A 230,686-nucleotide genomic window follows, 5' to 3' on the forward strand; every position below is an offset into this window, starting at 1 on the left:
CGAAGCTACGGGTATCACGTAAGTGATGCGGTAGAGGAGCGTTCTGTAAGCCTGTGAAGGTGAGTTGAGAAGCTTGCTGGAGGTATCAGAAGTGCGAATGCTGACATGAGTAACGACAATGGGTGTGAAAAACACCCACGCCGAAAGACCAAGGTTTCCTGCGCAACGTTAATCGACGCAGGGTTAGTCGGTCCCTAAGGCGAGGCTGAAAAGCGTAGTCGATGGAAAACAGGTTAATATTCCTGTACTTCTAGTTATTGCGATGGAGGGACGGAGAAGGCTAGGCCAGCTTGGCGTTGGTTGTCCAAGTTTAAGGTGGTAGGCTGGAATCTTAGGTAAATCCGGGATTCTAAGGCCGAGAGCTGATGACGAGTTACCTTTTAGGTGACGAAGTGGTTGATGCCATGCTTCCAAGAAAAGCTTCTAAGCTTCAGATAACTAGGAACCGTACCCCAAACCGACACAGGTGGTTGGGTAGAGAATACCAAGGCGCTTGAGAGAACTCGGGTGAAGGAACTAGGCAAAATGGCACCGTAACTTCGGGAGAAGGTGCGCCGGTGAGGGTGAAGGACTTGCTCCGTAAGCTCATGCCGGTCGAAGATACCAGGCCGCTGCGACTGTTTATTAAAAACACAGCACTCTGCAAACACGAAAGTGGACGTATAGGGTGTGACGCCTGCCCGGTGCCGGAAGGTTAATTGATGGGGTTAGCTAACGCGAAGCTCTTGATCGAAGCCCCGGTAAACGGCGGCCGTAACTATAACGGTCCTAAGGTAGCGAAATTCCTTGTCGGGTAAGTTCCGACCTGCACGAATGGCGTAACGATGGCGGCGCTGTCTCCACCCGAGACTCAGTGAAATTGAAATCGCTGTGAAGATGCAGTGTATCCGCGGCTAGACGGAAAGACCCCGTGAACCTTTACTATAGCTTTGCACTGGACTTTGAATTTGCTTGTGTAGGATAGGTGGGAGGCTTTGAAGCGTGAACGCCAGTTTGCGTGGAGCCATCCTTGAAATACCACCCTGGCAACTTTGAGGTTCTAACTCAGGTCCGTTATCCGGATCGAGGACAGTGTATGGTGGGTAGTTTGACTGGGGCGGTCTCCTCCTAAAGAGTAACGGAGGAGTACGAAGGTGCGCTCAGACCGGTCGGAAATCGGTCGTAGAGTATAAAGGCAAAAGCGCGCTTGACTGCGAGACAGACACGTCGAGCAGGTACGAAAGTAGGTCTTAGTGATCCGGTGGTTCTGTATGGAAGGGCCATCGCTCAACGGATAAAAGGTACTCCGGGGATAACAGGCTGATACCGCCCAAGAGTTCATATCGACGGCGGTGTTTGGCACCTCGATGTCGGCTCATCACATCCTGGGGCTGAAGCCGGTCCCAAGGGTATGGCTGTTCGCCATTTAAAGTGGTACGCGAGCTGGGTTTAGAACGTCGTGAGACAGTTCGGTCCCTATCTGCCGTGGACGTTTGAGATTTGAGAGGGGCTGCTCCTAGTACGAGAGGACCGGAGTGGACGAACCTCTGGTGTTCCGGTTGTCACGCCAGTGGCATTGCCGGGTAGCTATGTTCGGAAAAGATAACCGCTGAAAGCATCTAAGCGGGAAACTTGCCTCAAGATGAGATCTCACTGGGATCTTGAATCCCCTAAAGGGCCGTCGAAGACTACGACGTTGATAGGTTGGGTGTGTAAGCGCTGTGAGGCGTTGAGCTAACCAATACTAATTGCCCGTGAGGCTTGACCATATAACACCCAAGCAATTTGCTTAGAAGCGAATTGCGGTGTGTGAAGACGAAACGAACCGAAAGTTTGCAAACACACAAAGCTATTACATACCCAATTTGCTGATACGTCGAAAGACGGCTCAGTACCCGAATTTCTTGACGACCATAGAGCGTTGGAACCACCTGATCCCATCCCGAACTCAGAAGTGAAACGATGCATCGCCGATGGTAGTGTGGGGTTTCCCCATGTGAGAGTAGGTCATCGTCAAGATTAAATTCCGAAACCCCAATTGCGAAAGCAGTTGGGGTTTTGTCTTTATAGTAGAAGTTACTGATTTCGCCGATACGTTGGCTTTCGAGCACAACGGGTTGGCCACAGAATTTCTTGACGACCATAGAGTGTTGGAACCACCTGATCCCATCCCGAACTCAGAAGTGAAACGATGCATCGCCGATGGTAGTGTGGGGTTTCCCCATGTGAGAGTAGGTCATCGTCAAGATTGAATTCCAAAACCCCTGTCTGCTTACGCAGACAGGGGTTTTGTTTTTGCGCTGAATAAAGCCACAAGGTGATACCGCGAGCACGAGTCACAAGTCATTACTCATGCAGATCTGTGTCGAACAAGCGATCACGGGGACCGTTCCAGCCTGATCCCTACTCTCGGCCCCTGCGTATCTTACCGCTTCTGCGAGCAATCAATTTGCGCCACCAAATGTAGATGCCTGTCAGCGACAGCATGGCGATCAGAATGCCCAAAGCAGCGATGATCAGCTGTCCCGTCATCCCGATGATCCTGCCTCCGTGTATCGGTAATTGCAGCCGATAGAAGCGTTCTCCCAGAGTGCCTTCCCCGGCTATTTCCTGGCCCAGTAGACGCCCATCCGTACCGTGGAAGAATAACCAGGATTTACCGTGCGCCTGGGTGTCGTGTTGGCCGAAGCCCGCTCCATAGAAGTTGTATTCGAAGCTGTAGTACAGCTCGCCAACAACCTCCTTCAAACCCAGTCGCCGTCCCTCCTCCAAGGCTCGCTCATAAGCCTGTTGATAAGTCAGCCGGGTAACCCCCAGTTCTGCCGTCGGTTGGCGCCCACGGGCCTCATAGACACTCGGCTCGATGGCTGAGAACAACGACACCACCGGTTTGAAGACCTGGCTCGGCAGGTTCATCGCAACGCTACTGATGGCGATCGGCAGCAGTACCAGCCATAACCACAATCCACCTGCCCGATGCAGGTCGAAGTTGAGTCGGTAGGCATGCCCTCCCTTGATCCTCCAGGCTGTGGACCACTTGCGCCAGAACGGACGGCCACGGGGCAGCGTGAGCAGCAAGGCCACGAAACAATCGATGACCCAGGCAATGGCCACCAACCCCATTAACCAGAGCCCCCAGTTGCCGGGCAGGCTCAAGTTGTAGTGGAACTCGAGCAGAAACGGCATCAGGTTTTCCCGTTGGAAACAACAGGCTCCCCAGAAGCGTTGCCCCTGCTGCTCGGCACTGACCGGATCCAGATAAAACACTTGATTGCGCTCGGGGTAAGGCTGCCCGGTAGTTGGATCCTTGCGTGGCACTGCCGCCAGCAGCGCGGTGTGTCCTGCCTCCTGGGGATACTCCATGTACCAGACCTGCAGCCGTGGGTGCTTGGCCTGCACTCGATCCACGAGAGACCCCGGGGCTAGTACCGGCCCCTTTGCGGAGGCTTGATAGAACTGGGGATTGAGCCATTCATCCAACTCGTGGTGAAAGGCCAGGACACTCCCTGTCAGTCCTGCCAGCAACAGAAACAATGCAGTGGCTAGACCCATGTAGCGATGCAACAGAACCAGAACGGCGCGCATGACATTTTCCCGTAGAGACGACAAAGCCAGCGGCTGTTGGCAGGCGCTGGCTTTGTAGGAATCACCTTGATTAGAACTGGTAGCTCACCGTGGCAGCGACGTTGCGCTCTTCACCCAGGTAGCAGTAGCTCAGGCTCGCACAGGAGGCGACGTACGACTCGTTGGTCAGGTTGTTGGCATTCAGGCGTACATCCACTCCCTTCAGGCCGACCTTGCCCAGGTCATAGCCGATCGAAGCATCGAACAGGGTATAGGCCGGCACCTTCATGCTGTTCTCGGCATCTGCCCAGCTGTAGCCCACATACCGCACGCCACCTCCCAGTCGCAGCCCATCGAGCGCCGCACTGTCGAACTTGTAGTCGGCCCACAGCGAAGCCATCTGCCGCGGCGCCTGGGTAGGAGAGTTGCCTTTGTTCTCGATGAGATTATTGGTGCTGCTCAAGGTACTGATCATCGACTTTGAATACTTGATGTCAGTGAAGGTGTAGCTGCCCAGCAGCTTCAGGTTGTCGCTCAGTTGCATGTGCGCTTCCAGCTCCAGACCCTGGGAGCGAACGGCGCCCACCGCGCGGTAGAAGTTTTCCTGGGGCAGTTTCGACGCGAGGTTTTCCTGGTCGATGCGGAAAACCGAAGCGGTGAACAAGTGGTCGGTGCCCGGAGGCTGGTACTTCAGGCCTGCCTCCCATTGGGTGCCATCTGTGGGGGGAAGCGGATTGCCGGCGCTGTCGGCATAGGAGTTGGGGTTGAACGACTCTGAATAGCTGAGGTAGGGGGCCAGCCCGTTATCGAACAGATAGAGCACCCCTGCACGGCCGGTGAGCTTGGTGCGCTTGTCCGTGATCTCGGTACCCAGCGGACGCTTGTCCTCAGCCAGGCGGTTTTCATCCGAGGTTTCCACCCAGTCCTGGCGTAGCCCCAGGGAGAAGCGCCATTGGTTCAGCTCGATCAGATCTTGCAGGTACACGCCGGTCTGCTCGAGGCGTCGTACATAGCTGGTGTGGCTGTAGTAATTGATCGTCGAGTTGCCATACACCGGATTGAATGCATTGATTGCCTGCAGCGTTCCCTGGTCCCAGTCCACCACGGTCTTGCGGCGCTGATAGTCAGCCCCCAGCAGCATCGTGTGTTTCACGTCACCGGTGAGGAACTCGGCCTGCAGCATGTTATCGACGATGAAGGAATGAAGCTTTTCATCCCCGCCCGAGTAGTAGCGGTTCAAGTCGTTGCTGGTGGCGTTGGTCCAGCCATAGGCATACACCTGATCGAGCTTCACCTTGGAGTCGAGGTAGCGGAAGTTCTGCCGCGCGGTGAAGACATCGTTGAAACGGTGTTCGAACTGATAGCCGAACGATTGCTGATCCCGCTTGTAGCCATCGATGCCGGGCTCACCCTCGAAGAAGTGCTCGGAAATACGCTGGCCGTTGCGTTGATTCAGGGTGCCGTTGGCCGGCATTCCGCCGTGGTAGCCGCCGTCAGGGTCATTTTGCAGGTAGGCCTGGAGCGTCAGGGAAGTGTCGTCGCTGAAGTCGATGCTCAAGGTCGGTGCCAGGGCAAAGCGCTTTTCTTGTGTGTGGTCGAACTGAGTGTCGGATTTGTCCGTCAGGCCGGTCAGGCGATAAGCAATGCGCTTGTCATCATCCAATGGCCCACTGAAATCGAACCCCAGCCCCTGCTTACCCTGGGTGCCTACTGTCGCCTGGATCTGGTGATAGGGCTCATAGAGCGGCTTCTTGCTGGTCAGGGCCACCAGGCCACCGGGCGAGCTGCGGCCATAGAGCACCGATGACGGCCCCTTGAGGATGTCCACCCGCTCGAGGAAATAGGGATCGACCTGCATGCTGCTGTAGGTACCGCTGTCGCCCATGGACTTGAGACCGTCCAGGTAGATGTTGTCCACCGAGCCGTCATTGAAGCCGCGCATCGCCACATAGTCGTAGCGGTGCGTGGCGCCATAGGGGTTGGTCAGTACACCGGGGGTATAGCGCATGGTCTGGGACACGGTCTGTGCGCCCTGATCGTCCATCTGCTCGCGGGTTACCACCGAAACGCTCTGGGATGTCTCCAGCAGCGCGGTGCTGGTTTTGGTGGCGATCTGACTGTGTGTCGCGTTGTAGCCTTCCATGTCTCCCAGGGCATTGCCCAGGGCAAAGCCCTTGACCTCGGTGGTCGGCAGGGCCAGGGCACTGCCTTGGGGCTCGGCGCGCAGGACATAACTGCTGCCATCCTGGCTGACCGCCTCAAGTCCCGAGTTCTGCAACAACTGGTTCAGGCCCTGGGTGATCGAATAATTACCCTGCAGCCCGGGCGACTGACGGCCCTGAGTCTGGGCGGGAGTGCTCGCCAGGGTGATCCCTGCCTGGCGAGCGAACTGGTTGAGTGCATCGCTGAGATTGCCCGGCGCTACGTTATAGCTGTGGTGGGGAGCCTCTGCACCGTTGGTGGCGGCCTGCACCAGCGGCGCTATGGCCCCAAGGCCGATGCTGGAGCACAGCAGGGCGGCACGGACAGCGGGGCGTAAAGTCTGGGCGCAGAGAAAGCTTGGGCGGTGATCGCGGACAGTCATGATGGGTTCCGTTGAAGTCGCAGGAAGCAGATTGAAGTGCTTACTGACTAAGCCGGACGTCCAGCGCAAACCCGCCAAAAAAAATCTCGACAGGCCAACTCAAGCCACAGCTTCCAGGGTCACCCACCAGCGTGTGCGGTAGCGCAGCTGCACCGGCAGGGTCTGGGGCAGGATGGCCAGCAGCTTCTCGGTGTCTTCCAGGCGGAACACCCCGGACAGGCGCAAGTCGGCAATGGCCGCAGAGCATCCCAGGTAGCCATGGCGATAACGGCCCACCTCCAGCAGAAAATCATCCAGGCGCATGTTGCGAGTCACGATCAGGCCGTCGGCCCAGGCACCGACGTCCATTGCCAGCGGCGAGACCGGTTCTGCCAGTCGGTGATCGATCCGATAGTTCTGGCCCGCCTCCACTCGGGCGGTACGGCCGTCTGCAGTGTGCGGCGAATGAATGGCCACACTGCCGTGCGTCACGCTCAGGCGCGTACAACGATCTTCCTGGCGCACCACGAAACGGGCATCGAAGCCTTCCAGCAGGGCGTGGCGACTCTCCACCAGCAGCGGACGCCGGATGCCGTCCTGATCGCCGCCACAAGACACCATGATTTCGCCATGGCGCAATTTGATCAGGCGTTGTTGCGCGTTGAAGTCCAGGTCTGCAGCACTGTTGGTATTGAGTTCCAGGCGGGTGCCGTCGGGCAGTTGGAAACCCCGTTGCTCGCCGACCGCCGTGGCGAAATCCGCGGTCCACTGTTGCCAGCCCAGCAGGTCGCCGCCGACCCAGGCGCTGGACCCCATGAGCAGGGCGCCACTGAGCAGTTTCAGGGCCTGGCGCCGGCCCAGGCGCTGACTGCTGTTTTCCAGGGTGTGCAATGCCACTTGGGCCCCGGGCACCGCTCGCAGGTTGGCATTGAGTTCCTGATGCAACGACTGCACCCGTTGCCAGGCCAGCTCGTGCTCCTGATGAGCGGCCCGCCACTGATCGCATTGCTGCTGCAGCTTGGAGTTGGCGCCGTTGTTGCGCAGGCGCAGTAGCCAGTTGATCGCCTGCTTGACCACCAGGTGATCGGGGTTGGGTTGGAGTGGCACACTGCCGGAATAGTTATCCACAGGCGTCAGCTCTCATAGCGCAGCAGGTAGCAGTGATAGAGCGCCTCGGCCACATAGCGCTCCACGGTGCGTAGGGACAGGCCCATCTGCTGGGCTATCTGCTTGTGGGTAAGTTCTTCGCACTGAGCCAGGAGAAACGCCTGGCGCACTTTGGGCCTCAATCCTTCGAGCATGCGCGCAATGCTTTCCAGCAGCTCTAGAATCAGTGTCTGAGCTTCAGCCCCGGGGGCCTCTGCTTCAGGTAAGTGGGCGATGGTTTCCAGGTAGGCGCGTTCGATTTCTTCACGTCGCCAATGATCGATCACCAGGCCCCGGGCGATGGTGCGCAAGAAGGCCCGTGGTGCCTTGAGCTCCAGGCGTTCGGTCTTCTGCAACAGGCGTACGAAAGTATCTTGGGCCAGGTCAGCAGCATCCGCGGCGTTGCCCAGGCGTTGACGCAACCAGCTGTTCAGCCAGCCATGATGATGGCTGTATAGCGTCTGTACGGCGAACTCGGGAGATGACATGGATGCGGACTGCCTGAGCGTCACAAATGATAATTAGTCGCATTGTCATTGAAGGTTTATCGATTTGGCAATAAGCAGGGCGCGGTCGGTCATCTGAAAACAGGCTGTGGATGCTCTGGCACACCGTTTGGCGGGATTCTGCAAATTCAGACGAGTAATTCAGATAAATCTCTAAGGGTTCGGGGATTCTTGCCGAAAAACTGATAAGACATGCGTGCACCAAAGTAGAGCGGTCAGAGAACATCGCCTGCGCTGTTACATGGAATGTTGCTTTACGGACGCATCCCCACTTTCGGCATAAGAAGTCCCATGAAATGAATCTCAAGTTCAGCCATAAAATCCTTTTGGCCGCCTCCGGCGTAGTGGTTCTCGCTTTTGCGTTGTTCACTTTGTACAACGACTACCTGCAGCGGAACACTATCCGACAGAACCTCGAATCCTCCATCCAGCAGGCTGGTGAACTGACCTCCAGCAGTGTGCAGAACTGGATGAGCGGGCGGATCCTGGTACTCGAGAACCTTGCACAGAACGTCGCTCACCAAGGCAGCAACGCCGACTTCCCCGGGCTGGTTGACCAGCCGGCCTTCACGTCGAACTTCCAGTTCACCTACGTCGGCCAGGCCAACGGCACCTTTACCCAGCGTCCCGACGCGAAGATGCCCGACGGCTACGACCCCCGTCAGCGTCCCTGGTACAAACAAGCGGTAGCCGCCGACAAGACCATGCTGACCCCGCCCTACATGGCGGCTGTTGGTGGCCTGGTAGTGACCATCGCCATGCCGGTGAAGAAGCAGGGCGAATTGCTGGGCGTGGTCGGTGGTGACCTCAGCTTGGAAACACTGGTGAAAATCATCAACTCGGTGGACTTTGGCGGCCTCGGCCATGCCTTCCTGGTCAGTGCCGACGGTCAGGTGATCGTCAGCCCGGACAAGGACCAGGTGATGAAGAACCTCAAGGACATCTACCCGGGCGCCAATGTGCGGATCGAGAGTGGCAACCAGGAAGTGGTCCTCAACAAGCAGGAACGCATCCTTTCCTTCACCCCGGTGACCGGCCTGCCAAATGCGCAGTGGTACATCGGTCTGTCCATCGACAAGCAGAAGGCCTACGAGCCGCTTAGCCAGTTCCGCACTTCGGCGCTGATCGCGATGTTCATCGCCGTGGGCGTGATCGCGGTGCTGCTGACCCTGCTGATCCAAGTGCTGATGCGTCCACTGATCACCATGGGCCGCGCGATGCAGGACATTGCCCAGGGCGAGGGCGACTTGACCCGTCGCCTGGTCGTGGAAAGCAAGGACGAGTTCGGCGAACTGGGTAGCTCTTTCAACCAGTTCGTGGAACGGATTCACGCATCGATTTCCGAAGTGTCCTCGGCCACGCGCCAGGTTCACGATCTGTCGCAGCGGGTGATGGCTTCGTCCAACGCTTCGATCATCGGTTCCGACGAGCAGAGCGCCCGCACCAACAGCGTGGCCGCGGCGATCAACGAACTGGGGGCTGCCACCCAGGAAATCGCCCGCAACGCCGCCGATGCCTCGCAGCACGCCAGTGGCGCCAGCGACCAGGCTGACGACGGTCGCCAGGTGGTGGAGCAGACCATCCAGGCCATGACCGAGCTGTCGCAGAAGATCAGCCTGTCCTGCACCCAGATCGAAACCCTGAATGCCAGCACCGATAACATCGGGCACATTCTCGACGTGATCAAGGGCATCTCCCAGCAGACCAACCTGCTGGCCCTCAACGCTGCCATTGAAGCAGCCCGTGCCGGTGAAGCCGGGCGTGGTTTCGCCGTGGTTGCCGATGAAGTGCGCAACCTGGCCCACCGTACCCAGGAATCGGCGGAAGAGATCCACAAGATGATCACCTCGCTGCAGGTCGGCTCCCGCGAAGCGGTATCGACCATGAACGCCAGCCAGGCGTCCAGCGAAGAGAGCGTCGAAGTGGCCAACCAGGCCGGTGCACGGCTGATCAGCGTGACTCAGCGGATCGGCGAGATCGACGGCATGAACCAGTCGGTAGCCGCCGCGACCGAGGAGCAGACCGCGGTGGTCGAGACCCTCAACGTCGATATCAACCAGATCAACCTGCTGAACCAGCAGGGCGTCGCCAACCTCAATGAAACCCTGAAGGACTGCGATGCGCTGTCGCAGCAAGCCAGCCGCCTGAAACAGTTGGTCGACAGCTTCAAGATCTGAGGCAGCCCCGGCAAGACCCCAAGGCCCGCTCCTGCATGACTGCAGGGCGGGCTTTTTCATGGCCGGCGTTCAGGCCGGGAGCTCTCCCAGCAGCCCCAGGTGCGTATTGATCACCTGCAACAGGCGCTGGCGTTGCGACTTGATGAAGAAGTGGTTGCCGGCCACCTCGATCAGCTCGAACTCGCGCCCGGTGAACTCACGCCAGTTGAGCATGTGGTTGGCGGTTGCCAGTGGGTCTTCGCTGCCATAGAAGGCGGTCAACGGAATGTCGAGGCAGCCGCTGGAGGTGTCGTACCAGGTCTCGAAGAGCTTCAAGCCATTGCGCAGCAAGCGTTCGTACGATTGCAGGTCGTTCTGCCCACGGGGCATTTCCAGGGGGCTGGCGCCGAGGGTCAGCAGCGCCTCGCGAAAGGCTGCGATTGGCAGCGAGTGCAGCAAGGGGCGCCGGGGCAGGCTGTCTGGGCTGCGACAGCCGGAGACGAACAGGTGGCGAGTCTTCCGGGGGAAATGTTCCTGGGCGTATTTACAGGTTTCGTACGCGAGCAAGGCGCCCAGGCCGTGGCCGAACAGGGCATGGGGTTTATCGAGCCAGGGGTCGAGGGCCGCAAAGGTGTTTTCCAGCAGGCTCGGCCAGTTGTCACAGGGCATTTCGTCGCGGCGCGGGCCATGGCCCGGCAGGTTGATCACCACCAACTCGATATGATCGGCAAGGCCAGTCGACCACACCCGCAACTGTTCCGCCGCCGCTCCGGCCTGGGGAAAGCAGATCAAGCGGATCCGGGTGTTTTGCCCTGAATTGATCACCAGCGTCCATTGTCGGGTGTCGGTGTACACAGCTTTTCCTTAAGCAAGTGACAGGCGGGTGGTGGGTGCCCCAGCCTGCAGGTGGCTTCTAACATAGTGGCTGCTGCCGCTGAATGCACGCCTGGGCTCGGCAAATCCTTTATCCAACGCAGTGCCTGGAATGAGGGTTGCAGCTATTCTCTGAAGGTCCGTGCAGGCCCTTGCTCGGTGAGCGGTGATTGTAAGGTGCCATTGTTTTTTGCCGGGCCAGCCTGCACCATCAGCCGATTTATGACAGCTCCCATGGACTCATCGCATTGGCGGCACGTTTGACTCTTTCCCGGACCTTGCGCTGGTTCTGCTCGGCACTGCTGCTGGCAGGCGTGCTGTTGGGCAGCCTGCAGGCCGATTGGGACTTTTCCCTGATCAGCCGCCGTGCCACGGCGCTCTACGGTCCGCTGGGCGCGGGCCAGCAGCGCATCGATGCCTGGCAGCACTTGCTGGCCACGCAGAAGCAGGTGTCCGAGCCTGAGCAGTTGAAGGTGGTCAACCTGTTCTTCAACAAGAACATGCGCTATGTGGAAGACATCGATCTGTGGCACCAGGTGGATTACTGGGAGACGCCGATCGAGGCCTTGTGGAAGGGCGCCGGCGATTGCGAGGACTATGCGATCGCCAAGTACTTCAGCCTGCGCCACCTCGGGGTGTCCAGTGACAAACTGCGTATCACCTACGTCAAGGCCTTGCGCCAGAACCGTGCGCACATGGTCCTGACCTACTATTCCACGGCGGATGCCATGCCGCTGGTGCTCGACAGCCTGGAGGACTCGATCCGCCCGGCCAGCGAGCGTACCGACTTGCTACCGGTGTATTCCTTCAATGCCGAGGGGCTGTGGCTGCCGGGGGCCAAGGGCAACAAGCGGGTCGGCGACACCAAGCGCCTGTCCCGTTGGCAGGATGTGCTGAAAAAAATGCAGGCCGAAGGTTTTCCGGTCGAGACGACTAACTAGGAGCACGAGCTCAGATGTCTTTGTTCAAACAACTGTTGATCGCAATCTGTGTGTTCCTGGTGGTCGCCTTCAGCGGCAGCTTCATGGTCAGCCTGGAAAGTTCGCGCACCCAGTACGTCAACCAGCTGCGCTCCCACGCCCAGGATGCCGCCACAGCGCTGGCGCTGTCGCTGACCCCGAACATCGATGACCCGGCGATGGTCGAGCTGATGGTCAGCTCGATCTTCGACAGCGGTTATTACGCCAGCATCCGCGTGGTGGACCTGGCGACCGACAAGACCATCGTCGAGCGCAGTGGCATTCCGGAAGTCGGCAACGTACCCCAGTGGTTCGTCAAGCTGATTGGCCTGGAGCCTGCCGGTGGCGACGCCATCGTCAGCCGTGGCTGGGAGCAGGCCGCGCGGGTCGAGGTGCTCAGTCACCCGATGTTCGCGGTGGCCAAGCTCTGGCAGAGCGCTCTGGGCAGCCTGGGCTGGTTGTTGATCTGCGGAGCCGTGAGCGCAGTACTCGGTGCGCTGCTGCTGCGTCGCCAGCTCAAGCCCCTGGACTACATGGTGCAACAATCCCACGCGATCGCCCGTCGCGAGTTCCTCAGCCTGCCACAGCTGCCCCGCACCCCGGAGTTGCGTCGGGTGGTGCAGGCGATGAACCAGATGGTCGAGAAGCTCAAGGCGCTGTTCCAGGAGCAGGCCGAGCGCAGCGAGAAGCTGCGCATCGAGTCCTATCAGGACAGCCTGACCGGGCTGGCCAACCGCCGGTATTTCGAGATGCAGCTCAATGCCCGGTTGAGCAACCCGGAGCAGGCCAGCTCAGGTTACCTGCTGCTGTTGCGGGTCAAGGACCTGGCTGGGCTGAACCAGCGCCTGGGCGGGCAGCGCACTGACCAGCTGTTGCAGGCCGTGGGCGAGCAATTGCTGCGCGAGTGCAACAAGTACCCGGAAACCCACAACCTGGTAACCCGGGTTCGTGGTGGCGAGTTTGCCGTGCTGGCGCCGGGGCTGGTGCGCGAAGAAGCGATCCAGCTGGCCCAGAACCTGGACAGCGCCCTGGGTAACCTGCATGCCACCGGTGCCACCGATGTGGCCTCGGTCGCCTCCATCGGCCTGGCGGCCTTTGCCCATGGTGATTCGCTGCAAGCAGTGCTGAGCCTCGGCGATCAGGCCCTGGCCCAGGCCGAAGCCCAGGGTGATGCCGGCTGGGCGTGCCTGGATCAGGGCGTCAGTGCCCGAGGCGGGGATGACCATCATGCCTGGCACCGCTTGCTGGACCAGGCGCTGGCTGAACAACGCTTCCAGTTGTATTTCCAACCGGTGGTGGCGGCCCAGGACACTACGCTGGTGCTGCATTACAAGGTGTTGTCGCGGTTGCTGGACGAGCAGGGCCAGACCATCCCGGCCGGACACTTCCTGCCATGGCTGGAACGCTTCGCCTGGACCTCGCGCCTGGACCAGCTGATGCTCGAACAGGTGTTGAAGCAGATGGCCGGGCACCAGCACAGTCTGGCCCTGAACCTCTCGGCAGCTACCCTGGCGGATCCTCAGGCCCTGAACCGAGTGTTCGAGACTCTGCGCCAGCACTCCGACCTGGGCTCGCGCCTGACCCTGGAAATCGGTGAAGAGCAACTGCCCGAACAGATCCAGCTGGAACAGTTGACCCGGCGCCTGCGGGAGCTGGGTTTCTCCCTCAGCCTGCAGCGTTTTGGTGGCCGCTTCAGCATGATCGGCAACCTGGCGCGCCTGGGCCTGGCCTACCTGAAGATCGATGGCAGCTACATCCGCGACATCGATCAGGAAAGCGACAAGCGCCTGTTCATCGAGGCCATCCAGCGGGCCGCCCACAGCATCGACCTGCCGCTGATTGCCGAGCGGGTCGAGACCGCGGGAGAGCTGCAGGTGATTCGCGAGATGGGACTGTATGGCGTGCAGGGGCAACTGTTCGGCGAGCCGGCGCCCTGGCGTTGAGGGGCTGATGCCGCCTTCGCCGGCTTGCCGGCGAAGCGTCAGATCAATCCGGTCTCGTCATCATTGATCAACCGGCTCAGGCCACCCAGGGCCTCACGGGCCTGGCTGCGATCCATCAACTTGGCCTGGGCCGCTGTCGGCAAGTCGGTGACGCGGATCACTCCCTTACTGGTCAGGACCTGAATCAGGTCGTCGAGTACCCGGATCATCTCCAGGTCGCTTTGCTTGAGCTGCTTGAGACTGACCTCTACTGCCTCATTGGCATACCAGGTCTGGATCTCGTGGTGATCGGCGGGCAGGGTCTCGGTGGCCTCGGCAAACGCGGCGGCTTCCACGCGAACCAGCTGACCTTGTGCATCGCGTTGCACGTAGAACATGGCAAATCCCTCAGGCATGTGTTTCGGCGTCGGGCTGTCAGGAGCATAGGCTAACGCCGCATTCAGAGCGCGAGTATGCGGTGCGCCGAGACAATCGTCACGGCGCATGCGGTTTGCCAGGCCCTGACAGCCACCCGTGACGGGTGGCTGGCCCAGGCCGATCAGCTGTTGTTGTGGTCGATCTTGATGGTCGGGTCGCTGCCGGCGATCAACGAGTTGATGTTGGCATTGGACCAGTTGTTGCCTTCCAGCTTGATCGTTACGTCGGCGTTGGCCAGGCCCCCGGCGGCGTTGAGCTTGCCTTCGGAGCTGACCTGCAGGGTCGAGACCCCGTCCACGGTGGTGATCTTGAGGAAGTTGTCGATGGTGCTGCCGCTTTCGCCCTGCAGCAGGTCGCGCAGGTCGATACGGTCGCCTTCGCTGGCCTTGAAGTCCTTGATCACGTCGTTGCCGGTGTCGCCCGCCTTCCAGACGAAGGTGTCGGCACCCGAGCCACCGATCAGGATGTCATTGCCCGCACCGCCGATCAGGGTGTCGTTGCCGGTACCACCCAAGAGGATGTCGTTGCCCTTGCCACCGTCGAGCAGGTCGTTGCCGCCCTGGCCGAAGAGGATGTCGTTGCCGGCGCCTCCCAGCAGAGTGTCGTTGCCGTCGTGGCTGCCGGAGACATCGAACTCGGTGTAGTGCTCGGTGATGTACTGGTGCACGTTGCTGGTGGTGACCTTGCTGACATCGACACCGCTCTGCTTGGCCACATAGGCCTGGAGCGCCTGGTAACCCTCGCCGGCGATGCCATTGAAGCTCACCAGGTCGCCGAACAGGATGTCGTTGCCATTGCCGCCGCTGACGGTGTCCGCCCCCGGCATGGTGGCTTCGGTATGGCCGATGATCGAGTTGGCCAGGTCGTTCGGGTCGATGTTGGTCTGTGGCTTGCCATCGCTGTCGTAGGGCTTGAGGTCGTTGAGGCTGACACCGTTGTTGATGCCAATGGCTTCCACGGTCGACAGGCCGCTGAGCAAGGAAAAGCCGCTGCTGGAGTTAATGGAGGTGTAGTAATCCGTGCTGTTGCCGGTACCCGCCAGGTACGACAGCTCATAGGTTCCGTCACCCTGGGCGTGCAGGGTGCCCAGGGTCTTGTAGTCCCAGGTCCTGCCATTGTAGGTCTGCAGGACCACCGAGCCGGCGTTGTTCACCGTCAGGTAGTGGGTACTGTCGATGTAGGTGTTGAAGCTATCCCCCAGCTTGTAGTTGCTGGTGGTCACCACGTCATCGAGGTACACGTTGCCGTACAGCCTCGGGTTGGTCTGCTCGCCGCTCTGGTAGTAGGTCGGCTGGCCGTCGGTGATGAAGTACGTCAGGTTGGTGGCATTGCTGTTGCCGGTGGCCTGGCTGCTCTGGAAGAAGTTGGCCGTGGCCTTGAACACGTCTTCGTAGTTGGTGCCGCCGCCGGAAGACATCGAGTCCAGTACCGCCTTGAGCTGGGCCAGGGCGTTCGGGTCGTTGAGGTTCACCGACACCGACTTGTTGACCTGGGTATCGAAGTCCGCGAGGAAGATGTTCACCGTGCCCGAACCACTGCCGCCGATGCTGTTCTTCAAGGTGTTGAAGACCGAGGTCAGCGAATTCTTGGCAGCGGTGATCGAAGCGCTGCTCATGCTGCCCGAGCTGTCCACCATGAAGGCGATGTTGTAGTTGGTGCCCGGGACCACGGTCAGGCCGCCGATGTCGGCCACCACGATGTCGTTGCCGTCGGTGCCGGTGACGGTGTCGTCACCCGAGGTCGCTACCACGGCGTTGTAGGTCGCCGGGTAGACCTTGACCGGGATCTGCGCCGAAGTGCTGGCAGAGCCGCCCAGAGACTCGGTGGAGGTCGAGGTCACGTTGAGGTTGAACGTGCCGTTGTAGTACGGCGGCGGCGTGACTGTCAGGCTGCCCAGGTTCCAGCCGGTGACATTGGCTTCACCGTTGGTTGCGGTGGCGGTGAAGGTGTGCCCGGCGCCATCGCTGAGTACCGAGCCGGCCGGGATGCCGCTGATCTTCACGCTCAGGGTTTCCGATCCGTCGGTATCGGTCAGAGCGGTGGTGATCTTCGCCAGCTTGACGCTGCCGCCTTCGGCGCCTTCATTGAGCTTGTAGCCGTCGTAGTAGCCCTCGCCGTTGCTGCCGTGCAGGTCAGAAAGGGTGACGCCGGCATTGTTCAGCGCGGTTTCGTTGGGGTACATCGGGATGTTGGCGTTGCTCAGGTCGACAGCCGCACCGCCATTGACCGACAGGTTGACGTCGTAGCTCCCCGGGCCGCTCTGGTTGGCATGGTAGATGTCCAGGGTGTAGTAGCCGCTGGTGGTCGGGGTGAACGAGCCGCTGATGCCGCCGCCCGAGCCCCAGAGCGCGGTTGCCACGTTCTTGCCGCCGATGGTGATCAGCAGGCTGTCATCGCCGCTACCACTGAAGCTGTAGGTCTTGCCGGCTTCCAGGTAGATCAGGCCGGAAGTCTTCGAGCCGCTGCCACTTGCGACGTTGGCATCGGACTGGGCATTGGTCACTGTCGAGCTGCTGGTCGGATTGCCGGAGTTGTTGAACACCGCCTTGAGCGCATCGCCGGTAATGCCGTTGCCGTTGGTTCCCAGGCCGTTGAGGCTGGTCCAGGACTCCTTGAGCAGGCCGATGGAGTTCACGCTGTTGTTCGCCACGCCCAGGCTCGGCGCATCGGCCACCGGAGTGATGTCGATGTTCACCGTGCCGGTGTTGCCCAGGGCCTGGCCGTCAGTGGGCTGGAACTTGATCTGTGCGTAATCCGCCTGCTGGTTGCCCACACCGCTGCCGCCGTAACCATTGGTGCCGGATTCATTGGCATCAGGGGTGAAGCGCAACTTGCCGGCATCGATATCGGCCTTGCTGAAGGTCTGGTTGTTGGCCACGTCCTTCCAGGTCGAGCCGTCGAGGTACTGCAGCTTGCCGTCGCTCGGCAGCTGGGTGATTTTCACCCCGAGGCTGGCCGCCGGGCTGTCGACATCACTGACGCCGAAGTTGGACCAGGTCAGGGCCAGTGCGGTGTCTTCGGTGCCGGTCACGGCGCCGCCGGTGGCGACTGGAGCATCGTTCACCGCCACCACGTTGACCGTGGTGGTGGCAACGTTGGAGTAGTTGCCGCCATCGGTCACGGTCACGGTAATGGTCCGTGGCGTGGTGCTCGGGTCTTCGCTGCTGTTGGTGAAGGTGATGTTCTTGATCTGCTGCATGTAGTCGGCCAGCGTCGCGTTGCCCGACAGGGTCAGGGTGATCTTGCCGGTGGCAGGGTCCGTGGCCGAGGTGACGGTGATGCCGTTGACCTTGCCGACATTCAGCGCGTCGCCCGGCTGAGTATTGGTCAGGACCACGGTGGCGCCGGTCAGCTGGGTGCTGTCCGGGTCGGTGATCTTGATGTCGGTGTCGGCAATCGATACAGCGCTGCCGCCTTCGGTGAACGTGGTCTTGTAGTCAGCGCCGGTGGCACCACTGGAGTTGTTGGCATCCAGGTCGATGACCGGTGGTGCATCGTTGTCGATGATCGAGGTGGAGACGCTGCCATTGGTGTCGCTGACCACCAGCTTCTCGAAGTTGCCGCCTGTGGCCGAGTCGATCTTGACCACGAAGTTTTCCGTGCTCTCGGTGATCTTGTCGTCGATGGTGGCCACGTTGAAGGTAGCGCTGCTGGCGCCGGCCGGGATCTTCACGGTGTACACCCCGGTGAAGTCCGAGCCGTCGGTGGCGGTGCCGCTGTAGCTGATCTTCAGGGTGACTTCGGTTTGCGCCGGGTGGGTCAGGCTCACGGTGTAGCTGGCGGTCTGGCCTTCGGTGACCGAGGCGCTGCCGGTGATGCTGACCGAAGTGGTGTCCACGGTATCGGTGACGTTGGTCACTGCCGGGGTGGTATCCGAGACCAGTTTCTCGAAATTGCCACCGGTGGCGCTGGTGATGCTGGCGTTGACCTTGCCGGCGTCGAGATAGACGTCATCTGCTGGTGCAGCGACGGTGACAGTGCCCGAAGTCGCGCCAGCAGCGATGGTAATCACTGCGCCGTTGCTCAGGGTCACGGTCACAGGCGTGCCTGCGGCGTTGGTCAGGGTGGCGGTGTAGATGATCTGGCCGCCTTCAGCCACGGTGCCGGTGGCACTGAGGCTGAGGTTGGTGGTGTCGACGGTGTCGGTCACCGTGGTGCTGACCGGCGTCTTGTCGGCCACCAGTTTCTCGTAGTTGCCGCCGCTGACATCGCTGATGGCGTTGGTCAGCGGAGTGTGGCCGACCAGGACATCGTTAGGTGCGCTGATGCTCACCGAGCCGCTGGTTTCACCGACGGCGATGGTGATTTTCTCGCCATTGGCCAGGGTAACGGTGACGGGCGAACCGGTGACCGGTGCAGTGACCGTCGCGGTGTAAGTGACATTGCCGCCTTCTGCCGCCGACGGCGTGGCCTTCAGCGTCACGGTGGAAGTGTCGATGGTGTCGGTGACGTCGGTCACGGCAGGAGTGGTGCTTGGCACCAGCTTCTCGAAGTTGCCGCCCTCGGCCTTGGTAATGGTGGCTTCGACCTTACCGGCGTCCTTGTAGACGTCGTCCGCTGGTGCGGCGACGGTGACAGTGCCCGAAGTCGCGCCAGCAGCGATGGTGATCACTGCGCCGTTGCTCAGGGTCACGGTCACAGGCGTGCCTGCGGCGTTGGTCAGGGTGGCGGTGTAGACGATCTGGCCACCTTCCGCCACGGTGCCGGTGGCACTGAGGCTGAGGTTGGTGGTGTCGACGGTGTCGGTCACGGTGGTGCTGACCGGTGTCTTGTCGGCCACCAGCTTCTCGTAGTTGCCGCCGCTGACATCGCTGATGGCGTTGGTCAGCGGAGTGTGGCCGACCAGGACATCGTTAGGTGCGCTGATGCTCACCGAGCCGCTGGTTTCACCGACGGCGATGGTGATTTTCTCGCCATTGGCCAGGGTAACGGTGACGGGCGAACCGGTGACCGGTGCAGTGACCGTCGCGGTGTAGGTGACATTGCCGCCTTCGGCCGCCGACGGCGTGGCCTTCAGCGTCACGGTGGAAGTGTCGATGGTGTCGGTGACGTCGGTCACGGCAGGGGTGGTGCTTGGCACCAGCTTCTCGAAGTTGCCGCCCTCGGCCTTGGTAATGGTGGCTTCGACCTTGCCGGCATCCTTGTACACGTCATCCGCTGGTGCGGCGACGGTGACAGTGCCCGAAGTCGCGCCGGCGGCGATGGTGATCACCGCGCCATTGCTTAGAGTGACGGTCACCGGCGTACCGGCCGCATTGGTCAAAGTAGCGGTGTAAACGATCGAGCCACCCTCGGCGACCGTATCGGTTGCCGACAGAGTCAGGGTTGTGGTGTCGACAGTATCGGTCACCGTGGTTTCAGCCGGCTTGTCGCTGGTTTCCAGCTTCTCGTAGTTGCCACCCTCAGCCTTGGTGATGGTGGTGCTCAAGGAGCTGCCGCCAGCCAGAGCGTCGTTCGGCGCGGTGAAGTTCACGCTGCCGGAGGACTCACCGACAGGGATGGTAATGGTCTGGCCGTTGGACAGGGTCACTACCACTGGCGAACCGGTGACCGGGGCGGTAACCGACGCGGTGTACACCACGGTGCCGCCTTCGGCCACGCTCGGTGTAGCAGTGAGGCTGACAGTCGAAGTGTCGATGGTGTCGGTAACGTCAGTTACTGCTGGAGCAGGGTTGGTTGCCAGATCTTCAAAGTTGCCACCGTCAGCTTTGCTGATGGTGACTTCGACCTTACCGGCGTCCTTGTAGACGTCGTCCGCCGGGGCCGGAACGGTCACGGTGCCCGATGTCGCGCCGGCGGCGATAGTGATTACAGCGCCGTTGCTCAAGGTCACGGTGACTGGGGTGCCCGCGGCGTTGGTCAGGGTCGCGGTGTAAACGATTGAACCGCCTTCAGCCACGGTGTCGGTAGCGCTGAGGCTCAGCGTTGTGGTGTCGACAGTGTCAGTAACGGTGGTTTCAGCTGGTTTGTCGCTGGTTTCCAGCTTCTCGTAGTTACCACCTTCAGCCTTGGTAATGGTGGTACTCAAGGAGCTGCCGCCAGCCAGGGCATCGTTCGGTGCGGTGAAGTTCACGCTACCGGAGGACTCGCCCACTGGGATGGTGATGGTCTGGCCGTTGGACAGGGTCACTACCACTGGCGAACCGGTGACCGGAGCAGTAACCGACGCTGTGTACACCACAGTGCCGCCTTCTGCGACGCTCGGCGTGGCGGTCAGGGAAACGGTGCTGGTGTCGATGGTGTCAGTAACATCGGTCACTGCAGGGGTCGGATTAGTGACCAGGTCTTCGAAGTTGCCGCCATCAGCCTTGCTGATGGTGACTTCAACTTTACCGGCGTCCTTGTAAACGTCATCGGCCGGGGCTGGAACGGTGACAGTGCCCGAAGTCGCGCCTGCGGCGATGGTGATCACCGCGCCGTTGCTCAAGGTCACGGTGACTGGGGTGCCCGCGGCGTTGGTCAGGGTCGCGGTGTAAACGATCGAACCGCCTTCAGCCACGGTGTCGGTAGCGCTGAGGCTCAGTGTTGTGGTGTCGACGGTATCGGTCACCGTGGTTTCAGCTGGCTTGTCGCTGGTCTCCAGCTTCTCGTAGTTGCCACCCTCAGCCTTGGTGATGGTGGTACTCAAGGAGCTGCCGCCAGCCAGAGCGTCGTTAGGCGCGGTGAAATTCACAGTCCCGGAAGACTCGCCCACCGGGATGGTGATGGTCTGCCCGTTGGACAGAGTTACTACGACAGGGGAGCCGGTAACAGGAGCGGTGACCGAAGCGGTGTACACCACAGTGCCGCCTTCAGCGACGCTAGGCGTGGCGGTCAGCGAAACGGTGCTGGTGTCGATGGTGTCGGTAACGTCAGTTACTGCTGGAGCAGGGTTGGTTGCCAGATCTTCAAAGTTGCCACCGTCAGCTTTGCTGATGGTGACTTCGACCTTGCCTGCATCCTTGTAGACGTCGTCCGCCGGGGCCGGAACGGTCACGGTGCCCGATGTCGCGCCGGCGGCGATGGTGATCACCGCGCCATTGCTTAGAGTCACGGTCACCGGCGTACCGGCCGCATTGGTCAAAGTAGCGGTGTAAACAATCGAACCGCCTTCAGCCACAGTGTCGGTTGCCGACAGCGTCAGGGTCGTGGTGTCGACAGTGTCGGTAACGGTGGTCTCAGCTGGTTTGTCGCTGGTCTCCAGCTTCTCGTAGTTACCACCTTCAGCCTTGGTGATGGTGGTGCTCAGGGAGCTACCGCCAGCCAGGGCGTCGTTCGGCGCGGTGAAATTCACGCTGCCGGAAGACTCACCTACCGGGATGGTAATGGTCTGGCCGTTGGACAGGGTCACTACCACTGGCGAACCGGTGACCGGAGCGGTAACCGACGCGGTATACACCACAGTGCCGCCCTCGGCCACGCTCGGGGTTGCGGTAAGGCTGACGGTGCTGGTGTCGATGGTGTCAGTGACGTCGGTAACGGCAGGCGCTGGATTGGTGACCAGGTCTTCGAAGTTGCCGCCATCAGTTTTAGTGACGGTGACTTCAACCTTGCCGGCATCTTTATAAACATCATCAGCGGGAGCAGGAACGGTCACGGTGCCCGAGGTAGCGCCGGCGGCGATGGTGATCACCGCGCCGTTGGACAGAGTGACGGTCACCGGCGTACCGGCCGCATTGGTCAAAGTAGCGGTGTAAACGATCGAACCGCCTTCAGCCACGGTGTCGGTAGCACTCAGACTCAGAGTGGTGGTGTCGACGGTATCGGTCACCGTGGTTTCAGCTGGCTTGTCGCTGGTCTCCAGCTTCTCGTAGTTGCCACCTTCAGCCTTGGTGATGGTGGTGCTCAGGGAGCTACCGCCAGCCAGGGCATCGTTCGGCGCGGTGAAGTTCACTGTCCCGGAAGACTCACCTACCAGGATGGTAATGGTCTGCCCGTTGGACAGAGTTACTACGACAGGAGAGCCGGTGACAGGGGCGGTAACCGACGCGGTGTACACCACGGTGCCGCCCTCGGCCACGCTCGGGGTTGCGGTCAGCGAAACGGTGCTGGTGTCTATGGTGTCAGTGACGTCGGTCACGGCAGGCGCTGGATTAGTGACCAGGTCTTCGAAGTTGCCGCCATCAGTTTTAGTGACGGTGACTTCAACCTTGCCGGCATCTTTATAGACATCATCAGCCGGAGCAGGAACAGTTACCGTCCCGGACGTGGCGCCGGCGGCAATGGTAATCACGGCACCGTTGGACAGAGTTACGGTGACCGGAGTACCTGCGGCGTTGGTCAGGGTCGCGGTGTAAACAATCGAACCGCCCTCGGCGACCGTATCAGTTGCCGACAGAGTCAGGGTCGTGGTGTCGACAGTGTCAGTAACAGTGGTTTCAGCTGGCTTGTCGCTAGTTTCCAGCTTCTCGTAGTTACCACCTTCAGCTTTGGTGATGGTGGTGCTCAGGGAGCTACCGCCAGCCAGTGCGTCGTTCGGCGCGGTGAAGTTCACGGTCCCGGAAGACTCCCCTACCGGGATGGTAATGGTCTGGCCATTGGACAGAGTTACTACGACAGGAGAGCCGGTGACAGGGGCGGTAACCGAAGCGGTGTACACCACAGTGCCGCCTTCAGCAACGCTCGGCGTGGCAGTCAGGCTGACAGTCGAAGTGTCGATGGTATCGGTAACGTCAGTTACTGCTGGAGCAGGGTTGGTTGCCAGATCTTCAAAGTTGCCACCGTCAGCCTTGCTGATGGTGACTTCAACCTTGCCGGCATCCTTGTAAACGTCATCGGCCGGAGCAGGAACGGTCACGGTGCCCGAGGTAGCGCCGGCGGCGATAGTGATCACAGCCCCGTTGCTCAGGGTCACGGTGACCGGAGTGCCCGCGGCGTTGGTTAGTGTTGCGGTGTAAACGATCGAACCGCCTTCAGCCACGGTGTCGGTAGCACTCAGACTCAGAGTGGTGGTGTCGACAGTGTCAGTAACAGTGGTTTCAGCTGGTTTGTCGCTGGTTTCCAGCTTCTCGTAGTTACCACCTTCAGCCTTGGTAATGGTGGTGCTCAGAGAGCTGCCGCCAGCCAGGGCATCGTTCGGTGCGGTGAAGTTCACGGTCCCGGAAGACTCACCTACCGGGATGGTGATGGTCTGGCCATTGGACAGAGTTACTACGACAGGGGAGCCGGTGACCGGAGCGGTAACCGACGCGGTGTACACCACGATCCCGCCTTCGGCGACGCTAGGCGTGGCGGTCAGCGAAACGGTCGACGTATCGATGGTGTCAGTGACGTCGGTAACGGCAGGCGCTGGATTGGTGACCAGGTCTTCGAAGTTGCCGCCATCAGTTTTAGTGACGGTGACTTCAACCTTGCCGGCATCTTTATAAACATCATCAGCGGGAGCAGGAACGGTCACGGTGCCCGAGGTAGCGCCGGCGGCGATGGTGATCACCGCGCCGTTGGACAGAGTGACGGTCACCGGCGTACCGGCCGCATTGGTCAAAGTAGCGGTGTAAACGATCGAGCCGCCTTCAGCCACGGTATCGGTGGCACTAAGGCTCAGCGTTGTGGTGTCGACAGTGTCGGTAACGGTGGTCTCAGCCGGCTTGTCGCTGGTCTCCAGCTTCTCGTAGTTGCCACCTTCGGCCTTGGTGATGGTGGTGCTCAAGGAGCTGCCGCCAGCCAGAGCGTCGTTCGGCGCGGTGAAGTTTACGGTCCCGGAGGACTCGCCCACTGGGATGGTGATGGTCTGGCCATTAGACAGAGTCACTACGACAGGGGAGCCGGTAACAGGGGCTGTGACCGAAGCGGTGTACACCACAGTGCCGCCTTCAGCGACGCTAGGCGTGGCGGTCAGCGAAACGGTGCTGGTGTCGATGGTGTCGGTAACGTCAGTTACTGCTGGAGCAGGGTTGGTTGCCAGATCTTCAAAATTGCCACCGTCAGCCTTGCTGATGGTGACTTCGACTTTGCCGGCGTCCTTGTAAACGTCATCGGCTGGTGCAGGAACAGTCACCGTCCCGGACGTGGCGCCGGCGGCGATAGTGATCACAGCCCCGTTGCTCAGGGTCACGGTGACCGGAGTGCCCGCGGCGTTGGTTAGTGTTGCGGTGTAAACGATCGAACCGCCTTCAGCCACGGTGTCGGTAGCGCTTAGGCTCAGCGTTGTGGTGTCGACAGTGTCAGTAACAGTGGTTTCAGCTGGTTTGTCGCTGGTCTCCAGCTTCTCGTAGTTACCACCTTCAGCCTTGGTAATGGTGGTGCTCAGAGAGCTGCCGCCAGCCAGGGCATCGTTCGGCGCGGTGAAGTTCACGGTCCCGGAGGACTCGCCCACTGGGATGGTGATGGTCTGGCCATTAGACAGAGTCACTACGACTGGCGAACCGGTCACCGGAGCGGTGACCGAGGCGGTGTACACCACCGTGCCGCCTTCGGCGACACTCGGGGTGGCGGTCAGCGAAACGGTGCTGGTGTCGATGGTGTCAGTGACGTCGGTGACGGCAGGTGCTGGATTAGTGACCAGGTCTTCGAAGTTGCCGCCATCAGTTTTAGTGACGGTGACTTCGACTTTGCCGGCGTCCTTGTAAACGTCATCGGCCGGGGCTGGAACGGTTACGGTGCCCGAGGTAGCGCCGGCAGCGATGGTAATGACTGCGCCGTTGGACAGAGTGACGGTCACAGGCGTGCCTGCGGCGTTAGTCAGAGTTGCGGTGTAAACAATCGAACCGCCTTCAGCCACGGTGTCGGTAGCGCTTAGGCTCAGCGTTGTGGTGTCGACAGTGTCAGTAACAGTGGTTTCAGCTGGTTTGTCGCTGGTCTCCAGCTTCTCGTAGTTACCACCTTCAGCCTTGGTGATGGTGGTGCTCAGAGAGCTGCCGCCAGCCAGGGCATCGTTCGGCGCGGTGAAGTTCACGGTCCCGGAGGACTCGCCCACTGGGATGGTGATGGTCTGGCCATTAGACAGAGTCACTACGACTGGCGAACCGGTCACCGGAGCGGTGACCGAGGCGGTGTACACCACCGTGCCGCCTTCGGCGACACTCGGGGTGGCGGTCAGCGAAACGGTGCTGGTGTCGATGGTGTCAGTGACGTCGGTGACGGCAGGTGCTGGATTAGTGACCAGGTCTTCGAAGTTGCCGCCGTCGGTTTTGGTAACAGTGACTTCAACCTTGCCGGCATCTTTATAAACATCATCAGCCGGAGCAGGAACAGTGACAGTGCCCGAAGTCGCGCCGGCAGCGATGGTGATCACTGCGCCGTTGGACAGAGTGACGGTCACAGGCGTGCCTGCGGCGTTGGTCAGGGTCGCGGTGTAAACGATTGAACCGCCTTCAGCCACGGTGTCGGTAGCGCTGAGGCTCAGCGTTGTGGTGTCGACAGTGTCGGTAACGGTGGTTTCAGCTGGCTTGTCGCTAGTTTCCAGCTTCTCGTAATTACCACCCTCAGCTTTGGTGATGGTGGTGCTCAGGGAGCTACCGCCAGCCAGGGCATCGTTCGGCGCGGTGAAATTCACGCTGCCGGAAGACTCACCTACCGGGATGGTGATGGTCTGGCCGTTGGACAGAGTTACTACGAGAGGGGAGCCGGTAACAGGGGCTGTGACCGAAGCGGTGTACACCACAGTGCCGCCTTCGGCCACGCTTGGTGTGGCAGTGAGGCTGACAGTCGAGGTATCGATAGTGTCGGTGACATCGGTGACGGCGGGTGCTGGATTAGTGACCAGGTCTTCGAAGTTGCCGCCATCAGCCTTGCTGATGGTGACTTCAACTTTACCGGCGTCCTTGTAAACGTCATCGGCCGGGGCTGGAACGGTGACAGTGCCCGAAGTCGCGCCTGCGGCGATGGTGATCACCGCGCCGTTGCTCAAGGTCACGGTGACTGGGGTGCCCGCGGCGTTGGTCAGGGTCGCGGTGTAAACGATCGAACCGCCCTCGGCCACGGTGTCGGTAGCACTCAGACTCAGAGTGGTGGTGTCGACGGTGTCAGTAACGGTGGTCTCAGCTGGCTTGTCGCTGGTTTCCAGCTTCTCGTAGTTACCACCTTCAGCTTTGGTGATGGTGGTGCTCAGGGAGCTACCGCCAGCCAGAGCGTCGTTCGGTGCGGTGAAGTTCACGCTGCCGGAGGACTCACCTACCGGGATGGTAATGGTCTGGCCGTTGGACAGGGTCACTACCACTGGCGAGCCGGTCACCGGAGCAGTAACCGAAGCGGTGTACACCACAATGCCACCTTCAGCGACGCTCGGTGTAGCAGTCAGGCTGACGGTCGACGTATCGATGGTGTCAGTGACGTCGGTAACGGCAGGCGCTGGATTAGTGACCAGGTCTTCGAAGTTGCCGCCATCAGTTTTAGTGACGGTGACTTCGACCTTACCGGCGTCCTTGTAGACGTCGTCCGCCGGGGCTGGAACGGTTACGGTGCCCGAGGTAGCGCCGGCAGCGATGGTAATGACTGCGCCGTTGGACAGAGTGACGGTCACAGGCGTGCCAGCGGCGTTAGTCAGAGTTGCGGTGTAAACAATCGAACCGCCTTCAGCCACGGTGTCGGTTGCCGACAGCGTCAGGGTCGTGGTGTCGACAGTGTCGGTAACGGTAGTTTCAGCCGGCTTGTCGCTGGCCTCCAGCTTCTCGTAGTTACCACCTTCAGCTTTGGTAATGGTGGTGCTCAGGGAGCTACCGCCAGCCAGGGCATCGTTCGGCGCGGTGAAGTTCACGGTCCCGGAGGACTCGCCCACCGGGATGGTGATGGTCTGGCCGTTGGACAGAGTCACTACGACTGGCGAACCGGTCACAGGAGCGGTAACCGAAGCGGTGTACACCACGGTGCCGCCCTCGGCCACGCTCGGTGTGGCAGTCAGGCTGACGGTCGAAGTATCGATGGTGTCGGTAACATCGGTCACTGCCGGGGCCGGATCGGTGACCAGGTTTTCGAAGTTGCCGCCTTCTGTCTTGCTGACGGTGACTTCGACCTTGCCAGCGTCCTTGTAGACGTCGTCGGCCGGTGCAGGAACGCTGATGCTGCCGCTGCTGGCACCGGCGGCGATGCTGATCACCGCGCCGTTGGACAGGGTCACCGTGAGCGCGGTGCCCGCCGGGTTGGTCAGGGTGGCGGTGTAGACAATGGTGCCGCCCTCGGCCACTTCAGCGGTGGCCGTGAGGCTCAGGCCGGTGTCGTCGATCGAGTCGGTGATGGTGGTCACCGCCTTGTCGGTGCTGGGCTCCAGATTCTCGAAGTTGCCGCCTTCGGCCTTGGTGATGCCGACTTCAACCGTGCCGCCGTTCTTGTAGACGTCGTTGGGCGGGGTCGCCACGCTGATCGAGCCCGTGGACTTGCCGGCTTCGATGGTGATCACCGAGCCGTTGGACAAGGTGATGCTCACCGGGGTCTGCGCCGGGTTGGTCAAGGTGGCGGTGTAGGTGATCTGCCCACCTTCGGTGACGCTGCTGTCGGCTGTCAGGGTCACGGTGGTGGTGTCGATGGTATCGGTGACCTGGGTGACCGCTGGGCTCGGGTCGACGGTGACCACCAGGCCGGCGCCGCCCGTGGTGCCGGTCACGTTCACGCTGATCTGGCTCGGATCGATGTAGACGCTGTCCTGGGGGGCCAGCGGGACTTGCACGCTACCGGTGGTTTGCCCGGCGGTGATCACGATCACGGCGCCATTGGACAGGGTGATCGTCAGGTCGCTCAGCGGCGCCTGGGTGAGGGTCGCGGTGTACACCAGGGTGCCACCGGCCTCGGTGATGGTCGGGGTGGCGCCTAGGGTCAGGGTCGCGGGACGCAGGGTATCGCTGCCGCTGCCATTGCCACCGGCCAAGCCGTTATTGGTGTTCAGGCCGCCGACGGTGTTGTCCTGGGCCGACGTCGCCAGGCCAAGCCCGGCCGTGGGGAAGCCAATGGTCGGGTCGACCCGGCCGGCGGTTTCCTGCAATTGCACAAAACTGTGCCCGCCGCCCGCGGCGCCCCCGGTTCCGGCGGCGGTCGGGCCGGCGGCAGTGGCTTCCAGGTCGGTGGTCGGGTCGGCACCGGCGGCAATGGCTTGCTGCAGTTCAGCCACCGAAGGAGCCGCCTGGGCGCTGGCCTGGGCCAGGTCGGTGCTGGAGTCCGGTGCGGCGCTGCTCCATTGAGTGTCACGGCCAAGGTCGAGGGTGCGCCCGTCGGTCAGCTCCAGGCTGACGGCTCCGGCCGGACCGGTGTCGACCTGGTCCCCCACGAACAGACGATCACCTTCGATAAGGACACGCCGGATTCCTTCCGGAGATACCACAAAAACTTGACCGACAATGCTTTTGACGATGGCAACAACACTGCTCATTGGGGACTCTCCGGTGTACCGCTCAGTCGACTTCCATGTACCGGCTTGGGCGCTGGCCGCAACTCCGTCTGGACGTACATTGCTGTGTAATTAGGAACGGGTATTTGACAGATTGGCTGTCAATAAATTGGCTATAATTTTTCAGTATTAACTTTATGCCAAACTATTGACCTTATGGGTGCCATCCTAAACAATCGCCTGATTAATGTCACATTGATATTTATGCCGTAGCCTGACTTGAAGTATGTGAACCAGTTCTTAGTTTGAACTTTCCGACGGACGGTAGTTACAAGTGTAATTTTTCAGTGTGGTGCCACGTTCTGACGTGATTGTGGACATGCTGTCCGAGGGAAATTCCTACCATGCGTTTTCATCTGTTCAAGGCCTTGCCGTTTGCCTTAGCCGCCAGCTTCGTGCAGGCACAGACCCTTCCTGAAGCCATGCAGAAAGCACTGGATGTGCACCCGGAGATTCAAGCTGGGGTGAACAGCCGTCTGGCCGCCGACTACCAACTTAAAGCGGCGCGAGGTGGCTATTTGCCGCGAGTCGATATGCTGGCCGGCTATGGTCGCGAGGGCACCGACAACCCTACTACCCGTGCGGGTACAGGGAGCAATCACTGGGAAACCTTGAACCGCGGTGAGTCAAGTTTGCGTCTCCAGCAAATGGTGTTTGACGGCTTTGCCACCTCCAGTGAAGTAGGGCGTCAACAAGCCACCGTCAATTCTCGGGCTTATTCCTTGCTGGGCACCTCCGAGCGCACGGCTCTGACCGTGGCCCAGGTGTACCTGGACGTGCTGACCCGTCGCCAGTTCGTCCAACTGGCGGAAGACAACCTGCGCAATCACGAACGCATCTACGACCAGATCAGGCTGCGCACCCAGCGTGGCGTGGGCAGCGGCGCGGACCTGGACCAGGCCGAAGCGCGGATGGCCCAGGCCCGCAACAACCTGATCACCGAACAGACCAACCTGGCTGATGCCCAGACCAACTTCCTGAGCGCGGTCGGGCAAGTGCCCGATCAACTGGAGCGTCCGGCCAGTTTTATGGCGTTGCTGCCGGCCACCCTCGATGAGGCCCAGCGCCAGATGCTGGAGAACAGTCCGATCCTGCGCTCCGCCGAGTCCGATATTGTTGCTGCCGAGAAGCAGTACGACGCCGCCAAGTCGGCCTTCTATCCACGCTTCGACGCTGAGCTGGGCCGTACCGCAGATAACGACCTGGACGGTCAGAACGGCCACAACAACGAATGGCAGGCCATGCTGCGCATGCGCTTCAACCTGTTTGCCGGTGGCAGCAACAAGGCGGACCTGGAGTCCAAGGCGTACCAGTCGAACCAGGCCCTGGACATTCGCAACAACGCCCTGCGGGTGTTGAACGAGGAGCTGGGCCTGGCCTGGAACGCCTTGAACAACGCCAACGCCCAGGTGCCGATCGCCCAGCAATATGTCGATCACAGCACCAGTGTGCGCACCGCCTACCAGAAGCAGTTCAGCCTGGGCGAGCGTACGCTGCTGGACTTGCTCGACAGTGAAAACGAGTTGTTCACCGCTTCCCGGCGTTTGGCCGAGATCCAGAACATTCAGTTATTTACTCAGTATCGAATCAAGGCGACCATGGGCGAGTTGCTCAAGAGCCAAGGAGTGGTCGCACCTATGGCTGCCGTCGTGCAAAACGACGTGAAGCCCAAGGTCCAACTGCCTGGGATGAATTGAGCTAACGTTCATCCAACAGCCAGTCAAGAGTGTCGAGTGTGGAATCAGAAGTCAGTCGAGTACAACTCAGTCATGATCCGCGCGGCATGCATGACGATCCCTTGCTGGATGGATTGCTGACCCTCTGCTTCCTGCACCAGAAGCCTGCCAGCGCGGCAATGCTGACCACCGGTCTGCCCTTGCCGTCGCAGCGCCTGAGCCCTGAACTGCTGCCCCGTGCAGCTGCCCGGGCCGGCTTGCAGGGCCGCGTGCTGCGGCGCAAGCTCGAGCAGATCCCGATCATCGCCATGCCCGCCCTGCTGTTGCTCAAGGACGGTCGCAGTGCCGTGCTGCTGGGGTGGCAGGGTGAGGATCAGGCGCGCCTGTTGCTCAGCGAGAGCGACGGCGGTGAAGTCTGCGTCAATCGTCAGTTGCTGGCCGACGACTACAGTGGGCAGGTGTTCTTCGCCCAGCCCCAGCACAAGTTCGACGTCAATCACGGCTCGCTGATTCCCCGCGCCCGCTCCTGGTTCCGCGACACCCTCAAGCGTTCGCGCTGGCTATATGCCGATGCCATCGCGGCAAGCCTGTTGATCAACATCATCGCCATGGCTGCGCCGCTGTTCGTGATGAACGTCTACGACCGTGTCGTGCCCAACCAGGCGACCTCGACCCTGTGGGTGCTGTCCATCGGCATCATGGGCGCCTATGTCTTCGACCTGATCCTCAAGGGCCTGCGCAGCCTGTGCCTGGACCTGGCCGGGAAAAAGACCGACCTGATCATTTCCGCCACGCTGTTCGAACGCATCGTTGGCATGGCCATGAAGTACCGTCCGGCCCGGGTCGGCAGCTTTGCCCAGAACATCCATGAGTTCCAGAGTCTGCGGGACTTCCTCGCCTCCCTGACCCTGACCAGCCTGATCGACCTGCCGTTCACCCTGCTGATCTTCCTGGTGATCGCTATCCTCGGCGGCCACCTGGTGTGGATTCCGGTGCTGGCCTTTCCGATTGCCCTGGGCATCGGCTATGCCCTGCAGAAACCGCTGATCGCCACCATGGAAAAAACCATGGCCCTGGGGGCCGAGCGCCAGTCGAGCCTGATCGAAACCCTGGCCGGGCTGGATGCGGTCAAGGTCAACAACGCCGAAAGCGAACGCCAGTACCAGTGGGAGCAGACCATCGGCACCCTCAGCCGCCTTGAACTGCGGGTGAAGATGCTGTCCAGCCTGGCGATGAACATCACCTTGCTGATCCAGCAACTGGCCGGGGTGATCATGATCATCTTCGGCGTGTACCAGATCATCGACGGCAACCTCAGCATGGGCGGGCTGATCGCCTGCTACATGCTCAGCGGTCGGGCGCTGAGCCCGCTGGCTTCGCTGTCCGGATTGCTGACCCGCTACCAGCAGGCCCGCGTCACCATGACCTCGGTGGACCAGATGATGGAGCTGCCCCAGGAGCGCAATTTCGACGAGCGCCCCCTGAGCCGCAGCGTGCTGCAGGGCGCCATCGAGTGCCGGCAACTGAGCTTCACCTATCCGGGCCAGCAGAACCCGGCGCTGAAAAACATCAACCTGGTGATCAAGCCGGGGGAGAAGGTCGGCATCATCGGTCGCAGCGGTTCAGGCAAGAGCTCCCTGGCCAAGTTGCTGGTGGGCCTCTACCAGCCGGACTCCGGGGCCTTGTTGGTGGACGGCGTGGACATTCGCCAGATCGATGTCAGCGAGCTGCGCCACAACATCGGTTACGTGCCCCAGGACATCCAGCTGCTGGCCGGCACCCTGCGGGACAACCTGACCTCCGGTGCCCGTTACGTCGAAGACGAACTGGTGCTGCAAGCCGCCGAATTGGCGGGGGTTCACGAATTCGCCCGGCTGCACCCGCAAGGCTATGAACTGCAAGTGGGCGAGCGCGGGCAGAACCTGTCCGGCGGCCAGCGGCAGAACGTGGCTCTGGCTCGCGCATTGCTGCTCAACCCACCGATCCTGTTGCTCGACGAGCCCACCAGTGCCATGGACAACACCGGTGAAGAGCGCCTGAAGCAACGGCTGGAGGCCGTGGTGCAGAGCAAGACCGTGGTGCTGGTGACCCACCGGGCCTCGTTGTTGTCCCTGGTGGACCGGTTGCTGGTGGTGGATCGAGGGCAGATCCTGGCCGATGGCCCGAAAGCCGTGGTGATGGAAGCGTTGAAGAAGGGGCAGATCAGTGTTGCTTAAGTCGTTCAAGGACTCGATCCGCCGCTATTTCAAAGGCACCGACTCGCTCCAGGGGCAGCCATTGCCCGAGGTCAACAAGGCCCTGATCGAAGATGCGCCGCGGGTCATTCGCCTGACCATCTGGGGCATCATCGGGTTCTTCCTGTTCCTTTTGCTGTGGGCCAACTTCGCGGTGATCGACGAAGTGACCAAGGGCGAGGGCAAGGCGATTCCTTCCTCCAAGGTGCAGAAGATCCAGAACCTGGAAGGCGGTATCGTCTCCGAGCTGTACGTCAAGGAGGGCCAGGTGGTGGAGGCCGGTGCGCCGCTGATCCGCCTGGACGACACGCGCTTCCAGTCCAACGTCGGCGAAACCGAAACCGTGCGCCTGTCCATGCTGCTGCGGGTCGAGCGCCTGAGCGCCGAAGTCGATGATCGCGCGCTGGCCTTCCCCGAGGACGCGCTCAAGGATGCGCCAGGCCAGGCGGCCAGCGAAAAATCCTTGTACGAGAGCCGTCGCCAGCAATTGCACGACGAGATCGGCGGGCTGCAGGAGCAACTGATCCAGAAACAACAGGAACTGCGCGAGTTCACCTCCAAGCAGGCCCAGTACCGCCAGCAACTGGGCTTGCAGCGCCAGGAAATCAACATGTCCGAGCCCCTGGTGGCCCAGGGCGCGGTGTCGCCGGTGGAAGTGCTGCGGCTCAAGCGTGCCGAGGTGGAAACCCGCGGCCAGCTGGATGCCACCACCCTGGCGATTCCCCGTGCCGAATCGGCGATCAAGGAAGTACAGCGCAAGATCGACGAAACTCGCGGCAAGTTCCGCAGTGAGGCCCTGACCCAGCTCAACGAGGCCCGCACCGAACTGAACAAGGCCAGCGCCACCGGCAAGGCCCTGGAAGACCGGGTCAGCCGGACCCTGGTGACCTCGCCGGTGCGCGGCATCGTCAAGCAGCTGATGGTCAACACCATCGGCGGGGTGATCCAGCCCGGCAGCGACATGGTGGAAATCGTGCCTCTGGACGACACCCTGCTGGTGGAGGCCAAGATCCGGCCCCAGGACATTGCCTTCCTGCACCCCGGGCAGGAAGCGATCGTCAAGTTCAGTGCCTACGACTACACCATCTATGGCGGACTCAAGGCCCGCCTGGAGCAGATCGGCGCCGACACCATCACCGACGAAGACAAGAAGACCACCTACTACATGATCAAGCTGCGCACCGACCGCAGCCACCTGGGCACTGATGACAAGCCGCTGCTGATCATCCCCGGGATGGTCGCCTCGGTGGACATCATCACCGGCAAGAAGAGCATCCTCAGCTACCTGCTCAAGCCGATCATCCGCGCCCGCGCCGAAGCCCTGCACGAACGCTGATCCGGGTAAAAAACCACCGTGCCAGCCCCGTAGGAGCTGGCTTGCCAGCGAAGGGGCCCCTGAGAGCGCCTTCACCGGCAAGCCGGCTCCTCCAGGCCGCGCCACATTGCGCCGCCTGCAAAGGCCATGGAATCCATCGGTGGCGTACCGTGCATGACCAGCGCATCGCCTGAATCAACATATCGTTATTCTCTAACGGTATTTAAATTCGCTTTCTTATACCTATAAAGTCAACTCCCTGCGTACCTGCCGACCAATCGGCGCGCCGCACGAAATGAACCCACACGGGATCTCCGTGAGTTTCTGATCGACGCGCGCGCCCTGGGCGCGCCTGCGCGGGAGTTTCAGTCATGTCTGCATCAGCCAGTGCCGCCTCCATTGCCGCACAAGCTTTCGAAATCCGCCCCTTGAATGGGGCTGTAGGTGCCGAGATCGTCGGCCTCGACCTGTCCCGGCCAGTCAACGACCAGGACTTCGCCCGCATCCACCGCGCCCACCTGGATCATCACGTAGTGGTGTTCCGCGACCAGCGCATCAGCCCCGAACAGCAGATTGCCTTCAGCCGTCGCTTCGGTGTGTTGCAAATTCATGTGCTCAAGCAGTTCCTGCTGGCCGGGCACCCGGAAATCCTCATCGTTTCCAACATCATCGAGAACGGCCAGTCCATCGGCCTGGGGGACGCCGGCAAGTTCTGGCACTCGGACCTCTCCTACAAGGAGCTGCCGAGCCTGGGCTCGATGCTGCACGCCCAGGAACTGCCAGCCGAAGGGGGCGACACCCTGTTCGCCAACATGCACCAGGCCTGGGACAACTTGCCCGAGGCGCTGCGCAAGGCGGTCGAGGGGCGCAGCGCCGCCCACTCCTACACCGCGCGCTACAGCGAGACCAAGTTCGAAGGCAGCTGGCGCCCGACCCTGACCCCGGAGCAACTGGCCCAGGTTGCCGAGGTGGTGCACCCGGTGGTGCGCACTCACCCGGAAAACGGCCGCAAGGCGTTGTTCGTCAGCGAAGGCTTCACCACCCGCATCGTTGGCCTGCCGGAAGACGAAAGCGCCCAGTTGCTGGCCGAGCTGTATGCCCACAGCGTGCTGCCGGACAACATCTACCGCCATCAATGGCAGCCCCACGACCTGGTGTTCTGGGACAACCGCTCGCTGATCCACCTGGCCGCCGGTTGCCCGAGCCATCTGCGCCGCAAGCTGTATCGCACCACCATCCAGGGCGACGCCCCTTACTGATCAGCCAGGCACGGCAGGAGAGTCACCATGTCCTTATCCATTCCCTTCATTCCCCGCCTCGGCAAACTGGCCACGGCCATCGGCCTGGGTTTCAGCCTGCTGGCCGGCAGCCTGGTCGCGCCTGCGCCAGCCCAGGCCGAAGGCGAGATCCGCATCGCTGAACAGTTCGGTATCGTCTACCTGCTGCTCAATGTGGTACGCGACCAGAACCTGATCGAAAAGCACGGCAAGGAGCAGGGCATCGACATCAAGGTCGACTGGACCCAGCTGTCCGGCGGCGCAGCGGTCAACGACGCCTTGCTGTCGGGCTCGATCGACATTGCCGGGGCCGGCGTCGGGCCGCTGCTGACCATCTGGGATCGCACCCACGGCCGGCAGAACGTCAAGGCCGTAGCCTCTCTCGGTAACTTTCCCTACTACCTGGTGAGCAACAATCCCAAGGTCAAGACCATCGCCGACTTCACCGACAAGGACCGCATTGCGGTACCGGCGGTGGGGGTTTCGGTGCAGTCGCGCTTTCTGCAATACGCCGCCGCCAAGCAATGGGGCGACAAGGAATTCAATCGCCTGGACAAGTACACCATCGCCGTTCCCCACCCGGACGCCACCGCCGCGCTGATCGCCGGCGGCACCGAGCTGACCGGGCACTTCTCCAACCCGCCATTCCAGGACCAGGCCCTGGAGAACCCCAATGTGCACGTGGTGCTCAATACCTACGACCTGCTGGGGCCCAACTCGCCGACGGTGCTGTTCGCCACCGAGAAATTCCGCAACGACAACCCCAAGACCTACAAGGCCTTCGTCGAAGCCCTGGCCGAAGCGGCCGAGTTCGCCCAGCACGACAAGGGCGCAGCCGCCGATACCTACATCCGCGTGACCAAGGCCAAGATCGACCGCGGCGCCTTGCTGAAGATCATCGACAACCCGCAGTTCGAGTTCAGCGTGACACCGAAAAACACCTACCCGCTGGCGGAATTCCTCTACCGGGTCGGTGCGATCAAGAACAAGCCCGAGTCGTGGAAGGATTACTTCTTCCAGGACGCCAAACCGTTGCAGGGGAGCTGATTGCCATGAATGCCGCCTTGCCAGGCCACACGGCCAGCAACTCCACGGCCATCGCCCAAGCACTGTTGGCGGTGGAACACGTCAGCCTGGAATACCGCACCCCGCAGCGGGTGGTGCGGGCCACCCACCAGGTGAGTTTCGAGGTGGATCCGGCCGACCGCTTTGTCCTGCTGGGGCCTTCAGGCTGCGGCAAGTCGACCCTGCTCAAGGCCGTGGCCGGGTTCATCCAGCCCTGCGAGGGCGAGATTCGCCTGCAAGGCCAGCGCGTCAGCCAGCCCGGGCCGGATCGTATCGTGGTGTTCCAGGAGTTCGACCAGTTGCCTCCCTGGAAAACCGTGAAACAGAACGTGATGTTTCCCCTGCTGGCGTCGAAGACCCTCGGCCGCCGCGCGGCCGAAGAGCGTGCCCTGGAATACCTGGAAAAAGTCGGCCTGGCGGCTTTCGCCGATGCCTATCCGCATACCCTGTCCGGTGGCATGAAAGCCCGGGTGGCGATCGCTCGCGCCCTGGCCATGCAGCCGAAGATCCTGCTGATGGACGAGCCTTTCGCCGCCCTCGACGCCCTGACCCGACGCAAGATGCAGGAGGAGTTGCTGCGGCTCTGGGAGGAGGTGCGCTTCACCTTGCTGTTCGTCACTCACTCCATCGAGGAAGCGCTGGTGGTGGGCAATCGCATCCTCCTGCTGTCGCCTCATCCGGGGCGCGTGCGGGCGGAAGTCCACAGCCATCAGTACGACCTGCAGAGCCTCGGTGGCGTGGCCTTTCAGCAGACCGCGCGGCGTATCCACCGCTTGCTGTTCGATGAAGGCCAATCGCCGGAAACTGAAACCGAGCTGGATTTCGCCGATATCCGTATCGCTTATTGAGCCGTCAGGCCACCGTTGAACGAGGAATGCCCGATGAGCCACTCATCCCCTGCGCGCGAGGAATACGAAGTTGTCCTGCAGCCCTTGCTGCAAGTGCCCCTGGAGCGCGAGCTGCCCCTGGGTCAGCGCCTCTGGCAACAAGGCTGGTTGCGCAAGAGCCTGATCCTGGTCCTGCTGGCGCTGCTCTGGGAAGCCGTGGCCCGTTACCAGAACAACGACCTGCTGCTACCGAGTTTTCTGCAAACCGCCAGCGCGCTTTACCAGGGCCTGCTCAGCGGCGAATTGCTGGGCAAGGTGGGCATTTCCCTGGTGGTGCTGCTCAAGGGCTACCTGATCGGCATCGTCCTGGCGTTTGCCTTGACCACCCTGGCGGTCTCGACCCGGCTTGGCCGCGACCTGCTGAGCACCCTGACCTCGATGTTCAATCCGCTGCCGGCGATTGCCCTGCTGCCCCTGGCGCTGCTGTGGTTCGGCCTGGGGCAGAACAGCCTGATCTTCGTGCTGGTGCATTCGGTGCTCTGGGCTTTGGCCTTGAACACCTACGCCGGGTTTCTCGGGGTTTCCGAAACCCTGCGCATGGCCGGGCGCAACTACGGCCTCAAGGGCCTGCGCCTGGTGCTGTTCATCCTGATCCCGGCGGCGCTGCCGTCGATTCTCGCCGGGCTGAAGATCGGTTGGGCCTTCGCCTGGCGCACCCTGATCGCTGCCGAGCTGGTGTTCGGCGCCACCAGCGGCAAGGGTGGCCTGGGCTGGTACATCTTCCAGAACCGCAATGAGCTGTACACCGACAAGGTGTTTGCCGGGCTGGCTGTGGTGATCCTCATCGGCCTGCTGGTGGAAAACCTGATCTTCGACACCCTGGAGCGGATCACGGTAAAACGCTGGGGCATGCAGCGCTGAGCTACCTCGTCCGCCAGCCCCCCCCCCGACCGTAGGAGCTGGCTTGCCAGCGAAAGCGCCCTCAAGGGCTATGCAAGGTTCGAGGGCCCATTCGCCGGCAAGCCGGCTCCTACGCGGCTAGTGGGTTCACGGATAAGGATTGATCTCCCTCACTTTCCTTGGTGGCAAGCCTGCTAGCATTGCGCCTGGATCATCCCTGACCAGTCACGAGTGCTCAGTATGCAACTTCCGGACATGAACCTGCTGGTGGCCCTCGACGCCCTGCTCGACGAGGGCAGCGTAGTCGGCGCCGCGCGGCGCATGAACCTCAGCCCGGCGGCCATGAGCCGGACCCTGACGCGGATCCGCGACGCCCTCGGCGACCCGGTGCTGGTACGTGCCGGACGCGGCCTGGTGCCCACCCCCAAGGCCCTGGAACTGCGCAGCCAGGTGCGTGATGTGGTGGAGCAGGCGGCGCTGGTGTTTCGCTCGGCGGACAAGGTCGACCTGGGTTCCCTGCAACGGCGCTTCAACGTGCGCGCCAACGATTTTTTCGTCGGCGTGTATGGCGGTCGCCTCATCGATACCCTGGAGCGTCAGGCGCCCCTGTGCGAACTGCGCTTCGTGCCCGAAGGCGATGGCGATGACGAGGCCCTGCGGGAGGGAAGGATCGACCTGCGGATCAGCAACACCCGGCCCCTGACCCCGGAGGTCAAGGTGCAGAACCTGTTCACCACCGCCTTTGTCGGCCTGGTGCGCGAAGGCCACCCGCTGTTGGACGAAGACATCACCGCCGAGCGTTTTGCCGCGTTTCCCCATATCAGCATGTCTCGCCGGGGCATAGCCCGTGGCCCGATCGATGCGGCCCTGGCCGAGCAGGGCCTGGAGCGCCGAGTGCCGCTGATTGCCCCGAGCTTCCACGCCGCCATGTTCATGCTGCCGGATTCGGACCTGATCCTGCCGGTGCCCCAGGAAACCCTGCTCAGCGTCTCGCGCCTGGGGCTGCGTTTAAGTTCGTTCGTGCTGCCGATCTCCCTGCCGACCCTGGTCCTGACCCAGGCCTGGCACCCGCGCTACGACAAGGACCCGGCGCACAAGTGGTTCCGCGAAACCCTGCGCACCTCCTGCCAGGCCACCTGGCAGGAAGCCCAGCCCAGCGCTTTGTAGGGGCCGGCTTGAGGGCCTCTTCGCTGGCAAGCCAGCTCCTACGGTCCATCTGCAGCCTGCGCCACTCCTGTAGGAGCCGGCTTGCCGGCGAATGCGGGCTTGAGGGCCTCTTCGCTGGCAAGCCAGCTCCTACGGTCCATCTGCAGCCTGCACCACTCCTGTAGGGGCCGGCTTGCCGGCGAATGCGGTCTTGAGGGCCTCTTCGCTGGCAAGCCAGCTCCTACGGTTCATCTGCAGCCTGCGTCACTCCTGTAGGAGCCGGCTTGCCGGCGAATGCGGTCTTGAGGGCCCCTTCGCTGGCAAGCCAGCTCCTACGGTCAATAGGCTGAATCGTTGCGTTTGGTGCACTTATAAGCTGTCGATAAGTCAGTTTTCGTCAGCATCGGCTGTTCATAAACTGCTCTGGTTTTCTTGTCTGGAGCAGTATTTCCATGAGTTCCCTCGCTGTCGCTGCGCCTGCTTCGGTTGAAGCCGCCAGCAAGCCGGCAGCCATTGCACCGCCGGTGTTCGGGCCGCGGATCATCATCGGCCTGGTGGGCGTGCTGCTGGCGGTGCTGGTCTCGGGCCTCAACGAGATGGTGACCAAGATCGCCCTGGCGGACATTCGTGGTGCGCTGTTCATCGGCTACGACGAAGGTACCTGGCTGGTGGCCTGCTACACCGCCACCTCGGTAGCGGCCATGGCCTTCGCCCCCTGGTGTTCGGTGACCTTTTCCCTGCGGCGCTTCACCCTGTGTGCGATTGCCCTCTTCACCCTGCTGGGGGTGCTGTGCCCCTTTGCCCCGAACTACCAGAGCCTGTTGCTGCTGCGCACCCTGCAAGGCCTGGCCGGCGGTGCCCTGCCGCCGATGCTGATGACCGTGGCCCTGCGTTTCCTGCCGGCCAACGTCAAGCTCTACGGCTTGGCGGGTTATGCCTTGACGGCCACCTTCGGCCCGAGCCTGGGCACGCCCCTGGCGGCGCTCTGGACCGAATACGTGGGCTGGCGCTGGGCCTTCTGGCAGGTGGTAGCCCCTTGCCTGCTGGCCATGGCGGCGGTGGCCTACGGCTTGCCCCAGGACCCGCTGCGCCTGGAGCGCTTCAAGCAGTTCAACTGGCGTGGCCTGCTGCTGGGTTTCCCGGCGATCTGCATGCTGGTGATCGGCATCCTGCAGGGCAACCGCCTGGACTGGTTCGAATCGCCGCTGATCAGTGTGCTGCTGGTGGGCGGGCTGTTGTTGCTGGTGCTGTTCATGATCAACGAATGGTCGCAGCCGATCCCCTTCTTCAAGTTGCAGATGCTCGGCATCCGCAACCTGTCCTTTGCCCTGCTGACCCTGGCCGGGGTGCTGGTGGTGCTGACGGCGGTGATCATCATTCCTTCGGCCTACCTGGCTCAGGTCCAGGGTTACCGGCCGCTGCAAACCGCGCCGGTGATGCTGGTGATGGCCTTGCCGCAGTTGCTTGCCCTGCCGCTGGTGGCGGCCCTGTGCAACCTGCGCTGGGTCGACTGCCGCTGGGTGCTGGGCATTGGCCTGGGGATGCTGGTGCTGTCCTGCCTGGGGGGCACGCACCTGACCTCGGCCTGGATCCGCGACGATTTCTACGTGCTGCAACTGCTGCAGATCTTTGGCCAGCCGATGGCGGTGCTGCCGCTGCTGATGCTTTCCACCGGCAGCATCGTGCCGGTTGAAGGGCCCTTCGCTTCAGCCTGGTTCAACACCGTGAAAGGCCTGGCGGCAGTGATCGCCACCGGCGTGCTGGATGTGCTGACCACCCACCGCCTGCACTTTCACTCGACGATGCTGGTGGACAGCCTGGGCAACTCGCCGCTGGTGGAAGGCTCCGTGGCGGGCCTCGCCCAGCGCCTGCACCAGCAGGCCGTGGTGCTGACATCCGCCGACCTCTACTACTGCATGGCGGGGGTAGCCGCGGTGCTGATCCTGCTGATTTTCTGGCTGCCGACGCGGATCTATCCACCGCGGGCGCCGACTTGAGTGATACGGAAGGTTTTATGACGACCCATAGCAAGCAGAAAATTGCCGTCGCCGTGGCGACGGTGGCGGCCCTCGGCGTGCTGGCCTACCTGGTAGCCCCGGGCCTGTTCGGCCGCGCCAGTGAACAGAGCACCAACGATGCCTTTATCGCCGCCGACTACACCCTGGTGGCGCCGCGGGTAGCCGGCTTCATCAAGGAGGTACTGGTGGAGGACAACCAGCAGGTCAAGGCCGGGCAGTTGCTGGCGTTGATCGATGACCGCGACCTGCGGGCCGCGGCCCAGGCGGCGGACGCCGAAACCCTGGTGGCCCAGGCCCAGTTGCAGAACGCCCGGGCGACCCTGGACCGGCAGAGCTCGGTGATCGCCCAGGCCCAGGCGGCGTTGGTGGCGGCCCGGGCCGAGATGGCCTTCGCCGAGCATGAGCTGAACCGCTACAACCACCTGGCCGGTGTCGGCGCCGGCACGGTGCAGAATGCCCAGCAGGCCCGGACCCGTATCGACCAGGCCAGCGCCCAGGTGGCCACCGCCACGGCGGCCCTGGCGGCGGAGCGCAAGCAGGTGGAGATCCTCACTGCCCAGCGCGATGCGGCGCAAGGTGGTTTGAAGCGGGCCCAGGCGGCCCTGGAAATGGCCAGCTACGAGCTGTCCTACACCCGTATCGTCGCACCGGTCGATGGCATGGTCGGCGAGCGCGCCGTGCGAGTCGGTGCCTACGTCACCCCGGGCAGCAAGATCCTCGCCGTGGTGCCCTTGCAGCAGGCGTATGTCGTGGCCAATTTCCAGGAAACCCAGCTCACCGCCATGCATGCCGGACAAGCCGTTGAAGTGCGGGTCGACAGCCTGGGCGGCGAGACCCTGCATGGCCGGGTGGAAAGCCTGGCCCCGGCCACCGGAGTGACCTTCGCCGCGGTGAAGCCGGACAACGCCACGGGCAACTTCACCAAGGTGGTGCAGCGCATCCCGGTGAAGATCCTCCTGGATCCGCATCAGCCCATGGCCGAGCGGTTGCGGGTGGGCATGTCGGTGGAAGCCAGCGTGGACACCCACAGCTCCGCCACCAGCGCCCGCGAGGTGACCCAGCGATGAGCCGCGAACGAAGCCCTGCTCTACCTGGGCAAGCGCCGCGAATGCACGACCGTTTGGCGCTGGGGGGCACAGCAACCCCACAACCGCTCGGCGCGGTTGCCCAGGGCCGCCGCGAAGGCCGCCTTGCGAGTGCTACGCACTCGAACCGAAGCAAGCTCCCTCGCCACCGGTCCATCCGTCATGCGTTGCAGGTGCTGAGTCTGTTGTCCCTTGGCGCGTGCAGCGTGGGGCCGGATTTCCAGCACCCCGAGGCGACTCAGGTTGCGGCTTGGGCAACCCCGCAGCGCGCTGCCGCCAGTCAGGCGGTGGACAAGGCGATGCAGGAGCGTTGGTGGGAGGTGTTCCACGACCCGCAGCTGTCGGCCCTGAGCCAGCGTGCCTTGACCGACAACCTGGATCTGCAACTGGCCACCAGCCGGCTGCAGCAGAGCCGTGCGGCACGTCAGGTGATCACTGCCCAGCAATACCCGAGCACGTCGGCCACGGGGGGCTACGGGCGCAAGCGCAACAGTGCCGAGGGCTTGAACGACCCTTCGGGAAACAATGGCAAGTCGGCCTTCAATCTCTGGGAAGCAGGCTTTTCCGCTTCCTGGGAGTTGGATTTCTGGGGCCGTGTGCGGCGGGAAACCGAAGCCGCCGACGCTCGCTTGGAAGTGGCGGAAAACGATCGCCGCGGGGTGCTGCTGGCGGTTCTCGCAGAGACCGCCCAGGACTATATCCAACTGCGTGGCGTGCAGAGCACCCGGGCGGTCACCGAGCAGAACCTGGAGGTGGCGCGCCACAGCCTGAAACTCTCGCAACTACGCCTGGCCGATGGCGTGGCCACCGACCTGGACGTGGCGGAAGCCGCGGCCCAGGTCGCCACCATCGAGGCCCGTCTGCCGGAGCTGCAGCAGCGTCAGGCGCAATTGATCAATGCCTTGAGCCTGCTGCTGGGGGAGCCGCCCCAGGCCCTGCACCAGGAACTGGCCAGCGACGCCCCGGTGCCGCAACCACCGACCCAGGTGGCCATCGGCCTGCCTTCGCAACTGGCGGAGCGTCGCCCGGACATTCGCCAGGCCGAAGCGCAGCTGCACATGGCGACCGCCAACATCGGCGTGGCCAAGGGCGATTTCTATCCACGCATCACCCTGTCCGGCAACTTCGGTTCCCAGGCCCTGCAACTGGCGGATTTCGGCTCCTGGAGCTCCCGCCAGTTCGGCATCGGCCCGCAGTTCAGCCTGCCGCTGTTCGACGGTGGTCGCCTGCGCGGCGTGCTGCACCTGCGCGAGGCCCAGCAGCAGGAGGCGGCGGTGGTCTATCAGCAGACCGTGCTCCGGGCCTGGCATGAGATCGACGACCAACTGACCCGCTACAACGCCAGCCAACTGCGTCGCGACAGCCTCGCCGAAGCGGTGCGGCAGAACCAGATCGCCTTGCGCACCGCCCAGCAGCAATACGTGGAAGGGGTGGTGGACTTCGTCAACGTGCTGACAGTGCAGGGCGCCTTGCTGACTACCCAGGAACAACTGGTGGACAGTTCGGCCGGCGTGTCCCTGGCCATGGTCGGTTTGTACAAGGCCCTGGGGGGCGGCTGGGAGTCGGTGTATCCGTTGCAGGCGCCAACTCCGGCGAGCTGAATCGGCCTTTTGCCTGGCGATGGAAAAAAGTGTAATGATAATTGCTCTCAATCATGTGCACGGTTCCATTCATGGAAGCAACGACTGACGGCAACGAGCAATTGCATCGCCTTTATCGCGATCATCATGGCTGGCTCCAGGGGTGGCTGCGCAAGCGCCTGGGGGATCGTGAACATGCCGCGGATGTGGCGCAGGACACCTTCCTGCGCCTGTTGCTGTCCGGACGTTTCCCCGGGCAGCAGGAAAGCCGCAGCTACCTGGCCCAGATCGCCCGCAACCTGGTGATCGACCAATGGCGCCGGGCGCGGATCGAACGCGCCTACCTGGAAAGCATCGCCCACCTGCCCGAACCCCAGACCCTTTCCCTGGAAAGCCGTGCGTTGATCATCGAAACCCTGATGCAGATCGACGCCATGCTCGACGGCATGCCGGAAAGGGTCCGCCAGGCGTTTGTCATGTCGCAGTTCGAAGGCCTGAGCTACGCGCAGATCGCCGAGCGCCTGGGCGTGACCGTCAGCTCCGTGCAGAAGTACATGATCCGCGCCATCCAGGCCTGCTACCGGGTGGTCTACGAACAATGAGCGCGCATCAGGCGCCCATCGCGCCGGCGATTGTCGAGCAAGCCAGCGAATGGCTGATGCTGCACTGGGGCGGTGCCCTGGACGATCAGCAACAAGCGGACTTTGCCCGTTGGCAGGATGCCGACCCCGAGCATCGGCGGGCCTGGCAACGCCTGCAACAACTGCAACAGACCCTGGGTGGCGTCCCGGCCCATAGCGCCCGGGCGGTCCTGGCCCAGGCCCCGGACCGGCAACGTCGTGCGGCACTCAAGCTGCTGGGCTTGCTGCTGGTGGCCGGTGGCAGCGGCTACCTGGTGCAAGGCAGCCAGCCCTGGCGCGCGGCGTTCGCCGAACAGCGCACCGCCACCGGGGAGATCCGCCACCTGACCCTGAGCGACGGCAGCCGCCTGGACCTCAACAGCGGCAGCGCCGTCGACCTGCTGTACAGCGCCAGTGAACGGCGTATTCGCCTGATCCAGGGCGAGATCCTGCTGAGCAGCGGGCATGACTCGTCGCGTCCGTTGATCGTGGAAACCGCTGCCGGCGAGATCCAGGCCCTGGGCACGCGCTTTGCGGTGCGAGACATGGACGGCGGCACCCGGGTCGACCTTTACGAAGGAGCTCTGCGCATCAGCCCGCGGCATGTACCAGCGGTACAGATCGGTGCCGGCCAGCGCCTGTGGTTCAGCGCTGGCCAGATCGCGTCCAGCCAGCCCGCCGAAGTCAACGCCAGCAGTTGGAGCCAGGGCCGGCTGATTGCCGAGCGCCAGCCCCTGGGGCAGTTCATCGCCGAACTGGCGCGCTATCGTCCCGGCGTGCTGCGCTGTGACGAGGCCGTGGCCGGACTGTTGCTGACCGGTGTGTTTCCCCTGGATGACAGCGATGCGGTGCTCGCTGCCCTGGAGCGTTCGCTGCCGGTGCAAGCCCACGCCGTGACCCGGTATTGGGTCACCCTCAAGCCCCGCGGTTGATTTTTTTGCACCGAGCCTTGTCGGTTCTGGCGAGTTGTCCGGGATACCTCATGAAAGCCGATCAAGACGCATTCTCATGGGGAGTTCCGGAATGCCTTACCACGCGACACCATCCACTCAGACCTTGAGCGCCGCCGTGCGCCGGGGCGTATTCCTCGGCCTGCTGGCAATGGCGCCGGTGGTGCCGCAACTGGCCCTGGCCGACAGCCGCCAGCAGGACCAGGCGCGTCAGTACGACATTGGCGCCGGTAGCCTTGACCAGGTCCTGAACCGTTTCGCCAGCGCCGCAGGCATTCTCCTGGCCGTCGACGCGCAGCTCACCGCCGGCAAACACAGCGCCGGTCTGCAGGGGCGTTACGAGGTGGACCAGGGGTTGCAGCAGGTGTTGCGTGGCACCGGCCTGCAGGCCGTGGGGTCGGGTACCCACTGGGGATTGCAGGCGGTGCCGCAGGACGGTTCGCTGCAACTGGAAACCACCCGGATCGGTGCGGCCCAGGCCGAGGAAAACGCCTGGGGGCCGGTGGATGGCATCGTCGCCAAGCGCAGTGCCACCGGCAGCAAGACCGATGCGGCGCTGGTGGAAATTCCCCAGACCATCAACGTGGTCACCGCCGCCGAAGTCAGGGCCCGTGGTGCCCAGAGCGTCACCGAGGCGCTGCGCTATACCCCGGGCATGACGGGCGGCGGCTTCGCCGATCGGGTACGGATCTTCGATGAGCCCACCTCACGCGGTTTTGCGCCGACCCCGCTGTACCTGGACGGTCTGCACCTGCCCTATGGCGGCGGCAGCACCGGTGGCGCGCTGCAGATCGAGCCCTATTCCCTGGAGCGCATCGAAGTGCTCAAGGGGCCGGCCTCGGTGCTGTACGGGCAGAACCAGCCGGGCGGCATCGTCAACATGGTCAGCAAGCGTCCCACCGCCACCCCTGTGCACCAGTTGGTGCTGGAAGCCGGCAGCTACGATCACAAGAGCGTGGCCCTGGACCTGGGCGGCCCGCTGGATGATCAGGGTGAGTTCCTCTATCGCCTGACCGGACGCGCCAGCGACAGCCAGGCCGAGATCGATTATGTGCAGGAGAAGCGCCAGTTCATCGCCCCCAGCCTCACCTGGAAGCCCAACGACGACACCAGCCTGACCCTGTTCGCTCAGTACCAGAAAGACAACGACGTGCCCGAGGCCCAGGGCCTGCCCAGCGTGGGCACGGTGTTCGCCAACCCCAACGGCAAGATCGACCGCGACCTGTTTCTCGGCGAGCCGGGAGTCAACGCCTATGACCGTGACCAGTTCGTCCTTGGCTACGAATTCTCCCACCGCCTGAACGATGTCTGGACCCTGAAGCAGAACGCCCGCTACGCGGATGTCGACGACCACTACCGGGCACCGCTGCATGGTTACGAGTTCGTCGCCAACCCTCTGACCGGGGTCAAGGACCAGCGCTACATGACCCGCTTTGGCGTGGACTGGAAACAGCACAACAAGGTCTATGGCGTGGATAACATCGCCCAGGCGCAGTTCGACACCGGCGCCCTGAGCCATACCTTGCTGATGGGCCTGGACTACTACCATTTCAATTCCAAGTTCAATGGCCAGTACGATCGCAATCCGCCGATCATCGACATGTTCACCCCGACCTATGGCCAGTCGCCGAACTTCGGCGGTCCGCACCGCTGGGACAACACCATTATCCAGACCGGCCTGTACCTGCAGGACCAGATCAAGCTCGACCAATGGGTGCTGGTGCTGGGTGGACGCTACGACTGGGCCGAGACCGACAACAAGACCCCCTTGGGAGGCACCCATACCAACAGCAAGGATGAGGCCTTCACCGGGCGGGCGGGGCTGGTGTACCTGTTCGACAATGGCTTGGCGCCCTTTGTCAGCTACTCCGAATCCTTCCTGCCGCTCAGCGGCACCAGTTACGGCGGCAGCCCGTTCGACCCTTCCACCGGCAAGCAGTACGAAGCCGGGGTGAAGTACCAGCCGCCGGGGCAGAACAGTTTTATCCAGGTATCGGCCTACCAGCTGGACCAGGAAAATATCCTCACCACCGACCTGGCCAACCCCGGGTTCAACGGCCAGAGCGGAGCGATCCGCTCCCGGGGCATCGAGGTGGAGGCCAAGGCCAGCCTCAGCGAGTCCCTGGACGTGATTGCCTCGGCGTCGCGCAACGACATCAAGTACACCAAGGACAATGATGGCCGCGAAGGCCGTCACCCGGCGGGCATGCCGCCATTGACCGCAGCGCTCTGGGCCAACTACACGATCCTCGGCGATTCGCCGCTGGCGGGCCTGGGCGCCGGCCTTGGTGCCCGTTATGTGCGCAGCAGCCTGGGCACCGACTACGACGGAGCGTTCCATATCCCGTCCTATACCGTGCTCGATGCCAGCCTGACCTACGACCTGGGCCAATCGCCGTTGCAGTTCAAGGGCGTGAAACTGGCGCTGAACGTGAAGAACCTCGAGGACAAGACCTACGTGGCCAACTGCACCAGCATCTGGGACTGCTACTACGGCGACGGGCGGACGGTGGTCTCCAGCCTGACCTACGACTGGTAGGGGGGGCGGCCGCCAGTTATCGGGCCTGCTGGCCGGCCCCCTGCGGGTAGGCACGCTGTTGGGGTGTGCCTGCAGCTTCTCGGTGCTGGCGGCTCCGCGCATCCCGTGGGCTCGGGGCGTTGCTCGTTGGGGCGGTGAGAGAGAATCGCTCCATCGGCCGGCGAGCCGAGTCTCTGCGCGCGGGCTTGAGTCGTGAGGCGAGCCCCTTCTCCAGCGGCACGAAGGTTGATCCTGCTCCAGGCGGTGGTACTGAACGTCAAACCGCGCAGCCTGTTCTGCCTGGCTCAGGTGAAAGGATCCACCTGCCCCGGAGCCGATAGCTTGAGGGTTTGCTGCAAAAGAGCTTAGGGCTTGGCCGGCGGATTCTGCAGAAACACCACATAACCCTTGAACCACGGGCTGGCGCGCAACGACTCCGGCTCCTGCCATTCGCCGCCCTGGATCAGCCCGACCTTGTAAGGCAGGCCCATGCGGTCCAGGCGTGGCAGGTAGCGGGCGTAGTCGGGAATGCTGGTACGCCCCTGATAGGTCTGCACCACCACTTCATCGACCACCCCCTTGAGCTGGCCGATGGCTTGCGGGTCGGCGTTGCTGCCCCAGTCCATCAGGCCGGTGATGCTCAGGCGGTAGTGCGCAGGCAGGCGCCGGCGCAGGTCCTGCAGAAACTCCGCGTAGGAGGCAAGGTCGCGGGTGCTGCTGTCGAAGTCGATCTGGATCCCCACCACGGGATTGCCTGCGGCCTGCCAGCGCTGTACCTGGCCCAGCAACTGGCGATAGACGGTTTCCGGCCAGGCCAGGGTGTGGGCGCGGTACACCACCCAGACCTGCTCCTGGCTCAGGCGCGACACCGGCAGGCCCTGGGCAATGAGTTCGACGCCACGCGCCGGATGGCGCCGCGAGCGGCTGACCTGGCCCTGGAGGATGTACAGGGTCCTGGCCTGGGCCAGCACCGGCTGCGGCTTGACCCCGCTCCACAGCCAGAAGGCATCGTGCTGCGCCGCATCAACTGCGGCGCTTGCCGGGGCTGCCCAGTACAGGCACAGCGGCAGCAGGCAACAGGCCAGGCGTTTCACGCTTACCAGTAATAACGCAGCGACTGACCCCACTGGGTATCCCCCAGCTTGGTCTTCAACTGGCGAAACCAGGCCTTGCGCACGGCCGGTTCGACGCCGGCGCCACCGCAGCGGTTGATGCCGGACGAGGCGTAGCAGTTGAGCGCCCGGTACAAGGCATAGGCGCGTTCGTCACGGTTGGCCTTGGGGTTGTTGATGACCACCTGGTAGCCGTCGAGCCGCGAGAATGGCTTGCCGGGGAAGGCGTCTGGCGTGCCGCCCAGGGCCTGGGGTTCGGGCGCGGTGTCCAGGGGCATCGAGTCGAAGCTGTTCAGGCGCATGAATTCGCCCAGGCAGAGCAGCCCGGCCGGGCTTTTCGGATCCTGTTGCAGGGTCGCAGCGGTGTCCTTGATGTTCGGGCACGCGTAGTGAACTTCTTCGCTGTCCTCGGGCTGGCCATTGGATTGGAACACCGCCAGCGACGGCCCCTCGTAGAAGGTGTAGCCCAGGCTGCGACCGAGTTTTTCGGTGGGCAGGGGGCTTGGCTGCTGCTTGAAGTCCTCGCCGAAGGCGGCGTACTGGCCACGGGTCAGGTCCTTGTACAACAGGACGAACAAGGCGGTATTGCGCTCCGTCGAGGCCTCCGGCTGTTGCGCCTGCTGGCGCAGCAGCTTGGGCGAGGCCACCTGGCGCAAGAGCAGGGTGCGCACCTGGGCGCTCTGGATCGGCGAGTCACTGGCAAACACCTTGGCCAATTGCCCGCTGCGCTCGTAGCCGTAGGCCAGCGCCAGGTCCAGCTGTTCGCGCTGCAGTGGCTGCTTGACCAGGGGCAGCAACTGCAGCCACAGCGCCTCGGCGCCTTTCCAGTCCTGTTGGGCCTGCATGGCCAGGGCGCGCAGGCTTTGCTGGCTGAAGCTCAGGTAATCCAGTTGTGCTGGAACCTGAGTGGGCAGCAGTTGCAGCGCCGCCGCCGGTTTCTGCTCCACATACAGGGCGAAGGCCGCCTGGAGGTAGTCGAACAGGGCCGGCTGGGCAGCAAACAGGGCTTTTTGCTGCTGCAGGGCCTCCCGGGTGAGGGTCGGGGTCGGCGAACTGCGCATGCCCATCAGGTCGGTGACGGTCAGCAGCAGGGGGGCCTGTATCTCTCCGGCGGTACCGGTGAGCAGTTTGTAGTCGATTTCCTGCACCAGCTCATCGGGCACGGTCTGGCGTCGGGCGTCCGGGGCGGGGGACAACTGCTGGGCATAGTCCGCGGCCAGCGCCCGGGTATCACCGGCCAGCCAGTGCACTCGCCTCATCAGTCCCGTGGCGGAGTCGGCGTACTGACCCTGTGGATAAGTCTTCAGGTACTCGCTGAAGCCAGCTCCGGCCTGTGCCAGGCTGGACTTATCCACATGCTGCAGGTTGACCGTGCCCCACTCGTCGAAGGCGTTTTCCTGGGCCTGGTTCAAGGCGTTGCGCGGGCTCATATAGGCCCCGGTCTCGACCAGCCAGGGTTGTGCGCTGGCCTTGAGCGCACTGAAACCCTGGGCGGCCGGGGCAAAGCGGCCGCTGTAGAAGTCCGCGGCGGCCCGCAGGTAAGTGGCGAAGTCCTTGGCCGCCGGGGTGTTCAGGTTGCCCGGTATCAAGCTCTCCAACGGCCCGCTGTCCCAACTGCAGGCACTGAGCATCTGGGCCCGCGCCTGAGCCAGGCCGCGGCGCTCGTCGGCATTCAAGGGCGCGGCGTTGAGCTGCTCGACAAAGGCCAGGGCGCTGCCTTCCGAGTTGCTGCGGCAGCGGCTGCCTTCGCCAGAGAGAAAGGCGTTCCCGGCCACTTCCTGGGTGTCCCGGGTGACTCCCAGTGCTTGCAGCGTGCTATTGAGTTGCTCGCTGACGGCCGCGCGCTGGGCCTTGGCGGTGCCGGTCGCTTCGGGATTGCTGTCCGGGTCCGCCGGGCTCAGGCGGTACAGCGGGAACGGCACTTCGCCGAAACCCAGGTTCAGGTCATCGTCGGACAGCGGACGTGGCGCCAGGGGCAGGCTGCCCTGATCGGCCAGCAACAGGCGCAGATTGACCCGGCTGTCATTGCTGGGGCTGAGAAACGGCAGGTTGCTGCAGGCGGTCAGCTGTTTGGAATAGAGGGTCCAGGTCGGGTAGCAGTAGTCGTCCGAGCTGGCGTGTGCCTGGCCGACACACAGGGTGCCGAGGGCCAGCGCGATTGACGATAGAAGGCCGTTGCGCATGCGATTGTCCTTAATCCGGAAAGCCAGGAGGGCAGGGCACCCTTGGTGCTGCAAATCATACCTAAGGTGCTGGCCGGCACCTATGCTGCCGATTTGAGATTGTGCAATTTGTGATGCGGCATGCGCATGGGTTCCCGAGCATGGGTTGGGCTTTGCGGTTTTTCAGCCAAAGGCAGATTCTGTGCAGGGCCGGATGCGGCGCGAACGGGCAACTCACGGGGAGCAACAATGGAATTTCGTAGAACGCCGGAAATGGTCGGGCGTTTGCAAGATCAGGCACCGGCACGCCAGGACCAGGGGCTGCAGCGCATCGTTCGGCTGGCGCTGGAGTATTGGTTGCTGCCGGTGCTGCTGCTGGCTGCGCTTACCCGCTATTACGACCTCACGGCGGCGGCGATCTGGGGTGATGAGGGCTCCAGCTTGCTGCTGAGCCAGTATTCCCTGGCGCAAATCTGGTTTCACGCCGCCCATGATGTCCACCCGCCGCTGTATTTCATGCTGCTGCACGGTTGGACCGAGCTGTTTGGCGATGGCATTTTCTCGGTCCGTCATTTCAGCGCCCTGCCCGGGATGCTCAGCGTGGTGCTGGGAATGTGGCTGGTGGGGCTGATCGCCACCCGACGCGCGGCGATTCTCGCGGGGGTGCTGCTGGCCCTGCTGCCGACGGCTGTGCGCTACAGCCAGGAAGTGCGCATGTACGCCCTGCTGGGGGCGCTGCTGCTGGGCGCGACCCTGGCCCTGGTGTACTGGGTGCGTGAGCCGGGGCGTCGACGTTACTTGCTGATCTATACGCTGCTGATGAGCCTGGGGTTCTACACCCATTACTTCACCGCCTTCTGCGTGCTGGCCCACTGGTTGTACCTGGCCGGGCTGGGCAAGGATGCCAGGACCGGCAGGCGCCTGGTGGCCCGTCCGGACTGGTGGCTGGCCAACAGCGCAATCGTGCTGCTGTTCCTGCCTTGGCTGCCGGAGCTGCTGGATCTGCTGCAGCACCTCGATGAGCTCAAGGCTAATGGTGATGTGGGCTGGGAGCCGCCAGTGACCCTGGCCTCGCTGCCGGCAATGGTCTGGCAGTGGCTGATCCAGGACGAAGGTGACGCCTTGCCCTGGCCGGTGTTCATCGGCTTGCCGCTGCTGTTGCTGCTGGTCTGCACCTGGCTGGCCTGGCGGGATCACAGCCCCGGGCGCTTTGGGCGCCTGCTGGTGAGCTACACCCTGCTGCCGTTACTGCTGGTGTTTGCCGTGTCCTACGCCTCGCCGGTGTTCATCGAGCGCTACCTGACCGCCTATGCCCTGGGGCTGCCACTGATCATGGCGATCGTCATCGACCGCTGGCTCAAGCCCGCGCGCTGGGCGGCGCTGGCGCTGCTGGTGCTGTTTGTCGGGACCGAAGGCGTCGGCCTGAAGAACAACATCGATGTCGATCCCAACGACCAGATCAACGCCATGGTCGACTACGTCAACGTGCGCTATGCCGAGGGCGATCGCATCGTCATCAGCGACATGCTCTGGTACCTGAGCTACCTCTACTACAACCGTACCGATGCTGAACCGATGCTCTATACCCCGCCCCTGCCCGGTGGCGCTTCCAGCCGGCCCAACAGCTACGGCTTCGGCACCCTGGTGGAGCAGCCCGAAAAGGTCTACCTGGACCAGCTCTCGGCATTGCCGGTGGGCAGCGGCCGGGTGTGGCTGGTGGGCAGTGACGACCAGACCGAGGAGTTCGCCCCGGTGCCGGCGAGCTGGCACAAGGTCAGCGAGTTTGCAGCAGGCAGTACCCGGGCGCGTCTGTTTGTGCTCTGCGGCTCTCCCAGCGCCGGCCAGCTCAGCGGGGTGCACTGTCCTTGAGGAGGGACTGGCCGCTCAGGTCGTTTCCACTCGGGGGTGGCAGCAACAAGCGCTTCAGCCTCAGTTGCGGACCGTTGGCCGAGCGGTGGCGCAGGGTTGCATGCCGTTGGGAACTTTGTCCGGCAGCGGTCGGCATGCGACCTAGACTTGCACCAGGGAGTCACAGTCCTGTCCCTCTCTGTGGGACTTTGAGGTGCATCATGCGTATGGCAAGAACCGTGCAACGCAGCCTGGAACTGGCGCATTGCCAATTTGACCTGGTCACCCACCCCCATTCGGCCAGCAGCCTGGAGACGGCACGCGTCGCGGGGGTGCCGGCGGAGCGGGTGGCCAAGTCGGTGATCCTCGACGATCACCACGGGCACTACCTGATGGCGGTATTGCCGGCCAGCCGCCACCTGGACCTGAGCAAGGTGCGCGGCAGTGGTGAATGGCAGATTACCCGGGAGAGCACCCTGGCCCACCTGTTCAACGACTGCGAACGCGGCGCGGTGCCGGCCCTGGGTGAGTCCTACGGGCTGGATGTGGTGATCGATCCCCTGCTGACCCGGCAGAAGGACATCTACCTGGAAGCCGGCAATCACCACAACCTGGTGCACATGAGCATGACCGAGTACCTGAAGATGGTGCCCCATGCCCAGGTCTGCGAAGTCTCTCACTGATCAGGAGTTCGACCATGGAAGCCCCGATCCACACGCTGCCGGCGCTGTTCAAACAGTTGGGGCTGGCCGACGACCCGGTGAGCATCGAGCGCTTCATCGCCACCCACTCGCCCCTGAAGCCGGACCTGCACTTGGCGGATGCGTTTTTCTGGAGCAAGAGCCAGGCCGACTTTCTGCGCACGGAAGTGCTGGACGATGCCGACTGGGCGGAGGTGGTGGATCAACTGGATGTGCTGTTGCGCAGAGGGCGCGGAGGCTGATGCGCTGTAGTTGTTGGGGCAGGTTATCTAGACCAGATTCATGACCTGAATTGAGCTCATGCTTATGCAGAGCATTCTGGCTGGCAAAGCCGTCAGCCTATCCGAGTTGAAGAAAAACCCGTCTGCCGGCTTGAAGGCTTCGGGCTATCGGTTGGTTTATCAACTGATCGAGGAGCCTGTGGTGGCCTGCGTGGTGGCGGTGGGCAAGCGCCAGCGCACAGCTGTGTAGGCAGGCCAGGAAACGCTGAGATTGCGGAGCGTCTTTGCTTCTCCCTCATCAAGCATTTGTTACAAAACTTGACTGGATTTATCCTGCAATGACATATTGATAGTTAGCAAACTAACAGTGTGCAAACAGTCCTGTGCCCAACTCCCTTGAATCACTCCACATGAACATCAGCAGTGGCATGGTGGTCGCGTCCCGGCATTGGCGGCGGATCTGCCAGACCACGCTGGTCAATTTCGGCATTTCCGAAGCCTGTGCGGTGCCCCTGCTGATGATCGGGCGCCTGGGCGAGGGCGTGCGCCAGGTCACGGTGGCCCAGGCCGCCGGCATGGAGAGCCCATCCCTGGTGCGCCTGCTGGACCAGCTGTGCAGCGCCGGTTATGTGTGCCGCAGCGAAGACCCCCATGATCGCCGGGCCAAGTGCCTGAGCCTGACCGACACCGGCCGCGAGCTGGTGCAGGCCGTGGAAATTGAGCTGGTACGCCTGCGCCAGGAGGTGCTGGAAGGCATCGGCAGCGCCGACCTGGAAGCGGCGTTGCGGGTGATCCGCGCCTTCGAGGCTGCCACTCATCTGCCGGTGCAGCCATCTTGAAAGGTTTTTTCACCGGCATGCCCCCCGCGCGCGATTGGTTCTACGGCGTACGTACCTTCGCCGCCTCGATGATCGCGCTGTACATCGCCATGCTGATGCAGATGCCCCGCCCCTATTGGGCGATGGCCACGGTGTACATCGTCTCCAGTCCGTTTGTCGGCCCCACCAGCTCCAAGGCCCTGTATCGCGCGGTCGGGACCCTTCTCGGTGCCGCTGCGGCAGTGTTGTTCGTGCCGATGTTCGTGCAGAGCCCCTATCTGCTGGTGGTGATCATTGCCCTGTGGACCGGGATCCTGCTGTTCCTGTCCATGCACCTGCGCACTGCCAACAACTACGCGTTGATGCTGGCCGGCTACACCCTGCCGCTGATCGCCCTGCCGGTGGTGGACAACCCCCTGGCGGTGTGGGACGTGGCCGAGGCGCGGACCGAGGAAATCTTCCTCGGGATCATTTGTGCGGCGGTGATCGGCAGCATGTTCTGGCCCCGGCGACTGGCCCCGGTGTTCGTCGATTCGGCGGGCAAATGGTTCGACGATGCCGCCACCTATAGCCGGCGTTTTCTGCGCCGCGAGGTGCAGCCCGAAGAGATCAGCGCCCTGCGCGGTTCCATGGTCGCCACGTTCAATACCCTGGAATTGATGATCGGCCAGTTGCCCCACGAAGGCGCCCGCCCGCAAACGGTGCGCAACACCAAGGAGTTGCGCGGGCGGATGATCCACCTGCTGCCGGTGGTGGACGCCCTGGACGATGCGCTGTACGCCCTGGAGCGGCGCACCCCGGAACTGGTGGAGCGCTTTGCGCCTCTTTTGGCCAAGGCCGACGAGTGGTTGCAAGGCACCGCCCAGGACGCGTCGGTACAACGCTGGCAGGCCCTGCGCAGTGAACTCGATGCCCTGCAGCCGAGCCCCGAGGCCCTGGATGACCGGCACCAGCTGCTGCTTTCCAATGCCCTGTATCGCCTCGGTGAGTGGATCGACCTGTGGCAGGATTGCCGCAGCCTGCAGCAGGCCATCCAGTGCGAAAGCCAGGCTCCCTGGCGCGCCGTCTATCGCCACTGGCGCCTGGGCCGCCTGACGCCATTTCTCGACCGCGGGCTGATGCTGTACTCGGCGGGTTCGACGGTCCTCGCCATCATCGTCGCTTCGGTGCTGTGGATTCTCCTGGGCTGGACCGATGGCGGCAGCGCGGTAATTCTGGCGGCAGTGGCCTGCAGCTTCTTCGCCGCGATGGACGATCCGGCGCCGCAGATCTACCGGTTCTTTTTCTGGACCGCGATGTCGGTCCTGTTCGCCAGCCTCTACCTGTTCCTGATCCTGCCCAACCTGCACGATTTCCCGATGCTGGTGCTGGCCTTCGCGGTGCCGTTCATCTGCGTCGGTACCCTGACGGTGCAGCCGCGCTTCTACCTGGGCATGCTCCTGACCATCGTCAACACCTCATCCTTCATCAGTATCCAGGGCGCCTACGATGCGGACTTCCTGAGCTTCGCCAACTCCAACCTGGCGGGGCCCGTGGGTTTGCTGTTCGCGTTCGTCTGGACCCTGGTGGCGCGGCCGTTCGGCTCGGAGCTGGCGGCCAAGCGCCTGACCCATTTCAGCTGGCGCGACATCGTCGGCCTGAGCGAACCTGCGACCCTCGCCGAGCACCGGCACATGGGCGCGCAGATGCTCGACCGCCTGATGCAGCACCTGCCGCGCCTGGCCATGACCGGCCAGGACACCGGCGTCGCCCTGCGCGAACTGCGGGTGGCGCTCAACGTCCTTGATCTGCTGGCCTACGCGCCGAGGGTCTTGGGGGGCGCGCAGACGCTGCTGCGCCAGGTGGTGGCCGAGGTCGGCGAGTACTTCAAGGCCTGCCTCAAGGCCGGTGAACGCCTGCCGGCCCCCAGCGGCCTGCTGATGACCCTGGACCGGACCCGCCGGGCCCTGAGCAGCCAGGGCCTGCAAGGCGACGACGAAACCCGCCTGCACCTGCTGCACGCCCTCAGCGGCCTGCGCCTGGCACTGTTGCCGGGGGTGGAGTTCGTCGGCGCCGGCGAGCTTGAACAACCCCTTCCCCATGGCATCGATGGAGCGCCTTTATGATCGGTGATCTGGATATCAGCGGGGTGTTCCTGCCCACGCTGCTGGTGCTGATGGGCATCACTTATGGCGTGTACCTGCTGGTGCACGGGGTGCTCACGCGCCTGCACTTTTATCGCCTGGTCTGGCACCGGGCGTTGTTCAACGTGGGTCTCTACGCTCTGCTGCTGGGCGCCGTGGACTCTCTCAGTCGATACCTGATGACATGAAAAAACCTTTATTGACCATCGGCCGTGTGGTCCTGACGTTGCTGGTGGTGACCTTCGCGGTCGTCGTGGTCTGGCGCATGGTGATGTACTACATGTTTGCGCCCTGGACCCGGGACGGGCATATCCGTGCCGATATCGTGCAGATCGCTCCGGACGTGTCCGGGCTGATCCAGCAGGTGCAAGTGCGCGACAACCAACTGGTGAAGCGCGGCCAAGTGCTGTTCAGCATCGACCAGGACCGCTTCAGCCTGGCCCTGCGCCAGGCCAAGGCGTCCCAGGCCGACCGCCAGGAAACCCTGGCCCAGGCCCAGCGCGAGGCCAAGCGCAACCTCGGCCTGGGCAATCTGGTGCCGCGCGAGCAGTTGGAAGAAAGCCAGTCCCGCGTGGCCCGTGCCCAGTCGGCCCTGGCCGAGGCCCAGGTGGCGGTGGACAGCGCCCAGCTCAACCTCGATCGCTCGGTGATTCGCAGCCCGGTGGACGGCTACGTCAACGACCGCGCGCCCCGCACCCAGGAGTTCGTCACCGCCGGGCGCCCGGTGCTGTCGGTGGTGGACAGCAACTCCTTCCATATCGATGGCTATTTCGAAGAAACCAAGCTCGACGGCATCCATGTCGGCCAGGCCGTGGACATCCGCGTGATCGGCGACCGTGCGCGCTTGCGCGGGCATGTGGAAAGCATCGTCGCCGGGATCGAGGACCGTGACCGCAGCAGCGGCTCCAACCTGCTGCCCAACGTCAACCCGGCTTTCAGCTGGGTGCGCCTGGCCCAGCGGATTCCGGTGCGCATCGCCTTCGATGATGTGCCGGCGGATTTCCGCATGATCGCCGGGCGTACCGCCACGGTGTCCATCATCGATGACCAGGCCAAGCAGGAGCCCGGGCGATGAGCACCGCAGCACGTTTGGCCGTGGCCGGCCTCGGCCTGCTGCTCTCGGCTTGCCAGATGGTCGGGCCGGACTACCAGCTGCCCAAGGACGCTGCACTGCAACGCCAGGACCTGCAGGGCGAGTTGACGGCCAAGGGCGCGCCTGTGGTCTCGGCGCCGGTGCCCGCCGACTGGTGGCGCCTGTACCGGGACCCGCGCCTAGACCAGTTGGTGCAACAGGCCCTGGCCTCCAACACCGATCTGCGAGTCGCAGCCGCCAACCTGTCCCGGGCCCGCGCCCAGGTGGATGAAGCCCAGGCGGCCGGTGGCTGGAGCGGCGGGGTCAAGGCCGGCGTCGAACGCTTGCAGGAGTCGGGTGAAGCCTTCCTGCTGCCGGAGAAAGTACCGGTGGCCAACGTTGGCAACCTGTCTATCAGCACCTCCTATCAGTTCGACCTGTTCGGCACCCTGGCGCGGGGCATCGAGGCGGCCCAGGCCAATGCCGACGCCACCCAGGCCGCGGCGGATATCGCACGCATCACCCTGGTGGCGGATGTGGTCCGGGCCTACACCCAGGTTTGTGCGGCCAACGAAGAGCGCGAAATCGCCGAACACTCCCTGAGCCTGCAAGCCCAGAGCACCGAGCTGACCCAGCGCCTGCGCGATGCCGGGCGTGGCGACGAAACCCAGGTCACTCGCTCCCAGACCCAGTTCAAGTCCCTGCGTGCCGACCTGCCGCGCTACGAGGCGGCGCGCCAATCGGCGTTGTTCCGCCTGTCGATGCTGTTGGCCAGGCCGGTTGAGCAACTGCCCGCGGGCACTGCCGGTTGCGCCGAACTGCCGCACATCACCCAGCTGCTGCCGGTGGGCGACGGCGCGGCGCTGCTCAAGCGCCGGCCGGATGTACGCCAGGCCGAGCGCCGCCTGGCGGCCGCCACGGCCGAGATTGGTGTTGCCACCGGAGCCCTGTATCCCGACATCAGCATCGGCGCGACCGTCGGTACCGTGGGCATCCTCGACAACCTCGGCAAGGCCTCCACCAACCGGTGGGGCTTCGGCCCGCTGATCAGCTGGACGGTACCGGCCAATGGGGCCCGCGAGCGGATCCACGAAGCCGAGGCCACGAGCCAGGGCGCTCTGGCACATTTCGACGGGGTGGTGCTCAACGCCATTCGGGAAACCCAGACCGGCCTGGCCCAGTACAGCGCCCAACTGCAGCGCCGCGATGCCCTGGCGGACGCCGAGCAGTCGGCGCAGCAGGCGGCGGATCAGACCCACCGCTTCTATCAGGCCGGGCGCGCATCATTTCTCGCGGACCTGCAAGCCACCCGTACCTACACCGATATGCGCGCGCAGCTAGCGTCGGCCAATACCCAGGTGGCGATGAGCCAGATCGATCTGTTCCTGGCCCTGGGCGGTGGTTGGGAAAGCGGACGAACGCAAGGGGCGCAACACGCGAAACCCTGAGGCCGTTGCTATGCTTTGATCAGTTGGCAAGGCGCTGCGTGCAACGCGCCTTCCAGCGCTCAAAGCATGCGATGGTCATGGGGATTCCAATAATGAAAAACCCTTATGCTCCGGGCTTCTGGTGCGCGCTCTGCGCCCTGGTGCTGCTGTCTGCCACTTACTTCTACGGCATCATGCTGGCCCACCAGATCGACAAGGCCCTGGTGTTCCTCGACAGCGCCAGTGCGCTGATTGCAGTGATGGCCATCGGCGTGGTGGCCTGGGCCTCGTTTCAGGGCCAGAAAATCAAGAAAAGACAACTCGAGCAAAGCAAGACCCTGGTGGTCATCTGGGACACCAAGGTGGCCCTGCGCCGGGTCGAGACCGTATTCGACCGTTACTTCTGGGGCAGCTACTGGCAACCGGGGCGAACCTTCGCCGAAGTCATGGGCGAACTCACCGGCACCCCGCTGGAGAAGAGCCTGGAAGCCCTGAAGAAGCAGTGCATGCTGCTCGATAAACAGGCCGATGACGGGCGTCACTGGTTGAACAATGCCCGTGAGCTGTCGGATGTGGCCACCGCCATGGCCCGGGAGCGCTATCAGCTGGACTTTTGCGATCCCCGTGGCGAGTCCCGTGGCAACAGCACGGTGATCGACCGGGATTTCGAAGTGCTGGTGTACACCTGGAGCGCCCGGCTCAAGAGCTTCGACCACCAGCTCGACGCCCTGGAGCTCGAATACGCCTAAGCTCCAAGCCGCAAGCCGCAAGCCGCAAGCCGCAAGCTAGATGCTTGATGCTTGCGGCGGCTTGTTTTTTTACATTCAAACATTGGGCCCGATCCGGTTGCCAGTGGTAATCTTCGCCCGTTTTACGCGGAGTCGAGCCGCGACCCGTCATGGGTTCAGGGAAGACGACCACACCTTCAAACAACGGATATTGATCGGGTCATACATGAATAAGTCAGCAGGCGTACTGTTAGGAATCGTCGTCGCGGTAGGTGCCATCAGTGTCGGCGGTGCCTGGTACACCGGCTCCAAGCTGGAAGGGGTTCTGCAGCAGCAGATCGTCGAGAGCAACAAGGAACTGCAGGCAGCGCTGCTCGGCTACGACGCCACGGCCACGCTGGAGCTGGTGTCCCTGGATCGCGGCCTGCTGAGCAGCAATGCCCGCTATCGCTTCACGGGCCACGGTGATGTGTTCCGCGGTGACCTGGAGTTGATGATCGCCGACCACATCGAGCACGGTCCGCTGCCCTTCTCGCGGTTGATCCGCTTCAAGTGGCTGCCAGTCATGGCTTCCAGCCATTACGAGCTGGAGAATAATTCGCAGACCGACAAATGGTTTGCTGCCACCAAGGGCGTTGCCCCGTTCAAGGGCGTGGTCAATGTCGGCTACGACCTGTCCGCCGAGGGCACCCTGGATTTCACGCCGATGGAACTGGCCCTGGATGAGCAGAACAACCTCAAGTTCTCCGGCCTGAACGCCACTTTCAGCGTTAGCGAAAACCGCCGCAAGGCCAAGGTCGACGGCTACATGGACAGCCTGAGCCTGTTCCTCAGCTCGCCGGACAAGGCCCCGCTCAAGTTGGAGATCAACGGCCTGACCCTGGCCAGCAATCTGCAGAAGAGCAGCTTCGACTACTACCTGGGCCAGAACACCCTGGAACTCAGCGGCCTCAAGGCCACCTTCGGCGACAAGCAGTCGGTGCTGACCCTGAAGAACTTCGAACAGAAGACCAGCAGTGAAGAAACCGGCAGTACCGTGGCCGGTCGCGCGGACTACCGGGTGGGCGAGATTGCCTTCGACGACAAGAAGGTTGGCTCGGCCGAAATGCTCTGGAGCATGAAGAACCTCGACAGCCAGGGCATGCTCGACCTGATGCAGGTCTACCAGACTGTGTTGCAGCCGTATCAGAAGGCGGCCACCGAGGCCACTGCCGAGGGCGAGCCCGCGCCGGAACTGCAAATGACCGACGCCGAGCAGGTCAAGGTACGTGCCGCGGTGAACAAGGTCCTGGAAGCCAAGCCGCAGATCGCCCTGGAAAGCCTGGCGCTCAAGACCGGTAGCGGTGAAAGCCGCTTCAGCCTGAGCCTGGACCTGACCAAGCCGCAGAACCTGGAACTGCCACCGGCCGAGCTGGGCAAGCAACTGATCAGCCAGCTGGATGCCAAGCTGTCGCTGTCCAAGCCGATGGTGGCGGACATCGCAGCGATGCAGGCCCAGGCCGAAGGCCAGACCGATGCCAAGCTGATCGCCGAGCAAAGTGCCGCTACCGCAGAAATGCTCAGCGCCATGGCCCTGGCCACCCAGTTGGCGAAGCTGGAAGGCAGTGACGTGGTGTCGTCCCTGCACTACGCCAACAATGAAGTGAATTTCAACGGCCAGAAAATGACCGTTGAACAGTTCGTTGGTTTTGTCATGAGCAAACTGGGGGGCGCTGGCGCCCTGCAGTAAGCCTGCGCGGGTCGCCCTGGGCGACCTTCGACGTTGCCTCCCGACGCCCGGCGCTGTGCATTGGCACAGGCCGGGCGTCGTGCTGTCTGGTGTTTATGGTCTGATTTTGGCGCCATTGGCGAGCCCTGAAGGGCCGCCGCGTGGCTTGAAGCGCTGATTCTGAATAATTATGGCGTTTGCAATTCTCGACTAACCTTCGTGGAAGAATTCTCCGGGAAAGCTTTGCCGGATTGTTTGTTCCCGCTTCCCGACGCCTTGCAGGGCAGGGGAGTGCGCAGAGCTCCGGCTTGCTACGTAAGGATGCTGAAGAAATGCCACGCACTGCTCATCCCGCTCGCCGTTGTGGTCTACGTCCGCTGTTTCGCCTGGCGCTGTGCAGCCAACTGCTCTGGCCTGGGCTCGCCTGCGCCGATGCGGCCTATGACCAACTGATCATCCAGGCCCGGGCCGGCAGCTATGCCCCGGCGCTGACACATCTGCGCCAGGTCCCGGCCAGTGCTCTGAACAACGGGTTGGTCAGTGATCACTTGCAGATCGCCAGTTGGGCCGGACTCGACGCCGAAGTGGTCAAGGTCTATGAAACCCAGGGGCGTAACCGTGTGCTGCCGGTGCAGGCATTGACGGCCACGGCCCGGGCTTATCGCAACCTCAAGCAGTGGGACAACGCCACCCGGCTCTATCGCCAGGCGCTGGAGCGCGATCCGCAGAACCCCGACCTGCAACTGGGCCTGGCCCTGACCCAGGCCGATGCCGGCCAGCCAGCAGAAGCGGTGGCCCGAGCCCGGGCCCTGGTGGCGGCCAAGCCTGACGACCCGTCGCGGCGCCTGGCCCTGGGCTACGCGCTGACCCGCGCCAACCTGCCTTACGACGCCCTGGTCGAGTACGACCAGGCCTTGCTCCGCGCCGGCGACAAGCCCGAGGTGATCCGTGAATACATCTACGCCCTGCAGCGGGCCCGTTTGCCGGAGCCGGCCCTGCGCCTGGCCCTCAAGCATCCGGGGCTGATCGACCCGGTCATCCAGCGGCGGATTCAGGCTGACCTGGCGGCCGAACGGGTGCGCCTGTCGGAACTGGCCAGCCGCAGTGAAAAGGAACGCTTTGTGGTGGCCGATCGTGCCCTGGCCGACTACGACGCGCTGTTTGCCGCCTGGAGCAAGGATCCCCAGACCCAGGAAGACCTGACCCGCTGGCGCATCGACCGCATGGGCGCCCTCAAGTCCCGGGCGCGCACCGCAGAAGTGCTCAGCGAGTACGAGCAATTGACTGCTGCCGGCGTGGCCATCCCCACCTATGCCCTGCGCTGGGTGGCTTCGGCCTACCTGGATCAGCGTCAGCCGGAAGCCGCTGCCGACCTCTATCGCCGGGTGCTCAGCGCGCCGGACGCCGACCGTGGCAACCGGGTCGAAGACACCACGGCGCTGTACTACGCGCTGCTGGAAAGCGAGCAGCCCGAAGCGGCCCAGAAAGTCGCCAATGACCTGGCCAACAGCGAACCCCAGCGCATTCAGCTCACCGGCCAGACGGTTGGCGATCCCAACGACGACTGGCTGGATGCACAACTGTTGGCGGCCCAGGCCGGCACCTACGGCAACAATCTGCCCGACAGCGAGCAGCGCCTGGAGGACCTGGTGAGCAAGGCCCCGGGCGACGTCAGCGTGCGCCTGGCCCAGGCCAACCTGTACCTGGCCCGGGACTGGCCGCGTCGTGCGGAAAACCTGCTCAAGGAAACCGAAAGCGTGGCGCCGCGGGATATCGGCCTGGAAGTGGCCCAGGGGCATACCGCCCAGGACCTGCAGGAATGGCGGCAACTGGACGCCTTGACCGACGACGTGGTCGCGCGTTTTCCGGAGAACCGCTCGGTGCAGCGCCTGGCCCGCGAGCGTGAAGTGCACGACATGGCCGAGCTGCGCGTTTCGACCTATGGCGGCAAGAGTTACGGCGGTGGCAGCAATGGCGCCGGGGCCGTGGCCGGGAGCCGCGACTTTGGCATTGAGACCCGGCTCTACAGCCCGCCCATCGACGAAGACTGGCGGGTGTTTGGCGGTGCCGGCTACGCCACCGGCGATTTCCAGGAAGGTACCGGTCATCACCGTTGGCAGGTGCTGGGGGTGGAGCGGCGCACCCGTGACATGACCCTGGAAGCGGAAGTCTCCAACCATTCCTACGGTTTCGGCGACAAGATGGGCGCCCGGGTGTCCATGGCCCGGGACATCGACGACCACTGGCAATACGGCGGCAGCCTCGACTACCTCTCCGCCACTACTCCGCTGCGGGCCCTCAACAGCGACATCAGCGCCAACGGCGGCAGCGCCTTCCTGCGCTGGCGCGCCAATGAAAGCCGGGAATGGAAGCTGTCCATGAGCCCCTCGCATTTCAGCGATGGCAACAACCGCTTCGAAGCGCTGCTCACGGGGCGTGAAGGGGTTTACCGCTCGCCCGAGGTCCAGGTCGATCTGGGCCTGGAAGTGGGCGCCAGTCACAACACCCTGGATGACACGCCCTACTTCAACCCCAAGTCGGACTTCAGCGTCCTGCCGACGGTCAGCGTCAACCACGTGCTCTATCACCGCTACGAAACCTCCTGGAGCCAGCAATTCCAGGTCGGCGCCGGTACCTACACCCAGCGCGACTACTCCACCGGCGGCATCGGCCTGCTCAGCTACGGCCAGCGCTACAGCTGGAATGACGTGTTCGATATCGGAGCCGTGCTGAGCGTGATCAACCGACCTTACGACGGCGATCGGGAAACCGATCTGCGCCTGGCCGTCGACCTTACCTACCGCTTCTAGAGAAGAGTGTGACGATGCGCCTGATCAACCGTTGCATCCTCCTGCTGGGCGTGCTGCTGCTCAGCGCCTGTTCCCAGCCCGCGGCGGACTTCGTCACGCCGGCGCAGCGGCCGCTGCCGAACCCTGAAGCGCCGTGGCCGAAGAACCATGTACTGGGCATCGCCTACCACGACATCGAGGACCGCGACCCGGATCAGCGGGTGGTGGCGGTGCGTACCGAGCGGATGATCCAGCAATTGGCCTGGCTGCGAGAGAACGGTTACCAGCCGGTGACGGTGGACCAGATCCTGGCGGCCCGCAACGGCGGCCCGGAGCTGCCGGCCAAGGCCATCCTGCTGAGTTTCGACGACGGCTATTCAAGCTTCTACACCCGGGTGATGCCGGTGCTGCGCAGCTATCGTTGGCATGCGCTGCTGGCGCCAGTGGGCACCTGGATCGATACCCCGGCCGACCAGCCGGTGAACTTTGCCGGTGAACTGCGGCCCCGTTCCCAGTTCCTGACCTGGGCACAGGTGCGTGAAGTGGCGCATTCCGGGCTGGTGGAAATTGCCGCCCACACCGATCGCAGCCACCTGGGCATCCTCGCCAACCCCCAAGGCAACCTGCAGCCGGCGGCGGCGACTCGGCGCTATGACGCCGCCACCGGCCGCTATGAAAGCGAGGCGGACTTCCAGGCGCGGATGCGCCAGGACGTGAGTACCATCTCGGACAAGATCCTGGCGGTGGCCGGCTATCGCCCGCGGGTCTGGGTCTGGCCCTACGGCACCGCCGATGGTTCGACCCTGCAAGTGGTCGACAGCCAGGGTTACAAGATGGCCCTGACCCTCGATGACGGCCTCGACAGCCTCGACAACCTGATGAGCAGCCCGCGCTTCCTGGTGGTCTCCGATCCGGACGGCATGCACTTCTCCAACAGCATCGTCGGGGCCGAGACCGCGGCCCCCATGCGTGTGGTGCATGTGGACCTGGACAACGTCTACGACCCGGATCCCAAGCAGCAGGAGATCAACCTCGGCAAGCTGGTGCAGCGCATGGCCGATCTGGGGGCCAATACCGTGTTCCTGCAGGCCTTTGCCGATCCGAAGGGCGATGGCCTGGTGCAGTCGCTGTACTTCCCCAACCGCCACCTGCCGGTGCGTGCCGACCTGTTCGACCGGGTCGCCTGGCAATTGCGCACTCGGGCCCACGTCAAGGTCTATGCCTGGATGCCGGTGCTCAGCTTCGCCCTGGATCCGCGACTGCCACGGGTCACCCGTTGGGATCCGGCCACCGGCCAGACCGCCATCGACCCGAAACAGTATCAGCGGCTATCGCCCTTCGACCCGCAGGTACGGCGCCTGATTGGCGACCTGTACGAAGACCTGGCCCGCCTGACCTCGGTGGACGGCATCCTGTTCCACGACGACGCCGTGCTTTCGGATTTCGAAGACGCCAGCCCTGAAGCACTGCGCGCCTACGCTGCCCAGGGCCTGCCGGCGAACATCGCCGGCCTGCGCGATGATCCGGCCACCCTGCAGCGCTGGACCCGTTTCAAGAGCCGCTACCTGATCGACTTCACCCACGAACTGACCGCCAAGGTCCGGGCGATTCGCGGGCCTCAGGTGCAGACCGCACGCAACCTGTTCGCTGAGCCGATCATCAATCCCCAGAGTGAGGCCTGGTTCGCCCAGAACCTCGACGACTTCCTGGTCAGCTACGACTGGACCGCTCCCATGGCCATGCCGCTGATGGAAGGGCAGAGCCCGCGGGCCTCCGGGCCCTGGCTGGAGGCGCTGGTGGACCAGGTACGGAGCCGGCCCGGTGCCTTGCAGCGCACGGTGTTCGAGCTTCAGGCCCGGGATTGGACGCAGCAACCGGCCAGTGACCTGTCCGCCGAACAGATGGCCGACTGGATGGGCCGGCTCAAGCGTCAGGGTGCGACCAACTTTGGCTACTACCCGGACAACTTCCTCGACAACCTTCCGGACCTGAAAACCCTGCGGCCCGCACTCTCCAACAAATGGAGCCCTTGAATCATGATGGACCGTATCTTTGCCCTGGTGGTGCTGGCCCTGGTTCTTGGCGTGCCCCTGGGCCTGATCTTTGTGCTGACCGGCGAATTCCTCATGGACTTCGTCTTCTATTACCCGTTGTTCATGTCGGCGCTGTGGATCGCCGGCGGCCTGTATTACTGGCTGCACTGGGAGCGGCACTGGCCCTGGAACGACGACACCCTGCCACCACCACTGGCCGGTGAACCGCTGATCAGCATTCTCATCCCTTGCTACAACGAAGGGGACAACGTCGCCGACACCATTCACGCGGCCCTGGCCCAGCACTACCCGAACATCGAAGTGATCGCCATCAACGATGGCTCCAAGGACAACACCGCCCAGGTCCTCGACCTGCTGGCCGCCCAGGACCCGCGCCTGCGGGTGCTGCACCTGGCGCAGAACCAGGGCAAGGCCGTGGCCCTGCGCATGGGTGCAGTGGCGGCGCGCAGTGAATACCTGGTGTGCATCGACGGTGATGCGCTGCTGGCGCCCCACACCGCGGCCTACCTGGTGGCGCCGATGCTGGACAATCCGCGCCTCGGTGCGGTGACCGGCAACCCGCGGATCCGTACCCGCTCGACCCTGGTGGGCCGGGTCCAGGTGGGCGAGTTCTCGTCGATCATCGGCCTGATCAAGCGCACCCAGCGGGTGTTCGGCAAGGTCTTCACCGTCTCCGGGGTGATCGTCGCCTTTCGCCGCACAGCCTTGCACCGGGTGGGCTACTGGAGCCCGGACATGATCACCGAGGACATCGACATCAGCTGGAAACTGCAGCTGGATCACTGGTACGTGTTCTTCGAACCCCGGGCCCTGTGCTGGATCCTCATGCCCGAAACCCTGCGCGGCCTGTGGAAGCAGCGCTTGCGCTGGGCCCAGGGCGGTGCCGAGGTGCTGTTCAAGAACATCCGCGGGATCTGGGAATGGCGGCACCGTTACCTGTGGACCCTGCTGTTCGACTACTGCCTGTCCACTGGCTGGGCCTTCACCTTTCTGCTGTCGGTGATTTTCTGGGCCCTGGGCAAATTCATCGTCATGCCCGAGGCCATCGCGGTGCACACCATCGTCCCGCCGGCCTTCACCGGGCTGGTGCTGGCCATGGTCTGCCTGACGCAGTTCGCGGTGAGCATCATGATCGATCGCCGTTATGAAAAGGACCTGTGGAAAACCATGTTCTGGGTGGTCTGGTACCCCCTGGTGTTCTGGTTCATCAGCCTGTTCACCACCCTGGTGAGTTTCCCCAGGGTGTTGTTTGGCGAGCATCAGAAGCGCGCGCGCTGGGTCAGCCCGGACCGTGGCATCAAGCCCATCGATGACGAAGAGGAGGTGCGCTGATGAAAATCATCCGAACCCGCCAGCGTCCGTTCATGGTAGTGGTCGACGTTGTTCTCACGGTGCTGGCCTGGGTGGGGTTGTTGTACCTGCTCATTCGCGGGCTGATCCCCTTGCTGGACAGCCATCAGGGGCCGCGCATCGAAGCCGGCATGCTCGACGCCCTGACCACCTTGCAGTTCTATGCCTGGGTCGCGTTGCTCAACGCGGTGCTGTTGATTTCCTGGGCCCGCTATCGTCAGCGGCGCAACAAGAAGTACCCACCGCGCCTGCCGGCACCGGTGGTGGATGACCAGCGCCTGACTGAAACCTTCAAGCTCAACGACGCGACCTTCGCCCAGATGCGCCAGCCGGGGACCATGATCGTGCACAACGATGAAGAGGGTGGGATCAGTCATGTCACCACACAGTTCTACCGCATCCTTCCCGAAGACCAGCAGCATCCGCCATTGGTGGTGGAGCCACCTGCCCGGGTGATTCACCTGCGTGAAGAAGGCGCAGGGGACGGGGATAAGCCATGAGCTAAGGAAGTGGCAAGGTTCAGCAGGATCTTGCCTGACAAGGACGTGCTGAAAGTTTGCACAGAGGCCTGGACCTGACGTCCAGGCCTTTTTGTTATATGCCGTTCGTCTGTTTTATCTGAGAGAAAAGTTTCGAGGTTTTTATTGTTTTTAAAACTATATATTTATCAATAAGTTAACTTTGTCTTTCGACCTTTTATAAGAAATCATGCCTTTTGCTTCATGGTGATATTCCATGGCTGCCTGCATTTAATAATTAATTGCTATATACCTTATAACCTACTGTTTTGGTTTGGTTTAATTGTCTGGGTCAAGCCTGGATTTGAACGTCCTGCCTCGATATGCCCCTGGTTTCCCCGCCATTGCTGGGCCTGGAAGGCGCAGCAAGGGCACGTTGAGTGTTCTTGTTTATTCAAGGGATTGATTTACAAGATTTTATTGGCGTGGCCCAGATTTACTTTCGAATGAATATTCAAATTCATTCTTTCTTTCGATGTTTTTACGAAGGCTTTCTTGTTGGTCACCCGTTTGACGCCAGGATAGTGGCTAATTAGCATCGCGACTCGAATTTGATGTTGTAGCTGTATTTCGAAGGACCGAATTATGTCTCTCTCCAACCTCGGGACGAGGTCGTATGGCGTGCTGTCTTGCCTCCTGTGGTTGGCCAGCTCACTGCTCCCTGCCTCTGCCGCCCCACTGCCCGGCCCGGCCTTCAACCCCGGTGACCAGGACCTGATCCGCGACCGGCAGAACCGCTTGCTGCAAGAGCAGCAGCGCCGTCTCGAGGAACTCAAGGAGCTGCCCGGCAAGAGCGCTGCACCGGTGGCGCCCACGGCCCCGACCGACAGCCGCTGCTTCCCGATCAAGGACATCCAGCTCAAGGGCGCCGATTCGCTGTCCGCCAGCGAGCGTGAGAGCCTGCTCAAGCCCTACATCGGCCAGTGCCTGGGGGTGGCCCAGCTCAACGAATTGCTCAAGGTCATCACCGACCGCTACCTCGAGAAGGGCCTGGTCACCAGCCGCGCCTACCTGCCGCAACAGGACCTGTCCAGCGGCCACCTGCAGGTGCTGGTGGTGGAAGGCAAGCTCGAAGGGCTCAAGGCCGCCGATGACAGCAAGCTCAGCGCTCGCGAATTGAACATGGCCTTTCCCGGCAGCAGCGGTGAGCTGCTCAACCTGCGGCAGATCGAGCAGATGGTCGACCAGCTCAACCGCTTGCCATCGAACCAGGCGCAGATGGAACTGGCCCCGGGCCAGGCCGTGGGCGGCAGCCAGGTGCTGGTCAAGAACAGCCCGCAAAAGCCCTGGCGCGTCGGTTTGTCCCGCAGCAACGACGGGCAGAAGAGCACCGGCGAGCAGCAGTGGGGCAGCTCGTTCGAATGGGACAGCCCCCTGGGCTTGGCCGACCAGTTGGTGCTGCGCGGCGGCCACGACGCCATCAGCGACCACCAGAAGACCTCGCGCAACGCCATGCTCTATTACAACCTGCCGTTTGGCTGGTGGAACCTCAGCTACAGCTACAGCCAGAGCGAATACCGCTCCCTGGCCCAGGGCCAGGGCTTCAACTTCAAGCAGACCGGCGACAGCCAGAACCACCAGTTGCGCCTGGAGCGGGTGATCCATCGCGACGCCCTGAGCAAAACCTCGCTGAACAGCGGCCTGAGCTACCTGCGCACCAACAACTACATCGAAGACAGCAAGCTCAGCAACAGCAGCAACCGCCTCAGCGAAGCGCAGCTGGGCATCAACCACGGCCGGCGCCTCGGCAGCGGCTTTCTCAACCTCGACCTGGGGCTGCAGGACGGCATCGGCGCCTTCGATGCCCAGCGCCAGCATGAGCGCGACCGTTTCGGCAATCGCCAGGCCAACGCCCGCTACCGCAAGTACAGCGCCACCGCCAGCTACCTGCAGCCGTTCAAGCTGTGGGACGAATCCCTGGTGTTCAGCAGCCTGGTCACCGGCCAGCGCAGCGAGGACCTGCTGTTCAGCTCACAGCGCATGAGCCTGGGCAGCCAGTCCTCGATCCGCGGCTACAAGGACCAGAGCCTCAACGGCGACAGCGGCTACTACTGGCGCAACGACCTGCGTTGGACTCGCCCGGTGGGCTGGGACTGGCTGCGCCCGGTGTTCGCCGAGTACGGCACGGGCCTGGGTTATGACTTCGGCGCGATCCGCAACGACCGCTACAACGCCGAGCAGCATGGCCGGGTCTCCAGCGACTCGATCGAATTCTTCGCCCGCGGCAGGAACCTGGCCGCCAGCGTGACCTTCGCCCATTCCCTCGAGCGGCCCGAAGCCCTGAGTGAACGGGAAGCACCGATTTATTTCCGTCTGGATGTGTTCCTTTAACGCCGCTCTTTAACACGAGATACACGACATGGATGTTCGTCAGTTCGCCTTCCTGGCCCGCCAACCTTCTGCCACCCTGCAAGCGCGGGAGTCGTTCTGGGGGCTGCCCAAGCGGGGCCTGGCGTTCATCCTGGCCAACATGATGTTCTGGCAGCCTGTGGTGGCGATGGCCGACGGCATCGTGGTCAACGGCGGTGGCACCACACTGGGCCAGGCCGGCAATGGCGTGCCCATCGTCAACATCGCCGCGCCCAATGGCAGCGGCCTGTCCCACAACCAGTTCAGCGACTACAACGTCGGCCAGCAGGGGGTGATCCTCAACAACGCCACCGGCCGTACCCAGCAAACCCAACTGGGCGGGATCATCCTCGGCAACTCCAACCTGGGCGGGCGCTCGGCCAATATCATCCTCAACGAAGTCAACGGCGGCAGCCCCAGCCAGCTCAAGGGCTACACCGAAGTGGCCGGGCAGTCGGCCCATGTGATCGTCGCCAACCCCTATGGCGTGACCTGCAACGGCTGCGGTTTCATCAACACCCCGAAAGCCACCCTGACCACCGGCAAGCCGGTGATCGAGAACGGCCAGATCCAGCGTTATCAGGTGGACCAGGGCAGCGTCGCCATCGAAGGCGCGGGGCTCAATGCGAGCAACGTCGACCAGTTCGAAATCATCACCCGCAGCGCCAGGATCAACGCCGAGATCCAGGCCCAGCACCTGGCGCTGATCGCCGGGGCCAACGACGTCGACGCCAAGACCCTGAGCGCCACGGCACGCACCGCCAACCCGGCAGACGCACCGCAACTGGCCATCGACAGTAGCGCCCTGGGCGGCATGTACGCCGGGGCGATCAAGCTGGTGGGCACCGAGGCTGGGGTTGGGGTCAAGCTCGACGGCAAGCTGATTGCCAGCGGTGGCGACATCCTGCTGGATGCCAACGGCCAGTTGCGCATGGCGGACGCGAGCGCCGAGAAGGGCGCGGTGGCGATCAAGGCCGGCAGCCTCGATGCCCAGGGAGCGGTGTATGCCGGCAGCGATCTCAAGGTGCAGACCCAGGGCGACCTGAGCAACCAGAAAACCCTTGCCGCCCGCGACAGCATCCAGCTGGACAGCGGTGGCCAACTGAGCAACCACGGCATCATCGAGGCCGGGGTCAATGCCGATAACAGCCGCAACGCCAACGGCGATATCACCCTCAGCGCCAAGAGCCTCAACAACAATGGCCAGAGCGTGGTAGCCAGCCGCGATCTGACGGTCACGGCAACCCAGTCCCTGGACAACCAGGGCGGAACCCTCAGCGGCCAGCGCCAGGTAACGGTCAATGCCGGTACCCTGGACAACCAGAACCAGGGCCGTGTGCTCAGCGCTGCGAGCATGCAGCTTGAAGCTGCTCGATTGCTCAACGGCCAGGGCGGGCTGGTCAACAGCAGCGGGCAGTTGAACGCGCGGATCGGCAGCCTGAACAACCAGCAAGGCGAGCTGTCCAGCCTGGCGGGCCTGAGCTTGCAAGTGGCGACCCTGGACAACGTTGCGGGTCTGGTGACTGCCGGCCAGCACCTGAGCCTGAATGCCAGCGGTGCGGTGAACAACCGTGGCGGCCAGCTCGTCAGCCTGCAAACCCTGGACCTCAAGGCCGGCCAGGTGGACAACAGCAACGCTGGGCGCATCGCCAGCAACCAGGCACTGAACGCCAGCGTGAGCGGTTTGAACCAGAGCAATGGCGGACGCCTGACCAGCGTCACCGAGCTGAGCCTGGACCTGAACCAGGGCCACCTGGACAACCAGGGCGGACTGATCAACGTACCTCGCCTGACCCTGAAAAACCTCGACAGTGTGGATAACCAACGAGGTGAAATTTCCAGTGCCCAGGCCTTCGCGCTGATCGCCCGCAGCCTGGACAACAGCCACGGCAAACTCCTCGGCAACCAGGCCCTGACCCTGCGCCTGGATCAGGCGCTGAGCAATGTCGGCGGGCTGATTTCCGCTCGCGGCCTGGAGATCGGCGCGGCGACCCTGGACAACCGCGAAGGCGTTCTCACCAGCCGGGATAGCCTGGCGCTGGCCTTGAGCGGCGCGGCGAACAACCACGAGGGCGAAATCTCCAGCCTCGGCTCGACCGTGTTGAAGGGCACCCGCCTGGACAACCGCGACGGTCAGGTCAGTGGTGATCAGGCCCTGAACATCGACCTGAGCGCGGACCTGAACAACCAGAATGGCGTGCTCGGGTCCGCCAAGAGCGTCGAGCTCAAGGCGGCCAGCCTGGACAACAGCCAGGCCGGCAGCCTGGTCAGCGATGACCGCCTGACGGCGCGCGTCGATGACCTCCTGGACAACCAGCAGGGCGAGATCAGCGCCAAGGGCGTGATCGATCTGCAGGCCGGGCGCCTGGACAACCGCAACGGCAGCCTGACCGGCAAGGACCTGCTGACCCTGCGTGCCGCGGCCCTGGACAACCGTGCCGGCAAGGTGCGGGCAGACAAGGCCCTGCAACTTGAGGTCGAGCAGCTCGACAACCGCCAGCTGGGCCTGCTGAACGGCCTGGCCGCCCTGAGCTTCAAAGGCACGCACCTGGATAACCGTGGCGGCCTGCTCAGTGCCGCCGGCCCAGTGCGCCTGGAGGCCTCCAGCCTGGACAACAGTGGTGGGCGCCTCTCGAGCAAGAGTGGCCTGCTGGCCCAGGTCACCCAGGTCATCAACCAACGCGGCGAACTGGTGGCCCAGGGTGACCTGAACCTCAAGGGCGCCACCCTGGATAACCGCGAGGGCGGCCTGGTAGGCAGCACAAAAGCGCTGAAAATCGAAGTGGCCGAGGTCGACAACCGAGGGGGTGAAATCTCCAGCGCCGAAGGGCTCGCCCTGCAAGGCGCACGCCTGGACAACAGCGACAGCGGCAAGCTTCTCGCCGGCACCGACCTGGGCCTGAACGTGGCGCAGATTACCAACCGCAACCAGGGCCTGTTGTTCAGCAAGGGCGCGACAACCCTCGACGGCCAGAGCCTGGACAACACCCGAGGCAGCCTGGTGGCCCGGCAGGGGCTGGATATTCGCCTGGACCAGGCCCTGGACAACCTGGCGGGGCTGATCAGCAGTGAAGGCACTTTGTCGGCCCGGACCGCCAGCCTGGACAACACTGGCGGCCAGGTAACCAGTGCCGGTGCCCTGGCCCTGAGCAGCACTGGCGCGCTGCTCAACCGCGGCGGCTCGATCACCACCGACGATGAGCTCAGTCTTACCAGCCAGCGCCTGGACAACAGCCGCAGCGGCTTGCTCAGCAGCAAGGGGGTGGCCCAGGTCGACACCGGGGCTTTCGACAACACCCAGGGCGGACGGCTGATCAGCGGCGACCGCCTGGCGTTGAACGCAGGCCAGGTCAGCAATGGCCAGGGCAGCCGGATTGCCAGCGAAAAAGCCCTGACCGCCAGCGTCAGCGGTCTCGATCAACAGGGCGGCGAACTGTTCAGCAAGAGTGCCCTGACCCTGGACCTGAATCAGGGGCAACTCAGCAACCAGCAGGGCCTGATCAACGCGCCGTTGCTGGTGCTGAAAAACCTCGCCGAGGTGAACAACCAGGGCGGTGAAATCTCCAGCGCCCAGGCCTTCAGCCTGGCCGCCCGCACCCTGGACAACAGCAGTGGCAAGCTGATCAGCCAGCAAGGCCTGACCCTGCGCATCGACCAGGCCCTGAACAACCTCAAGGGCCTGGTGTCGGCCAAGGCCCTGGACCTGCACAGCCACAGCCTGGACAACCGCCAGGGGCTGCTCAGCAGCCGGGGAACCCAAGACCTCAAGGTCGATGGCAGCCTGCTCAACCAGGACGGTACGTTGCTCGCCGATGAGCAATTGAACCTGCAGGCCGGCACGCTGGATAACCGCCAGGGGCAGGTTTCCGGCAAGAGCGATGTGCAGGCCCAGGTGGGTGTGTTGAACAACCAGGGCGGGCAGCTCATTGCTGCCCAGCACCTGGAGCTGGTCGCCGACAGCCTCGATAACCGCCAGGGCGGTCTGGTCGGCGCGACCCAAGGGCTGGCGCTCAAGGTCGGGACCATCGACAACCAGGGCGGTGAACTGTCGAGCAAGGCTGGGGTGAAGCTGGAAGGCGCCCGCCTGGACAACAGTGAGGGCGGCAAGGTTTTGGCCGAAGGCAGCCTGGGCCTGACCGTGGCCCAGGTGCTCAACCGCAGCAAGGGCTTGCTGTCGGGCAAGGCCGGGCTGACCCTCAATGGCGACAGCCTGGATAACCACGGCGGCTCGCTGCTCACCGAGCAACAGCTCAAGGTCGAACTGCTGGGCAACCTGGACAACCGCCAGGGCCTGATCAGTGCCGAAGGCAGCCTGGGCCTCAAGAGTGGCGACCTGGACAACAGCGGCGGCAGCGTGTCCAGCGCCGGGGCGCTGACTCTGCAACACCATGGTGCCCTGCTCAACCAGGGCGGAGCGCTCCTCACCGACGCCGGGTTGCTGCTCAACAGCGCCCGCCTGGATAACCGCAACCAGGGCAACATCAGCGCCAAGACCACGGCCCAGGTCGACACCGGGGCCTTGGACAACAGTCACGGCGGGCGCCTGAACAGCGGCGCCAGCCTGACCCTGAACACCGCGCAACTGACCAACCAGGACGGCGGCCGGATCGCCAGCGGCGGCGCCCTGAACGCCAGTGTCAGCGGCCTTGAGCAGCAGGGCGGTGAACTGTTCAGCAAGACCGCCCTGACCCTGGACTTGAACCAGGGGCAACTGAACAACCAGCAGGGCCTGATCAACGCGCCGCTGCTGATGCTCAAGAACCTCCAGGCAGTGAACAACCAGGGCGGCGAGATTTCCTCGGCCCAAGCCTTCACCCTGGCCGCGCAAAGCCTGGACAACAGCCGCGGCAAGGTCCTGAGCAACCAGGCCCTGAGCCTGCGCATCGACCAGGCCCTGAGCAACCTCAAGGGCCTGATCGCGGCTGCGAGCCTGGATGGGCGGGCCGCGAGCCTGGACAACAGCGGCGGTACTCTCACCAGCCGCGGCGCCCTTGACCTGCAACTGGCCGGCGCGCTGAACAACAGCCAGCAAGGCCTGATCAATGCCGTTGACCGCCTGGCCATCGGCAGTACTGCCGTGGATAACCAGGGCGGCTCGCTGCTGGGCAGCGCCATCGCCGTGGACCTGGGCAGCGCCACCGGGGACTTGAACAACAGCGACGGCCTGATCAGCACCGACGGCTCCCTGACCATTGCCCACCTGCGCGACCTGAACAACCGCAACGGTGAAATCTCCAGCCGCCAGGGCCTGGACCTGACAGCGCGCAGCCTGGACAACAGCGCTGGCAAACTGATCAGCAACGAGCAACTGAAGCTCAAGGCCCGGGAACTGCTCAACCAGGGCGGCCTGGTGTCGGGCTGGCAGGGCCTGAGCGGCGACCTGGGCAGCCTGGACAACCGTAACCTGGGCACCCTGTCCAGCCGCAGTGGCGGGCTCGCGGTGCAGGTCAGCGGCGATCTGCAGAACAGCGGCGCCGGGGCCCTGGTCAGCCAGAAGGCCCTGCGCGTGACGGCGGCCAGCCTGGACAACAGCAGCGGTGGCATCCTCTCCAGCGCCGGTGAACAGACCCTCGACGTCAGCGGCCTGCTGAACAACGCCCAGGGCGGCCTGATCGACAGCGGCGCGGCCCTGACCCTGCAAGCCCAGACCCTGGGCAACAGCGCTGGGGCAATCAGCGCAGCGCAGGCGCTGAGCCTCAACGCCGGCCGGCTGGACAACAGCCAGGGCAGCCTCAAGGGCAATGCCGCGGTGACTCTCAACCTCCTGGGCGCCTTGACCAACACCAACGGCAAGCTGGCCAGCGGTGGCCCGCTGCGTATCGAGCGTGCCGGCCAGATCGACAACCAGGGTGGCCAGATGGCCAGCCAGGGCCTGATGACGCTGCTCGGCAGCGGCCTGGACAACCGCAACCGCGGCACCGTCGCGGCCAACGAGCAGCTCGATCTGCAACTCGACGGCGCCCTGCACAACAGCGACGACGGCCTGATCTACAGCCAGAACGGCGGCCTGAGCGTCCAGGCCGGCAGCCTCGCCAACGCCAAGGGCACGCTGCAGAGCCAGGGCGCGCTGAGCCTGAGCAGCGGCGACATCGACAACCAGAGCGGCCGCATCTTGGCCAAGAACGGCGACCTGAACATCGCCGCCGGCACCCTGGACAACCGCGGTGGCGTGCTCTCCAGCCTGCAAGGAGCCATGACCGCCGAACTTCGAGGGGTGCTGAAAAACGGCTACGACCTGAACAACAACCGCCAGGGCGGCGTGACCCAGGCCCAGCGTCTGACCCTCAAGGCCCTGGCCGGGATCGACAACTACGGCGGGCGGATTTCCGCACAGAACGGCGATGCGCTGATCACCACCAGCGACTTCGACAACCGCAACGGCGGCCTCTACGCCAAGGGCCTGGTCAAGGTCAGCGGCGGCAACTTCGACAACAGCGGCGACAACGATGGGCAGATCGCCGGCCAGCGCATCGACCTCGACCTGCGCGGCGCCCTGAACAACCGCCTGGGCATCATCGAAAGCGCCAGCAGCCTGGCAATCAAGGCCGCCAGCCTCGACAACCAGACCGGCCAACTGCGCGCCCTGGGCAGCAGCGGCAGCACCCGCTTCGAGATCGGCGGGCAGTTCGACAACCGCAACGGCACCCTGGAAAGCGCCAACAGCGACCTGAGCCTGGGGGTTGGCAGCTTCCTCAACGGTGGCGGCAGCCTGCTGCATGTGGGGCGCGGCAGCTTCGACATCGCCACCGCCAACGTCACCGGCGCCGGGGGCAGCATCGTCACCCGGGGCGGCCTGACCCTGAATGCCGACAGCTGGGACAACAGCAACGTGATCCAGGCCGGGCGCCTGACCATCAACGTCAACCACTTCAACCAGAGCGCCAGCGGCCAGTTGCTGGCCAGCGAGGCCTTCACCGGCAGCGGCGGCAACTGGAGCAACGAGGGGCTGATCGCCAGTGATGGCAGCCTCAACCTCAACCTGAGTGGCAGCTACTCGGGTAATGGTCGTTTGAGCAGTCGCGGCACCCTGGGCCTCGGCGCCGGCCAACTGAACCTCAATGCTGTGTCGAGCATCGCCGGAGGAGGTGACACCACGGTGGCGGTGGCTGGCCTGTTGAACAACGCCGGGCGCCTGACCTCGGCCGCCAGGCTCAATCTCAGCGCCGCGGGCATCAACAACCTGGGCACCCTGGGAGCAGCCCAGGACTTGACCCTGACCACCGCTGCCCTGCTCAACGAGCGTGGGCTGGTCTTCAGCGGCGGCGACATGGGCCTGCGGGTCGATAGCCTGACCAACAGCTACGGCAACCTCTACAGCCTGGGTAACCTGAGGATCGACCGTGATGGCCAAGGCACCTTGGCCAGCCGCATCGCCAACCGTTCCGGTTCACTGCAGAGCGACGGCTCCATGACGATCGCCGCCAGCACCATCGAGAACCTGCGCGATGTGCTGACCACCAGCAACGCTGGCATCTATACCGCGAGAATCGGCGAGATCGCCTGCATTGAGGGTTACAACGCCGGTGACTGCAGCGGCAAGCGCAATCACGTCTGGGAAATCGTCCAGCGCGACAAGTTCGAAGTGACCAGCGCCAGCGCGGCGTCGAGCATCACCGCCGGCGTCAACCTGAACATCAACGGTGGCACCCTGCTGAACCAAAGCAGCAGCATCGGCGCCGGCGGCAACCTGGTGGCGACGGTCAACAACCTGGTCAACAGCGGCGTGGAAACCGGTGAAACCGAAACCACCCGAGTGTTCATGTCGGCGCGGACCAAGAATGCCGGGGGCTGGTACAACGTTGCCAATGCCGTCACCAGCAAGTACTGGTTCCAGAGCGCGGGCTATACCCCCAACGACCTGGGTGGCCTGGAAGGGGCACTGGCCGGCTTTATCGGCATGACCGAGCGTGAGTGGGTCGGCCAGGGATCGACGAAAAAACTCGCTGGCGGCGATCAAAGCTACGCGGCGGTGATGCAGGCGGGCGGTGCGGTCAGCATCAACGCGGGCAATGGCATCGACAACAGCGTGGTGCGTCCCGGTTTCACCTACGTCGGCAGCGGCCAACGTACCGACACCAACGCCCCGGGCACGGCCTTCGCCACCCGTATCAGCCTCAACCAGCAGCTCCCGCCGGACCTGGCCCAGCAACAGGTCAATCCCCTGGCGCTGCCCGGCTTCAGCCTGCCCAGCGGGCAGAATGGCCTGTTCCGCCTCAGCGGCCAGGGCGCCAGCACACCGACCACCAGCGGTCCGCAAAGCTGGACCCTGGGCGGCGGTGCCTTGAGCTCCGCGCAACGTCAACAAGGGCTGCCCGTGGTGGCGGCGCGAGACATCAACATCGCCGACGTCGCGTCGATCGCCGCCCGATCGGCAGACTTGAGCACTGCCAACCGCACGGCGGCGCAAGTCGGCGCCGATGCCAGCGCGATCAATGCGACCCTGCCCGGTGGCGGTGCTGTCTCGGGCCCGGCATTGCCCGGGCCTTCGCAGGTGAGTGACGGCATCAGCCAGACCGCGGCCCTCAACGCCCAGGCTCCGGCACCGATCAGCATCGAGCGGGTCACCGGCCTGCCCGACAGCAGCGTGCGCAGCAATCCACATAAATACCTGATCGAAACCAACCCGGTGCTCACCGACCTCAAGCAGTTCATGAGCTCGGACTACCTGCTGTCCAACCTCGGCTACAACCCGGACGACAGCGCCAAGCGTCTGGGGGACGGTTTCTATGAACAGAAACTGATCCAGCAAGCGGTGCAGGCCCGCACTGGCCAGCGCTACATCAATGGCCAGGACAGCGATGAGAAGCTGTTCAAGTACCTGATGGACAACGCCATCCAGAGCCGGCAACAGCTCAACCTGTCGGTGGGCGTGAGCCTGACCTCGGAGCAAGTGGCGGCCCTGACCCACGACATCGTCTGGCTGGAAAACGCCGAAGTGAACGGCGAACAAGTGCTGGTGCCGGTGCTCTACCTGGCCCAGGCCAAGGACCGTCTGGCGCCCAACGGCGCCTTGATCGCCGGCAGCGACGTCAACCTGATCGCCGGCCAGGACCTGAACAACGTCGGCACCTTGCGCGCCACCCACAACCTGTCGGCCCAGGCCGGACAGAACCTGGTCAACAGTGGCTTGGTGGAAGCCGGCAACCGCCTCGACCTGCTGGCCGGCAACGACCTGGTGAACAAGGCCGGCGGCATCATCGCCGGGCGTGACGTGAGCCTCAGCGCCACCCGTGGCGACGTGATCAACGAGCGCACCCTGACCTCGCACCAGAGCAGCAACGGCAGCTACGCCCAGCAGCGCGACTTCGTCGACAACGCCGCCAGGGTCGAAGCCGCGAACAACCTGCTGATTACCGCCGGGCGTGACATCAACAACACCGGCGGCGAGCTCAAGAGTGGTGCCGACACCAGCCTCAAGGCCGGTCGCGACGTCAACCTGAGCGCCGTGGAACAGGTGGTCAGCAATGACCGCGGCGTGCGCTACAACGACCTCAGCGTGACCCAGAACGGCTCCAGCCTGCAGGCCGGTCGCGACCTGGCCATCAGTGCCGGGCGCGACATCACGGCCATCGCCAGCCAGATCGAGGCCAAGCGCGATGTGGCGATGACCGCCACGGACAACCTCAACCTGATCTCGGCGGCCAACGAGCAGCATTCGGCGAGCAAGACCAAGAAGGTGACCAGTCAGGAGGATCATGTTCAGCAGGTAGCTACCACCTTGGTGGCGGGCGGCAATGTGGCGCTCAAGGCCGGTGCGGATCTTCAACTGACGGCCAGCCGGGTGACGGCGGGGGATGAGGCGTATCTCTATGCGGGCGGTGACGTGAACCTCAGCGCCGCGCAGAACAGTGACTACAGCTATTACCGCAAGACCAAGACCAGCAGCTCCGGGCTGTCCAGCAGCCAGAAAACACGGATCGACAGCAGCAGCTCCACCACCCAACAGGGCTCCTCCGTCAGTGGCGATACGGTGGTCATACGGGCCGGCCAAGACATTGGCGCAACCGCCAGCGATATTGTCTCCACCCACTCCACCAGCCTGGTCGCGGGACGTAATGTCGAGATCGACAGCGCTACCGAAACCAGCGAAGAAAGCCATTCGACATCGAAGAAAAAGTCCGGCCTGTTGAGCAGTGGCGGGATTGGTTTCACCCTGGGCTCCACCAGTGCGAAGAACACCTCTTCCAGCACCACCGAAAACGCCAAGGCCAGCACCATTGGCAGCGTGCTCGGCAACGTCGATATCCAGGCCGGCAAGGACCTGACCCTGAAAGGCTCCGACGTCATTGCCGGCAAGGACATCAGCCTCGTCGGACAGAACGTCAACATCCTCGCGGCGGAAAATCACAACAAGAGCGAGCAAACCTCCAAAACCAAGACCAGCGGCCTGACCTTGGCCTTGTCTGGAACCGTCGGCAGTGCCGTCGACGCCGCGTACCAGACCACCAAGCAGGCCAAGGAGGAGGACGATAGCCGCCTCTCTGCCCTGCAAGGCATCAAGGCCGGCCTGACCGGTGTCCAGGCCTGGCAAGCGGCCCAACAGGGCGGCGGGATGAACGGCGATAACATCGGCCAGTTCGTCGGCATCAGCATTTCCCTGGGCTCGCAACAGTCCAGTTCCAAGCAGACTCAGGAACAGGTGGTGAGTCAGGGCAGTAGCCTGACCAGCGGCAACAACCTCTCCATCGTGGCGGCCGGCAGTGGCACCGCTGGGACGGATGGCGACATCCGCGTGCAAGGCAGCCAACTCAAGGCAGGCAATAACGTACTGCTTGCCGCTGAGCGTGACATCCAGCTTGAGGCCGCAGCCAACCGGCAAAAGCTCGATGGCAAGAACAGCAGCAGCGGCGGTGCCATTGGCGTCAGCTTGGGCGTCGGCCCCAACGGCGCAGGCCTGAGTATCTTCGCCAACGGCAACAAGGGCGTGGGCAAGGAAAAGGGCACTGGCACCACTTGGACCGAAACCACCCTGGACGCTGGTAACCAAGCGAGCCTGATCAGTGGGCGGGATGCCGCGCTCAAGGGTGCGCAGGTCAATGCGGACAAGATCACGGCCAAGGTTGGGCGCGACCTCACGCTGCAAAGTCTGCAGGACACCGACGACTACAAATCCAAGCAGAGCAATGTCAGCGGCGGAGCCAGTTTCACCTTCGGCACGATGACGGGCAGCGCTTCGGTCAGCGTCAGCCAGAGCAAGATCGACTCCAAGTACCAGAGCGTGCAGGAACAAACCGGCTTGTTCGCCGGCAAGGGCGGCTATCAGGTTGAAGTGGGCAAGCACACCCAACTGGATGGCAGCGTTATCGCCAGCACCGCAGAAGCTGACAAAAACCGCCTGAGCACCGGCACCCTGGGCTGGAGCGATCTCAAGAACGAGGCCGAATACAAAAGCCAGATGCAGAGCGCCAGCGTCAGCAGTGGCAACGGCGGTGCCGATGGCTTCACCAGCAACATGCCCAGCGGCATGTTGATCGCATACAACCACGGCGGCAGCGCCAGCGGCACCACCTCATCGGCAATCTCCAACGGCACCTTGGACATTCGTGACCCAGGCCAGCAGAAGCAGGATGTTGCCACCCTGAGCCGTGACGTCGAACACGCCAACGGCAGCATCAGCCCGATCTTCGACAAGGAGAAGGAGCAGAAGCGCCTGCGGGAGGTGCAGCTTATCGGCGAGATCGGCACCCAAGTGACGGACATTGTTCGGACCGACGGGCAGTTGAAGGCCGATAAAGCAGCCAGCGATGAACTTGAAAAGAAAGGTATCTATCGACCAGGAAACAATGCCAGCAAAGAGGATGTTGATAACTATCAGAAGCAGTTGATTGCCACTGACGCCTACAAGCAGGTTATGGGCAAGTACGGTACGGGTGGTGATTACCAGCGAGTAGCCCAAGCCGTCACCGCCGCCTTACAAGGATTGGCCGGCGGGGACATCGGCTCTGCCCTGGCCGGCGCCTCGGCACCGTATCTGGCGCAGTTGATCAAGAAAACCACGGGTGACAATGCTGCGCTCAACACTATGGCCCACGCGGTGCTGGGCGCTGCTGTTGCCCAGGCCCAAGGCAACTCGGCGATTGCAGGCGCAGCGGGAGCCGCCGGAGGTGAGTTGGCTGCTCGTTTGATCACCCAGCAGCTGTATGGCACCAGCGATACAAACACCCTCAGCGAAGAGCAAAAACAAACGGTGTCAGCGCTAGCGACGTTGGCGGCCGGGCTTGCAGGGGGAATTGCGAAAGGTGATAGCGCGGGTGCAATAGCGGGTGCGGGTGCAGGGAAGAATGCTGCGGAGAATAATCATTTAGGAACAGGGGTCAATATTTTTGGCCATCAATTGGGTAAGGACCAAGTAGCGGAGTTTGGCAACGAACTCAAAGCATCCTGTGGTGATTCCGGAGGGCTGCAAGCTTGTCTGAAAACTTACGACACATGGAAAGAAACTTCCTACCGGCAGGGCGGGCTGGAGACAAAAGAGGCTCAGGCGGGCTGGGAAGAGTTCGTACAGGCAGTTTATACAGAGAAAGTGCTGCCTCTATGTAAAGGGAACGCTGCTTGTGAGCGCAATGTTGCTACCCATATGGCCGTCACGACGGTGACGTATGCGGGCGACAGCGTAGGTATAGGTCAGGCAATCGGGGAGGCTACCCGGGCAGTCAATTTGGCTAATGGAAACTGGGTTCGCGTTGGGTTGCAAGTCGTAGAGGATGCGAGTTTACTGGCTACGCTTGGCAGCATGGTTGGAATAGCTGCAAAAGGAACTGGTGGGGCCGCTGGAAAGGTAGATGATCTAGTCACTGCTGGAAAGCCTGTCGGCAACAACTTAAATCCAACCCAAAACCTTTCAGGTGGTGCAGGTCTTGGTGGATTTAAGGTCGGCTTAAGTGCAGAGGACATCACCTCAATAAATTCAAAGTTTGGTGGGTCGATTTCTTTCAGAGATGTTGATACGGCTATAGCAAATGCTGCTAATCATACTGGGTTTTATAACAAAGCCGGGTCAATGATTAGGGATATTGCTGGCGGGCACTTATTTGATAATGGAAATAAGCGTACAGCGGTTGAAGTGGTTGAGCAGCTAATTATAAAAAATGGTGTGGATGGACCGCCAAAACAGGTTATATGGAATGTCGTAGATAAAGTTGCAACAGGTAAGTTAACTGATGTTAAAGATATTTCAAAAGCATTAAGAGGGCTGGAATAATGTCTTTCGGTGAGCTTGCTGATAAGTATGCTGCCCACTTTGGCTCGTCAAGTATGAGCAGTGTCGGGCTAGAGGAATTTGTACAAATATTAGAAATGGTGGCAATAAAAAATAAAGGGTTCTTTATATTTAAAGTGGATGGGGAAAGAGATTGCAATGTCTATACTTTTGTTTTAAATATGTCATCAAGTATTGATGTGGTGATAAGAAAAGATACAGATAAAATACGAGAAGGTATGGAGTTTATTTTTTCTGAACTTGAGCGAGCTGGTATATATCCATAATGTCATCTGAGGTTAAAATCCCCCAGTGTTTACTGGGGGGTATTTTTACTTCGTCGTAATCACCAACCTATTTTTACTGACCTCAATCCTAATCTTCTGATTAACCTTAAATCCCACCTGCTGCAACCAGTGCCCACGTAATCTAAGCCAGGGGATAGAGCTTACCTCTATGAGTACGTTGGCAAACAAGCTGAATAAATTTGACTCTGGTTGGGCAGGTAATACTGTTGATGCGTCTAGTTTTAATGCATTGAATAAACAGGCTCGTGGAGTGCAATGATGTGGGGTTCGGGAAATAAAACAGGGCATTGGGTTGTTGTTAATGGGGTTGATAGCGCGGGGCGAGTGTTGATTAAAGACCCGTTCAATGGAACTCAATATAAGCAGTAGTGTTGTAATTCGGTCGATTTGTTACTCTGAGGACTCTCAGGAAATTCTTTATGTTTTTCTAGTTGACGGCTTTGAGCGAAAACTAACCGGGGAGATGCATGGTGACTCAGATATAAGAAGTGTTGAGTATAGTGACGAATTGGACGAGTTTGTGATGTCACTCATGCCATTTGATCAAAGAATATCCAAAAAGCTGTTCTTAATATCCTGGATGTATGTTGACGGCGAGGACATTGAGTTTCCAGTTACTTTAATCCGATTGTGATTTTTTAGGTGCAAAGGGAGGTGTCAGTTCGAGCGCAGGTGGGGCTTACATTAATGGAGCTGGTGGTAGCATTAAAAGAGGACCAACTATCTTATATGGGCAGAAAGGGTATTTTATTTCACAGGATGATCTGCCGGTATGTGGTCCTGCTTGTTCTGCTATGACGATGACAGATGGTAAAGAAGTTTTTGGTAGCCTAGAGAGCACGATAGGGCAGTAATATATGAGGTTAGTTGTTGTGAATTGTGAAGCGAAATTCATGTGCGAGTTTTATCCGAAGTGACGGGTGACAATTTATTAATGTCCAGAAAGGCTCTGCAGAAAGGCCAATTTATTCTGTTCTCCGGGCAGGCTGTTGAGGTCTCTCGGGTCAGGAGAATGCTTGGTCACGCAGGGGTTTTATTTACCATTACACCTGATTTTAAGTGGGATTGATCAGATGGCGATTGTTGTTTGCTAAGCCTCTAAGGTGAATGAGTGAGTTATTCCAGTAACTTAGCTGCAACTTCCGAAAGTACAGGCTATACATCAAACCCCATTGAGTACTCCCGCTCCTGCGGAAGCAGCCTGCTGGCTCCTTCCAAGTCTCCTTCCTGAATGAGTCGGTGAATCGAATGCGCCAGTGGCGTGATATCGGTCATCCGTTTGATCCACTGGTTCACGTACAGCTGCACGGCCTCCTTGCTCAGGCCGATCTGGATCGCGCGGTGTTCCTGGGGCCGCAGGTACAGGTCGCGCTCCGGGTCCCACTGGATCCGCACCGGTGACTGGTCTTTCAACTTCAACCACTCGTCCTTGCTTATGGACTCGTCGGCATGGCTCAGGCAGCCGTTGGCCAGGGCCCATTCGAAGCCTTCGCGGCTGATGTCGATGGCCAGGATGCGGGTCTGTCCGGCGTCCTTAAAACCCCAGCCGGCGCGGTACATCATCCAGAGGAAAGACGGCTTTATCCAGGTCATGCGCTCCATCTTGAAAGGTGGGGAGACGAAGGTGCCGTGGGCCAGGGCGGCGTCGGCAATGCTGTCGGAGTAGGCCTGGTAGACGCGGATGGTATCGGCGTCGTAGAGCGCGCGGATCTGGCGCTGGGGGATTTCTGTTGCGGGTTTATGCATGGCATTTCCTTATGAAGAGCGGGCGGCCGGGCAGCCGCCCTGGGGTGTTTAGAGTTCGGCCTGCGGTTGCAGGCGCCGTGATGTCACAGCCAGCAGATCACAGCCATCGCGCAGCAGGATGCTGCACACCAGGGTCAGTTCCTGCAGTACCCCCGGTTCGCTGCGCAGGGTCTCGGTGGCGAAGTCCTCCAGCAGTTGGGTCGCGGCGCGGATGCGAAAGGCTGCGGCGTCGTGCAGCGTATCGACGGGCGCCTGGGTGTCGATCAGCAGGGAAGGAACCAGGCAATCGTGGCCGGTTATCGGCATGTAGCGGTTCATGATCAGTTCTCTCTATTCCGTTAGTTGAGCGGCTGTCCACTTACCGTCGCCAAACAATAGGAGGCAGTTGTGCGCAGGTTGGCGAGCCGGCAATAGAGAAAACCGACAGACCCGAAGGTCTCCCGCGCACAACCGCCATAGAGCAATCATGCAGGCGCAAAAAAACCTGCAAGCAGGTTGTTTGCATTCTCTATTGCCAGGTCGCCAAACCTGAGTCGCCATATGGGCGACGGCCGGACTATAAGCCGCGGGCCTGCGGCGGTGCAAGGCAAGTGCGGTGCAGCCTTTTCCGAGAGTTCTGTAGGGATGTTCCAGCGCCCGGTGCTGTCCTTGCGCGATGAGCGCCTGGACGACGGCGAGGAGCGCTGGGTCAGCCTCGGCTGGGCCAGGACCCTGGTGGGCGTGGTGGTCGATACCGAGCGGCGAGGCCAAGCGATGCGCATCATCTCGGCGCGAAAAGCCACTAAGCGGGAGGCTAAATCTTATGTCCAACGGATCGAAAACTGACTGGGATCGCCTGGCGAAAACCGATGACCAAGGGATCGACACCACGGATATCCCTGAACGGGATGACGACTTTTTCCGTTGCGCCGAAGTGCATCTGCCGGGCAAGAAGGCCGTGACCATCCGCCTGGATGCCGATGTGCTGGCGTGGTTCAAGGGCCAGGGCGCGGGTTACCAGACGCGGATCAACCAATTGCTGCGCCAGTACATGCAGGCCCACCAGGGCTGAGGTTTGCCCATCCTTTCAGGAGGCGGGCGGGTGGCCCGCCGCCCTTTCTGGCCGGCCGTGGGTTGAGCTCGCCATCGCGATTTCTGTCTGAAATATTCATTTACAACTACCCCCGTCCTCACGCTCAATCTGCTCCCGTGCCTAGTGCGAGGGAGCGCGCTCTTTCGTGCAGGCTATAGTTTTGTGCTCACCCTGATCTCATCCGCAAAAAGGTGCTTTCGTATGTCTCGCTTTGCCTCTCGCAATACTTGGCTGGCCGCTGGTGCCGTGCTGTTGTGCCTGCAGTTTCCGGTGCAGGCACAGGAGCGTTTCACCCTGAACATTCCCGGGGTGTCGGATGACCGGCTGTTCACCACCGGCAATGCCAGTGATGCCAAGGGCTGCGGCGGGCATAACAATTCCCCGGCCTTGAGTTGGACCGCGGGGCCTACCGGCACCTTGAGCTACGCCATCGTCATGCACGACCCGGATGGGGCCAAGGGCCAGGGCGTGGATCACTGGGTGCATTACGGCATCAAGCCCACTACCCGGCAGCTTCCCGCCGGGGCTGGCACCAAGCCGAACCTGGAAGGCCTGGCCGGTCTCAACAGCCGTAACGGTACGGCCTACATGGGGCCATGCCCGCCCGTGGGCGACAGCGCCCATCACTACATTATCCAGATCTATGCCCTGGACCTGGCGCCCGAAGTGCTGCCCGCCGGGCTGACCCGGGCCCAGTTGCTGGAGAAGATCAACGGCCATGTGCTGCGTAACAGCAGTGTGGTGCGCCGTTATTCGCGCTAGGTAATTATTTTTTTACGGGGCTTAACCCGAATCGCCCGGGGGCTTCGTCTGAGGGAGGGAATGGATCATTTCTTCCCGAGGTCAGCCCCCCATGTCCCTTCCCCTGCATTTCCTTCGCCCGGCCGCCCAGGGTTTTGCCACCGGCCTGCTGCTGGCTGTCGCTGGCTGTGGTGTGTCGTCCAAGCCTGAGCCCACCGAGGCCGCCTCGGCCCAGGGCGCGCTGCAGCCTGCAGCACCTGTCCAGTACGAGGTGCAGCATGCGGATGTGGCGATGGCCAAGCGCGGCCTGCGGACTGTTTCCCTGTCTGCCCCGATGCCGGCGCCGACGGTCGCCCGGGAATCGATGCTGGCCGGCTATCGCGAGCAACCTCGGGAGCAGTATCAGACGCTGGCGGACAACCCGATCCACAGCGTTGCCCAAACCCCGGTCTCCACCTTCAGTGCCGACGTCGATACCGGTGCCTACGCCAACGTCCGCCGCCTGCTCAACCAGGGCAGCCTGCCGCCCGAGGGCGCGGTGCGCCTGGAGGAAATGGTCAACTACTTCCCCTATGACTACGCCCTGCCCAGCGACGGTTCGCCGTTCGGCGTGACCACCGAACTGGCGCCGTCGCCATGGAACCCTCACACCCGCCTGTTGCGTATCGGCATCAAGGCTTCGGACCAGGCGGTGGCGCAGTTGGCCCCGGCCAACCTGGTGTTCCTGGTGGACGTATCCGGCTCCATGGACCGTCGCGAGGGCCTGCCCCTGGTGAAGAGCACCCTCAAGCTGCTGGTGGACCAACTGCGGGACCAGGACCGGGTGTCGCTGGTGGTCTACGCCGGTGAGTCGCGAGTAGTATTGGAGCCTACCTCCGGACGCGACAAGGCGAAGATCCGCACCGCCATCGACCAGCTCACCGCCGGCGGCTCCACGGCGGGGGCCTCGGGGATTCAACTGGCCTACCAGATGGCCCAGCAAGGTTTCATCGACAAGGGCATCAACCGCATCCTGCTGGCCACCGACGGCGACTTCAACGTCGGCATCAGTGACTTCGACAGCCTCAGGGCCATGGCCGCCCAGAAGCGCAAGAGCGGTGTGTCCCTGACCACCCTGGGTTTTGGCGTGGATAACTACAACGAGCACCTGATGGAGCAACTGGCAGATGCCGGCGATGGCAACTACGCCTACATCGACAACCTGCGCGAGGCGCGCAAGGTGCTGGTGGACCAGCTCAGCTCAACCCTGGCGGTGGTGGCCAGGGACGTGAAGCTGCAGGTGGAGTTCAACCCGGCCCAGGTCAGCGAATACCGCCTGCTGGGTTACGAGAACCGTGCCCTCAAGCGTGAGGACTTCAGCAACGACAAGGTCGATGCCGGAGAGATCGGCGCCGGCCATACCGTCACCGCCTTGTATGAAATTGTCCCGGCGGGTGAGAAGGGCTGGTTGGAACCGCTGCGCTACGGCTCGGCCAAGGCCCCTGAGCAGAACGCCCGGAAGGCTGAGCTGGCCATGTTGCGGCTGCGCTACAAGGCGCCGCAAGGCGGTAGCAGCCGCTTGATCGAGCGGCCGATCACGGCCCAGCAGCCGGCAACGCTGGCACAGGCCAGTAACGACCTGCGCTTTGCCGCCGCGGTGGCCGCGTTCTCCCAGCAACTCAAGGACGGTCGCTACACTGCCGACTTCGGCCTGGCAGAGACCGCCAAGCTGGCCCGCAGCGCCAAGGGTGATGATCCTTTCGGCCTGCGCGGCGAGTTCATACAGCTGGTGGAGCTGGCGCAAAGCCTGCAAACTCACGAACCCAATGCCCAGGCAGCGGTTCGGGCGGCGGGTACTGAAGTTGTGCAGAGCCGCTTTGAATAAGCTCATGACGAGCAGTGAACAGGAGTTCCTGGGCCCTATGTCTGCTGCCCATTCAGCCCGCGACGCCAGCAGCGATGAAGCGCTGCTGGCGCGTTACCGCGCCGGGGAACCTGCGGCCTTCGAGGTGCTCTACCAGCGCCATCGCCAGGGCCTGTATCGCTTTGTGCTGGGCTTGTGCGGCAAGGCCGAGCTGGCGGAGGAGGTCTACCAGGAAACCTGGCTCAGCCTGATCCGCAGTACCAGCCAGCCCCAGGGCCGGGCCAGCTTTCGTACCTGGCTGTACCAGATTGCCCGCAACCGGCTGATCGACCACTGGCGCAAGCACGGCCAGCGCAACCCGCTGCACGACAGCTACGACGAACAACTGCACGGCGAAGCCGACCACACTCCCGGTCCGGAACAGCAACTGAGCCTGTGCCGCGACCAGCAGCGGATCGAGGCGGCCCTGCAGGATTTGCCCGACGACCAGCGTGAAGTCTTTCTGCTGCGGGCCCACGGCGACCTGGAGTTGCCAGAGATTGCCAGCCTGACCCAGGCTCCCCTGGAAACGGTGAAAAGCCGTTTCCGTTATGCGCTGAAAAAACTGCGTCGGCTCCTGGCCGAGGAGGTACTCACATGACTGACGCCCGACAGACCCCGTCCCCTGAAGAGCAGATGCTGGCGCATGTTCGCCAACACAGCGGCCAGGAGCCGCCGGCCCATCTCGATGCGATGATCCTGGCCGCTGCGCGTCGTGCGGCGCCGGAGCCCAGGCCCAGCCTCTGGCAGCGCTGGGTGCAAGCCTGCCAGCGGCCGCGCTACCAGTTGGCCGTTGCCAGCCTGTTTGGCGTGGCGCTGGTCATAGGTGTGCTGCGACCTTCCCCGGAACACTACCCACAACAGGCCTTTGCTCCAGAGCCCGCTCCGGCGCCGGCTGCGCCCAAGGCCCGCCAGGCGGCGCCACGTGCCGCCGAACAGGCCGGGGCACTGAGCGCCCCGGCGCCTGCCGCTCCAGCCCCGGTGGTTCCGGCGGCACCTGTCGGCAGTTTCGCCGCGGCGCCGCAGATGGAAGCGTTCAGCGATGTACGGTCTTCTACGCAGGCTTCCGACTGGGCAGAGTCGAACACGCTGGCCAAGCGCATGTCGGCCTCGGTCAAGCCCCAGAGGATCAAGCGACTGGATGAGCAACTGCAGGTGGTATTGCATCTGTGGGAGGGTGGCCAGAGCCGTGAGGCCGCCGAGTTGCTGCTGCAGTTGCATAAAGCCTATCCACAGGAGGATCTGGACGCGCGCCTGCAAGACTTGCGTCGTCCATGAGACGCAAGGATTGGCTGTCGCTGCGGAAAACGCGCACTATCAGGCCAGTTACCAGAAAGTGAGAGGCCGGTCATGGCACCCCGCATCGACCGCATAGCGGCAATGTTGAACTGCCCGATCAAGGGCGCGGAACTGCGCCAGGCCATCAAGGAAAGTCGCAAGGACTTTGGCCTGGAAGAGAATGAGGACGACGCTGAACAAGCGTCGCCGGCCGATACCGATCAGGCCGAGCCGGACCCCGAAGCCGCCGAGGATGCGTAATCCCGGCGGCTGGTGCGTTCACGGGTAGGGGAAGGCGGGCAGGTCGATGAACTCGGGGGCGGCGCCATCGGCGGCCATGCGCCGGGCCCGCTCCGGCAGCAGCCGGGCGTGGTTTTCCACTTGCCAGCGGTACCAGCTCAGGCGCTGCACGATCCGCTGCCGGCATCGCTGCGGCAACTGCGCCAGCAGGTCGGCGCTGTCGGGCGCCCAGTGTGCCCGGGTCGAGTAGTAGCAGAACAGGTTTTCCCGCAGGCCGAAGCAATCCTCGAGGTTCTCCTCGACGCTGTACGCGTAGAGCTCGAAGCTCGCGCTCAGTTGCTGGGCTCCGTCGGCGTGGTCCCGCAGGTAGGCGAAGACTCCCGGCCAGTTGATGCAGTAAAGGTGCTCGTCCCAGTCGCCATCCCGGGTCAGGTACTGGCCCTGGCCGCGAAAGAACTGGGGTATTTCCTGGCGCTCCAGGGCCTCTTCAAAGTTGCTTTTCATCAGCGGGCATCCTCTCGTGTGCCTTGGACATCAGCAATGCTGACAGACAGCGCCACGCATTCGATCACGCAGTCGAAGCCGATTTCCAGGCGCAGGTAATACCCGGGGCTCAGGCGAGTGAGCTGGGTGCGCATGCGCCCGTCGAAGCGCGTGCCGCCAACCGCCAGTTCGCTGATGCCACCGATGTTGAGCGTGAAGCGGCAGTGGGTCAGGGCCTGGCTGGTGGGCCAGAGGGCGGGCAGGGGCTGGCGCGGCAAGGCGCCACTCAAGTGCAGGTGCAGTTGCTCGCCCTGGAAATGCGGCCCGAGGGTATCCAGGTCATAGGGCGTGGCCGCCAGATCGAAGACCGCCTTCCAGGCCTCGGTGTTGTCGATGTTGAACAGCCAGTCGTGAGAGCCCAGAGCCCGGGGCGCAATGGCCCGGCATTCGGCCAACGAAGGCAACTGCGCGCGCGTCAGGTCCGCGTGCCACAGTTCCCGGGCCGCGCTGAGCATGCGTTGGAAGAAGTCCCGGCTGTCGTTGAGCACCGCCGGCCAGCCAGCAGGCCACTGCTCGTAGTCGTAGTCATCTTCGAGGGGTTCCCAGACCTGTTCGAAGTCGTAGTCCGGGTCATCCAGCGCCGCTTGCAGAACGTCCACCATGCGCTGGCGATAGCGGAAGTTTTCCCGGGGACCACGGCGTGTCAGCCCGTACTGGCGAATCAGGTATTCGCGGTCCTGGGGATCATCGGGGTTGTAGCGACTCAGCTCGGCATCCAGGGCCGGGGACAAGTCATCGCTCATGAACCAGTCGACCCAGTTGCGCAGGCCTGGCTCAAAGGGTGGGGTGTGCGAGGGATGGCGCAGCATCGAGACCTCCTGTCCGGGGCCGCGAATGTAGCAAGTTGTGCCCCCCAGGCCCAGCGTCCCACGGGGGGATTTCGCCCGGCGCTGGCTGCGCCCCGAATGCATGGCCCACAAAAAAGCCCCGGGCCATTCGGCCTGGGGCTTTTTCATCAGAGCTGGTGCACCCGGCGGGATTCGAACCCACGACCCCTGCCTTCGGAGTCCTAAAAGTCGACGTTTAGAATCAATACGTTAGCGCGGATTAGCCGGGAAATCAAAGGGTTGTGATAGCTAGTGTTAGCGCGCTTGCGCCCCAGATAGCGGGGCGAGTGTGGCAAATTTGTGGCGATTTTTTGTCGAATGTGTGCACCTCTCGCCTGAGAGGTTTTTAAGCAATATTTGCCTTTACTACGGCATTGAAAATACCAACCGCTTTGCAAGCCTCCAGAAAGCCGTGCTTCAAGAAATTCGAGTTGGTGTAAGGAGAGTTAGAGGCATGACAGGCGACCTCCTCCAAAAAGTCCTCTAGCAGACTACCTTTTACCCCTTCTGTCTCAATATGTAAGCGTTTTGCCGTGAATACTTGCTCAAGCCAATCCTTCGCATCCTCGCTGCACAACTCTGCACGGTACCGTTCCTCGATTCCATAAACGTCTTTCCAAGTATCGATCTGTTCGGCAAGTTCTGGTGGTCCGAAGCTAAGTTTGATATCTTCGAAAGCTAAGTTTTCAATGTCACCATGCCCGAGTAATATACGAAGTTCAATTCTGTATTTCTCAGTTGAAAATGGATAGAAAATTTTTCGGCGACTTACTGCGCCTGCGGTATCCTTCGGTGTATATGCAGGATCCTTACTGCCCTTGTAACTGCTATTGCAGTGATAGCAAGTTGGAATTAGGTTTTTGAAATTGATCGAGTTGAATGGGTAAATAGCCTTGGGCAGATAATGGTCATAGGCCTCACGTCGGGTATTGTCTCTACCCAGAAGCCTACTAATGCCACAATACGGGCATTTACCAGATTTGTTTGTAGTTGTAAAAGCCTTGTAATGTTCGTCTATGCTGCCAATTTTCGACTTGAGCGCGGCAAGTCCCAGCAATGATTGTGAATAAAGATCTTTGAAGAACTCTGCTAAATGCTTGCTGAGTACAGGGTGGGTCGCGGTAATGTCAGCGTATCGCGCTAATTGTGCAGCTGGATCATTGGCACAGACCTTTTCCAGATCGTTGTTGCCCCGATAAAACTCTTTTAATTGATCTATCTTGTTCGCTGATAATGATGCGAAATCCTCATAAATTGCTTTTACATCTTTATAAAATATCTTTCCACGCTCGGGCGCTTTTGCCGAGAAGCCAAATTCTGACATTACATCTTGAAGCTCGGGCTTGCCCACAAAAAGATTGGGGTGGAACGTTAAACCGATAGGTGCATTACACCATACCTCAAAAAAAATGTAGTCGATGAATTCCTGCATCTTTTCCAACTGGTGCGGTACATAGGTATACGCAAATAACATCAGCTATGTCCCCTTAGTCGTTCTGGGTGCTGCCGAGCATGGCATTGACCAATAGCACCTTTTCCACAGAATCACCCAGCTCACGATCGAGCTCAACTACCAGCGTCGAAACATCTTCGCCCCGCTCAAAGCGCGCCCGTAACCCTTCAAGCAAAGATTGGGCATGGCCACCTATAGTTTCGCGCTTACCGAAGGTCGTCATAGTAATCTTGTTGATTGATGCACCCAGTGTGTTGTAGTCAGGGTTGGTAATGCTAACAGTCCCAGTTTCTGTGCTCTTGTCGAACACCAGTACTTTGTCCGGCTTGCTATCCGAAATCAGGAAAGGCGAATGCGTAGTGATCAGCATCTCCTGGCTCGTTCCAGCTTGTCCTTGTAAGCAGCTGCGCAAACGACTGATAAAACTCGCTCGCCATGCTGGGTTGAAATGAGTTTCCGGTTCATCCAGCAAAAAAAGGCTATTGGTGTTGCGAAACAGTAGGCAAAGGCCAAGGCTATGCAGTAATTGATGCTCGCCGTCCGACAACTCCTTGAGCAACATCGGTTTGGTCACGCCTTGCTTTGTGAAGTAGAAATGTTTGAAACGCATAACACGTTCGTCAGACGCGAGCGTCGGCACCGTTTCACTAGCGTAGTGACTGGTAGAACGGTACAAGTCAGCTTTGAGTCCGTCGCTCACGGCATAAAGATTGAGTGTCAACAAGACCTGAAACGCCTGGAACAGGGCCAGCGGAGAACCATCGAAATTTTTGCGAAATGCCTCTTTTGTAGCCTCATTCACCCAGTAGTCGAGAACCAGGGTATCAGTTGTTTCATCTAAGTAGTGCAATGTGGCGCAGCGCTTCAGCGCACTTACCGCCAGAGAAGACTTTTCATCACCTTCAAGGAGTTGCATTAAATTTAAGAGGTAACGGTTTGAACCATGCTCGTCAGTTTCGATGCGCAGCGCTGCGTTATTTTTGACAATTTCATGACGAATCAAATCTTGGCGCTCAGAATCTGTCGCGTTTGGTTTTTCCGCACGAATTCTGTTTGCTCGTTCTTGTTGTTGATCATCGCTAGCTTCGTCAAAAGCTTCTAGCTGAGTGGGGTTTATTGGAATACTGCGCCGTAGGATGACGCGAAACTCCCTCAGTGTGTCGATGCCGACGTCTTTTCGGAAAGGTTGAAGTGTTGCGTCGTCTTGGAACAGCAGATTACACAGTAGGATTGCCTGACTGAAGCTGTTGTCGAGGTAGGCCATCCGAGTTTCCGGATGCCCGGGGTAGCTCATCTGCCGAGTCAGCGCGTTCCAGTATTCATCGAACTGAACGAAGCCTAGTTTGAAGAATGGCAAGCTAAGAATTTCGTTCTCGCCCGACGAATAACCAAGCACGTATTGGGGCAAAAGGATGTCAGCGTGGCCACCTTTGAATGCTTCGTAAGCATCCGTATCGAAGTCGCTCTGGTTCTCCCACTGAAGGCGAACAGATTCGCCGGGTATTTTCCACACCTTTACCTTGGCCCACACCGGGCCATCGGGTTGAATATATTCAGTCGGTATTCGAATTAGATATTCCAACTCAAATGCCACGGGCAAGAGGTTTTGATCGGCGTTTTGTAATACTTCCGGCAAAAAGCTCCGACGTACTCGCAGTATTTCGAGTTGAAAAAAAATCTCAGCCAGTGCTTCAAGCAAATTGGACTTACCGCTGCCATTCGGCCCTGCACAAATGAAGGGCGCAAACTCTTCAGGCTGGGCCAGTTCTTCCAGCAAGTTCCATTCACTGCGAAAGTGATGCTCAAAACCACAGGGCAGGCTACGAAAACCTACCGGGTCGTTGATCTGGAGGCGCAGCAGTTTCATATTTGCACGGCCTTGAGCTGAACGCGGTTGTCGGCGTCATCAAAGGTCTGTTTCAATTTGCCCTGCGCGATCGCCTCGAAAGCCCAGGTCTTGATGTACTCGTAGTCGTTGGCTTTCAGTTCGATATCATTATCAGGATGCAGGATCGCTAGGTGAGCTTGTGCAGCCGCTATAAAGTGTGACGCCGAAAACGGCGTGGTGCCCAATTGGCTGCGATAGGCTTCCAGCCACTTTGTGATCAATCCCTTCCGCGCTTCTGCGTTCTCCAGAGCATCTAACAGGTTGTCGATGTTGGGTAGGTTAAAAACAACGTTTTCTTCAGTGTGCAGTTGCACTGGTCCTGTTACCACGGCGTTTTCTCCCTCAGATTCTATGCGCGGCAAGGGCACGCGCGACAAGTCTAACTCCCCCTTAAATGCCCGCTGACTCAGTGCGCCGTAGAGGGTTTCCAGATCGGATAGGCTTTGCTGGTAACGAGATTTGATATCTATGACCTTTTCCACGATAGCAGCGAATCTGTCTTGTATATCGATAGGAGGGCATGGAATATCAAGCGTCATAAATTTTTTCATCGAGATATTGAGCATTGAATCGTGGCCGCCGCTCGCCAAGCTCCTTACGGAATCTCGATAGCGTTTATTTTTCAGTAGGTAATTAAAAAACTGCGAATTTATCAATTGAGAATTGAGAGTCAATACCCATAACTTGTCAGGCAGAAATAAACGTGTATAGTCTTGTGGAACAATACAGCATGCAGCGACAAGCTCGAATGTATTCGCGCGACTAAATAGAAAATCACCACGCTTAACAAATCGAAGCGCCTTCGTAACTTGAGCTCGATTGACAACCTTAAACTCTGTTGGGTCGAAAGTCCCTTTTGTTACTGCGCTAATCTTCAATACACCAATTTCTTCTGCGCTCGAAAATGGTCTTTCATCTCCGCCGTAGCTGGTTCCTGAAGAAATATCTAACACTACTTTTTCGCAATGCTGAATATCCCACCCTTTCTCATTTTGTACCGGGTCGCCAAACATCCCTTGAAAGACGCTTTTGAGTAGGTCGTCTAGCTGTTGAAGGTGTTGTTTGCGCTGGGCGATCAGCCATTCTACTTTGCCGAGTACATGGGCTATGCGAACTTGGTCACCTATAGGAGGAAAGAAGATCTCGAGGTTGTATAGCTCATCCTGAGTTATGCCCTTGACTGTAGCACCTGAGCCCTTGCGTACGATGGCTTCCTTTAGTGACAAGACTGCATGTAATAGATAGTTTGCATCCAGAGGGACCTTTGGGATTAGAGCCCGCAAGTCTTGATTAATCGCAAGATCAATGACATTGATGGCGGCTTTTCCGAGAGCCATACGTGTTGGAATGATCACGTGTCCACGAGTAATCAGATTCGCAGAGCTATTTTTTAGGCCCGACTCCGTAATAGCATCTTGTGTAGATTTGAGTGCTATCGATGTAAAGTCTTTAACAGTTGCCCACGGTATTTTGCCACTCCAGTATTCGTCTATTGCTTTTGACGGTGTGCCACCGCCTTTGAATATGATGATATCCCGAAGAGTTTTGAAGGAGCTCATTCAATCATCCCCTTCAGTTCCAGCAGCTCACGCACAATGCCACTTTTTACTATAGTCAATCCCACATCATCCACATCGCCTACCTCAGCGTGAATAAGCTGATCCAGAATCGTAATCGGTGTGTCGTAATGTACTTCTTTGAACACATCTGTTTTGTAGCGGGATAGCGAGAGATCGTAATTGTTCTTTTCATCAGCGATCTCGGTACGTGGCACCATGAACCATTTCGCCGTACGGTCTATGTCGGTGGCAGCATCGCGGGCCCTGTACTTGGCAAGAATGTCTTGTAAGTCGCCATAGCCTTCTTGTTTGCTGCGTTTGTCGTCCAGGCTATAGCCATCTGCGGCCATTTCGTAGAACCAAACATGTTCGGTGGCCGGTTGGGTAACCTTGTCTTTCGGCCCCCAAACCTTGGTGAATAGCAAAATGGCGGTGCTGACCCCGGCATAGGGCTTAAACACGCCACTTGGCAAGGTGATGACGGCTTTCAGGTCGCAACGCTCAATCAGTAATTGGCGCAGGGTTTTGAAAGCGCCGCCGGAGCCAAAAAGCACACCTTGCGGTACGATCACGCAGGCGGTGCCCCCTTTCTTGAGCAGGCGGTAGATATTCTCGACAAAGAGCAACTCGGTCTTGGTAGTGGCCAGTTGCAGGTCTTCATTTATATCGCCTTTATCAATGCTGCCGGTGAAGGGCGGGTTGGCCATCACGACGTCGTATTCGGACTCTTCGGTGAAACTCTTGCTGAGCGTGTCCTTGTAGTCGATATGTGGCTCATCGATGCCGTGCATCATTAGGTTCATCAGACCGAGGCGCACCATGGTACTGTCGATGTCGTATCCCCAGAGCGACTCCTGCAAGATGACCTGAGCTTTTTCTGTAAGCGCGGCGGCGACTGAGGTGCGGACGAAACCGTCTTCATCGGATGTGAGGTTGTTGGTGTCTACCTTCATGGCAAGCTGGGTGACAATGTATTGGTAAGCGCCGAGCAAGAAGCCGCCAGAGCCACAGGCTGGGTCTGCAATTTTGTGGCCCAGTTGTGGCTGCACGAGATCGGTCATCAGCTTGATGATGTGGCGCGGGGTGCGGAACTGGCCATTCTTACCTGCAGTGGCAATTTCCGAGAGCAAAAACTCGTAAACGTCGCCTTGAATATCCTGAAATGCTTGGCCTTTCTCCCGAGAGTCCCGCTCCATCACTTCGAAAATTTCATCAATTGTCTTTACCGCCTCCACCAGCAAGGCCGGCTTGGGGATGATAAAAACCGCATTTTTCATATGATGTGTGAAGTTGGATTCCGATCCATTCAAATCCTTGAGGAAAGGAAATACCTTGCCCTGCACATGCGGAAGCATTTCCTCAGCTTGTAAGTGCGTGAACTCACTCCATCGCAAGGTCTGTTTGGTAATACCGTACCGGCTTCGATCAAGCGCGAGTATATCAACCAGCTCTTTTGCGCTTTCAAGACCACTTAGCTTGGTTCTGTACTCCGGCGGTACCCAGACCCCTTCAAACTTTGATGTGTATTGTTCATCCGTCCATTCGGCATCTGCCTTTTTTTTCTGATCCAACTCATCCAGTCGTTTCATGAACAGCAGATAAGTGATCTGCTCGATGGCGGTGAGCGGGTTGCTGATGCCACCGCTCCAGAATTTGTTCCAGAGCTGATCGATTTTACTTTTGAGTTCGGGGTTGTTTTGTAGCATGAGATTGCCTGTGCTTTTAGGCAGCCAACCGTTCGGTCAGCTGCAAGATTTCGTTGATTTCTGCCGGACTGAACACACCACGGATGCCTTGCGGGTGAAGGACGGTGAAGGGGGCGTTGATCAGGTCTTTCTTTTCCACCTTCTCGCGCTCGACAATGAAGTTTTTCAGCAGATTGAGAAACTCCAGTTGGTGGCTGCTGAGGGTGGTGTGGGCGCGAATGAACTGGTCAAACGCGGCGCTGACTTCGTCCGGGAAGCTTTTCAGCATTTCAATGCCTAGAATATGGCGAATGAACTGGATGAAGTGGGCCTTGCGGTTCTTGTAAACCTGGCGCAATAAGTCTTCCGTGATATGCGGGTGCTCTTCATGTAGTAGCCCGGCAAGTTCACTAGCCTCATCGGCACGGACCATCTCACCGCCTTTGATTTTTTGAAGCACAGGGTTGTGCTCAGTCAGCTCGGTAATCAAGGCCTCGACCATTTCGCGATAGCGAGTGATGCTCACAGCTTCGTGCTGCGGGCCGAACTCCACCCATTCCTTTTTGTACAACTCGTCGGCCAGGTCTAGATGCGTTTGATCCTGCCCACTGCTTTGCTCGCGGAATTTCATCAGTGGACCGAGCTTGGCCACCAGTGCATCGAAGGAATCTTCATCGGCCTTGACCCAGTAGTGGCTGGTTTGCGACGTGCGGATCAGTGCTTCTTCCTGTTTAACAAAGCTGACCGACAGCGGCAGCTCGCTGATCTGTTCAACAATGCCCGTCTTGATCGTTTCAGCTTGGGCCTTGTCTTCGTTAAGCACGGCTAGCGTGTATTCCAACGTATCGCGCTCGAAACGCATGGCCTTAAAGTCGGCCTCGGAGACGGTACGGAATAACGGTTTAATTTCGGTGCGCAGGAACTCTAACCGGTCGTGGTTGAGGCTAATCCAGAAACTATCCTCTTCGAGACGCGCCAGTGTAGCGGCAGCTTCTTTGATGACGACGGATGTTTGGGGCAGCGCGGCAAGCTGCAGGCGGAGTTTGGTTATTTCGCGGGCGGCTATATCAGCGTGGCCACTGTCATTTGCTTTCTCGATTTTATCGAGCCGCAGGCCAACCAGCCGCACAGGGAGCGGCAACTGTGACTTGAGTTCTTTACCCTTGGGGTTGAGCTTGAAGTATTCGAAGTTGTCCCAGCAATCGAGAATCAAGAACACATTTTTCTCGGGGCACCAAGGCTTGGGTTTACTGGTTTCCAGCAAGCGCGTACCTCGCCCCACCATTTGCCAGAACTTGGTATAGGAATAAACCGGTTTGGCGAAGACGAGGTTGACGATTTCGCGCACATCGATGCCAGTGTCGAGCATGTCCACACTGATGGCAATGCGAGGCATGTCGTTGTTGGTGAATTGGTCGAGCAAGCCGCCTTTGCCATAAACACGCGGGTCATCCGACACTAGCACCTTAGCCAGTTCGCCGTGGTACTGCGGATAGAGCCTGTCGAAGATCTCTTCGATCCGCCGGGCGTGAGCCTTGGTGGCGCAGAAGAAGATCGTCTTTCCAGGTAGCACACCGTTTGCATCCTTGATGGCCTCTTCCATGAACTCACGAACGATCAGGGTATTGGTACCCTTGTTGATCACCTGCCTTTCGAGCTGCGAGCCTTCAAAGTTGATTTCTTCAACCTCTTTGCCTTGCAGAATCAGCCTCTTCTGGTCTTCAAGCGAAATAGTACGCTTGCTGATACCCTCCATTTGGAACTTGGTCTGTATCTTCATGACCTGGAAGTTGCAGAGATAAGGAGGCACGTTGTTGACGGCCTCCTCGAAGGTATAGGCGAAGGTCGGTAGGCCGTCTTCGCAATGGAAAAGCTGGAAGGTGTTGTGATCGACGATATCGGTCGGTGTGGCTGTTAATCCCAACGTGATAGTTTTGAAGTAATTGAGCACTTCGCCGAATGTATTATAGATAGAGCGGTGGCTCTCATCGACGATAATGAAATCAAAGAAGTGCGGTGACAGGCGTTGTACATCGTCTCGAATGACGTTTAGCATCGTCGGGTAGGTAGCAACGTACACGCGGCGGTCTTTGGCGATGAGCATTTCGCCCACGTTTGGCCAGCGCGGCTCGTTGGGCATGTGCTCTTTGAACGCCGACAGTGCTTGATCACGTAGGGCAATGCGGTCGACGAGAAACAACACCTTTTCTGCATGACCAGCGCGCATCAGCGTATCAATCAGGGCGATGCAGGTCCGAGTTTTACCTGTGCCGGTGGCCATAACTAGCAGGAAATCACGTTTTTTCTGCTCGATACCTTCCAGCACCGAACGAATCGCACGTATCTGGTAACCACGGCCGGCGATCGAAGTGTTAATAAGCTCCTGCGTCAGCGGTTTGCGGTTGCGGCGGATATAGGCTAGGCGCTCAAGATCCTCCCGGGTAGGAAAACCCATGACCTTACGCGGCGGGGCGTTCTCAAGATCCCAGAAGTAAGTCGATTGACCATTGGTATAGAAGCAGAACGGCAGCTCACCACTCAACTGTTTCTGGATGTTGTAGCAATATTGTTTTGCTTGTTCACGGCCTATGGCAGCATCCCGGCTGGTTTTTTTTGCCTCGATTACAGCCAATGGCTTGCGGTCTTTACCCAGCAAGACGTAATCGCTGAACTGATGGCCTCCGTATGGTGTTCGCACTTCGGCTACGCCTTCGGGCAACGCGGTCAAAATGTCGAACTCTTCGATGACTTGCGTAGGGTCGTTGACGTTCCAACCTGACAAGGCGAGCTGCTGGTCGATCAGGTCGGCACGAGTCTGTGCTTCGGATTTCGACATGCCTACCATCCTCCTGAGAGGTAAAAGGACTTCAGCCCTGTGGTACTTGCGGCTAAATTTTTTTCATTTGCTTGGCGCAGGCTATCGAGTGCTATTGAACTCTTAACCAGCCCTTCCCACTCAGCCGTTTTGTACATTACGGAGTGCAGCCATTCCTTAATTAGCATTTGCCCATCCTGGCTCATCGGTAGACTTCCCTCATCAGCGACCTTCAATCCAGCACGACCAAAAACTCGGTCGCCAAGGCTGTCGGCTGGACATCCCGGACGTTGCGTTGCAACGAGACCAAACCGTAATCCGCCATTAAGCGAAGTGTACGCGACAGATTCGGCACCTTACGACCGCTGAGTTCAGCTAGCTCCGTAAGGGATTTTGGTTGTTTTTCATGGATCAGTCGCAGCAAACGCCGGTTGTCGTCCGACAGTACGGCGGCCAAGGAAGCAAGAGAAGGGAACCAGATGCTCGGTGTCTCTTTTAGCTTTGGTAGCGAACCCTCGGGGTTTCTGATACCGACGATACAGCTCTCCATGGCCCAAAGTTCCTAATAATGTAGACCTAATCGCCAATTGTATCAGTGCCTGATAATGATCGTCGATCAATGGCGCTCCTTTGCCGTAGTCATTCAAATGGAGATGAATCGCCTTGAATGCCGTATGCGTGTGACTGGCTGATTTTGGCCGGGATCTGTCTTTTTTTGCTTATTGGGACTCTTCTTTGAGTGCTTGTTCATAAGCCCTGGAAAAGCTTGTGAGATCAGTTCCTAGGACAAGGCATAAGTCACGGAGCTGAACGGTATCGAGCCTCCTTACCCCCCGTTCCACATCGCTCATGAATGACTGCGGCCTGTTCAGGGCAGCAGAACACTGAGCTTGAGTCAGTCCTGACTCGACACGTATGCGTTTCAGCACTTGGAGAAAAATGGTGTGCTCACGCCGATAAATAGCTTTGGTCATGGCCGTATCCGAGAAGGTGCGGCTTGCAACGCTATATCTGCTTTTGGGATATCTGATTTTCAGTTATTTTGTGCTTTACGAATGATTCGAGGAGGCTGTGATGAGAGTTCTATTGGAGTTTTTTCGAGTGCTGTGGGCTGTCGGGTGTCTACCAGTTGGCGCGTTGCTGCTGGTTGTAGTGGTTCTTTGCGGTTTCAGCCTGCCGTTCTTCCTGGGATTTTCTGGCGGCGCTGACCCCGCTGTTCGGTGGATATTTTGGGCTCTGGCTTTCTACTTCGTTGGAGGGGCATGGTTGTTCTGGTGTGTGGATCGACATTATGCAAAAAAGCTGAAGCGGCAGGTCGCGGGGTTACTGGCTGTAGGTTTTTATCCGCACATCGAAGTATTTGCGAAGATGAGCGATGCCTACTTGGGTATTGATGCTTCCGCGCGGAGGCTGTTGGTCTATCCGGTCAACGGCGCAGAGCATTTCTTACAGTTCAATGAAGTGAATAGCTGGCGGATCGTACCGGCCGGCAAGCGCAATCACCGGTTGGAGGTTTTGACCAGCAATCTTGATATTCCGGTATTTAGCATCGTTCTTAGGTCAGCAGAGGTGCTCAGCACTGAGGCTCGGCTCAGTAATTTGCTTGGCAGCTAGATGCAGCATGGGGCTAGGATTACTGATCGTAGTCCATCATTTATTGGAAGAAATCCATGAGCAAACCAATCAGAAATGGTACTGAGATGGCAGATATCACTCGACTGGAGCAGTCCAATGAAACGATGCGTTTGGTTAATCGGGCGCTTGCCCGTAACGATGTTGCTGTCCTTACGGCGCTTGGGTTCTGCCATCAGCATATTGGAGAGCTGCAGCAACAGGGCGGATTCCGGTCTTCCTCGATCGCGCAAAATACAAGAATGATCACACGCCTCCGTAAAGTGGGAGATACACATGTTCAGTGATCGCGCACCGCTAATCATTGCCGCCAACGTCCTGGCAAGCTCCTCCATTCAATCTGTTCTTCGCTCTCCGTCTTATCACGCCCGTGGCTGGAAAATACTTGATCGTTGGGCTTTTAGCTGTCCAGAGCAGCTTCGTAAGCTGGAAGCGGACGGAGAGGTCATCTTGTTGGGACGATTGTTGGAGCAACAGGAAATCGAGCATCAAGTGCTGAGCTCGACGGCAGGGTTGGAACAGTGCATTCATGGTTTAGCAGAGCATGAAGTCCTGGCAATGCATAAGATACGGACAGGGTTGTGAGGCAGCCGCCAACGGGTTTACCTCAACACCCGATTCGCTTAATTGCCTCGGTTATCTCAACCAAGACATTTGCTTACTCCTTGGAAAGGGCGCCGTTGCCCTTTGTGAAAAGATGCTTTTGAAGGCCACCTAGGCACCGCAGCTCATTGATTACGTGGGAGTCAATTTTGCTTCTGGTCTGTCGCTTCAATGCCGCGGCCCGCACGAATTGACCAACACTCATTCCGCTGTCGTGGGCTTTCTCGCGTACCAGTGCTTCTTCTTCCTCGAAACAACGAATTGCCGGCAGCCATCCTGTGCGTCGGCGTTGTTCGCTAAGGCTCATGAGCTTTCCTTTTCCAGGTGTTGGGGTCTCGGGGCTTGCCCTGAGCGGGGAAGGTAGGCAAAGCAGAGGGAGTGGAACGACTGGTGCGCGCCGGTTGTGAGGCGCCAGGTACTGGCGGTATAGCAAACCCTACCTTGTCCTAGTCTTTGCTTTCAGAATTTAGATGACTTGTGCACTACCCAGTTACAGCCGGGATGCAAAAGGCGTAAGCACTGAGGGGGCGCCTAGGGTACGAAAAAAGGCGAATTTAAAACGATTACATAAGCAAAGAATGCATCATCCATTAGCGGCTGAGGATACGACAATTGGATTGCGCGAAGGACGGTGGAGCGACAGCTAGGATTTACCGAGTTGCCCCCGGCCTTGAGTGGCTTTCTGATACAGAGCTGGGGGATAAGCAGTACGCGTGCAAACTTGACGTTGATAAGAATGAGACGATTTTTGGATGGTTGTGGTGAAGCGGGAGCACAAAGGCTAAAGTGACGAATCTGAGAGAGCTATTTGACACGGCCGTGCATTTCTCCGGTCATTCATCTCAAGATGCCTTGGAGGTTGTTATGGAACAATCCAGTGACGACGAAAGTAGCTTCGCCGAGATTATGCGTCTGAAGCGCTCCAATCGTGAGCGATTGATTCTTGGTATCCAGAACGCCTCCCCTGAAGAACTTGAGATTTCTGCTCAGCGCATCAAGGACGCTCTGCGTGACTCTGCCGATCCTAGCCAGCGCCGACAGCGTATTGCCCCGCCAGCGTTCGTGAGAGGCTAATAGCTCCTCACGTGTTGAACATTTTTCGCGAGAAAAGCGGCATGCGGGGCGCCGTTTTCATCGCGGAGATCGTACGTTTCACAGAGTAGCTCGAGGTCATAATCAGTTAATGATCAGGCTGCCTGCTATTGCCCAGGCTCTGCATGGGCGGTAGTAGGCAGCAGTTGTCCTTCGGATTTATTCCACTATGTTTTTTCCGCACCGGAATCGTTGTGGAGCGATGTGCATCAATTCACCTCGGATGATGTGCTCGAATGATTTGCCGGGCTCATTAGGGGCGACGCTCAAAGTATCAAACGTGCGACAGAGCATTTTGGCGAGCTTTTAAATTTCGCAGGCTTCGCATCTCCAATGCCGATACTTGTAGTGGCTAACCAGTTTGGTACTCCTTTGACAGCTACGCCCATTAGCCAAAGAATAGCGAGATGCAGCTATCTCATCCGGACATCGACCCAACAGAAGCCTTCCAGTTCGTCTTTCGTGAGATTAAGCGTCATGAGGACACAGGTAGAAAAAATTTCGTTGTGCGCGTGCCTGTGGATATGGTCGAGTACCTGTTCTCTGGTATTGCTCTGAAGTCGGGCATGTCCAAGGTCAAGCTGGAGCGATTGCTTACTGAGCTTGGGATTTATGGTTTTAGGGACGCCGACGGTCGAATCCTGCGACGTTATCTAAGTGGCCATTCGCGCATTGCTTGGGATACCTACCATCGGTTGTTGTTTTGGGCATTCGCGAAGGGATGGATCTCTGAATGGGTTTTTCGCGATCTTCTACTCGGGTCATATCTGCGAGAGGCGGCCCAACTCAGCGCCCGCAAAATTCTGAACAGGCTGAAGCGTCAGATATCGGCGCCAAGTTTGACTCAGGAGCAGATTGTCGAGTGTTTTACCGAGGTGTATCTGGCCAAAGAGAAGGAGCGAGCGCAAGCAGTGGTCAGCCGCTTACGTGTCGATTCAGAAGCGCGAGAGCTGGCAAACTCATTAGGCCTCGAAGTAACCGATTGCTCCAAATAACATGCGGCTTACAACATTTGCCCACGCTGGCAATCTTGCGAAAGGAATCCTGATGTCCGTTCCTACATACGACAAATTCATTGAGCCAATATTGCGTTACCTTGCGGCTAATCCGGAAGGTGCGACAGCACGCGACGCGCATGAAGCTGCGGCCCGGGCTTTGAATTTATCTGAACCACAGCTTCAAGAGCTGATTGCGAGTGGGCAAGCGACCTATAAGAACCGCGCAGGATGGGCTCATGACCGTCTCAAGCGCGCAGGATTATCCTCCAGCGCCAAACGAGGTTACTGGAAGCTAACCGAAGCTGGCGCTGTTTATTCCACACAGCACCCTTCACCGCTCACTACGAATCAGGTTGAACAACTTGCCATCGGCTTCATGGACGTTAAGCTTAGGAGCGCCTCCGATGCCGTCCCGCTAGATGGACGTGAGCAGGGGGCAGACACACCGATATCAGCAACTATGAGCCCAGACGATCGGTTGGAGCAGGCTCTGCGCGAGCTACGCAATGCGACAGCTGCTGATCTACTGGATAACCTGCTACAAGTCAGCCCCAACCGTTTTGAAGTCATTGTTCTCGACGTGTTGCACAGCCTTGGCTACGGAGCTAGTCGAAACGACTTGCAGCGTGTTGGTGGAAGCGGAGATGGCGGAATTGACGGGGTAATTTCGCTTGATAAGCTCGGACTGGAAAAAGTCTATGTCCAAGCAAAGCGCTGGCAAGGCACTGTGGGCCGTCCTGAGTTGCAAGCGTTCTATGGAGCACTTGCTGGGCAAAAGGCCAAGCGAGGGGTCTTTATCACTACTTCGGGTTTCACTGCCCAAGGCATCGACTTTGTCCGCTCAGTGGAAGGCATGGTGCTGGTGGACGGCATCCGCTTGGTCAACCTCATGATGGACCATGAGGTTGGGGTAACGTCTCGGCTTCTCAAACTGCCGAAATTGGATAGCGATTACTTCGACGAGGAATGAGGATTTTTGGCCTCGACATACGTCTCTCTCTACCGGGGCAGGGCTAGTGCACGCGCGCCGGACACTAGCGCCCCTATGATCAAAAAACCATCACCAATCAGACTCCAGCTCGGTGCTTAGGTGGATACCCATCACCTTAGCTTTGCGGTATTTCAACGGCTCCGCATTTATCTCCAGGGCAACAAGTCGACTAGCAGCGGTGACCAAGCTGTTGAAACGATCATTGTGAACGGCGACATATGCGATAAGCCTACTACCCGTTGCCTGCATGGAGCCGATGCAGAGAGGAACCGACTTGTCGCTTAGGAGCAGTGGATCAACGTATAGGTAGCATTCTAGGGTCGGGTATTTGAATGTTTCGGGGTATCGAACGGAGCCGTAAAGCTTGATCACCGTATGCTCTGAATAATGGTGGCCGATTGTTCTTGTATCGGACCGCGTGGCCATGCTGAACGACCAAGACATATCCCACCCCCATATCCGAGCTTGGAGGATTATTCGCTCAACGGCGGTACGACTCCTTCTAGCCATGGCATTCATCCTCCCCGTTTGAGTTGGCTTCAGACAAACCTAGCTCACTTCGTTACCGCCATTCAGATTCTCGGCCAGATACAGAGTTAAGGCCATGGCGTTATGCGGCTTACCTGAAGCAGATCGGTAATTTTCTGCCATCGCGTTGACTACGAGTTGCGGCCTATGTCTAAGTTTTCCGCTAACCTTCGCCTTCACAAGCGCTCTGTGGACATCCGTCCGATGTTCAGGAGGGATTCCTGACATATCCAATTCGTAAGAGGTGGGCAAAGACGTTGGTGTTTTGGTTGAGAGTTTGGGTTGAGGTTTAGTGTTAGGTATGACCTTGGCTGATACGGTATCGATATGGCATCCGTGTGATATCGAGTCCTCCTCTACGTATCGCTTTGAGCGCGGCCGGAGGGATTCATCTATCAAATCCTGCTGGTCGTCGCTCAGTCTTTCATTGAAGTCATTCAGAAAGTCGTCTAGCCACTCGCTTGGGATACGGCGAATTTCTTCCACCGCTCTGGCCCGTAGTTTTGGCCCTGTCACTTGAGTAGCAGAGTGGTGATCCCACCAGATTCTTACCCAAACGATGAGTCTCACGTTGTCATACCTGGCGAGGTCTTCATCCTGGAGGCGGTGGATGACCTGCAACCACTGATCTGCCGTCCATCCAATTTCTGCTCCGGCAATGCGTGGAACAAGTGGGTATACGCCCGTAATGTTGCTGTCAGGAGCAGTTAACAGGTGCAGCAAAGCAACTTTGTCCTCTGTGGTGCAATTCAGTAAACGTGGGGAGCGCCAAAAATTCTGGTCCCGAATAGTTCGTTGTCTACCCATGCTCACTGCTCCCGGTGCAAAGGAGTTGAATCGAGCCAGGACAGTTCATTGTCGCGCCTCTACCTGTGCTTTCTTTGTGGGCCTCCCTGTGCGTTTCGGATGTGAAAAAGGTGCGGTGACGGTGGCTGAATCTCGACTTTCGGTGTTGCCGGTGCGCATCCAAGTTCTCAGATCACCCAGTCTCCATCTCAACCTTGACAGTCCCGGTACAGGCTCAAGCCCCGGCAATTTGCGTTGACGGACCGTAAGCACGCTGAAGCCGGTCAGCGCTGCTACTTCAACCACGCCAATCAGAACATCATCGCCAAGCTTCTGTATTTTCTGGATAGTTTCATAATCTACTGTCATCGCTTTATCGCTCGATTGATCTGGTGAGGCCAGCTTTTGCCAATCAGCCGCTCAATCACTAGGACAGCTTTTTAACAGATGAAAGGTTTTCTGAAGGAAGGGGCCGCAACAAGAGGCGATTGCTGACCCGGCAACAGTGCCTCGTAGACCTATGCTAAGTTCGCGCGGGCGTGTTGCAAGATCAGTGGTCAGCTCCAAGCTGACCACTGAGAAGTAGCCATAGGTCTGATCAAGCCAGCTTTGCCGCGAGCTCTTCTGCGGTGATGTTGTAGTAACGCTTCAGCATGTTCACCTCCCGATGGCCCGTCACGCTGGCAAGCTCGATCAAGTTCGGCAGCTTGGTCGCAAGCCGACATGTCGCTTCATGCCGCAGATCGTGAAAGCGTAGATTGATCAGGAAGTCTTCCTGAGGCGTTACCTGCGCCGCCCCGCAATCCCCCAGGTATTTCAGCCTCGCTCGCTCCAGGCCTCGCACAAAGGCCTTCTTGAGAGCGTCGGCGGTGGTGGGGAAGACTCGACCGCACAGCGAGCGCGGCAAGTCCTTCAGCAGCTGAATAGCCTTTGGTGAAAGCGGGACGGTTCTGGGCAGTCCGTTCTTGGTCGCTGGAAGATGCGCGGTCCTGCGATCTAGGTTCACATGCTTCCAGCGCAGCTCGAAAATTTCGCCACGACGCATGGCTGTCTCAATCGCCAGTTGGACAATGGGCCGTATCCATGGATTGTGTGAGGCGTCGGCATAGGTGCCGTCAGCACGGCGCTCACGAAGCTCCAGGGCGTTGAGGATGTATTGCTCTTCAATTGGGTCGAGCCGCCGCGAGCGTTCGTCGTTGTAGCTGGGACGGCTGACCATCCTGACGGGGTTCTCGGTAAGATGAATTCCCCACTCCCGGCGAGCGACCTCGATCACGCACTGAAACAATGCTAGTTCACGCTTCACCGTGTTGCCCTTGCGGATCTTCAAGCGTTCATCACGGTAGCGGGCAAAATCGGAGGAGGTGAGGGTGGCAACGATGCGTGTCGCCAGCGGGTGACGCTTGAGCGCTTCCAGTCGTTTGATTTCCGAATAGGCGCCTTTGTGCTTCGGAGCGATCTCGGAGATGTAGCGATCAATGAGTTGATAAAAAGCAGTGCGTTCAGCCTCAACACGAGAAACAAAGATACCCCGGTCGATTTCGCTTTCGATCATGCGTGCCCAGGCTTGGGCATCGGATTTGGTTTCGAAGGTTTTGCGCTGGGCCGGATAGCCCTTACGGCGGATTTGCGCTTCCCACTGATACTCGCCGCGATTCCTAATTGTTGCCATTTCGACCATTCCCGCCACGTTCAAGTGTGGCAAATTTGTGGCAAAAACGACTTTCAGGACTAGGACAGGTTTCTGTCAGGAGCGCTATCCCCTTGTAATACAAGGGAAAGAAGATGGTGCACCCGGCGGGATTCGAACCCACGACCCCTGCCTTCGGAGGGCAGTACTCTATCCAGCTGAGCTACGGATGCAGTGCGGGCGACATCATACCTATGTCGACTCGGGGCGTCCACGCCGGTTTTCATCCTGTTGCCCCAGGCGCCCGGAACCCAGGGAAACCCGGGCCGTGGCGGCAATTTTTCCCGCTGCTTCGCTCCTGGGGGCCAGCGCACCCTGCAGCCATATCCGTGCAGTCACGGGGCACAGGGAGGTGCGGGAGATGAATTGTTCCATGCAAGGCGGCCTGCAGGCGGCACTGGCCGATCCGCTGTTCGAGGCAAGCTGGCGGGCGGTGTTGCCCGGGTTGCAGCGCCGCGCCCGGCAGCTGGCGCGGGGCAATGTCGACAGTGCCCAGGAATGGCTGGCCGCCACGGCAATCAAGGCCCTGCTGTTCTTTCGCCGGTCGCCGGAGCGGATCCGCGATCCCCAGGGTTTTCTGTTCCTGGTGCTGGACCATGTGTTTCTCGACAGCTGCCGCCGGCTGGCTCGGGAGCGCCGTCTGTTCGTCAACCTGGTCGATCTGGAACAGGACCCGCTGCAGCAACTGGAGGCGCCGCAGATGTCGGTGCTGGATCAGGTGGAACTGCTCGAAGCCCTGGCCCTGCTCAGTCGACGGGTGGCGCAGTTGCCGCTGAAGAAGCGCCGGTTGTTTGAACTAAAGTTTGTCGATGACCTGCCCTACCCACACATTGCCGCCGAGCTGGGGATGAACCAGCCCCTGGCGCGCAAGCATGTGCAGCTGTTACGGGCGGCGCTGCGTTGATCGGCGCTGAAGATTCACAGCAGGCCCGCTGGCACGTTCTCGTTCAGTGAGCCTGTTTTCGACGCTGTAGCCGGCGCCGCCGCATCCTGCGGGGGGCCTTCCATCTAAGGAGAGATGTATGCCAGATCCCATGGTCAACTCGCAGATCACCGACGCTGTCACCCAGACCAACGTCAAGGTCGTGGCCGAGGCTCCGGCCCAGGCCATTGCCTCGCTGTACCAGGTGGCCAGCCATTCGGCGGGCCTGTCATTGCAGAACGCGGTCAACAGTCAGCAGGCGCTGAACCAGATCTCCAATGCGGTGGTGTCCAAGGCCGTGGCGTTGATCATGGCCATCGGCGAGTAGGGCCTGCTGGCCCGGGAGAATCGTCATGGCGTGGTTCAAGAAGAAATCCCCACTCGCCGCCCCGGCCGATGACGCCGCGAGCGTGGCCGGTGACCCGAGCGCTGCCGCTCCGGCCGCGGACCCGGCTGCGGCGAGCGCTGCCGATCCGGCGAACGAACCGGCCGCCGCACCGGCGGCCGATCCTTCACCCTCGAAATCGCCGGCCGGCGCGGCACCGGTCTCGGTGATGGAAACGATGAACGAGCAGATGCTGAAGCAGGCCACCACCCCCAGCACCGACAGCACTGATGCCCTGAACAGCCAGATCGTCCAGGCGGTGCAGTTCACCAATGCCCAGACCTTCAGTTATGCCCCGGCACAGATCGCGATAGCTCCCGACATGATGATCAGCCAGGCCGCCGGCCTGGTGGCGCAGTCGGCGGCGGGGTACTTCGACGGGGTCAGCAAGCTGGCCCTGGCGGCCCAGGCGGTGCTGCTCAAGCAGATGACCGAGAACATCGTCAAAGAGAACGTCAAGGGCGCCGCCGAGGATGCCCTGGGCGTCCTGGCCACCGATCTGATGGTGGGGGCGGCGGCAGCGGTGGCGGCGGCTGCCGGGGCCATGGAGGCCGAAGCCGCCAGCGTGGCCATCGACAAGATCGACGCCAGCATCGCCAAGTACAGCGCGACCCTGGCCAATCGGCCGTCGTCCTGAACCTCCCACCCGGGCGCGCAAGGCGCCCCAGTGGCTTGAATTCAAGGGCTGTGCTTGCGCGGCCCCTGCTTACCCCCTGGCGTTGAAGTTCGACGGACCCGGTGCCCAGCCCTTCAACGCCATTCATCGAAGAAGGAGCATGAGATGGCGACTGAAGACCCCAATGCGCTAGAGACGATCATCCGTTTTGCCGAGGCCTACCTGAAGCGGCCATTGACCCTGGTCGAGCGCCAGGTGCTGGAGGCTTTTGTGCGCAACAAGCCGATGGACCTTTCCCAGGCCTCGCAGCAAACCGTCGATCAGGCCCGCCAGCGTGCCGGTCAGGTGCTGCAGGACGATGAGCGGCGCACCCGGCAGATTCTCGAACAGATAAGCGGCGCCAATGCCGGCAGCAGAAACGATCCCCAGGCCCAGGAGCTGGTGCTCCAGCAACTGTTGGCGGCCGCCGGAGCCCTGTCGCCGGTCCAGGCTTCGCCTCCACCCTCTGGCCCATCCCCGGCTTCACCAGCACCGGCGCCGGTCTCGGCGGACGACCCGGTGCTCAAGGCGATGATCAGCACCCTGGTGCAGCAGGAAGTGAAAGCGGCCGTGGAAGCGCGGATGAGCGAGCTGTCGCAGAAAGTCGAGGACACCCTCAAGCAAGTGACCCAGAACACGGGCAGCGGGCAATAGGCACCCCCTGAACCAAGCCCCGGGCCTCTGCTGGCTCAGGTTCACAGGACCCGGGCTGCCACGTTCACTCAATGACACGGAATGCTCCGTGTACTAACAAAGGAAGTTGAGCCATGCCACTTGTTAACGAACAAATCACCGATGCCGTCACCCAGACCAACGTCAAAGTCGTCGCTGAAGCGCCGGCCATGGCGATGGGCACCATCTACCAATCCATGGCCCAGGCCACCGCGATCCTGTTCCAGAACTCGGTCTCGGCGCAGCAGCAGCAAAACACCCTGGCCCAGGCCGCAACCAACCAGGGCGTGATGCAGATCTACAGCGTCGATACCACCGCCGGTGCCGCGGCGACCGAGAAGGTCGCCCAGGGCGGTGTTTCCGACAACCTCACCAGCTTGCTGACGGTACTCAAGTCCTTCCAGGGCTGAGTGGCTGAACGCCTGATTTCCCGTTGAACTTTCCTGCTGAAAAAATGGAGTTTTTATGAGCACAGTCAGTCCGCAAATCACCGATGCCGTCACCCAGACCAACGTCAAGGTCGTCGCCGAAGCGCCGGCCATGTCGATGGGCACCATCTACCAGTCCATGGGCCAGTCCGTGGCCATCCTGTTCCAGAACTCGGTGTCGGCCCAGCAGCAGCAAAACACCCTGGCCCAGGCCGCGACCAACCAGGGCGTGATGCAGATCTACAGCGTCGACACCACCGCCGGTGCCTCGGCCACCGAGAAAGTCGCCCAGGGCGGTGTGGCCGACAACCTCACCAGCCTGTTGACGGTGCTCAAGTCGTTCAGCGGCTGACCCTTCCGCTGGCGTGTTGCCAACGCCCCCGCCGCCTGTCGAAGGCTGCGGGGGCGTTGTCTTTTGGCCCGGCGATCGGCGGCCTTGCCCCGGGATATTGACCGCCAGGCGCCTTTACGTTCTTTTTTTCGAACAGCCTATTGTCCTTTACCCCCATTGATCCTAGGATTCGTTTGAGATTTCAAACGCTCTTGCCTGGGTGCCCAAGGGCACGTCTATCCTTGTGTGCGATATTTTCGTGCTTCAACCCAGTGAACGATTTTCCTGACGGCAGCCTCGATGCAGGCCGGTGGCAGCGCGACTGCGCCCACTCCTGACGAGGCGCCTTTCTACAATCACAATTCGCCCCGCGTATGCGCGGTGCTGTTAAGGAAGCCGACATGCAGCTCAAAGACGCCCAGTTGTTCCGCCAACAAGCCTTCATCGATGGGGCTTGGGTCGACGCGGACAATGGCCAGACGATCAAGGTCAACAACCCCGCCACCGGCGAGATCCTCGGCACCGTGCCGAAGATGGGCGCCGCGGAAACCCGCCGTGCCATCGAAGCCGCCGACAAGGCCCTGCCGGCTTGGCGTGCCCTGACCGCCAAGGAGCGCGCCAGCAAGCTGCGCCGCTGGTACGAATTGCTGATCGAGAACCAGGACGACCTCGGTCGCCTGATGACCCTGGAGCAAGGCAAGCCACTGGCCGAAGCCAAGGGCGAGATCGCCTACGCCGCTTCCTTCATCGAATGGTTCGCCGAAGAAGCCAAGCGCATCTACGGCGACGTGATCCCCGGCCACCAGCCCGACAAGCGCCTGATCGTGATCAAGCAGCCGATCGGCGTGACCGCGGCCATCACCCCGTGGAACTTCCCGGCGGCGATGATCACCCGTAAAGCCGGCCCGGCCCTGGCCGCCGGTTGCACCATGGTGATCAAGCCCGCCTCGCAAACCCCGTTCTCGGCCCTGGCCCTGGTGGAACTGGCGCACCGTGCCGGCATCCCCAAAGGTGTGCTGAGCGTGGTCACCGGCAGCGCCGGCGACATCGGCGGCGAGCTGACCAGCAACCCGATCGTGCGCAAGCTGTCGTTCACCGGCTCCACCGAAATCGGCCGCCAGCTGATGGCCGAATGCGCCAAGGACATCAAGAAGGTTTCCCTGGAACTGGGCGGCAACGCGCCGTTCATCGTGTTCGACGACGCCGACCTGGATAAGGCCGTCGAAGGCGCGATCATCTCCAAGTACCGCAACAACGGCCAGACCTGCGTCTGCGCCAACCGCCTGTACATCCAGGATTCGGTGTACGACGCCTTCGCCGAGAAGCTCAAAGTCGCGGTGGCCAAGCTGAAGATCGGCAACGGCCTGGAAGAAGGCACCACCACCGGTCCGCTGATCGACGAGAAGGCCGTGGCCAAGGTCCAGGAGCACATCAACGATGCCCTGAGCAAAGGCGCGACCCTGCTGGCGGGCGGCAAGCCGATGGAAGGCAACTTCTTCGAACCGACCATCCTCACCAACGTGCCGAAAAACGCCGCGGTGGCCAAGGAAGAGACCTTCGGTCCATTGGCGCCACTGTTCCGCTTCAAGGACGAGGCCGAAGTCATCGCCATGTCCAACGACACCGAGTTCGGCCTGGCCTCGTACTTCTATGCCCGCGACCTGGGCCGTGTGTTCCGTGTGGCCGAGGCCCTGGAATACGGCATGGTCGGGGTCAACACCGGCCTGATCTCCAACGAAGTGGCGCCGTTCGGCGGCATCAAGGCTTCGGGCCTGGGTCGCGAAGGCTCCAAGTACGGCATCGAGGACTACCTGGAAATCAAGTACCTCTGCCTGGGCATCTGATTTCGCTTCAAGCGCAGGGGGCACGAGAGCGCTGTCCCTCTGCGCCGCTGTAAAAACGTAATTTTCAAGGTGGCCCGGAGCGCCTCCGACAGTCGATCAACGCATGCTGTCGCAGCCCTTCCGGCCCCGCAACCCTTGAATCACGCCGCTTTAGGAGCGGTGAATGAGGATTTTATGAGCAAGACCAACGCATCCCTGATGAAACGCCGTGAAGCCGCTGTCCCTCGCGGTGTTGGCCAGATTCACCCGATTTTCGCCGACAGCGCGAAGAACGCCACGGTCACCGACGTTGAAGGTCGCGAGTTCATCGACTTCGCCGGCGGCATCGCGGTACTGAACACCGGCCACGTGCACCCGAAGATCATCGCCGCAGTGACCGAGCAGCTGAACAAGCTGACCCACACCTGCTTCCAGGTCCTGGCCTACGAGCCGTACGTGGAGCTGTGCGAGAAAATCAACGCCAAGGTCCCAGGTGACTTCGCCAAGAAAACCCTGCTGGTGACCACCGGTTCCGAAGCCGTGGAAAACGCTGTGAAAATCGCCCGCGCCGCCACTGGCCGCGCCGGCGTGATCGCCTTCACCGGCGCCTACCACGGTCGCACCATGATGACCCTGGGCCTGACCGGTAAAGTCGTGCCTTACTCGGCCGGCATGGGCCTGATGCCAGGCGGCATCTTCCGCGCGCTGTACCCGAATGAACTGCACGGCGTGAGCATCGACGACTCCATCGCCAGCATCGAGCGCATCTTCAAGAACGACGCCGAGCCTCGTGACATCGCCGCAATCATCATCGAGCCGGTCCAGGGCGAAGGTGGTTTCTACGTTGCGCCGAAGGAATTCATGAAGCGCCTGCGCGCCCTGTGCGACCAGCACGGCATCCTGCTGATCGCTGACGAAGTGCAGACCGGCGCTGGCCGTACCGGCACCTTCTTCGCCATGGAACAGATGGGCGTTACCGCCGACCTGACCACCTTCGCCAAATCCATCGCCGGCGGCTTCCCCCTGGCCGGTGTCTGCGGCAAGGCCGAGTACATGGACGCCATCGCTCCAGGCGGCCTGGGCGGCACCTACGCCGGTAGCCCGATCGCTTGCGCGGCAGCCCTGGCGGTGATGGAAGTGTTCGAGGAAGAGCACCTGCTGGACCGCTGCAAGGCCGTGGGCGAGCGCCTGGTGACCGGCCTCAAGGCCATCCAGGCCAAGTACCCGGTGATCGGTGAAGTGCGTGCCCTGGGCGCGATGATCGCGGTCGAGCTGTTCGAGAACGGCGATAGCCACAAGCCGAACGCCGCCGCCGTGGCCCAGGTTGTGGCCAAGGCCCGCGACAAGGGCCTGATCCTGCTGTCCTGCGGCACCTACGGCAACGTTCTGCGGGTGCTGGTGCCGCTGACCTCGCCGGATGCGCAACTGGACAAAGGCCTGGCCATCATCGAAGAGTGCTTCGCTGAGCTGGCGTGATGCCCGGGCCTGAAGGCCCGCTGTAAAAAGCCGCTGGCGCCCCTGGCCCAGCGGCTTTTTTATGCCGGCGATTCAGGCCCGGGCCAGCCAGCCGGCCAGTTGCTGCCGGACCCGCGGCTCGAAGAGTTGATGGCGGTCCATCCACTCATCGTTGAACACCGTGTCCAGGTACTTCTCCCCGCCGTCGCAGACCAGGGCCACGATCAGGCTGCCCGGCGCCGCGTCCTGGGCGTACTTGAGCGCCTGGTACACCACCCCGCCGGCCGAGCCGCCCAGCAGCAGGCCATGCTCCCGCGCCAGATAGCGGGCGGTTTCAAAGGCCTCGGCGTCGGACACCTTCAAGCCGCTGTCGATCAGCGGGTAGTCGATCAGCACGCCGATTTCCGCGCCTTCCGGGGTGCCGGTCCCGGACTGGTGATAGCAGGCCCCGGGGCCGCCGAAGATCACCGAGCCGCAGGGCTCGACGCCGATGATCCGCACCTCGGGGTTGTGGGCCTTCAAGGCGCGGGCGGTGCCGCACAGCGAGCCGCCGGTGCCCACTGCGCCAAACAGGCAATCCAGGCGCCCGCCCAGGGCGCTGTGGATTTCCTCGGCCAGGGCCTGGTAGCCGTTGGCGTTGGCCGGGTTGTTGTGCTGCTGGGTCCAGTAGGCACCCTGCTCCCGGGCGATGCGGGCGGCGGTGGCGTCGCGGTCGGCGGTGGCCAGGCCGCCGTCGGGGCTGCCGACCCGCACCAGCTGCGCGCCGAAGGCCTGCATGCCTCGCAGTTTTTCCGCCGAGGCATGATGGTCGACCACGGCGGTGAAGCGATATCCACGCTCGGCGGCGATCAGCGCCAGGCCCAGGCCGGTATTGCCCGAGGTGGATTCGACAATCCAGCCGCCGGGTTGCAGCAACCCCTGGGCTTCGGCTTCATCGATCATCTGCCGGGCCATGCGGATCTTCGCGGTGCCGGTGGGGTTGTACTGTTCCAGCTTGAGCAGCAACTGGCAGCCGTTGGCGGTTTCACACAGTTGGAGCAGGGGCGATGCGCCGATCAGATCGGAAACACGCTGCTTGATGCCGCAGGTGCAGGGTGGCGAATCCATGGTGACCTCGGAGTAGGGGGGCAGGAAAAGGGCTTCGGGCCTGACAATCACGGGCTTGTGCAACGCAGTGCCGCTACGGCGCGTTGCAAGCCTTCGAGAAACCGCAGGTTGTCCGCGGGCTGGCCCAGGGACATGCGGATACAGCTCTGGTAGCCGGGCTCGCGCCAGGCCTTGATGATGATTGCCTCGTCCAGCAAGCGCCGGTTGACCTCCAGGGCATCGACCCCGGTGTCGATGAACAGGAAGTTGGTCCGCGAGGGTGCTACCCGCAATCCCGCCGCAATCAATGCCCGTTGCAGGGGCTCCCGGGCCTGGGCGGCAAAGGCCTGGCTGCGCTGTACATGCTGCGGGTCACCCAGGGCCGCCAGCGCGGCGTGCTGGGCGGCCTGGTTGATGTTGTAGGGCGTGCGGACCCGGTCCAGCGCCTGCACCAGGCTGGCGTCGCTGGCGATTCCGTAGCCCACCCGCAGCCCCGCCAGGCCGTAGGCCTTGGAGAAGGTGCGCAGGACGATCCAGGGTCGCGACTGGTTGCGCAGTGTGCGCAGGGCATCGGGGAAATCCGTGTCGGCGCTGGCGAACTCGTAGTAGGCCTCGTCGATCACCAGCAGGGTGTCGTCGGGGGCCGAGTCGATCAGCCGGGTGAAGGCCTGGTGATCGAAGATCGTGCCCAAGGGGTTCGACGGGTTGCTGATCAACAGCATCTTGGTCGGCGTGGCCAGGGCGGTTTGCCAGGCGTCGAGGTTGCAGGAGAAGTCCGGGTTGGACGCGACCTTGACCACCTGCGCGGCCATCATCAGAGGAAAGATCTCGTGCAGGCCGAAGCAGGGCGACTGGGTGACCACGCGATCCGCCGGATCGAGGAAGGCCAGGCACAGCAGCTCCAGCAGGTTCTCCGAGCCGTTGCCGATGATCAGGCGCTCGGGGTCGCTGTCCAGGTGTTCCCCCAGCGCCCGGCGCAGGTGCTGGCAGGCCGGGTCCGGGTAGCGGCTGTAGCTCCGCGCGCTGAGCTGTTCGAGCGCCGCCAGGGCCGCCGGGGCCACCCCCAGGGGATTCTCGTTGTTCGACAGCTTGAGCAATGGGTGGGTGCTGCGGCGCGCCACCTGTTCCGGGTCGGCCCCCGGGTCGTACAGGGGCAGGGCCTTGACGCTGTTGCGCAGCAGCTTGAGCACGGCAGTGGCGCAGGGCGTGGCAGTCATGTGGGCTCCTTGGCGGCCGGGTCGGCCACGGTTGCCAGTGGGGCGGGCTCGGCCTGGGCCAGCAGCGCCTTGAGCTGTTTCTCGAAGGACACCAGCAGCAGCACGGCGGTGGCCGCAAGGCCGATGGCCAGGCCTATCCAGATGCCGTAGATGCCATTGGGGCTGAGGATGCCCAGTACATAGGCGGCGGGCAGGCCCACCAGCCAGTAGCCGTAGAGGGAGATGCGAAAGGGCCCGGCGGTGTCGCCGATCCCGCGCAGGATGCCGTTGCCGATGTTCTGGCTGGCGTCGAAGAACTGCAGTACCGCGGCGATCAGCAAGCCACTGGCGGTCAGGGCCAGCACCTCCTGGTTGGCGCTTTGTTCGGCGGAAATGAACAGCGCGACGATCGGTTGGGCGAACAGCAGGTAGAGCACTGCGAACAGCAGCATCAGCAGCCCGCCGGCTGCCAGGCCCATGTGCCCCAGTTGCCGGGCGCGATGGTACTGGGCTGCGGCATGGGCCTCGCTGATGTGGATCGAGGCCGCGTGGGAGATCCCCGCAGAGAACATGAAGACGATGTAGATGATCTGGTTGAGCACGGTCTGGGCGGCCAGCGCTTCCATGCCCAGGGTGCCGATCAGCAGGGTCAGGACGCTGAAGAAGCCCGCCTCCGAAGCGTAGGTGCCGGCAATTGGCAGGCCGAGTTTCCACACAGCCCCCAGGCTCGCCCAGGAACACTTCAACTGCCCGGGGGCGAAGTACCGCGCCAGCTCACGGTTGCTCAGCACCACAGCGAGGAACATCAGGCACGAGAGCAGGAACACCAGGCTGCTGGTCAGGGCCACGCCCTCGAAACCCAGGGCCGGCAAGCCGAACCTGCCGTACACCAGGGCGTAGTTCAGGCCCGCGGTGAGCACGATCGACACCAGGGTAATGAGCAGCAGCGGCCCTGGGGTCTTCAGGCCGACAGTGAAGTGGCGCAAGGTCTGGAACCACAGGCACGGCAGCAGGCCCGGGGCCAGGATCGTGAGGAAACGCACGGTGTCGGCGGCCACGCTCGGGTCCTGGCCGAGCCAGACCAGCGGCCGCTCCAGAAGCAGCAGCACGGCAATGAACAGCACACCGCTGAGGGTGGCCCAGAACAGCCCGGCCACCAGCAGTTGGCTGATCTGCTGCGGCTCCTGGCGGGCATTGGCCTGGGCCACCAGATTGCTGACGCCGGTGACCAGGCCGGTGCCGGTGGTGCGCAGCTGGTTGAACAGGGCGATGGCCAGGCCGCCGGCGGCGATCTCCTTGGCCCCCAGGGTGCCCAGGACCAGGATATCGATGGTGGTCAGGGCGACATGGGCCAGGTTGGTCAGGATCAGCGGGCAGGCCAGCAGCAGCAACGGCAGGAATTCGCGCTTCCACAGCGGCCAGCCACGTGGGTCGGAGTTCACCATAGCTTGACCCTCTGGCCACGCTGGCCGGCCAGGGCCAGGTCCGCGAGGTAGCGTCCCAGGGCCACGTCGGTGACCACCATGCCGCTGTTGTAGGCGAAGACCACGTCCTGCGGGTGGCGCCGCGCGGGGGCATGGCCGAGGAGGATGTCCGGCAGTTCGGCATCCATCGCCGGCAGGCTGCCGTCGGCGGCGGCAAGGTCGGCGCTGGTGACGCGCATCTGTGCGCTGTCGGTGGCGATGCGGTAGTCGGCGCCGTGCAGCACGTCGGCATCGATGCCATAGCCCACCAGCACCGCCACCGCTCCGGGCTTGAGCCAGGCGCGTCGTACCTGCTGGCGGGCGGTCAGGCCGGCCACGCCGAGGATGATGTCGGCATTCGCCGCGGCCTCGGCCAGGTCGCTGACCACCTCCACCCTGCGCCCCGGGCAGTGGCGTTGCAGCGCTTGTTCCACGGCCTTCAGGCCTTCGGCGTAGTGGCCGTAGACCTGCAGGCGTTCCAGGCCGGGCAGCGCGGCCAGGAGCATCGGCAAGGCAATCTGCCCCTGCACGCCGGTGCCGACCACCAGCGCGGTGCGCGCCTGCGGGCAGGCCGCCCGGGCCATCAGCGCCGAGGTCGCGGAGGTGCGCATCGGTCCCAGCTGGGCGACGTCCATCAGGGCAATCGGCTGGCCGCTGTGGTCATCGCAGAGAAAGATGAAGGAGTGGAAGCCATAGGCGTCCCGCAGGCGCTGCGGGTCGTGTTCGTACACCACCTTGAACCCCAGGGTCTGGCTGGCCCCGTCGCGGCCGACCATGGAGTAGCTGATGGAGCGCTGGTCCCTGGGCTCGACAATGGTCTTCAGCGGGTTCTGCGAGTCGCCCTGGCGCAGGGCGACATAGGCCTGGCGCACCACCTCGAGCACATCGACATAGCGCACGCCGAGGTCTTCCAGGGCGGCTTGCGGCAGCACCCAGAGTTCGCCGGGGGCGGCGTATTGCGTTGAGCGGTTCATCCTGATTCCTCTTGGCAGATAAAACTCACGCCAGCCCGTCGAGCTGCCAGCGCAGGGCGCCGCCGTCGAGTTCGATGACCACCTTGTGCGGCAGTCGGGCTTCATGGAAGGGCGACTCGTTGGAGTCCATCTGGTAGCCGGCGGTATTGAGGTACAGCAGCAGGTCGCCGGGGCGTACCGGGTGCGCGAAGCGGATCTTGCGCCAGGTCAGCATGTCGGCCTCCAGGCAGGTCGAGCCACCGATGCAGGCGACAAAGGGCTCGGGCTCGCGAGGGCTGGCAGGCAGCAGCACCGGCTCGGGCAGGTATTCGCTGTTGAACCACTGCTCCGAGAGGCTGAAGCTACTGCCCTGTACCGTGATCAGGGCGTAGCCGTCGCTGTCGCGGCGGTCCTTGACCCCCTGCACGCGAAACGCGCTGATACCGGCCTGATCCAGCAGGGCCCTGCCGGGCTCGATGATGAAATCGATGCCGTGGCGGGCCGCCTGTTGCGCCAGGCTGATGGTGCCCTCGACCGGCGCCGCGAGGATGTCCGCCAGGGCCTCGGCGCAAGCGCGTGGGGCGCCGTAGGGATAGAAATCGCTGAACGATTTACCCGCGTGGTAGTGCGTGGGGTGGTTGTGCTGGCGAAAGCGCTCCCAGGCTTGCGGGCTCACGTACTGCACGGCGAAGCCACCGCCCAGGTTGATGCGCCTGCAGTGGTCCAGGCCGCTGGCGCGGGTGTCGATGCACAGTGTCAGCAGCTGGGCGGCGGCCTCGACCCGCTGTTCGCAGGAGTAGCCGCCAAGGTGGAAGGAGAAACCTTCCAGGCGCAATCCGCGTGGGTCTTCGCGGCACAGCGCAATGGCCTGTGCACATTCAGCCGGGCTCAGGCCAAAGCGGCTGTCGGCATGGCTCTCGGGGCGCTGGCGCAGGGTCAGCCGGGCCGCTTGCCCGCGGTCGTGGGCCAGCTGTTGCAGGCGCCGCAATTCATTCAGCGAGTCGATCGCCAGCAGGCACTGGTGGCTGAGGCCCAGCTCCAGCAGGCGCTGGCTCTTCTCCGGGCCAGAGATGCCGATGCGCGGGCCCGGCACGCCGCCGCCCAGGGTCTTTTCCAGTTCGCCGAGGCTGGCTACGTCGACGCCGATGCCCTGCTGGCTGCAGGCCCTGACCAGGCAGTCGGCCTTGTTGGCTTTCTTGGCGTACAACAGGGCGCCATCCACCGCATGCTGTTCGAAAGTGCGCTGGAACCGCTGCACATTGCCGGTGAATACCTGGGGCAGCATCAGGTGCAGCGGCGAGCCCAGGCCGTCCACCAGGCTGTGCAGCGCCTCTGGATGCTGGCGCAGCAATGCCTCGACCTGGGGATGCCTGAGGCTGGGCAGAGGCGTGCCTGGGCAAGCAGCATCGCAGGGCGTGGCGTCGTTGGCGGGCTGCATGACTGACATATTCATCCTTGGCAGAGTCGGTCGTGGCGGCACCCGGGAGGGGCCGGCCGGGAGTGAACTCAGAATTCGAAGCGGGCGGAGAAGAACACCTCGCGCTCGCGGCCCACTTCCAGCCCGCCCTGGTAGTAGGTGCTGGCGTAGTAGTAGGTGTTGCTCAGGTTCTTGCCGTGCACCCGGTAGGTCACCGGCGTGCCGCCCAGGCGGGTCTTGTAGCTGGCACCGGCATCGAGCAGGGCGTAGCCGGGGATGTAGCCACTGTTCTGCGGGTCCACCGGGCGGCTGCCGACCAGGCTCAGGGTGCTGTCCAGTGACAGGCCGGGCAGGCTTTGCACCTGGTACTGGGCCCCCAGCGCGCCTTTCCATTTCGGTACGCCTTCGGTGCGCTTGCCGGCCACGCTGGGGTCATCCACATCGTCGAGGCGGGTTGCCAGATAGGCCAGGTTGGCGTTGAGGGTCAGCGAGTCGGTGAAGCGGTCGCTGAGGTTCAATTCGACCCCGCGGTGGCGGTACTCGCCCTTGCTGACGAAGGTGTTGCTGGTGTCGAGGTAGCTGGCGTTGCGGCGGATCTCGAACAGTGCCAGGCCCAGGCTCAGGCGCGAGTCGATCTCGGCCTTGAGGCCGACTTCGTATTGCTCGGACTCGATGGCGTCGGTGGGCTGGTTCTTGTTGGTGGCATTCCAGGGCGCGTAGTCGCCTTTTTCCAGGCCGCGGGAATAGCTGACGTAGGTCATCAGGTGTTCCAGCGGGCGGTAGATCAGTGCGGCGCTGGGGATGAACACGTCGTGGCTCTGGGGCAGGGCGGTGGCCGACAGGTGATCGGCGCGATACCAGATGTAGCGACCGCCGAGCAGCACCTGGAACTGCTCGTTGAGGGCAATCAGGTCGCTGGCGAACACCGAGCTTTCCTTGATCCGCGAGACGAATTCGATGTCGTTCTCCGGCCCGAAGTGGTGCTTGGGCGGTTGCACCGGATGCAGGATGTTGCCCACCGAAACATCGCCGACGCTGGTCCCGGGGTTGTTGCTGTTGATGTCGTCCCAGGCCGGGCTGCGGTCCTTGAACTGCTTGTAGCCGGTGCCGAGGAACACGTCGTGGTACAGGCTGCCGGTGTTGAACTTGCCGGCCAGGTAAGACTGCAGCGACCAGGTGCTGAACACTTCGCCACGGGAGACATAGAGGTCGGCGGTGCCGATGTCGCCATTGGGCTGGATGTTGAACAGGTCGTTGTAGCCACCGTGGCGTTCGACCCGCGAATAGTTGGCCTGGGTGATCGAGGTCCAGTTGTCATCGAGGCTGTATTCGAACTTGGCGTCGATGTTCTTGCCTTCGGTCTGGTGGCGGAACCAGGAGCCGGTGAGCAGGTCGCGGCGGTTGATCTTCGGTGGCCGCACGTAGCTGGAGGCATCCAGCGGGTTGGCCCGGTGGCGCTGGTCGGCCCGCAGCAGCGGGTCGGCCACGGTGGATTTCCACGACCAGTCGGTGTTGAGCTGCAACAGGGCGCGATCGCTCAAGCGAAAGTCGGTGGCCAGGCCGATGAACTTGCGCTCCAGGTCCCGGGCGTGATCGTAGTCGCCATTCTTCTCGTAGCCGGCATTCAGGCGATAGCCGAATGCGCCGTCGGCGGTCGAGTTGCTGTTGTCCACGGCCAGGTAGCGGCCGGTCAGCGACGAGCCTTGCAGGGTGAGGTTGAGCAGCGGGTCGCGGGTCGGGCGCTTGAGGATGTAGTTGATCGTGCCGCCGGGCGAATTGACGCCGTAGAGAAAACCCGAGGGTCCTTTGAGCACGTCGATGCGCTCGACGTTTTCCAGGGGCACGTCATGGTGCGGCGCCAGGGTCAGGCCGTCGCGGCGCAGGGTGTTGAAGTTGTCCATGGCGAAGCCGCGCAGGCGGAAGTTGTCGAAGCCGCTGCCGGCCGAAGCGCTGAGGATCGACGGGTCCAGGCTGAGCACATCGACGGCGGTGCGGGCGGAGGCGTCGGCGATGGTTTTGGCGTCGTAGCTCTGGATGGCCAGGGGGATATCCAGGGGACTCTTGGCCCCGAACGCCCCGGCATTGACTTCAACGGCATCGTTGAGCGGCGGCGCGCTGATCCGGGTCGCATCGAGGCTCAGGGACGATGTGTGCTTGTCCGGGGCCTCGGCCTCCTGTGCCTGGGCGACGGCCAGGCCGGCGCAGGCCGAAACAACGCTGGCAAAAACCCTGAAGGCGCAGCGCGCCGGTGATCCAAGCAATGGATTCATCTGTAGTCCCTTAACTCAACGCAGCTGAAATGACGCCGCCGTTCCAATCTGCAACCGTCGTGGCCAGCCGATGAACCTTGTCCGTCGACTGAGGCTGAAGACCCTGCTAACGTCAGCCCTTCATATGAGAACCGTTATCAAGAGATACATTATAACGTTTTAAAAAATGACGCAATGCTGCCTGGGAATCGTCCCGGGAGCTGCCGTGATCGAGATTTCGCGGAGGGTCCCCGGATGGTTTTTCTCGGGTTTTTGCGCAGCGGTCGGTGTTTTTGCCTGTATGAAACCGATGGCTTTGACTAAGGTGCACCCATAGTTACCGGAGCGTGCTGCATGACTGCTGTGGATTTACCCGCCGTACCCCGAGTGTTGATTGCCGAGGCCGACCCCTGGTCCCGTGATCTGTTGAAGCAGGTCTTGTTGAACGTGCGCTGCGACGCGCGCCTGGACCTGTGTGCCGATGGCCAGGAAGCCATGGACCTGTTGAGCGCCAGACCCTACGACCTGATCATTGCCGACTGGGAACTGCCAGGCATCGACGGCCTGTCGGTGCTGCGCTCGGTGCGCCAGCGCAAGCGCAATCCGCTGCAACCGTTCATTCTCCTCAGCGTGCGCAGCGACAGTGCCAGCGTGCGCGAGGCGCTGCCATTGGCCCCCACCGCCTACCTGACCAAGCCTTTGAACATGGAGAGCCTGACCCAGCGCCTGCAGGGGCTGTTGCTGGATGCCGGCCAGGAGGTGTCCTGCGAAGTGCCAGCACTGGCCCCCGGCATGACCTTGTGGACCTTTCTCGAACGCCGCCGCGAAGTGGCCGATGGCGCGCCGCTGCTGACCGATGTGCAACTGGCGGTCAAGCGCAGCCTCAACCCCGAAGGGCTGGACATCCGGTTGCTGGAGGAGGAAATACACACCGACCCGCAAATCACCGCGGTACTGATCTCTGCTGCCAACAGCGCCGCGCAGCATCACGGCGACGGTGTGCAGACCCTGTCCCAGGCCCTGCATCGCCTGGGCACCGGGCAGAGCATGAACCTGATTCTCGGCCTGACCCTCAAGCGCAGCGCGCGCCTCAGCGATCCCGCCCTGGCCGACTACGCCGAACGTTACTGGGGGTTGTCGCTGCACACCGCCGAGTACGGCCGGACCCTGGCGCGCCTGCTGGACCTGGACCAGGAGCGCTGCTACTGCGCGGGCCTGCTGCACCGCCTGGGCGACCTGGCGCTGCTGCGTTGCCTGCAGGAGTGGAAGCAGGCCGGAGGCGAGCTGGACGACCAGGAAGAAATCGGCGATGCCCTGGAGCGCTTTGGCGCGGCCTATGGCTCCGCCCTGCGTACCCGTTGGCGCATGCCCCTGGAACTGCGGGAGCTGATCGCCTCGATCTACCAGCTGGGAGGTGGGGTCTATTCCCGCGAAGCACTGGTGATGAACCTGGCGGCGCAACTGGCGCGCCTGACGCCCCACGAAGGCGTGGAAGAGGTGGCCCGCAGCAAGACTGCGCGGCTGCTGAAGGTCGGCCTGCCGGAGCTCGCCCGCCTGCGCAAGAGCTGAGGATGGATCGCGGTGCGCGGCGCATGCAGTGCGCGTTGGCGCGTCTAGGCGACGCCTACCAACTGCCCAGGCTCGAACACAGGTCGAACCAGCCTTCGACGGTCTGGTCCTCGGCACGCAAGGCCAGGTAGAAAAATGGCCAGGCTGGAACCAGCGCCAGCAACTGCGCCGGGTGTGCCCCGTCCTTCAGTGCCAGGGCCACGCCCATCACGGGAAACACCAGGCCGATCAGGCAACACACCAGGCGCTTGCCCCGGCAGCCACTGCGTTTGCTGTTGATGCGTCTGAGCAGTTGTTGTTCGTTCATCGGGCACGTTCTACAGCAACCGGCGGAGCTGCGAAAGGGCCGCTCGGATGAACGACTCGGGCCAGTCGACGGCTGCCGCGCGTGGCCGTCAACTAGCCGGTGACGATGCGATTCTTGCCCTGGCGCTTGGCCTCGTACATGGCTGCATCGGCCCGGGCAAACAGGCTGTCGAGGCTCTCATCGGCGGGCAGCAGGCCGGTCAGGCCCTGGCTGACGGTGATGCTGAAGGCCTGGCCGTTGTGGCTGAAGCTCTGGCGCTGGATCTCCCGCTGCAGGCGTTCGGCCACCGGCCGCGCCATGTCCGCGGCGCAGCCAGGGAATACCGCGGCGAACTCTTCGCCGCCGATGCGTCCGAACAGGTCGCCGCGGCGCAATGCGGCGCGCCCGCTTTCGGCGATGCGTTGCAGGACGATGTCGCCCTCGGGGTGGCCGTAGGTGTCGTTGATCACCTTGAAGTCATCGATGTCCAGCAGCAGGAAGGCCAGGGGCGCACCCTGCAGGCGTGCTTGCTCGAACTCGCGGTTGGCGCATTCGAAGAAGTGCCGGCGATTGCTGCTCTGGGTCAGCACATCGGTGGTGGCCAGGCGTTGCAACTCGGCCTCCAGCTGTTTCTTCTCGGTGATGTCTTCGGCGATGCCAACCACGATCAATCGTTGCCCGGGTTCGGCGTTGCGGTTGATGAAGCACTTGTCGCTGAGCCAGCGCACCTGCCCCTGGGCATCGATGATGCGGTACTCGCGGTCTTCGACTGCGCCCTTTTCCAGGACCTGGGCCAGGCTGCGTTCGGCGTATTCCAGGTCGTCGGGGTAGATGCTGTCGCGCCACTGGTTGCTGTCCGCCAGCAGCAGGCTGGCGGGGCGGCCAAAAATCCGCTCATAGGCCGGGCTGACGTACAGCACCTGGCGCGTGTCCCAGTCGGAGGCCCAGAGCACCGCGTTGACGCTGACCAGCAAGGAGCTGAACAGCTGTTCGCGTTCGGTCAGGCGGGCGACTTCGCCCTGGGCGTGCATCAGCGCCATGAGGGTTTGCGCGGCCTCGGGCCACTGGGGAAGGGAAGAGTGAGTGTGTGGGTTCTTGTTGACCATTGGCACAGATCTCAAAAGGCGTGCCGCGCGGTGTTCGACAGCGGCTGCAACCAAGCCCGCCTGGGTGGCGAAGTGTTGTTTGAGATAGGGGATCGGGCGCTAAGTTCCCAGGAGGCCGGGCGACCTGGCGTGCTCCCGCCGGACGGTCGAACGCCCCGCCGAGGCCCGCCACCCATGCCGCCTGTGTGGCGAGGGAGCCTGCACCCGCTCGGCGGCGCAGCTGCCGCAAACCGGGCAATGAAACATTCCAGACAGAACGCGAAGGCCGGGGGGATGCCGAGCGATCCCGCACCCTTCGCCACAGCAGGTTGTGGCGAAGGGCTGGGCCTCAGGCCGCGTTGGGCCGCAGGGAGTAGGTCTTCAACTGATGGGCGAAGTCCCGCAGGGACTGGATACCACTGGCCTCGGCCTCGTGGACCCAGTCCTTGATCGCCGCCAGCATGTCGTGGCCATTGGCGCTGGTCTTGGCCCAGATCTGTTGCAGCGCCAGGCGCTTCTCGTAGATCACCTTCAACGCCTGGCTGTGCTCCAGCATGTTCTGGATGCGCAGGTGATGGCGGTCTTCCAGCAGGCTGGTTTCCCGGGACAGCAGGCGCTTGGCGCGGTGGAACTGGTGGCGCACCGAGTGATCGACCTTGGCCAGCTCCTGCTTGACCAGCGGGCCGATCACCAGCTTGCGGTACTGGGCCATGATCTGGAACCGGTTGTTGAGGATGGCCATGGCGGTGTCCATGTCCAGGTGCCCCTTGCCTTCGACCCGGTGGGCGATCGGCGCCACGCGCTGGACCTTGGCCAGGCGCAGGAAGCTGAACACCTTGATCCACGCCCAGCCCATGTCGAACTCCCACTTCTTCACCGACAGCTTGGCCGAGTTGGGGTAGGTGTGGTGGTTGTTGTGCAGCTCTTCACCGCCGACGATGATGCCCCAGGGCACCAGGTTGGTGGCGGCGTCGCGGCATTCGAAGTTGCGGTAGCCTACGGCGTGGCCCAGGCCATTGATGACACCGGCGGCCCAGAACGGAATCCACATCATCTGGATGGCCCAGATGGTGATGCCGATGGTGCCGAACAGCATCAGGTCGATCACCGCCATCAGGGCGATGCCACCCAGTTTGTAGCGGCTGTAGAGGTTGCGCTCGATCCAGTCTTCCGGGCAGTTCTTGCCGTAGATGCGCAGGGTTTCCGGGTTCTTCGCCTCTTCTCGATACAGTTCGGCGCCCTTGCGCAGCACCGTGGACAGGCCCTTGATCACCGGGCTGTGGGGATCGTCGACGGTCTCGCATTTGGCGTGGTGCTTACGGTGGATGGCGGTCCACTCGCGGGTGTTCTGCGCCGTGGTCAACCACAGCCAGAAGCGGAAGAAATGTTTCAGGCCGGCGTTGAGTTCCAGGGAACGGTGCGCGGAATAGCGATGCAGATAGACGGTGACCGCAACAATGGTCACGTGGGTCATCAACAGAGTGACTGCCACCAGTTGCCAGGCGGACAAGCCAAGTAAACCTTCATACCACATAGGCGATAAGGCCCTCGAAAAAGAAAAAAACAGCCCAGGCATTATCACTAAGCCGAGTCAGAAAACCAGTCGCCCTTTCAGATAAGAGTGGCGGCATGTTTCTTCCTCTATAATCCCAAACTTTTCGTGTGGAAATAGACGGACTTATGTCGGTTTCTTATCGCAATGGCTTGCGTGCCGCGCTGCTCTACCTGCTGCTGTCACTGGCGTGGCTGCAGTTCAGTGGTCATTTATTGAGCAGTTTCTTCGATGGGTTGACCGACCAGGCCCACTGGCAGCTGGTCAGTGGCTATGCCTGGGCCGTGGTCAGCGCGGTGCTGATCTTCTTCGCCCGGGCCCGGCTGTTGCGGGTGCTGGGGGCTGACCGCTGGTTGCGCCATCAGCAGAAGGATCGCGAGCGCCTGCGCCAGGCAGCGGCGGTGTTCGACTGCACCCGCGAAGGGGTTCTGGTGAGCGATACCCAGGGCCAGATCGTCCACGTCAACCGGGCCTTTATCGAAATCACCGGCTATCAGCGCGAAGAAGTGCTGGGGCGCCAGCCGAGCCTGTTCAAGTCCGGGCACCATTCGGCGGACTTCTACAAGGCGATGTTCGACTCGCTGCAGCAGACCGGCGAGTGGAGCGGCGAGATCTGGAACCGACGCAAGAGCGGCGAGATCTACCCGCAGTGGCAGACCATTCGCGCGATCCATGATGAACAAGGCGAACTCACCCACTATGTCGCGGTGTTTTCCGACATCAGCGCGATCAAGGATTCCCAACACGAGCTGGCCCACCTGGCTCACCACGATCCGTTGACCGACCTGCCCAACCGCCTGCTGTTCACCGATCGCGCCGAACAGGCCCTGGCTTCGGCGCAGATCCACAAGCGCGGTTGCGCCATGCTGATGATCGACCTGGATCACTTCAAAATGATCAACGACAGCCTCGGCCACAACGTCGGCGACCAGTTGCTCAAGGCCGTGGCCGAGCGCCTGGGAGAGATGTTCGGCCCCGGCATCACCCTGGCGCGCCTGGGCGGCGACGAGTTCGCCGTGCTGGCTGAAAGCTGTCCGCAGTTGGTGCAGGCGGCGGCCCTGGCCCAGCGCATCATCGACGGCCTCAAGGAGCCCTTCCCGTTGGGCGAGCACCAGTTGGTGATCAACGCCAGCATCGGCATCAGCCTGTTCCCCAGCGACGCCCTGAGCGCCCAGCAGTTGCTGCGCAACGCCGATGCGGCGCTGTTCAAGGCCAAGAGCGCCGGGCGCAATGGCTACGCCCTGTACACCGAGGAACTCACCGCCCATGCCCAGCAGCGGGTGGAGATCGCCTTCGAGCTGCGCCGCGCCCTGGAGCAGCAAGAGCTGAGGGTCTACTACCAGCCGGTGCATGACCTCAAGAGCAGCCGCCTGATCGGGGTCGAATCCCTGGTGCGCTGGGAGCACCCCGAGCGCGGCCTGGTGTCACCGGCGGAATTCATCCCGATTGCCGAGCGCACCGGGATGATCGCCGAGATCGACGCCTGGGTCATGCAGCAGGCCTGTCGGCAGATGTGCCAGTGGCAGGCCGAGGGCGTGGTGCTGTCGTTTATCGCGGTGAACGTCTCCACTCGCTTGTTCGCCCGCAGTGAGCTGTACCAGCAAGTGGCCAAGGTGCTGCACGAAACCGGCCTGGACCCGGCCTACCTGGAGCTGGAAGTCACTGAGAGCGCAGTGATGGATGATCCGGAAGTGGCCCTGGAGCAGATGCACCGCCTGCGGGAGCTGGGCATTCGCCTGGCCATCGACGATTTCGGCACCGGTTATTCCTCCCTGCTGCGGCTCAAGCGCCTGCCGGTGCAGAAGCTCAAGATCGACCAGGGGTTCGTCGCCGGCCTGCCGTGGGACGAAGACGACGCGGCGATTTCCCGAGTGATCATCGCCCTGGCCCAGAGCATGGGCATGCAGGTTCACGCCGAAGGCATCGAGCAGATGGAGCAGGCACGGTTCCTCCTCGAACACGGATGCGACCTGGGCCAGGGCTACTGGTTCGGCCGGCCGATGCCGGCGGCGCAGTTGGACTGGAGCAACGCCCCGCCGATCCGCTGAGGTGCGGCTGCAAGGCCGCACGCAAGGGGCGCCGCAGTGCCACTGCCGACGCCCCGAGCGGTGCCTGGGCGCAACGCCCATGGCATCGAGGGAAAGGCCCCAGAGCCGCGCCTGAGGTGCAGGGATTGCGCCCTGCGACACCTTCGGCAGGAAGGGTTTGGGACCTAACCCTGCGTCCTGGCAAATAATTTTTTCTGGTTATATAAACATTCTTAAATAGTATTTTTAAGAATATCTGCGGCTATCTACTATTGCTCCTACGCCGCAAGCAGTGCCGCCACTGCCAGGCATCCCTCACTCAAGGAGCAGCACCATGAGCGCATCTCTACGCAGCGTTGACGGCCAGGACGAAGCAACCATCTTGCGGGAAATTCAAAGTGCCTTGCGGGACCTGCGCTTTGGCGCGGTGGAAATCACCGTGCACAACGCCCAAGTGGTGCAGATCGAACGCAAGGAAAAATTCCGCCTGCAACAGCCCGGCAACAAACCCAGCTGAACACCGCGTCACCCTCTCGTGATCGAGAGGCCCGACTGGTCCACCGGAGGGCGTCATCCATGACCCCCAGCACGAACCCCAGCGTTCCTTTTCGAATGCGGGCTGAAATCGCCATAAGAAAAATGCCAGCACCTTAAAAAAATTTCAGGAGCTTCACCATGTCGTCGATTCGCCGTTATGCCCTGGCCGCCCTCGCCAGCGCTGTTTTTGCCGGTTCCGCCGTTGCCAAGGACTATGAGCTGCTCAACGTGTCCTACGACCCGACCCGTGAGCTGTACCAGGACTACAACGCCGAGTTCGTGAACTTCTGGAAGCAGGAGCACCCGGGCGACAACGTGAAGATCCAGCAATCCCACGGTGGCTCTGGCAAGCAGGGCCGGGCGGTGATCGACGGCCTGCGCGCCGACGTGGTGACCCTGGCCCTGGCCGGTGACATCGACGAAATCGCCAAGCTCGGCAAGACCCTGCCGGCGGACTGGCAAAAACGCCTGCCGGACGCCAGCACCCCCTACACCTCGACCATCGTGTTCCTGGTGCGCAAGGGCAACCCCAAGGGCATCAAGGACTGGGGCGACCTGGTCAAGAAAGACGTCTCGGTGATCACCCCGAACCCGAAAACCTCCGGCGGTGCGCGCTGGAACTTCCTGGCCGCCTGGGCCTACGGCCTGAAGGCCGGCGGGAGTGAGGCCAAGGCTCAGGAATACGTGAAAGAGCTGTTCAAGCACGTGCCGGTGCTGGACACCGGTGCCCGCGGCTCGACCATCACCTTCGTCAACAACGGCCAGGGCGACGTGTTGCTGGCCTGGGAAAACGAAGCCTTCCTGGCGCTGAAGGAAGACGGCGGCGCCGACAAGTTCGACATCGTCGTGCCGTCGCTGTCGATCCTCGCCGAGCCGCCGGTGGCGGTGGTGGACAAGAACGCCGAGAAAAAGGGCAACACCCAGATCGCCGAGGCCTACCTCAAGCACCTGTACAGCCCGGCCGGCCAGGAAATTGCCGCGAAGAACTTCTACCGCCCACGGGACAAGGACATCGCCGCCAAATATGCTCAGCAGTTCCCGAAACTGGACCTGGTAACTATCGACAAGGACTTCGGCGGCTGGAAAACTGCCCAACCGAAATTCTTCAATGACGGTGGCGTGTTCGACCAGATCTACACGGCGCAATAACCCTGTTGTAGGAGCTGGCTTGCCAGCGAAGGCGCCCCTGAGGGCAATGCACGACTTGCGGGGGCCTTGCGCCGGCAAGCCGGCTTCTACCAGGCAGAGCCCGCATTGAATTGCGGGTTTTGCGTATCCGTTCCGTTAACCAAGGACTCTTATGTCGCGTCGTATCTCCCCCGTCATACCCGGCTTCGGGCTGACGCTGGGCTACACCTTGGTGTACCTCAGCCTGATTGTGCTCATCCCCCTGGCGGCGATGTTCGTGCATGCCGCGCAACTCACCTGGGATCAGTTCTGGGCCATCGTCAGCGCCCCCCGGGTGCTCGCCGCCCTCAAGCTGAGCTTCGGCACGGCGCTGTGCGCGGCCATCATCAACGGCCTGATCGGCACGCTGCTGGCCTGGGTGCTGGTGCGCTACAGCTTCCCCGGGCGCAAGATCATCGATGCCATGATCGACCTGCCCTTCGCCCTGCCCACGGCCGTGGCCGGCATCGCCCTGACGGCCCTGTATGCGCCCTCCGGACTGGTCGGCCAGTTCGCCACCGACCTGGGCTTCAAGATTGCCTACACCCCCCTGGGCATCACCCTGGCGCTGACCTTCGTCACCCTGCCGTTCGTGGTGCGCACGGTGCAGCCGGTGCTGGCGGACATCCCCCGTGAAGTGGAAGAGGCCGCCGCCTGCCTCGGCGCCAAGCCCTGGCAAGTGTTCCGCCATATCCTGGTGCCGGCGCTGCTGCCGGCCTGGCTCACCGGCTTCGCCCTGGCCTTTGCCCGGGGCGTCGGCGAGTACGGTTCGGTGATCTTCATCGCCGGCAACATGCCGATGAAGACCGAGATCCTGCCGCTGCTGATCATGGTCAAACTCGACCAGTACGACTACACCGGCGCTACCGCCATCGGCGTGTTGATGCTGGTGGTTTCCTTCATCCTGCTGCTGCTGATCAACCTGTTGCAGCGGCGCATCGAACGACCTTAGAGGAGGCGCGAACATGTCCCAATCGTCTATTAGCGCCGCCTCGTCGGCCAACGCTGCGCGCCGCGGCAGCGCGACATCCCGTCGGGTGCTGATCGGCCTCGGCTGGCTGATCTTCGCCCTGTTCCTGCTCTTGCCTCTGTTCATCGTCGTGTCCCAGGGCCTGAAGCTGGGCCTGGGCGCCTTCTTCGATGCGATCTTCGAGCCCGACGCGCTGTCGGCGCTCAAGCTCACGGTGATCGCGGTGCTGATCTCGGTGCCGCTGAACCTGGTGTTCGGGGTCAGCGCCGCCTGGTGCGTGAGCAAGTACTCGTTCCGTGGCAAGAGCATCCTGGTGACCCTGATCGACTTGCCGTTCTCGGTCTCGCCGGTGATCGCCGGCCTGGTCTATGTGCTGATGTTCGGGGCCCAGGGCTTTTTCGGCCCGTGGCTGTCGGACCACGACATCCAGATCGTCTTCGCCCTGCCGGGCATCGTCCTGGCGACCATCTTCGTCACCGTGCCCTTCGTCGCCCGCGAGCTGATCCCGCTGATGCAGGAGCAGGGCACCCAGGAAGAGGAAGCGGCGCGCCTGCTGGGCGCCAACGGCTGGCAGATGTTCTGGCACGTCACGGTGCCCAACATCAAGTGGGGCCTGATCTATGGCGTGGTGCTCTGCACCGCCCGGGCGATGGGTGAATTCGGTGCGGTATCGGTGGTTTCCGGGCACATTCGCGGGGTGACCAACACCCTGCCGCTGCACGTCGAGATCCTCTACAACGAATACAACCACGTCGCCGCCTTCGCCGTTGCGAGCCTGTTGCTGATCATGGCGCTCTTCATCCTGCTGCTGAAGCAGTGGAGCGAAAACCGTATTAACCGCCTGCGCGCCAGCGCCGCGGAGGAATAATTCATGTCGATCGAAGTCCGTAACGTCAGCAAGAATTTCAACGCCTTCAAGGCCCTGAACAGCATCAACCTGGACATCCACAGCGGCGAGCTGGTGGCGCTGCTGGGGCCGTCCGGCTGCGGCAAGACCACCCTGCTGCGGATCATCGCCGGCCTGGAAACCCCCGATGACGGCAGCATCGTGTTCCACGGCGAGGACGTTTCCGGCCACGACGTGCGCGATCGCAACGTCGGTTTCGTGTTCCAGCACTACGCCCTGTTCCGCCACATGAGCGTGTTCGACAACGTCGCCTTCGGCCTGCGCATGAAGCCCAAGAACCAGCGCCCGAGCGAAAGCCGGATTGCCGAGAAGGTCCATGAACTCTTGAACATGGTGCAGCTGGACTGGCTCTCCGATCGCTACCCGGAGCAGCTCTCCGGCGGCCAGCGCCAGCGCATCGCCCTGGCCCGTGCCCTGGCGGTGGAGCCCAAGGTGCTGTTGCTCGACGAGCCCTTCGGCGCCCTCGACGCCAAGGTGCGCAAGGAGCTGCGCCGCTGGTTGGCGCGGCTGCACGAAGACATCAACCTGACCTCGGTGTTCGTCACCCACGACCAGGAAGAGGCCATGGAAGTGGCCGACCGCATCGTGGTGATGAACAAGGGCGTGATCGAGCAGATCGGCTCGCCGGGCGAGGTCTACGAGAACCCGGCCAGCGATTTCGTCTATCACTTCCTTGGCGACTCCAACCGCCTGCACCTGGGGGAGGACAACCACGTGCTGTTCCGTCCCCACGAGGTGTCGCTGTCGCGCTCGGAGCTGGAAGACCACCACGCCGCCGAAGTGCGCGACATCCGCCCGCTGGGGGCCACCACCCGAGTGACCCTCAAGGTCGAAGGGCAGAGCGAACTGATCGAGGCCGAAGTGGTGAAGGATCACGACAGCCTGATCGGCCTGGCCCGTGGCGAGACGCTGTTCTTCAAGCCCAAGGTCTGGCAGAAACACACCAGCCTCTGACTCCCGCCGGCCCCTCCTGCGAGCCCCACGTCTCGCAGGAGCCGGCTCGCTGTTGGCCGCAGCCTTTCTCCTCACCCTCGCACCTTGTAGGAGCTGGCTTGCCAGCGAAAGCGTCCTCCAGGCCTGCATCAGGCTTGAGGGCCTCTTCGCCGGCAAGCCGGCTCCTACCGGGGCTCGCTGTTGGTCGCAGCCTTTCTCCTCACCCTCGCACCTTGTAGGAGCTGGCTTGCCAGCGAAAGCGTCCTCCAGACTTGCACCAGGCTTGAGGGCCTCTTCGCCGGCAAGCCGGCTCCTACGGGGCTCGCTGTTGGTCGCAGCCTTACTCCTCAACCCGCACCTTGTAGGAGCTGGCTTGCCAGCGAAAGCGTCCTCTAGGCTTGCACCAGGCTTGAGGGCCCCTTCGCCGGCAAGCCGGCTCCTACCGGGGCTCGCTGTTGGTCGCAGCCTTACTCCTCAACCCGCACCTTGTAGGAGCTGGCTTGCCAGCGAAAGCGTCCTCCAGACTTGCACCAGGCTTGAGGGCCTCTTCGCCGGCAAGCCGGCTCCTACCGGGGCTCGCTGTTGGCCGCAGCCTTTCTCCTCACCCTCGCACCTTGTAGGAGCTGGCTTGCCAGCGAAAGCGTCCTCCAGACTTGCGCCAGGCTTGAGGGCCTCTTCGCCGGCAAGCCGGCTCCTACGGGGCTCGCGGCTGGGTGATGGCGTTCGGCTATTGCTGCTAGCTCGATTCGGTCTATGGCCCGTCCCCGGCCGCAACATTCCTTATCTACGCTGGAAATTGTGCCAGGAGGGCGCGATTGAAGAGTCCATGACGGACCGGCGTTCTGTCTCCTGGCCAGCCTGATGCCAAGGAGACAAGCATGAAAAAGGAAACCCATCGGCCCGGTCCGAGGCTTGGCTGTGCGCTATGCGGTGCGCTGCTCAGCCCGCTGGCGTTCGCGCTCGCGCCGCCTGACCTGTCCTCGCGCATACCCTACGACGTTGCAGTCACCGCGCCCCCGGCTCCGACTCTGGAAAGCCTGCAGCGGGACTTTGACGTGCTGTCCTGGCAGACCTTCATCGCCCTCAACTGGCCGGCCCGGGACGACGGCAGCCCGGACACCGGCCCCATCGGCAAGGAAGATGGTCCCACCGTCTGGGAAGGCTGGAAAGAGAGCTACCAGATCTTCCGGGCCAAGGGTGAAAAGCCGCTGGCCTGGGATGCCCCGGCGATTCTTCCCAAGCCCTGCGAGGGGCTCAAGTCCGGGCGCCTGCTGCAGCAGATGGGCAAGGTCGCGGGGGTGCTCGATGAATTCATCCAGCCGTTCCAGAGCGGGCCGCTGGTGGACCAGAGCGGCACCTACACCCGCAATGAAATCGTGGTCAACCGGCCGATGTTCAACGATATCGTCGACAAGGGCCTGTACAGCGTCCAGGGCCAGCAGGCGTATTTCGCCGCCAGCCCGAACAACCGCGTGGCCTTCAGTTGCAGTTCAAGTCCCCACCAGAAGCTGGGCGCGATCATGGTCAAGGCCTCGTGGAAGGTGCTGGACGGCAATGACCAGCGCAGCCGGTTCCATAGCGTCGATGCCCTGGTCTATACCCCCGGCAACAGCGATCCGACCCACGGGCCCATCGTGGAGGAGTCGTGCAAGGCCCAGTTGGTGGGCCTGGTGGGCCTGCACATAGTGCACAAGACCGAATTGGCGCCGCAGTGGGTCTGGTCGACGTTCGAGCATGTGGACAACGTGCCGGAAAAAACCACCCCACCGGAGCAGCGCCAAGGCCCGTACCTGTTCTACAACGCCGCCAGCCCGGCCAAGGTTAACGAGCCGCCACCCCGGCCCTGGAACCCGGCGGTCAAGGCCGCGCCGTCGCAGATCGTCCGCGATATCCCGTTGACCGAGGCCGCCAAGGCCCTGAACAGCAGCTACCAGGCACTGTTGCGCACGGCCAACCCCCAGAGCGTCTGGGCCAACTACCAGATGATCGATACCCAGTGGCCCGCCGATCCGGCCCCGGACTGCGAGAGGCCGTCGCCGACCAATCCCCTGGGCAGCCCGGCCCCGACCTTCCTGGCCAACGCCACCCTGGAAACCTTTATCCAGGGCACGGTGCCCCAGGCATCTTCCAGTTGCATGGACTGCCACAACAACGCCAGCACCCGGGTCACCCAGAACCCCCGCACCACCTTTGCCGACTTCACCTATCTGCTGGAGCGCGCCCAGTCCACCGGCGCCGCAGGGAGCAAACCATGAGCACCGATCGTGAAAACTTCGTCGGCCTGTCCTCGGCCCTGTTGGGGATCGGTATCGACTTGCTGGCGCCGCGGATCGACCCCATCGATCTGCCGACGACATTCCTCGCCTATGTCCGCCCCAGGCTGACGGACAAGGTGTTCGATGCCCTGCTCGGACAATATGCGGCCTTGGCCGCCGATCATCTGCCAGCCGACGAGATCGCCCGGGAGCTGCTCAAGGATCCCGCGCAGCAGTCGACGCTGGCCTGCCGCTCGATCATGAAAATGTGGTTGCTGGGGGTCTGGTACCAGCCCTATGACGCCGACGCCTTCAAGAGGAAGCAGCAGTCGGTCGTGTCCGATCTGGCGTACCAGCAAAGCTGGGCCTGGAAGGCGGCACAGGCCCACCCCATGGGCTACAGCCAGTTTCATTTTGGCTACTGGAGCGAGACGCCCCCTCCCCTGGAGGCCTTCACCGGGGTGCCCGCCAAGGGCCAGCAAGGAGCATCGTCATGAGCACAGAACAAGCAGATGTGGTGATAGTCGGTGCCGGTCTGGCAGGCAGCATCATCGCCTACCAGCTGGGCCTGGCCGGGGTCAGGGTGCTGGTGCTGGAGTCCGGTCCCAGCGTGCCGGCCAATCGCACCCAGTACATGGAGCGTTTCTATAACGCCACGCTCAAGACCCCCGAGTCGCCGTACCCGCCGGCCAGCAACCTGGAGCCGCAGCTGTACCCGCAACTGCAGCCCGCCCAGCAGAACGCGCCACGGCCCACCATTGCCGACCTGATCAATGGCTGGCAGAACCCGCAGACCAGCTACCTGGTGCAGAAAGGCCCGCAGGCCTTCACCAGTACCTATGAGCGGGTCGGTGGCGGCACCACCTGGCACTGGGTCGCGACCTGCCTGCGCATGCTGCCCAACGATTTTCGCCTCAAGTCGCTGTACGGCGTCGGCGTCGACTGGCCCATTGGCTATGAGGACCTGCAAAGCGCCTATTGCCGCGCCGAGGCGGAGATTGGCGTGGCGGCGGATGTGGCTGACCAGGCTTACCTGGGCATGACCTTTCCCGAGGGCTACCAATTCCCCATGCACAGCATTCCGCTGTCCCTGGTGGACGCCAGTTTCGTCAAGGCGGTGCAGGGCCATTCGTTCGCCGACCTGCCGCTGCTGGTAAGCCCGACCCCGGCCGGGCGCAACTCCGAGCCCTATGCCGGGCGCCGGGTCTGCGCGGGCAATACCAACTGCACGCCGATCTGCCCGATCCAGGCCAAGTACGATGCCACCGTGACCCTCAACAAGGCCCTGGAAACCGGCAATGTGCGGGTGCTGTACAAGACCGTGGCGAGCAAGGTCCGGGTCGCCGCGGACTCGCGCATCAGTGGTATCGAATTCATCCAGTACCAACTGGGTGACGGGCCGCCCACCGGCACTGGCGTGGCCCAGGGGCAGCACTATGTGATTGCCGCCCACGCCATCGAGACCCCCAAGCTGCTGCTCAACTCGGCCTGCCCCGAGGCCCCCAACGGCGTGGCCAACCGCAGTGGCGAGGTTGGCCGCAGCCTGGCCGACCACCCGATCTACCTGGCCTGGGGCCTGATGCCGGAAGGCCAGTCGGTGTTCCCCTATCGCGGGCCGGTGTCCACTGCGGGCATTGAAAGCCTGCGCGATGGGGGCTTTCGCCAAGCGCGCGCGGCCTGGCGCATCGAGATCGGCAACGAGGGGCTGAACTGGCCGATCGGCGACCCCTACACCACGGTGTGCGAGCTGATCGACGGCCCCCAGGAAAGCCACCACGACAGCCCCGCCAACCCTGCGTCGAAGCCCAAGCAGGAGGCCCGGGCGCTTTACGGGCGCGAGTTGATCCAGACCCTCAATGACCGCCTGATCCGCCAGTTCCGCATCGCCTTTCTGGTGGAGCAGGTCGAGGATGATCCGAAGCATCCCAAATGCTACATCCTGCCCTCCAAAGAGTACCGCGACCGCCTGGGCATCCCCCGGCCGGAAATTCACTACGAGCTGTCGAAGTACACCATGGAGGGCTTCAAGCAGGCGCGCAAAGCCGCCAGCTACATCATCACCCAGCTGTTGGGGGCCACCGAACTCACCGACCTGAAGCCAATCCCGAAAGACAATCCCGGGTACTTCATCTACGACGGCGAGCCCTATAGTTTCCAGGGCGCCGGGCACCTGATGGGCACTTACCGCATGGGCGACGACCCCGGCACCTCGGTGGTGGACAAGCACCAGCGCAGTTGGGATCACCCCAACCTGTTCCTGGTGGGGGACGGGGTGTTTCCTTCCAGCGGCACCGCCAACCCCAGCCTGACCATCGCTGCGCTGTCGTTCCAGGCCGCCGATGTGCTGGCCAACGAGCTCAAGGCCGCCACGGTAACGGTCCAGGCCAACCGGCCCTGGCAGAATACCGGGGTGCAGCTCAATGGCATCAGCCCGCGTCTGGTGCGCTACGTCAGCGGGCTCTGGTCCGCCAGCCCGGCGGGGGGCATGGTGGATGGGCGTGGCAACCCGCGCTATGTGGCCAAGGCCGGCTACACCTTGCCGGGAGCCAGTGAAGGGGCGTTGATCGGCAGGGTTGGCGACACTGGCGAGCCGTTCCTGATCGGTGACCTGGCCGAGATACCGGCAGGCCGGCGAGGGGAGCTGCAGCTGTGCATCAATGACGACCTGAACGGGCGTTACGGTGTCGGCCTGCAGGACAATCAGGGTGAACTGACGGCGCGGGTGGAGTTCGGCGCCTTGTGAAAGCGCCTGGCCGGGCGGGCGTGGGGCATGCCCGGCCAGGGTTTCAGACCATGGCTTTCTTGTGCCGCAGGGCCACCGGCCCGGAACGCTGCTCGATGGCCTGCTTCAGGTCATGGCGCAAGCCCAGCAGGAACGCCAGCTCGGCCACCACGAACAGCGGGCCGACAATCAGCCCCGAAAGGTCGTCGACGAAGGCCGGCTTGCGGCCCTCGTAGTAATGGCCGATGAACTGGATCACCCAGCCGATCACGAACAGGCCCAGGCCGCTGCTCAGCCAGAGCCCGGTGCTTTGCGCCGCCAGCACCTGGCCGGCCCACACCGACAGCGCCATCAGCCCCGTCATCAGCAGCCCCAGGCGCAGTTCCAGACGCAGGTAGAACACTGACGCGGCCAGGGCCAGCAGCAACGCCGGCGACCACGACAGGCCGGCCATGCTCCAGGCGGGACGCGACAACAGCACCGCCACCGCCACCACGATCATCGGAATGCCGATAAAGTGGCTGGCGATATTGCGCGGGTCGCGGTGGTAGGCGGCGTATTGACTGAGATGATCAACGAGGCTTTTCATTGTTGTTCCTCCGTTAGGGTGGCTCGATCATGCCCGGCGGCGCAGCTCGGCTCTGTCAGCTAGGCGACAATCATTGCGATGCCCTGAGGGAAAGACCTGTCCATGGACCTGCAGCAGTGGCGTGAATGCCTGATGACCGGCCAGTGGTTCAGCCACCTGCCGGTTTCCTTACAGAATAGTGTGCTCGACAGCGCGCGCCTGCGCCGGCTGAAAGCGGGGCAGTGCCTGTTCCGTCGTGGCGATCCGCCCTGCGGTCTGTACGCGGTGCTGGAGGGCACGGTGCGGGTGGGGGCGGTCAGCGAGCAGGGCAAGGAAGCACTGCTGAGCCTGATGGAGGCGCCCCACTGGTTCGGCGAGATCTGCCTGTTCGACGGCCAGCCACGCACCCACGATGCCTACGCCGAGGGCGCCTGCACCCTGCTCCAGGTGCCCCAGGCCGCGCTGTTGCAGCTACTGGACCAACAGCCGCAGTACTGGCGTCAGTTCGCCCTGTTGATGAGCCACAAACTGCGCCTGGCCTTTATCAACCTGGAGCAGTTGAGCCTGATGCCGGCGTCTGCGCGAGTGGCCAGCCGCCTGCTGGCGATGGCCGCCGGCTACGGAGAAGTGGTCCAGGCCCGGCGCGTGCTGCAACTGCCCCAGGAGCAACTGGCGCTGATGCTCTCGCTGTCGCGCCAGACCACCAACCAGATCCTCAAGGACCTGCAGCACCAGGGCATCCTGCGCCTGAGCTATGGCGAGATCGAAATCCTCGACACCGAGCGCCTGCGCGCCCTGACCTCGCCCTAGGAGCTCCCGCGATGTCCCTGCCTCCCGTAGGAGCTGGCTTGCCAGCGAAAGGGCCCGCAATATCGCCTTCGCCGGCAAGCCGGCTCCTACAGAACCTCCGCGATGTCCCTGCCTTCTCGTAGGAGCTGGCTTGCCAGCGAAGAGGCCCTTCAAGATCGCCTTCGCCGGCAAGCCGGCTCCTACAGAACCTCCGCGATGTCCCTGCCTCCCGTAGGAGCTGGCTTGCCAGCGAAAGGGCCCGCAAGATCGCCTTCGCCGGCAAGCCGGCTCCTACAGAACCTCCGCGATATCCCTGCCTCCCGTAGGAGCTGGCTTGCCAGCGAAAGGGCCCGCAAGATCGCCTTCGCCGGCAAGCCGGCTCCTACAGAACCTCCCACGATGTCCCTGCCTCCCGTAGGAGCTGGCTTGCCAGCGAAGAGGCCCGCAAGCTCATCCTCGCCGGCAGCCGGTTCCTACGAACCACGATAGGTGGAGAACCCATAAGGGCTGAGTAACAACGGAATGTGGTAATGCTGCTCGGTCTGCCTGACCTCGAAGATCACCGGAATCTCCGGAAAGAAGGTCTCGCGCTTGGCCTGCCTGAAGTATTCGCCGGTCTTGAACACCACCCGATACTCGCCGGCCGTCAACGCCCGGCCCGCCGGGAACAGCTCGGCAATCCGTCCCTGCTCATTGGTCACCCCTTCGGACAGGGGCTTCCAGTCCTGGCCCACCTGCTGCTCCAGGGTCACCTTGACCCCCGGCGACGGCAGGCCGTTCTCCAGGTTCAACACATGCACGCTCAACGGATTGCCCGCCGCCAGGGCCAGGCTCGACAGACTGCACAGGCCGATGGCCGCCAGGCTATTACGCAAAACACTCATGCCACACTCCTTCCTCGATTGAACAGACAACACCAGTAGCCGCTGCCGAGCCCGCGAGGCTGCGCAGGAGCGCAACGCGGGCGCAGGCTCAGAAAGTCACTCACGTCCCGCCGCCCTTTCCGCGGCCAACCCCACCTGCTGTGCGGCCTTGAGCGCACAGGCCGCGTCCTGCGTCGCGCCACCGGCCCCGGCAATCCCGATGGCCCCCACCAGCTCGTCGCCGGCAAACAACGCAAGGCCGCCACCGAGCAACAGCAGCTCCGGCAAGGTATTGAGATTGGCCGCCTCGGGATTGTTGCGGGCGCGCTCGGCCAGCACCCCGCTCGACGTCTTGGTCGACAGCGCGGTATAGGCCTTGCGCTGGCTGGCCGGGCCGTTGTGCGGGCCCACCCCATCGCCGCGCATCGCCACCAGCAGGTTGCCGCCGCGGTCCAGCACCGACACCGCCGCGGTGCAGTGGGCAAGGCTGGCATCCGCCAGTTGCCGGGCGGCGGCCAGGTCCAGTTCGGCATGGCGCGGCAGTTCGAGCGCCGCCAGGGCCGTACCGGCGAGGCTCAGGCCAAGGCCCAGGACAAGAGGTTTGCAGATCATCGAACGAGCTCCAGAAAGACCGGCCGTCACCTTAACCAGCGCGCTCCGTCAGAACCCCGTCGTCTTGATTACAAGTTTGTAATGGGCAAGCGGCCGCCGGGCGCCTAGCCTGTGCCGATCATTCCCGAGGTGCGCCATGCGTTTGCTGGTAGTTGAAGACGAAGCCAAGACCGCCCATTTCCTTGCCAAGGGCCTGGGAGAATCCGGCTTTGCCGTGGACGTGGCCCTGAATGGCCTGGACGGGCGCCATTTCATCGAGCAGCAGGAATACGACCTGATCATCCTCGACGTGATGCTCCCCGGCCTCAACGGCTGGCAGTTGCTGCAACTGGTGCGCCAGCGTGGCGCCACACCGGTGCTGTTCCTCACCGCCCGCGACGCCATCGAAGACCGGGTTCGCGGCCTGGAGCTGGGCGCCGACGACTACCTGCTCAAGCCCTTCGCCTTCGCCGAACTGCTGGCCCGGGTGCGCACCCTGTTGCGCCGCGGGCCGCTGCGCGAGGCCGAGTCCTTCAGCATCGCCGACCTGGAGATCGACGTGCTGCGGCGCCGGGTCAGCCGCGGTGGCCAGCGCATCGCCTTGACCAACAAGGAGTTCGCCCTGCTGCACCTGCTGGCCAGCCGCCAGGGCGAAGTGCTGTCGCGGACCCTGATCGCCTCCCAGGTGTGGAACCTGAATTTCGACAGCGACACCAACATGGTGGAAGTGGCGGTGCGCCGGCTGCGGGCCAAGGTCGACGACCCCTACATACCCAAGCTGATCCACACCGTGCGTGGCGTCGGTTACCAGTTGGAAGCCCCGGATGAAGCGCTCTAGTTCCATCGCCTGGCGGCTGGCCCTGGCTTTTGCCGCGGTCTGCGCCCTGGTGCTGAGCGTGATCGGGGTGTTCCTCTACCGCTCCCTGGCCGGGGAAATCGCCTACCGCGACGACCTGGCCCTGCTCGGCCGCCTGGAGCAGGTGCGCGCCCTGCTCCAGGACAGCGACAGCCTGGATGCCCTGCAAGCCCGGCCCCGGCTGTACCAGAACATGCTGGGCAACCAGGAAAGCCTGCTGCTGGTGCTGCGCGCCGACGGCTCGACGGTGATCGACATCAACCCGCGCCGGCAGCCCTTGCCCGCGCTCGACCCCATCGCGCTGCAACAGGCGCCGCAACGCAGCGATGTACGCCTCTGGCCGGGGGCGGATGAGGTGCCGGTGGCGCTGCTGGCAGGCCAGGCCCGGGGGCCCAAGGGTGAAGCCCTGACGGTGATCGCCGGCAAGGTCCTCAGCGAGCGCGAGCAGATGCTCGCCAGCTACCGCCTGCGCCTGTACCTGGCGGTGGGGCTCGGGGCCTTGCTGGCCTTCGCCCTGGGCCTGCTGCTGTTGCGCCGGGGCCTGCAGCCCTTGCGCCAGCTCAGCGACGCGGCGCGGGAGATCGATTTGCGCAGCCTCGACCGGCGCTTGCAGACCCACGGCATTCCAGCGGAATTCCACGAACCGGTGCAGGCCCTGAACGCCATGCTGGCGCGCCTGGAAGCGAGCTTTGAACGCCTGTCGCAATTTTCCGCCGACCTGGCCCACGAGATCCGCACACCGTTGCACAACCTTCTGGGCAGCAACGGCCTGGCCTTGAACCAGCCGCGCAGCGCGGCGGAGTACCAGGAAGTGCTGGCCTCCAACATGGAGGAATTCGAGCGCCTGGGGCGCATGGCCGAGAACCTGTTGTTCCTGGCCCGGGCCGAGCAGGCCGATGCGGTGCTGGACCTTCAGCTGCTGTCACTGGCGGGTGTCGGCGCGCAACTGTGCGACTACTTCGAAGCCCTGGCCGATGACCGGCAGATCCGCCTGGCGAACGGTTTTTCCGGCGAGCTGCGGGCCGACCAGCAACTGCTGCAACGGGCCCTGGGCAATCTTCTGGCCAATGCCGTGCGCCATGCCGACGAGGGCTCGCTGATCAGCCTGCGGCGCCGCGACGAAGCCGGCTGGTGCTGGCTGCAAGTGCACAACCAGGGCCCGGCGATTGCCCCCGAGCACCTGCCCCGGCTGTTCGACCGTTTCTACCGGGTCGACCCGTCCCGTGCCGAACCTGGGGATTCCGGGGGCCTGGGGCTGGCCATCGTGCGTTCGATCATGCAGCTGCATGGCGGACAGGTGCGGGTGCTGAGTGAGGGCCGCGACACCGTGTTCGAACTGGGGTTTTCGCTTCCTTGACGCCGAGCCTCAGGGGTTGGGTTGCACGAACCTGCAGGAGCCGGCTTGCTGGCGAAGGGCCTCAGCGCAAGCCATCGCGAAACTGCCCCGGGGTCATGCCGGTCCAGCGTTTGAACGCCCGGCTGAAGCTGCTGGCGTCGGCAAACCCCAGCAGGTAGCTGATTTCACTCAGGGAGCAGTCCAGGTCCCGCAGGTGCAGCAGGGCGAGGTTTTCCCGGCATTCGTTGAGCAGGGTGTCAAAGCGCGTGCCTTCATCCGCCAGATGCCGCTGCAGGCTACGCAGGCTCAGGTGCAGGGCCTCGGCCACCCGCTCGGCGGAGGGTTCGCCTTCCGGCAACTGGGCTTCGATCACCCCGCGCACCTTGCGCTCCCAGGTCAGGGGCCGCAGTTGCAGCAGGGTGCGCTTGAGCACCGCTTCGTTGTGCTCGGCCAGCTCCGGGTTGGCGTCGTCCAGGTGGCTGTCGAAATCGTGCAGGCCGAACTCCAGGCAGTCGTCGGGTGCGTCGAACTGCACCGGGCAGCGGAACACCTTGTGCCACTGGCTCGGGTCCTGCGGGGCCGGGCGGCGCAGTTGCACGCCCAGTGGTGCATAGTCGCGGCCCAGGCGGTTGCGGCAGGTACGCACATAGATCGCGGCAAAGGCGTCGATGGCTTCGAACGCCGGTTGCGGCGCGCCGGGCGGCACCTTGAGGAAGAAGCGGTAGCGATCCGGCTCCCGGGTCAGGGCCAGCTCCAGGGCATCGCTGACCACCTGGTGGTAGCGCACGATGCGCTCGAACACTTCCCGCAGGCTGCCGCTGGCCACCAGGGCGTAGCCCAGGGCATGAAAGGTGGTGGGGCTGACAAAGCGCGACACCCGCAGGCCAATGGCCGGGTCACCGCTGGCCTTGACCGCCAGGTGCCACAGGCGGGTGGTGGCCGACAGCGGGTAGCGGGCGTTGGGGTCGTCCATCAATTGCGGGTCGAGCCCGGCTTCGCGGCACAGCGCGCCACTGTCGAGGTCGAGTGCGTCCAGTTGCTTGCGCAAGGCGCGGGTCCAGCTGGCAAGGGAGGTGGCTTCGGTCATGCGATTTGGCGCGTCCGGTCAACAGGTTGGCGTTTACGGCTAGGGCCCCAAGCCACGGCTCAAGGCAGGATGCACAGACCACTGACCAGAGGATGGAATCATGCAGGGTATTTCTGCAAGCCCCGCGCAGATGAACGCGCAACAACGAGCCGCGCATATTCGCCAGGTGGTCCTGGCCCGGGGCGACGAATTGCGCCGGCGCTACCCCCTGTTGCAGCATCAGGACGCCCTGGGCGCGGGCATCCTGGCCTTGGCCCTGGCCGCAATGGTCGGGTCGGCGGCGCTCTACCTCGGTGGTTATCTGCCCGGCTGGGGGTGCTTGCTGCTCAACGCGTTCTTCGCCTCGCTGACCCACGAGCTGGAGCACGACCTGATCCACAGCATGTACTTTCGCAAGCGGCGCCTGCCCCACAACCTGATGCTGGGGCTGGTCTGGCTGGCGCGGCCGAGCACCATCAACCCCTGGGTGCGGCGCCATCTGCACCTGAATCACCACAAGGTGTCCGGCAGCGAGAGCGATATCGAGGAGCGCGCCATCACCAACGGCGAGCCCTGGGGCCTCGCCCGGCTGCTGATGGTGGGCGACAACATGATGGCGGCCTTCATCCGCCTGCTGCGGGCGCCGGGCGCCAGGCGCAAGCTGGGCATCCTTGTGCGCACCCTGGCGGTGTACGCGCCGCTGGCCCTGCTGCACTGGGGCGCCTGGTATGTGTTCCTCGGGTTTCACGGGGCCAACGGCGTGGCCGCCCTGCTGGGCAGCCCGATCCAGTGGTCGGCCGATACCCTGGCGCTGATGCACGTCATCGATATCGCCGTGGTGGTGATCATTGGCCCCAACGTGCTGCGCACCTTCTGCCTGCACTTTGTCAGTTCCAACATGCACTACTACGGCGACATCGAACCGGGCAACGTGATCCAGCAGACCCAGGTGCTCAACCCCTGGTGGATGTGGCCGTTGCAGGCGTTCTGCTGCAATTTCGGCAGCACCCACGGCATCCACCATTTCGTGGTCAAGGAACCCTTCTACATCCGCCAGATGACGGCGCCGGTGGCGCACAGGGTGATGGCCGAGATGGGGGTGCGTTTCAACGACTTCGGCACCTTTGCCCGGGCCAATCGCTTTCATCCCGTGGAGCAGGTGCAGGAGGATGCAGGCGGTGGTGTGCGGGCCTAAGCCTGTAGGAGCCGGCTTGCCGGCGAAAGGGCCCTTGAGCCTTGTGTTGCCCTGGAGGACGCCTTCGCTGGCAAGCCCGCTCCTACACAAGCCAGCTCCTACACAAGTCAGCTTCTACAGGTTCAGTCGGGCTGGAACGGTGATTCGCTGAGGATCACCCCGGTTTCATCCACGTAGCGCTGCCATTGCTCCAGCAGGCTGCGCAGTTTTTCCGGCTGGCTGTGGGCCAGGTCGTGAATTTCCCCCGGGTCCTGGCCCAGGTCGTACAGCTGCCAGGTCGCCGGGCCCACCGGCCCGGGGATATACACCGCCTTCCATTGCCCCTGGCGAATCGCCCGGCGGCCGAACAGCTCCCAGCCGGTCACCGTGTGTTCGTCGTGCACCTGGGCGGTCTCGCCGGAGAGAAAGCCCAGCCACGACTTGCCCCGCAACGGCGCCACATCGCGCCCGCGCCAGCGCTTGCCGGGGTGACGCACGCCGGCCAGGTCGAGCAGGGTCGGGGTGATGTCCATCACCGTGCCGAAGCCGTGGCTGATCTGGCCCTTGAGGGGCAGCTGTGGGTAGTGCAGCAGCGCCGGCACGCGAATCCCGCCCTGGGTGGTGAAGGCCTTGAACAGCCGCGACGGCGCGGTGGCCGCCTGGGCCCAGGCCGGGCCGTACCAGACGTAGGAGTTGGCCCGGCCGATGTTCTCCAGGCGGTTGTCGTAGTGCTGGTTGAGGTAGGTCAACAGCTCCGGGCCGAACTTGGGAAAGGCTTCCAGCAGCGCACCCTCGGCGCCGTTGTCGGACATGAACAGGATCAGGGTGTTGTCCAGCTGGCCCTGCTGGCGCAGGTAGTCCACCACCCGGCCGATGTTCCAGTCCATGCGCTCGACCATCGCCGCATACACCTCCATGGCCCGCGCCGAAACCTGCCGCTGCTCGTCGCTGAGGGCATCCCACTCGGCGTTCAGGTTGATCAACGGATGGGGCTCGACCTGCGGGTCCAGCAGGCCCAGGGCCTGGAGTTTTTCCAGGCGCTCGCGGCGCAGCACTTCGGGGCCGGCGTCGTAGCGGCCACGGTACTTGGCGACGATTTCCTCCGGGGCCTGCAGCGGCCAGTGGGGCGCCGAGAATGGCAGGTAGGCGAAGAACGGCCGGGTCTGGTCGCGCTCCTTGAGGTACTGCAGCAGCTTGTCGCCGAAGGCGTCGGAGGAATAGAAATCCGCGGGCAGTTCATCGATGAAACGGTCGTCCTCGATGTACAAAGCCGGGGTCGACTTGAGCAACCCGGGGGTGTGCTCATCGTAGGTCGGCTCGAAGGCGTAGTGGTTGGCCGCCCCCGGCAGCAGCGAGAACGAACGCTCGAACCCCCGGGCATGGGGCGCACGTTCGGTGGTCAGCCCGAGGTGCCATTTGCCGCTCATCAGGGTCTGGTAGCCGGCTTCGCGCAGCAGTTCCGGCAGGGCCACCACGCGGTCGTTGAGGTAACCCTCATAGCCCGGCTTGCCGATCAGCTCCGGGGTCAGGGCCTCGGCCATGGTGCCGATCCCGGCAATGTGGTGGTCGGTGCCGGTGAGCAGCATGGAGCGGGTCGGCGAACAGGTCGGGGCAGTGTGGAAATCGGTCAGGCGCAGGCCATTGAAGGCCAGGGCGTCGAGGTTCGGCGTGGCGATCTCGCCGCCGAAGGCGCCGAGGTCGGAGAAGCCCAGGTCGTCGGCCAGGATCACCAGGAAGTTGGGACGTTGCGGCATCGAGTCACTCCTGTTCAGCAAGCAATGAAGGTCAGGGGCAGGTCGCGGATCTGCACCGGCAACGGCGCCTGGTAGCGCTCGTCGCGGGTCAGCTCGTGAAGCAGCTCCTCACGCAGTTGGTGGAAGTCGAAACTGCTGCGCTGGCGCGGGTGGGGCAGGGCCACCTCGACCACGCGCTTGATCCGGCCCGGGCGCGGCTCCATGACCACTACCCGGTCGGCGAGGAAAATCGCTTCCTCGACATCGTGGGTCACCAGCACCGTGGTGATTTTGGCCCGCTCGCGGATCGCCAGCAGTTCGTCCTGCATCTGCTGGCGGGTCAGGGCGTCGAGGGCGCCAAAGGGTTCGTCCAGCAGCAGGATCCGCGGGCTGGCCACCAGCCCCCGGGCAATCGCCACCCGTTGCGCCATGCCGCCGGACAGCTGATGCGGGTAGGCCCGGGTGAAGTCCTTGAGGCCCACCAGCTCGATGAATTCGTCGATCCGCTGCTGGCGCTCGGCGGCGCTCAGGGGCTCGTTGACCAGGCCCAGGCCGATGTTCTCGGCCACCGTCAGCCAGGGGAACAGCCGGTGTTCCTGGAACACGATGCCGCGCTCGCCGCCGATGCCGCTGACCGCCTTGCCGTCGACCCGGATCTCGCCCCGGAACTCGGTGTCCAGGCCGATCAGCAGGCGCAGCAGGGTGGACTTGCCGCAGCCGCTGGAACCGACGATGGCGACGAACTCGCCCTCGGCGATGTCCAGGTTGAATTCGCGGATCGCCTCCACCTCGCCACCGGCGACGGCGAAGGTCTTGCCCACGTGATTGAAACTGACCAGGGGTGCGTTCATGCGTGTCTCCAGCGGGTGGCGCGACGTTCGAGCTGTTGGCCGATGAGGTTGAGCAGGGCCCCGGTAAGGCCCACCAGGAGCATGCCGGCCATGATCAGGTCCATGCGCAGCAGTTGCTGGGCGCTGATCATCTGGCTGCCGATGCCGCCGTTGGACGGCATGAAGTATTCCGCGCCGATGGTGCCCAGCCAGGCATAGATCAGGCTGATGCGCAGGCCGGCGAAAATCCCCGGCGCAGCGCCCGGCAGCACCAGCCGGCGCAGCCGTTGCCAGAGGTTCAGGCGCAGTACCTGGGCGGCCTCCGCCAGTTGCGGCGAGAGCTGGGCGACGCTGCGCTGGGTGGCGATGAACAGCGGGAAGAACGCGGCCAGGGCGACGAACACCCACTTGGCCAACTCCCCCAGGCCGAACCAGGCGGTGAGCAGCGGCACCCAGGCGAAGATGGCGATCTGGCGGATAGCGGCCAGGGTCGGCCCCAGCAGGCGTTCACTGACGCGCGACAGGCCCAGCAGCAGGCCAAAGACCAAGCCCAGGCCACCGCCCAGCAGCAGGCCGCCGAGGGTGCGCCCCAGGCTCAGGCCCATGCCCCCCAGCAGGCTGCCATCGAGCAGGCCGCTGCCGGTGGTGGCGAGCACCGCCAGGGGGCTGGGCAGAATGTTCGGATCGACCCATTGCTGGTCGCTCGCCACCTGCCACAGGGCCAGCAGCGCCAGGGGCAGTAGCCAGGGTTGCAGGCGCTGCCAGCCCTGATAGCGCGGGCCACGGCGGAATTCGGCGGTGGCCGGGTGCGGCCAGTGCACCAGCTTGCGGTCGAGCCAGCCGATGCCACGGTCCATGCACACCCCCAGCAGGCCGATCACCAGGATGCACACGAAGACGATGTCCAGCATGAACAGCTGCCGCGCCCAGACCATCAGGTAGCCGATGCCTTCGCTGGAGGCCAGCAGTTCCACCGCCAGCAGCGAGGTCCAGCCGGTGGCCAGGGCCAGGCGTATGCCGGCCATGAAGGCCGGCAGCGCGGCAGGCAGCACCAGGCGCCGCACCAGCAGCGCCGGCGGCAGGCGCAGCACTGCAGCGGCTTCCCGCAGCCGGGGCTGGGCGTCACGCACCCCCACCAGGGTGTGCAGGGTCACCGGGACCACCACGGCCTTGATCAGCACCACCAGCTTGAGCACTTCACCGATGCCGAAAAACACCATGAACAGCGGAATCCAGGCCAGGGTCGGGATCTGCGCCAGGGCGCCGAAAGTGGGGAATACCAGGCGTTCCAGGCGCTGGCTGAAGCCCAGGGCGCCGCCCAGCAGGGCTCCGGCGGTGATACCCGCCAGCAGGCCCCAGAACAGCCGTTGCAGACTGATCGCCAGGTGGCTCCACAGCTCGCCGTGGGCCAGCTCCAGGGCACTGCTCCAGACCAGCGCCGGGGCCGGCAGGATCTGCTCGCTCATCCAGTGATTGCGGCTGGCCAGCCACCACAGGCCGAAGAGGCCCAGGGGCAATAGCCAGGGCAACAGACGCTGGCTGACCCGTGGCCATCCCGGGCGGGCGCTGGAGGGGGCTGCCAAGGGCAGGCTGAGCAGTGAAACACGGGCCATGGATGACCTCCGTCGTCGGGTTCTGCATGGCTCATGCAGGAGCGGCCGGGTAGCCTTGCACAGAGCTGTGAAGGTCTCCCTGGAGCGCGGCAGGGCCGAAGGGCCCCGGCGGCGACACGTCGCTTCCTGCAATATTCCTTTGTGATCTATTAAAATTCTTATCAATGCTATTGAGCGATAAGAGAAGCCATTTAAGGCCTCTTGCCGCCACGCATCCAATGCATTCGAAGAATATTTTCCATGCGTTTGATGCATGGCTGCAGAAGAGGCCCGTGGCTGCTGATTTATTCGATAAGGTTATTAAAATGTGAATTTATAGTATTTAAATACTTATCCATTCCATGCCTACCTTTTGCTCCTCAATGCCCTTGCACCCAGGAGCCGTACCCATGAGCCTTCCCTTCAAACGCGTGATCAGTCTGTTCGCCGCACCGGCCCTGGCGGGGTTGCTGGGTTGCCTGCCGCTGCTGTCCCAGGCCGCCGAACTCAAGGAAATCCGCATCGCCGTGCCCGACCTCAGCGCCGGCACCCAGCACAGTGGTGGCGGGGTGGTGGATGTGCTGCGCCAGCAGCAGATCTTCGAAAAAGCCTTCGCCGACCAGGGCATCAAGATTCAGTGGAATTTCTTCAAGGGGGCCGGACCGGTGATCAACGAGGCCTTCGCCAATGGCCAGGTGGACCTGGCCTACCTGGGGGACCTGGCGGCGATCATCGGTAAATCCAATGGCCTGGATACCCGCCTGCTCAGCGCCTCGGCCCGTGGGGTCAAGCACTACCTGGGGGTGGTCCCGGGTTCCGGGATCAAGACCCTGGAAGACCTCAAGGGCAAGCGCGTGGCGGTGTTCCGTGGCACCGCCACCCAGCTTTCGTTCGATGCCGCCCTGGCCAGCCGGGGGTTGAGCGAGAAGGACCTGAAGGTGGTCAATCTTGATTTCAACGCCGCAGTGGCGGCCCTGGCGGCCAGGCAGATCGATGCGTCCTGGGGCAGCACCGGGCTCTCGGCCCTGCGCAGCAAAGGCCTGGCCGAACTGCCCCTGAGCACCAAGGACCTGGGCGGCGCCGGCAGCGTGCAGAGCGTGCTGGTGGGCAGCGGCAAGTTTGTCGACGAACATCCCGAGGCCGTGGAAAAACTGCTCAAGGCCCAGCAGCAGGCCGTAGAGTGGCTGACCCAGGACAGCAACAAGGAAGCCTACATCCAGCTGGTGTCGGGGTTGGCCAGTTATCCACCGGTGATTCTCCAGGATGACCTCAAGGACCAGCGCCTGAGCGAGATCTTCCCCTCGACCCTGGACCCGGTGTTCCTCGGCAAACTGCAGGATTCGGTAGACCTGGCGGCCAAGGAACGCTTGATTCGCAAGCCGTTCAAGGTGGATGCCTGGGTGGCACCGCAGTTGGCTGCTGCCGGTCTTTGAGGTCGGCACCAGCCGCCGGCAAGCCGGCTCCTGCGTAACCCTGGAGCCGGCTGGTCGGCGAGGGCGGTCTTGAGGGCCTCTTCGCTGGCAAGCCAGCTCCTACGGTCGGGGGGATACCGTGCGGGATCTTGTAGCGGCCGGCTTGCCGGCGCAGCTGTTCTACACGGCGATGGCGTGGCTCTGCTGGTCCACCGCCACCAAGACCTCGATCAGCTTGCGCGCCGCCGGTGACAGGCGAAAGCCGCTGCGGCTGACGATACCGCAGCGGGCATTCAGGCTGTCGATGTTCTGCGGCAGGTTGCGCCAGTGCAGCAGCGCCAGGGAGCCCTGCTCGATGTCTTCGGCAAAGGCCTCGGCGGTGCCCACGCCAATGGCATTGGACTGGCGGACGATCTTCACCAGGGCCGGGAAGTGCTCGGTCTCGATGGTCGGCGAAAAGTCGATGCGCCCGCTGAGGTTGGCCAGCAGCTTGCGGATCCCCGGGGGGATCAGGGTGGTGGCCAGGGGGTAGTCGAACATGTCGTTGGTGGACAGGCTTTCCTTGGCCAGCAGCGGGTGCCCGGGACGGCAGAAGAACACTCCGCGCTTGGGCGTCAGGGGCTGGGTCTGGTAGTTCGGGTCGGCCTCGAAATGGCGGATGTCGGCGATAAAGAATTCGATCTCTTCGCGGTTCAGGCTGCGGCTGAGTTTTTCCCAGTTGTCCACGGCAAAGCAGGTGCGCACCTTGGGGTGGGCGCTGGTGAATTGCGCCACCGCATCGGGCACCAGTTTCACCGCCGGGGCCGGGCCGCAGCCGAAGCGCACTTCGCCGGCATCGAGCTTGGTCATCCGCGTCACTTCACTGCTCAGCAGGGCCGCGCCCTGGACCAGGCTCAAGGCGTGTTGCAGCACCACCTGGCCTTCCGGCGTGGGGCGCAGGTCCTTGTGCCCACGGTCCACCAGCACACAACCGAACTCCTGCTCCAGGCCCTGGATACTGCGGCTGAAGGCCGGCTGGGTGATGCCCATGGCATCGGCGGCGCGGACAAAACTGCGGTGCTCGTTGAGGGCGATGAAGTAACGCAGTTGGCGAAGATCCATATGCTTTCCCGGCATCCGAAAAATAGCTCGAAGGCATTTGCGACGAGTAAGGAATGAGGTTTTAAATGCAAGCTCTTATTCCGTCAACGAAGCATATGAATATCTATTAGATCTAAATTGAATATAGATAGAGCGTTGTTTCGCTGCGGCTCAAACCGTAAGCAGTCAGATGAGGGTGTATCCGATGAGCAATGCCGCATTAGCCGTTAAACCCGCCATTCATGCCCTGGACATTCATCCGGTGGCCGGCCGTATCGGCGCCGAGATTCGTGGCGTGCAACTGTCCGGCGATCTCGACGCCGCCACCGTGGAAGCGATCCAGCAAGCGCTGGTGCAGTACAAAGTGATCTTCTTCCGGGGCCAGTCCCACCTCGATGACCAGAGCCAGGAAGCCTTCTCCCACCTGCTGGGCGAACCGGCGGCCCATCCCACGGTGCCGGTGCGCGACGGCACCCGCTACCTGATGGAACTGGACGGCGCCCAGGGCCAGCGAGCCAACTCCTGGCACACCGACGTGACCTTCGTCGACGCCTACCCCAAGGCCTCGATCCTGCGTTCGGTGGTGGCCCCGGCCTCCGGTGGCGACACGGTCTGGGCCAACACCGCTACTGCCTACAACGAACTGTCGGCGGAACTGCGGGAACTGGCGGACAAGCTCTGCGCGGTGCACAGCAACGAATACGACTACGCCGGGGCCAAGCCGGACGTCTCCGCAGAGAAGCTGGAGCGTTACCGCAAGGTGTTCACCTCCACGGTGTTCGAGACCGAGCACCCGATTGTTCGCGTGCACCCCGAGAGTGGTGAAAAGAGCCTGCTGCTGGGGCACTTCGTCAAGCGCATCAAAGGCTATTCCCAGGCCGACTCGGCGCACCTGTTCGGCCTGCTGCAAAGTCACGTCACCCGTCTGGAAAACACCGTGCGCTGGCGCTGGAGCGCGGGTGATGTGGCGATCTGGGACAACCGTTCGACCCAGCATTACGCGATTGACGACTACGGCACCCAGGACCGCGTGGTGCGCCGGGTGACCCTCAAGGGCGATGTCCCGGTGGGCGTGCACGGCCAACGCAGCCAGACCATCAAGGGCCTCTGACCCGCCCTCCATCGCCGCCCCTTCCCGTAGGAGCTGGCTTGCCAGCGAAAGCGCCCCTGAGAGCGATGCAAGACTCAAAGTCCTCTTCGCCGGCAAGCCGGCTCCTACGAGAACTCTGCGATGACCCTGCCCGCTGTAGGAGCTGGCTTGCCAGCGAAAGCGCCCGCAAGAGCACTGCAAGGTTCGAGGGCCTCTTCGCCGGCAAGCCGGCTCCTACGAAAATTCATGCAATGACCCTGCCCGCCGTAGGAGCTGGCTTGCCAGCGAAGGCGCCCGCAAGAGCGCTGCAAGGTTCGAGGGCCTCTTCGCCGGCAAGCCGGCTCCTACGAGAACTCTGCGATGAACCTGCCCGCCGTAGGAGCTGGCTTGCCAGCGAAAGCGCCCGCAAGAGCACTGCAAGGCTCAAGGACCTCTTCGCCGGCAAGCCGGCTCCTACGGGAGGGGGCCGGGTTACCACACGCCGATCTGCACCAGCTTTTCGCTTTCCGGTTCGCCGTAGCGAAAACGCTGGCCCCGCAGGTCGATTTCTTCATGGCTGATGGTGGTGCGGCGTTTCAAGCCGCGCAGCCATTCCAGCAAATACCCCAGGTGTTCTTCGCGCACCGCGGCATGGGCCGGGTCGGCCCCCAGGTCATTCAACTCCTGGGGGTCGTTGTGCAGGTCGAACAGCTGCGGGCGCAAGCCGTCATACGCCAGGTATTTCCAGCGCTCGCTGCGCACCATGGTCATGCGGCAGCGGTCGATGGGCTGGCCCAGGCGCTCCCGCGCCGGGGCCTGGAAGGCGTAGTCGTATTCGCTGATGGCGTAGCGGCGCCAGTCCGGTTCGGCGCCGTGCAACAGGGGGATCAGCGAGCGACCTTCGAGCCGATGTTCGGCACCCGGCAGGCCCAGGGCGTCGAGAAAAGTCGGCAGGGCGTCGATGGTTTCCACCAGGCGCTCATCCACTGTGCCACGGCTGATATCCGCCGCCGCCCGCGGGTCGCGGACGATCAGTGGCACGCCCACCGCCGGTTCCAGCAGGAACTCCTTTTCCCCCAGGTAGTGATCGCCGAGGAAGTCGCCGTGGTCGCTGGTGAAGACGATCAGGGTGTCGTCCCAGCGGCCGTTGCTCTGCAGGAAATCGAACAGCCGGCCGAGCTGGTCATCCACCTGCTTGATCAGGCCCATGTAGGTGGGCACCACGTTCAGGCGCACTTCGTCCCGGGAAAAATTCAGGCTTTCTTCATGCTGGCGGAAGGCGGCGTAGACCGGGTGATCGCTGAGCTGCCCGGGCTCGGCGCGCACGGCCGGGATGACCTGCTCCGGGCCATACAGCGCGTGGTAGGGCGCTGGGGCGATGTAGGGCCAGTGCGGCTTGATGTAAGACAGGTGCAGGCACCAGGGCTGCTCGCCTTGTTCGCTGATGAAGTCGATGGCGCGGTCGGTGGTGTAGACGGTTTCCGAGTGCTCTTGCGCGACCCGGGCCGGCAGGTGGGCGTTGCGCATTTTCCAGCCGCTGCGGATTTCCCCCTGCGCGCCGGCCCCGGCGTTGGCCCAGTCGTGCCAGGGGTTGCGGCCGTCGTAGCCGAGGTCGCGCAGGTAGTGGGTGTAGGGCGCGGATTCGCGTTTGTCGTCGAACACCGGGTCGTCGGGGTAGATGCCGTCGTGGCGGAAATAGGGTTCGAAGCCGACCTCGTTGAGCACCTCGGCCTGCTGGCTCTCGGGGTCGATGGCCAGGCGTTGCAGGGCGTCGAGATTGGGCGTGGCGTGGGTCTTGCCCACCAGTGCGGTACGGATGCCATGGGGCCGCAGGTAGTCGCCCAGGGTCAGTTCCTCCAGGGGCAGGGGCACGGCGTTCCAGGCCACCTGGTGGCTGCTGACATAGCGCCCGGTGTAGGCCGACATGCGCGACGGACCGCAGATGGTGCCCTGGGTGTAGGCGCGGCTGAAGCGTACCCCGGCGGCGGCCAGGCGGTCGATGTTCGGGGTGTGCAGGTGCGGGTGGCCGTAGCACGACAGGTAATCCCGGCGCAGTTGGTCGCACATGATGTAGAGCACGTTGCGCACGGGTTTGGGGGTATTGGACATGGGGCTCACCGAAGACAGGACAGGCGAGGTTTTTCGCCTTCGGCGGGGGCTTCCGGCAAGCGCATTTGCCGAATAGTTTTGATGCGTTTCATGCAATGCGGAGGGCGCCCGCGGTCCTGTGGCACCTGTAGGAGCTGGCTTGCCAGCGAAGGCGGCCGTGAGGGAGGTGCAGGGCTTGGGGCCCCTTCGCCGGCAAGCCGGCTCCTACGGTGGGAGGCGGTCGTGGGGGTGGCGCAGGGCTTGAGGGCCCCTTCGCCGGCAAGCCGGCTCCTACGGTGGGAGGCGGTCGTGGGGGTGGTGCAGGGCTTGGGGCTTCTTCGCCGGCAAGCCGGCTCCTACGGTGGGAGGCGGTCGTGGGGGTGGTGCAGGGCTTGGGGCCTCTTCGCCGGCAAGCCGGCTCCTACAGGCGGGACGGGGGTGAGGGCAAGGCAGGCTCGGCTCAGACGGCGAGGTTGTCCAGGTTGCACAGGTCTTCGTCCTGTTCGTCGATGGCCTTGATTTCGGCGATCATCGCCGTGGCCAGGGGCGACAGGCGATAGCCGGCACGGCTGACGATGCCGTAGCGGGTGTAGAGCTCTTCCAGGTCGTCGGCCAGGCCGTCGATCTTCAGGCACACCAGTTCGCCCTTGGCGTTGTGCAGCGCGTCGCTGTAGGAGCCGACGATGCCGATGGCGTCCGAGCGCATGACCACCCCCAGCAGGCTGTAGCTGTTTTCGCATTCCACATTGGGCGTGAAGTCGGGCTTGCCGCTCAGGTCGACGATGACCTTGCGCAGGTTCGGCGGGCGGATGGTCACCGCCAGCGGGTAGCTCATCAGTTCCCCGGCGCTGACGCTGTCGCGCTGGGCCAACGGATGCCCGGCGCGGCAGCAGAAATGCCATTTGCGCGGGCGCAGGCGCTGGGTCAGGTAGTCCGGATCGGCCTCGAAGTGGCGGGTGTCGGCAACGAAGAATTCGAACTCTTCGCTGAGCAGGCGCTTGTTCAGGCTTTGCCAGTCATCCACCTGGAACTGCACCCGGGCCTTGGGGTAGCGCCCGATAAAGCTGCCGATGGCCCGGGGGATCAGCCCCGCGGCCGGCGCCGGGCCGCAACCGAAGCGCAATTCTCCCGCTTCCAGGCCATTGAACTGGCTGATCTCGTTGGCCATCTGCTGGGCGCCGCTGACCAGCCGCCGGGCGTGCTCCAGCAGCAACTGGCCCTGCTTGGTCGGCGCCAGGTCCTTGCGCCCGCGATCCACCAACTGGCAACCAACGCTGTGTTCCAGGGCCTGGATGCTGCGGCTGAAGGCCGATTGCGAGAGGTTCACCGCGGTCGCGGCGGCGACAAAGCTGCGCTGTTCGGCGAGGGCGATGAAGTGGCGGAGCTGGCGCAGGTCGATATGCATTTTTCACATAAAAAATATCGGGGAAATGCATTGGCTATGCATTAGGTCGACTCCTTATAAAGGCAATCTCTTATGCAGTAAATCTTTGTAAAAACATAAATAAATAACTTAAAGGAATATACGAGGCTGTATATTTTTTGACCAGGAGCCGCCCATGAGCCCGTTGTCCCTCGTCTCACCTCACTCGCCCCGGCGGCTCAAGCGCCTGCCGCTGGCCTTGCTGCTGGCCGGCAGTGCCAGCTGGACCCCGAGCTGGGCCGAAGATATTCCCGCGTCGCCAACCCCGGCCGCCAACAGCAGCGCCAACAAGGCCAAGGCCGATGACGGCCAATTACAGACGGTCACCGTTACCGCGCGTCGGCGCGAGGAAAGCTCCCAGAGCGTGCCCACGCCCATGAGCGTGATCGGCGGCCAGGCCCTGGAGAGCCAGCGGGTCTATCGCATCCAGGACCTGCAGCAGCTGGTGCCCAGCGTCAACGTCGCCTACATGCATGCGCGCCAGTCCAGCGTGTCGATCCGTGGCCTGGGCAACAACCCGGCCAGCGACGGCCTGGAAGGCAGCGTCGGTCTGTACATCGACAACGTCTACCTGGGGCGGCCGGGGATGGCGGTGTTCGACCTGATGGACATCGAGCAATTGGAAGTGCTGCGCGGGCCCCAGGGCACCCTGTTCGGCAAGAACACCACCGCCGGGGTGATCAACATCAGCACCCGGGCGCCGAGCTTCACCCCGGAGCGCAGCATCGAGACCTCCCTGGGCGAAGATGGCTACTTCCAGACCAAGGGCACCATTTCCGGGCCGCTGACCGATGAGCTGGCCGGGCGTTTCTCGGCCTACCGCACTCGCAGCGACGGCGACATCAAGAACGAATTCGACGGCCACGACCTCAACGGCGGATCGCGCCAGGGCTTTCGCGGCCAGTTGCTCTACAAGCCCAATGAGAACTTCAACCTGCGCTGGATCGGCGACTACAACGAAGAGGATTCCAGCGCCGGCACCCGGGTGCTGTACAGCACCGGGCCGACCATCAACGGCACCAATGTCTACGAGTCGCGCGCGGCGGCGGCTGGCGCGACCCTGGTCAACGGTTCGCACCGCAAGGTCAACCTGGACAACGACCAGCACGTCACGGTGTTCCAGGGCGGCACCTCCCTGGAGGCCAACTGGACCCTGCCCAGCGACTTCACCCTGACCTCGGTCAGCTCCTACCGCTGGTGGAACTTCACCCCGCGCAACGACGATGGCCTCAACGTGCCGGCCAGCTACAACGCCGGGGTCTCGGTGGAAGACAAGCAGTGGTCCCAGGAATTTCGCCTGGCCTCGCCCACCGGCGGCTTCTTCGACTACGTGCTGGGGGCCTACTACTTCGGCTCCGACCTGGACAACAAGTCCTTCGCCTATTACGGGCCCAAGGCGGACATCTGGAACGGCACCCCGGCCGGCGCCCTGAACAACGTCACCAGCATCGGCAACGGGCATATCCAGACCAACAGCTTCGCCCTGTTCGCCCAGGGCACCTGGCACCTCACCGAGCGCCTGGATTTCACCGCCGGCCTGCGCGGCACCTACGAGGAGAAAAGCGCCTGGGTGACCCGCAACGCTCCGCTGGGTGGCGCGACGGTGGCCGGGGCTGCCGCCACTGCCCGGCGTGGGCGTACCGGGGCCTATGATTCCGGCGACCTCAACCAGTACAGCACCAGCCCCTCGGGCCTGCTCAACCTCAGCTACCGCTTCAGCGATGACTTGCTGGGCTACGCCACCCTGTCCCACGGCGAGAAGTCCGGCGGGGTCAACCTCACGGTGGGTTCGGCGCCTACTGCCGGGGCCGATTCGCTGCTGATCGGCACCGAGCGCGCCAACAACGCCGAGCTGGGTTTCAAGAGCACCCTGTGGGACCGCCGCCTGCAACTCAACGCCAACCTGTTCTGGACCCAGGTCAACGGCTACCAGACCAACGCCTACGACTACGGCAACCGCGTGCAGTACCTGACCAACGCCGGCTCGGTGCGCTCGCGCGGGGTGGAAGTGGAAAGCACCCTGGTGCCGATCCGTGGCCTGACCCTCAACCTCAACGGTTCCTACAACGATGTGCGCTACCTCTCCTACAAGGATGCGCCGTGCCCGCCGGAAGTCAGCCTGCGCCCCGGTGCCCCGGCTTCGTGCGACCTCAGCGGCCACCAGGTGGTGGGCGCTTCGAAATGGATTGGCAACGCCAACGGCGAATACAAGTGGAACCTGGATAACGGCCTGGAGGAGTACGTCACCGCCAGCTATGCGTTCCGCTCCAAGGCGGTGGGCACCGTGGAAGATTCCGAGTACGGGCAGATCCCCAGCTACGCCGTGGTCAACCTGTCCACCGGCCTGCGCGGCAACTACGAGCAGGGCCAGTGGGACGTTTCGCTGTGGCTGAAGAACGCCTTCGACAAGACCTACTACACCACCCTCTGGACCGGCGGCAACGGCGGTTACGAAGGCCTGCTGGGCACCCCGCGGACCCTGGGCGTGACCGGTCGCTACGACTTCTGATACCCGGCTTTTCGCACCTTGCGCCGGGTTTTCCGGCGCCTTTCGACTTGAACAGGAGTGCTTGTCATGTTGCGCCTCGACACCGCGTTGCCCCTGCTGCTGTCCACCGCCCTGCTGGCTACGGCGGTGCAGGCCGCGCCCAGCGTCTACCCCACCGGCGTCACCCGCTACGACCCGGCCAAGGCCTATAACCAGTACGTGATCTTCAGTGGCGCCGATAAACAGACCCACCTGATCGACATGAACGGCAACGAGGTGAAGAACTGGCCCCAGGCCGGTTTCCCCTCGGCGATCATCGACCCGCAGCTGGTGGGCGGCGAGCGCGGCCGGGTGCTGTTGCAGCTCAAGGACAAGGAACCCGGGCCCCTGGGTTCTGCCGGCAACGGCCTGGGCAACCAGAGCGTCGGCGAGCTGGACTGGAACGGCCAGGTGCTCTGGCAGTGGGGCGACCAGGCTCCGGGTGGCGCCGCCCAGCAGCACCACGACCAGCGCCGCCTGAGCAATGGCAACACCCTGGTCCTGGCCAACAAGGTGCACAAGGTGGCGGGGTTCAAGGTGCCCCAGGTGATCGACGACGCGATCTATGAAGTCAGCCCCGAGGGCCAGGTCAAATGGCAGTGGCTGGCCTCCGAGCACCTCAAGGAATTCGGCTTTACCCCAGCGCAATTGAAGCTGGTGTACGGCACCGACAACCCGGACTACCTGCACATCAACAACCTCAGCGTGGTGGGCGCCAACCAGTGGTTCGACGGCGGTGACAAACGCTTCGCCCCGGACAACCTGCTGATCGATTCACGCAACGCCAACTTCATCGCCATCCTCGACAAGCACAGCGGCAAGGTGGTCTGGCGCCTGGGGCCGAACCTGGCGCCGATCAACCCCAAGACCGCGGCCAAGGTGCCGCGCCCGGTGGACCAGTTCGTCGGCCAGCATGACGCCCACATCATTCCCGCCGGCTTGCCGGGGGCCGGGCATCTGCTGGTGTTCGACAACCAGGGCACGGCAGGCTACCCCTCGGTGCCTTTGGGGCTGATTGCCGGCTCCCGGGTGCTGGAGATCGACCCGATCAAGAATGAAATCGTCTGGCAGTACAGCGCCGCCAGTTCCCGGCAGCCGGGCTGGGCTTTCTACAGCTCGTTCATCAGCAGCGCGCGGCGCCTGCCCAACGGCAACACCTTGATCGACGAGGGCATGAACGGGCGCTTCTTCCAGGTCACGGCTGGCGGTGAAATCGTCTGGGAATACGTCAGCCCCTACCTGGGCAAGGCCCCGGGCAGCGAGGCCATCAGCAACTGGGTGTACCGCGCCTTGCCGGTGAGCTACGACTGGGTGCCCCAGGGCACACCGCGTTCGGAAACCGCGGTGAGCGTGCCGGAGTCGGGGTTGAAGCAGGCCAGTGCCGGCTCGGGGATCTGAGCTTGAGGCCGTGCTGCGGCTCCGGTCAGGTCGGGCTGGCGCCGAAGCGGGAGCAAGCTCCCTCGCCACACATGAGGTGCGGGAGCAGCCCTGGGCAGGGCCTCAGAAGTAGAAGAACAGACCGGTGTCCCGTTCCTGGGCCAGTCGGTTCAGGGCGATCAGCTTGTGGATAAGTGGGTCTTGCGCCGTTGCGGCGCCGGTGAGGATCGACAGGGCCGTGACCAGGGCGGCCTGGCCCTGGATCGAGGCGTCTTCGTAGTCGTCGATCAGGGTGCCCAGGGCGCGGTTCAAACTGGGCAGCAGGTCGCTGCCGGACAGGGCGGCCCACTGTTCTGCGGACAGGGTCAGTTGTTCCAGGTCGCCCGGCCGGCACTGGTCCAGATCCAGGCGTTGCATGGCCTCTTTGCTGGTGGGCACGACTATCCACTTCATGGCTGCCACAGCTCGACAAAAGCCTTGAAGTCGGCGGCCACCGGGTGGCGGCTGGCGCTCTCGGGATCGAAGATTTCCACCGCCACGCCCAGGCTGTTGAAGTCCAGGCAGATCAGCAGGCCACCGGCATCCCGGGCAATCGGCAGGCAGCCAGCGGCCAGCCCTGGCACGCGGCCTGGGCTGGCGTACCAGAGCAGGGTCCAGGGCTGGGTGCCGAGGCCGAATTCGAAGAACTCGCTGATGCAGGTGTAGCCACCGTCATAGGCGAAGCTGCCGAGCCCCGGCGTGGCGGCGTCGGCGTACTGCACCAGCTCCAGGTACAGCGGTGGGAACTCGACCCCGAGGCGTTGCTGCACCTCGGCGATCAGTGGTTCATCCACCGCCGATCCGGGTTCTATTTCCCAGGTATTCCAATCCAGGGTCATGCTCGACACGTGCCTTGTCGTTGAGGGACTGCGCCCGCCCGATGGGGGATCGGGCGGGCGTCGAGAGGCGATTGTAGGCGTGTCGTCCGGTGCGTGGTAGGCGCTAGTTGCAGCTTTGGCCCTCTGGCAGGGTGACGCTGTACTTGCGCTGCACCCGGTTGCGCAAGTCCAGGTTGTCCAGGCTCTCCTGCACCAGGAAATCCTCGACCTTGGCGTCCTGGCAGTCCTCGTTATAGGACGAGGCCCGCAGCAGGAATACCGTGCGCCGGCTCTGCTCGTCCTTGGCCAGGATGTTGAAGGTCGAAAGGGTGGTGTAGCCGGTGCGTTCCGAGGAGCCGATGGCGCGGTAGGACATCGTTGGGGTACTGGTGCACACGGTCTGCTGGTGCTTGCCGGGCATGCACGTGGTTTTGGTGCTGCTGGGCACCGGGCCGTAGTCGGTGGCGGTGTAGCGATAGCTGGTCTTTTTACTGCCCACATCAAGGGCAATGTTCATGCGAAAAGGCGGATGGTTTTTCGGCAGCGACGATTCGGTATACACCTGTGTAAATCCCATGCCGTGAAGGGCAGCGACCATGTCGCGCAGGTAGTAGCTGGCCTTGAGGCCCTGGGCCTCCTTGGTACTGTTGACGGTCACCAGCACCGGAGCCTTTGGGTCGAAGTAGTAGTCTTGGGCCGGAGTGGCGTCGATGGCCACTTCAAGTTTGTTGGCGCAGCCGGTCAAAAGACAGGCGAGCAAAAGCAGCGGGCAGAGCAGATAGCGAGTCATGAATAAGCCAATGTGCAACGTGAGGAGTGGATAAGGCTTTAACGAACGGGACTCGGATCAAACAAACGCGGGGGTGTCACGCGGGCTCGGTGGCCTGGTATTCCAGCAGGTCGCCGGGCTGGCAGTCGAGTGCGGCGCAGAGTTTGTCCAGGGTCTCGATTTTCATCCCCTTGACCTTGCCATTTTTCAGCAACGACAGATTGGCTTCGGTAATGCCCAGGATGGCAGCCAGTTCTTTCGAGCGAATCTTGTTTTTAGCCATGACAACGTCAAGCCGAACGATAATGGTCATCTCATTGTTCTATATGTAGTGACTGTGCTCATCACTGAGGACTTTGGCGTCGCGCATGATAATGGAAAACGAGCACAGCAAGATTCCTTTGACCACCTCGTAGGCCGCGTAGGACGAGAAGCCCGCGGAAATCTGCAGAATGCGCTGGCCCGCCGGCAGGTCGAAGGACAGTGCCAGGCCTTGCAGGGTTTCCACCATGGGGAAGGTCGCTGGGGCGACGATCCACAGCATGCCGACGCGCCAGAGGATGCTGATGTTGCGATCGCTCCAGGTTTCACCGCGGGACAGGCGCAGGAAGAACACTCCGGTCAGGTACAGGGCGAAGCTGGTCAGCAGCAGGGGCAGGAAGTCGAGGATCACCAGCAGGGTGAAGCTCAGCGACGAGAGCTTGAAGTCGGCTTCCAGCAGGCGCGGCGAGTGTTCGGCGAATACGCTGAGCAGGGCGCCCAGAACCTGGTCCTTGCTGTAGATCCAGAGCCCGGCATTGCCGCCCAGCTCCACCACGCCCATGACCCAGGCCAGGATCGCGGCCAGCAGGCCGACCCGTCGTAAGCGGTACTGGGCCGAGCCGTTGATTTGGGAGTTCATGCGTTATTCCTTGCAAAACTTTGGGGGTGGCGAATTATTGATAAAAAATTATCGAATTACAATAATTTATTTTCAATAATCTGCACGACTCCAGGCCAGAAATCATGCTGTGGCGAGGGAGCTTGCTCCCGCTCGGGCGCGCAGCGGCCGTAAAACCTGAGGTTGCGGTGTTATGGGTGTACATATCCGTTGCTGCGGGTGTGGCGGCTGGCGGTTTCGCCCTTACGGCGAGTCACTTTGGGGCCCCAAAGTAACCAAAGGGCTTTGCCCCTCCACTCGGCGCCTCGCCTAGGCTCGGCGTGCCCTCTCTCCGGCATTGATCCGTGGGCCGCCGCCACAGGCCATCCATGGCCTGGGGCGGCTAACCCGGCGTCCTGCCGGGTTACCCACGGCTCAATGCCTGCGTTCGGCCATCGTGTCTAAGGGGGCAAGAAGATCAACAGCCAGATCAAAATCTGACGGCGGCCTGCCTGCCGGCCTGAAGACGGGGTGGGCGTACTCCCTGGAGCTGCGCAAGGCTGCGAACGGGTTGGGCGGCACTCCGACAGGGCGCACGGCCAGACATCCGCGATGTATCAGGTCAAACGTGGGCGCAGACTGCGGCTGCTCCTACGAAAAGCCAGAGCCGGGTCAGTCGCGTATCGGTTCGAGCAAGGTGAATGTCAGATTTTTGATCCGCATATCGGCGCTGTAGCTGAAGCCGACCCGGGCCTTGGGATGGAGGCTGGTGGGTAAGCGGTAGCTCTCCCAGGCGTTGAGCATGCGTTGCCCATCCGCTGATGGCCTGCGTTCCTCCGATTGCAGGGGCGTGCCCAGCAGGGCACGAATTTCTGCGCGGGTCATGGTGCGTGAGAAGGGTGCCGGCAATTCACCGGTATAGAACCTGCGTCCCTCTTCAAGTGGCAGCACATCGATAATGACCTTCTCCAGCACCAGGCTGTCCTCCCAGAAGTCCAGTACCAGGCCGGGCTTGACGAACACGCTCAGCCACTCGAATTCGTCGTAGAGCTTGCTCGTCGGGGGCTCGATGCGCTCTCCCCGGGCGATCAGTTCTGCATGGCTGAGCCCCAGGCTGCTTACCCAGCGGCCGATCGTTGCAGCGTCCATCGCTATTCCTGTGTTCTGAGTTGAGTGTGTGCCCGTTGTCGCGAGTGGCGTCGGCGGCCGATCTTAGCCGGTCAGGAAGGAGAGTGGTGCTGTGGCGACATAAAGAACGCCGCCTGCCGTGCTGGCAGGCGGTGGGTTCGAGGGCCGGTGTCAGGCCGGTTGGGGCGCGGTATCGTGCTGGGCCCGGGCCTGATAGCTGGCGGGGCTGAAGATCCGCGTCAACAGCAGCATCGCCAGGACGCCGACGATCAGTACCCACCAGGCGCTGACAAAGCTGCCGGTGACTTGCCGCAGCCAGCCGCTCAGCCACGGCGAGACAGCATTGATCAGAAAGCCCACGCCCTGGACAAAGGCCGCCAGTTGCCCGGCTTCCCGAGGGTCGCGGCGGTGGTCCAGGGTGAGGATCAGGCTCAGGGCAAAACACGCCCCCAGGCCGAAGCCGATCAGCGCCACCCACAGGTGCGGGCTCTGCAAGGGCCACAGCACCAGCCCGAGAAACCCCACCGCCTGGGCCGCGAGGCTGATGCCCAGCAGCGGCCGGCGGTCGCTGCTGCGCTGGGCCAGGGCCGGCATCAGCAGGGCGGCGCTGACCTGGAAGACAGTCATGAAGGCCAGCAGCGAGCCGCTCTGGCTGGCGCTCCAGCCCATCTGCAGGTAGTAGGCCGGCAGCCAGGCCACCATGCTCATGTAGCCGCAGTTCACCAGGCCGAAATACAACGCCAGCAGCCAGGCGCGGCGGTTGCTCCAGAGCCCGGCCAGGGGCGCCGGGCTGCCGTTGCGGCGGCTGGCGCCCAGGGGCAGGCAGGCCCAGAGCAGCAGCGCGGCCATGGCCGGCAACAGCCAGACGCCAAGCCCCGCTTGCCAGTTGGCGAAGTGGCTGGCCACCTGCGGGCTGAGCAGGGCGGCAATGCCGCCACCGCCCATCAGCGAGGCCGAGTAGACGCCCATGGCCAGGGCCACCCGTTGCTGGAACTGGCGCTTGATCAGTGCCGGCACCAGGGCCTGGATCAGCGCCACGCCGGCGCCACCCAATAAAGCCGTGGCCAATAATGCTGTCGCCTGGCCGAAGAACAGCCGCACCAGGCAGGCCAGCAGCACCAGCAGCAGGCCCAGGGATACGCCCCGGCGTTCGCCGAGGCGGGCTTCGATCCGTACGCCCAGCAGGGCCACCAGGCCCATGCAGATCACCGGCAGGCTGGTGAGCCAGGCGCTGCTCTGGAAGCTCATGCCGGTGGCGCCGCGGATCTCGTTGAGCAGCGGGCTGACCGAGCTGAGGATCGGCCGCAGGTTGAGCCCCAGGCACACCAGCAGAGCCCAGCCGGCCCAGCGCTGGAACCTGGATTCAGTTCGCGGCATGGCGCGCCTGCCAATCCTGGTAGAGGGCAGTCATCGCCGCCTGGGGCAGGTGCCGCACCGGCAGGTGCTGGGCTTCCAGGGGCTTGCTCAGTTGCTGGTAGATGGCCGCGGTGGACAGGCCAAACGGCTCTGCTTGTTCATTGCTGGCCGCGAACACCGCGCGGGACACGCCGCACAGGTACATGGCGGCCAGGCACATGGGGCAGGGCTGGCCGCTGGCGTAGATCACGCAATCATCCAGGCGTGGGCCCAGTTGCTGGCTGGCGGTGCGGATGGCGAGCATCTCGGCGTGGGCGGTGGGGTCCTGGCTGAGGTGGATTTCATTCACCGCCTCGGCCAGCACCCGGCCGTTGCGCACCAGTAGCGCGCCGAACGGGCGGCCGCCCTGTTCGACATTGCGTCGGGCCAGTGCCACGGCCTGTTGCAGGTAGTGTTGATCGTCGTGCATGCAAGGTTCCTTCAAAAGGGGGGGCTCAGGCCGCGCCGGCATCGCGCAGCAGCTTGGCGATGGCGCTCTGGCCACGGCGCTCGGCTTGTTGCAGCGGGCTGAGGCCGGCGCGGTCCGGCAGGTTCAGGTCGGCCCCGGCGGCAATCAGTTGGGCGACGATCTGCTGGTGCGCCGGGCCGCCGTCGGACAGCACGATGGCTTCCATTAGGCAGGTCCAGCCCAGGTGGTTGACGTGGTCCAGTTCGACGCCGGCCTCGATCAGCAGGCGCACGGTTTCCACATGGCCGCGTTCGCAGGCCGGAATCAGCGCGGTGCCGCCGTAGCGGTTGGTGCTCTTGAGGTCGGCGCCGTGGGCCAGGGTCAGCTTGAGGATTTCGTTGTGGCCGCTGGCGCCGGCCAGCAGGTAGGGGCTGTCCTGGATCAGGTTCTTGCGGTTGACGTCGGCCCCGGCCTCGATCAGCGCCCGGGCGATGTCGACGCGGTTGTCGCGGGTGGCCAGCAGCAGCGGGCTGCTGCCATCCAGGCCGCGGCCATCGAGCGCCGCGCCTTGTTCGAGCAATTGCTGCACCTGGCTCAGTTGGCCTTTGCGCACGGCTTCGAGCAATGAACCGTCGTTGGCCATGACTACCCCCACAGTGAGCAGACCGGCGGCGATCAGGCCGCGTTTCAGAAAGCGCTTGAGTTGCATGAGAACCTCCCGTTCCTGCTGATGAAAGGGGAGTATGGTGATGACCCTTGGTATTCTGAAATTAAATATAATCATGCCAATCAGTGGTAATCAGGATGGTAGGTCAGCATGTTGGATCCCGTGTTGTTGCGCAGTTTTGTCGCGGTGGCCGAGAGTCAGAACTTCACCCGCGCCGCCGAGCGCCTGCACCTCACCCAGTCCACGGTGAGCCAGCAGGTACGGCGCCTGGAAGAGAGCCTGGGCTGCCAGTTGCTGGACCGTGACCAGCGTCGGGTAGTGGCCACGGTGGAGGGCGAGCGCCTGCTGGCCTATGCCCGGCGCATCCTGGCGTTGCATGAAGAAGCCTGCGATGTGCTGGTCAACCAGCGCAGCGAAGAAGTGCTGCGCCTCGGGGTGCCGGAAGATTTTGCCGCCGAGCGCCTGATGCCCATGCTCTCGCGCTTTGGCCAGGACTATCCGGCGGTGCGCCTGGAGGTCAGCAGCGGCCTGGGCCCGGAGTTGCTGCGCCAGTACCGGCGCGGTGAATTCGACCTGCTGCTGGTCAAGCAGATGGGCCACAGCGACGACTGCGTGGCGTCCTGGCCCGAGCCCTTGTGCTGGGTCGACAGCGTTCGCCAGCCGGCTTTTGGCCGTGATCCGCTGCCCCTGGTGGCGTTCCCGGTGGGTGGCCTGTACCGCCAGGAAATGCTCCATCACCTGGAAGTCGGCGGCTGGCCCTGGCGCATTGCCTATTCCAGCGCCAGCCTGGCCAGCGTCTGTTCGGCGGTGGCGGCGGGCCTGGGCATCAGCCTGTTGCCGGTGCGGGTGCTGGGCAAGGGGCATCGGATTCTCGGCGCTGACAGCGGTTTGCCGGATATCCAGGGCGTGCGTCTGGCGCTGTACGCCGGCAGCGGTCTGAGCCGGGCGGGCAAGGAGTTGCAAGAGCAGTTGAAGGCAGTGGCAAGCCTCAAGCCGCAAGTTGATAAGTTATAAGTAGTTACTGCCTGGTCATAAGTTATAGAGGGGTGTTTGCAGGCTATAGCCATTTAGTTAGTTGCTGGCGAAGTTTGTTTTGGACAGTATTGTAAATGCCGGCCATGCTGGGTTTGCAAGTTCCAGGAGGAACTTGCTTCATTGGATGAAACTTAAACCGCAGAAGGAAACCCGCATCATGTCGAGCATCAATGGAACCTACGTAAACTCCAACGCTGACGCCCGCCTGGTCGTGACCGACGGCAACGATTCCAACGGCTCGTTCAGCGGCGAGTTGACCCAGGCCGGGGTCAAGTACAGCGTGGCCGGGCACTACCACTTCCAGAACAGCAGCGGCCAGTCCACCATCATCAATGTCTCCGGCTACAACGACGGTTACGGCTACCAGGCCTGGGCCCTGTTCTCCCCGGATCACAACTACTCCCGACTGCGAGCCTCTGGCGCCCGCAGCAACTTCAGTGGCGATGTGGTCGGCCTGAATGGCGAGTTCGTCAAACAGTAACAACTTCGATAACAACCAGCTGCTGGGTAGTCGCCGGCTTATTTAAGTGGCGTGCTATTCCAGCGGCTTTGTCGTGCCTGTTCATAAAGTTTATTAAAAACCCCAAGGGGTGTTGTTAGTTGTGGCTGTTACCTGTGGAACTGTCGTTTGCACCCTTCTAACGGCCTTATTTCGATGCTTTGCGGGAATATTTTCAATGCCTGTAAGGCATGGCCTTTTTCGCTCTGGGCTACAGCCCTTTAAACACGGGGCCTGGCTCTTTTGCTGAGCATCTAATATTCGATTTCGATCTATGTATAACTTGAAAGATTACTTTAAGAGATAAGCGCAGGGCACCGATCATTGACCCCGCGGTACCGTTGCGTGGGGGTTGTTCAAACGCCGGTGCCGGGTTTTTCAAAAGATCCTAGGGAGTGAATTCATGGGCAATGTCCAGACCGCCGCCAGTGCACACGAGGTGCTGTGGCGCCAGGCACCGAGCGGCGAGTTGGTCGATCTCGGCCGGCCTCACCGCTTGCCGTTGGGCCAACTGCGTCTGCAACGTACGCCCAAGGGGATACTGCGCCGCCGTGAGGCAATCATCCTCGGCGCTGCGGCGCTGGTGCTGCACGCCGCGGTGATCTACTGGCTGAGCCAGAAACCGACCCCGGTGCTGCCGATTGTGCCGCCGGAAATTCCGCCCATGACCATCGAGTTCTCGCACCCGGCGCCGCCGGTGGTCGAGCCGCCTCCGCCTGTGCCGGTACAGCCGGTGGTGGAGCCGCCGCCCCCGGTGGAGGACGAGTTGGCGGTCAAGCCGCCACCACCCAAGCCGGTGCCCAAACCCAAGCCCAAACCGGTGCCCAAGCCCGAGCCGAAACCTGCACCCAAACCGGTGCAGCAGACCCCGGCACCGCCGCAGCCCACGGCCCCGGTAGCCGCTCCGGCGCCGCCCGCGCCACCGGCCCCGGCACCCGTGACTCCAGCTTCTGCCAACGCCGCGTACCTGAAGAACCCGGCGCCGGAATACCCCTCCCTGGCCCAGCGCCGGGGCTGGGAAGGCACGGTGCTGCTGCGGGTGCATGTGCTGGCCAGCGGCAAGCCCGGGGAGATTCAGATTCAGAAGAGCAGTGGTCGCCAGCAACTCGACGATGCGGCCCTGGCAGCGGTCAAGCGCTGGAGCTTCGTGCCCGCCAAGCAGGGCGATGTGGCCCAGGACGGCTGGGTCAGCGTACCCATCGATTTCAAGATTCATTGAGCCGCAAGGCCGATCAACCAACACGCGCTAAACGCTTACACAGAGGGAACACATCATGACGTTACTGGCATCTCCACTGGAATCCATCGAAAGCGCGGTGATCTGGCTGCTGGTGGTTTTCTCCGTCGCCACCTGGGGCCTGGCTCTGGTCAAGGGCGTGCAGTTCGCCCGCCTCAAGTCCCAGGATCGCAAGTTCCACAATCAGTTCTGGGCGGCGTCCAGCCTGGATTCCGCCGCCTCTTTGAGTGAAACCCAGCCCGGCGCGGCAGCCCGGGTGGCCCAGGCCGGTTATGCGGCGATCCAGGTCGGCGAAGCGCCCCACGCGGCGGACCTGAGCCAGGCGATCAACCATCAGGACCGCTTGGAGCGCGCCCTGCGCCAGCAGATCGTGCGTGAGCGTCGTTCCCTGGAAACCGGCCTGGCGGTGGTCGCCAGTATCGGCAGCACCTCGCCCTTCATCGGCCTGTTCGGCACCGTGTGGGGGATCATGGAAGCCTTGAAAGGCATCAGCGCCGCCGGTTCGGCGAGCCTGGAAACCGTGGCCGGTCCCATTGGCGCAGCCCTGGTGGCGACGGGGGTGGGGATCGCCGTCGCAGTGCCGGCGGTGCTGGTCTACAACTACTTTTTGCGGCGCCTGAAGCTCACCGCCGCCGACCTCGACGACTTCGCCCACGACTTCTACAGCCTGGCGCAGAAGAACTCGTTCCGCGTGCTGATCCACCCGAGCGTGCACAAGGCCGCGGCCCAGGGCAGCCCGCAAAAAGTGAAGGAGGCGTCCTGACATGGCCTTCTCCACCCAAGACAGCGATGAAGTGCTGAGCGAGATCAACGTCACCCCGCTGGTGGACGTGATGCTGGTGCTGCTGGTGGTGTTCATCGTCACCGCGCCGCTGCTGACCAACGCCATCCCGATCAACCTGCCCAAGACCAAGGCCGTGGCCCCGGTGGAGCAGAAGGACCCGCTGGTGGTGAGCATCGACGGTGCCGGCAAACTCTTTATCAACAAGGACGAGATCCAGCCGGACCTGCTGGAAACCAACTTGCAAGCGGCCAAGGCCAAGGACCCGGAAGTGCGGGTGCAGCTGCAGGCCGACGATGGCGTCAACTACGGCGAAGTGGCCCGGGCCATGGCGTCCATCGAGCGTGCGGGCATCACCAAACTGTCGGTGATCACCGCCCGCTGACAACGAGCAACAAAGCCACGACTTTTCAGGCCGTCTCCTTGGCAGGGTGCGGCCTTTTTTTTGCCTGGCGAAAACCCACCTGCAAAGCCCCCACCGCAACGCCCTCCCGTTGCCCCTCACCGGCCAGACCCCCACCGAAATCACGCCAGCTGTAGGAGCTGGCTTGCCAGCGAAGGCGCCCGCCAGATCGACACAAGGCCCACGGCCCCTTCGCCCGCCAGACCCCCACCGAAATCACGTCAGCTGTAGGAGCTGGCTTGCCAGCGAAGGCGCCCGCCAGATCGACACAAGGCCCACGGCCCCTCACCGGCCAGACCCCCACCGAAATCACGCCAGCTGTAGGAGCTGGCTTGCCAGCGAAGGCGCCCGCCAGATCGACACAAGGCCCACCGCCCCCCTCACCGGCCAGAACCCCAACCGAAATCGCGCCAGCTGTAGGAGCTGGCTTGCCAGCGAAGGCGCCCGCCAGATCGACACAAGGCCCACGGCCCCTCACCGGCCAGACCCCCACCGAAATCACGCCAGCCGTAGGAGCTGGCTTGCCAGCGAAGGCGTCCTAGAGCGCGATGCAAGGCTTGAGGGCCCCTTTCGCCGGCAAGCCGGCTCCTACAGACGGTGGGGTCTGATATTCATTTAGGGTATTAATAAATAGCTTCTTATTCCTTAACGAATATAAATCCCCTCCCTATACTCGTTCGGGAACAGACACGCAGCAGGAGAGTTCCCCATGCGCAACGAATCCATTCGCTACTTGATTGTGCCGGGCTGGCAAGGATCGCCAGAAGATCATTGGCAAACCCACTGGCAGAACAGCCTGCCCAACAGCGCGCGGGTGGAACAGGCCGATTGGCTGACGCCGCGCCGCGAAGACTGGGTGGCGGCCCTGGCCGAAGCCATCGCTGCCGACGACACTCCGGTGATCCTGATTGCCCACAGCCTGGGTTGCATCACCGTGGCCCACTGGGCCGCGCGCGCGCCCGTAGCGGCCCTGCGCCAGGTGCGCGGTGCGCTGCTGGTGGCCCCGGCGGACGTCGAGCGCCCGGCCTGCGCCCCGGCGCTGCGCAATTTCGCGCCAATCCCCCGGCACTCGCTGCCGTTTCCCAGCCAGGTAGTCAGCTCGGACAACGACAGCGCCGTGAGCGCGCCGCGGGCCCTGGAACTGGCCCGCGACTGGGGCGCCGAAGCCGGGATCCTGGCCGGTGCCGGCCATATCAACGTCAAGTCCGGCCACCATCGCTGGGAGCAGGGTTTCGCCTACCTGTACCGCCTGCAGAACCGCATGGAACAACACGCCCTGCGTCGTGCCTGATCGTCCTTTTTTCGTTTAAACGCCCCCGTCCCCAGGCGGCCTGGGGCGGGAGCCTGCCATGAGTGCCCATACCCCGTTCGGTCAGCCGTTGCTGACCTTCCCCGATGCCGAGAAAAGCCCCCTGAGCATCCGCGCCAAGGCGCTGGTGTTCGTCGACCCGCGCTCGCGGCAGTTGCGCGAAGAGCTGGAGCAACTGGCGCCGCGTTCGGTCTCGGTACTGATCCGCGGCGAAACCGGAACCGGCAAGGAGCTGCTGGCCCGGCACATCCACCGTGCCAGCGATCGCAGTGGCTTGTTCGTTTCGGTCAACTGCGGTGCTATCAGCCCGACCTACGCCGACGCCGAACTGTTCGGTTATGCCGCCGGCAGTTTCAGCGGTTCGGCCAGCAGCCGCGCCGGCTGGTTCGGCTCGGCCAATGGCGGAACCCTGTACCTGGATGAAATCGGCGACCTGCCGCTGCCGATCCAGACCAAGCTGCTGGCCGCCCTGGAGAACCACGAAGTGACCCGGGTCGGCGCCCAGCAACCGAGCCCGGTGGACGTGCGCCTGGTGGCAGCCACCAGCATCGACCTGGCCCAGGCGGTGGCGGCGGGCAAGTTTCACGAGCGCCTGTATCGCTACCTCAGCGAAGGCCAGCTGGAGCTGCCGGCGTTGCGGGAACGGGTGGGAGACATCGAATCCCTGGCCGAATACTTCCTCGGCATTTACAGCCAGCGCCTGGACCTGCCGGTGCCGCTGATCAGCGAAGCCGCGCAGCAGGCCCTGGATCGCCACAGCTGGCCGGGCAACACCCGGGAGCTGGAGAACGTCATCCACTTTGCCTTGCTGGTGAGCAGCGGCGAGGAAATTCTTCCCGAGCACCTGAACCTGCCACCGACCCCTTCGCCGCTGGAGCAGATTCAGCAATTGCTGGAGCAGATTGCCCAGAGCGGTTCGGCGGGGGAGCGCCATGCCCTGCAACAACTGCTGCAGCGCACCCTTCTGTCCTGAGTCGACCCCGCCCCCAACACTTCCACTGTAGGGGGTGGCTTGCCAGCGAAGGCTTTCGTGAGGGCGATGCATGGCTTGAGGGCCTCTTCGCCGGCAAGCCGGCTCCTACACACGGCCATTTCAGATCCGGCCCCGTAGGAGCTGGCTTGCCAGCGAAGGCTTTCGTGAGGGCGATGCAAGGCTGAGGGCCTCTTCGCCGGCAAGCCGGCTCCTACACACGGCCTTTTCAGATCCGGCCCCGTAGGAGCTGGCTTGCCAGCGAAGGCGTGCGTGAGGGCGATGCAGGGCCAGAGGGCCTCTTCGCCGGCAAGCCGGCTCCTACACAAGACGATTTCAGATCCGGCCCGTAGGAGCTGGCTTGCCAGCGAAGGCGTGCGTGAGGGCGATGCAGGGCCAGAGGGCCTTTTCGCCGGCAAGCCGGCTGCTGCAGAAAAGGTGGCGGCCGCGGGTTAGAGCGTTGGCCGGCTGTATGAACAAAATGGAATATGAACGTGAATAAAAGATATTGTTCGGGAATAAAAAATCTCGGTATTGTCCGCTTCACGCCAGCAGTGGCACTTCACTGGCACCTCAATCAGTTCCCTATTTGAAGCCGTCGTCGACCTCGACACCTAAGGACCCTGCATGAAAAAAGTTCTGTTGTTCACCGCACTGGCGGCAGCCCTGAGCGCAGGTATCGCCCAGGCCGGCGAGAAGCTGGTGGTCGCTGCGACCCCGGTGCCCCACGCCGAAATTCTTGAGTTGATCAAGCCAACCCTGGCCAAGGAAGGCGTGGACCTGGAAATCAAGGTCTTCACCGACTACGTGCAACCCAACGTGCAGGTCGACCAGAAGCGTCTGGACGCCAACTACTTCCAGACCCTGCCGTACCTGAAGAGCTTCAACGAAGGCAAAGGCACCCACCTGGAAACCGTGATCGGCGTGCACGTCGAACCTTTCGGCGGCTACTCGAAGAAGGTCAAGACCCTGGCCGAGCTGAAAGATGGCGCGACCATCGCCATCCCCAACGAAGGCAGCAACAGCGGCCGTGCCCTGATCCTGCTGCAGAAGGCTGGCCTGATCGAGCTCAAGGACCCGAAGAACGCCGTGGCCACGCCCAAGGACATCGCCAAGAACCCGCACAACTTCAAGTTCAAGGAACTGGAGTCGGCCATGCTGCCGCGGGTCCTGGACCAGGTTGACCTGGACATGATCAACACCAACTATGCCCTGGAAGCCGGCCTGAACCCGGCCAAGGATGCGCTGATCATCGAAGGTTCCGATTCGCCTTACGTGAACTACCTGGTGGCCCGTCCGGACAACAAGGACAGCCCGGCCATCCAGAAGCTGGCCAAGGCCCTGACCAGCCCAGAGGTAAAAGCCTTTATCGAGAAGAAATACAGCGGCGCAGTACTGCCGGCGTTCTGATGAACTAGGCTACTGACGCGACAAACCCCTTCAAGGTTTTAAACGCCGACGGCTAGCACAGCGTCGGCGTTTTTTATGGCTTTGGCGAAAGCCGTGGCAGCCTGGCAAGGCGCGCTTGGGGGATGCAGCGCTTTTGGGATGCTATGGCTCAGCCCCCGTAGGAGCCGGCTTGCCGGCGAAGAGGCCCTCGAGATGTGTATCGCTCTTGCAGGCGCCTTCGCTGGCAAGCCAGCTCCTACACAAGCCAGCTCCTGCACAGGTCAGCTGCTGCACAGGGCAGCGGCTACAGCGGAGCGTTCTTGGCGATGGGTTGGGTGGCCCGGCGCAATGCCGTCAGCCATTTCATCAGTTCGTGGGGGTCCAGCGGTTGCGGAGTCTTTGCATCGGCCATGGCGATCGTCCTTGAGAGGTGCAGCGTCCAGTGGGAGGGCGGGCGCGAAAGCTCCGTTCGACCCGGTAGAAAAGGTAGTAGCCCGGCGCCAGCCCGGCAAATCCGCGGGTTAGGTTTTTGGGTGATATCCATATGCCTTAACGGTATTTAAATTCTGCTTCTTATAGCTATAAAGTCGCGGCAGCCGGGCGGTTACCCATCGCCCCAAGGACTGCACCACCGCCGCGCTACCCCTGCGGCGTCCAGGATGATTCATGACCCTCGACTACGCCTTTATCCTCAGCACCCTGCCGGCCTTTCTCAAAGCCGTGGGGGTGACGCTGCAGGTCGGCCTGATCGCCATCGGCACGTCCTTGCTGGTGGCCCTGATCAACGCCACGCTCCTGGTGTTTCGCACCCCCTACCTGCACCGGCTGATCGGCCTGTACGTGGAACTGGCGCGCAATACACCGCTGCTGATCCAGCTGTTCTTCGTCTACTTCGCCTTGCCGGCCCTGGGGATCAAGGTCTCGGGTTTTGCCGCGGCGATCATCACCATGACCTTCCTCGGTGGCGCCTACCTCACCGAAGTGCTGCGGGCCGGGGTGGAAGCCGTGCCCCAGGCGCAGCTGGAGTCGGGGCGCTCCATCGGCCTGTCGCGCTGGCAGCTGTTGCGCTACGTGATCCTGCCCCAGGCCGGGATCCTCAGCCTGCCGTCGCTGTTCGCCAATTTCATTTTCCTGCTCAAGGAAACCACTGTGGTCTCGGCGGTGGCGGTGCCGGAAATTCTCTACACCACCAAGAGTTACATCGCCCTGTACTACAAGACCTATGAAATGCTCGCCGTGCTGACGCTGATCTGCGTGCTGTTGTTCCTGCCCCTGTCGCTGTTGCTCAGCCGTCTGGAAAGGAGGTTGCAGCATGGCCAGTTCGGGTCTTGAGCTGTTGCTGGTGTCCCTGCCGCAACTGGCCCGGGGCGCTGCGCAGACCTTGTCGATTTCCTTGCTGAGCATTGCCTTCAGCACCCTGGGCGGCGTGCTCTATGGCGTGCTGCGCAGCCTGCAGCGCAAGGTGCTGGACGTACCGCTGCGGATCTACCTGGAGCTGTTCCGGGCGATTCCGGTGCTGGTCTGGTTGTACCTGCTGTTTTTCGGTTTTCCGATCTTCTTCGGCATCAGCATTCCCAGCTTCACCTGTGCGGTGCTGGTGCTGTCGCTGTGGGGCGCCAGCGAAGTTGGCGAGGTGGTGCGCGGGGCCCTGCAATCCCTGCCCCGGGGCCAGCGTGAGGCGGGCCTGTCCATCGGCCTCTCGGGTGCCCAGCTGTACGGCTACGTGCTGTTGCCCCAGGCGCTGAAACGCATGACGCCACCGACCATCAACGTCTACACGCGAATCATCAAGACCAGTTCCCTGGCGGTGCTGATCGGCGTGGTGGACGTGATCAAGGTCGGCCAGCAGATCATCGAGCGCACCTACGAATCGGTGCTGATCTACGGCGTGCTGTTCCTGTTTTTCTTCTTTATCTGCTACCCGCTGTCGGCCGCCTCCCGCGTGCTGGAGCGGCGCTGGACGCAAGCATGAGCGCATTGATCGAGTTCCAGGGTTTCAACAAGTTCTTCGGCCCGCAGCAGGTGCTCAAGGAGGTCGACCTTTGCGTGGCGGCGGGTGAGGTGATCGTCATCCTCGGCCCCAGCGGCTGCGGCAAGAGCACCCTGCTGCGCTGCCTCAACGGCCTGGAAACGGCCCACAGCGGCCACCTGCGTTTTGCTGGGCGCGAGCTTTTGAGTGCCGCCACCGACTGGCGCCAGGTGCGCCAGCAGATCGGCATGGTGTTCCAGAGCTACCACCTGTTTCCCCACATGAACGTGCTGGACAACATCCTCCTGGGGCCGCTCAAGGTGCAGAAACGCGAGCCTCGCGAAGCCCGGGCCCAGGCCGAGGCGCTGCTGGAGCGGGTGGGCCTGCTGGACAAGCGCGAAGCCTTTCCCCGGCAGCTTTCCGGCGGTCAGCAGCAACGCATCGCCATCGTCCGTTCGTTGTGCATGAACCCCCAGGTGATGCTGTTCGACGAGGTCACCGCGGCGCTGGACCCGGAGATGGTCAAGGAAGTGCTGCAGGTGATCCAGGGCCTGGCCCGGGACGGCATGACCCTGTTGATCGTCACCCATGAAATGGCCTTCGCCCGGGCCGTGGCCGACCGCGTGGTGTTCATGGACGCCGGGCGCATCGTGGAACAGAACACCCCCGAGGCTTTCTTCACGAACCCGCAGAGCGCACGCGCGCAGCAGTTCCTGGAGAAGTTCTCCTTCGTTGAAGCACTGCCCAAGAAAGCCCCTAAAAAGGAACTGGAGCTCTTATGAAAACTGCCAAGTCTTCGCTGTTGTTACTGCCGCTGTTCGGTCTGGCCCTGCTGGCCGGCTGCGATAAATCCGCCGAGGCCCCCAAGCCTGCAGCCACTGCCGCCAGCGCCGCGCCGGCGGCCGGCTACCTGGACAAGATCAAGGCCCGGGACAAGTTGATCGTCGGCGTGTTCACCGACAAGCCGCCGTTCGGTTTCGTCGATGAAACCGGGCGCTATGTCGGTTTCGATACCGACATCGGCCGGCAATTCGCCAAGGACCTGCTGGGGGACGAGAACAAGGTTGAATTCGTCGCCGTGGAACCGGCCAGCCGCATTCCCTTTCTGCAGAGCGACAAGGTTGACCTGATCCTGGCCAACATGACCGTGACCCCGGAGCGCAAGGAAGCGGTGGAATTCACCAACCCCAACCTCAAGGTGGCGGTCCAGGCCCTGGTGCCCGAGGGCAGCGAAGTGAAGAGCCTGGATGACCTGGCGAGCCGCACCACCATCGTCACCACCGGCACCACCGCGGACATCTGGCTGACTCAGAACCATCCGGACTGGAAACTGCTCAAGTTCGAGAAAAACACCGAATCCCTGCAGGCCCTGGCCAATGGTCGTGGTGATGCCTATGCCCAGGACAACCTGATTCTGTTCAGTTGGTCCAAGCAGAACCCAGGCTACCGCGTACTGCCGCAGACCCTGGGCGAGCAAGCCCCGATCGCCCCGGCGGTAAAAAAGGGCAACATCGAACTGCGTGACTGGGTGAATGCCGAACTGGCCAAGCTGGGCGAAGAGAAATACCTGCTCAAGCTGTATGACCAGTACGTGCGCAAGGAACTGAGCGACGACACCCAGCCTGAGAGCGTGATTGTCGAAGGCGGCAAATGGCAGGGCTGACCCTGCCCGACCTGTAGGAGCTGGCTTGCCAGCGAAGGCGTCCGCAAGGGCGATGCAAGGCTTGAAGGCCTCTTCGCCAGCAAGCTGGCTCCTACGGGGCTGGCGCGGAGTGGCGGATGACTGTAGGAGCTGGCTTGCCAGCGAAGGCGTCCGCAAGGGCGATGCAAGGCTCGAAGGCCTCTTCGCCAGCAAGCTGGCTCCTACGGGGCTGGCGCGGTGTGGCGGATGACTGTAGGAGCTGGCTTGCCAGCGAAGGCGTCCGCAAGGGCGATGCAGGGTTTGAGGGCCTCTTCGCCAGCAAGCTGGCTCCTACGGGGCTGGCGCGGTGTGGCGGATGGCTGTAGGAGCTGGCTTGCCAGCGAAGGCGTCCGCAAGGGCGATGCAAGGCTTGAAGGCCTCTTCGCCAGCAAGCTGGCTCCTACGGGGCTGGCGCGGAGTGGCGGATGGCTGTAGGAGCTGGCTTGCCAGCGAAGGCGTCCGCAAGGGCGATGCTGGGTTTGAGGGTTTGAGGGCCTCTTCGCCAGCAAGCTGGCTCCTACGGGGCTTGGCAGTCGGGGCCGGCGGGGATGGTTCAGTCGGGCCAGTACCAGGCCGGTTCGTCGAGCATCCGCTGGCCAACGATGCCGGTCTGGCCCAGCTCTTTGTCCAGCACGATGCAGTTGCATTCCGGGTCTTGCTGCAAGGCCGCGATCAGGCGCCGGGCGTGGGACACCACCCACACCTGGCACTGCTCGGAAGCGCTGATGATCAGGCGCGCCAGGGCCGGCAACAGGTCCGGGTGCAGGCTGGTCTCCGGTTCGTTGAGCACCATCAGGCTCGGTGGGCGCGGGGTCAGCAACGCGGCCACCAGCAGCAGATAGCGCAATGTGCCGTCCGACAGTTCCGCCGCCGACAGCGGCCGCAGCAATCCTTCCTGATAGAACTCGATGGCAAAACGTCCGCCCGGCAGCGGTGCGATGTCCAGGCGTGCGCCGGGAAAGGCATCGCTGATGGCGGCGTCGAGGGCCTCGGGGTCGCCGATCTCGCGAATGGTCTGCAACGCCGCCGCCAGGTCGCGGCCGTCGTGGTGCAGCACCGGGGTGCGGGTGCCCAGTTGGGGTTGGCGCACCGGGGCTTCGCTGTCGCTGCGAAAGTGATCGTAGAAGCGCCAGCGGCGGATGAATTCGCGCATCTGCAGCACTTCCGGCGAGCCGCGCAGGCTGCCCACTTGATCGAACAGGCTGTCGAAGCTCGGCGTGTGCTGGCTCAGCACGTCCCAGCTGCGGCCCTGGCGTGCACGGATCAGCGGGCCGTCGCGGTCCACCAGCAGGCTGGCGGGACGATAGAACGGCCCGGACCAGATGCACTCCTTCTTGATCTGCGGGTCCAGGGCAAACACCGAGTTGCTCGGTTCCGGCAGGCCCAGGGCGATGGCGTAGCTGAAGTCTTCACCGGCAAAGCCCAGGCGCAGGCGCTTGCTCGAAGAACGCACGCTGGCTTCGATCGGCACTTCGCCCTTGCGCATGCGCCGGGTGAGCTTTTCCGGCCCGGCCCAGAAAGTCGAATCCAGCCCGCCTTCCCGGGCCAGGGCGTTGACCACTCCGCCCTGGGCGGTTTCCGCCAGCAGGCGCAGGGCGCGGTACAGGTTGGATTTGCCGCTGCCGTTGGCGCCGGTGATCAGGTTCAGCCGACCCAGGGGAATCACCAGTGTGTTGATGGAGCGGTAATTGGCCACCGCCAGGGTCTTGAGCATGCCGGGTCTCCTGTTGCGTGGTGCGCAGTGTGCCTGATTTGTCGCTGCACAGCTTGCGTGTGCCCGATGGTGCAGGCGCCCGGGGCCTGCCTGGATGGCGCGCGTTGCGCGGTGTGGCGGCGGCTGTGTGCCGGGGCGCCGGCCGAGCGCAGGCACGCTCCCTCGCCACAAAAAACCGGTTATGAGAGCGGCGTGCAAGGGTTGAACCCTGTTCTAAGCTCACAGTCGTAACGTCACTGGCGAGACAGCATCACGCAAAAGGAGCCTGCATGGCTGCGTTCAATTCGAAGTGGATAGTGGGATTGACCCTGTTGCTGCTGCTCGGCGGCTGCGGGGCGGAGAAACCCGGGGAAAAGGAGCGTCCGCGGGTACGCATCCTGGAGGTGCAGAGCAGTGATTTCGCGCCTTCGGTGACCCTCACCGGTGACGTCCAGGCCCGGGTGCAGACCGAACTGTCGTTCCGCGTCGGTGGCAAGATCATCCAGCGCATGGTGGATGTCGGCGATCGGGTCACGGCGCAGCAGGTGCTGGCCAAGCTCGATCCCAAGGATCTGCAGACCAATGTCGACTCCGCCGCCGCTTCGGTGTTCGCCGAGCAGGCGCGGGTCAAGCAGGCCAGCGCGGCGTTTGTCCGCCAGCAGAAGCTCTTGCCCAAGGGCTACACCAGCCAGAGCGAATACGATTCGGCCCAGGCCGCCCTGCGCAGCAGCCAGAGCGCCCTGAGTGCGGCCCAGGCGCAACTGGCCAACGCCCGCGAGCAACTGAGCTACACCGAGCTGGTGGCCGAGGCACCGGGGGTGATCACCGCGCGCCAGGCCGAGGTCGGCCAGGTGGTGCAGGCCACGGTGCCGATCTTCAGCCTGGCCCGGGATGGTGAGCGTGACGCGGTGTTCAACGTCTACGAATCGCTGCTGATGCAGCCGCCGGGCCAGGAAACCATCCACATCAGCCTGCTGGACAACCCCAAGGTGACCACCACCGGCAAGGTCCGCGAGGTGACGCCGGTGGTCTCGGCCCAGAGCGGCACGGTGCAGGTCAAGGTGGTGCTCGATTCGTTGCCGCCGGGCATGGACCTGGGCTCGGTGGTCAGCGCCACCGCACGGGCCCACGGCAAGGCCAGCGTGGTGCTGCCCTGGTCGGCCCTGACCAAGAACCTCAGCGAACCCGCCGTGTGGCTGGTGGGCGAGGACGGCAAGACCGCCCTGCACGAGGTCAAGGTCGGACGCTACCTGACCGGCAAGGTGATCATCAGCGACGGCCTCAAGGGCGGTGAGAAAGTGGTGGTGGCGGGTGGGCAGTTGCTGCACCCGGGGATGTTCGTCGAGATCGCCTCGCAGACCAGGGACCAGGGAGCACAACCATGAAGCGCCTGCTGCCGTTGTTGTGTGCCAGCGCCTTGCTGCTGGGCTGCTCCAAGGAAGAGCCGGCGCCGGAGCCGGTGCGCCCGGTGCTGTCGATCCAGGTGACGCCCCAGGCCGAGGAAAGCCTGGGGCGCTTTGCCGGCACCATCCAGGCCCGCTACGAGACCAACCTGGGCTTCCGGGTGCCGGGGCGCATCGCCAACCGCAATGTGGATGTCGGCGCCGAAGTCGGGCCCGGGGACTTGCTGGCGACCCTGGACCCCACCGATCAGCAGAACCAGCTGCGGGCCGCCCAGGGTGACCTGGCCAAGGTCGAGGCGCAGTGGATCAACGCCCAGGCCAATGCCCGGCGCCAACAGGAGCTGTTCGATCGCGGCGTGGGCGCCCAGGCGCAACTGGACATCGCCCAGACCGACCTGAAGACCACCGGCGCTTCCCTGGACCAGGCCAAGGCCTCGGTGCGCCAGGCCCAGGATCAGCTCAACTACAGCGAACTGCGCAGCGATCACGGCGGTGTGATCACCGCCTGGAATGCCGAAGCCGGGCAGGTGGTGACCGCCGGCCAGCAAGTGGTGACCCTGGCTCGGCCGGAGATCAAGGAAGCGGTGATCGACCTGCCGGCCAGCCTGGTGGACCAACTGCCAGCCGGTGTGGAATTCACCGTCGCCGCGCAACTGGACCCAAGCATCAACACCACTGCCACGGTGCGCGAGATCGAGCCCCAGGCCCAGAGCGCGACCCGTACCCGCCGTGCGCGCCTGACCCTCAAGGACACCCCCGAAGCCTTTCGCCTGGGCACCGCCATCAGCGTGACCCTGAGCACCGCCATCGAGCCGCGCACCGAACTGCCGCTGACGGCCCTGCAAGAGGTGCAGGGCCAGACCCGGATCTGGGTCATCGACCCCCAGACCCAGACCGTCGCCCCACGCGAGGTCACGGTGCTCAGCCGCGACAGCGCTTCGGCGTTGATCAGCCACGGCGTCAAGCCCGGCGAGCGGGTGGTCAGTGCCGGCGTCAATAGCCTCAAGCCGGGGCAGAAAGTCAAATTCGACGAGGACCGCGCACCATGACGCCCGACAGCAAAGGGAGCTTCAACCTGTCCGAATGGGCGATCAAACATCAGTCCTTCGTCTGGTACCTGATGTTCGTCGCGCTGCTGATGGGCGTGTTTTCCTACATGAACCTGGGGCGTGAAGAAGACCCGTCCTTCACCATCAAGACCATGGTCATCCAGACCCGCTGGCCCGGCGCGACCCAGGAAGAAACCCTGAAGCAGGTCACCGACCGCATCGAGAAGAAGCTCGAAGAGCTGGACTCCCTGGACTACGTGAAAAGCTACACCCGCCCCGGCGAATCGACGGTGTTCGTCTACCTGCGCGACACCACCAGCGCCAAGGACATTCCCGAGATCTGGTACCAGGTGCGCAAGAAGATCAACGACATCCGCGGCGACTTTCCCCAGGGCCTGCAAGGTCCGGGGTTCAACGATGAGTTCGGCGATGTGTTCGGTTCGATCTACGCCTTCACCGCCGACGGCCTGAGCATGCGCCAGCTGCGTGACTACGTGGAGCAGGTACGGGCCGAGATCCGCGAAGTGCCGAACCTGGGCAAGGTGGAGATGGTCGGCGAGCAGGACGAAGTCATCTACCTGAACTTCTCCACCCGCAAGCTGGCGGCCCTGGGCATCGACCAGCGCCAGGTCCTGCAGAGCCTGCAATCGCAGAACGCGGTGACCCCGGCCGGGGTGATCGAGGCGGGGCCGGAGCGCATCTCGGTGCGCACGTCCGGGCAGTTCGCCTCGGAGAAGGACCTGGCCACGGTCAACCTGCGGCTCAACGATCGCTTCTACCGGCTGGCGGACATCGCCGAGATCAGCCGCGGCTATGTCGACCCTTCCACGCCGCTGTTCCGCTTCAATGGCAAGCCGGCCATCGGCCTGGCGATCGCCATGAAGAAGGGCGGCAACATCCAGGACTTCGGCAAGGCCCTGCACGCGCGCATGGACCAGCTGACCGCCGACCTGCCGGTGGGCGTCGGGGTGCACAAGGTGTCCGACCAGGCCGAAGTGGTGGAAGAGGCGGTGGGCGGTTTTACCAGCGCCCTGTTCGAGGCGGTGATCATCGTCCTGGTGGTGAGCTTCATCAGCCTCGGGGTACGCGCCGGGCTGGTGGTGGCCTGCTCGATTCCGCTGGTGCTGGCCATGGTCTTCGTGTTCATGGAGTACAGCGGCATCACCATGCAGCGGATCTCCCTGGGGGCGCTGATCATCGCCCTGGGGCTGCTGGTGGACGACGCGATGATCACCGTGGAAATGATGGTCACGCGGCTGGAGAAGGGCGAGAGCAAGGAGCAGGCCGCGACCTTCGCCTACACCTCCACCGCCTTCCCGATGCTCACCGGGACCCTGGTGACCGTGGCCGGCTTCGTGCCCATCGGCCTCAACGCCAGCTCTGCCGGTGAGTACACCTTCACTCTGTTCGCGGTGATTGCGGTGGCCATGCTGGTGTCCTGGATCGTCGCGGTGCTGTTTGCCCCGGTGATCGGCATCCACATCCTCAGCACCAACATCAAACCCCATTCCGAGGAGCCGGGGCGCATCGGACGCGCCTTCAACGGCGGCCTGCTGTGGGCCATGCGCAACCGCTGGTGGGCCATCGGCATCACCGTGCTGCTGTTCGTGGCGTCGGTGTTCTGCATGCGGTTCGTGCAGAACCAGTTCTTCCCGTCATCGGACCGGCCGGAGATCCTGGTGGACCTCAACCTGCCGCAGAACGCCTCGATCAACGAGACCCGTCAGGCCGTGGACCGCCTGGAAGCGACCCTCAAGGACGACCCGGACATCGAGCGCTGGAGCACCTACATCGGCGAGGGCGCGATCCGTTTCTACCTGCCCCTGGACCAGCAGTTGCAGAACCCCTACTACGCCCAGCTGGTGATCGTCAGCAAGGGCCTGGAGCAGCGCACGGCCCTGACCCAGCGCCTGCAGAAGCGCCTGCGCGAAGACTTCGTCGGCATCGGCAGCTATGTCCAGGCCCTGGAGATGGGCCCGCCGGTGGGGCGGCCGATCCAGTACCGGGTCAGCGGCAAGGACATCGACCAGGTGCGCAAGCACGCCATCGAACTGGCCACCGAACTGGACAAGAACCCGCACATCGGCGAGATCATCTACGACTGGAACGAGCCCGGCAAAGTGCTGCGCATCGACATCGCCCAGGACAAGGCGCGGCAGTTGGGGCTGTCCTCGGAGGACGTGGCGCAACTGATGAACAGCATCGTCAGCGGCTCCACCGTGACCCAGGTGCATGACGACATCTACCTGATCAACGTGGTCGGTCGCGCCGACGACAACGAGCGCGGCTCGCCGGAAACCCTGCAGAACCTGCAGATCGTCACCCCCAGCGGCACCTCGATCCCGCTGCTGGCCTTCGCCACCGTGCGCTACGAACTGGAGCAGCCATTGGTGTGGCGCCGCGACCGCAAGCCGACCATCACCATCAAGGCCGCGGTGCGCGATGCGATCCAGCCCACCGACCTGGTCAAGCAACTGAAGCCGGACATCGATAAGTTTGCCGCGCAGCTGCCTGCCGGCTATTCGGTGGCCACCGGCGGCACCGTGGAGGAAAGCGGCAAGGCCCAGGGGCCGATCGCCAAGGTGGTGCCGCTGATGCTGTTCCTCATGGCGACCTTCCTGATGATCCAGCTGCACAGCGTGCAGAAGCTGTTCCTGGTGGCCAGCGTGGCGCCCCTGGGGCTGATCGGCGTGGTCCTGGCCCTGGTGCCCACGGGCACACCCATGGGCTTTGTGGCGATCCTCGGGATCCTCGCGCTGATCGGCATCATCATCCGCAACTCGGTGATCCTGGTGACCCAGATCGACGACTACGAGCGCGACGGCTATCACCCCTGGGACGCGGTGCTGGAAGCCACCCACCATCGACGGCGGCCGATCCTGCTGACTGCCGCGGCGGCCAGCCTGGGGATGATCCCGATTGCCCGGGAAGTGTTCTGGGGGCCGATGGCCTACGCCATGATCGGCGGCATCATCGTCGCCACCTTGCTTACCCTGCTGTTCCTCCCGGCGCTGTATGTGGCCTGGTACAAGATTCGCGAACCGCAGAAAGAAGCCGGTTGAGGCAGGGCCCTGTGCGTGTTGCGCACAGGGCTGTTCCCGGATGCCGGCGGGACGGGCAGCGCTTTGCTTTACACTCTGGGCATTCATTCGAGAAGGGATTGCTCATGCCCTGCGTTGCCCGGCCTCTGCGTGGCCTGTTACTCGCCGCCGCCCTGCTGCTGTCGCCCTGGGCGCTGGCCCAGCCGTTGTTGGAAAACTCGTTGTGGCAGGTCGAGATCGATCCGGCGACCCTGGCGATTCGCGTGACCCCTGCCGGTCAGCCGGCCGTGCAAGCCTCGGCGGGTGTGGACCGCCACCGGGTCAGCGCCTTGCAACAGACGCCGCAGCAGCTCAGTTGGCAATGGGACGATGGCGCCTGGAGCCTGAGCGCGACCCTGCGCCAGCGCGACCTGGTGTTCTCCATCCAGGCCCGGGAGCCGGGCTCGCTGACGTTTCTGCGCCAGCCGGCCAGCGCCATGGGCAGGGGGCTGGTCTGGCCTTTGGCCGAGGGGCACTACGTACCGACGGGGGACCTGCGCTGGCAACGGTTTCTACTGGACCAGGGCGAAGTCAACAGTACCCAGGACCTGAGCCTGCCGCTGTGGACCCTGGATCACGGCGCCTTCACCCTGAGCTGGCTACTGACCCGACCCTATAACAACCGCCTGAGCCTGAGCGCCGAAGGGCCGGCCATGGCACTGACGGGGCAGCATCAGTTCACCCGCCTGGAACCCGATGCGCCGCTGACCATGACCTTGTACCTTGGCGACGCCGACCTGCTGGCGGGCGCCAAGCGCTATCGTCAATGGCTGATCGACAACGGGCGTTACGAGACCCTGGAGGCCAAGCTGGCACGCACGCCGCAAGGCAGCAAGTTGCTGGGGGCCAGTCATGTTTATCTGTGGGGCAACGATCTGCTGGGGAGCGACGATGTGCGCAACTGGCCGCAGTTGCTACAGGACTTGCAGGGTAACGAGCCGCTGGCGATAAAGCTGCGGGCCGGCCTGGACAAGGACAGCGCGCAGATCCTTAAGGCGCCCGCGGCCAACCTGGATGCCTATCAGCGCACCACCCTGCTGCGCGGCCTCAACAGCGCGCTGAACCAGCAGGCCCGTCTGGGCTGGCAGGGCGCGGACGAGCCCGACATGCAAGCCCTGGCCCAGGGTTACGGCGAGCTGCGCACGCAGGTGGCCAAGGTCTTTGCCACGGCCTTGAACACCGACCCGGCGCGTTGGGGCAGCAGCCTGTCGCTGGCGACCATGGAGCGTTTGCAGGCGGCCGGGCTGAGCCGTTTGTGGCTGGGCCTCGGCGAAGGTTGGGAGGGCGGGCTATGGCACCCCGAAGCGGTGCGGGCCGGGGTGGCCGCGGGTTATCTGGTGGCGCCCTACGACTCCTACGAGACCGCGTTGCGCAGCAATGAAAACCCCGACTGGAGCACCGCCCACCTGGGCTCGCGAGCCAACCGCGAGTGCGCGATTGTGCTGGAAAACGGCCAGCTCAAAAGCGGTTTCCAGCAGTCCGGGCATTACACCGACCCACGTTGCGTCAGGCCATTGCTGGAGGCCCGGGTCAAGGCCGTGCAGGCCCGGGTCGGGTTCAACAGTTGGTTCCTCGATGCCTACGCCACCGGCATGCTGTTCGACAGCTACCGCGCCGAGAGGCCGATGACCCAGGCGCAGAACGCTGAGGGCAATATCGATGCTTCGCGCTGGATTGCCGAGCAGCAGCAACTGGTCAGCGGTTCCGAAGACGGCAATGGGGTGACGGCCGGCGGCGTGCTGTTCGCCCATGGCATGCAGACCCCAGTCATAGGCTGGGGCGATGAGCAGATGAGCAAGGAGGTGAAGTCGCCCTACTACCTGGGCAACTGGTACCCGCCGGAGCAGCCAGCGGTGTTCTTCAAGAGCGCGCCGCTCAAGGAGCCCTACCGCACGGTGTATTTCGCGCCGGCGACACGTGTGCCGTTGTACCAGGCGGTGTTCCATGGGTCGCTGGTGACCAGCCACCATTGGCTGTTCGACAGCCTCAAATTGAGCAATGTGCGGGTCGAGAACGAATTGACCCAGCTGCTCTACAACGTGCCGCCCTTGTATCACCTGAGTGCCGCCACGCTGCGCCAGCGCCTGCCGCCGATGGTCCGCCAGGATGCATTTTTCCAGCCTTTGCACCAGCGCCTGGGCACCCAGGCCCTCACGGATTTTCGCTGGCTGACGGCGGACCGCCAGGTGCAGCAGACCACCTTTGCCGACGGTTCGCGGTTGCTGGCGAATTTCGATGCCCACGCCCGTGAAGTGCAGGGCGTGAGGTTGCCGGGGCAGAGCATCAAGGCGCTGCTGGCGGACGGCGAGGTGCGTGAGTATCAGGTCGCGCGCCAGCCCTGAGCCGCCTGGCGGCAGGCCGTGGCCTCAGGCCTTGCGCCAGACGCTGGCCAGCCACGGTTGCTGTTCCCGGGGCAGGCCGGCGGGTCGGTAGTAGTGCTCCAGTTCGACAAACCCGGCATCCGTCAGCAATGCCTGCCAGGCCGCCAGGTCGTGGTAGGCGCCGTAGCGCGGGCCGTTCCAGCCTTCCTGGTTATCACCCCGGGGATTGGAGCTGAACAGTACGCCGCCGTTCTTGAGGCTGGCATGCAGTTGCTTGAGCACCCGCGGCAGTTCCTGGCGGGGAATGTGGAACAGCACCGCGTTGGCGAAGATCCCGTCGAAGCGTTCGGCCGGCAGCTCGAGCTTGAGGAAGTCCTGCTGCCAGACCTCGCAGCCGCTGTCTTCCCGGGCCATCTGGGCGAAGCGCTCGCAGCCGTCGAGGCCGACGGCGATATGGCCCAGGCGGGTAAAGGCTTGCAGGTCGCGGCCGGGGCCGCAGCCGAAATCCAGTACGGTGAACGGCGCTTTGCCCTGGATATGCCGCAGCAGCGCGTCGATGTTCTGGCTCACATCGTGGTCGCGGGTGCCTTCGCGAAAACCTTCGGCCACCTGGTTGTAGTGGCCGAGGGTGGTTGCGGTGATGCTTTCGAGATCGTCGGGGGCGAGTTTCATGGCGGGCTGCGTGGGTAGAAGGGAGGCAGCAAATATACCTCCAATGGCGACCTGGCGGCCTTTTCGCGAGCAAGCTCGCTCCTACAGGTTGTGTGCAGTCGCTGGTAGGAGCGAGCTTGCTCGCGAAGGCGTCCGAACGGCCACCGCCGCCCTCAACGCTTGTTCAGCACCCGCGCCAGGCGGTCGCCACCCAGCTGGATCGCCGCCACCAGGATCACCAGCAGCACGATCACCGTGAGCATGATCTGGCTGTCGAAACGCTGATAACCGTAGCGGTAGGCAATGTCCCCCAGGCCACCCGCGCCAATCGCCCCGGCCATGGCCGAGGAGTTGATCATGGTCACCAGGGTGATGGTGAAGCCGCCGACGATGCCCGGCAGCGCTTCGGGCAGCAGCACGTGCCAGACGATATGCCAGCGTCGGCAACCCATGGCCTGGGCCGCTTCGATCAGGCCGTGGTCGACTTCCCGCAGGCTGACTTCGGCGATCCGCGCAAAGAACGGCGTAGCGGCGATGGTCAGCGGCACTACTGCCGCCCACACGCCGTAAGTGGTGCCGACGATCAAGCGGGTAAAGGGAATCAGCGCCACCATCAGGATCAGGAACGGAATCGAGCGGAACAGGTTGACGAAGGCCCCCAGCGCCCGGTTCAGGTTCGGCGCCTCATAGATCCCGCCCTTGCCGCTGGTGACCAGGATCACCGCCAGGGGAATCCCCGCCAGCAGGGCAATCAGCGAGGACACGCCAACCATCAGCAGGGTGTCGAGGATGCCCTGCAACAAGCGATCAAACCACATAGCCCAGTACCTCCACCTGTTGTGCCCATTGCTCGGCCCGCTGACGCAGCTCCACGGTGCCCAGGGACGAGCCCTGGACCGCCAGCAGCAGTTGCCCCAGGGCATGGCCCTGGATCCGTTCGACTCCGCCCTGCAGCAGGCGCACTCGCCCGCCCAGGGCGCTGAACAAGGCCGCCAGGTCCGGCTCCTCGCGGCCGCCGCCGGTAAAGCGCAGGCTCAGGACCACTGCCGCATCGGCGGACTCGGGCTGGCTGCGCAGGCGGCTTTGCAGGTCCTCGGGCAGGCCCTGCTGCAAGGGTGCCAGCAGGGTCTTGCTGACCTCGTGTCGAGGGTTGCCGAACACCTCCCAGACCGGCCCCTGCTCGACAATGCGCCCGTGCTCGAGCACCACCACCCGGTCGCAGATCTCGCGGATCACTGCCATCTCGTGGGTGATCAGGATGATGGTCAGGCCCAGGCGCTGGTTGATCTCTTTGAGCAGGCCGAGGATCGACTGGGTGGTCTCCGGGTCCAGGGCCGAGGTGGCTTCGTCGCAGAGCAGGATCTCGGGGTCGTGGACCAGGGCCCGGGCGATGCCCACGCGCTGCTTCTGGCCGCCGGACAGCTGCGCCGGGTAGGCCCGGTGCTTGTCCTTGAGGCCCACCAGTTCCAGCAGTTCGCGCACCTTGCGCGCGCGCAGGTCCTTGGGCACCCCGGCCACCTTCAATGGCAGCTCGACGTTGTGCCACACGGTCTTGGCCGACATCAGGTTGAAGTGCTGGAAGATCATGCCGATGCGTCGGCGCAGGGCCACCAGGCGGTCTTCGTCGAACTCGCCGATGTCCACCTGGTCGATCAGCACCCGGCCGCTGCTGGGCTGCTCCAGGCGGTTGATGGTGCGGATCAGCGACGACTTGCCGGCGCCGCTGCGGCCGATGATGCCGAACACCTCGCCGCGCTGGATCGCCAGGTCGATGCCGTGCAGGGCCTGCACCGGCCCCTGCTGGCCCTGGTAGGTCTTGCCCAGGCCGATAAAGCGCACCTGGGCGCGGTTCAGCTCGGGGTGCAGTTCGGCCTGCCCGGCGCTCTGGGGCGCAGGTTCCGGCAGCTTGCGCTGGAGAGTCGCGACGCTCATTTCAACCTTCCCAGCCGGCTTGGTAGAGCGTGCCGTGGGCCTTGTCCAGGGCGGCGCGAACGGCTGGCGAATGCTGGTAGATGTCGACGAACTTGATCAGCCGCGGGTCGTTCTTGCTCTTGGGCTGGATCACGAACTGGATCACGTATTCCTTGTGGTCCAGGCCGTCGAACAGCAGCGCCGAGCCGGCATCGAAGGTCTTGGCCAGGCGGATGTAGGCCGGGTAGCCCTGGACCAGGTCGGCGTCGTCATAGGCGCGCACCAGTTGCACGGCTTCCACCTGGAGGATCTTGATCTTCTTTGGATTGCTGACGATGTCTTCTTCGGTGGCCTTGTAGCCGACCCCCGGCTTGAGGGTGATCAGCCCGGCCTTGGCCAGCAGTTGCAGGCCGCGCCCGCTGTTGATCGGGTCGTTGGCGATGGCCACGCTGGCGCCTTGGGGCAGTTCGGCGAAGCTCTGGTATTTCTTCGAGTACAGGCCGACGTTGTTGATGATGCCCGGGGCGAAGGGCACCAGGTCGAAACCGGCGGCGGCCTTGGCGTTTTCCAGGAAGGGAATGTGCTGGAAGTAGTTCACGTCGATATCGCCGGCGGCCAGGCTGACGTTGGGCGCGATCCAGTCGGTGAACTCCACCAGCTCCACCTTCAGGCCCTGTTTGCCGGCCTCTTCCACGGCGGCTTCCAGGGGAATGGCGAAGGCGGCGGTGGTGCCGACCTTGAGGGGGGCGTCAGCGGCGAACACGGCGCTGCTGAACAGGCCGAGGGCGAGGGCCAGGGCTTTGACCGGGTGGCACAGGCGTGTGGTTTTCATATGGGTCAGGGTCCGAGTCGGGGCCAGGGAATGGGGTGTGGTTGCGGGCCTCTTCGCTGGCAAGCCAGCGCCTACAGTGAGGTGTGTAGGAGCCGGCTTGCCGGCGAAGCGGTTAGCGGCGGTAGGCCGCGCCGGTGTGTCGTTCGGGCAGCTTGCGGCCTTCGTGGAACAGTTTTTCCCGCAGGGTGCCGCTGTCGTAGGCGGTCTTGTAGGAGCCGCGCCGCTGCAGTTCGGGGATCACCAGGTCGATGAAGTCGACGTAGCTTTCCGGGGTGACGATGCGGGTCAGGTTGAAGCCGTCCAGGCCGGTTTCGGCGATCCAGGATTCCAGGTCGTCGGCCACTTGTTCGGGGGAGCCCACCAGGGTGAAGTAGCGACCACCGAGGGCGTGCTGCTCCAGCAGCTTGCGCCGAGTCCAGTCGTTGTTCTGCAGGTGCTTGGTGGCCGACTGGATGGCATTGCTCTTCACGTACTGGATAGGTTCGTCGATCTCGTACTGGGAAAAATCGATCCCAGTGGAAGCAGAGAAATGCGCCACCCCAGCTTCGGCGCTGGCGTGGCTGCGGTACTCGGCGTGCTTCTGCCAGGCCAGTTCCTCGGTCGCGCCAACGATCACGTTGAGGCCCATGAACACCTTGATGTCTTCGGGATTGCGCCCGGCGGCCACGGCGCTGGCGCGGACCTTGTCCACCTGGGCCTTGGTCGCGGCCTTGTTCTGCCCGCTGATGAACACGCATTCGGCGTGGCGCCCGGCGAACAGCAGGCCGCGATCCGAGCTGCCGGCCTGGAACAGCACCGGGGTGCGCTGGGGCGATGGTTCGCACAGGTGGTAGCCGCTGACCTGGTAGAACTCGCCCTGGTGCTCGACCTTGTGCACCTTGTCCGGCTGGGCGTAGATCCGCTGCTGCGGGTCATTGAGCACGGCGTCATCTTCCCAGCTGCCTTCCCAGAGTTTGTACAGCACCTCCAGGTACTCGTCGGCCTGGTCGTAGCGGCGGTCGTGCTCGATCTGCTCCTTGAGGCCCATGGCCTGGGCGGCGCTGTCCAGGTAGCCGGTGACGATGTTCCAGCCGACCCGGCCACGGCTCAGGTGATCGAGGGTGGAAAGCCTGCGGGCGAACAGGTAGGGCGCCTCGTAGGTGAGGTTGGCGGTGAGGCCGAAACCCAGGTTGCGGGTGACCGCGGCCATGGCCGTGACCAGCAGCAGCGGGTCGTTCACCGGCAGTTGGATCGACTCCTTGAGGGGCACTTCCACCGAGTTCTGGTAGACGTCGTAGACCCCGACGATGTCGGCGATGAACAGCCCGTCGAACAGCCCGCGCTCCAGCAGCTGGGCCAGTTCGGTCCAGTATTCGAGGGTCTTGTACTGGGTCGAGTTGTCCCGCGGGTGGGTCCACAGGCCGTGGTTGATGTGCCCGACGCAGTTCATGTTGAAGGCGTTGAGCAGGATCTTCTTCTTGGCGGTTTCCGGCGTGGCCATCAGATGGTCCCCCGCAGTGGCGGGTTCTGCTGGTTCAGGTAGTAGTTGCCCACCGCGTGGTACTTCCAGCGCACCGGGTCGTGCAGGGTGTGCACCCGGGCGTTGCGCCAGTGGCGGTCCAGGCCGTGCTCGGCCAGGGTCGCCTGGCTGCCCGCCAGTTCGAACAGGGTGCTGCCGGCGGCCAGGGAGATTTCCGTGCTCAGGGCGCGGACTTCGGCCACGGCAATGGACGCGGCGGCCACGGTGTCGGCGTTGGTCTCGGCCTGGGCGCGGTCGAGGAATTCCCCGGCGCGTTCCAGCAGGGCCTCGGTGGCGTGCAGGCGGATGCTCAGGTGGCCGAAGCTCTTGATGGTCAGCGGGTCGTCGGTGGCCTTGTCGTTACCGGAGTCGATCCACGGTCGGGTCTTGGTGCGCACGAAGCGCAGGGCGTCCTCGTAGGCGGCGCGGGCGATGCCGGTGTCGATGGCGGCGTGCAGAATCTGCGCCAGCGGGCCCACCGGGGTCGGGCGTTCGAAGGCACTCTGGAACGGCACCACGTCGGCTTCGTCCACTGCGACGTTTTCGAACAGCACCGAGCCGCTGCCGGTGGTGCGCTGGCCGAAGCCGCTCCAGTCGTCAATCACGCTCAGGCCCTGGGCGTCGGCGGGGACGAAGGCCAGTTGCTGCACGCCGTACTCATCCACCACCGAGGTGGGAATGCGCTGGGCATAGATGGCGCCGGTGGCGTAGAACTTGCGCCCGTCGATGCGGTAGCCCGGAGCGTTGCCGTCGCGGCTCAGGCGGGTGGTGCGGTCGTGGGCGGTCTTGGTGCCGAGTTCGGCCAGGGCATTGCCGAAACGCCGGCCAGCCAGGACTTCGGCGTACAGCCGTTGTTTCTGCGCTTCGCTGCCGTTCACCCGCAGCACTTCCAGGGCGTAGAAGTGGTTCTGCGGGATCTGTCCCAGGGAGGCGTCGGCCTCGGCGATCAGGGCAATGACCTTGGCCAGGGTGACGTTGGAGACTCCGGCGCCGCCGTATTCCTTGGGCACGCTGATGCCCCACAGGCCGGAGCGGGAAAAGGCTTCCAGTTCGGGGTGCGGCAGGCGCCGCTCGCGATCGCGCAGGGCGCTGTCGCGTTTGAAATCTTCCGCCAGGTCGCTGGCGACAATCAGGGCTTGCTCATCGCTGGTGATGACCGCGACGTGTTGAGAAAGAGACATGTGTTTCTCCAGAGATCTGGTCAAAAGCGTTCTGGGCGGTTAAATCCAGGAGTGCCGGGCCGGCAGCGTGCCGTTCAGGTGATAGGCGCCCACGGCGTGGTACTTCCAGCGCACCGGGTCGTGCAGGGTGTGCACCCGGGCGTTGCGCCAGTGGCGGTCGAGGTTGAATTCGGCGAGGGTGGCGCGGCTGCCAGCCAGCTCGAAGAGCTTTTCGCTGGCCAGCAGCGAGACCTCGGTGGTCAGCACCTTGGCCTCGGCCACGGCGATCGAGGCGCGGGCTGCGGATTCAGCGGTGATGGGGGCCGCGCTGACCTGGTCCAGCACCTGGCCGGCCTTGCGCAGCAGGGCTTCGGCGGCGTGCAGTTCGATCTGCAGCTTGCCGATGTCGGCGATCACATAGAGGTCGTCGCTGGCTCGTTCAACGTTGGCATCGATCCATGGGCGCGAACGCTCACGGACAAAGCTGATGGCGTCCTTCAGGGCTTCGCGGGCGATCCCGGCGTCGATGGCCGCCTGGATCAGTTGTGACACCGCGCCCTGGATGTTCGGCGATTCATTGATCCGCCAGTTGTCCAGCACCAACTCGGACTCGACCCGCACATCGTTGAGCAGGATGGTGCCGCTGGCGGTGGTGCGCTGGCCAAAGCCCGACCAGTCATCGACGATGCGCAGCCCTGGGGTGCCACGGCGGACAAAGGCCAGCACTTGGCGGCCTTCTTCGTTGAGTGCCTTGACCGCGACCCAATGGGCGAACAGGGCGCCGGTGGAGTAGAACTTCTGGCCATTGATCACATGGCCGTCGGCGTCGGCGCTGATCCGCGCCTTGAGCTCCAGGGTGTTCTTGGTGCCACGTTCCGGGCCGGCATTGCCGATGCGCCAGCCCTCCAGCACGCTTTGCAGCAGTTGTTTCTTCTGCCGCTCGGTGCCGCAGCCGAGAATCAGGCCGAGGATGCCGAACTGGTTTTGCGGGATTTGCCCCAGGGCCGGGTCGGCCGCGGAAACGATCGCGAAGACTTCGGCCAGGGTGACGAAGGACACCTGTGGCCCGCCGTAGGCCCGGGGCACGGAAATACTGCCCAGGCCGCTGCGGGTGAATTGTTCGATCTGCGCCCAGGGCAGCTTGCGCTGGCGGTCGCGCTGGGCGGCCTGCTGGCGGGCCGCGTCGGCCAGTTCATGGGCAGCCTGAAGGGCTTCGGCGTCGTTGCGCAGAACCCGAGCGGGCAGCAAAAGGGGAGCGATATCCAGGTCACTCTGGACCTGGGCTTCGATCAGACTGGACATCAGTGCCACTCCTTGGCTGCACGCAATGCCCTGGCGATCTGCACTGGGGTGATTGTGTTCCGGACCATACCTACCTCACATCTTTTGGATAGGCCGCGTCATGCGGCGAAATCAGAATCAAGAATGTCCGGTGGTCCGGTGCATATACCCTATGCGCGTATAAAAATTAAATAAACTAACTTTTAGGAATATGGATAGAAGGGTTGAATCGAAGCCCGCAGGCGTTATGGATCAAGGCCTTAGCGTGCTTCTGCGACTATGGTTTCAGCGACGAATGCCTCCCCAAAACCACCCCGTAGCTGCACGTAGGAGCTGGCTTGCCAGCGAAGGCGTCCGCGAGGGCGATGCAAGGCTTGCGGGCCTTTTCGCCGGCAAGCCGGCTCCTACGGGGGGGTGAGAGGCGTGGCCTGCTGTAGGAGCTGGCTTGCCAGCGAAGGCGTTCGCGAGGGCGATGCAAGGCTTGAGGGCCTTTTCGCCGGCAAGCCGGCTCCTACGAGGGGGATGAGAGGCCTGGCCTGCTGTAGGAGCTGGCTTGCCAGCGAAGGCGTCCGCGAGGGCGATGCAAGGCTCGCGGGCCTTTTCGCCGGCAAGCCGGCTCCTACGAGGGGGATGAGAGGCGTGGCTTGCTGTAGGAGCTGGCTTGCCAGCGAAGGCGTCCGCGAGGGCGATGCAAGGCTCGAGGGCCTTTTCGCCGGCAAGCTGGCTCCTACAAGGGGGTGTGGCTTGCGCTGAGAAACTTGCTCAGAAACTGTCGGGTGCGCTCTTGCTGAGGGTTGGCGAACAGTGCCTTGGCTTCGCCCTGTTCGACGATCACCCCCTTGTCGAAGAAGATCACTCGGTTGGCCACGTCCCGGGCGAAGCTCATCTCGTGGGTGACGATGACCATGGTGCGTTTCTCTTCGGCCAGGCTGCGGATGGTGGCCAGCACTTCGCCCACCAGCTCGGGGTCGAGGGCCGAGGTGGGTTCGTCGAACAGGATCACCCGGGGTTCCATGGCCAGCGCCCGGGCAATCGCCACCCGCTGTTGCTGGCCGCCGGACAGGCGCCTGGGGTAGCTGTCCTCCTTGCCCGCCAGGCCGACCTTGGCCAGCAGCGCGCGACCCAGGGCGATGGCTTGTTCCCGTGGGGTTTTCTTCACCACCAGCGGGCCTTCGATGACGTTCTCCAGGGCGGTGCGGTGGGGGAACAGGTTGAAGTTCTGGAACACGAAGCCCACTTGCTGGCGCAACTGGCGGATCCGCCCTTGTTGCTGGCTCAGGGGGATGCTGCTGTCGATGCTGATGTCACCGATGCGGATGCGGCCGCTAGTCGGTTCTTCAAGAAAATTCAGGCAGCGCAGGAAGGTGGTCTTGCCCGAGCCGCTGGGGCCGATGATGGCAACGACTTCGCCTTCCTTGACCTCCAGGTCGATGCCGTTGAGTACGGTCTGGCCCTTGAACTGCTTGGTCAGTTTTTCCACCACGATCATGGCTTCAGGACTCCTGGTCGTGCCGATTGACCCGCTCTTCAAGCCGGTTCTGCAGGTGCGCGAGCACGCTGGCGAGAATCCAGTAGATCAGGGCGGCGGCAAGATACATGGTGAAGATTTCGAAGGTGCGGGCGGTGATCAGCTGCGCCTGGCGGAACAGTTCCGGTACCTGGATGGTGGCGGCCAGGGCCGTGTCCTTGACCAGGGAAATGAAACTGTTACCCAGCGGCGGCAAGGCGGTGCGCATGGCTTGCGGCAGGATCGCCCGGCGCAGGGTCTGGGCCCGGGTCATGCCGATGCTGGCGGCGGCCTCCCATTGGCCACGCTCGATGGAGCCGATGGCGGCCCTGAGGATTTCACAGGCATAGGCCGCCATGTTCAGGGAGAAACCGATCAGCGCCGCGGGCAGCGGGTCCAGTTCCAGCCCCAGTTGCGGCAGGCCGTAATAGATCACGAAGAGCTGCACCAAGAGCGGCGTGCCGCGAAAGAACGACACGTAGATGCGGGCAATCCAGCTCAGCAGCTTGAAGCGCGACAGCCGCATCAAGGCCAGGCCAAAGCCCAGCAGCAGTCCGAAGAACATGCCGCCGAGGCTAAGGATGACCGTGTAGTACGCGCCCTTGAGAAGAAATGGCGCTGAATCCAGCGCCAGTTGCAGGCCTGCTTCCATTATTGGGTGACGTCAGCGTTGAAGTATTTTTCCGAGAGTTTTTTCAAGGTGCCGTCGGCCCGCAGTTCCTCGATGGCCTTGTTCACCGCAGCCAGCAGTTCAGGTTCGCCCTTGCGCAGGGCCACGCCGGCTTCCTGGCGGGAGAAGGGCTCACCGGATACCACCAGGGTGTCCTTGGTTTTCTTGATCAGCTCGAAGGCCGCCAGGCGGTCCACCAGGATGGCTTCGATACGGCCTACGCGCAGGTCCTGGTACTTGGTCGGATCGTCGTCGTAGGTCTTGATGATGGCGGTGGGCACATTGTCCTTGAGCCATTGCTCGTAGTTGGTGCCCAGGCCCACGCCGACCTTGTGGCCACCCAGGTCGGCGGCGGTCTTGAACTTGCCTTCGTCCTTCTTCTGGGTCAGGGCCTGGATGCCGGAGACGGTATAGGGGATGGAGAAATCGTACTTTTTCTTGCGCTCTTCAGAGATGGTCACCTGGTTGACCACGGCGTCCAGGCGCTTGGACTCCAGGGCGGCGAGAATGCCGTCCCACTTGGTCGGCTGCAGCTTGACCTTGACCCCGAGCTTTTGCGCCAGGGCTTCGGAGAACTCCACCTCGAAGCCGGTCAGCTTGCCGTTTTCGTCCACATAGCTGAACGGTGGGTAAGTGCCTTCCAGGCCGACGTTGATGACGCCGGCATCCTTGATTTTCTGCAGTTGCTCGCCGGCAACCGCTTGCCCCATCAGTCCGGCACTGAAGGCCAGGCCCAGTGTGCCAATCAGCAGATTGCGACGCAGTACGGAAAGATTCATGACAAGCCCCTGTGTGTTTTCTTATGCACGATGCGGGTGGAGTTGCAGGTCAATCGGTGAGGCGAAAGCAACGCTTTATCCTGCCTTAAATGCAGCATATGCGTCTCGTGGCAAATGAGCCTGCGGCGCGACTATAAGGCGGCATTAATAGGTTTAAAAATAATATAAATTCAAGTTGTTATTCCATTTTGTTCGGTTCTTCTCGCGCCATCCCCCGTAGGAGCTGGCTTGCCAGCGAAGGCGGCATCGCGGGCCATGCAAGGCCCATGGGCCTCTTCGCCGGCAAGCCGGCTCCTACAAAGAGCTCCATTGTCCTGGCCTCGTAGGAGCTGGCTTGCCAGCGAAGGCGTCGTCGAGGGCGGCGCAAGGCTCGTGGGCCTCTTCGCCGGCAAGCCGGCTCCTACAAAGAACTCCATTGCCCTGGCCTCGTAGGAGCTGGCTTGCCAGCGAAGGCGTCGTCGAGGGCAGCGCAAGGCTCGTGGGCCTCTTCGCCGGCAAGCCGGCTACTACGAGAAGGCGCCGGCGTAGGCGAACAGCGCGGGGGCGCCGCCGGTGTGCAGGAAGATGATCGGACCCTCGTCGAAACGCTGGCGGCCGACCCCATCCAGCAGGCCGGCCATGGCCTTGCCGGTGTACACCGGGTCCAGCAGCAGGCCTTCCTGGCTGGCCAGCAGCTTGACCGCCGCCAGGGTCCCGGCATTCGGTTCACCGTAGCGCGGGGCGAAGTACTCGTCCCACAACTGCACGTTGAATGCGTCGGGCAGCTTTACTCCCAGCAGCTCGGCGGTGCGCTCGGCCAGGCCCTGGACCTTGGGCCGCTGGTCTTCTTCGCTGCGCGACACGGTGATGCCGATCACCGGCAGCTGTGGCAGCACTTCGCTCAGGGCCAGGGCCAGGCCGCTGTGGGTGCCGGCGCTGCCGGAGGCCAGCAGCACCGCGGCAAATTCCAGGCCGCTGTCTTCGATCTGCTGCGCCAGCTCCAGGCCGGCGCGCACGTAGCCCAGGGCCCCCAGGGCGTTAGAGCCGCCGATGGGTACCAGGTAGGGTTTCTTGCCGTTGCTGCGCAGGCGCGCGGCCAGGGCGTGCAGTTGCTCGTCGGCCTGGTCGAGGTTTTCCACCAGCTCGACCTTGGCGTCGAACAGATCCAGCAGCAGGCGGTTGCCGTTGCCCAGGTAGTTGGGGTCCTCGGTGCCGATCGGGTTCTCCAGCAGGGCCACGCAGCCCAGCCCCAACTGGGCAGCCAGGGCTGCGGTCTGGCGCACATGGTTGGACTGGAGGGCACCGGCGGTGATCAGCGTATCGGCGCCCTGGGCCAGGGCATCGGCGGCCAGGTATTCGAGCTTGCGCAGCTTGTTGCCGCCCATGGCCAGGGGCGTGAGGTCGTCGCGTTTGACGTAGATGTCACGACCGATCCAGGCCGACAGGCGTTCGAGCTTTTCCAGGGCGGTGGTAGACCTGAGCAGGTCGAGACGATTAAAGCGGGCGAGCTGTTGTTTGATCATGGGGCCGCACGGAACAGGGAAGGTGCAAGGACTATAGGCAGCGATATTTGCCCGGGCAACCGCCAATCGCTTATGCGAAAAAGTGCTTGGGTCCGCACAATTAGTTCTTAAACGTGGTCGTGACCGGGCGTAAAGTGATCGCCGTTTGCGCGGCCCGATTGTCCGGCCGCCCGAGTAAGGAGTCTTATCGTGAGCGAGCGTTCCAGCCATTGGCAATTGCACACCATCGTCGGCCAACTGCGCGATGCCCGTGATCAGTGGCGTACCCGCAACGGTCGGGTCAGCGGTGAGCAGGGTGGGCGCGAGCTGCCTTCGCGAGCGGCCATGGCAGAAATCCTTGAAGCCCTGTGCGGCGCGCTGTTCCCCATGCGCCTGGGGCCGGTGGACCTGCGCGAGGAGAGCGAGGACTTCTACGTTGGCCACACCCTGGACGCGGCACTCAATGCCCTGCTGGCCCAGGCACGCCTGGAACTGCGCTACGTGGCCCGGCACAACGGCGAAGCGGATGCCGAGGTCAACGCCCGGGCGATCCGCCTGATCCAGGATTTCGCCCTGGCCCTGCCGGGCCTGCGAGTGCTGCTGGACACCGATGTACTGGCGGCCTATCACGGTGACCCGGCGGCCCGCAGCGTCGATGAAGTGCTGCTGTGCTACCCGGGCATCCTGGCGGTGATCCACCATCGCCTGGCGCACCACCTGTATCGCGCCGGCCTGCCGTTGCTGGCGCGCATCAGCGCGGAAATCGCCCATTCGGCCACCGGTATCGACATTCACCCGGGGGCGCAGATCGGCCGCAGCTTCTTCATCGACCACGGCACCGGCGTGGTGATCGGCGAGACCGCGATCATTGGCGAACGGGTACGCATCTACCAGGCGGTGACCCTGGGGGCCAAGCGCTTCCCGGCGGACGAAGACGGCCAGTTGCAGAAGGGCCACCCGCGCCACCCGATCGTCGAGGACGACGTGGTGATCTATGCCGGCGCCACCATTCTCGGGCGGATCACCATTGGCAAGGGCTCGACCATTGGCGGCAACGTCTGGCTGACCCGCAGCGTGCCGGCCGGCTGCAACCTGACCCAGGCCAACCTGCAGCACGACGACGGCTCGCAAAAGTAGGCGCTGGCTTATGAAGGGGCTGGCTGGTGTAGGAGCTGGCTTGCCAGCGAAGGCGCCCCTGAGAGCGACACAGGACCTGCGAGCCTCTTCGCCGGCAAGCCGGCTCCTACGGAAGAAGGTGTGCGGCGGCTTGCTGTAGGAGCTGGCTTGCCAGCGAAGGCGCCCCCGAGAGCGACGCAAGGCTTGCGGGCCTCTTCGCCGGCAAGCCGGCTCCTACGGAAAAAGATGTACGGCGGCTTGCTGTAGGAGCTGGCTTGCCAGCGAAGGCGCCCCCGAGAGCGACGCAGGCTTGCGGGCCTCTTCGCCGGCAAGCCGGCTCCTACGGAAGAAGGTGTGCGGCGGCTTGCTGTAGGAGCTGGCTTGTGTAGGAGCTGGCTTGCCAGCGAAGGCGCCCCCGAGAGCGACGCAAGGCTTGCGGGCCTCTTCGCCGGCAAGCCGGCTCCTACGGGAGAGTGGCCGGCTCGGCAGCGGGCTTTTTTCTGCTGAACGATTGCGTTCGACATACGTCATACCCTTCCCTGAGCTAGCGTACTGACAGTACCGCTGAGCCCTGCGATTAGTCCTGAGCCCCCTATCCATGTTTAACTTGAACGCTTGTTCAAGTTAAACCGGTGGTTCGCTGCCCGCTCACAACAGGAGGCTTGCCTTTGCTGAGTCCGTACATTTCAGCCATGTTTCACCCCCTCGAGGTGCACCACTCATGAGTGCGCCATCCACCTCCGCGAATACTCTGATTCGCATGAACCCTCCGGTGTTCTACTTCGCCGCGAGCTTTATCCTGATCTTCGGCGTGGTGGTGATTTCCATGCCGGAACAAGCCGGCGCCTGGCTCCTGGCAGCGCAAAACTGGGCGGCCAATACGGTCGGCTGGTACTACATGCTGGCCATGACCCTGTACCTGGTCTTCGTGGTGGTCACCGCCTTGTCCGGCTACGGCAAGATCAAGCTCGGTGCCGACCACGACGAACCCGAGTTCAGTTACCTGTCATGGGCCGGCATGCTGTTCGCCGCCGGGATCAGCATCACTCTGTTCTTCTTCTGCGTCTCCGAACCCCTGACCCACATGCTCCAGCCGCCCCAGGGCGAGGCCGGCACCGCCGAGGCGGCGCGCCAGGGCATGCAGCTGCTGTTCCTGCACTGGGGCCTGCACGGTTGGGGGGTGTTCGCCTTCGTCGGCATGGCCCTGGCGTATTTCGCCTACCGGCACAACCTGCCCCTGGCCCTGCGTTCGGCGCTGTACCCGCTGATCGGCAAGCGCATCAACGGTCCTATCGGTTATGCGGTGGACGGCTTCGGCATCATCGCCACGGTGTTCGGCCTCGGGGCCGACATGGGCTTTGGCGTGCTGCACCTCAATTCCGGTCTCGACTACCTGTTCGGCATCGCCCACACCCAGTGGGTCCAGGTCGGGCTGATCACCCTGATGATGGGCGCGGCGATCATCGTCGCGGTGTCCGGTGTGGACAAGGGGGTGCGGGTGATGTCCGACATCAACATGCTGCTGGCGGTGGCACTGCTGCTGTTCGTGCTGTTCGCCGGCCCTACCCAGCACCTGCTCAATACCCTGATCCAGAACCTCGGTGACTACCTGGGAGCCTTGCCGGTCAAGAGCTTCGATGTCTACGCCTACAACAAGCCCAGCGACTGGCTGGGTGGCTGGACGGTGTTCTACTGGGCCTGGTGGATTGCATGGTCGCCGTTCGTGGGCCTGTTCATCGCGCGTATTTCCCGTGGCCGGACCATCCGCGAGTTCGTCTTCGGCGTGCTGCTGATTCCCCTGGGCTTCACCCTGGCGTGGATGTCGATCTTCGGTAACAGCGCCATCGATCAGGTGCTCAACCACGGCATGAGTGCCCTGGGCATGTCGGCCATCGACAACCCGTCGATGACCCTCTACCTGCTGCTGGAAACCTACCCCTGGAGCAAGACCGTGATCGCCGTCACGGTGTTCATCAGCTTCGTGTTCTTCGTCACCTCGGCCGACTCCGGCACCGTGGTGCTCTCGACCCTTTCCGCCCGTGGCAACAACGCCGACGAGGACGGGCCGAAATGGCTGCGGGTGTTCTGGGGGGCGATGACCGCGCTGGTCACCAGCGCGCTGTTGTTCGCCGGCAGCATCGACTCGCTGAAATCGGCGGTGGTCCTGACCTCGCTGCCGTTCTCGCTGATCCTGCTGCTGATGATGTGGGGGCTGCACAAGGCGTTCTACCTGGAGTCGCAACGTCGCATTGCCCAATTGCACTCCCTGGCGCCGGTGGCACCTTCACGTCGTGGCAAGGGCGGTTGGCGCCAGCGTCTGAGCCAGGCCGTGCACTTCCCGTCGCGGGATGAGGTGTATCGCTTCCTTGACCAGACCGTGCGCCCGGCCATCGAGGAGGTGACGGCGGTGTTCGTCGAGAAGGGGTTGAATGTGGTGACCCAGCCCGACCCGGCCAACGACAGCGTCAGCCTGGAGATCGGTCATGGTGACCAGCATCCGTTCATCTACCAGGTGCAGATGCGCGGTTACTTCACCCCGTCCTTCGCCCGTGGCGGCATGGGGCCCAAAGAGTTGCGCAATCGTCGTTACTACCGGGCCGAAGTGCACCTGGCCGAGGGCAGCCAGGATTACGATCTGATGGGCTACACCAAGGAGCAGATCATCAACGACATCCTCGATCAGTACGAACGCCACATGCAGTTCCTGCATCTGGTGCGTTGATCGGCAGGTGGGTTGGCGAGGGGCAATCCCTCGCTGATCAGGCCCGGGTGAGCAGCAGATAGAGCGCCAGGGCCCCCACCGGCAGTGCGAACACCAGGCTACCGATCACCAGCTCCGATCCCAGGGGCTGGTGGGCGGTGACCACGCCTACTGCTGCGTTGATCACTGTCAGCGCCAGCCACAGCCCGATGAAACCGTAGCTCAGGGCTTCCCGACTGAACCCCAGCCGTTCGCCGATGAACAGCACCAGGGCCAGCAGCGCCAGGCCGAAGGTGATGATGATGGTGGTGTGCATGCCGGGTTTCTCCCTGCAGTGGCCGGCTGGCCGGCGAAGGGGCGTGGGGCCCTGTCATCCAGCATAGGCGTCAAACCAGCCCGCCATTGGCCCGCAGGATCTGTCCGTTGACCCAGGCCGCCGCCGGGCTCGCCAGGAAGGCGACGACGCTGGCAATGTCCTGCGGCTGCCCCAGGCGCTCCAGAGGCGGCATCTTGGCGAAGTTGCGGATCTGCTCTTCGCTCTTGCCCTGCAGGAACAGTTCGCTGGCCACCGGCCCCGGCGCCACGGCGTTGACCCGGATGTTGCGCCCGCGCAGCTCCTTGGCGAACACCTGGGTCAGGGATTCCACCGCGGCCTTGCTGGCGATGTACACCGCGTAGCCCGGCAGGTTGAGGCCCACCGTACTGCTGGAGAAGTTGACGATGCAGCCGCCGTCATTGAGACGGGTGGCGGCCTCGCGCAGGGTATTGAAAGTGCCGCGGGTGTTGACGGCGAAAGTCTGCTCGTACAGCTCGTCGCTGTGCTGGGCCAACGGCAAGACCTTGAGAATGCCGGCGTTGTTGATCAGCACGTCGACCCGGCCCAGTTGCTTTTCGGTCTCGTCGAACAGCCAACTTACATCGGCGGCACTGGCCACGTCGGCCTTGACCGCGATTGCCTGGTGCCCCGCCTGGCGCAACTCCACCACCAGCCTGGAGGCTTCCTCGGCGCTGCTGGCGTAGTTGATCGCCACGGCGTAGCCGTCCTCGGCCAACTGACGGGCGATCACCGCACCGATGCCTCGGGAGGCTCCGGTGACAATGGCAACTTTTGCGGCTTGAGCGGTCATGGCGACTGTCCTTTTGCTAAGGATGAATGGCTTGAAGTGGCTGCAGGTTCGCTGATTTACCTCGACCAATAAATGCGCCAGAGTTGCCTTGACTGTTCAATTGTCGCCAACAATCCAGCCTCCGGAGCCGCCTGTGGACCAAGTCAAAGCGATGAAGGTATTCGTGCGGATCTACGAGCGCAGTAGTTTCACTCTAGCTGCCGATGACTTGAACCTGCCCCGGGCGACCCTGACCCATACCCTCAACCAGTTCGAAGCCTGGCTCGGCACCCGTTTGCTGGAGCGCAGCACCCGCCGGGTACGCCCGACCCTGGACGGCGAGGCTTATTACCCGCGGTGCGTGCAGTTGCTGGCGCAGTTGGAGGAGGCCGAACTGGCGTTTCGCACAGTGGCGCCTCAAGGGCGCTTGCGGGTGGACATGCACGGCACCCTGGCCAAGCATTTTGTCATCCCGCGGCTGGGGCAGTTCATGCAACGTTATCCACAGCTCGAATTGTCCATCAGCGAGGCCGATCACTTTGTCGATCTGATCGCCGAGGGTGTGGATTGCGTATTGCGGGCCGGCACCCTGGAGGACTCTTCGCTGGTGGGGCGGCGGGTGGCGAACTTGCGCCAGGTGACCTGCGCCAGCCCCGATTACCTGGGGCAATTCGGCGAGCCGCGCAGCCTGCAGGAGCTCGGCCAGCATCGGGCGGTGAACTATGTTTCACCCATGGCGAGCCGGGTATTGCCTTTTGAGTTCCTGGTGGACGGCGAGCTGCGAGAGGTGGCCATCGATGGCGGGCTGTCAGTATCCGGTGCCCAGGTCTACGGTGCATCGGCGCTGGCTGGCCTGGGCATTATCCAGTGCCCGCATTATCACGTGGCCGAGCAGATCGCTCAGGGCTTGATGGTGGAAATCCTTGCCGATATGCCGCCACCGCCCATGCCGGTGTCGGTGGTCTACCCCCAGAACCGCCAGCTGTCGCCACGGGTGAGGGTGTTTGTCGACTGGCTGGCGGAGGTCTTCGCCAAGGCGGTCTGAACGGGCGGGAAGGGCATGCAGGCAGATTGCCGTTTAGTGTTGCCGATCCTTGGCACGGCAGCAGGCTCCCGCGGCACAAGCTCAACAGCCAAAGACCTGATCAGATGCTTTTGCAGCGGCCCAGCTCCCTGTTTTTCCTCGCCTTTGACCTGTGTGAGTGCCATCCAGCGCCTGCTCGGCGCGAATCGTTTTTGCCAGCTATAAACAATCAGTGCCCGGCGCCCGTGCGCTCTGCCTCGATGGTTTCTCGACGTGCTGCAGGATTTCCAGAGCTCGCTTTCCACTGGGCGCTCGTCCCTTTTCGCCCATGGCGCACCTTCTACGTAGTTTTCAGGCCTGTCTGGTTAAATTTTATACAAGTCATTTTGATGTTACTGAATACGATTAAGTACTGTGCTACGTGGTATGTATAAACTGATTTTTTGCAGCCTTTGTGATGCTCGGATAAAAAACGGTAAATGGACCCTCGATGCATGCTTCAAGTGCTGATTTGGCGCTGGCTCATGATCGGCATTGCATATTTCATTGGGCAATCCGTGAATGAGTGTGGTTGAGTGGCCTGAGCGAAAAACTCCTGAAAGTGCTGTTTTTGCCGCTCGAAAGGGGACTGAAAACAGTACGAATTCAGTACGAAATAAAGCCTTGAGCCTCGACCGCCCATGGCCTTCATTGCAGGCCAGGTGCTTGTCTGGCGGAACTGCTGTCCCGTGATCGGTTCAGAACTGCGTAGGCGTGCCGGACTTTGTGCGGGCCTTGGTGGCCGACAGGGTCGCAGGAGCCGTTCCATCCGCTTGAACCCCTGAGTTGCCATCCGGGCCTGCCAATGGCCGGTGCTGCTTCGAACGCTTTGCGAAGCCCCGGGAAGTGATGGCTGGTCAATCCAAGAGAGGAATCGATGACTTATTTCGCTGCCGAGAATCGCTACGACTCCATTCCCTATCGCCGAGTCGGCCGCAGCGGCCTGGTGCTGCCGGCGCTGTCCCTGGGGCTTTGGCACAACTTCGGCGACAGCACGCCGATCGACACCCAGCGCGCGCTGCTGCGTACGGCTTTCGACCTGGGCATCAACCATTTCGACCTGGCCAACAACTACGGCCCGCCCTATGGCAGTGCCGAGATCAACTTTGGGCGCCTGCTGCGGGAGGACTTCAAGGCCTATCGCGACGAGCTGATCATCTCCAGCAAGGCCGGTTGGGACATGTGGCCCGGCCCCTATGGCCAGGGCGGTGGTTCCCGTAAATATGTGCTGGCCAGCCTCGACCAGAGCTTGCAGCGGCTGGGGGTGGACTATGTGGATATCTTCTATTCCCACCGCTTCGACCCGGACACGCCCCTGGAGGAAACCGCCAGCGCCCTGGCCAGCGCCGTGCAGCAGGGCAAGGCGCTGTACATCGGTATTTCCTCCTATTCGGGAGTGAAGACCCGGGAAATGGCGGCGTTGCTCAAGGAGTGGAAGGTGCCGCTGCTGATTCACCAGCCGGCATACAACATGCTCAATCGCTGGGTGGAGAAAGACCTGCTGGACACCACCGAAGAGCTGGGTGTCGGGGTGATTGCCTTTACTCCGCTGGCCCAGGGGTTGCTCACCGACAAGTACCTCCAGGGCATTCCCGAGGATGCACGGGTCAATCGCCCAGGCGGTGGTTCGCTGCAGGCTTCGCACTTGTCGGAGGCCAATATCGCTCACGTGCGTGCCCTCAACGAGATCGCCAGGAACCGCGGCCAAAGCCTGGCGCAGTTGGCCCTGGCCTGGACCCTGCGTGATCCGCGAGTGACCTCGGCATTGATTGGTGCGAGCCGGCCGGAGCAGATCATCGAGAACGTCGGTGCGCTGCAGAACCTGGGGTTCAGTGTGGAGGAGTTGGCAGAGATCGATCATTTCGCCAAGGAAGGTCGCATCAACCTGTGGGAGAAACCGTCCACGGCCGAGTAGGGCGCTGCGCTACGCGGAACGACAACAGCCCCCTGGCGAGCGATCGGCAGGGGGCTGTTGGTTTTCGTAAGCCGCGGCGGCTCGGGGCTTGTGGTTGATGTGGTTATTTTGCGCTGTTGGCGCTGACCTTCAAGGCCGGCTGGCTGTCGGCCCGGGCCAGGGCTCGCTCCTGGGAATCATCCAGATCGACTTTTGCCGTGACCGAAAGGCCGGGGCGCAGGCGCTCGAGGCCTGGCTGGTTGGCGTCGAAGCGAATCCGCACCGGTACCCGCTGGACGATCTTGGTGAAGTTGCCGGTGCCTGGCTCGAAGGGCAGCAGGGCAAAGGTCGAGCCCGAGCCCGGTGCCAGGCTTTCCACGGTGCCGACGATGCTCACGCCCGGCAGGGCATCGATCTTGATCCGGGTCGCTTGCCCCGGGTACATGTGCTGGGTCTGGGTTTCCTTGAAGTTGGCCAGTACATAGAGTTCATGCAGCGGCACCAGGGTCAGCATGCGTGAGCCCGGTTGTACGTAGTCCCCCACCTGAATCTGGCGATTGCCCACGGTGCCGTCCATCGGCGCATAGACCGTGGTGTGCCTCAGGTCCTGCTGCGCCAGCTCCAGTCGGGCCTTGGCGGTGACCACCCGGGCCTGGGCCATTTGCAGCTGCGCCTGCAGGCGCTGGCGCTGGGCGGAGGTCACGGCGAGGTCGTTTTCCGCGACCTGCAACATCGCCTGGGCATAAGCGTGGCCCTGTTCCGCGGAGATGGCCTGGGTGCTGTACTTCTCCACTTCGTTGCGGGCCACGGCGCCGGTGGTGACCAGGGTGTCGAAGCGGTTGCGCTCCGCTCCGGCGCGCTTGGATTCGGCCTGGGTGGTACGGATCGACGTGCGCGCCGCCAGGACCCGGGCATTGGCCAGGCGCAGTTCCGCGTCCTGGATGATCAGGGCCGCTTCGGCCAGGGCCACCTGGGCCAGATTGTCGGCCAGATCGCCCTCGGCCAGGGCCACTCGGCTGTCGAACTCTTCAGTGTTAATGCGCACCAGTGGCTGTCCGGCACTGACGCTCTGGTGATCCTTGACCAGGACCTCGGTCACCAGGCCGTGGACACGTGGCGCCACGGAAGTGGCATCGGCGGCGATATAGGCATCGTCGGTGGCTTCAGTGGATGGCGCCATGAGCACCCAGGCCACTCCGATCGCCACCAGGGTCAGGGCGATAGCACCGGCGATCAGAGGACGCTTGGAGCGCTTGCGCGGTTTTTCCGTCTCTTGAGCGGCTTGCAGGATGGCGTTCTGAGTCTGGGTGCTCTGCTCCATGTTGAAGCTCCATGCGGTTTTGAATTACGATCATAATATTCACATGTCGGTCGCAATACTACAGGGAAGTACCTACCGTGACGACAAGCGCATCTGACCTCCCTGACGTGGGCGCCGAGCCTGGTCAACAGTCCACCCGCCGCAAGTTTCTGGTGTTCACGATCATGGCTTTTGGCATGTTCATGGCGTTGATCGACATCCAGATTGTTGCTGCCTCGCTCAATGAAGTTCAGGCCGGACTCAGTGCCGGTCCCGATGAGGTGAGCTGGGTGCAGACCGCCTACCTGATCGCTGAACTGATCATGATTCCCTTCTCGGCCTTCCTCGCCCAGGCGATTTCCACCCGCTGGCTGTTCTCTGCCAGCGCGGCATTCTTCACCTTGTTCAGCATTGGCTGCGGAATGGCCTGGAACATCGAATCGATGATCGTGCTGCGGGCGCTGCAGGGCTTTGCCGGAGGCGCCATGGTGCCTACGGTGTTTGCCGTGGGGTTCGTCCTGTTCGAAGGCAAGCAACGGGCGATGGTCCCGGCCATCCTCGGCATGACGGCGGTGCTGGCGCCGACCCTGGGCCCCACGGTTGGCGGGCTGGTGACCTTCTACCTGGACTGGCGCTGGATCTTCTTCATCAACGTGTTGCCTGGCCTGCTGATCTGCATTGGCTCGGCTTTGCTGATCAATGTGGATCGCCCGGATCTGTCCATGTTGCGGCGTATCGACTGGCTGCATTTCGTCGCCATGGCGCTGGCGCTGGGATGCTTTGAATACGTGTTGGAGGAGGGGCCGCGCAAGGACTGGTTCAGTGACACCGGGATAGTCATTGCCGCCTGGGTTTCCCTGGTTTCCTTCGGTTTGTTTATCGAGCGCTCGTTGTATTCGAACAATCCGGTCGTGTCGCTGGTGCCGTTTCGCGACCGGACCTTTTCCATTGCCTGCCTGTTGAACCTGGTGATCGGCTTTGGCCTTTATTCGTCGACCTACCTGATCCCGGTATTTCTCGGCCGGGTGCGTGGCTTCGACAGCCTGGAGATTGGCACGACGGTATTTGTCGTGGGCATCGGGCAACTGGTCAGTACCATTATTGCGGCCCGGGCTTCGGAGAAAGTTGATCGACGCCTGATCATCTCGGTGGGCTTCCTCGGGCTGGCCATGAGCCTATGGCTGACGTCCCGGGTGACCTCCAACTGGGGCTTCGATGAACTGCTGGTGCCCCAGGTGGCCCGCGGCCTGTTCCTGATGCTGTGCATCGTGCCCAGCGTCAACATGGCCCTGAGTTCATTCCAGGGTGTGCAGTTGCGCCAGGCCTCCGGGCTGTTCAACCTGATGCGCAACCTGGGCGGGGCGATCGGTATTGCGACGGTCAACACCTGGCTGCAGGACGATGCCCGGACCCAGACCCTGCGCTTGTCGGAATCACTGGGGGCCAAGGCCGTTGCCGCGCAGGAACTGATGGGGCAACTGGCCCTGAAGATCGCCGCCGATACCCCGGACGCCACCCATGCGTTCCTCATGGCCCAGGGCATTCTTGGCCGGCTGGTAGGGCGCGAGGCCCTGACACTGGCGTTTGGCGATGTGTTCCGGCTGATGGCGATGATGTTCGTGGTGGCGTTGCTGCTGGTGCCGCTGTGCAAGGTGCCCCCGGCCACAGCGGATGCAGCCGAGGAGGAAAAGTGAGCGCCCAGGTTCCCGGCATCGAGCGCCTACATGATCGGTGGCCCGGACCTGGCCTTGCGCAGTTGGCTGGGAGTGCAGCCCATGTTTTTCCACATCAGCCGGCGTAACGCCGTCGAGTCGGAGTAGCCCACTTTGAAGGCAACTTCTTCAATGCTCATATTGGTGGTTTCCAACAAGCTTTGAACATGTTGCAGACGAACTTTTTGAATAAAGGCCATGGGTGGTTTACCCGTGGCGCTGCGAATTCTGCGAGATAAGGTTTTCTCGGTAATCCGCAAATGTTCGGCAATGATGCTGAGCGAGGGGACGTTGGGCAGGCAGTCTTCGATGAACTTCTCGAGCATCAGGACTTCACGGTTTTCTGTCTGCAAGTTGGATAGAGCCATGTAATGATATTGCGCAGGCCGACCATCTATCAGCAGATACTGCATGGTCATTTCAGCAATTTGATTGCCCATCTTATTGCGCAGTACATAGAGCATCAGGTCCATCTGAGACATACCTGCGCCCGCAGTAATCATATTCCCGTCATGAATAAGCATACGCTTTGTGTCGAGTATGGCCTCGGGATAGCGCTGCTTGAAAGTGTCATATAGCTGCCAATGGGTAGTGACGGTCCGCCCCTCCAGGATCCCCGCCTCGCCGAGCACGAAAACCGCTGAGCAGGAGGCGGCGGTCTGTTGTCCGCGCAGGTGGTGTGCGTGGACCAGGCTGCTGAGTTTGCGAATATCGTTATGCCCGAGCCGGGTGACCAGTTCTGTCGACAAGCTCAGCCCCGGCTGCCTTTTTTCCCGACGACAACCAAAGAAATCCAGCTCCTGAGTGTTCTCCAGCCCAAGCCCCGGGATGACCAGCATGCTGCCTTCGATGGCCTGCGCCCGCTCCAGTGGCAGGGCATCAAGGTGCATGCCGTTTCTCATGCGCACCGATTCACTGCTGCCAATGATCTTCCAGGTGATGGTGGGTCGCCCCATGACTTCGGCGATCTGGTTGGCGGTACGCAACACATCCAGGGTGATCGCGACACTCGACCCCATGGCGCCTTCCAGTGCGATAAGCGTGAGCACATCCATGTCCATTTTCTCCCTGTAAGTGTCCATTTGTGCATTAGCAAAATATACAAGCCGGTGGCAGACTTCTCAACGCATCCAGATTTCACTTTCGCTGCCCACTACATCTCCTGTGGGACATAAAAATATGCATTCATCAAGTGAATGCGTTGCTCTGTCAGTAAAATGACATCTTTAATACTGCCCAGTAAAAAGTCCCCCTTCATTGGGGAGTTTGTTCGGTTCCTTAGTGCAAAAAATAATAAACGACCATTAGGTCAGCATATGGATCTCCATTTAAAAAGGATTTTGAATGAACTACTCCGTGCCTCGCGCTTATCTAAGCGACATTAATCAAGCTTTCTCGACACATACATCAGTTGATGATCTGTCGCTGGCCGGGATTCTTGGTATCGAATGTTTAAGTACTGTTACCGAAGTACTGGCCTATCGTGCCTGGGCGCAACCCGAGGCCACGGCCTTTATCCACCTGCTCGATGGCGAGCAGGAAGAGGCCTCGATCACGTACGCCGAACTGTGGAAGCGTAGTCAACAATTGGCCGCTGCGCTGCAGATCTTCGAGCCCCGGGAAAAACGGGTGCTGATGCTGTTCGAGACGGGTATCGACTACATCGTTTCGCTCTTCGGCCTGCTTCTCGCCGGCGCGGTGGCGATTCCGGCCTTCCCGCCCGTGGGCACCCGGGGCCTGGAGCGCCTGGCGCTGATCTGTGCCGATGCGCACCCGCAGATTGTGCTTACCGGCGCGCATTTCATGCGCTCCCGGGAGCGGGTCAACGCCTTGCTGCAAGGCGGCCTGCCCGAACCACAGTGGCTCGACCCGGAGCAACTGGGGGCCGGGGATTCATCCTGGCAGGCACAGAGGGTCGCCCCCGGCCAGTTGGCCCTGTTGCAATACACCTCGGGTTCCACTTCGGCCCCCAAGGGCGTGATGCTGACCCATGGCAACCTGTTCAGCAATTGCCGCAGTGCCAGCCAATGGATGGGCGCAGCCAAGGATCGCGTGGGTTGCAGCTGGCTGCCGCCCTATCACGACATGGGCCTGATGGGCGGGATTCTGCAGCCGATCTACGATGCCTTCCCCACCGTGCTCATCAGCCCCGGGCATTTTGTCCAGCGGCCACTGCGTTGGCTGGACGCGGTGTCCAGGTATGGCGCCGACGTCACCATCGCGCCGAACTTCGCCTTCGACCTGTGTGTGGACAACATCACCGATGAGGAGTTGGCAGCCCTCGATCTGAGCCGGCTCAAGGCGGTCTATTGCGGGGCCGAACCGGTCCGGCCAAGCACCCTGGAGCGCTTCGCCAAGCGTTTTGCCGCGGCCGGTTTCAACCCCGCGGCCCTGGGCCCCTGCTACGGGCTGGCCGAAGCCACAGTGCTGGTGTCCGGCAAGCCCCATGACGAAGCGGCATTCAGCACCCAGGTGGATCGGCAGCAGCTCGCCACCGGCACCCTGGCCATCGTCGATGCACAAGACAGCTTCGCACTGCCGCTGGTCAGCAGCGGGCGGGTGGCTCCGGGCCTGCGCCTGGCGATTGTCGACCCCGCCAGCCTGCAACCGCTCGCCGATGGCCAGATCGGCGAGATCTGGGTCCAGGGAGGCAATGTGGGGGCTGGCTACTGGGGCAAGGAAACGCTGAGCGAGCAGGTGTTCCGCGCCACTTTGCCGGGCATCGATGGGCACTTCATGCGCACAGGTGATCTGGGCACCTTGTATCGGGGCGAGCTGTTTGTCACGGGCCGCCTCAAGGACCTGATCATCATCGCCGGACGCAACCTCTATCCCCAGGACCTGGAGCTGGCGGTCGAAAGCGCCGATCCGCGTATCCGCAGCAACGGCTGCGTGGCGGTGGGCGTGGATAACGGCCAGCAGGAGCAGTTGGCGATCGTGGCCGAGATCAAGCGCAGCGAAAAGCTCGATGACGCCCAGCAGGAACAACTGCGCCAACTGATCACCAGCACCCTGGTCAGCCAGTTCGGCGTTGCCCCGGCCCGCATTCACCTGGCGCCCATGGGCGGCATCCCCTTGACCACCAGCGGCAAGGTCCAGCGCCAGGCCACTCGGCAGGCCCTGCTCAACGACAGCCTGTCGCGCTATGGCGCCGGACGTGCGGCTGCGGCCTCGGCACACCCCCTTAAAACTGCTACGGATGCTTTGTCATGACGGCCATGAATCCTCATATCGATCGCACGGGTCATCGCGAGCGCCAGCTGGCCTGGCTGACCGTGGGTGTCCCGGCAGTGGGCACCCTGGTGGCCCTGGTTCTGGCCTGGCACCAGGGCATTGGCTGGCTGGAAATCGGAGCGCTGGCCAGCATGTACCTGCTGACCGCGCTGGGCGTGGAAGTCGGGATGCACCGATTCTTCTCCCATCACGCATTCAAGGCCGGCCCGGTGATCACCGCGTTCTTCGGCATCGCCGGTTCGATGGCGGCCCAGGGGCCGATCCTGTTCTGGGCTGCGACCCACCGCCAGCACCATGCCTTTACCGACAAGGAAGGCGACCCCCATTCGCCGCGCCCCCTCAAAGAGGGGCTCGTCGCCAATCTCCAGGGCTGGTGGCACGCTCACCTGGGTTGGCTGTTCAGCCTGAGAAAGCAGAACTGGAGCCAGTTCGTTCCGGATCTGCTGCGTGATCGCCTGATCATGCAGATCAACCAGCGCTACTACCTGTGGATCATCCTCGGCCTGCTGATCCCGGCGCTGGCCTGCGGGCTGATTACCCGCAGTTGGGAGGGAGCGCTCAGTGGCCTGCTGTGGGGCGGCTTCGTGCGGATCTTCCTGGTGGACCACGCCACCTGGTGCATCAACTCGTTCGCCCATCGCACCGGTTCCCGTGACCACAAGACCCGAGATACCAGCCGCAATGTGTTCTGGCTGGCGATTCCAACGGTGGGCGGGGGCTGGCACAACAACCACCACGCCTTCCCGGCGCTGGCCCATGCCGGCCTCAAACCCTGGCAGCTGGATATCGGTGGGTTGTTCATCGAACTGCTGGCCCTCTGCGGGCTGGTCTGGGACGTCAAGCGGCCCGGCTCGCCGGTGGCTGCAGAACCTTCAGAAAGCTGATGGCCGGTACTTACCTCACAGGAAGCTATTCATGGACGAGATAGTCACAACCACAGCGACTCCAGAGATCGGCGGGATTGCCCAGCTGAGTCCGGATGCGGCGAAGACCAAGGCCCGGGTGGCACTGGCGGTGATGCTGGTGCCGCTGTTCGGAGCCTTCGAGGCAATCCGCCTCTGGGTGACCGGCCAGGCCCATGCCCTGGATTTCATCCTCTTCGGGGTGTTCTACGTGATCCAGATGTTCGGGGTCTCGATGGGTTACCACCGCTACCTGGCCCATCGCGCCTTCAAGACCTCGCGGCTGATGAGCAGCCTGATGCTGATCGCCGGTTCGATGGCAGCCCAGGGACCGATCCTGTTCTGGGTCACCACCCATCGCCGGCACCACACCTACAGCGACCAGCACGGCGATCCGCATTCGCCGAACCTGATGGGACAGAGCCGCTGGCAGCGGGCCAAGGGCCTGTGGCATGCGCACATGCCGTGGATGCTGGCACCGGACATGTCGAGCTGGAACTTCTTTGCACCGGACATCCTGCGTGACCGTCGCCTGTTCTTCTACAACCAGACCTACCTGTTCTGGGTGGCGCTGGGGGTGATCCTACCGGGCGTGATCGGCGGCCTGGTCACCCAGAGCTGGTCCGGTGCCTGGAGCGGCCTGATCTTCGGTGGCCTGGCGCGGATCTTCGTCGCCAACCAGGCCGCCTGGTGCGTGGGTTCCATCTGCCACCGCTACGGCGGACGGCCGTTCGTGACCCACGACCAGAGCACCAACAACTGGCTTATCGCGTTCCTCACCTTTGGTGAAGGGCTGCAAAACAATCACCACGCATTCCCTGCCTGGTACCGGCATGGCGTGCATTGGTGGGAGCCCGACTTGTCGGGCTGGACACTGGCGTTAATGGGCAAGCTGAGACTGGTCTCAGACCTGCGTTCACCCTCACAGGCAATGATCGACAAAGTCCGTAAGCGTCAGGCCTCCTGAACAGCGGGATCGTCTGATCGTGTTAACCACCCACTCATCAAGGAAGATCCTATGTCCAACTTCATTTCCAACCTGTTGAGCACCCTGAGTTTCTCCGAGAAAAAGCAGGCGGCGGTCGAGCTCAACGAAGACAGCATCAAGCACTGGCTGGTACAGAAAATGGGCGCTCTGCTGAAGATCGATCCTTCCCAGGTCGATACCGCCCGCAGCTTTGAGTCCTACGGTCTGGACTCGCTGGTGGCAGTGAAAGTGGCGGGCGACCTGGAGAAGTTCATGGAGCAGCGCCTGTCGCCGGCCCTGCTGTTCGAATACTCCAGCATCGATGATTTGTCCAAATACCTGGCCAATGAACTGACCCCATCCGAAGTTTGATTTCGCAGGAGCTTGGCCATGGCCTTATTACAGATGCCCACGCAAAAAACGGATAAATTCAACGACCTGCTCCGACGTTCAGGGGAGATTGAAGGCTTGCGTCTGACCGACGCGATCCCCAAGCACCTGTACCAGCCCCGGGTATGGCGCGGAATGCTCAGCTTCATCGTCAGCTACGCGCTCTACATCGGCGCGGTGGTGGCGGTTGCCCATGTGCACTGGATGTTCTACCTGCCCCTGTGGCTGATTGCGGGCCTGGGTGGCTGGGGTCTGTTCTGCGTCGCCCACGATTGCGGGCACAACTCCTTTTCGCGCAATCGCAGCTTCAACCACATCCTCGGGCATATCGCCTTGCTGCCGTTGCTGTACCCGTTCCACGGCTGGCGCCACATGCACAACATGCATCACGCCAACACCAACAACCTGGAGATGGACGTCGACTGGCGCCCGGTACTGCGGGTGCAATACGACGCCATGTCCTGGTGGGACAAGCTGGTCTACAGCAGCACCCGTACCTGGCTGTTCTGGCTGGGCACGGTCAACTACCAGCGCCACTCGGGTTTTCGCCCGTCGATGTTCCACAAGCTCGAAGCGCGCAACGAAGTCCGTCGCTCGATCCTGTTCATGGCCGTCGCCGCGCTGATCTACCTGCCGACCCTGGTCTACTTCACCGGCTTCACCGGCCTGTTCCTGTACTTCATCGCGCCATGGCTGGCGATCCATGCCTGGTTCAGCCTGACCACGATGATGCACCACATCAGCGACGAGACGCCGTTCCTGACCAAGGAACACTGGAGTTTCAACAGCAGCCGGCTGCTGCTCACCACCGACTACATGTACCCCAAGTGGTTGCTGTTCCTGACCCACTACATCTCGGTGCACACCGCGCACCACGTGGCGCCGATCATTCCCCACTACAACCTGCCCGAAGCCCAGGCCGCGTTGAAGACCGCCTTCCCCGGCATGGTCCGGGAGAAGCCCCTGACCGTGAAGGACGTGTGGCATGTGACGCGCAACTGCCACCTGTACGATCCGGTCAACGGCTTCTACGAGTCCTTTGACCGGCCGGCCCAGGCCGCCGGGGGCCAGACGACTCCGGGCGCCAGCACGTCCAGTGGTCCGTTGAGCATCAAGCAGCAGGCGCTGCGCAGCTACATGAGCGTACTGGGCTCGATCTCTCCGGGCAGCGCCGGTGCCAAGGCCACCGACCTGTTCGGCTATACCCGGGAATACATCAAGCAGCCGGACAAGGAAATGAGTCCCCTGGGCGCCCAGCGCTTCCATATCAAGGGTGTTCCCGGGGTTCCCCATGGCTATCAGTGGGGCAGCGGCGATCAGACCATTCTCCTGGTCCATGGCTGGGGCGCGGACAGTCGCAGCCTGTATTCCTTCACTCGCATCCTGCAGCGCCAGGGCTTCAAGGTCGCCACCTTCGATGCGCCAGCCCACGGCATCTCGCCGGGCTCCCTGAGCACCATGACCGAGTTCAAGGACGCGGTGAAGGCAGCGATCGTTGCCCTGGGTGATGTGGTCGGGGTGGTCGCTCATTCCCTGGGGGGGATCGCCGCCACCGGTGCCCTGGCCGAGCTGGCCGAGACCCATCCGGTCAAGGCCCTGTGCCTGCTGGGGTCGCCGGCCAATCTGCCAGTGGTGATCGATCGCTGGGCCAACGGTTACCTGAAGCTCAAGCCGGCGGTGGTCCAGGCCATGCACCGCGAGTTGTGGAAGCGCAACGGCGTACCGGTGCAGCACTGGGACATTCCGGCGCTGGGCAATGCCCTGCAACTGCCGACCCTGGTGCTGCATGACCTCAACGACCCGATCGTGCCGTTCTGCGAAGCACAGCAGATCACCACGCTGATGCCCTGGGCGAAGCTGGAACCGGTGTCCGGGCTCGGGCACGTGCGGATCCTCTCCGATGCCGCGGTGCTGGAGCAGGTGGCGCAGTTCCTCGCCGAGCACATCAAGGTGGCCGAAGTGGCCCAGGTCAGGGCATGAAAGTGCCCCACAACCCTTGGATGATGGTTAACCACCCATGACGAGCTATGCAGGAAGTGCCGTGGCCGAATCCGGCCTGTGGATGTGCCTGATCTGCGGCTGGATCTACGACCAGCGGCTGGGCGACCCGGACTCGGGGGTGTCTCCGGGCACCGCCTGGGATGACATTGCCGAGGACTGGACCTGTCCGGAGTGCGGCGTGAGCAAGTTGGACTTCAACATGGTGAAGCTGTAACCCAGCGCTTGAAATCTGTAGTCGATGAGGAAGGAAGATGGCGACCCAAGAGCAACCGTCGGCACCTACCAAGGGCCGGCGCCGCAGCTTCAAAAAAATGCTCTTCAAGGGCATTTATCAAGGGGTTCTGGGAGCGTTGCGTTGCAGCTTCTGGATTGAGTCGCGGCTGCTTCCTCAGCGGGCTGCGCAGCGGGCGCTGAAGATGTTCACCACACCGCAACGGCTGCGCCAGCATTTCCCGCTGACGCTGCCCAGCGCCACGGTGCAGGACCTGGAAACCGACGAAGGGCGGCTGCGCTGCTTTCGCTGGACACCGCCGCAGGCTCGGCGCCGGGTGGTGCTGGTGCACGGCTGGAGTGGCGCCAGCACCCAGTGGCAGTACCTGATCGCGCTGTTGCTGGAGCAGGGCTGCGAAGTGCTTTCCTTCGACTGCATCGGCCATGGCGGCAGCGGTGGTCGGCAGGCGTCGTTGCCGACCTTCGTCAGCATGCTCGACCAGGTGCAGAAGCAACTGGGCCCTTTCGACACGGTGATCGGCCATTCTCTCGGGGGGGCGGCGGCCGGTTATGCCTTGAGCACCGACGTCGGCAAGGGTTTCCAGCGAGCGGTGCTGGTGGCGGCGCCGGCCGACATCGAAAACGTGGTCCGGCGTTTCGCGGCATTTCTCTGGATCAATGATGACGTCAGGCAACGCATGCAACTTCTGGTTGAGCAACGCTATCAGAAGGACATGCGCAGCCTGGCGGTCAGCCGTTATGGGCGCCAGGTGGACGTTCCGGTGCTGTTGGTGCATGACCAGCAGGACCAGGAAATTCCGGCGGATGATCTGCAATCCTTCGCTGAAGGGTTGCGCCACCGGCAGGTCCTGCAAACCCGCGGGCTTGGCCATCTGAAAATTCTCAAGGACAGCGCGACCATGACGGCCGTGGTCGATTTTGTCTGTGCAAAGGAAGGCAACGCATGAGTGAAAGTTACGATGTGATCGTTATCGGCGCCGGCCCCGGCGGCTATGTCGCCGCGATCCGGGCTGCGCAACTGGGACTGAAGACGGTCTGTATCGAGCGCTACAAGGGCAAGGACGGAAAAACCGCCCTGGGTGGCACCTGCCTCAACGTCGGCTGCATCCCGTCCAAGGCACTGCTGGACAGCTCTCACCACTATTACGAGGCGCGCAACGGTTTCGAAGTGCACGGCATCGGCATCAGCAATCCGCAAATGGACGTGCCGGCGATGCTGGCGCGCAAGGACAACGTAGTGCGCAACTTCAACGGCGGCATTGCCTCGCTGTTCAAGGCCAACGGCGTGGCCCTGCTGGAAGGTCACGGCAAGCTGCTGGCCAACAAGGCAGTGGAGGTCACCGCGGCCGATGGCAGCACCCAGCGCATCAGCGCCACCAGCATCATCCTCGCCCCCGGCTCACGGCCCATCGATATCGCTGCCGCGCCGCTGACCGGCGAGGTGATTGTCGATTCCACCGGGGCCCTGGAATTCACCCAGGTGCCCAAGCGCCTCGGGGTGATCGGCGCCGGCGTCATTGGCCTGGAACTGGGCTCGGTCTGGGCTCGACTGGGCGCGGAAGTCACCGTGCTGGAGGCCCTCGACAGCTTCCTTCCGGCGGTGGACGTGCAGATCGCCAAGGAGGCACAGAAAATCCTCGGCAAGCAGGGCCTGGATATCCGTCTCGGGGCGCGGGTCACCGCCTCCGAAGTGCAGGGTGACAGCGTCAAGGTCAGCCTCAGCGAGGCGGGCGAGGACAAGCAGCAGACCTTCGACCGACTGATCGTCGCCGTCGGTCGTCGGCCCCTGACCACCGACCTGCTGGCCGCCGACAGTGGCGTGCAGCTGGACGAGCGGGGCTTCATTCACGTCGACGGCCAATGCCGTACCAGCGTCCCCGGGGTGTTCGCCATTGGCGACGTGGTCCGCGGCCCGATGCTGGCCCACAAGGCCTCGGAAGAGGGGGTGATGGTGGCCGAGGGTATTGCCGGGCATTCCCATCCGCTGAACTACGAACTGATCCCCTCGGTGATCTACACCCACCCGGAAATCGCCTGGGTCGGCCAGACCGAGCAGGCTCTGAAGGCCGAGGGTGTCGAGCTGAACATCGGCACCTTCCCGTTCGCTGCCAGCAGCCGGGCCATGGCGGCCAACGACACCGCCGGGCTGGTCAAGGTGATTGCCGATGCCAGGACCGACCGGGTACTGGGCGTGCACGTGATCGGGCCGGGTGCGGCGGAGCTGGTCCAGGAAGGGGCCATCGGCATGGAATTCGGCACCAGCGCCGAAGACCTGGGGATGATGGTGTTCTCCCATCCGACCCTGTCCGAAGCCCTGCATGAGGCGGCATTGGCGGTGAATGGCCAGGCGATCCATATCGGCAACCGCAAGAAAAGACCCGCGGCCAGCCTCAAGTAGTCAGCCCGCCCGGCCCCGCTCATTCAGCGGGGCCGGGCACTGTTGCATGCCCTCGCGCTTCAGCGAAAGAACGGCACATCCCCAAGAATGGTTGCGCGCTGCATCACCCGGCGCTGTGGGCGGTAATCGTCCACCGCATAGTGCTGGGTCACGCGGTTGTCCCAGAAGGCCACGTCGTTTTCCTGCCAGCGCCAGCGGATGGTGAACTCCGGGCGGGTGGCGTGGGCGAACAGCAGCTTGAGGATGGCCTCGCTTTCACTCTCCGACAGTTCGTTGATCCTGGTGGTGAAGCCGTCATTGACGAACAGCGACTTGCGTCCGCTCACCGGGTGGGTGCGGATCACCGGGTGCGACAGCGGCGGGTTGTTGCGCCGGGTTTGCTCCCAGCGCGCCAGGTCCTCCGGGGTGTTGCCGAAGCGCTCCAGGGGGAAGGACTTGATGAACTCGTGGGTGGCAGTCAGGCCCTGTAGCAGGTTGCGCATCGGCTCCGACAGCGCTTCGTAGGCGGCGATGCCACTGGCCCACAGGGTATCGCCGCCAAACTCCGGCAGCAGCTTGGCGCTGAGCACCGCGCCCAGGGCCGGAGTCGGCAGGAAGGTCACGTCGGTGTGCCAGATGGCGTTGTCGCGCACGTCGGTTTCGGCGGTATCGAGGATCAGCACTTCCGGCTGTTCCGGCACGTTGGGGTAGATCGGGTGAATGTGCAGGTCACCGAAGTTGGCGGCGAAGCGCGCCTGCTGCTGCGGGGTGATCGGCTGGTCGCGGAAGAACAGCACCTGATGCTTGAGCAGCGCCTGCTCGATGGCGTCACGCAATTCGACGCTCAAGGGCTGGCTGATGTCGACGCCACTGATCTGGGCGCCGAGGGCGGAGCTTAAGGGGGTGATGGTCAGGCTCATGGTCATTCTCATGTTCGCGGACGGGTAGGAGCCGGCCGAGCGACGGCGGGCCTCTTCGCTGGCAAGCCAGCTCCTACACAGATCGGGGTCAGTGGCTTTGGCCGTGCCAGGGCACCAGCTTGCGTTGCAGGGCCCGCAGGCCCATCTCCATGGCGAAGGCGATCAGGGCAATCACCAGAATCCCCAGCACCACCACATCGGTGACCAGGAACTGCGCGGCGGACTGCACCATGAAACCCAGGCCGCTGGTGGCGGCAATCAGTTCTGCGGCCACCAGGGTCGACCAGCCGACCCCCAGGCCGATGCGCACCCCGGTGAGGATGTCCGGCAAGGCGCTGGGCAGGATCACGTGGCGAATCAGCTGGGCCCGGGTGGCGCCCAAAGACTGGGCGGCGCGCAGCTTGGCCGGGTCAACGGTGCGCACGCCGGTAGCGGTGGCGATGGCGATCGGGGCGAAGATCGCCAGGTAGATCAGCAGCACCTTGGACAGCTCGCCAATGCCGCACCAGATGACGATCAGCGGCAGGTAGGCCAGGGGCGGAATCGGCCGGTAGAACTCGATCAGCGGGTCGAGCACGCCACGGGCGATACGGTTGGCGCCGATGGCGATGCCCACCGGGATCGCCGTCAGCACGGCAAACCCCAGGGCCAGGCCGATGCGCTCAAGGCTCGCCGCCAGGTGCTGCCAGAGGGTGGAATCCATGTAGCCGCTGGTGCCCAGCAACCAGGCCTTTTGCAGCACCGCTGAAGGGGGCGGCAAGAACAGCGGTTCGATCAGGCCGCTGGCGGTGACCGCCCACCACAGGGCCAGCAGGGTGACCAGGGTCAGCATGCTGATCCAGCGGGTACTCAGGCGGCGTGCGGGCAATGGCGATTTCGGCTTGGTATCGCCGGTCGCGGTGGCGGGAATCTCGTAGCTGCTCATGGGCGCTCCTGCTGCTGGGTGGCGCTGCGTTGGGAGAACACCCGGGACAGCACGTGTTCGCGGGTTTCGATGAACAGCGGGTCGGACTTGATCGCCCGCGCCGATTCACCGGCGGCGTAGCGTTGGCCGAAGTCCAGGTTCAGGCGTTCGACGATCTGCCCCGGGTTGGGTGCCAGGAGGATCAGGTCGGTGGCCAGGAACACCGCTTCCTCGATGTCGTGGGTAATCAGGAACACCGGCTTGGCGGTGCGCCGCCAGACTTGCAGCAACAGCTCCTGCATCTGTTCACGGGTGAAGGCATCCAGGGCGCCAAAGGGTTCGTCCATCAGCAGCACTCGCGGGTCGGCCGCCAGGGCGCGGGCCAGGCCCACGCGTTGTTTCTGGCCACCGGAAAGCTGCCAGATGCGGCGCTTGTCGAAGCCGGCCAGGTCCACCAGGGCGAGCATCTCCCGAGCCCTGGCTTCGCGTTTGTCCCGGGCCACGCCGGCCAGTTCCAGGCCGAAGGCGACGTTGCCCAGCACGTCCTGCCAGGGCAGCAGGGCGTCGTCCTGGAACACTACGCCGCGCTCGGCGCTGGGGCCCTGCACCGGTACGCCATCGAGCTGGATGCGCCCGGCGCTGGGTTCGACGAAGCCGGCAATCAGGTTCAGCAGCGAGGTCTTGCCGCTGCCGGAAGGGCCCAGGGCGACCAGCAGTTGCTGTGGCCCCAGGGTCAGGGAAATATCCGCCAGCACCGGTTCGGCGGCGCCGGGGTACTGTGCGCTGATGCGCTCCAGTTGTAGCAAGGCCATGACGGCTATCTCCTGTCCTGACGCGGATTATTCACTGATGAACTTGGCGCTGACGTAGGGGGCGTAGTCCGGCAGCACCGCCTCGACCTTGCCTTGCTCCTTGAGGAACACCGCGGTGTCGGTGATGGCCTTGGTGGTCGGGGCACCGAGGCTGACGACTTGGTCGGCGGCCAGCGGGTAGACGTTGCCTTGCAGCAGCAGCGGGATATCGCTGGCCTTGGCCCCGGAGAGCTTCACCAGCTTGTCGACGTTGCCCTGGTTGGCCAGCCAGGCTTGCGGGTCCTTGCGGTACTGGGCGTAGGCCTCCAGGGTCACCTTGGCGAAGGCGGTGACGATTTCCGGATGCTTCTCGGCGAAGTCCTTGCGCACGATCCAGGCATCGAAGGTCGGCGCGCCGAACTTGGCCAGTTCACCGGAGGTGATCAGCACCTTGCCGTTTTCCTTGGCCACGCCCAGGGCCGGGTCCCAGACGTAGGTGGCATCGATATCGCCGCGTTTCCAGGCGGCGATGATCGCCGGTGGCGCGAGGTTGAGGATCTGTACTTTCGAGGGGTCGATGTTCCAGTGCTTCAGGGCGGCCAGCAGGCTGTAGTGGCCGGTGGAAACGAACGGCACGGCGATTTTCTTGCCGATCAGGTCCTGGGGGTTGTTGATCCCGGAGCCGTCCCGGGCCACCAGGGCTTCGGCGGCGCCGATCTGGGTGGCGATGAGAAAGGTCTGCACCGGCACCTTGCGGGTGATGGCGGCGGTCAGCGGGCTGGAGCCCAGGTAGCCGATCTGCACATCGCCGGAAGCGATGGCGGCGATGACGTCGGCACCGTTATCGAATTTGCGCCAGTTGATCTTGGCCTGGGTGGCTTTTTCGTAGCTGCCGTCGGCTTGCGCGACCTTGGCCGGGTCGACGGTGGTCTGGTAGGCGACAGTGACGTCGGCCGCCTGGGCAAAGAAACTCGCTGCAGCCAGGGACGCGGCCGCCAGGAGGCGAAGGGGGAAGTGCAGTTTCATGGGGTGCTCCTCATAGGCGGCCGGTGATCGGCGTGGGAGGAGACTAAATGATCTAAGAATGCAGAAATAAATAACTTATTTGCATTAGCTTATGAGGGGAATATGCAGCGTGCTGTTCGCCGGCAAGCCGGCTCCTACGGGATGGGGGTAGGAGCCGGCTGGCCGGCGAAGCGTCAGTTGCTGATGGCCAGGATGCTGGCCTGGTAGGCGCCGACGAACACGTCGAAATCACCCACTTCGTTCTGCTCAAGCTCGGTCTGCTGCTCCAGGGATTTGCGCGCCGCTTCTTCGAAGGCGGTTTGCTCTTCCTTGCTCAGGGCCTGGCTGCGGAAGTATTCGGCATGGGCCTGGCTCTGGCGCAGGGAGAACTGGGTGAAGCTCTCCTTGTGCTCGCTCATGGCCGCCAGCACCTGGGCCGAAGGGGTCAGGGACGAATCCTTGACCTTGGCCAGCTGGGCGTCCAGGGCCTTGCTGTGCACGTCGCTGCCATGGCTCTGATCGAGCAGGGCGGCCAGTGGTGCGATCTGCTCCAGCAGTTCGGCAGCCCATTCCTTCATCTCTACCGGCTGGCCCTGGCGCTGCAGTTGCAGGCCCGGGCGCCGGCCTTCCTTGACCACGGCAAGGAAGTTCGAGGTGGCGTTGCCACATTCGTTGTTCTCGAACAACGGGCTGTCGTTGAGCGCGCAGTACAGCAGGAAGGCGTCGAGGAAGCGGGCTTCCTGGAGGTCGATGCCCAGGGGCAGGAAGGGGTTGATGTCCAGGCAGCGCACTTCGACGTACTGGATGCCCCGGGCCATCAGCGCCTGGATCGGCCGCTCGCCGGTGTAGGTCACGCGCTTGGGGCGGATGTTGGAGTAGTACTCGTTTTCGATCTGCAGGATGTTGGTGTTGAGCTGCACCCACTCGCCATCCTTGTGGGTGCCGACTTCCACGTAAGGTGCGTAAGGCGTGGCCACCGCCTTGCGCAAGCTGTCGGTGTAGCTGTTCAGGTCGTTGTAGCAAGGGGTCAGGCCGGCCTGGGCCTTGCTCTGGTAGCCCAGGTCGCTCATGCGCAAGCTGGTGGCGTAGGGCAGGTACAGGGTCTCGGCGTCCAGCTGTTCCAGCTGGTGCGAGCGGCCGCGCAGGAAGCCCGCGTCCAGGGCCGGCGAGGCGCCGAACAGGTACATCAGCAGCCAGCTGTAGCGGCGGAAGTTGCGGATCAGCGCAATGTAGGCCGAGGACTGGTAGTCACGGTCGCTGCCGACAAAGCCTTCGGCCTGCTTGAGCAGCGGCCAGAGCTGTTCCGGCAGGGAAAAGTTGTAGTGGATCCCGGCAATGCACTGCATGGTCTTGCCGTAGCGCAGGGCCAGGCCCTTGCGATAGACGTACTTGAGCTGGCCGATGTTGGAGGTGCCGTAGTAGGCGATCGGGATATCTTCCTCGGCCGGCAACGGGCACGGCATCGATGGACTCCACAGGTACTCGTTGCCGAGCTTGCTGTAGGCGAAGCGATGAATCTTGTCGAGGCTGGCCAGGGTATCCGCTGGGTCCTTGAGGGCCGGGGTGATGAACTCCAGCAGCGACTCGGAATAGTCGGTGGTGATCTGTTCGTTGGTCAGCGCGGAACCCAGTTCTTCCGGGTGCGGGGTCTGTGCCAGGCGGCCTTCGCCGGTGACACGCAGGCATTCACGTTCGATGCCGTGCAGGCACTGCTCGAGCAGGGAGAGGTTAGCGCGCTCGCCGAGCAGGGCCAGGCGGCGGTTGAGAAGTTCGCTCAAGTTGGATTCCTTCACGCGTCAGTCGCCCCAATATGGGGGTGGGCAGGACGGTCTACAAGGGTGAAGTTGAAACTGGCGTTTTCGCCTTGTTTTTGAGTCAAGTCGACTCGCCTGGAAACGCCAACACTCCATCCTTGAATCTGGCTTCGGCGCGGGCAAGAAAACCCCGACGCCGCTTTCGCAGCGCCGAAATTAACCCAATTTGAGGGGATGCAGCTATAGGACCGCGAAGGTGCCTTGTGCTTTTGCGACCAGTTTGTCGCCCTGGATCACGTCCGCTTCCACCACCAGGGTGCGGCGCCCGGGGTGGATCACCCGGGCCCGGCACAGCACTTCACCCTCGGCCACAGCGCGTATGTAGTTGATCTTGCACTCGATGGTGGCGCTCTGCTGGTCAAAGCCGTGGCTGCTGGAACAGGCCAGCCCCATGGCAATGTCCACCAGGCTGAAGATCGCCCCGCCGTGAAGCTTCTGCCCGCGATTGCGCAGCTGCGGGGTCAGCTCCAGGGCCACGTCCGCCTCGCCGGTTTCCAGGCGTTGCAGACGGCAGCCAAGCAACTGGCTGAAGGCGCTTTCAGTGAGGCCGGCGGGGATTTCCATCAGCGCTTCTTCAACTGCTTGGCATTGGCGAACAGCGAGGCCATGGCGTTGTTGCTCGGCGCCGCCGCAGTGGTTTCCTTGCGTGGTGCATTGCCCTGGGACGCGCGCGGCGCCGAGCCTGGACGGGAGCCGCGGGCGCCGTCGATCTTCTCGCCCGGGGTGTCGCCCATGCGCATCGACAGGCCCACGCGTTTGCGCGGGATGTCGACTTCCATGACCTTGACCTTGACCACGTCGCCGGCCTTCACCGCTTCACGCGGGTCCTTGATGAACTTCTCCGACAGCGCCGAGATGTGCACCAGGCCGTCCTGGTGCACGCCGATGTCGACGAAGGCCCCGAAATTGGTGACGTTGGTCACCACGCCTTCGAGGATCATCCCCAGCTGCAGGTCCTTGAGGTCTTCGACACCGTCCTGGAACTCGGCGGTCTTGAACTCGGGACGCGGGTCGCGGCCGGGCTTGTCCAGTTCCTGGAGGATGTCGGTGACGGTGGGCAGGCCGAAGGTTTCGTCGGTGAACTTCTTCGGGTCCAGGCGCTTGAGGAAGCCGCTGTCGCCGATCAGCGAGCGGATGTCGCGGCCGGTGTCGGCGGCGATGCGCTGCACCAGCGGGTAGGCTTCCGGGTGCACCGCCGAGGCGTCCAGCGGGTTGTCGCCGTTCATCACCCGCAGGAAGCCGGCGGCCTGTTCGAAGGTTTTCTCACCCAGGCGCGCGACTTTTTTCAGTGCCGCGCGGGTCTTGAACGCACCGTGCTCGTCGCGGTGGCTGACGATGTTCTGCGCCAGGGTCGCGTTGAGGCCGGAAATCCGTGCCAGCAGGGCCACGGAGGCGGTGTTGACGTCGACGCCGACGGCGTTCACGCAGTCTTCCACCACCGCGTCCAGGCCGCGGGCCAGCTTCAGCTGCGACACGTCGTGCTGGTACTGGCCGACACCGATGGATTTCGGATCGATCTTCACCAGCTCCGCCAGCGGGTCCTGCAGGCGGCGGGCGATGGATACCGCACCGCGGATCGACACGTCCAGGTCGGGGAATTCCTTGGCCGCCAGTTCCGAGGCCGAGTACACCGAGGCGCCGGCTTCGGAGACCATGACCTTGGTCATCTTCATGGCTGGGTATTTCTTGATCAGTTCGGCGGCCAGCTTATCGGTCTCGCGGCTGGCGGTGCCGTTGCCGATGGCGATCAGGTCCACCGAGTGCTTGGCGCACAGGGCCGCCAGAATGCCCAGGGTCTGGTCCCACTTGTTGTGGGGCACATGGGGGTAGACCGTGGCGTGGTCCAGCAGCTTGCCGGTGGCATCCACCACCGCCACCTTGCAGCCGGTGCGCAGGCCCGGGTCCAGGCCCAGGGTCGCGCGCGGGCCAGCCGGAGCGGCCAGCAGCAGGTCGTGCAGGTTGTGGGCGAAAACGTTGATCGCCTCGGTTTCCGCGCCGTCGCGCAGCTCGCCCAGCAGGTC

178 protein-coding genes, 1 tRNA gene, 3 rRNA genes and 2 pseudogenes (2 of these 184 cut by a window edge) are annotated in these 230,686 nt (G+C 62.8%); 107 read left to right on the top strand and 77 right to left on the bottom strand.

Annotated elements, in window-relative coordinates:
• From ACZ5BO_RS01685 to rrf (ACZ5BO_RS01695), 3 genes are all read left to right on the top strand, one after another.
• Positions 1–1,748 (top strand): 23S ribosomal RNA (locus tag ACZ5BO_RS01685); it begins 1,144 nt to the left of the window's first position.
• A 134-nt stretch (positions 1,749–1,882) separates the two neighbouring features.
• A 5S ribosomal RNA gene (gene rrf / locus ACZ5BO_RS01690) occupies positions 1,883–1,998 on the top strand.
• Between the two features lie 113 nt (positions 1,999–2,111).
• Positions 2,112–2,227, top strand: a 5S ribosomal RNA gene (gene rrf, locus ACZ5BO_RS01695).
• 155 nt (positions 2,228–2,382) lie between these two features.
• Here rrf (ACZ5BO_RS01695) and ACZ5BO_RS01700 read toward each other — a convergent pair.
• The 4 genes from ACZ5BO_RS01700 to ACZ5BO_RS01715 form a co-directional block, all read right to left on the bottom strand.
• Positions 2,383–3,564, bottom strand: coding sequence for a PepSY-associated TM helix domain-containing protein (locus tag ACZ5BO_RS01700; protein WP_464697922.1), 1,182 nt, complete (start codon positions 3,562–3,564; stop codon positions 2,383–2,385).
• A 70-nt stretch (positions 3,565–3,634) separates the two neighbouring features.
• Positions 3,635–6,127, bottom strand: a complete 2,493-nt coding sequence (locus ACZ5BO_RS01705) for a TonB-dependent siderophore receptor (protein WP_464697924.1) — start codon at positions 6,125–6,127, stop codon at positions 3,635–3,637.
• Between the two features lie 99 nt (positions 6,128–6,226).
• A complete protein-coding gene (locus ACZ5BO_RS01710; RefSeq protein ID WP_464697926.1) occupies positions 6,227–7,234 on the bottom strand; it encodes a FecR domain-containing protein in 1,008 nt (335 codons plus the stop codon).
• A 5-nt stretch (positions 7,235–7,239) separates the two neighbouring features.
• Complete coding sequence (locus tag ACZ5BO_RS01715) at positions 7,240–7,740, bottom strand: sigma-70 family RNA polymerase sigma factor (RefSeq protein ID WP_464697928.1); 501 nt, start codon at positions 7,738–7,740, stop codon at positions 7,240–7,242.
• Between the two features lie 314 nt (positions 7,741–8,054).
• Between ACZ5BO_RS01715 and ACZ5BO_RS01720 the strand changes: the two are divergent.
• Both ACZ5BO_RS01720 and ACZ5BO_RS01725 read left to right on the top strand, forming a co-directional pair.
• Positions 8,055–9,080, top strand: a pseudogene (locus ACZ5BO_RS01720) (HAMP domain-containing protein); the annotation flags it as partial.
• 69 nt (positions 9,081–9,149) lie between these two features.
• Positions 9,150–9,935 (top strand): methyl-accepting chemotaxis protein, encoded by a 786-nt coding sequence (locus ACZ5BO_RS01725; protein ID WP_371261384.1) that lies wholly within the window; start codon positions 9,150–9,152, stop codon positions 9,933–9,935.
• Between the two features lie 69 nt (positions 9,936–10,004).
• On the opposite strand, the gene ACZ5BO_RS01730 is transcribed toward ACZ5BO_RS01725, so the two are convergent.
• Positions 10,005–10,769 carry a thioesterase II family protein gene (locus tag ACZ5BO_RS01730; RefSeq protein ID WP_025132468.1) on the bottom strand — a complete coding sequence of 255 codons (765 nt, stop codon included), beginning with the start codon at positions 10,767–10,769 and terminating at the stop codon, positions 10,005–10,007.
• A 266-nt stretch (positions 10,770–11,035) separates the two neighbouring features.
• On the opposite strand from ACZ5BO_RS01730, the gene lapG reads away from it, so the two are divergent.
• Both lapG and lapD read left to right on the top strand, forming a co-directional pair.
• Entirely contained in the window at positions 11,036–11,728 is a 693-nt protein-coding gene (gene lapG, locus ACZ5BO_RS01735; RefSeq protein ID WP_025132469.1) for a cysteine protease LapG, read from the top strand.
• A 14-nt stretch (positions 11,729–11,742) separates the two neighbouring features.
• Positions 11,743–13,689 (top strand): cyclic di-GMP receptor LapD, encoded by a 1,947-nt coding sequence (lapD, locus tag ACZ5BO_RS01740; protein ID WP_464697930.1) that lies wholly within the window; start codon positions 11,743–11,745, stop codon positions 13,687–13,689.
• Between the two features lie 38 nt (positions 13,690–13,727).
• Here lapD and ACZ5BO_RS01745 read toward each other — a convergent pair whose 3' ends face one another.
• Together ACZ5BO_RS01745 and ACZ5BO_RS01750 are read right to left on the bottom strand one after the other, a co-directional pair.
• Positions 13,728–14,066, bottom strand: a complete 339-nt coding sequence (locus ACZ5BO_RS01745; RefSeq protein WP_025132471.1) for a hypothetical protein — start codon at positions 14,064–14,066, stop codon at positions 13,728–13,730.
• A gap of 161 nt (positions 14,067–14,227) precedes the next feature.
• Complete coding sequence (locus ACZ5BO_RS01750) at positions 14,228–28,381, bottom strand: retention module-containing protein (protein ID WP_464697933.1); 14,154 nt, start codon at positions 28,379–28,381, stop codon at positions 14,228–14,230.
• A gap of 362 nt (positions 28,382–28,743) precedes the next feature.
• On the opposite strand from ACZ5BO_RS01750, the gene ACZ5BO_RS01755 reads away from it, so the two are divergent.
• From ACZ5BO_RS01755 to ACZ5BO_RS01820, 14 genes are all read left to right on the top strand, one after another.
• The gene (locus ACZ5BO_RS01755) at positions 28,744–30,096 is read left to right on the top strand and encodes a TolC family outer membrane protein (protein ID WP_025131690.1); all 1,353 of its coding nucleotides are present in this window, start codon (positions 28,744–28,746) and stop codon (positions 30,094–30,096) included.
• Positions 30,097–30,134: 38 nt separating this feature from the next.
• The gene (locus ACZ5BO_RS01760) at positions 30,135–32,291 is read left to right on the top strand and encodes a type I secretion system permease/ATPase (protein WP_025131691.1); all 2,157 of its coding nucleotides are present in this window, start codon (positions 30,135–30,137) and stop codon (positions 32,289–32,291) included.
• Complete coding sequence (locus tag ACZ5BO_RS01765; RefSeq protein WP_025131692.1) at positions 32,281–33,645, top strand: HlyD family type I secretion periplasmic adaptor subunit; 1,365 nt, start codon at positions 32,281–32,283, stop codon at positions 33,643–33,645. Before ACZ5BO_RS01760 ends, ACZ5BO_RS01765 begins: the two co-directional genes overlap by 11 nt.
• Positions 33,646–33,995: 350 nt before the next feature.
• A complete protein-coding gene (locus ACZ5BO_RS01770) occupies positions 33,996–34,883 on the top strand; it encodes a TauD/TfdA dioxygenase family protein (RefSeq protein ID WP_464697936.1) in 888 nt (295 codons plus the stop codon).
• 27 nt (positions 34,884–34,910) lie between these two features.
• Entirely contained in the window at positions 34,911–35,948 is a 1,038-nt protein-coding gene (locus ACZ5BO_RS01775) for an ABC transporter substrate-binding protein (protein ID WP_464697938.1), read from the top strand.
• Between the two features lie 5 nt (positions 35,949–35,953).
• A complete protein-coding gene (locus ACZ5BO_RS01780) occupies positions 35,954–36,814 on the top strand; it encodes an ABC transporter ATP-binding protein (protein ID WP_025131695.1) in 861 nt (286 codons plus the stop codon).
• A gap of 33 nt (positions 36,815–36,847) precedes the next feature.
• Positions 36,848–37,714 (top strand): ABC transporter permease, encoded by an 867-nt coding sequence (locus tag ACZ5BO_RS01785; protein WP_011058521.1) that lies wholly within the window; start codon positions 36,848–36,850, stop codon positions 37,712–37,714.
• Between the two features lie 219 nt (positions 37,715–37,933).
• Complete coding sequence (locus ACZ5BO_RS01790) at positions 37,934–38,860, top strand: LysR family transcriptional regulator (RefSeq protein ID WP_025131696.1); 927 nt, start codon at positions 37,934–37,936, stop codon at positions 38,858–38,860.
• 431 nt (positions 38,861–39,291) lie between these two features.
• A complete protein-coding gene (locus tag ACZ5BO_RS01795; protein ID WP_025131697.1) occupies positions 39,292–40,836 on the top strand; it encodes an MFS transporter in 1,545 nt (514 codons plus the stop codon).
• A 17-nt stretch (positions 40,837–40,853) separates the two neighbouring features.
• Positions 40,854–41,924, top strand: coding sequence for an HlyD family secretion protein (locus ACZ5BO_RS01800; protein WP_025131698.1), 1,071 nt, complete (start codon positions 40,854–40,856; stop codon positions 41,922–41,924).
• Positions 41,925–42,097: 173 nt separating this feature from the next.
• Positions 42,098–43,543, top strand: coding sequence for an efflux transporter outer membrane subunit (locus tag ACZ5BO_RS01805; protein ID WP_043274715.1), 1,446 nt, complete (start codon positions 42,098–42,100; stop codon positions 43,541–43,543).
• 71 nt (positions 43,544–43,614) lie between these two features.
• Positions 43,615–44,124 (top strand): sigma-70 family RNA polymerase sigma factor, encoded by a 510-nt coding sequence (locus ACZ5BO_RS01810; protein WP_025131700.1) that lies wholly within the window; start codon positions 43,615–43,617, stop codon positions 44,122–44,124.
• A complete protein-coding gene (locus ACZ5BO_RS01815) occupies positions 44,121–45,074 on the top strand; it encodes a FecR domain-containing protein (RefSeq protein ID WP_025131701.1) in 954 nt (317 codons plus the stop codon). The genes ACZ5BO_RS01810 and ACZ5BO_RS01815 overlap by 4 nt, the downstream gene beginning before the upstream one ends.
• 91 nt (positions 45,075–45,165) lie before the next feature.
• A complete protein-coding gene (locus tag ACZ5BO_RS01820) occupies positions 45,166–47,631 on the top strand; it encodes a TonB-dependent siderophore receptor (RefSeq protein ID WP_025131702.1) in 2,466 nt (821 codons plus the stop codon).
• Between the two features lie 344 nt (positions 47,632–47,975).
• On the opposite strand, the gene ACZ5BO_RS01825 is transcribed toward ACZ5BO_RS01820, so the two are convergent.
• Positions 47,976–48,704 (bottom strand): DUF3142 domain-containing protein, encoded by a 729-nt coding sequence (locus ACZ5BO_RS01825; RefSeq protein ID WP_025131703.1) that lies wholly within the window; start codon positions 48,702–48,704, stop codon positions 47,976–47,978.
• Between the two features lie 2 nt (positions 48,705–48,706).
• On the bottom strand, positions 48,707–50,905 hold the full coding sequence (locus ACZ5BO_RS01830) for a PA5441 family protein (RefSeq protein WP_464697943.1): 2,199 nt from the start codon (positions 50,903–50,905) through the stop codon (positions 48,707–48,709).
• Between the two features lie 228 nt (positions 50,906–51,133).
• Here ACZ5BO_RS01830 and ACZ5BO_RS01835 point away from each other — a divergent pair, with 228 nt between their 5' ends.
• The 18 genes and pseudogenes from ACZ5BO_RS01835 (at position 51,134) to ACZ5BO_RS01920 (ending at position 84,075) form a co-directional block, all read left to right on the top strand.
• Positions 51,134–52,753 (top strand): glycosyltransferase family 39 protein, encoded by a 1,620-nt coding sequence (locus ACZ5BO_RS01835; protein ID WP_464697945.1) that lies wholly within the window; start codon positions 51,134–51,136, stop codon positions 52,751–52,753.
• 200 nt (positions 52,754–52,953) lie between these two features.
• On the top strand, positions 52,954–53,415 hold the full coding sequence (locus tag ACZ5BO_RS01840) for an aminoacyl-tRNA deacylase (RefSeq protein WP_025131706.1): 462 nt from the start codon (positions 52,954–52,956) through the stop codon (positions 53,413–53,415).
• Between the two features lie 14 nt (positions 53,416–53,429).
• Positions 53,430–53,675 carry a DUF2789 domain-containing protein gene (locus ACZ5BO_RS01845; RefSeq protein WP_025131707.1) on the top strand — a complete coding sequence of 82 codons (246 nt, stop codon included), beginning with the start codon at positions 53,430–53,432 and terminating at the stop codon, positions 53,673–53,675.
• 130 nt (positions 53,676–53,805) lie between these two features.
• Positions 53,806–53,923 (top strand): annotated as a pseudogene (locus ACZ5BO_RS01850) (type II toxin-antitoxin system mRNA interferase toxin, RelE/StbE family); the annotation flags it as partial.
• 141 nt (positions 53,924–54,064) lie between these two features.
• Positions 54,065–54,493: a MarR family winged helix-turn-helix transcriptional regulator gene (locus ACZ5BO_RS01855; protein WP_025131708.1), complete on the top strand. Its 429-nt coding sequence runs from the start codon at positions 54,065–54,067 to the stop codon at positions 54,491–54,493.
• On the top strand, positions 54,490–56,577 hold the full coding sequence (locus ACZ5BO_RS01860) for an FUSC family protein (protein ID WP_025131709.1): 2,088 nt from the start codon (positions 54,490–54,492) through the stop codon (positions 56,575–56,577). Before ACZ5BO_RS01855 ends, ACZ5BO_RS01860 begins: the two co-directional genes overlap by 4 nt.
• Positions 56,574–56,783, top strand: coding sequence for a DUF1656 domain-containing protein (locus ACZ5BO_RS01865; protein WP_025131710.1), 210 nt, complete (start codon positions 56,574–56,576; stop codon positions 56,781–56,783). The genes ACZ5BO_RS01860 and ACZ5BO_RS01865 overlap by 4 nt, the downstream gene beginning before the upstream one ends.
• A complete protein-coding gene (locus tag ACZ5BO_RS01870; protein WP_025131711.1) occupies positions 56,780–57,670 on the top strand; it encodes an efflux RND transporter periplasmic adaptor subunit in 891 nt (296 codons plus the stop codon). The genes ACZ5BO_RS01865 and ACZ5BO_RS01870 overlap by 4 nt, the downstream gene beginning before the upstream one ends.
• Entirely contained in the window at positions 57,667–59,115 is a 1,449-nt protein-coding gene (locus ACZ5BO_RS01875; protein ID WP_464697949.1) for an efflux transporter outer membrane subunit, read from the top strand. Before ACZ5BO_RS01870 ends, ACZ5BO_RS01875 begins: the two co-directional genes overlap by 4 nt.
• A gap of 92 nt (positions 59,116–59,207) precedes the next feature.
• Positions 59,208–59,843, top strand: a complete 636-nt coding sequence (locus ACZ5BO_RS01880; RefSeq protein WP_025131713.1) for a hypothetical protein — start codon at positions 59,208–59,210, stop codon at positions 59,841–59,843.
• 205 nt (positions 59,844–60,048) lie between these two features.
• A complete protein-coding gene (locus tag ACZ5BO_RS01885) occupies positions 60,049–61,551 on the top strand; it encodes a YdgA family protein (RefSeq protein WP_464697951.1) in 1,503 nt (500 codons plus the stop codon).
• 311 nt (positions 61,552–61,862) lie between these two features.
• A complete protein-coding gene (gene pgaA, locus ACZ5BO_RS01890) occupies positions 61,863–64,340 on the top strand; it encodes a poly-beta-1,6 N-acetyl-D-glucosamine export porin PgaA (protein ID WP_464697953.1) in 2,478 nt (825 codons plus the stop codon).
• A 14-nt stretch (positions 64,341–64,354) separates the two neighbouring features.
• The gene (pgaB, locus tag ACZ5BO_RS01895) at positions 64,355–66,352 is read left to right on the top strand and encodes a poly-beta-1,6-N-acetyl-D-glucosamine N-deacetylase PgaB (protein ID WP_025131716.1); all 1,998 of its coding nucleotides are present in this window, start codon (positions 64,355–64,357) and stop codon (positions 66,350–66,352) included.
• A gap of 3 nt (positions 66,353–66,355) precedes the next feature.
• Positions 66,356–67,705 (top strand): poly-beta-1,6-N-acetyl-D-glucosamine synthase, encoded by a 1,350-nt coding sequence (gene pgaC / locus ACZ5BO_RS01900; RefSeq protein WP_025131717.1) that lies wholly within the window; start codon positions 66,356–66,358, stop codon positions 67,703–67,705.
• Positions 67,705–68,223, top strand: coding sequence for a poly-beta-1,6-N-acetyl-D-glucosamine biosynthesis protein PgaD (pgaD, locus tag ACZ5BO_RS01905; RefSeq protein WP_025131718.1), 519 nt, complete (start codon positions 67,705–67,707; stop codon positions 68,221–68,223). Before pgaC ends, pgaD begins: the two co-directional genes overlap by 1 nt.
• 603 nt (positions 68,224–68,826) lie before the next feature.
• Positions 68,827–70,572 (top strand): ShlB/FhaC/HecB family hemolysin secretion/activation protein, encoded by a 1,746-nt coding sequence (locus tag ACZ5BO_RS01910; protein ID WP_464697956.1) that lies wholly within the window; start codon positions 68,827–68,829, stop codon positions 70,570–70,572.
• A gap of 28 nt (positions 70,573–70,600) precedes the next feature.
• Positions 70,601–83,791 carry a hemagglutinin repeat-containing protein gene (locus tag ACZ5BO_RS01915; protein ID WP_464697958.1) on the top strand — a complete coding sequence of 4,397 codons (13,191 nt, stop codon included), beginning with the start codon at positions 70,601–70,603 and terminating at the stop codon, positions 83,789–83,791.
• On the top strand, positions 83,791–84,075 hold the full coding sequence (locus ACZ5BO_RS01920; RefSeq protein WP_464697960.1) for a hypothetical protein: 285 nt from the start codon (positions 83,791–83,793) through the stop codon (positions 84,073–84,075). The genes ACZ5BO_RS01915 and ACZ5BO_RS01920 overlap by 1 nt, the downstream gene beginning before the upstream one ends.
• A 45-nt stretch (positions 84,076–84,120) precedes the next feature.
• Here the strand turns inward: ACZ5BO_RS01920 and ACZ5BO_RS01925 are convergent, their stop codons facing one another.
• The 3 genes from ACZ5BO_RS01925 to ACZ5BO_RS01935 form a co-directional block, all read right to left on the bottom strand.
• Entirely contained in the window at positions 84,121–84,384 is a 264-nt protein-coding gene (locus ACZ5BO_RS01925) for a SymE family type I addiction module toxin (RefSeq protein WP_464701170.1), read from the bottom strand.
• Between the two features lie 867 nt (positions 84,385–85,251).
• A complete protein-coding gene (locus ACZ5BO_RS01930) occupies positions 85,252–85,842 on the bottom strand; it encodes a DUF4291 domain-containing protein (RefSeq protein WP_232643860.1) in 591 nt (196 codons plus the stop codon).
• A gap of 48 nt (positions 85,843–85,890) precedes the next feature.
• On the bottom strand, positions 85,891–86,160 hold the full coding sequence (locus tag ACZ5BO_RS01935; protein WP_464697962.1) for a hypothetical protein: 270 nt from the start codon (positions 86,158–86,160) through the stop codon (positions 85,891–85,893).
• A gap of 222 nt (positions 86,161–86,382) precedes the next feature.
• On the opposite strand from ACZ5BO_RS01935, the gene ACZ5BO_RS01940 reads away from it, so the two are divergent.
• From ACZ5BO_RS01940 to ACZ5BO_RS01970, 7 genes are all read left to right on the top strand, one after another.
• Complete coding sequence (locus ACZ5BO_RS01940) at positions 86,383–86,667, top strand: BrnT family toxin (protein WP_464697964.1); 285 nt, start codon at positions 86,383–86,385, stop codon at positions 86,665–86,667.
• The gene (locus tag ACZ5BO_RS01945) at positions 86,645–86,893 is read left to right on the top strand and encodes a BrnA antitoxin family protein (RefSeq protein WP_464697966.1); all 249 of its coding nucleotides are present in this window, start codon (positions 86,645–86,647) and stop codon (positions 86,891–86,893) included. Before ACZ5BO_RS01940 ends, ACZ5BO_RS01945 begins: the two co-directional genes overlap by 23 nt.
• A 222-nt stretch (positions 86,894–87,115) precedes the next feature.
• Complete coding sequence (locus tag ACZ5BO_RS01950; protein WP_025128586.1) at positions 87,116–87,676, top strand: YbhB/YbcL family Raf kinase inhibitor-like protein; 561 nt, start codon at positions 87,116–87,118, stop codon at positions 87,674–87,676.
• Positions 87,677–87,767: 91 nt separating this feature from the next.
• Positions 87,768–89,519: a vWA domain-containing protein gene (locus ACZ5BO_RS01955; RefSeq protein WP_464697968.1), complete on the top strand. Its 1,752-nt coding sequence runs from the start codon at positions 87,768–87,770 to the stop codon at positions 89,517–89,519.
• A 37-nt stretch (positions 89,520–89,556) separates the two neighbouring features.
• Positions 89,557–90,138, top strand: coding sequence for an RNA polymerase sigma factor (locus tag ACZ5BO_RS01960; protein WP_464701172.1), 582 nt, complete (start codon positions 89,557–89,559; stop codon positions 90,136–90,138).
• Complete coding sequence (locus ACZ5BO_RS01965; RefSeq protein WP_464697970.1) at positions 90,135–90,815, top strand: hypothetical protein; 681 nt, start codon at positions 90,135–90,137, stop codon at positions 90,813–90,815. The genes ACZ5BO_RS01960 and ACZ5BO_RS01965 overlap by 4 nt, the downstream gene beginning before the upstream one ends.
• Positions 90,816–90,887: 72 nt before the next feature.
• Positions 90,888–91,076 carry a hypothetical protein gene (locus ACZ5BO_RS01970; RefSeq protein WP_025128582.1) on the top strand — a complete coding sequence of 63 codons (189 nt, stop codon included), beginning with the start codon at positions 90,888–90,890 and terminating at the stop codon, positions 91,074–91,076.
• 18 nt (positions 91,077–91,094) lie between these two features.
• Here the strand turns inward: ACZ5BO_RS01970 and ACZ5BO_RS01975 are convergent, their stop codons facing one another.
• The 9 genes from ACZ5BO_RS01975 to ACZ5BO_RS02015 form a co-directional block, all read right to left on the bottom strand.
• Positions 91,095–91,559, bottom strand: a complete 465-nt coding sequence (locus tag ACZ5BO_RS01975) for a hypothetical protein (protein WP_025128581.1) — start codon at positions 91,557–91,559, stop codon at positions 91,095–91,097.
• A complete protein-coding gene (locus tag ACZ5BO_RS01980) occupies positions 91,559–92,407 on the bottom strand; it encodes a hypothetical protein (RefSeq protein WP_025128580.1) in 849 nt (282 codons plus the stop codon). Before ACZ5BO_RS01980 ends, ACZ5BO_RS01975 begins: the two co-directional genes overlap by 1 nt.
• Positions 92,408–92,771: 364 nt before the next feature.
• Positions 92,772–93,899 (bottom strand): HNH endonuclease, encoded by a 1,128-nt coding sequence (locus ACZ5BO_RS01985; protein WP_464697972.1) that lies wholly within the window; start codon positions 93,897–93,899, stop codon positions 92,772–92,774.
• A gap of 13 nt (positions 93,900–93,912) precedes the next feature.
• Positions 93,913–95,745, bottom strand: a complete 1,833-nt coding sequence (locus ACZ5BO_RS01990) for a restriction system-associated AAA family ATPase (RefSeq protein WP_130138303.1) — start codon at positions 95,743–95,745, stop codon at positions 93,913–93,915.
• Positions 95,742–97,325, bottom strand: a complete 1,584-nt coding sequence (locus tag ACZ5BO_RS01995) for a restriction endonuclease subunit S (protein WP_464697974.1) — start codon at positions 97,323–97,325, stop codon at positions 95,742–95,744. The genes ACZ5BO_RS01990 and ACZ5BO_RS01995 overlap by 4 nt, the downstream gene beginning before the upstream one ends.
• On the bottom strand, positions 97,322–99,031 hold the full coding sequence (locus ACZ5BO_RS02000; protein ID WP_464697976.1) for a type I restriction-modification system subunit M: 1,710 nt from the start codon (positions 99,029–99,031) through the stop codon (positions 97,322–97,324). Before ACZ5BO_RS02000 ends, ACZ5BO_RS01995 begins: the two co-directional genes overlap by 4 nt.
• A gap of 16 nt (positions 99,032–99,047) precedes the next feature.
• Positions 99,048–101,846 carry a type I restriction endonuclease subunit R gene (locus ACZ5BO_RS02005; protein ID WP_464697978.1) on the bottom strand — a complete coding sequence of 933 codons (2,799 nt, stop codon included), beginning with the start codon at positions 101,844–101,846 and terminating at the stop codon, positions 99,048–99,050.
• A 211-nt stretch (positions 101,847–102,057) separates the two neighbouring features.
• Positions 102,058–102,375: an HVO_A0114 family putative DNA-binding protein gene (locus ACZ5BO_RS02010; RefSeq protein WP_130138299.1), complete on the bottom strand. Its 318-nt coding sequence runs from the start codon at positions 102,373–102,375 to the stop codon at positions 102,058–102,060.
• A gap of 169 nt (positions 102,376–102,544) precedes the next feature.
• On the bottom strand, positions 102,545–102,799 hold the full coding sequence (locus ACZ5BO_RS02015) for a helix-turn-helix domain-containing protein (RefSeq protein WP_464697980.1): 255 nt from the start codon (positions 102,797–102,799) through the stop codon (positions 102,545–102,547).
• Between the two features lie 100 nt (positions 102,800–102,899).
• On the opposite strand from ACZ5BO_RS02015, the gene ACZ5BO_RS02020 reads away from it, so the two are divergent.
• Genes ACZ5BO_RS02020 through ACZ5BO_RS02030 form a run of 3 tightly spaced genes read left to right on the top strand, consistent with a single transcriptional unit; the run spans position 102,900 to position 104,042 of the window.
• Positions 102,900–103,439: a hypothetical protein gene (locus ACZ5BO_RS02020; protein WP_130138297.1), complete on the top strand. Its 540-nt coding sequence runs from the start codon at positions 102,900–102,902 to the stop codon at positions 103,437–103,439.
• Between the two features lie 56 nt (positions 103,440–103,495).
• Positions 103,496–103,744, top strand: coding sequence for a hypothetical protein (locus ACZ5BO_RS02025; RefSeq protein ID WP_464697982.1), 249 nt, complete (start codon positions 103,496–103,498; stop codon positions 103,742–103,744).
• Positions 103,734–104,042 carry a hypothetical protein gene (locus tag ACZ5BO_RS02030; RefSeq protein ID WP_464697984.1) on the top strand — a complete coding sequence of 103 codons (309 nt, stop codon included), beginning with the start codon at positions 103,734–103,736 and terminating at the stop codon, positions 104,040–104,042. The genes ACZ5BO_RS02025 and ACZ5BO_RS02030 overlap by 11 nt, the downstream gene beginning before the upstream one ends.
• A 73-nt stretch (positions 104,043–104,115) precedes the next feature.
• Here the strand turns inward: ACZ5BO_RS02030 and mobA are convergent, their stop codons facing one another.
• Positions 104,116–104,367: a plasmid mobilization protein MobA gene (gene mobA, locus ACZ5BO_RS02035; RefSeq protein WP_464697986.1), complete on the bottom strand. Its 252-nt coding sequence runs from the start codon at positions 104,365–104,367 to the stop codon at positions 104,116–104,118.
• Between the two features lie 557 nt (positions 104,368–104,924).
• Between mobA and ACZ5BO_RS02040 the strand changes: the two genes are divergently transcribed.
• The 3 genes from ACZ5BO_RS02040 to ACZ5BO_RS02050 all read left to right on the top strand — a co-directional run bounded on the left by ACZ5BO_RS02040 (position 104,925) and on the right by ACZ5BO_RS02050 (position 107,120).
• Entirely contained in the window at positions 104,925–105,134 is a 210-nt protein-coding gene (locus ACZ5BO_RS02040; protein WP_464697988.1) for a hypothetical protein, read from the top strand.
• 425 nt (positions 105,135–105,559) lie between these two features.
• Positions 105,560–106,147 (top strand): hypothetical protein, encoded by a 588-nt coding sequence (locus tag ACZ5BO_RS02045; protein WP_464697990.1) that lies wholly within the window; start codon positions 105,560–105,562, stop codon positions 106,145–106,147.
• Positions 106,148–106,199: 52 nt separating this feature from the next.
• Positions 106,200–107,120, top strand: coding sequence for a restriction endonuclease (locus ACZ5BO_RS02050; RefSeq protein WP_464697992.1), 921 nt, complete (start codon positions 106,200–106,202; stop codon positions 107,118–107,120).
• A gap of 570 nt (positions 107,121–107,690) precedes the next feature.
• Here ACZ5BO_RS02050 and ACZ5BO_RS02055 read toward each other — a convergent pair.
• The 4 genes from ACZ5BO_RS02055 to ACZ5BO_RS02070 all read right to left on the bottom strand — a co-directional run bounded on the left by ACZ5BO_RS02055 (position 107,691) and on the right by ACZ5BO_RS02070 (position 110,318).
• On the bottom strand, positions 107,691–108,476 hold the full coding sequence (locus tag ACZ5BO_RS02055; protein ID WP_045791422.1) for a hypothetical protein: 786 nt from the start codon (positions 108,474–108,476) through the stop codon (positions 107,691–107,693).
• Between the two features lie 45 nt (positions 108,477–108,521).
• A complete protein-coding gene (locus tag ACZ5BO_RS02060) occupies positions 108,522–108,824 on the bottom strand; it encodes a hypothetical protein (RefSeq protein ID WP_459025240.1) in 303 nt (100 codons plus the stop codon).
• 229 nt (positions 108,825–109,053) lie between these two features.
• Complete coding sequence (locus tag ACZ5BO_RS02065) at positions 109,054–110,136, bottom strand: site-specific integrase (RefSeq protein WP_464697994.1); 1,083 nt, start codon at positions 110,134–110,136, stop codon at positions 109,054–109,056.
• A 105-nt stretch (positions 110,137–110,241) separates the two neighbouring features.
• A tRNA-Arg gene (locus ACZ5BO_RS02070) sits at positions 110,242–110,318 on the bottom strand.
• 188 nt (positions 110,319–110,506) lie between these two features.
• Between ACZ5BO_RS02070 and ACZ5BO_RS02075 the strand changes: the two genes are divergently transcribed.
• From ACZ5BO_RS02075 to gabT, 8 genes are all read left to right on the top strand, one after another.
• Complete coding sequence (locus ACZ5BO_RS02075; protein WP_464697996.1) at positions 110,507–111,049, top strand: RNA polymerase sigma factor; 543 nt, start codon at positions 110,507–110,509, stop codon at positions 111,047–111,049.
• A gap of 118 nt (positions 111,050–111,167) precedes the next feature.
• Positions 111,168–111,395, top strand: coding sequence for a RebB family R body protein (locus tag ACZ5BO_RS02080; protein ID WP_011058560.1), 228 nt, complete (start codon positions 111,168–111,170; stop codon positions 111,393–111,395).
• Positions 111,396–111,420: 25 nt separating this feature from the next.
• Positions 111,421–112,089, top strand: coding sequence for a hypothetical protein (locus ACZ5BO_RS02085; RefSeq protein ID WP_025128571.1), 669 nt, complete (start codon positions 111,421–111,423; stop codon positions 112,087–112,089).
• A 144-nt stretch (positions 112,090–112,233) separates the two neighbouring features.
• Positions 112,234–112,761: a hypothetical protein gene (locus ACZ5BO_RS02090; protein WP_025128570.1), complete on the top strand. Its 528-nt coding sequence runs from the start codon at positions 112,234–112,236 to the stop codon at positions 112,759–112,761.
• Positions 112,762–112,874: 113 nt separating this feature from the next.
• The gene (locus ACZ5BO_RS02095) at positions 112,875–113,189 is read left to right on the top strand and encodes a RebB family R body protein (protein ID WP_025128569.1); all 315 of its coding nucleotides are present in this window, start codon (positions 112,875–112,877) and stop codon (positions 113,187–113,189) included.
• 55 nt (positions 113,190–113,244) lie between these two features.
• Positions 113,245–113,559, top strand: coding sequence for a RebB family R body protein (locus ACZ5BO_RS02100; RefSeq protein ID WP_025128568.1), 315 nt, complete (start codon positions 113,245–113,247; stop codon positions 113,557–113,559).
• 380 nt (positions 113,560–113,939) lie between these two features.
• Complete coding sequence (gabD, locus tag ACZ5BO_RS02105; RefSeq protein ID WP_025128567.1) at positions 113,940–115,382, top strand: NADP-dependent succinate-semialdehyde dehydrogenase; 1,443 nt, start codon at positions 113,940–113,942, stop codon at positions 115,380–115,382.
• A gap of 174 nt (positions 115,383–115,556) precedes the next feature.
• Complete coding sequence (gabT, locus tag ACZ5BO_RS02110) at positions 115,557–116,837, top strand: 4-aminobutyrate--2-oxoglutarate transaminase (RefSeq protein WP_025128566.1); 1,281 nt, start codon at positions 115,557–115,559, stop codon at positions 116,835–116,837.
• A 72-nt stretch (positions 116,838–116,909) separates the two neighbouring features.
• Here gabT and ACZ5BO_RS02115 read toward each other — a convergent pair whose 3' ends face one another.
• The 6 genes from ACZ5BO_RS02115 to ACZ5BO_RS02140 are packed head-to-tail and all read right to left on the bottom strand — an operon-like array spanning position 116,910 to position 125,201.
• Positions 116,910–117,923, bottom strand: a complete 1,014-nt coding sequence (locus tag ACZ5BO_RS02115; protein WP_029978360.1) for a PLP-dependent cysteine synthase family protein — start codon at positions 117,921–117,923, stop codon at positions 116,910–116,912.
• Between the two features lie 47 nt (positions 117,924–117,970).
• Positions 117,971–119,119: an aminotransferase class I/II-fold pyridoxal phosphate-dependent enzyme gene (locus tag ACZ5BO_RS02120; protein ID WP_464697999.1), complete on the bottom strand. Its 1,149-nt coding sequence runs from the start codon at positions 119,117–119,119 to the stop codon at positions 117,971–117,973.
• The gene (locus tag ACZ5BO_RS02125; protein WP_025128563.1) at positions 119,116–120,543 is read right to left on the bottom strand and encodes an MATE family efflux transporter; all 1,428 of its coding nucleotides are present in this window, start codon (positions 120,541–120,543) and stop codon (positions 119,116–119,118) included. Before ACZ5BO_RS02125 ends, ACZ5BO_RS02120 begins: the two co-directional genes overlap by 4 nt.
• The gene (locus ACZ5BO_RS02130; RefSeq protein WP_025128562.1) at positions 120,537–121,535 is read right to left on the bottom strand and encodes an ornithine cyclodeaminase; all 999 of its coding nucleotides are present in this window, start codon (positions 121,533–121,535) and stop codon (positions 120,537–120,539) included. The genes ACZ5BO_RS02125 and ACZ5BO_RS02130 overlap by 7 nt, the downstream gene beginning before the upstream one ends.
• A 25-nt stretch (positions 121,536–121,560) precedes the next feature.
• Positions 121,561–122,961 (bottom strand): alanine racemase, encoded by a 1,401-nt coding sequence (locus ACZ5BO_RS02135; protein ID WP_464698001.1) that lies wholly within the window; start codon positions 122,959–122,961, stop codon positions 121,561–121,563.
• Positions 122,962–123,020: 59 nt separating this feature from the next.
• Positions 123,021–125,201: a TonB-dependent receptor gene (locus ACZ5BO_RS02140; RefSeq protein WP_464698003.1), complete on the bottom strand. Its 2,181-nt coding sequence runs from the start codon at positions 125,199–125,201 to the stop codon at positions 123,021–123,023.
• A 333-nt stretch (positions 125,202–125,534) separates the two neighbouring features.
• On the opposite strand from ACZ5BO_RS02140, the gene ACZ5BO_RS02145 reads away from it, so the two are divergent.
• A complete protein-coding gene (locus ACZ5BO_RS02145; RefSeq protein WP_464698005.1) occupies positions 125,535–126,749 on the top strand; it encodes an HDOD domain-containing protein in 1,215 nt (404 codons plus the stop codon).
• 55 nt (positions 126,750–126,804) lie between these two features.
• On the opposite strand, the gene ACZ5BO_RS02150 is transcribed toward ACZ5BO_RS02145, so the two are convergent.
• The 3 genes from ACZ5BO_RS02150 to desA form a co-directional block, all read right to left on the bottom strand.
• A complete protein-coding gene (locus ACZ5BO_RS02150; RefSeq protein WP_464698007.1) occupies positions 126,805–127,056 on the bottom strand; it encodes a hypothetical protein in 252 nt (83 codons plus the stop codon).
• A gap of 92 nt (positions 127,057–127,148) precedes the next feature.
• Positions 127,149–128,141, bottom strand: coding sequence for a GGDEF domain-containing protein (locus tag ACZ5BO_RS02155; protein WP_464698009.1), 993 nt, complete (start codon positions 128,139–128,141; stop codon positions 127,149–127,151).
• A gap of 328 nt (positions 128,142–128,469) precedes the next feature.
• Positions 128,470–129,654, bottom strand: a complete 1,185-nt coding sequence (gene desA / locus ACZ5BO_RS02160) for a delta-9 fatty acid desaturase DesA (protein ID WP_025128556.1) — start codon at positions 129,652–129,654, stop codon at positions 128,470–128,472.
• A gap of 146 nt (positions 129,655–129,800) precedes the next feature.
• Between desA and dibA the strand changes: the two genes are divergently transcribed.
• The 9 genes from dibA (at position 129,801) to ACZ5BO_RS02205 (ending at position 141,211) form a co-directional block, all read left to right on the top strand.
• Entirely contained in the window at positions 129,801–131,720 is a 1,920-nt protein-coding gene (gene dibA, locus ACZ5BO_RS02165; protein ID WP_025128555.1) for a phosphodiesterase DibA, read from the top strand.
• Positions 131,721–132,033: 313 nt separating this feature from the next.
• A complete protein-coding gene (gene oscA / locus ACZ5BO_RS02170) occupies positions 132,034–132,216 on the top strand; it encodes a sulfur starvation response protein OscA (RefSeq protein WP_022643503.1) in 183 nt (60 codons plus the stop codon).
• 158 nt (positions 132,217–132,374) lie between these two features.
• On the top strand, positions 132,375–133,385 hold the full coding sequence (locus tag ACZ5BO_RS02175) for a sulfate ABC transporter substrate-binding protein (protein ID WP_025128554.1): 1,011 nt from the start codon (positions 132,375–132,377) through the stop codon (positions 133,383–133,385).
• Positions 133,386–133,536: 151 nt separating this feature from the next.
• Positions 133,537–134,355 (top strand): sulfate ABC transporter permease subunit CysT, encoded by an 819-nt coding sequence (gene cysT / locus ACZ5BO_RS02180; protein ID WP_025128553.1) that lies wholly within the window; start codon positions 133,537–133,539, stop codon positions 134,353–134,355.
• A 13-nt stretch (positions 134,356–134,368) separates the two neighbouring features.
• The gene (gene cysW / locus ACZ5BO_RS02185) at positions 134,369–135,241 is read left to right on the top strand and encodes a sulfate ABC transporter permease subunit CysW (protein WP_025128552.1); all 873 of its coding nucleotides are present in this window, start codon (positions 134,369–134,371) and stop codon (positions 135,239–135,241) included.
• A gap of 3 nt (positions 135,242–135,244) precedes the next feature.
• Positions 135,245–136,234, top strand: a complete 990-nt coding sequence (locus tag ACZ5BO_RS02190) for a sulfate/molybdate ABC transporter ATP-binding protein (RefSeq protein ID WP_025128551.1) — start codon at positions 135,245–135,247, stop codon at positions 136,232–136,234.
• 857 nt (positions 136,235–137,091) lie between these two features.
• The gene (locus ACZ5BO_RS02195; RefSeq protein ID WP_025128550.1) at positions 137,092–138,468 is read left to right on the top strand and encodes a hypothetical protein; all 1,377 of its coding nucleotides are present in this window, start codon (positions 137,092–137,094) and stop codon (positions 138,466–138,468) included.
• Positions 138,465–138,965 carry a sorbitol dehydrogenase gene (locus ACZ5BO_RS02200; RefSeq protein WP_464698012.1) on the top strand — a complete coding sequence of 167 codons (501 nt, stop codon included), beginning with the start codon at positions 138,465–138,467 and terminating at the stop codon, positions 138,963–138,965. Before ACZ5BO_RS02195 ends, ACZ5BO_RS02200 begins: the two co-directional genes overlap by 4 nt.
• On the top strand, positions 138,962–141,211 hold the full coding sequence (locus ACZ5BO_RS02205; protein ID WP_464698014.1) for a GMC family oxidoreductase: 2,250 nt from the start codon (positions 138,962–138,964) through the stop codon (positions 141,209–141,211). Before ACZ5BO_RS02200 ends, ACZ5BO_RS02205 begins: the two co-directional genes overlap by 4 nt.
• Positions 141,212–141,254: 43 nt before the next feature.
• Here the strand turns inward: ACZ5BO_RS02205 and ACZ5BO_RS02210 are convergent, their stop codons facing one another.
• Positions 141,255–141,779, bottom strand: coding sequence for an Mpo1 family 2-hydroxy fatty acid dioxygenase (locus ACZ5BO_RS02210; protein WP_464698016.1), 525 nt, complete (start codon positions 141,777–141,779; stop codon positions 141,255–141,257).
• 102 nt (positions 141,780–141,881) lie between these two features.
• On the opposite strand from ACZ5BO_RS02210, the gene ACZ5BO_RS02215 reads away from it, so the two are divergent.
• Positions 141,882–142,568 (top strand): Crp/Fnr family transcriptional regulator, encoded by a 687-nt coding sequence (locus tag ACZ5BO_RS02215; RefSeq protein ID WP_464698018.1) that lies wholly within the window; start codon positions 141,882–141,884, stop codon positions 142,566–142,568.
• A 452-nt stretch (positions 142,569–143,020) separates the two neighbouring features.
• On the opposite strand, the gene uraH is transcribed toward ACZ5BO_RS02215, so the two are convergent.
• A complete protein-coding gene (gene uraH, locus ACZ5BO_RS02220) occupies positions 143,021–143,431 on the bottom strand; it encodes a hydroxyisourate hydrolase (protein WP_464698020.1) in 411 nt (136 codons plus the stop codon).
• A gap of 96 nt (positions 143,432–143,527) precedes the next feature.
• Positions 143,528–144,022 (bottom strand): GlcG/HbpS family heme-binding protein, encoded by a 495-nt coding sequence (locus ACZ5BO_RS02225; RefSeq protein WP_025128544.1) that lies wholly within the window; start codon positions 144,020–144,022, stop codon positions 143,528–143,530.
• A gap of 136 nt (positions 144,023–144,158) precedes the next feature.
• Between ACZ5BO_RS02225 and ACZ5BO_RS02230 the strand changes: the two genes are divergently transcribed.
• Positions 144,159–144,839 carry a heavy metal response regulator transcription factor gene (locus tag ACZ5BO_RS02230; RefSeq protein ID WP_025128543.1) on the top strand — a complete coding sequence of 227 codons (681 nt, stop codon included), beginning with the start codon at positions 144,159–144,161 and terminating at the stop codon, positions 144,837–144,839.
• Positions 144,826–146,214, top strand: coding sequence for a heavy metal sensor histidine kinase (locus tag ACZ5BO_RS02235; protein ID WP_464698022.1), 1,389 nt, complete (start codon positions 144,826–144,828; stop codon positions 146,212–146,214). The genes ACZ5BO_RS02230 and ACZ5BO_RS02235 overlap by 14 nt, the downstream gene beginning before the upstream one ends.
• A gap of 61 nt (positions 146,215–146,275) precedes the next feature.
• On the opposite strand, the gene ACZ5BO_RS02240 is transcribed toward ACZ5BO_RS02235, so the two are convergent.
• Positions 146,276–147,280, bottom strand: a complete 1,005-nt coding sequence (locus ACZ5BO_RS02240) for an AraC family transcriptional regulator (RefSeq protein ID WP_025128541.1) — start codon at positions 147,278–147,280, stop codon at positions 146,276–146,278.
• A gap of 100 nt (positions 147,281–147,380) precedes the next feature.
• On the opposite strand from ACZ5BO_RS02240, the gene ACZ5BO_RS02245 reads away from it, so the two are divergent.
• Positions 147,381–148,454: a fatty acid desaturase gene (locus tag ACZ5BO_RS02245; RefSeq protein WP_464698024.1), complete on the top strand. Its 1,074-nt coding sequence runs from the start codon at positions 147,381–147,383 to the stop codon at positions 148,452–148,454.
• Between the two features lie 122 nt (positions 148,455–148,576).
• On the opposite strand, the gene ACZ5BO_RS02250 is transcribed toward ACZ5BO_RS02245, so the two are convergent.
• From ACZ5BO_RS02250 to ACZ5BO_RS02260, 3 genes are read right to left on the bottom strand one after another with little or no spacing between them, the layout of a single operon-like run.
• Complete coding sequence (locus tag ACZ5BO_RS02250) at positions 148,577–150,187, bottom strand: arylsulfatase (protein ID WP_464698026.1); 1,611 nt, start codon at positions 150,185–150,187, stop codon at positions 148,577–148,579.
• Positions 150,188–150,201: 14 nt separating this feature from the next.
• Positions 150,202–151,017: an ABC transporter ATP-binding protein gene (locus tag ACZ5BO_RS02255; RefSeq protein WP_464698028.1), complete on the bottom strand. Its 816-nt coding sequence runs from the start codon at positions 151,015–151,017 to the stop codon at positions 150,202–150,204.
• Positions 151,014–152,609, bottom strand: a complete 1,596-nt coding sequence (locus tag ACZ5BO_RS02260; RefSeq protein ID WP_464698030.1) for an ABC transporter permease — start codon at positions 152,607–152,609, stop codon at positions 151,014–151,016. Before ACZ5BO_RS02260 ends, ACZ5BO_RS02255 begins: the two co-directional genes overlap by 4 nt.
• A 389-nt stretch (positions 152,610–152,998) precedes the next feature.
• On the opposite strand from ACZ5BO_RS02260, the gene ACZ5BO_RS02265 reads away from it, so the two are divergent.
• A complete protein-coding gene (locus ACZ5BO_RS02265) occupies positions 152,999–154,021 on the top strand; it encodes an ABC transporter substrate-binding protein (protein ID WP_025128536.1) in 1,023 nt (340 codons plus the stop codon).
• Between the two features lie 159 nt (positions 154,022–154,180).
• Here ACZ5BO_RS02265 and ACZ5BO_RS02270 read toward each other — a convergent pair whose 3' ends face one another.
• Complete coding sequence (locus ACZ5BO_RS02270; protein ID WP_025128535.1) at positions 154,181–155,101, bottom strand: LysR family transcriptional regulator; 921 nt, start codon at positions 155,099–155,101, stop codon at positions 154,181–154,183.
• A 184-nt stretch (positions 155,102–155,285) separates the two neighbouring features.
• Here ACZ5BO_RS02270 and ACZ5BO_RS02275 point away from each other — a divergent pair, with 184 nt between their 5' ends.
• On the top strand, positions 155,286–156,191 hold the full coding sequence (locus ACZ5BO_RS02275; RefSeq protein ID WP_464698032.1) for a TauD/TfdA dioxygenase family protein: 906 nt from the start codon (positions 155,286–155,288) through the stop codon (positions 156,189–156,191).
• Between the two features lie 450 nt (positions 156,192–156,641).
• On the opposite strand, the gene ACZ5BO_RS02280 is transcribed toward ACZ5BO_RS02275, so the two are convergent.
• Together ACZ5BO_RS02280 and ACZ5BO_RS02285 are read right to left on the bottom strand one after the other, a co-directional pair.
• On the bottom strand, positions 156,642–158,258 hold the full coding sequence (locus ACZ5BO_RS02280) for an alkaline phosphatase family protein (protein WP_464698034.1): 1,617 nt from the start codon (positions 158,256–158,258) through the stop codon (positions 156,642–156,644).
• 439 nt (positions 158,259–158,697) lie between these two features.
• Positions 158,698–159,642 carry a LysR family transcriptional regulator gene (locus ACZ5BO_RS02285; RefSeq protein ID WP_025128532.1) on the bottom strand — a complete coding sequence of 315 codons (945 nt, stop codon included), beginning with the start codon at positions 159,640–159,642 and terminating at the stop codon, positions 158,698–158,700.
• A gap of 154 nt (positions 159,643–159,796) precedes the next feature.
• Between ACZ5BO_RS02285 and ACZ5BO_RS02290 the strand changes: the two genes are divergently transcribed.
• A complete protein-coding gene (locus ACZ5BO_RS02290) occupies positions 159,797–162,169 on the top strand; it encodes a TonB-dependent receptor (protein WP_464698036.1) in 2,373 nt (790 codons plus the stop codon).
• 66 nt (positions 162,170–162,235) lie between these two features.
• Entirely contained in the window at positions 162,236–163,585 is a 1,350-nt protein-coding gene (locus tag ACZ5BO_RS02295; protein WP_464698038.1) for an aryl-sulfate sulfotransferase, read from the top strand.
• A 102-nt stretch (positions 163,586–163,687) separates the two neighbouring features.
• Here ACZ5BO_RS02295 and ACZ5BO_RS02300 read toward each other — a convergent pair whose 3' ends face one another.
• The 9 genes from ACZ5BO_RS02300 to ACZ5BO_RS02340 all read right to left on the bottom strand — a co-directional run bounded on the left by ACZ5BO_RS02300 (position 163,688) and on the right by ACZ5BO_RS02340 (position 169,690).
• On the bottom strand, positions 163,688–164,017 hold the full coding sequence (locus ACZ5BO_RS02300; protein WP_464698040.1) for a hypothetical protein: 330 nt from the start codon (positions 164,015–164,017) through the stop codon (positions 163,688–163,690).
• Positions 164,014–164,442: an SMI1/KNR4 family protein gene (locus tag ACZ5BO_RS02305; RefSeq protein WP_464698042.1), complete on the bottom strand. Its 429-nt coding sequence runs from the start codon at positions 164,440–164,442 to the stop codon at positions 164,014–164,016. Before ACZ5BO_RS02305 ends, ACZ5BO_RS02300 begins: the two co-directional genes overlap by 4 nt.
• Positions 164,443–164,545: 103 nt before the next feature.
• The gene (locus ACZ5BO_RS02310; RefSeq protein ID WP_025128527.1) at positions 164,546–165,211 is read right to left on the bottom strand and encodes a hypothetical protein; all 666 of its coding nucleotides are present in this window, start codon (positions 165,209–165,211) and stop codon (positions 164,546–164,548) included.
• A 76-nt stretch (positions 165,212–165,287) separates the two neighbouring features.
• The gene (locus ACZ5BO_RS02315) at positions 165,288–165,503 is read right to left on the bottom strand and encodes a helix-turn-helix domain-containing protein (protein WP_011058598.1); all 216 of its coding nucleotides are present in this window, start codon (positions 165,501–165,503) and stop codon (positions 165,288–165,290) included.
• A gap of 9 nt (positions 165,504–165,512) precedes the next feature.
• The gene (locus ACZ5BO_RS02320; protein WP_025128526.1) at positions 165,513–166,091 is read right to left on the bottom strand and encodes a hypothetical protein; all 579 of its coding nucleotides are present in this window, start codon (positions 166,089–166,091) and stop codon (positions 165,513–165,515) included.
• A gap of 630 nt (positions 166,092–166,721) precedes the next feature.
• Positions 166,722–167,198 carry a DUF6392 family protein gene (locus ACZ5BO_RS02325; RefSeq protein ID WP_025128525.1) on the bottom strand — a complete coding sequence of 159 codons (477 nt, stop codon included), beginning with the start codon at positions 167,196–167,198 and terminating at the stop codon, positions 166,722–166,724.
• Between the two features lie 150 nt (positions 167,199–167,348).
• Positions 167,349–168,554: a CynX/NimT family MFS transporter gene (locus ACZ5BO_RS02330; RefSeq protein WP_464698044.1), complete on the bottom strand. Its 1,206-nt coding sequence runs from the start codon at positions 168,552–168,554 to the stop codon at positions 167,349–167,351.
• Complete coding sequence (locus tag ACZ5BO_RS02335; protein ID WP_025128523.1) at positions 168,541–169,002, bottom strand: nucleoside deaminase; 462 nt, start codon at positions 169,000–169,002, stop codon at positions 168,541–168,543. The genes ACZ5BO_RS02330 and ACZ5BO_RS02335 overlap by 14 nt, the downstream gene beginning before the upstream one ends.
• Before the next feature lie 25 nt (positions 169,003–169,027).
• On the bottom strand, positions 169,028–169,690 hold the full coding sequence (locus tag ACZ5BO_RS02340; RefSeq protein WP_043274532.1) for an ankyrin repeat domain-containing protein: 663 nt from the start codon (positions 169,688–169,690) through the stop codon (positions 169,028–169,030).
• Between the two features lie 108 nt (positions 169,691–169,798).
• On the opposite strand from ACZ5BO_RS02340, the gene ACZ5BO_RS02345 reads away from it, so the two are divergent.
• The 12 genes from ACZ5BO_RS02345 (at position 169,799) to ACZ5BO_RS02400 (ending at position 180,903) form a co-directional block, all read left to right on the top strand.
• Positions 169,799–170,662, top strand: coding sequence for a LysR substrate-binding domain-containing protein (locus ACZ5BO_RS02345; RefSeq protein WP_025128521.1), 864 nt, complete (start codon positions 169,799–169,801; stop codon positions 170,660–170,662).
• Positions 170,663–170,840: 178 nt separating this feature from the next.
• Positions 170,841–171,164: a hypothetical protein gene (locus ACZ5BO_RS02350; protein WP_025128520.1), complete on the top strand. Its 324-nt coding sequence runs from the start codon at positions 170,841–170,843 to the stop codon at positions 171,162–171,164.
• A gap of 421 nt (positions 171,165–171,585) precedes the next feature.
• The gene (locus ACZ5BO_RS02355) at positions 171,586–172,401 is read left to right on the top strand and encodes an energy transducer TonB (RefSeq protein ID WP_025128519.1); all 816 of its coding nucleotides are present in this window, start codon (positions 171,586–171,588) and stop codon (positions 172,399–172,401) included.
• Positions 172,402–172,456: 55 nt separating this feature from the next.
• The gene (locus ACZ5BO_RS02360; protein ID WP_011058606.1) at positions 172,457–173,182 is read left to right on the top strand and encodes a MotA/TolQ/ExbB proton channel family protein; all 726 of its coding nucleotides are present in this window, start codon (positions 172,457–172,459) and stop codon (positions 173,180–173,182) included.
• A gap of 1 nt (position 173,183) precedes the next feature.
• On the top strand, positions 173,184–173,585 hold the full coding sequence (locus tag ACZ5BO_RS02365) for an ExbD/TolR family protein (protein ID WP_464698047.1): 402 nt from the start codon (positions 173,184–173,186) through the stop codon (positions 173,583–173,585).
• Between the two features lie 727 nt (positions 173,586–174,312).
• A complete protein-coding gene (locus ACZ5BO_RS02370; RefSeq protein ID WP_464698049.1) occupies positions 174,313–174,894 on the top strand; it encodes an alpha/beta hydrolase in 582 nt (193 codons plus the stop codon).
• Between the two features lie 58 nt (positions 174,895–174,952).
• Positions 174,953–175,885, top strand: coding sequence for a sigma 54-interacting transcriptional regulator (locus ACZ5BO_RS02375; RefSeq protein ID WP_464698051.1), 933 nt, complete (start codon positions 174,953–174,955; stop codon positions 175,883–175,885).
• A gap of 624 nt (positions 175,886–176,509) precedes the next feature.
• A complete protein-coding gene (locus ACZ5BO_RS02380) occupies positions 176,510–177,292 on the top strand; it encodes a MetQ/NlpA family ABC transporter substrate-binding protein (RefSeq protein ID WP_011058610.1) in 783 nt (260 codons plus the stop codon).
• A gap of 645 nt (positions 177,293–177,937) precedes the next feature.
• Entirely contained in the window at positions 177,938–178,603 is a 666-nt protein-coding gene (locus tag ACZ5BO_RS02385; protein ID WP_025128514.1) for an amino acid ABC transporter permease, read from the top strand.
• Positions 178,584–179,243 carry an amino acid ABC transporter permease gene (locus tag ACZ5BO_RS02390; RefSeq protein ID WP_015633731.1) on the top strand — a complete coding sequence of 220 codons (660 nt, stop codon included), beginning with the start codon at positions 178,584–178,586 and terminating at the stop codon, positions 179,241–179,243. The genes ACZ5BO_RS02385 and ACZ5BO_RS02390 overlap by 20 nt, the downstream gene beginning before the upstream one ends.
• Positions 179,240–180,022, top strand: coding sequence for an amino acid ABC transporter ATP-binding protein (locus ACZ5BO_RS02395; RefSeq protein WP_464698053.1), 783 nt, complete (start codon positions 179,240–179,242; stop codon positions 180,020–180,022). The genes ACZ5BO_RS02390 and ACZ5BO_RS02395 overlap by 4 nt, the downstream gene beginning before the upstream one ends.
• Positions 180,019–180,903 (top strand): transporter substrate-binding domain-containing protein, encoded by an 885-nt coding sequence (locus ACZ5BO_RS02400; protein ID WP_464698055.1) that lies wholly within the window; start codon positions 180,019–180,021, stop codon positions 180,901–180,903. The genes ACZ5BO_RS02395 and ACZ5BO_RS02400 overlap by 4 nt, the downstream gene beginning before the upstream one ends.
• 571 nt (positions 180,904–181,474) lie before the next feature.
• Here the strand turns inward: ACZ5BO_RS02400 and ACZ5BO_RS02405 are convergent.
• Entirely contained in the window at positions 181,475–182,635 is a 1,161-nt protein-coding gene (locus ACZ5BO_RS02405; protein ID WP_025128511.1) for an AAA family ATPase, read from the bottom strand.
• A 269-nt stretch (positions 182,636–182,904) separates the two neighbouring features.
• On the opposite strand from ACZ5BO_RS02405, the gene ACZ5BO_RS02410 reads away from it, so the two are divergent.
• From ACZ5BO_RS02410 to ACZ5BO_RS02425, 4 genes are all read left to right on the top strand, one after another.
• Positions 182,905–183,999, top strand: a complete 1,095-nt coding sequence (locus ACZ5BO_RS02410; RefSeq protein WP_464698057.1) for an efflux RND transporter periplasmic adaptor subunit — start codon at positions 182,905–182,907, stop codon at positions 183,997–183,999.
• A complete protein-coding gene (locus ACZ5BO_RS02415; RefSeq protein ID WP_025128510.1) occupies positions 183,996–185,066 on the top strand; it encodes an efflux RND transporter periplasmic adaptor subunit in 1,071 nt (356 codons plus the stop codon). The genes ACZ5BO_RS02410 and ACZ5BO_RS02415 overlap by 4 nt, the downstream gene beginning before the upstream one ends.
• Complete coding sequence (locus ACZ5BO_RS02420; protein WP_025128509.1) at positions 185,063–188,128, top strand: efflux RND transporter permease subunit; 3,066 nt, start codon at positions 185,063–185,065, stop codon at positions 188,126–188,128. The genes ACZ5BO_RS02415 and ACZ5BO_RS02420 overlap by 4 nt, the downstream gene beginning before the upstream one ends.
• A 104-nt stretch (positions 188,129–188,232) precedes the next feature.
• Entirely contained in the window at positions 188,233–190,488 is a 2,256-nt protein-coding gene (locus ACZ5BO_RS02425; protein WP_464698060.1) for a glycoside hydrolase, read from the top strand.
• Positions 190,489–190,512: 24 nt separating this feature from the next.
• Here ACZ5BO_RS02425 and ACZ5BO_RS02430 read toward each other — a convergent pair whose 3' ends face one another.
• The 11 genes from ACZ5BO_RS02430 to ACZ5BO_RS02480 form a co-directional block, all read right to left on the bottom strand.
• The gene (locus ACZ5BO_RS02430; protein WP_025128507.1) at positions 190,513–191,139 is read right to left on the bottom strand and encodes a class I SAM-dependent methyltransferase; all 627 of its coding nucleotides are present in this window, start codon (positions 191,137–191,139) and stop codon (positions 190,513–190,515) included.
• 152 nt (positions 191,140–191,291) lie between these two features.
• Positions 191,292–191,936: a methionine ABC transporter permease gene (locus ACZ5BO_RS02435; RefSeq protein ID WP_011058620.1), complete on the bottom strand. Its 645-nt coding sequence runs from the start codon at positions 191,934–191,936 to the stop codon at positions 191,292–191,294.
• Complete coding sequence (locus ACZ5BO_RS02440; RefSeq protein ID WP_025128506.1) at positions 191,926–193,050, bottom strand: methionine ABC transporter ATP-binding protein; 1,125 nt, start codon at positions 193,048–193,050, stop codon at positions 191,926–191,928. The genes ACZ5BO_RS02435 and ACZ5BO_RS02440 overlap by 11 nt, the downstream gene beginning before the upstream one ends.
• A 1-nt stretch (position 193,051) precedes the next feature.
• Entirely contained in the window at positions 193,052–193,861 is an 810-nt protein-coding gene (locus tag ACZ5BO_RS02445; RefSeq protein WP_464698063.1) for a MetQ/NlpA family ABC transporter substrate-binding protein, read from the bottom strand.
• Positions 193,862–193,973: 112 nt separating this feature from the next.
• Positions 193,974–195,341, bottom strand: coding sequence for an LLM class flavin-dependent oxidoreductase (locus ACZ5BO_RS02450; RefSeq protein WP_464698065.1), 1,368 nt, complete (start codon positions 195,339–195,341; stop codon positions 193,974–193,976).
• Positions 195,341–196,540, bottom strand: coding sequence for an SfnB family sulfur acquisition oxidoreductase (locus ACZ5BO_RS02455; RefSeq protein WP_025128503.1), 1,200 nt, complete (start codon positions 196,538–196,540; stop codon positions 195,341–195,343). The genes ACZ5BO_RS02450 and ACZ5BO_RS02455 overlap by 1 nt, the downstream gene beginning before the upstream one ends.
• A gap of 39 nt (positions 196,541–196,579) precedes the next feature.
• Complete coding sequence (locus ACZ5BO_RS02460; protein ID WP_025128502.1) at positions 196,580–197,821, bottom strand: SfnB family sulfur acquisition oxidoreductase; 1,242 nt, start codon at positions 197,819–197,821, stop codon at positions 196,580–196,582.
• 706 nt (positions 197,822–198,527) lie between these two features.
• Positions 198,528–199,289, bottom strand: a complete 762-nt coding sequence (gene tcyN, locus ACZ5BO_RS02465) for an L-cystine ABC transporter ATP-binding protein TcyN (protein WP_464698068.1) — start codon at positions 199,287–199,289, stop codon at positions 198,528–198,530.
• Positions 199,290–199,293: 4 nt separating this feature from the next.
• Positions 199,294–199,959, bottom strand: coding sequence for a cystine ABC transporter permease (gene tcyL / locus ACZ5BO_RS02470; protein WP_025128500.1), 666 nt, complete (start codon positions 199,957–199,959; stop codon positions 199,294–199,296).
• Positions 199,959–200,756, bottom strand: coding sequence for a cystine ABC transporter substrate-binding protein (gene tcyJ / locus ACZ5BO_RS02475; RefSeq protein ID WP_025128499.1), 798 nt, complete (start codon positions 200,754–200,756; stop codon positions 199,959–199,961). The genes tcyL and tcyJ overlap by 1 nt, the downstream gene beginning before the upstream one ends.
• 506 nt (positions 200,757–201,262) lie before the next feature.
• A complete protein-coding gene (locus ACZ5BO_RS02480) occupies positions 201,263–202,258 on the bottom strand; it encodes a D-cysteine desulfhydrase (RefSeq protein ID WP_464698071.1) in 996 nt (331 codons plus the stop codon).
• 189 nt (positions 202,259–202,447) lie between these two features.
• On the opposite strand from ACZ5BO_RS02480, the gene epsC reads away from it, so the two are divergent.
• Both epsC and betT read left to right on the top strand, forming a co-directional pair.
• Entirely contained in the window at positions 202,448–203,374 is a 927-nt protein-coding gene (gene epsC / locus ACZ5BO_RS02485) for a serine O-acetyltransferase EpsC (RefSeq protein ID WP_025128497.1), read from the top strand.
• 739 nt (positions 203,375–204,113) lie between these two features.
• Positions 204,114–206,075 carry a choline transporter BetT gene (gene betT / locus ACZ5BO_RS02490; RefSeq protein ID WP_177330264.1) on the top strand — a complete coding sequence of 654 codons (1,962 nt, stop codon included), beginning with the start codon at positions 204,114–204,116 and terminating at the stop codon, positions 206,073–206,075.
• 37 nt (positions 206,076–206,112) lie between these two features.
• Here betT and ACZ5BO_RS02495 read toward each other — a convergent pair whose 3' ends face one another.
• Together ACZ5BO_RS02495 and ACZ5BO_RS02500 are read right to left on the bottom strand one after the other, a co-directional pair.
• Positions 206,113–206,370: a hypothetical protein gene (locus ACZ5BO_RS02495; RefSeq protein ID WP_025128495.1), complete on the bottom strand. Its 258-nt coding sequence runs from the start codon at positions 206,368–206,370 to the stop codon at positions 206,113–206,115.
• Positions 206,371–206,440: 70 nt separating this feature from the next.
• Positions 206,441–207,181 carry an SDR family oxidoreductase gene (locus tag ACZ5BO_RS02500; protein ID WP_464698074.1) on the bottom strand — a complete coding sequence of 247 codons (741 nt, stop codon included), beginning with the start codon at positions 207,179–207,181 and terminating at the stop codon, positions 206,441–206,443.
• A gap of 133 nt (positions 207,182–207,314) precedes the next feature.
• Between ACZ5BO_RS02500 and ACZ5BO_RS02505 the strand changes: the two genes are divergently transcribed.
• Both ACZ5BO_RS02505 and mgrA read left to right on the top strand, forming a co-directional pair.
• Positions 207,315–208,205 (top strand): LysR family transcriptional regulator, encoded by an 891-nt coding sequence (locus ACZ5BO_RS02505; RefSeq protein WP_025128493.1) that lies wholly within the window; start codon positions 207,315–207,317, stop codon positions 208,203–208,205.
• An 895-nt stretch (positions 208,206–209,100) separates the two neighbouring features.
• Positions 209,101–210,138, top strand: a complete 1,038-nt coding sequence (mgrA, locus tag ACZ5BO_RS02510; RefSeq protein ID WP_464698076.1) for an L-glyceraldehyde 3-phosphate reductase — start codon at positions 209,101–209,103, stop codon at positions 210,136–210,138.
• Between the two features lie 103 nt (positions 210,139–210,241).
• Here mgrA and ACZ5BO_RS02515 read toward each other — a convergent pair whose 3' ends face one another.
• Complete coding sequence (locus ACZ5BO_RS02515) at positions 210,242–211,438, bottom strand: HlyD family secretion protein (protein WP_464698078.1); 1,197 nt, start codon at positions 211,436–211,438, stop codon at positions 210,242–210,244.
• Positions 211,439–211,602: 164 nt separating this feature from the next.
• Between ACZ5BO_RS02515 and ACZ5BO_RS02520 the strand changes: the two genes are divergently transcribed.
• On the top strand, positions 211,603–213,111 hold the full coding sequence (locus ACZ5BO_RS02520) for a DHA2 family efflux MFS transporter permease subunit (protein WP_464698080.1): 1,509 nt from the start codon (positions 211,603–211,605) through the stop codon (positions 213,109–213,111).
• Between the two features lie 26 nt (positions 213,112–213,137).
• Here the strand turns inward: ACZ5BO_RS02520 and ACZ5BO_RS02525 are convergent, their stop codons facing one another.
• Positions 213,138–214,184, bottom strand: a complete 1,047-nt coding sequence (locus tag ACZ5BO_RS02525; RefSeq protein WP_256244331.1) for a GlxA family transcriptional regulator — start codon at positions 214,182–214,184, stop codon at positions 213,138–213,140.
• A 289-nt stretch (positions 214,185–214,473) separates the two neighbouring features.
• Here ACZ5BO_RS02525 and ACZ5BO_RS02530 point away from each other — a divergent pair, with 289 nt between their 5' ends.
• The 8 genes from ACZ5BO_RS02530 to lpdA are packed head-to-tail and all read left to right on the top strand — an operon-like array spanning position 214,474 to position 223,252.
• The gene (locus tag ACZ5BO_RS02530; protein WP_464698082.1) at positions 214,474–216,342 is read left to right on the top strand and encodes a fatty acyl-AMP ligase; all 1,869 of its coding nucleotides are present in this window, start codon (positions 214,474–214,476) and stop codon (positions 216,340–216,342) included.
• Complete coding sequence (locus tag ACZ5BO_RS02535; protein ID WP_025128487.1) at positions 216,339–217,247, top strand: acyl-CoA desaturase; 909 nt, start codon at positions 216,339–216,341, stop codon at positions 217,245–217,247. Before ACZ5BO_RS02530 ends, ACZ5BO_RS02535 begins: the two co-directional genes overlap by 4 nt.
• A gap of 31 nt (positions 217,248–217,278) precedes the next feature.
• Positions 217,279–218,232, top strand: a complete 954-nt coding sequence (locus ACZ5BO_RS02540) for an acyl-CoA desaturase (RefSeq protein ID WP_464698085.1) — start codon at positions 217,279–217,281, stop codon at positions 218,230–218,232.
• A 51-nt stretch (positions 218,233–218,283) separates the two neighbouring features.
• Positions 218,284–218,604, top strand: coding sequence for an acyl carrier protein (locus ACZ5BO_RS02545; protein WP_025128485.1), 321 nt, complete (start codon positions 218,284–218,286; stop codon positions 218,602–218,604).
• Positions 218,605–218,622: 18 nt separating this feature from the next.
• Complete coding sequence (locus ACZ5BO_RS02550) at positions 218,623–220,602, top strand: alpha/beta fold hydrolase (RefSeq protein WP_029978351.1); 1,980 nt, start codon at positions 218,623–218,625, stop codon at positions 220,600–220,602.
• Positions 220,603–220,639: 37 nt separating this feature from the next.
• Positions 220,640–220,837, top strand: a complete 198-nt coding sequence (locus tag ACZ5BO_RS02555; protein ID WP_464698088.1) for a rubredoxin — start codon at positions 220,640–220,642, stop codon at positions 220,835–220,837.
• 37 nt (positions 220,838–220,874) lie between these two features.
• Positions 220,875–221,801, top strand: coding sequence for an alpha/beta hydrolase (locus ACZ5BO_RS02560; protein ID WP_464698090.1), 927 nt, complete (start codon positions 220,875–220,877; stop codon positions 221,799–221,801).
• Entirely contained in the window at positions 221,798–223,252 is a 1,455-nt protein-coding gene (lpdA, locus tag ACZ5BO_RS02565) for a dihydrolipoyl dehydrogenase (RefSeq protein WP_464698092.1), read from the top strand. The genes ACZ5BO_RS02560 and lpdA overlap by 4 nt, the downstream gene beginning before the upstream one ends.
• 59 nt (positions 223,253–223,311) lie before the next feature.
• Here the strand turns inward: lpdA and tauD are convergent, their stop codons facing one another.
• The 7 genes from tauD to ACZ5BO_RS02600 all read right to left on the bottom strand — a co-directional run.
• The gene (gene tauD, locus ACZ5BO_RS02570) at positions 223,312–224,151 is read right to left on the bottom strand and encodes a taurine dioxygenase (protein ID WP_025128481.1); all 840 of its coding nucleotides are present in this window, start codon (positions 224,149–224,151) and stop codon (positions 223,312–223,314) included.
• 88 nt (positions 224,152–224,239) lie between these two features.
• On the bottom strand, positions 224,240–225,076 hold the full coding sequence (gene tauC / locus ACZ5BO_RS02575; RefSeq protein WP_464698094.1) for a taurine ABC transporter permease TauC: 837 nt from the start codon (positions 225,074–225,076) through the stop codon (positions 224,240–224,242).
• Positions 225,073–225,867 carry a taurine ABC transporter ATP-binding subunit gene (tauB, locus tag ACZ5BO_RS02580; protein WP_025128479.1) on the bottom strand — a complete coding sequence of 265 codons (795 nt, stop codon included), beginning with the start codon at positions 225,865–225,867 and terminating at the stop codon, positions 225,073–225,075. The genes tauC and tauB overlap by 4 nt, the downstream gene beginning before the upstream one ends.
• Before the next feature lie 27 nt (positions 225,868–225,894).
• Positions 225,895–226,872 carry a taurine ABC transporter substrate-binding protein gene (tauA, locus tag ACZ5BO_RS02585; RefSeq protein WP_025128478.1) on the bottom strand — a complete coding sequence of 326 codons (978 nt, stop codon included), beginning with the start codon at positions 226,870–226,872 and terminating at the stop codon, positions 225,895–225,897.
• Positions 226,873–227,045: 173 nt separating this feature from the next.
• Positions 227,046–228,629, bottom strand: coding sequence for a glutamate--cysteine ligase (gene gshA / locus ACZ5BO_RS02590; protein WP_025128477.1), 1,584 nt, complete (start codon positions 228,627–228,629; stop codon positions 227,046–227,048).
• Between the two features lie 216 nt (positions 228,630–228,845).
• On the bottom strand, positions 228,846–229,229 hold the full coding sequence (locus tag ACZ5BO_RS02595) for a PaaI family thioesterase (RefSeq protein WP_025128476.1): 384 nt from the start codon (positions 229,227–229,229) through the stop codon (positions 228,846–228,848).
• Positions 229,229–230,686, bottom strand: the 3' portion of a protein-coding gene (locus ACZ5BO_RS02600) for a Tex family protein (RefSeq protein ID WP_025128475.1). 867 nt of this gene lie beyond the right edge of the window; only the last 1,458 of its 2,325 coding nucleotides appear in the window; its start codon lies beyond the right edge, outside the window — the gene reads right to left on this strand; its stop codon occupies positions 229,229–229,231. The genes ACZ5BO_RS02595 and ACZ5BO_RS02600 overlap by 1 nt, the downstream gene beginning before the upstream one ends.

The organism is Pseudomonas sp. FFPRI_1, assembly GCF_055384485.1.

Coding starts and splice junctions, on each gene's coding strand:
- ACZ5BO_RS01700 (WP_464697922.1), bottom strand. CDS start 3,564: ATGCGCGCCGTTCTGGTTCTGTTGCATCGCTACATGGGTCTAGCCACT.
- ACZ5BO_RS01705 (WP_464697924.1), bottom strand. CDS start 6,127: ATGACTGTCCGCGATCACCGCCCAAGCTTTCTCTGCGCCCAGACTTTA.
- ACZ5BO_RS01715 (WP_464697928.1), bottom strand. CDS start 7,740: ATGTCATCTCCCGAGTTCGCCGTACAGACGCTATACAGCCATCATCAT.
- ACZ5BO_RS01725 (WP_371261384.1), top strand. CDS start 9,150: ATGGCTTCGTCCAACGCTTCGATCATCGGTTCCGACGAGCAGAGCGCC.
- lapD (WP_464697930.1), top strand. CDS start 11,743: ATGTCTTTGTTCAAACAACTGTTGATCGCAATCTGTGTGTTCCTGGTG.
- ACZ5BO_RS01745 (WP_025132471.1), bottom strand. CDS start 14,066: ATGTTCTACGTGCAACGCGATGCACAAGGTCAGCTGGTTCGCGTGGAA.
- ACZ5BO_RS01750 (WP_464697933.1), bottom strand. CDS start 28,381: ATGAGCAGTGTTGTTGCCATCGTCAAAAGCATTGTCGGTCAAGTTTTT.
- ACZ5BO_RS01755 (WP_025131690.1), top strand. CDS start 28,744: ATGCGTTTTCATCTGTTCAAGGCCTTGCCGTTTGCCTTAGCCGCCAGC.
- ACZ5BO_RS01770 (WP_464697936.1), top strand. CDS start 33,996: ATGTCTGCATCAGCCAGTGCCGCCTCCATTGCCGCACAAGCTTTCGAA.
- ACZ5BO_RS01775 (WP_464697938.1), top strand. CDS start 34,911: ATGTCCTTATCCATTCCCTTCATTCCCCGCCTCGGCAAACTGGCCACG.
- ACZ5BO_RS01780 (WP_025131695.1), top strand. CDS start 35,954: ATGAATGCCGCCTTGCCAGGCCACACGGCCAGCAACTCCACGGCCATC.
- ACZ5BO_RS01785 (WP_011058521.1), top strand. CDS start 36,848: ATGAGCCACTCATCCCCTGCGCGCGAGGAATACGAAGTTGTCCTGCAG.
- ACZ5BO_RS01790 (WP_025131696.1), top strand. CDS start 37,934: ATGCAACTTCCGGACATGAACCTGCTGGTGGCCCTCGACGCCCTGCTC.
- ACZ5BO_RS01795 (WP_025131697.1), top strand. CDS start 39,292: ATGAGTTCCCTCGCTGTCGCTGCGCCTGCTTCGGTTGAAGCCGCCAGC.
- ACZ5BO_RS01800 (WP_025131698.1), top strand. CDS start 40,854: ATGACGACCCATAGCAAGCAGAAAATTGCCGTCGCCGTGGCGACGGTG.
- ACZ5BO_RS01810 (WP_025131700.1), top strand. CDS start 43,615: ATGGAAGCAACGACTGACGGCAACGAGCAATTGCATCGCCTTTATCGC.
- ACZ5BO_RS01815 (WP_025131701.1), top strand. CDS start 44,121: ATGAGCGCGCATCAGGCGCCCATCGCGCCGGCGATTGTCGAGCAAGCC.
- ACZ5BO_RS01820 (WP_025131702.1), top strand. CDS start 45,166: ATGCCTTACCACGCGACACCATCCACTCAGACCTTGAGCGCCGCCGTG.
- ACZ5BO_RS01830 (WP_464697943.1), bottom strand. CDS start 50,905: ATGCGCAACGGCCTTCTATCGTCAATCGCGCTGGCCCTCGGCACCCTG.
- ACZ5BO_RS01835 (WP_464697945.1), top strand. CDS start 51,134: ATGGAATTTCGTAGAACGCCGGAAATGGTCGGGCGTTTGCAAGATCAG.
- ACZ5BO_RS01840 (WP_025131706.1), top strand. CDS start 52,954: ATGCGTATGGCAAGAACCGTGCAACGCAGCCTGGAACTGGCGCATTGC.
- ACZ5BO_RS01845 (WP_025131707.1), top strand. CDS start 53,430: ATGGAAGCCCCGATCCACACGCTGCCGGCGCTGTTCAAACAGTTGGGG.
- ACZ5BO_RS01855 (WP_025131708.1), top strand. CDS start 54,065: ATGAACATCAGCAGTGGCATGGTGGTCGCGTCCCGGCATTGGCGGCGG.
- ACZ5BO_RS01865 (WP_025131710.1), top strand. CDS start 56,574: ATGATCGGTGATCTGGATATCAGCGGGGTGTTCCTGCCCACGCTGCTG.
- ACZ5BO_RS01870 (WP_025131711.1), top strand. CDS start 56,780: ATGAAAAAACCTTTATTGACCATCGGCCGTGTGGTCCTGACGTTGCTG.
- ACZ5BO_RS01875 (WP_464697949.1), top strand. CDS start 57,667: ATGAGCACCGCAGCACGTTTGGCCGTGGCCGGCCTCGGCCTGCTGCTC.
- ACZ5BO_RS01880 (WP_025131713.1), top strand. CDS start 59,208: ATGAAAAACCCTTATGCTCCGGGCTTCTGGTGCGCGCTCTGCGCCCTG.
- ACZ5BO_RS01885 (WP_464697951.1), top strand. CDS start 60,049: ATGAATAAGTCAGCAGGCGTACTGTTAGGAATCGTCGTCGCGGTAGGT.
- pgaA (WP_464697953.1), top strand. CDS start 61,863: ATGCCACGCACTGCTCATCCCGCTCGCCGTTGTGGTCTACGTCCGCTG.
- pgaB (WP_025131716.1), top strand. CDS start 64,355: ATGCGCCTGATCAACCGTTGCATCCTCCTGCTGGGCGTGCTGCTGCTC.
- pgaC (WP_025131717.1), top strand. CDS start 66,356: ATGATGGACCGTATCTTTGCCCTGGTGGTGCTGGCCCTGGTTCTTGGC.
- pgaD (WP_025131718.1), top strand. CDS start 67,705: ATGAAAATCATCCGAACCCGCCAGCGTCCGTTCATGGTAGTGGTCGAC.
- ACZ5BO_RS01910 (WP_464697956.1), top strand. CDS start 68,827: ATGTCTCTCTCCAACCTCGGGACGAGGTCGTATGGCGTGCTGTCTTGC.
- ACZ5BO_RS01915 (WP_464697958.1), top strand. CDS start 70,601: ATGGATGTTCGTCAGTTCGCCTTCCTGGCCCGCCAACCTTCTGCCACC.
- ACZ5BO_RS01920 (WP_464697960.1), top strand. CDS start 83,791: ATGTCTTTCGGTGAGCTTGCTGATAAGTATGCTGCCCACTTTGGCTCG.
- ACZ5BO_RS01925 (WP_464701170.1), bottom strand. CDS start 84,384: ATGCCCTGTTTTATTTCCCGAACCCCACATCATTGCACTCCACGAGCC.
- ACZ5BO_RS01930 (WP_232643860.1), bottom strand. CDS start 85,842: ATGCATAAACCCGCAACAGAAATCCCCCAGCGCCAGATCCGCGCGCTC.
- ACZ5BO_RS01935 (WP_464697962.1), bottom strand. CDS start 86,160: ATGAACCGCTACATGCCGATAACCGGCCACGATTGCCTGGTTCCTTCC.
- ACZ5BO_RS01940 (WP_464697964.1), top strand. CDS start 86,383: ATGGGCGACGGCCGGACTATAAGCCGCGGGCCTGCGGCGGTGCAAGGC.
- ACZ5BO_RS01945 (WP_464697966.1), top strand. CDS start 86,645: ATGTCCAACGGATCGAAAACTGACTGGGATCGCCTGGCGAAAACCGAT.
- ACZ5BO_RS01950 (WP_025128586.1), top strand. CDS start 87,116: ATGTCTCGCTTTGCCTCTCGCAATACTTGGCTGGCCGCTGGTGCCGTG.
- ACZ5BO_RS01955 (WP_464697968.1), top strand. CDS start 87,768: ATGTCCCTTCCCCTGCATTTCCTTCGCCCGGCCGCCCAGGGTTTTGCC.
- ACZ5BO_RS01960 (WP_464701172.1), top strand. CDS start 89,557: ATGTCTGCTGCCCATTCAGCCCGCGACGCCAGCAGCGATGAAGCGCTG.
- ACZ5BO_RS01965 (WP_464697970.1), top strand. CDS start 90,135: ATGACTGACGCCCGACAGACCCCGTCCCCTGAAGAGCAGATGCTGGCG.
- ACZ5BO_RS01970 (WP_025128582.1), top strand. CDS start 90,888: ATGGCACCCCGCATCGACCGCATAGCGGCAATGTTGAACTGCCCGATC.
- ACZ5BO_RS01975 (WP_025128581.1), bottom strand. CDS start 91,559: ATGAAAAGCAACTTTGAAGAGGCCCTGGAGCGCCAGGAAATACCCCAG.
- ACZ5BO_RS01980 (WP_025128580.1), bottom strand. CDS start 92,407: ATGCTGCGCCATCCCTCGCACACCCCACCCTTTGAGCCAGGCCTGCGC.
- ACZ5BO_RS01985 (WP_464697972.1), bottom strand. CDS start 93,899: ATGTTATTTGCGTATACCTATGTACCGCACCAGTTGGAAAAGATGCAG.
- ACZ5BO_RS01990 (WP_130138303.1), bottom strand. CDS start 95,745: ATGAAACTGCTGCGCCTCCAGATCAACGACCCGGTAGGTTTTCGTAGC.
- ACZ5BO_RS01995 (WP_464697974.1), bottom strand. CDS start 97,325: ATGAGCTCCTTCAAAACTCTTCGGGATATCATCATATTCAAAGGCGGT.
- ACZ5BO_RS02000 (WP_464697976.1), bottom strand. CDS start 99,031: ATGCTACAAAACAACCCCGAACTCAAAAGTAAAATCGATCAGCTCTGG.
- ACZ5BO_RS02005 (WP_464697978.1), bottom strand. CDS start 101,846: ATGTCGAAATCCGAAGCACAGACTCGTGCCGACCTGATCGACCAGCAG.
- ACZ5BO_RS02010 (WP_130138299.1), bottom strand. CDS start 102,375: ATGGAGAGCTGTATCGTCGGTATCAGAAACCCCGAGGGTTCGCTACCA.
- ACZ5BO_RS02015 (WP_464697980.1), bottom strand. CDS start 102,799: ATGACCAAAGCTATTTATCGGCGTGAGCACACCATTTTTCTCCAAGTG.
- ACZ5BO_RS02020 (WP_130138297.1), top strand. CDS start 102,900: ATGAGAGTTCTATTGGAGTTTTTTCGAGTGCTGTGGGCTGTCGGGTGT.
- ACZ5BO_RS02025 (WP_464697982.1), top strand. CDS start 103,496: ATGAGCAAACCAATCAGAAATGGTACTGAGATGGCAGATATCACTCGA.
- ACZ5BO_RS02030 (WP_464697984.1), top strand. CDS start 103,734: ATGTTCAGTGATCGCGCACCGCTAATCATTGCCGCCAACGTCCTGGCA.
- mobA (WP_464697986.1), bottom strand. CDS start 104,367: ATGAGCCTTAGCGAACAACGCCGACGCACAGGATGGCTGCCGGCAATT.
- ACZ5BO_RS02040 (WP_464697988.1), top strand. CDS start 104,925: ATGGAACAATCCAGTGACGACGAAAGTAGCTTCGCCGAGATTATGCGT.
- ACZ5BO_RS02045 (WP_464697990.1), top strand. CDS start 105,560: ATGCAGCTATCTCATCCGGACATCGACCCAACAGAAGCCTTCCAGTTC.
- ACZ5BO_RS02050 (WP_464697992.1), top strand. CDS start 106,200: ATGTCCGTTCCTACATACGACAAATTCATTGAGCCAATATTGCGTTAC.
- ACZ5BO_RS02055 (WP_045791422.1), bottom strand. CDS start 108,476: ATGGGTAGACAACGAACTATTCGGGACCAGAATTTTTGGCGCTCCCCA.
- ACZ5BO_RS02060 (WP_459025240.1), bottom strand. CDS start 108,824: ATGACAGTAGATTATGAAACTATCCAGAAAATACAGAAGCTTGGCGAT.
- ACZ5BO_RS02065 (WP_464697994.1), bottom strand. CDS start 110,136: ATGGTCGAAATGGCAACAATTAGGAATCGCGGCGAGTATCAGTGGGAA.
- ACZ5BO_RS02075 (WP_464697996.1), top strand. CDS start 110,507: ATGAATTGTTCCATGCAAGGCGGCCTGCAGGCGGCACTGGCCGATCCG.
- ACZ5BO_RS02080 (WP_011058560.1), top strand. CDS start 111,168: ATGCCAGATCCCATGGTCAACTCGCAGATCACCGACGCTGTCACCCAG.
- ACZ5BO_RS02085 (WP_025128571.1), top strand. CDS start 111,421: ATGGCGTGGTTCAAGAAGAAATCCCCACTCGCCGCCCCGGCCGATGAC.
- ACZ5BO_RS02090 (WP_025128570.1), top strand. CDS start 112,234: ATGGCGACTGAAGACCCCAATGCGCTAGAGACGATCATCCGTTTTGCC.
- ACZ5BO_RS02095 (WP_025128569.1), top strand. CDS start 112,875: ATGCCACTTGTTAACGAACAAATCACCGATGCCGTCACCCAGACCAAC.
- ACZ5BO_RS02100 (WP_025128568.1), top strand. CDS start 113,245: ATGAGCACAGTCAGTCCGCAAATCACCGATGCCGTCACCCAGACCAAC.
- gabD (WP_025128567.1), top strand. CDS start 113,940: ATGCAGCTCAAAGACGCCCAGTTGTTCCGCCAACAAGCCTTCATCGAT.
- gabT (WP_025128566.1), top strand. CDS start 115,557: ATGAGCAAGACCAACGCATCCCTGATGAAACGCCGTGAAGCCGCTGTC.
- ACZ5BO_RS02115 (WP_029978360.1), bottom strand. CDS start 117,923: ATGGATTCGCCACCCTGCACCTGCGGCATCAAGCAGCGTGTTTCCGAT.
- ACZ5BO_RS02120 (WP_464697999.1), bottom strand. CDS start 119,119: ATGACTGCCACGCCCTGCGCCACTGCCGTGCTCAAGCTGCTGCGCAAC.
- ACZ5BO_RS02125 (WP_025128563.1), bottom strand. CDS start 120,543: ATGGTGAACTCCGACCCACGTGGCTGGCCGCTGTGGAAGCGCGAATTC.
- ACZ5BO_RS02130 (WP_025128562.1), bottom strand. CDS start 121,535: ATGAACCGCTCAACGCAATACGCCGCCCCCGGCGAACTCTGGGTGCTG.
- ACZ5BO_RS02135 (WP_464698001.1), bottom strand. CDS start 122,961: ATGTCAGTCATGCAGCCCGCCAACGACGCCACGCCCTGCGATGCTGCT.
- ACZ5BO_RS02140 (WP_464698003.1), bottom strand. CDS start 125,201: ATGAATCCATTGCTTGGATCACCGGCGCGCTGCGCCTTCAGGGTTTTT.
- ACZ5BO_RS02145 (WP_464698005.1), top strand. CDS start 125,535: ATGACTGCTGTGGATTTACCCGCCGTACCCCGAGTGTTGATTGCCGAG.
- ACZ5BO_RS02150 (WP_464698007.1), bottom strand. CDS start 127,056: ATGAACGAACAACAACTGCTCAGACGCATCAACAGCAAACGCAGTGGC.
- ACZ5BO_RS02155 (WP_464698009.1), bottom strand. CDS start 128,141: ATGGTCAACAAGAACCCACACACTCACTCTTCCCTTCCCCAGTGGCCC.
- desA (WP_025128556.1), bottom strand. CDS start 129,654: ATGTGGTATGAAGGTTTACTTGGCTTGTCCGCCTGGCAACTGGTGGCA.
- dibA (WP_025128555.1), top strand. CDS start 129,801: ATGTCGGTTTCTTATCGCAATGGCTTGCGTGCCGCGCTGCTCTACCTG.
- oscA (WP_022643503.1), top strand. CDS start 132,034: ATGAGCGCATCTCTACGCAGCGTTGACGGCCAGGACGAAGCAACCATC.
- ACZ5BO_RS02175 (WP_025128554.1), top strand. CDS start 132,375: ATGTCGTCGATTCGCCGTTATGCCCTGGCCGCCCTCGCCAGCGCTGTT.
- cysT (WP_025128553.1), top strand. CDS start 133,537: ATGTCGCGTCGTATCTCCCCCGTCATACCCGGCTTCGGGCTGACGCTG.
- cysW (WP_025128552.1), top strand. CDS start 134,369: ATGTCCCAATCGTCTATTAGCGCCGCCTCGTCGGCCAACGCTGCGCGC.
- ACZ5BO_RS02190 (WP_025128551.1), top strand. CDS start 135,245: ATGTCGATCGAAGTCCGTAACGTCAGCAAGAATTTCAACGCCTTCAAG.
- ACZ5BO_RS02195 (WP_025128550.1), top strand. CDS start 137,092: ATGAAAAAGGAAACCCATCGGCCCGGTCCGAGGCTTGGCTGTGCGCTA.
- ACZ5BO_RS02200 (WP_464698012.1), top strand. CDS start 138,465: ATGAGCACCGATCGTGAAAACTTCGTCGGCCTGTCCTCGGCCCTGTTG.
- ACZ5BO_RS02205 (WP_464698014.1), top strand. CDS start 138,962: ATGAGCACAGAACAAGCAGATGTGGTGATAGTCGGTGCCGGTCTGGCA.
- ACZ5BO_RS02210 (WP_464698016.1), bottom strand. CDS start 141,779: ATGAAAAGCCTCGTTGATCATCTCAGTCAATACGCCGCCTACCACCGC.
- ACZ5BO_RS02215 (WP_464698018.1), top strand. CDS start 141,882: ATGGACCTGCAGCAGTGGCGTGAATGCCTGATGACCGGCCAGTGGTTC.
- uraH (WP_464698020.1), bottom strand. CDS start 143,431: ATGAGTGTTTTGCGTAATAGCCTGGCGGCCATCGGCCTGTGCAGTCTG.
- ACZ5BO_RS02225 (WP_025128544.1), bottom strand. CDS start 144,022: ATGATCTGCAAACCTCTTGTCCTGGGCCTTGGCCTGAGCCTCGCCGGT.
- ACZ5BO_RS02230 (WP_025128543.1), top strand. CDS start 144,159: ATGCGTTTGCTGGTAGTTGAAGACGAAGCCAAGACCGCCCATTTCCTT.
- ACZ5BO_RS02235 (WP_464698022.1), top strand. CDS start 144,826: ATGAAGCGCTCTAGTTCCATCGCCTGGCGGCTGGCCCTGGCTTTTGCC.
- ACZ5BO_RS02240 (WP_025128541.1), bottom strand. CDS start 147,280: ATGACCGAAGCCACCTCCCTTGCCAGCTGGACCCGCGCCTTGCGCAAG.
- ACZ5BO_RS02245 (WP_464698024.1), top strand. CDS start 147,381: ATGCAGGGTATTTCTGCAAGCCCCGCGCAGATGAACGCGCAACAACGA.
- ACZ5BO_RS02250 (WP_464698026.1), bottom strand. CDS start 150,187: ATGCCGCAACGTCCCAACTTCCTGGTGATCCTGGCCGACGACCTGGGC.
- ACZ5BO_RS02255 (WP_464698028.1), bottom strand. CDS start 151,017: ATGAACGCACCCCTGGTCAGTTTCAATCACGTGGGCAAGACCTTCGCC.
- ACZ5BO_RS02260 (WP_464698030.1), bottom strand. CDS start 152,609: ATGGCCCGTGTTTCACTGCTCAGCCTGCCCTTGGCAGCCCCCTCCAGC.
- ACZ5BO_RS02265 (WP_025128536.1), top strand. CDS start 152,999: ATGAGCCTTCCCTTCAAACGCGTGATCAGTCTGTTCGCCGCACCGGCC.
- ACZ5BO_RS02270 (WP_025128535.1), bottom strand. CDS start 155,101: ATGGATCTTCGCCAACTGCGTTACTTCATCGCCCTCAACGAGCACCGC.
- ACZ5BO_RS02275 (WP_464698032.1), top strand. CDS start 155,286: ATGAGCAATGCCGCATTAGCCGTTAAACCCGCCATTCATGCCCTGGAC.
- ACZ5BO_RS02280 (WP_464698034.1), bottom strand. CDS start 158,258: ATGTCCAATACCCCCAAACCCGTGCGCAACGTGCTCTACATCATGTGC.
- ACZ5BO_RS02285 (WP_025128532.1), bottom strand. CDS start 159,642: ATGCATATCGACCTGCGCCAGCTCCGCCACTTCATCGCCCTCGCCGAA.
- ACZ5BO_RS02290 (WP_464698036.1), top strand. CDS start 159,797: ATGAGCCCGTTGTCCCTCGTCTCACCTCACTCGCCCCGGCGGCTCAAG.
- ACZ5BO_RS02295 (WP_464698038.1), top strand. CDS start 162,236: ATGTTGCGCCTCGACACCGCGTTGCCCCTGCTGCTGTCCACCGCCCTG.
- ACZ5BO_RS02300 (WP_464698040.1), bottom strand. CDS start 164,017: ATGAAGTGGATAGTCGTGCCCACCAGCAAAGAGGCCATGCAACGCCTG.
- ACZ5BO_RS02305 (WP_464698042.1), bottom strand. CDS start 164,442: ATGACCCTGGATTGGAATACCTGGGAAATAGAACCCGGATCGGCGGTG.
- ACZ5BO_RS02310 (WP_025128527.1), bottom strand. CDS start 165,211: ATGACTCGCTATCTGCTCTGCCCGCTGCTTTTGCTCGCCTGTCTTTTG.
- ACZ5BO_RS02315 (WP_011058598.1), bottom strand. CDS start 165,503: ATGACCATTATCGTTCGGCTTGACGTTGTCATGGCTAAAAACAAGATT.
- ACZ5BO_RS02320 (WP_025128526.1), bottom strand. CDS start 166,091: ATGAACTCCCAAATCAACGGCTCGGCCCAGTACCGCTTACGACGGGTC.
- ACZ5BO_RS02325 (WP_025128525.1), bottom strand. CDS start 167,198: ATGGACGCTGCAACGATCGGCCGCTGGGTAAGCAGCCTGGGGCTCAGC.
- ACZ5BO_RS02330 (WP_464698044.1), bottom strand. CDS start 168,554: ATGCCGCGAACTGAATCCAGGTTCCAGCGCTGGGCCGGCTGGGCTCTG.
- ACZ5BO_RS02335 (WP_025128523.1), bottom strand. CDS start 169,002: ATGCACGACGATCAACACTACCTGCAACAGGCCGTGGCACTGGCCCGA.
- ACZ5BO_RS02340 (WP_043274532.1), bottom strand. CDS start 169,690: ATGCAACTCAAGCGCTTTCTGAAACGCGGCCTGATCGCCGCCGGTCTG.
- ACZ5BO_RS02345 (WP_025128521.1), top strand. CDS start 169,799: ATGTTGGATCCCGTGTTGTTGCGCAGTTTTGTCGCGGTGGCCGAGAGT.
- ACZ5BO_RS02350 (WP_025128520.1), top strand. CDS start 170,841: ATGTCGAGCATCAATGGAACCTACGTAAACTCCAACGCTGACGCCCGC.
- ACZ5BO_RS02355 (WP_025128519.1), top strand. CDS start 171,586: ATGGGCAATGTCCAGACCGCCGCCAGTGCACACGAGGTGCTGTGGCGC.
- ACZ5BO_RS02360 (WP_011058606.1), top strand. CDS start 172,457: ATGACGTTACTGGCATCTCCACTGGAATCCATCGAAAGCGCGGTGATC.
- ACZ5BO_RS02365 (WP_464698047.1), top strand. CDS start 173,184: ATGGCCTTCTCCACCCAAGACAGCGATGAAGTGCTGAGCGAGATCAAC.
- ACZ5BO_RS02370 (WP_464698049.1), top strand. CDS start 174,313: ATGCGCAACGAATCCATTCGCTACTTGATTGTGCCGGGCTGGCAAGGA.
- ACZ5BO_RS02375 (WP_464698051.1), top strand. CDS start 174,953: ATGAGTGCCCATACCCCGTTCGGTCAGCCGTTGCTGACCTTCCCCGAT.
- ACZ5BO_RS02380 (WP_011058610.1), top strand. CDS start 176,510: ATGAAAAAAGTTCTGTTGTTCACCGCACTGGCGGCAGCCCTGAGCGCA.
- ACZ5BO_RS02385 (WP_025128514.1), top strand. CDS start 177,938: ATGACCCTCGACTACGCCTTTATCCTCAGCACCCTGCCGGCCTTTCTC.
- ACZ5BO_RS02390 (WP_015633731.1), top strand. CDS start 178,584: ATGGCCAGTTCGGGTCTTGAGCTGTTGCTGGTGTCCCTGCCGCAACTG.
- ACZ5BO_RS02395 (WP_464698053.1), top strand. CDS start 179,240: ATGAGCGCATTGATCGAGTTCCAGGGTTTCAACAAGTTCTTCGGCCCG.
- ACZ5BO_RS02400 (WP_464698055.1), top strand. CDS start 180,019: ATGAAAACTGCCAAGTCTTCGCTGTTGTTACTGCCGCTGTTCGGTCTG.
- ACZ5BO_RS02405 (WP_025128511.1), bottom strand. CDS start 182,635: ATGCTCAAGACCCTGGCGGTGGCCAATTACCGCTCCATCAACACACTG.
- ACZ5BO_RS02410 (WP_464698057.1), top strand. CDS start 182,905: ATGGCTGCGTTCAATTCGAAGTGGATAGTGGGATTGACCCTGTTGCTG.
- ACZ5BO_RS02415 (WP_025128510.1), top strand. CDS start 183,996: ATGAAGCGCCTGCTGCCGTTGTTGTGTGCCAGCGCCTTGCTGCTGGGC.
- ACZ5BO_RS02420 (WP_025128509.1), top strand. CDS start 185,063: ATGACGCCCGACAGCAAAGGGAGCTTCAACCTGTCCGAATGGGCGATC.
- ACZ5BO_RS02425 (WP_464698060.1), top strand. CDS start 188,233: ATGCCCTGCGTTGCCCGGCCTCTGCGTGGCCTGTTACTCGCCGCCGCC.
- ACZ5BO_RS02430 (WP_025128507.1), bottom strand. CDS start 191,139: ATGAAACTCGCCCCCGACGATCTCGAAAGCATCACCGCAACCACCCTC.
- ACZ5BO_RS02435 (WP_011058620.1), bottom strand. CDS start 191,936: ATGTGGTTTGATCGCTTGTTGCAGGGCATCCTCGACACCCTGCTGATG.
- ACZ5BO_RS02440 (WP_025128506.1), bottom strand. CDS start 193,050: ATGAGCGTCGCGACTCTCCAGCGCAAGCTGCCGGAACCTGCGCCCCAG.
- ACZ5BO_RS02445 (WP_464698063.1), bottom strand. CDS start 193,861: ATGAAAACCACACGCCTGTGCCACCCGGTCAAAGCCCTGGCCCTCGCC.
- ACZ5BO_RS02450 (WP_464698065.1), bottom strand. CDS start 195,341: ATGGCCACGCCGGAAACCGCCAAGAAGAAGATCCTGCTCAACGCCTTC.
- ACZ5BO_RS02455 (WP_025128503.1), bottom strand. CDS start 196,540: ATGTCTCTTTCTCAACACGTCGCGGTCATCACCAGCGATGAGCAAGCC.
- ACZ5BO_RS02460 (WP_025128502.1), bottom strand. CDS start 197,821: ATGTCCAGTCTGATCGAAGCCCAGGTCCAGAGTGACCTGGATATCGCT.
- tcyN (WP_464698068.1), bottom strand. CDS start 199,289: ATGATCGTGGTGGAAAAACTGACCAAGCAGTTCAAGGGCCAGACCGTA.
- tcyL (WP_025128500.1), bottom strand. CDS start 199,959: ATGGAAGCAGGCCTGCAACTGGCGCTGGATTCAGCGCCATTTCTTCTC.
- tcyJ (WP_025128499.1), bottom strand. CDS start 200,756: ATGAATCTTTCCGTACTGCGTCGCAATCTGCTGATTGGCACACTGGGC.
- ACZ5BO_RS02480 (WP_464698071.1), bottom strand. CDS start 202,258: ATGATCAAACAACAGCTCGCCCGCTTTAATCGTCTCGACCTGCTCAGG.
- betT (WP_177330264.1), top strand. CDS start 204,114: ATGAACCCTCCGGTGTTCTACTTCGCCGCGAGCTTTATCCTGATCTTC.
- ACZ5BO_RS02495 (WP_025128495.1), bottom strand. CDS start 206,370: ATGCACACCACCATCATCATCACCTTCGGCCTGGCGCTGCTGGCCCTG.
- ACZ5BO_RS02500 (WP_464698074.1), bottom strand. CDS start 207,181: ATGACCGCTCAAGCCGCAAAAGTTGCCATTGTCACCGGAGCCTCCCGA.
- mgrA (WP_464698076.1), top strand. CDS start 209,101: ATGACTTATTTCGCTGCCGAGAATCGCTACGACTCCATTCCCTATCGC.
- ACZ5BO_RS02515 (WP_464698078.1), bottom strand. CDS start 211,438: ATGGAGCAGAGCACCCAGACTCAGAACGCCATCCTGCAAGCCGCTCAA.
- ACZ5BO_RS02520 (WP_464698080.1), top strand. CDS start 211,603: ATGGCTTTTGGCATGTTCATGGCGTTGATCGACATCCAGATTGTTGCT.
- ACZ5BO_RS02525 (WP_256244331.1), bottom strand. CDS start 214,184: ATGGATGTGCTCACGCTTATCGCACTGGAAGGCGCCATGGGGTCGAGT.
- ACZ5BO_RS02530 (WP_464698082.1), top strand. CDS start 214,474: ATGAACTACTCCGTGCCTCGCGCTTATCTAAGCGACATTAATCAAGCT.
- ACZ5BO_RS02535 (WP_025128487.1), top strand. CDS start 216,339: ATGACGGCCATGAATCCTCATATCGATCGCACGGGTCATCGCGAGCGC.
- ACZ5BO_RS02540 (WP_464698085.1), top strand. CDS start 217,279: ATGGACGAGATAGTCACAACCACAGCGACTCCAGAGATCGGCGGGATT.
- ACZ5BO_RS02545 (WP_025128485.1), top strand. CDS start 218,284: ATGTCCAACTTCATTTCCAACCTGTTGAGCACCCTGAGTTTCTCCGAG.
- ACZ5BO_RS02550 (WP_029978351.1), top strand. CDS start 218,623: ATGGCCTTATTACAGATGCCCACGCAAAAAACGGATAAATTCAACGAC.
- ACZ5BO_RS02555 (WP_464698088.1), top strand. CDS start 220,640: ATGACGAGCTATGCAGGAAGTGCCGTGGCCGAATCCGGCCTGTGGATG.
- ACZ5BO_RS02560 (WP_464698090.1), top strand. CDS start 220,875: ATGGCGACCCAAGAGCAACCGTCGGCACCTACCAAGGGCCGGCGCCGC.
- lpdA (WP_464698092.1), top strand. CDS start 221,798: ATGAGTGAAAGTTACGATGTGATCGTTATCGGCGCCGGCCCCGGCGGC.
- tauD (WP_025128481.1), bottom strand. CDS start 224,151: ATGAGCCTGACCATCACCCCCTTAAGCTCCGCCCTCGGCGCCCAGATC.
- tauC (WP_464698094.1), bottom strand. CDS start 225,076: ATGAGCAGCTACGAGATTCCCGCCACCGCGACCGGCGATACCAAGCCG.
- tauB (WP_025128479.1), bottom strand. CDS start 225,867: ATGGCCTTGCTACAACTGGAGCGCATCAGCGCACAGTACCCCGGCGCC.
- tauA (WP_025128478.1), bottom strand. CDS start 226,872: ATGAAACTGCACTTCCCCCTTCGCCTCCTGGCGGCCGCGTCCCTGGCT.
- ACZ5BO_RS02595 (WP_025128476.1), bottom strand. CDS start 229,229: ATGGAAATCCCCGCCGGCCTCACTGAAAGCGCCTTCAGCCAGTTGCTT.